Source organism: Streptomyces sp. NPDC086554, assembly GCF_040686095.1.
Taxonomy (GTDB): Bacteria; Actinomycetota; Actinomycetes; order Streptomycetales; family Streptomycetaceae; genus Streptomyces.
Map to the genome: position 1 here is coordinate 1 of NZ_JBFBJK010000002.1, position 229,406 is coordinate 229,406.

Sequence of the window (229,406 nt, forward strand, 5' to 3'; positions counted from 1 at the left end):
CAAGCCCGGCAAGTCCTGACCAAATAGAGCCCGATCACGCGAGGGGCTGGGGAATTACGTGACCCCAGCCCTGGGGAATATCAAGACGTTCCACAGGTAGGTATGTGCCAGGCGGTCGGCAGGAACCAGGCCGTCCCAGACAACGAAGGTTCCGCCGGCGATCAACGCGTCGCGCGCAGGTCCACATGCTGTTGTCTGCTCACCGAGTATCTCGGCGAGCTCGTCGCGCGTCACGCCTCGACCTGGTGACAGGACGGCTGCTGATTGAGCGTCTGTGACAAGTAGCCTGCCTCCCAGGTGACAACCAGGCTGCCTCGGCCCGGCTCTTCTGCCAGCCTATTTGGCTCCGCCGGTGACAACTAACGAGCCTCGGCACAGCCGACTAGGTCGACGCCGGTGACGACCGCGCTGAGGGCAGCGAAGACGGGGTGGCTGGCGTTCCCGCCCGCGCGTAGGCCGGTGCTCGCATTACGCTGGTCGCACGGCACGTAGCGCTGGCCGGCATACGGGGGCGCCCCTGGCCGCCGTTGCCTCATCGAGCCTCCGCAAGCGGGCCAGCAGGGCTGGTGGGTACTGCGTGATGAGCGCAAGGCGGCAGTGCACCAGCTTATGTGTCGGGGTACGGACCTTTCTGGCACCGCCCCGATCTGAGGCCGGGCTTCGAAACAGCCCTGGCACACGCCCGGGCCTGGCACGCTGAACACGGCCACCTCGCGGTCCCCCGCGGCACCCGACACGACGGCTACCCCTTGGGGGCGTGGCTGTTCAGCCAACGCAACCGAGCCAAACAACGCGCCCGCGCCTCACTGCCGCCCTCACCCCACCTGGCCGAGCTCGCCACGATCGACCCATGGTGGAACCCACCCTGGGACACAGCTTGGCACTGCAACTACCACCGCGCCCTCAACCACATCGCCGCGGGCAAACCCTTCGACCCCACCGCCCGCGTCCCCGCCCCAAGTACCGTCCTGGGCACCTGGATCACCCGGGCCTGCCTCCAGTACCGCCTGCTCCACCCCGGTCAGCAGCGCCTACTGAACGCCATCGGCATCACCACCCAGACAGCCAGCCACTGGCCACACAGCACCCGCCCCGGCCCCACCCCGAGGCCCTCGGCCACGCCCGCGCATGGGCCGGCGAACACGGCCACCTCTGCCCGCCGATCAAGACGGTCCACGACGGCTTCCCCCTCGGCGAATGGCTCAACCGGCAACGAGAACTCGCGAAGAAGCGCAGCACCCCCTCCCCCACCCAGCAGACGCTGACCACGATCGACCGCTGGTGGAACCCGCCCTGGCCCATCCTGTGGCAACGCGCCTACCACCACGTACATGCCCACCCCCGCCACCCGCCGCTGGCTCCAACAGCAGCAACGCACCTGGCCCCTCCCCCACCAACAACAACTCCTCGCCGCTGCAGGGATCTACAACCTATGAGCCGCTCAGCGTTGAGCAGGAGGCTGCCCCGACGGGGAGGGCATAGCAGCCAACGGGGCTCGCACGGCACTGCACACGGTGAGACATGCGGCCGCTTCAGCGCTCAGCAGTATCAGGGTCGTTAGTCTCAGGTCCTGGCCCGATTCGCTGGCGCGGGAGAGCACATGCGTGGAGTCCTTGACGCTGAGCCATTGTCAGGCGCCCTCCAGGCGTATCGCCATCTGCGCCCGACACGTGTAGCTCGGCTGGTACCGGATGACGACTACGCAAGCCTGGTGGCGCTGGTCGAGCTTCTGTGCCAGACCTGGGGAGGGACAAGTTCCCTGCTGATCCCAGTCCGGGCCACCAACGGCACTATGCAGGAGCCGTATCCGGATCTGTTGCGGCGAAGCGAGGTGGACCGTCTCGTCGTTCCACCCGAACAGTCGGTACCGGGAGAAGTGTGGTCGGCCTTTCAGTCCCTAGGTGACCAGGCGGATTTGCGGGTCGGTACAGGGTTGGGTGGGCATCCAGTTCTCCTGGTTGCTGCTGCTCGAAGCGCGGAGCAGCTCCGCGCGGTCACGTCCGTGACTGTGCCCGATCACGGCCCATGGGCCCTGGGCTATCTGATGACGTGCGGTCGGCTGCCGGTCAGCCCGGACGGCGATCTCCTCGCGAGAGGAGGAGCCCAAGACGGCTTGCGGTACAGCGACGTGCTTGAGGTCCGGCATGAGACGGTGACGGCACCGGGGCTTGCGGACCTGAAGGAACGGTTGAGTGGCGGGTGTCCCGCTGGCCTGAGTCGGATCGCCTTGTCGACGCGCAGATCAGCAGCGAGCGTGAGCGCCCTGGACGGTTGGCTCAACGAGCCAGGGGTGTGGTCGCGGCAGAACGCGGGCGACGTGGTTGTGCTGTACGAGCCGGAAAGCGTCGCTGACGCCTGCCTGCTGTGGAATCTGCGGGCACTGCATGGCTGGCCTGTCGGCCTGCCGCTGGGCCTGCCCTACCAGCGCAAAGCTGACGGCACACCAGACCTCCAACCAACCATCGAACTGCTCCGCGAGGTCACGCAGCACTTCCCGATGCGAGGCCTCAGCGCCCATCCAGCCCTGGTATCCGCGAGCCTTTCCTCGCCCGAGCTGTCCGCGGTCGCCGACGGCGCCACTACGAGTGGCGGACGACCGGAGACGCCCCAGTTGGACGACGTGTTGGCGCCTGCCCGTCCAGCGGCCCGCAGCACAGCCACGTCCCTGACCTTTGAACAAGGGCACGCTCTGGTCCCAACCCGCACGGACGAGGACCGGGAGTGGCTAAGTGTCACTGGCGGACGGACGGTGCCCCTGAAGCTGACGGTCCAGGTCGACAGACGACCGGTTCCCGCGTCCACGGTGCTCCGCGGCGCAAAGAAATCGTTGCAATACGGAGGCAGTGGGTTCATCGCCCCGGCCGGCAAGGACACCTTCCAGGAAGTGGTGTGGCCACAGACGTGGACCATGCTTGAAGCAGTGGCCCACGACCACGGATTGAGAGTGGAGGCGTCGGCCAACGGCCGCCACGCCATGGCATTGACCAGATTGCTTGGCGACCCCGCCGAGCTGCGCTGGCTGTGTCACCGTGGGCTGTTGGAACTGCTCTACAAGACTGCAGCAAGCACCTCGATGAGCTGGTGGAAAAGGCGCACGGACAAGCAAGCCAGGACCGTCGCCGACGCGCAGCGAGATCCCGAGCAAGCATTTGAGGAACTGAAAGCGCTCATCACCGACGTGAACGTCTCCCACGATCAGGAGACCTCCGGGACCCTCGACGTGAATCAAGTCCAGCAAGCGCTGCGCGGAGAACGCAGCACAGCAGAGACATGGCTGCGCTGGGCCGACAGACGGAAGCTGGTGCAGCGTCTCGTCCAGCTCAAATGCGAGCACTGCCGGAACAAACTGCTGCTGGAGCTGGGGCAAGCCGTACCGCCACTGCCCTGCCCGCGCTGTGGACTGATCATGGCGGCTCCGTTCAACCTTTTCAACCTGCCCTTCCAGTACCGCCTGGCCGAGCCGCTACGTCGCTCCATCGACGACGACTCGATCTACCACGCGCTGATCATGCGATGGCTCATCTCCGTGTTCCAAACCCGACCAGGCCACCTCGTCGGCGCCCATCCAGGCGTCAACTTCTACCGCGGTGACCAGGAGATCGGAGAAGCCGACATCGTGCTGCTGTTCGCCGACGGCGCCGTGGTACCCGCCGAAGTCAAGCGCAGCGGACGACAGTTGAACGCCGTCGAAGTGACCAAACTGCGAAAGATCGCTGAGGCACTCCACTCCCCCGCCATCGTTCTCGGTGCCGGCGACCTCCACACCGACTGTCCCACCGCCATCACGCACGACACGGGCGACGGTTCCTGCCGAGTGGTCACAGCCGACTACTGGCTGAACCCACAACCACGGCCGGCCTACGGGTGGCGGGACCTCCCCCACGGGGACGCACAACCGCACGAGGTACCAGACGTGTGCGAGCAGGAGAAGACCTACGCCAAGATGCTCCGCTCCGCCGAGCAACGTGCCTTTGGAACCGACGACCCCGTCCGCAACCTCTGGTAGAGCCGAACCATCACGCGCCACGGCCACCGTCACCAGAGCCCGAAGAGGACAGCACTAAGGCGCTCGCCCTGCCGCCCTTCCCCCCTATGAGACGGCGCAGTCGCCTCGGCCTCGCTTGCGACATACCAACAATCGCTGGAGATGATCAGCGCTCAGTAATGATGACAAGAACTGATCACACGCGCCTGCCAACCTGACAACCCACAGGCCAACGGCACGACATGACAGCACAACACCGCCACCACCCCACACTCACCCGCCGAACTCCTCCCCCGCGAGCCAGCCATCCAACTGATCACCCCAGGTCACAGCACCACGCGCTAATCAGAAAAAGCACTCCTGGACACCGCGCTCGCCGAGCTGGGAGTCGAGTGGGCGTGACCGGGACGGGTGAGGCCCCGGGCAGTGCCGTTTGCGTTGGCTGCCGTAGTGCCGCTATCGGTTTCCCCTACTGCTGAGTGGCCCAATGGTTGTACTCAGCGTCGAGAACCTGCTTTGTCCCCTGGAGCTTTTCGAGGTTGCCGTCCAGGAAGCCCGCCTGGAGCAGCGGGTGGTTCTTGCCGTGGCGCTCCAGGTCGCGCTGAAGCCAGGTGGCGGGTGCCGCCTGGTAGGCGCCCATGAGCCCGGTGCGGCGGATGAAAGCAGGACTCCCCGTGTTGCGGCCGACGCTACGTGCGGTGATGAGGCGCAGGTACTCAAAGCGCTCCCAGGTGTCGGTGTAACTGGTATCGCTCAGCGCGAGGTGGTCAGTGAAGGTGGCACTGAGTTGCTGATGGAGTCGTTCTCCGGCATCGGCCACGGAGAGTGTGGCGTGAGGGCTGAGTAGCGCCGCCGCGGGCAGGACTTCGTCTTTGGACGTGTTCTCAGCCAGCGGCTCGGTGAGGATGCGGACCAGGGTCGGCCAGCGTTCGGCGGCGAGCGCGGCGATGCCTGCCGCGTAGATCACCATCGTGGCGGGGGCCCGCACTAGGTTTAGCAATGCGGTCTTCCCGCTCTCGTGCGCCGGGACGGCGAGCTGGTCGATGTCGCGGATCCACCATCGGTCGGTCTCTTCGCTGCCCCAGTAGGCGACGGTGGCAACCAGGGCGAGGAGCTGTTCCACCTCGGTTTCCAGGATCCGCAGTCGACGCCCGTACTCAGCCTCGACGTCCGCGGGGTCCCACGGCCGGGCCGTCCGGAGTGGAAGGGTGGCAATGCGGGTGAACTCCCTGCGGAGGGTGTCATGGAGGGAGATGGCCTGCTGGTTCCCGGCGAGGGCGCGCTTGGCGGAGGCAACAGCGATCGCGATGCTGGCGGGGTGCTGACGGCCAGTTTCGGCGAGGGCGTCGGCGGCGTCGGCGAGCTGCCCGAAGAAGGTATCGGCGTCAGCCGGCACGTATGTGGCAGAGCGAAGGATTGCCAGGTCTCGGGCCTGGTCGGCCAAAGGGCGGGGGTCGGCCCAGTAGGTGGTGAACGTGCGGGTGGTGCTCCGGGCAATGGCGTTGCGCAGGGCGGGGTCCCATTTGGCGGACCACCCGGCGACGGCGAGCCCATAGTCGGCGAACACCCGATCCAGGAGGACGTCGACCTGTGGGGAGTACCGGTCGAGTTCCTCGGGCGTGTTGAGCATGCTGGTGGGGTTGAGGTAGTCGCCGTGCAGGTGCACCACCAGGCAGTTCAGCGTGTGCAGCGGGGCAAGACCAGTGGCGTCGTCGGGGTGGGCCACCACGGTGGGCTCGATGCCCGCCTCGCGCAGGGCGGTCTCGATCAGTCGGTCGAAGTTGGTGGTCAGCACGACCCGCACGAGTCCGGCTGCCACGAGCCGGGCGATGGCGTGGTGGGCCGCGGTGGGCTTCTTCCGGCCCTCCTCCCGCTCCTGCTCATCGGGCTCGAAGTAGGAGCGCAGCAACGCCTGCCGCTCAAACGCCGTGGTAGTCAGGGCATCCAGGAGACCGTCGTACGTTGCGGGCCGTCCGTGCCGTTCCTGGTACCAGGTGTGCGGATCACCGATCTCGGCGGCGCCCTCGGCAACGGCCAGGCGCCCGATTAGGTCCTGCTGGATGTCCCAGGCGTGCGGGATACCCGAGGGCACCGAGGCACCGGCCCCGAGCAACACGACATACGCGCCAGGAGTGGCACGCAGTGCGAACGCCAGAGTCACATGCGGTTCCATCTCCATAACGGCCCTCCAGCCACGACAGCATGACGGGCATAGGCCTTCGGGTGATGGCGCCCTGCCCACCTCCACTTTACGTCACTATGACGAAAAGTGGAGGTGCTCTGAGATCTCACTGCCGAGGCGCGGAATGGCCACCGCCACAAGAACCGCGGGTCAGGGCCGGTCGGTGGGATCAATGTGCTCCACGGAGCTTTCGCGCAGGTACTCGTGAACCGCCTGCTCGGGGACACGGAAGGATCGGCCAACCCGGATCGCGGGGAGGTGACCGCTGTGGACCAGCCGGTAGACCGTCATCTTGGAGACGCGCATCACGGAGGCGACTTCTGCGACAGTCAGGAAGACCACTTCGTTGAGCGGTCGTGGATCCTGGGTGGCTTCGCGCCGGTGCGGGGCAGGCACCGGGCCTGCGCGGTCCCCCTCAGGGGTCGAGGTCGGTCCGGACGAGGCCTCGTCGTTCTCCGCCATCCAGTCGAGCAGCCGCTGCCTGCTCCGGTCCAGGCTCTCCTGATCGACAGTCACAGCGGCTTCAACCTGGTGTAGCAGGTTACCGATCATGGTGTCGACGAAGTCGTTGTGGTCGCGGTCCGTCATGCCCGCTCCCCCTCTCCCTCTCGTGACGTGCCCGTCTCAGCGGAGTTCGTGTCAACGGGTTCCGGGTCAAGCAGCCCGGGCAGAGCCACACGCAGCGCTTCCTTGGCCTTCGCCACGTGCTTGCGGACTCCCCCCGGCTGGAGGTCCAGCAACTCTGCGATGTACGGCACGGACTGCTGCTCGAAGAAGTAGAGCAAGGCAACCTGCCTGCGCCTCGGCGGAAGTCCGCGGATCACCTGCAAGCAGCAGTCCAAGTCGTCCCGAGCAATGACCACATCCGCCGGATCTGGGGCGACACGGCCATACAGCCGCTCCATGCCAGGCTGCAGACTCCCCCCAAGGATCTCCCGCCGCAAGCCGTCGATCCACTTGTTGCGGCACACACTGCGCAGCCAGTTGCGGCGCTGCTCCGAGTCCAAGGGAACGAGAGATGCCCACTGCTCAAAGGCCGCCACGAACGTCTGCTGCACGAGATCCTCGGCCTCATCCTGGTCACAGCCGGTCCGAACCCTCGCGTAGCGGGACAGCCCAGCCCCCTCCCGCTCCCATAGCGCAGTGACCTGTCGTTGTCGTTGCGTCACACCGGTTTCCCCCTGATTCGTTTCTGATGGAGCGCCGACATACACCTGCATCGCAGGCCCCCCTCTCCCCCGCTCCTGAACCACCACCGTGCCGTCCGGAGCGTTATGCACCAAGGCGATCAGAGTGACCCTGCGCTGCCATTCCGCCAGGAACGCCGAAGCACCCGCAAGAGCAGCAAGTAGACACAACGCCAACCAGAACCCGGACTGACCAACTACCGTCCCCAGCCAGCCACTTCCATGCACGAGAAGAGTGTTCACACCATGGAGTCGAACGATCAACCCAAAGCGCTGCCTCCATGCACCAAGATTCTTTAACCTGCTCCGCAACTGAGCAGGCTGGAGGGCGAAAGGCTCACGCTCCTCAGCGGCACGGCCGCCGTCGGCGCGGTGTTCTCCGGCAGCACGGTCGGCTTCTCGATGCGGGGAGCGTCGCGCCGTCTGGTCTGGTGCCTTTGGACCCCGGTTGCATCCGCGCCAGCCCGCCAGCTCCCAGGGCCAGCGCCCCGGGCGGGACTCCTCCCCAGCGGCGACCTCTGGTCTGGAGACCATGCGCAGCAAGCGTGGCCCTTTGGGGGGCGACGGCGCTCACGTTGATGGCCGCGGCCCGCGCCGGGGGCTACGGCGACGCTTCTGCAGCACCCCGCCGTCGCCGGCCACGGTTGCCGAAGTGATGGGCTTCGGGGACGCCTCCACTCCTCTGAGGCGGTCCCTTCTCCATGCTCTGACCAGCCTCGTAAAGGTGTGGGCAGCGGACACTCCGTCCACGGCCTTCCGGTCGGCACTCGGTGCCTTCGACACCGTGGTGCAACGTTTCGCTGCCGAGCAGCCGCTCCACCGGCACCGACTTTCTCTTTACCGAGCAGGTCCTGCTGACCGCAAATCCAACTGATCACCCCAGGTCACAGCACCACGCGCTAATCAGAAAAGGAACTCCTGGACACCTCCCGGCCGAGTTGGGGTTGAGTGGGCATAGCAAGGGTGAGCGCAGGACTACGCCGGGTACGAAATAACGGCGAGCCCCGCGGGGTCGACCGTCAGTAGCCGTTCCTGGCCGCACCTGCCCAGCCATGCGATGACGCGAGACGGGCGTACAGAGACGTTCAGGCGATGTTGTTGAAATGGTGACGAGCTGCCGCAGTGAAGGCGTCGAGCGCCGTTTCCATGGCACCGTGCGCCTCTTCGAATTGGGAGACGTAGACGGCGATCTCCGATGCGGTGATCTCGCCGACGGAGCGGCTCTCGTATAGCCCGACATGCCACCGGCACCAGAGCAGAGCCTCGTGTGCGGGGCGCGCAAGGGACAGAACCGTACGGGCTGCGGCGGCTACGTCTTCGGGGCCGTCGAGTTCGACGGCCGCCCCGAAGCGTCGGAGATCGGCAAGCGGGGTGATCAGGGCGTCATGGACGCTGACCACGGTGCCTTAACTGCGGGTACCGGTCACTTCGATGCTGAGCTGGAAGTCCGCGGCGTGGGGTCCGCGCGATCTCGCATTCATCCCCGCTTTGAGTGCGTCGTCATACGCGGTGATGGCGGCATGGAACGCAGCACAGACCTCGTGCTGGTGCTGACGACGTACAGCTTCGATGGGTCCTCGGTGAGCGGCGCGGGCCTGCGCGCGACCAACCGCGTACGCGGCGACGGATGCGATGACCGCCGACGGCATGGCGATGAGTGCGGCGGTGATGGTGGAATCCATAACAGGCAGGATCTCAGCGGGACTTAGCGACTCCGAAACGGGCTAGCTGCTCGGCGACGAGGGTTTCGATAGGGGGTCTCCCGTGCGATCTGGACGGTCGCGCTCGGCACAATCGCGGACCCTCGAGAAGGCCCTCGTCGCTCGCTTCCTGCCCGAGGGGAATCCACGGCCGAGGAGGCAGCGGCTATCTCAAACATGCTCGCCTGTTCGCGACTCACGCTGGCGTGCTGAACGCCCCAGAGCAAGTACTGGGCCGCTTGCGCCCGGCACCGAGCCGTCGGCACCATTGAGCGGGAGCTCGGGGGCGACTACGAGTCCGCCGTAGTACCAGCCATCGCCGAAGCCGCAGTACGGCTGGCAGCACCGGAACCAAGGCCGTGGTGCTGCACTTCGCCCAGGCCGCCTAGGCCCCGACGCAGCGCTAGAGCTACATCCCGCCCGCCGCGTCCCAGCCGCTCAGGAAGTCGGCGAGGACGCGGCGCTGCTCTTCCTCGCAGGTGATCTGCTCAGCGAGCACGGCACGGTCGATGTACGGGTCGACGGCAGCGAGGACCAGGCGCTGCAGTTCGTCCGGCTCGAGAGCTTCGACCTCACACTGCACCGGGCGGGCGGGGTCGAAGCCGTAGCGATCGGCGAAGGCCGGCCATCGCGGGTCGCCGCGCTTGCCCTCGGTCGCGGGCAGCTCGTAGGCGCGCACCTGGTCGTAGGTGAGCAGCACCCTGGTGACCCGACTCCAACAGCCCGTGCGCACTACCCAGTCCCGCTCGATGTCCTCGCCCGAGCAGTCGAAATCGCCGACCACCAGGAGCACCGCCTCCCTGGGGTCGGCGGCGACACGGTCGCGTACGACGTCGGCGTAGGACTGGGAGCCGAAGCCGCGGACCACCAGCACCGGGATGCCCGCCTCATCGAGCCATTCGGTCAGCTGCTGCCGAAGAGTGTCCTTTTCGGCAGCGACGTACAGGGCATGCGTCTGCCCCTCGGTGCGGTCCAGGCGGAACCAGCCGGGCATCTGAGCCACGAACGCGTCCGCGTCCGGCCGGGCCGGCGGCACGTGGACCGCGCGGACGGCGTCGATCAGGTCGGGGAACCGGCCCTCGCGACGGGCGCGGGCCAGCTGCGAGGACAGCCGCCGGTACATCGGGCCGTGTGCGGCAGGGCGCCCTCGGAGACCAGCGATCAGCAATGCTCACGACCCCGTCCATACCCAGGTGATGCCCAAGCCTTGGCCGCAGCCGTTGCCCCCAAATCAGCGACAGAGCCCGAAAATCTTGCCAGGGCCACCTTTCTCCCCAGCCGCGTACACGCGAACGAGGGCGACTGGTCGGCCGCCATACGGCCGGGGGCCGCTAGCGCTGCTCGGGGTCTAAGTCAGCACTTCAGACCGATGACGCCCCACTCGCGCACTGCAGCCTCGGTGACTACCTCCCCCCATTCGGTGACGAGGGCAACAAACGACGAGAAGTCGCTGATCCGCCCCGTGGGCTCGGCGACGTGCTGTGCGAACGGTTCGCGTAGGGACGGCAGGCCGGGCTCGACCTGGGTCCAGAAGTGATGGAGCGCTGCCACGTCCTCAGGGAGGAGCCACAGCATGGTCTCTGGGCACCAGTGGTTCTCCCGTCCGGGAACGGCAGGCGTGAATGGAGGTTCCGCGAACTCCCAGTTGTATTCGCCCCAGAACAATGGAGCACTGAACTCGTCGAGTGCCGTGCGAAGTCCGGGCCGGACGAACCTTCGCATCTTGTCCCAGCGTTCACCGGCCCAGAAGTGCGGCTTGTACGAGGTGAGGGTGTTGCGGAACTCGTAGCGTGCGTACCAGGGACCGTTCCCGGCATCAGGCCAGGTCCATCCCTCCGAAGGGTTGGCCTCCCAGACGTCGTCACTGCCGAACGCAGCGGTCTCCACCAGGTCGGCCCGCAGCTCGGCCGGCGCCGCTTCTATGTACGCGCAGTCGACGATCAGGAGTTCCATGCACAGGCCCACGCAGCGAGCGTAGAGCAGCTCTTAAGCCAGTAAAGCGTCGGTGGACCGTTTGCCAGGAGGCGCCGAAGACCGGCGGTAGCTGCCGCCAGGTGCAGCCCGACGTGGCGACGAAGATGATCGCGGCCAGGACCGCGCGGTCGTCACACCGTCGCCGGCCGCCGCACCGAGGCCGCGCAGACGGCTCTGGTGCCACGTCCTGAAAGATCTCCCACAGTCCATCCGGCGCCAGATGCTCAACTATGCCCATGCCAGAACAACGAGCTTTGGTGCTCCAAGGCACCGTTTTACCCAGGTGCCTGCCACCCGCACGATCTTCTACCCTGTGCCGGGGGCGGCTGAGAAGGGGATCGGCGATGAGCATGTACTTCGACATCGGTGACGAGACGCTGTGGAACCCGTCGAACGGTGCCGGCCGCCTCTTCCTACGGCAGGTCGAGGTCTTCGAGGCCGAGCTCAAGCTGGCCTCGGGAATCGGCCAGGGCAAGTATCGGGGCGACCCGGACACACTCGAGATCGATCCGGCCGTGTACGCGGAGTTCGCACGCAGCCTGGTCACCTGGCACTGCCGGACGGGGCACTCCGTGATCCTCGCGCTCTCCGAAGGGTTCGTGGCGACAGCGGTCGCGCTCGCGCGGCGCGCGGGAATCGAAGTGGAGATGCCCGAACCGCCGTCCGGCCATACGTGTGGTGGCGTCGAGCGCGACCTGCAGGTTCCCAGCAATCCCTGGACCGGGACAGCCACCATCGCCACCGCGCTGGACACCCGGGCGCGGGAGATGGACCGCTGGATGGCCCGCTGAGTCGGTGCACCAGAAACCGCCCCTTGCCGACCCAACACCCTGGACCAGCTTGCCGTTTCTTCCTCTTGCCCGTTCCACCTGAGAAGTCCTAAGCCGCGACCAGGAAGATGCGGTCCTCCAACGTCAGACTCAACAGCCGCCCACGCCGCACCTCGTCGGCTCCCTCCCGGCGCAGCATGGTCACCAACTTGCCGAAGCAGAGCGGGCTCGGCCCGGTCAAGATCATTGCGGTTGCTGACGCTGCCCCTTTTCCTAGATCCTGTCGTCTCCATGAGCAGGAGTGGTGCATGGGACTGGTTCTTTTCCCAGGCGACGGCGACAACAGCAGCCCGGATGTCTCCTGGTCCTACAGCGGCTTCGCCGCGTTTCGGCGACAGCTGGCGCGAGCGGAAGGACTCACTCTCTCCGAGATGTGGGGCTTCGGCGGGGAGTGCCCCTGGAGTGACGTCTCCACCTCTCTCGTACCCCTCCTCGATCGCCCCGATGACGGCGGCGGCGAGCTGTCGCCCGCCGAATGCGCCGCCCTCCTGCCCCGGCTGGAGGCGATCGTCAACCAGTGGTCGAGCGAGGCCGACGCCCCTCAGGCACACATCGATGCGGCCCAACAATTGACGGTCGTACTTCGACTCTGTGTCGCGAAGGACGTCGAACTTCTCTTCAGCTGACCTCACCAAAACCGGGACCGTTCCTCACGATCCCGCAGTTACGGGACAGCTTTTCGATCGTCGGCCAGCAATGCGTGAGCTCTGCGTGAGCGGACGACGCCTCATGCCCCATCCGCACCCGGATCACGTAACAGCCAGCGCCCTCTCTGACTAGGTCCCCGGACGGAAAAGGGCAGCCGCCTCCACCCGGACGGCCCTCCTCCAGCATTCTCATTCATTGGCTGCCCGTGTCTGGCGGGAGCGCGCCCCGGGCGTAATGAGGGCCTGGGTGGCCGCCTCGGGTTCGAGACCGAGGTCGATCAGGTGGCGCTTCAGCCGACTGTAGGTGTGCCGGGCGGCGTCGTGGCGTCCGGCGGCCTGGTAGAGGCGGATGGTGTGTTGGGCGAGGCGTTCGCGGCTGGGGTGGAGGGTGCTCAGGTGTTCCAGGAGTGGCAGGACGGCGTCCCGCTCACCGGGCTCGGCGCCGGGTTGTTCGGCCTGGCGGGCGAGGCGGAGGGCGGCGTCGGTGGCCTTCATGGCGAGGTGTTCGCGGATGGCATCGGCCCACAGGTAGTCGCCGCCCTGGGCGAAGGGGCCACGGTAGTGGGACAGGGCGTCGCGTACGGCTGACAGAGCACTGTCCGGCTTTCCCTCGCTGCCCGGGGAAGGGAATGCTGTTTTCAGGCTGTGGCTGAAGTCTTCCAGGTCGGTTTCCACGAGTTCGGGGTGGAGTTTGTGGAGTTCGCCTTGGAGCAGGATGAATTCCTGTGCGGTGATGCCGGTCGCGGTGCGTAGGGCGCGGCGTACGGCGCGGCGGAGGTTCTTCAGGGCGTTCTGGTCGCTGCCCGGGTCGAGGTGGAGCTTGTCTGCGATGTCGGATGCGAGGAGTCCGGCGGGGTGGGCGGCGAGCAGGGCGAGGAATTCGTGGACTTCGCCTCGCATGCTGGTGCCGACGGGGTCGGGGTTGCCGCGGGCGTAGAGGGTGACCGGGCCAAGGACGTGGAGGCGTACGGCCTTGGTCTGGGCCGGCCGTGCGGTCTCGGCCGCGTGCGGACTGAGGGGTGGGTCCTGCGGCTCCGGCGAGCCCGGGCAGTCGGGGCGTTGGTCTGAGGGGCGTGGGCTGGGCGTGCCGGGGCTGCGCGGGCGGGGGCGTTGGCCGTGGGCAGTGAGCAGGACTTCGGTCATGTCGCGTCCGGCTGCGGGTGTGACGTGGAACAGCCGCAGCTGGGCGGGGTGTTGATCGTGGGTGTCGGGGCGCGTCGTTGTGCCGTCCTCGGCGATATGCCAGGTCTCTGCCGCGGGTAGCGGGGCACCGAGGGCGAGGACGATCAGTGTGGTGGGGCTGCTGTGTGCGGCCAGGGCCTGAAGGTGTCCGGTGTGGGCGGCGTCCGGAGTGGTGAGCAGGAGCGGGGTGTGCGGGCCGGTCTCCGGGCCGGGGTCGATGATCGCCGACCAGGGTGTCGTGGGAGTGGTGTCCTGCTCTTCGTGGGTGCGGGCATGGGTGATCAGGTGCTGTTCGGCGGCTCGGATGGCCTGTGCGGTGTCGGCGCTCTGGGTCAGGGCGGTGAATTGCGTCGGGAGGCCGGGGAGCAGGCGCTCGGCCAGGTCTTCGGGGACGAACGCTGTGACGCGTGCTTGTCCGGGGCGCTGGCGTTCGGCGGCGGTGAGGATGCCGGCGAGGAGGGCGCGGGCTGCGCCCTCGGCGCCGGGACCGGTCCAGGCGCAGCCTCCGGGCGTAGCCAGTTCGTCGAGGGGGACTTCGGCGCCGTCCCGGACGCCGATGGTGACCGTGCCCTTGCCGCGGGGGTGCTGGGGTGGGGTGCGGTAGGTGAGCAGAGCATCGGAGTCGTCCTGCGGGCGAGGCGGCCGGGTGGCCGAGTGGGCAGCCTGTGCTGCCTTTTCCACCAGCGGGCTCAGGGTGGGCGCCTGTTCATCTTGGTCGGGGTCATGCAGGCGGTGCTGGTGCCAATGCCAGTAGCGGCGCGCGGCCAGCAGGCCCGCCGCAGCGGTGATGCCGATCAGGCTGGCCTCCCCGAGGCCGATCGCGGCGGGGCCTCGGGGCGTGCCCCGCTTGTGGGCCGCGGGTTCGTCCTGTCGGTCGGGGTCGGCGGGAGCGTGATCACCGCCTGCCGGGCGGCCAGTGTCCGTGTCCCGCTCGGGAGTTGGCGGGGCGGGTGCGGTCGCGGTGGGCGGGGCGGCGGGCGGTGAAGGTCTGCTGTTCGGGGCGTCTGAGGCGGGGTCGGGTGTCGGCTCCGGGATGGTCTTCTGGGCGACGGGGACGGTCAGCTGCCAGCCGGGCCTGATCAGGTCCGGGTCGAGCAGCCGGGCTCCGTCGCTTTGGACGCGGTCCTTGTTCAGTGCGTAGATCCGCGGCCAGGTGAGCGAGTCGCCCATGTGCGTGTGCGCGATGTCCCACAGGGTGTCGCCCTCGACCACGATGTACTCGATGTGCCGGACCGCCTCGGCCGTGCGGAACGGTCGGGGACGTTCCGGTCCCGGCCGGTGGGTCGTGGCTTGCGCCGGGGCTGCCGCGGGTGGGGCAGTGGGGGTGAGCGGGGCGGTCGCGGTGACGTGTGCGCGTGCCTCACCTGGGGAGGAAGGCTGCTGGGCGTCGGCCGGTTGCGGGCGCCACAGGCCGATCAGGGCGACGACGAGGGTGCCGATGCACAGTGCGGCCAGCGAGCCCTTCACGGTCAGGGCGGCCACATGCTCATCGTGCATGTGGCTGTCGCGCAGCAGCTGCGGGAGGTGGGTGGCGTACCAGATGGTCTCGCGAACCACGGTGCCGGCGAAGGCGGCCCAGCACACCCAGCCTGCCAGGGCCAGCAGGTCGACCATCATGGGGTCGCTGACCGGCTGCGCCAGCCGGTGGCCGAACTCGGAGAGGGAGTAGACGTGTTCGGGCCAGGGGACGCCGGTGGCCCGCCACAGTACGCAGGGCATAGCGGCCAGCAGGGCGAGCGTGAGGACGAGGGTGCCGCCCGCCGTGAGGATCGCGGTCAGCCGCTGGCGCAGCTGGGGAGGGTGGTTCATCGCCGGTTCGCTCTCTTGGGCCGGGAGGCGGGTGAACGGTCTTTAGGCGGTGGCACGTTCGGCGTGTGCGGTGCTGCTGGCGTGCACGGTGAGGGTGCCGAGTCCGATCAGTTGCAGGATCTGGGTGCGCTGGTGGTGGGTGACGTGGACGGTCACGGCGTCGCCCTTGGCCGACGCGGTCCCGCTGTCGCCCGTGGAGGCGACATGGGTGCGGGCCGCCGCAGCGGCCTGGCCGCGTACGAGCCGCACGTCGTCGCCGCGCCGCAGTCGGCCGACATCCAGCTGCTGGGCCCCGGTGCGGGCGGCTTCCTGTGCCACGTCCAGGGCCTGGGCTTTGGCGGCCAGGGCGAGGCCGCCGTCGACCACGATCCCGGCGAACAGCCACAGCGCGGCGAAGATGCCGACGACGAACGCCGTGACCTGCCCCCGCTCGTCTCCGGTCGCCAGCCGGGCGCGGACCTGCACCAGATGCGCACGCACACGTCGCTTCACGGGCTGCTCCGATACGTATCAACGACAGAGAAGGCGGTGCCGCCCAGTGACACCTGGCCCGGCAGCCCCGTGCGAGTGAGATTGCCCAGGTCGGCGGTGCAGGAAATCCGGGCCGTCACGGTGGCGCCCGGCGCAAGACCGCCGGTGGTGAGACGGACGCTGGGTTGCGTGCAGGAGGCTCCCGCCTCGCGCAGGGCCGCATTCGCCACCTGCCGGGCCTGGACGCGGGCATCGCCCTCGGTGCGGGCCAGGGAGGCTGCGCGGGCCGCCTGGTGGGCGGCATCGGCCACGATCAGGCGGGCGTCGGCGAGCCGCCCCAGTGCCACCACGACCAGGAGGACGAGGACGAGCAGCGGCGTGACGAGCACCAGCTCCACCGCGGCCGAACCCCGCTCCCCGTCCCCGCGCGCAGGGCGGCGCGCCTGCCGGATCACGGCTGGGCTCCGGCCGGGGTGGTGATCCGCTCGGTGGGACCGGAGGCGGATCCGGACGCGTGCAGCTCCAGCCCCGGGACGGGCAGTACGCGTGTCACGGTGCCGTCCACGCGCACGGTGGTCCGGGCGGTGCTGCGCTCGGCGGTCACGGACGGGGCGGTCAGGACCCGGCTGCCCAGGGCGGCAAGGCTGCGCCGCGCCTGCGTCCGCCCGTCCGCGGCGGTGCCGTCTTCGACGCGGGCGGCGGCCAGGGCCCGCTCGGCGGCGTACTGGGCGATATGCCGTGCGTGCCAGAGAAGTGCGAACTGCACCACCAGCAGCGCGATCAGCAGCAGCGCCGGGACGACAAGCACCAGCTGGGTACTTGCGGCCCCTCGGTCACTGCGCACCGTGCGGCGAAGGAGCCGGGCCACGCCCTAGCCCCCGAGGTCGATGCCGTTGGCCTTGGCCGTGACCTTGGCGACGATGATGCCCACCACGGTCAGGCCCAGGACTGCCAGCAGCGCGGTGACCACAATGGTCTCGGTGGTGTAGCCCGCGTCCGGGCGGGAGCGGGCGCGTCGGCGGACCTCGGTCAGGTGGGCGCGTGCCAGACGGTCCAGGGTGTCGAGTGGGAACATGGCGTGTGCTCTTTCCATGGGTTCGTACCTAGTGGATTCAGCTGATCGACATGACGTGAGCGAGAGCCGGGAAACCGATCAGCAGCAGGAACGCCGCGAACAGCCCGACCACGGGCAGCGACATCTGCTCGGTGGCCGCCTGCGCGGCCCCGTCGGCCTCCGAGATCCGGCGGCGTCGCATAGCCCGTGCTTTCGCCGCGAGCGAGCCGCGGATCTTGGCGCCCTCGCTGCCCGCGAGGTTCAGCGTCGAGGCGAGCTCGGTCAGATCACCGACGGCCAACTGCCGTCCCAGATCACCCAGGTGGAGCCAGGGGCTGGTGCGGGTGAACTGCGCGACGTGCAGGGCGTGCCGCAGCCGCGCGGCTGCCCATCCCTGTGGTGCGGCGACGGCCTGGCCAAGTGCCTGCTGAACGCCGGCGCCGCCCGCGAGTGCGATCACCGTCAGGTCCAGGACGAGGCTGAGCGTGTGGCGCATCTCGCGGCGGCGCCGCGTGGCCTGCTGGCGTACCGACAGGTCGGGCGCGAAGAACAGCACCACGGCCAGGGCGAGTGAACCGGCCAGCGGCGCCCACCAACCGACCGCGACACCGGCCCCGAGCCGCAGCAACAGCACGGCGGCCCACGGAGCGAGCAGTCCGGCCATGGCGCAGACCGCCTTGCCCGCCAGGTGCCGCTCCTCGTCCGTACCGCACACGGCCAGGTCGGCACGGAGCGAGGCGGTGGGGAAGCCGAGCGCCCGCACCAGCGGTACGGCGCGTCGGCCCAGCCGGGTGGCCCACTCGTCTTCGCCGGTTTCCGATGTGCGTGAATCTGCGGGCGGTGCAGGCGTGTTGAGGGCGGTGAGGACGTCGGCGAGGGCGGGCCGGGGCGGGCGCAGCCCGTAGACGAGAGCGGTCACCCCGATCCCGAAGAGCGCGCCCAGCAGCATGACGATCACCCCGTGCCTCCCGCTTGAGCGTCCGCTGTGGTGTGCGGGGCGGCCGCGTTGATGAGGCGGACCGGTTCCTCGATGCGGCCGATCACGGTCAGGTAGGTGAAGCTCGCGGTGAACAGCGCGCCCACCACGGCGAGCACCGCCTGCCCCGTCAGGGTGTTGAAGGGGTCCAGGTAGGGGCGGTTGAGGACCACGAGGCCCACCACCATGCCGAGGGTGACGGACACGGTGACCCGCACCCCGGTGCGTACGCTGGCCCGTCCCGCATCCACCCGCTGCCGCATCGCCACCTGCTCGCGCACCGACTCCGCCAACTCCCCGAGCAGTGGCGCCAGTTGGCTGGCTTGCTGTTCGGCCGCCATCACCAGCGCGGCCACCACCACATCGGCGAGCGGGTCATCGACGTCCTCGGCAAGCGCCCGCAGCGCGGACGGGAGCGGGGTGCCCGACCGGACGGTGGCAGCCAGCTGCCGCATCTCCGGCTCGAGCGCGGCCGGCGCGATGTCCGCGCTCGCCAGCACCGCCTGCTCCAGACCGGCCGCCGCCGACAGCGTGTCGCGCAGCATCTCCGTCCACAGGGCCAGCGCCTCCATCCGTTCGGTACGCCGCGCGGCCTGCCGGTCCGGGCCGAGCAGTCCGGGGAGGGTGAGCAGGGCGACCGTGGTCAGCACCGCCGCCACCGGCCACGACGTCAGCGCCCCCGCAGCCACTCCGGACGTCACGGCGATCAACACGCGCCGCGTGGTCCAGTCCGCGGGCAGCCGCGCCACCAGCGCCCGCCACACACCAGGCCGCTCCTCCGGGGCGGCACGTCGTACGGCGCCGTAGCCGATGGCCACCAGCCCGCACCCGAACACCGTCCCGCACGCCACCGCCACCCCCGTCCACGTGCCGGGACCAAACAGCCCGCTCATGACGCGGCCCCCCACCACTGGAAGACGCCATGCTGCACATCCAGCCCCGCCGCGACCAGGTCGTCCAGGGTCTCGGTCCGCAGCGGCGTGGCGGGCACGGCGTGCCCGTCGGGGCCGGGCCGGTAGACCTCGTTGGAGACGATCTGCGCCCCGTCCGCGTCTACGACCTCGCGCACCGAGTCGATGACCCGGCGCCCTGCCCCGTCCCAGCCCAGGTGGACGACGAAGTGGACCGCGGAGGCCACCATCAGGTTCGTCGCCTGCAGCGTGAGCCGTTCGGGGGACTGGGCGGCGTAGGAGGCGAGTCTGGTGAACACTCCGCGCGAGGTGGAAGCGTGGATGGTGGACAGCGAGCCGTCGTTGCCCTGGCTCATGGCGTTGCACATCGGAATGACCTCGGCCCCGCGAATCTCCCCGACGATGACCCGGTCCGGGGACATCCGCAGCCCCCAGCGCACCAGTTCCGCCTGGTCGATGCCGCCCTGGCCCTCGATGTTCGGCTCGCGGGCCTGCATGGCCACCACGTTCGGGTGCGCCACCGGGTCGGTGTCCAGGCCGAGTTCGAAGGTGTCCTCGATCGTGACGAGGCGCTCCTCGGGCGGGATCTCGTGGGCGAAGGCCCGCAGCACGGTGGTCTTGCCGACATTGGTGCCGCCGCCGATGACGATGTTCTTCCGCGCCCGCACCAGCGCTCTCAGGAAGGCGGCGAGCTGCTCGTCGCACACGCCCAGGCGCACCAGTTCACTCATCGAGGCGGCCGGGAAGCGGTGGCGGCGGATCGTCAGCGACACCCGGCCACACACCGCCATCACCGCGAACAGCCGGGACCCGTCGGGCAGTTGCAGGTTCAGGCGGGGCACGCCCCGGTCGAAACGCCGCTCCTCGCCGCCCGCGCGGGCCGCGAGCGTGCGCACCAGCTCGACCAGCTCCTCATCCGAGGCGGCCACCGGGCTCTCGCGCCGCCAGTCGCCCGCCGCGTCCTTGACCCACACCACATCACAGCCGTTGACGCAGATGTTCTCCAACGACCGGTCGGCCAGCAGCCTTTCCAGGCCGCCGGTCCCGAGCAGCGCGTCCTTGACCGCCTGCCCGACCCGTTCCTCCATCGCGACGTCAACCATGGCCCGGCCCTGGGCCAGCGCCAGCCGCCGCTGCGCGCCCAGCTCCTCGGCCAGCAACTGGGCCACGGTCGCCTGCCGCGCCGTCTCGCTCTCCGCCGACAGACCGGCCTGCTCCCGCTCGTCCGCGTACGCGGCCAGCCGAGCCGCCACCCGCTGCCGCACCAGATGCGCCAACTCCCGCTCACCACCGCCGGACACCGCACCCAGCGCCATCAGCTGCTCGCTCATGACCCGCTCCCCTCAACTCCCGGTACCTGAACCAGCCCTGTCCGCACCGGCCGCTCGCCCAGCCGCGCCCCGACCGCCCCGCTCACGCGATCGCCGTCCGAGCCCTCAGCCGTGGCCCCGGTCTCCTGCACCATGGCCAGGCGACGAGCCAGCGCCTGTGCGGTGGCCATCAGCGGCGGCGGCCGAAACCCCCTCGTGCGCGGCACGGTGGGCTGGGGGCTGTTCATCGCGGCCACGCTCTTGGCGTCCCAGGGCAGGAAGACCACACGCTCAATGCCGAGGGACTTCTCGATCTCCGCGGCCGGGTACGGGCACGGCCCGACCACGGCGAGCGTCAACCGCCCGCCGTACGCGTCGACATCCATGCCGTACGCGGACACATGCGTCAGCGGCTCCGCACCGCCCCGCGCCACCAGCACGACCTGATCGGCCGCCTCCACCAGCGGCTCGACGTCCCCGGTAAGACGCCCCACATCCAGCACCACCGTGCCCCGATCGCGCTCATCCCCCAGCAGCACACGCCGTCCCGGCTCACCGGCCAGCAGCCGCACGGCCTCCCGGCACGGCCCACGGCCCGGCACCGAGACCACCACCCGCACCCCACAAGGCAGTTCACTCGCTGCGCCGAGGAGGGAACCCGGGTAGGCCTGCCCGGCCGCCGCCGCGACATCCAGCAGCGAGGGCGCCGTCGGCAGCCCGAAGCGGATCATGAGGTCACCGCCGGAACCGTCAGCCTCCACCAGCACGGGCCGCACCCCGCCGTCCGCCTCCGTCGGCCATCCGGCGGCCAGGGCGAGCGCCGTCATCGTCACCCCCGGTGCACCCGTGACGGACCCGACAACAACCAGCCGCCTCACGGAGCCCCACGCCCTTCGGCAGGCAGCACCACGATGCGCGGCTGCTCCAGCTGCGCCGCCCGCCGCGCCGCCCCGGTCTCCACCAGCACCGTCACCACGCGCGGCCCGCCCGCCGACTCCGCCGCGCGCACCCCCGTCACGGTCCCCGCCACCGCCGAGGCCGCCTCCTCCCCCTCCTCTTCTTTCGCAGCTCCGGCACCATCCGGGCCGGGAACCACCGCCACACGCTCCCCTCGCCCAAGCTCCGGCGGCGCGCCCCCCTGCTCCACCGCGAGTGCCACCTGCGAGAACCCACTCGGCGGAAATTCAGCCCGCGTACCCACCTGCCCGCGGGCCAGCAACGCCCCGGCCACCAGCGGCACGGTCGCCCGCCGCCCCAACACCGAGCCCCGCTCAGCCAGAGGCACGACGCCAGCCTCCGCCGCCACCTCCACCACGCGCAGATCGCCCGGCTTCAGCACCCGCCCGGGCGGCACATCGCGGGCCAGAACCAGAACCTGATCCCGCTCCCCCACCACCTGCGCGACCAGCGTGAACCCGACCGCCGACACCACCACCGCCCCGGCCCCGGCCCACACCCAGCCCAACCTGCGCCGCCGCGAGCCAGTCACCGCCGGTGGCCGCTCCGGGCCCGCCAGGCGCGCCCCCGGCACCCGCGACCCGCCACCCTTCAGAGCAGAAGAAGACATGGAGGTACCCACAATTCACCCCACGATCAAGAGAGTTCCGATGAATGAATCCGACGAACACCGACCCAGCCCGCCCACCACGGACCGCGCCGCCACACCAAGCCGTCAACGCGTCACAACGGCCTGCACCTCATCCACCACCAACTGCCGCTCAGCAGCCATCACCAGCCCCGGCACCACCCCGGACTGCCCACCCCCACGCCACTCCACATCCCAGCTCACCCGCACCGACACCGTGAACGCCTGGCCCGGCGCGGACAACGACGCCCGCCGATAGGTGTAACCACAGTCCGGCGACGACTCCTTGGGTCCATAGGCATCCGAGTACGGCGTCCCCGCCCCGCGGCACACCACCTCACCGCCCTCACCCATCGACCACACCGCCTTCTGCGGCCGCGCCGTCGCCGTCACCTTCACGCCCTCCACCGCAGCCGACGCCGACACCGGCCCCCACGTCTTGCGCTCCACCCACATCCACGTAGGCACATGAACCACCTGCACGAAATCCTCGTCCGGACTCGTACGGATCACCGGCTTGGGCAGCTTCAACCGCTCTACCGCCCGCTGGACGACCACCTCAATGGGAACCTCCGCCTCGCCTCCGCCCGGCTTGGGCTTGGCAGGCTCGTCCTCACCCTCAAAGCTCGGCAGAATCCCCACACCGTCACCAAGCTCGTACGCCCACCCGTCCGACGCGATCGTCGGTGGCCCCTTCAGCGCCCCACCGCCACCACCACTACTGCTGCCACCGCGCCCGGACCCTCTGCCAGGGACCACCGGCCTGCTCTTTCCCGAACTGCCAGGGTTCTTCCTGACGCTCTGCGCGGCCGCGTCGCAGGCACCGGGCGTGCACGTCACGCCTGCTCCCGTACTCAATCCGTCGTCAGCTCCAGCCTCATGCGCCGCAAGCAGATACACGAGGCACACCGCTGCCACCAGCGACCCGGAGCCGAGCCTCAGCACGTCCCCACCTGATCGATGTACAGGCGATCCACCCGCCAAGCCCCGCCTTGCTGCCGGACAGTCGCATCGACGCGATGGTGTCCGCCGGGTACGTCGTTCTCAAGCGCGCCATCTTTGGTGTACTGCAGCCAAGCAGTGGCGTCGGCACAATCCTGAATCACCACCTTCGACGCGTCGCCGTTCTCCACGGCGGGGTCGAGGCGAAGGCGCCCCTTGGTGACCACATCCTTCTTCCGGTCCTGCGTCATCATGTAGCGCAAGAGTTCCAACGCCCCGCCAGAGGCGTGAGCCTTCAGCCGCGGATGCTTCGCATCAGATGTCACCGCTGCAGCAGCAAGGTCGTCCCACATCGCCCGATAGGCGGTCAGCGCGCCCGGGCTCGATACCTCCGGCTCCGGGGAAGCCTTCACCGAAGGCATCTGCTCGGGCATGGACTTGGAGCCAGACGGACTCTCGGAGCACGCACCTGCACCAAGCCCGATAGCCACAACAATCATCACTAGTCGCCTAGTTGAGCGTCGACCTCGCCATCGCATGAGCACTCCCCCATTCCCGCCAACCGCTGCACACTCGGTCACTCGGCGATTCCAAACCCTCACTTTGTGCATCCGAGATGCCCCCACGTCCCGGAGCGACAAACGCGATCCGGAAGGTTCAGTTCCCTTTCACTCCTACGGTGGAGATTCAGGCAAGTTCTTCGAAGGCAAGTCGCGCCAATTCACCCGAAGGTGTAGCGGTCGGGCGGTGTCAGCGATCACGCCGGAGGGCAAACAACTCACGTTTCGGGGGACCGAGACGCCCCACCGACCTCCACTTCACCTGCACGCCTGAAGCGGAAGCACGCATCACCGTCCTCAGCTCGAGGATGTACTCGGCCGCCGCCTGCCGCACCTCATCTCGTACGGGTCCGGGGCGCGCCCGTGGCGTTGGCCACGAGCGCGAAGCCGCGAGCATGGCTCATTGATGTCCTCGCCATGCAAGGCGGGTTGAGGAGAGGGCAGCATGGTTCGGCTCGGGCATGCGCAGAGTGTCAGCGGTGAAGATGCCGCATGTTCCGCACCCCGCCATCGGCTAGCCCCCTACCCCCGCTCAGCGCCAGCCTGGATTCACAGCAACCCAGATGCACTTACCGACCGAGGTCCTGCGCACACCCCAACTGCCCCTGCTGAGGTAGTTCACGATCCCCAGCCCTCGCCCCCGCTCGGAGAGGACTTCACACAGCGCGTCCAGGCCGCCGCCCCGATCCGCCTCCTCCGGCTCGAATGGCACGGAGGAGGCACTCGGCTCCATCGCGGGCATCTGGTGACTACCGTCGTGCACCTCGCAGATCAACTCCTGCGGGGTGCTACGCAAGCAGACCGAGTAGGGTCCGCAGGCGTGCTCGGCGGCATTGGCCACAAGCTCCGACACCGCGAGCACAGCGTCCTGCGCGATCTCGCCCGAGACCTCAAGCCGGACGAACTCGGCGCGCAGTGCTGCACGGGCCATCCCCGCCGGATTCTCAACGTCCGGGCCCCAGATATACAGCTGACGTGCCACCGCCGAGTACCACTCGGCCCGGGGCTTCATCGCATACCCCCGCGCTGCGCGTGACGTCCACGTCCCACGCGCCGGTGCCGCCCGACGCCAGGCCGGAAGCAGACCCGCACCTCCTCCAGGGCACACACGGCTGAGACGGACAACGCGCTCAGCAGGAGCACGCCCGTGACTGGCAGAGACAGGAACATGGAGGCCTCCCGTGGTCGCGGCATTGGGCCGGGACCACCACACCCCCCGCTCGCCCAAGAGCGGAACGCCCTGATCCGAAGTGATCGCGAGTGTCGAAGTCCTCTCTGACCAGCTTCAAAGCGGGCCGGAGTGCTCTCCGACTCTGCTGCGATACCGTGCGGTCGGGAGAGATCGAGTGGAGGGGCTTGGACATGGACGCGCTGGTGCGTGAACTCGACGCTTGCCGTCAGAGCGCCGCAAAGCACGCTTCGTATACCGAGGCAAACGAAGCCGTCACCCAGGACGCGCTCATCACGCCGATCTTGGTAGCCCTCGGCTGGGACCCTCGAAACCCCGAAGTGACTCGGCGCGAGCAAAGCCTGTCCGGCGGAAACCACGTAGTGGATTACGTCTGTGAGATCGGCGCGAGGCCGCATAACAAGACGGTGCTGCTCGTCGAGGCCAAGCGCGCGCGAGCCGACCTCTCCCAGCCCAAGGTGCGTGATCAGGCGCTGAGCTACGCGGCCCGGGAGGGCGTCCAGTGGGTGCTGACCACCAACGGCATCGAGTGGCGTCTGTACAACTACTTCGGCCGGGTCCCGGCGGCCGAGCAGCTCTTCCTCAAAGGCAGCATCAAGGGCCAGGTGGAAGACGTCGCTCAGATGCTGAGGCTGATCAGCAGGGACAGTTTCCTGAGCGATCCGATGGCGCTGGAGCGGTTGTGGGACGAGCACGTCGCCCGCCGTTCGGTGTACCGGGCCGTCCTCTCGGCGAACAGCGAGCCTGCCTTGCCGGCGGAGGTACGGCAGTGGCTGGAGTCTGCCAGCGGCCTCAAGGACGAGCTGGCACGTGGCACGGACGGGCTCGTCCTGACTCCCGACTACCCCGATTCCCTGCCCACTGCAGTGTGGGTCGTGGACGATGACCGGACAGCGGAACGAAAGACCGGTAGTCCTGCGCTCCCCTTGGCCGCGGAACCAAGTGCTACGCCACCCTCAGCTGACCCCGACCTTCTCCGGCTCTTCACCGCGGGGATCCTCACGAGCGGCACCATGCTGCGAGGTACCTACCGAGGTCACCAGGTGAACGCTCAGTTGCTGGACGCGACGGGCTCGGTCAAGGTGAACGGCGTTGTCTATCCCAGCCTCAATCAAGCGATGAACGTGGCCCGGAAAGCGATCAAACCCGATGCCAATAGCGAGAGCGCATGGCGTTGGTGGAAAGTCGTGAATGGGTCCACGGCTCCCGAATCACTCGCCGATCTTCGCGCACGGCTCGCCCAGAATCAGGGAAGTCGCTGAACGCCTGACCAGCACCGGCTCCCCTGCAACACCGAGGGGGAGTTTGCCGATCAGCGGCCAGTGCCGCGCAGCCACTCGGCAGTCACCTGCACACCTTCCCGAAGCGGCACACACCCGACATTCGGAAAGGCAGTACGGAGACGCTCAGAACTCGCCTGGGAATGCCGGACATCGCCCGCGCGAGGCGCGAGGTGGTGAGCGGTCGTCCGACAACCGGTCGCGATCTCGATCTCCGCGAGCAACTCCCGGAGCGAGACCCGGGTGCCAAAAGCGAGGTTCATCGGCCTGAAGGACGTCACTCGCCGGAGGGCAGCGTCGACAAGGACGTCGCACACCGTACCTACGTACGTGAAGTCGCGAGTCTGGGCGCCGTCACCGTGGAGTGGGACAGGTCGGCCCGCCAGGGCAGCGCTGATCCACTTCGGAATGACAGCGGCGTACGGATGGTCGGCTCGCTGCCCGGGCCCGTAGACGTTGAAGAAGCGGAAGGGCAGGACGGGGAGACCGAAGCTGTGGTGGTAAGAGCCAAGGTAGGCCTCCGTTGCGAGCTTGCTGACGGCGTACGGGCTCAGCGGAGCGGACGGGAGGTTCTCGTGCTTGGGCAGGTTGGGCGTTGCTCCGTAGACCGAGGACGACGAGGCGGCGATCACGTGGAGGTTGCCGGCGCGGCGGGCGGCTTCGAGCACCTGGAGGGTGCCGGTGGCGTTCGCGTGATGCGTGGCGAGTGGGTCCTTGAGCGAGCGAGGGACTGAGGGCAAGGCCGCAAGGTGGACGACCGCGTCGGCACCACTGAGGGCTTCGTCGAGAAGGCCGGGGTCTTGGACATCGCCCTCGTAGAAATGTGCGGGGAGATCAGTGAGGTTGTCCTTGTACCCCGTCGCCAGGTTGTCGATGATGTGGACCTCGCCGACCTTGGGGTGCCGGGTGAGCGCGCGGGCGAGGTTGCTGCCTATGAATCCTGCGCCGCCGGTGATGACGATCTTCATGTACGGCTCCTTCGGAGAGGGTCGGGAGATCAGAGGGCTTCGATCTGAGCGCCGGTGAGCCGACGGCGGCAGTCGAGGACGTATGGGGCGTGGGCGGCGATCGCGGAGTAGTCGAAGGCGTCGTGGTCGGCCAGCAGGATCACCGCGTCGGATGCCTTCAGGTGTTCGGGGGTGACCTCGATGCGCTGGCTGGCGGCGATCCCGAACGGGCTCGGGTCATCGGGGATGTGGGGGTCCGCCGCCTGAACATCCGCGCCCAAGGCCGTGAGCAGTTCCGTGATCCGTCGCGCCGGGGATTCGCGGATGTCACCCGTATTGGCCTTGTACGCAAGGCCAAGGAGCAGGATGCGGGCACCGTTGACCGGTGTCTTGCGCTCATTGAGTCCCGCGGTCACGCGTTGAACCACGTGGTCCGGCATGCGGTTGTTGACGTCGTTTGCGAGCTCGACGAACCGGATGGTGTGGCCCAGTGTTCGCCGTACTCGCCACGAGAGATACGACGGGTCGATGGGCAGGCAGTGACCACCGACACCGGGGCCCGGGGTGAACGGCATGTATCCGAACGGCTTCGTCGCTGCGGCGTCGATGGCCGCCCAGATGTCCACACCCAAGTCGTGTGCGAACACAGCGAGCTCGTTGACCAGCGCGATGTTCACGTGGCGGAAGGTGTTCTCCAGCAGCTTCGTCAGCTCGGCCACTCGACAATCGGCGACAGGCACCACGGTCTCCACGAAGGAGGCATAGAAGTGGTGCACTGCTGCTCGCGACGCGGCGTCCACGCCTGAGACGACCTTGGGAGTGTTCTCCAAAGTCCAGGTGTCGTTCCCCGGATCGATCCGCTCAGGGCTGTAGCCGAGACGGAAGTCGGCTCCCGCCGTCAGACCGGAGGCCCGTTCCAGGAGCGGCGCAACGAGTTCTTCCGTCGTGCCGGGATACGTGGTGGATTCCAGGACGACCGTCGCGCCCCGGCTTAGATGGCGCCCCAGCAAGCGGGCCGCGTCCTCGACGTGAGTCAGATCCGGTATCCCGTCGCGTAAGGGAGTGGGGACGGAAATGACGGCCACATCGAAGTCGGCGCAGTCCGATGTGTCAGCACTTGGGCGGTAAGCGCCCGAGGCCAGGAGTGGCTGGAGTCTACTGTCGGAGATGTCCTCGACGTACGACTCACCAATCATGAGGCGCTTGATGCGGTCTGCGTCGACGTCGTAGCCGACGACACGGTGTCCCGCCTCGGCGGCGCGGACGGCGAGAGGGAGGCCGACGTATCCCTGGCCGACGACGACTACTCGCCGTGGTCGCACATCGGCAATTGCATTTTCGATTTCCTGCATGATGATCAACTTCCTGTCATGACTCAGGTACGAAGCGTGAGGGAGGGCGGCCACGCCAAGGCCGTAGAATGGGCTCCGCTTGGCCGTATGGGACTCGCTTGGCCGCCTGTCCCGTGCGGCCAAGCGCTCTTTTCTCGGCTTCTGCGGTGCGAGAAAACGAATGGCGGAGGCGTTTCGGCGGTTCGATACGATGGCGACGGCCCGCAGACCGTTACGCCACGTCGCGTGACACTCGGTGCGTCCTCAGCGGCCGCGCCGGCTGCGGCCTCCCGACTTGGGCCCGCCGTGGCAGCGCCATCGGCGCCGTACGTACGAAATGGAGCATCCCAGGATGGCTCGACACCTGATCACCAGCGCGCTTCCCTACATCAACGGGATCAAGCACCTGGGCAACATGGTCGGGTCGATGCTTCCGGCGGATGTGTACTCCCGGTACCTCCGCCAGCGCGGCCACGATGTCCTCTACATCTGCGCCACCGACGAGCACGGCACGCCCGCCGAGCTGGCCGCCAAGGAGCGCGGACTGCCGGTCGCCGAGTTCTGCGCTCAGGCACATGACGCGCAGAAGGCCGTCTACGACGGCTTCGAGCTGGCCTTCGACTACTTCGGGCGCAGCTCCAGCCAGCAGAACGTGGAGATCACGCAGCACTTCGCGCGGAAGCTGAACGAGAACGGCTTCATCGAGGAGCGGGCCATCCGGCAGGTCTACTCCCCCGCCGACGGCCGTTTCCTCCCCGACCGCTACGTCGAGGGCACGTGCCCGCACTGCGGCTACGACAAGGCGCGCGGCGACCAGTGCGAGAACTGCACCCGGGTCCTCGACCCGACCGACCTGATCAACCCCCGCTCGGCGATCAGCGGCTCCACGGAGCTGGAGGTCCGCGAAACCAAGCACCTCTTCCTGCTTCAGTCGAAGCTGCAGGGCGAGGTCGAGGCATGGATCGACGAGGTCGGCGACGAGTGGCCGCAGCTCTCCTCGTCCATCGCCCGCAAGTGGCTGACGGAAGGCCTGCACGACCGCGCGATCACCCGTGACCTGGACTGGGGTGTACCGGTTCCGGCCGACACCTGGCCGGAGCTCGCGGCCGAGGGCAAGGTCTTCTACGTCTGGTTCGATGCCCCGATCGAATACATCGGTGCAACGAAGGAGTGGTCGGACCTCGACCCGTCGAGCCGCGACTGGAAGTCGTGGTGGTACGAAGCCGATGACGTCCGGTACACGGAGTTCATGGGCAAGGACAACGTCCCCTTCCACACCGTGATGTTCCCGGCCACCGAGCTGGGTGTGCGCGAGCCGTGGAAGAAGGTCGACTACGTCAAGGCCTTCAACTGGCTGAACTACTACGGCGGCAAGTTCTCCACCTCGCAGCGCCGCGGCGTCTTCACGCACGACGCCCTTGAGATCCTCCCGGCCGACTACTGGCGCTACTTCATGATGGCGAACGCCCCCGAATCGGACGACACCTCGTTCACCTGGGAGCACTTCGCCGCCACGGTCAACAAGGACCTGGCCGACACCCTCGGCAACTTCGTCAACCGAGTCCTGTCCTTCTCCCGGAAGCGCTTCGGCGACGACGTCCCGGCCGGACACGCTGCCGGTGAGGCCGAGGTGAAACTGGGCGAGGAGATCGCGCGCCTGCTCGCCGAGTACGAAGCCCAGATGGAGGCCCTCCAATTCCGCAAGGCCGCAGCCGCGTTGCGCGCCCTGTGGTCGGCGGGCAACTCCTACCTGGAGGAGAAGGCTCCCTGGTTGGAGATCAAGACCGACCCGGACGGCGCCGCACTGACCCTGCGTACGGCGATGAACCTCATCCACCTGTACTCGGTCATCTCCGAACCCTTCATCCCCGCGTCCGCCAAGGCCATGCGCCATGCCTTCGCCCTCGACAGCGACACCGCGACCTGGGTGACCGCAGAGCAGGCCAAAAGCCTGGACACGGTGCCGGCCGGTACCGCGTTCACCGTTCCTCCGGTCCTCTTCGCGAAGATCAGCGAGGAAGACCTGGAGACCTACCGCGAGCGCTTCGGCGGCGAGGAATCTGTCTGACGTGCATCTCTGTGTCCGTGCCGCCCGCGCGCTCATCGGGCGGCACGGGACGCGAGCTGCCCGCGGAACTCGCCGGGGGTGGCGTTCATGCACCGGATACGCGGGACGTCGTCGACTATTTCGACCCATGTCGTGCCGGCCGAGCCCGGTACGAAGTCGAGGTAGTGATCGAAGCTCCGGCCGGTGAGGTGCAGTAGCAGGCAAGCAATGCCGCCGCCGTGCCCGACAAGGACAGTGGTCTGGGCAGGAGCCGACGTGATCTCCCTCCACAGGTCTATGTAGCGGGCCTGCACGTCCTCCGAGGATTCGCCGTTCGGCGTGCGGAGTTGGTGGATGGGTACCCCGGTGCGCCTCGCCTCCGCCGTCGCTGCCTCGCGCCGCTGTCCGCCCAGGTGACCGCTGTTCTTGGCGGCGAGTCGCAGGTCGACGCGAGTGGCAAGTGGCGCGACTGTTTGAGACAGGATGTCGGCGGATGCTCGGCATCGCGACATGGGGCTGACAAGCATCTGGTCCGCCACGATGCAGGATTCGGTGAAGGCCATACCGACTTGGCGAATGTCGTCGGCGCCTCTGTCGCTCAACGTGCCGCCGACAGCCTGCCCTTGGTGAATTCCGAGGCAGTTCTCCTCGGTTTCCCCGTGCTTGATCAAGAAGATGTACTGGACTCGCATGACGATCGCCCCTCCCCGTTTCATCAGTCCCACTCGCGGACGTCGGTGTGTGCAGACACCGCGGCAAGGAGACTGTCGTGATCGGCCTGCCGCATCGCGGGGAAACGGTCGTAATGCCACTCGATGTACAAGGTCGAGATCAGCCCGATCGTGCCGTCGGCAAGCATCTTGGCGAGCACGGGGTACTCGGCGCCCTCGATGTCCATCTTCACGACGACGTGATCGTCCGGCGTCGCGGTGCGGCGCAACCAGGCGCTGAAGTGGAGGGCGGGCACCGCCACCGGCATGTCGTAATCGATCTGCTGGTCGTAGACGGGAGGCACGACCTTGCCAGGCATCACGGTGGAGCTCTCGTGGTGCCCGAGATAGAGGTCGATCGTTCCGTCGTGCGTCCAGACCGCCGAGTTCAGGATCTCGACGGGGGCCTTGCTCTGGGCGCGCGCTACCTGGTCGTGGATGAACGGGATCAATTCTGCGTTGGGTTCGAGGGCATAGAAGGTGTAGTCCGGCAGGTCTTGTATGAAGCGGCTGAGGACGATGCCGAGGTTGGCTCCGCAGTCGATGAAGATGTTCCGCATGGTGGCGTTCCTTGGGTTGAGGTCGGTGGCGCGGGAAGTAGGTCGATCTCCTGCAGGACGCGGTCGGTGAGCAAGGCGAAGTCGCCTGCTGTGGGGCGGTAGCAGCGCTCTTGGTAGCGGATCCTGATGCGGCGGATCGTTTCTCCTGCGCGGTACGCCGGGAGGTCACCCCAGTAGTAGAGCTGGCCTCCTGGGGCCTTGAGGAAGCGCAGTCGGCGCGGCAACGGGCCTTTGGGCGCACCTGAGTTGAGGCCGGTGAACATGGCCGTGAGGAAGGCGGTGTGCTTGCGCGTCAGGTGATCGTCCCTGTGCACTGCGCCGTACTTCTGCTTGAGGGCGAGCAGTTCCTGCGAGTCACCTTCGGCGTTCGCGAGGCGCTCCCTCAAGGTCTCGTCCCACACGATGCCCAGGTGGCCGTGGAGCACGGGCTCGTCGGTGAGGACGTAGCCCTCCACTCGGCCGAATTCGCGTTCGTAGGGACACATAAAGTTGTTGTAGAGGCCTCGTCGTGCACCCGAGACCGTCTCGACCTCCCAGTGCACTCGGGCGGTGAACGGTGCGTCCCACCAGGCCAGATGCCAGGGCTTCCACAACAGGTCAGCCACGCTCAGAACGATCACGACCGCTGCGAGACCGACGGCCGGCCATCCGAAGGCCTGGCTGTATGTACTGGGCAATGCCGCGACGACGAGTGCGAGGACCGTGTTGCTGGCGATGTTCTCCCAGAAGAGGATCCCGCTGCCCACGGCGACAGCGAGGTTGAACAGCACGGTGGCTACCAGGACAGCGGCGAGCAGTCGCTGGTCGAGGAAGGCGAACAGTCCTGCTGTCTCTACCGCGAGGGTGAGGAGGTTGAGCGGACGGTTCACTCTGGAAATCCGGCCGAGCAGGCGCGCCACTGTTTCGGCTCGGAGGAATCGGGCCCAACCCCAGCAGTACGCGGAGGCCATGAGGTAGTGGGTGCGGTTCTCCCACGCCCAGGACCAAGGCCGTGGGCCGAGCCGGTACTTGCTCCAGGCCGGCTTCACGTAGTGCGAGAGGGAGACGCATCCGAGTACGAGAAGCAAGGAGTTACGGCTCGCCTCCGGAGGAAAGGCCACGGCCGTCGGCAGCCACGCTACGTATGCCTTGATCAGTCTCAGCGGCATCATCGCGTGGTGCTTCCAGCCGCGCAGGCGCCCGCAGTAAAGAGCGATCCAGAGCAGCAACAGCGGGGGCCACACCACGGACAGGAGCGCCATCGCGAACAGAAGCAGCTTGTTGCGACGCTGCGGCGGGATGGCCTGCGTAACGTCGTAGTCGCTGCTGGCACCCTGCCACGTGAGGAGCGCGACGGGCGTCGCCACGACCCAGCCGAGCGGGCCGGGCCCTGCTACTTCATGCTCCAGTACCGCAGGTGCCGATATGAGCCCGACGGCAGCTGCGTATCTCCATCTCGCGGGCCGGGCTGACAGGCTCCGGACGGCGGGCGAGACCATGTAGCGATAGCACAGCAGAGTGGTGGCCACGGCTGCAGTGAGGTGCGCGAAGTCAGTGAGCTGCGATATGTCCACGACGGGCTACCGCACAGCCGCGAGGCGAGTGGGGCTCTCGTTCGACGCGTGTGATTCGAGATATGTGGCGATGGACTCGCGTGGGTCGATCAGGAGGTGAGCGTCGCGGTGGCGTTCGACGTTGGACCGTAGTTCACCGGTGCGGCTGAGAAAGTCCAGGACACGGCCGGGCTCGATGCGGGGCGCGGCGGTGCCGAGTTCCGCCTGCTCGACAGCGGTGGCGCACCAGTGCTGGTCGTATGTCGGCAGAGGCACCAAGTGCACGGGCTTCCCCAGAGCGAATGCCTCACTGATGAGGTTGAACCCGGCGTTGGAGAAGACAGCTTCGGAACGTGCCAGGTCGGCGAGGAACGCCTCCCGGTTGAAGGCACGGATCTCAATGTTGTCGTCGGTGAAGGAGCGCAGGCTGCTGATCTCGGAGGGTTGCGCGTAGACACGAAGCGTTCGGTCGGGGACATGCTGGCGGAAGGTCTGCGCGAGCACGCGAACGGAGTCCTCCGGACCGTGCCCGAAGTAGCGTGAGAAGTACGCCGTGGCCAGCGGTTCGGTGCGGACCCGGGCCTTTCGCACAGCGTCTGGCACCACAGGGGCGATGAACTCCAGCGCCGGGTCTTCGGCGTGCAGCGGCGTGAAGGAGCAGATGAAGGAGCGGTCAGCGCGCGGCGTGAAGTAGCGCAGGCGCTGTGCGTCGGCCGTGCGGGCGAAGTGGCCCAGGCGCGGCAGGTCGAGATGGCGGTACTTGCTCTGCTGGTCGATGACGACCAGCGGTTTTCCGAAGTGGTACGCGAGGCGGGGGACGTTGGGCTCGTAGTCGGTGACGAAGACGTCCGGGACGCCCTCGGCCTCGATGGATCGACGAAGGCGCAGGTGCTGGATCAGGCCGGCGGGCAGGCGCGACAGGTTGGCTCGCAGCGCGTCGATGGCATGGACGCGGTCGCCGCGGGCCAGCAGTGCGGGCATCCAGGCGTCTGCGGCGCGAAGCCCCAGGTCGCGGAAGTACGAGACCCGTTCGGGGCCGTTCGTGACGATCCGTATCTCGTGTCCGCGGTCGCGTAAGTACTGGGCTATGACGCTCTGTCTGACGGAGTGGCCCATGCCGATGCCGTTGACGCCGATGAGTACACGGAGTGGGCGGCGAGAAGTGGACATGCCGATCCTTTCTGCATTCAGGAGTTCTTCTGCGCTCAGGAGAGGCGGTGGAGGACGTTGCGGGTGATCGTCGCGACGGTGGGGTTCGTGGCGAGGGCGCGTGCCCAGTCCGTCGTGGCCGCGGTGAACACCGTGCCGCCGCTGCGGTAGAGGCCGAGCGTGGCCGCACGTGGGCTGCCGGCCGGTTCACGGGCGGCGACATTCCAGGTGTCCGGGATCCGGGCGATCCCGAGGATCCTGAAGTTCCGCGGGGTGCCGTCCTCTCCTGTCGGCTGAGGTCGGCCCTGAGCGTCGGTCGAGTACGCCGCTCCGTCGCATTCGTAGCCGACGAGCGCGTCGTCGTGGCCGAACACGTCGCCAGCCTTGAGCCCTGTCCCGTCAAAGATCCAGTGGCCGGGGTCGGTGACGGTAAATCCGAGTGGCTTGCGAGGACCATCCCAGTGGCCACCCCCGCCTCGGTAGCTCACGCCGAGAAGTGCGTTCTCCGGGTCCGTCTCCCACCAGTGGTCCGGGCACCCGTACGAGGTATCAGGGTCGACGCCCTGTCGATCTCCCGGCGGGAACTTGTCGCAGGCGAGAGCTGCGCCATCGCCGGCAACCCGCACCCGCCACCAGCAGGTGTTCGCACCGAAGTTGGCGATGTTGCCGCCGGCGTCGCGGAAGTCGGTTACGTGACGACGGGCCTGCGCGGTCCAGTACTCGTCGTGTCCCGCAGACAGCAGGAGCTGGTAGCCGTCGCCGAGGTGGCGGCCTTCGTGCAGGTCCAGATCTGTGCAGAAGTCCGCCTCGAAGCCGTTCCCCTCCATCCACGCGATGAAGCGCGCATCCCAGTGGGCGAAGGTCTGTCGGGGAGAGGCGAGGTCGTAGGGATCGGACAGCCCCTTGACCGGGCCGCCCACTCCCCCGCCTGGGCGCCGCAGCGACACCTGACCGGAGCTGTAGAGGCTGCCGCCCCCTGCCGTGTTGTACGCCTGGTAGGTGAAGGTGGGGATCTTGTACAGGATGGTGCGGCCCGTCGGGTCCGCCGGAGTGACCACGAACAGCAGCCTGGCCTCGCGTGCGTCCAAGACCGGAGCACCATGGCCTGGTTGAGCCCGCAGCACGGCCACGTACACACCGGATTGCCAGTCCGGCGGAATCAGGAAGTCGTACGCCGGCCACCCCCAATCCGTATCGTGCGAACCGGGCAGGGCCTCGGTGCCGGACCATACGGTGCTGCCGACGTGCTGGACGGCGCCGCCCCAGCGATAGAAGTCGACGTACACGCACCGGGCCGACGAGGCGATATGAAGTCGGATCACTTCTCCTGCCCGGACACTGGCGCGCCCCGGGTAACCAAGAAGGCAGGTCATGACGGCCCCACGGCCACGGGATGAGCAACACCGCAGAGGTGGTACGAGTCGAGATCGCGGACCACGGCCTCCCAGCCGAGAGCGACCAGCTGGCCGACCAGGTCGGAAGCCTCGTAGAACACCTTGACCGCCGTGTACTCAGTCCCGTCGGCCAGACGTCGGCGTACGGACGGCACCTCGGGCTGCGGCAACACCCGTTCCTCTATCTCGGCCTTGGCGAGGGAGTCGTCAAGGAAGACAGCGCGGCCCCCCGGTTTCAGCGCGGATCGCACCATGTCCCAGAACGCTGAGAAGCGTGACGGCGGCACGTGGCTGAGCCAGAAGGCGAAGAACACCGTGTCGTACTGGTCCTCCGGCTCCCAGTCGAAGAGGTCCGCCGTGATGAAGCGCGCAGCGCCGTCCGACACTCGGGACCGGGCGATGGCGATCATCTCCGGCGCCGCGTCCACGGCGGTGACCGTGCGCGCCCGGTCAGCGAGCAGCTTGGTCCACTGGCCCGTACCGCAAGCCAGTTCCAGTACGTCGCCGTGGATGGGCAACTGGTCAAGAGAACAGGCGAGTTGAGGCAGGCGCATGCGGTCGGCGTACGCGTCGTCGTACTCGCCGGCGCGCGCCCTGTAGTACGCGATCTGCTGCTGGGACCATCCGGCCCCAAGCTCGGGCTCGGGGGACCTGGCGGTCTGGTCTTGCTGCATGTGGTTCTCCTCTGCATGACGGGTCACTGGTTTCGCACTTCGTTCCGGGCGGAACCGACGCATGGGATCGGCCGGGGAGCCCGGCCCGCTGGCGTCGCGGATCGCCGAGGAGTCGTTCGGCTCGTCCAGGACTTCCGCCCAAACGGTTTTGGCCGAGCCGTCGGTGAGCACCACGCCCCAATCCGTGGACAGCGCCCTGACAATCCGCAGTCCGCGTCCCGTCACGCCTTCCTCTGCGGGATCACACATGCGTGGCATGCCGCCGCCCTGGTCGCGCACCTCCACCCGAACGCTCGCCCGTTCGCGGTAGAGGCCCACGCGGATCGGCCCGCTTGCATGGACCAGTGCGTTGCCGACGAGCTCCGCGAGCACGGACACCACGTCCGGAGCCGGGATGTGCCATTCCTCCAGGGCGTTGTTCGCCAAGCGCCGAGCAGCTCCACAGGATTCGAGCTGCGCCGGGAGCTCCCACTCACGCCCTTGGCATTCCGCATCAATGCGGCGGCAGCCGAGATCCCCGCCCTCCGCACCGTTCGGGTCGGAGGGGACGACTGAACCTCGCATCGGGGACTCGGACTTCATCGTCGTGCTCCTCTCCGAACCGCACTGCCACCTCCGGGATGACCGGCGTTCAGGTCGTGCTTGGTGGGGTGCACGACAGAGTGACGATTCGCTGCAGCTCACGCACATCTCCGTGCGAATAAAGGGAGTTGCGCTGCAATATGGCGGCTGCAATGCCAGCATGAGTGCGGAGATCAACGCTTTCGTCAACGGGGCCGAAGGGGGCTGCAACGTGGTGAGCGACCGCCGGTGCCGCACCTGCGACTGCCGCCTCAGCCGGTACAACACCGGTCCAGTTGACCTCTGTGGCCCCTGCGCCCGCGAGAACCCGCCCGCCGAGGTCGAAGACGCCCGCACTGTGCCGGCGCACGTCTGGTCGGAGCCCGACGTCCAAGAAGCGCTACGGGCACTGGACTTCGGGCAGCTCAGTCGCCTCGTACGACAGCGCTCCGGATTACGCCAGGACGACCTCGCCCGCATCACTGGCCTGAGCCAGGGCTACCTCTCCCAACTCGAATCCGGCGCTCGACGGCTGACACACCTCGACAAGTCACAGGCATTCCTGGCGGCCTTGGATGTCCCAGCTGCACTCCTCCCCATTGCCGCACCAGATACCACCGACGGCATAACGGCCCCGTCCGCATCCACAGAGCACAGCCCCGCCACCTCCGATCCCGGCCCCGACCTGAACGCCCTGGCAGCAGACGCCGCAGCGACCTCCAGCGCCTTCGCCGACCTGATCGCACCCACCAACATCGACACGAACGCCCTGGAAGAATTCAGATTTACGCTGGCCCGGATAGCGACCGACTACGTTCACGCGCCGCTCTTCCCGCTCTTCACCGAGCTGATCTCCGTGCGGGACGAGCTCTTCTCGAAGCTCCAAGGGCGACAACGCCCGCAACAGAGCCGTGAGTTGTTCATGCTCGCTGGCACAACTTGCCTGCTGCTCGCCCACGCGTCCCAGAACCTCGGAGACCAGGCGTCGGCAATGACCCAGATCCGCACCGCGCGGACCTGCGCGGAACAGGCCGACCACACGGGCCTGCTCGCCTGGACCCTGGGCACCGCCGCTCTGATCACGGAATGGTCCCCGCAGGGCCGCATGTCGCTCAGACTCGCGGAGCAGGCCGCGGCGCTCGCCCCACCGGGAGAGTCACGGATCCGCGTGGCCGCCATCGAGGCCCGCACGGCGGCACGCATCGGAGACCACGAGCGCGCCCGTACCGCCCTCGACCGCATGCGGCGTGCCATGGACGATCCGCCGCGCGACGACGACCTCGGGCAGTTCGGCGGCCTGCTGACTTTCCCCAGTGCCAAGCAGGACTACTACCTCGGCGGCACGTACACACTCCTCGGCCAGCACCAACAGGCCCAGCATCACGCCACGACGGCGATAGAGGCCTATCGGGAGGGGCCGCAGGAGGAACGTTCATACGGCGACGAGGCTCTGGCCCAACTGGACTTGATCACAGTGGGCATCCACCGAGGCAACCTGGACGAGGCCGTCGCCGCCCTTCACCACATCCTGAGCCTGCCGCCCGAGATGCGTATTCGCCAACTCGGCAACGCCATGGAACGGCTCGGCGCCCTCGTACGCCGCCCCGAGCTGAAGGGCAGCCGAGCGGCAGGCGAACTCGCCGACCTGATCCGCGGCTACCAGGTCATCGACGGCGGAACCGCGCTACCGTCGGGGCGATGACCACGACATCTCTCGCCACCGAAGATGCCGCCCGGCAGGCCTGCAACACGCTGAACCTGCCCACGCGAGGCCTCACCGCCGTACGGGCCCACGCCACGTCCGTCTACCTCCTGCCCGCCGCGAACGCGATCGTCCGGGTCAGCCGCGCGGACCAGCACGAACACATAACCCGCGCCGTCACCCTCACCCGCTGGCTGGACGACCACGACATCCCGGTCACACAGCCCCTCGACGTCCCCCAGCCCGTGCCCGCACACGGCTACACGGTCAGCTTCTGGCACCACTACCCGCAGCCGGACGAAGCAGCCCCACCTCACCCCGAACACCTCGCACGGATCCTCCGCCGAATCCACGCCCTGCCGCCACCGCCCTGCACACTGCCGACGTACGAGCCCCTCTCCTCCCTGCGAGCGACGGTCAACGCCAGCACCGCGCTCCCGCCCGACGACCGCGCCTGGCTGATCCACCGCGCCGAAGCCCTGCTGGCGACGTACGCCGAACTGGACTTTCCCCTGGGCCACGGCCTCATCCACGGAGACGCCTACCCCGGCAACACCCTGTGGGACGAGAAGGGCTCGCTGGTGCGCCTCGGCGACTGGGACGAGGCGGCATACGGGCCTCGCGAACTCGACCTCGCGAACACCCTCCAGGGAGTGCGCTTCGGCCGTACTCCGGCCCAACTCCAGGCGTTCTCTGAGGAATATGGCTACGACCTCACCCAGTGGCCGGGCGCCGCCACGCTCATAGCGCTCCGGGATCTCCACACCTTGGGCTCGTTCATCCGTCGCGCCGACCGCGGGGACGCCGAGGCTTCCGCTCAGCTTGCTCATCGGCTTCGCACTTTGCGGAGGGGGGATAGTGCGGCTAGTTGGCGCACTTACTGAGCTGAGGTCCGGTCTTCCTGACCTGCGCTGGTGAAGCTGATCGGCCACGTGAGAGTGGCACCGTTCCACGAGCCGGGGTGTTCCCGGTGTATGGCCACGATCTCGTTGTCCCGGGCAGAACCCCTCAGAGGGCATAGCCCGCCACGCCAACCCAGACGCCCGCTACCTGGGCTTCAGCACACCATCGGCAACAACGCGTCCGAGCCCTACGACCTGGGTGTGTACTCCAACCCGTCCACCTGACCACATCAGGACCACCCGACTAGTCCAGGCCAGCTCCGCGGCGATATCGGCAGAGTCGATCCACTCTGATCCCTACCACCTCCCACGGGACTGGAGGGGAACTCACTTGCCCCACGGGACAGGGCTGTGATGCGCAGTCCCAGCCATATCAGGCATCTCCCGTCTACTGGATGTCACGTAGTTCCCGACAAGCCGAGCGGCCCCGTGCTGGTGAGCGGGGAGTTGAGCTGTTGCTCCAGGAAGCGGCAGCTCAAGCCATGAGACAGATCACGCCACTTCAGCCCAATCGGCGTTGCGTCTGCAACGCCTCATGGGACAGGATGTTCGATACGCTACGGGGCGTGAGTGACGCGTGTGCATGCCGTGACGGCAGGACCGTCCACGTCGCACACCACAACTGGGGATACACGGGGGTGGATTCGTGAAGTTCGACATGGGAGACACGACTCTCGCGGTGCTGGGGAAGAACACCGTGGGGTCCAGCGACGATCTCGGGACGCTGATCAGCCTGCTGGTCCAGGCGGCCGAGCCGCTGGAGGGCAAGTTCAACGGGGCGGGCAAGGCGACCTTCGACTCGTTCAAGTTGCGTGCGGACGAGATCACTTCGGATCTGAACGGGGCGCTGTCCTCGATCCTGGGCGGGCAGGCGGGCATGGACACCGCGTTCGGCTCCGGTGATCAGGAGCAGTCGGACAACGCCCACCAGAACATGGGCTCGGCGAACTTCGACGGCGCCCGCTTCTCCGGCTGAGCCAGCCGCTCAACCCGCACACCAGACACTTTCGTACGCAGGGGGAACTTCGCCATGGCTGGAAACCAGGACCGCCGCTCCTACGACACCGGCGCATCGGCCGACGTACAGGGCGGACTGCAGATCATCATCGGCCAGCTGGAGCGGGTGCTGGGCGACCGCGACCGCGCGGTGAAGGCCGCGATGGCCGACTACCAGGCCGACGGGGTCTCAGACGACTACCACGGCAAGGAAGTCCGCTGGAACAAGGCAGCCAACGAGGTCCGCGAAATCATCCGCCTCGTGCGCACCACGCTGGAGCAGAACGACGGCACCGCGCAGTCGACGCTCGCGCGGGCGCGGGCTGCGGTCGACAACATCGGCTGAACGACAGCACCAAGCATCTGGGCTGAATTACGGGGATCAGTAGGGGGTTTGGCATGCCTGCGTGGGACATTTCGCCGTCCGGGGTGGATTCGGTGACGTCGTTGGTGGGGCTGGCGATGGACGACTTGGCCAAGGACGTCAAGGCGTACGGGACCGACGCTGAGAGTGCGGCCACCTCGGCCGGCACCATCAGTTCGGGGTTCTGCGGGGACGTGCCCGTCGGGCCGATCGGCGTGGCGCTGGCGCTGTTCGTGGACAAGTCCGCGGAGGATGCTCTCTTCCCCGGCGCTCGGGCCGCGAAGTCGGTGAACGGAGCGATCGAGGCGACCAACCACTATGTGGCAGGGGACCTGGAGCAAGCCGCGACCGCACAGCGCAATGCGGAGAAGGCCCCCGACATGAAGGCCCTTCTCGCCGCCCGTAAGAAGGGCACCGACCAGTGAAGATGATCGAGCCGGGGGGCATACCGCAGTTCATCGGTGACTTCGAGCAGCTGGACAAGGATGTCTCCGCGCTGCGCAGCGACGCCATCGGGATCCGCAACGGCGGGGCCGATGTGCACTCCCGGTTCCAGATGCTCGGGGCGTACTACACCGCGCCGGAGGCCGACGACCTGTTCGCCAGCACCCAGCCGGTGATGGACCGGGCCGACACCTTCGCCGCCGATATGGAGACGGTGGCCGACGCCCTGGACACCTTCTCCAGCGAGGCGCGCCCACTGGCCAAGCGCCTTCAGACGCTGGAAGCCGAAGCCAGGGCGTTCGTCGCCAGCGTCGAGGGCGACGACGACTGGCATTACGACGAGGACAAGACCGACCGCAACAACGAGCTCGTGGACGACGTCGCCGTCACCAAGACCGCCTTCGAGGCGGCCGAGCGCCGGGCCGCGACCAAGATCTCGGCGATCGTGAACGGCCCGAAGTTCATCGAGGACGACGGCAGTCACAAGGCGACGAAGAAGACCGTGATGTACGGCTACGACGCCGACGTCCTCAAGCAGGCCAAGGAAACGCCCTGGGGCAGCCACGTCAGCGAGTCCATCCACGCGTGGGAGATCCACCGGCACGTCAAGCAGGCCGTCTGGGACGGCTTCATCGTCGGCGGTGGCGGTGCCGCTCTTGAGGGCTTGGGCCACCTGGTCGGCATCGGCGGCTCGGCCAAGGATGCCTGGAGCGGTCTCGCCGACGTCGTCAGCGGCATCGGCCAGTACACGATGACTCCCGTCGACTGGGCCTTGGACCACACGATCGGTCCGGACGAGGAGAGCGCGACGGAGAAGCGGCAGAAGACGGCCGCCCGTGAGTTCGCCAAGGCCATCGTGGCCTGGGACAAGTGGGAAGAGCACCCCGTCCAGGCAGCGGGAACCGCCACCTTCAACATCCTCACACTGGCCGCCGGCCCCCTGGGGGCTATCGCCAAGGGCGGCAAAGGCGGGGCGGCGGCCAAGGCCGCCGGAGTGGGAGCAAAGATCGGCACCTACGCCGACCCGCTCTCCGCCGGGCTCACGGTGGGCGGCAAGGCCTTCAGTAAGCTGCCCAGCGTCGCCGACCTCACCACCCGCATCCGGACCGGCGCCGACTCCACACCCGAGCTGCAGCGCGTACACAGCGACCTCGAGTTCGACGGCTCCAGGGTCCGCATCGAGGACGGCGAGTTCATCCGGGTCGACGTCGAGGGCAACCGCATCAACGACACCGCTCCGATCGAGGGGTCTGCCGCCGAACGGACAGCTCCCGAAGCTGTACCGCACCAGGAGCCTGCTCTGGTCGGCGCTGGCCCCCGTGCCCCTGAGGCCAGTGCTCACGCGGGCGAAAACCTTCCGCCGCAGGCCAGTCATGACGCGCGGGGCCGCGGCGAAGGCCACCCAGATTCGGCAGGGGGTGGGCAAGGTAGCCCCGATGCGCCCAACGCTGGCCACGCAGCGGACGACCCAGCTTCTGCTCATCGCCACGGCACGGACCATGGCCCTGCGAATGGATCTCTCGGCGGTGGTTCGGGGAATGGCACAGACGCTGCTCCCGGTTCAGGTGGTAGCGCCGGGGCTGACGACGGTGCCCCTCGAGTATCTGATGAGTTGCCTCCTGAAGGTGAAGCTCAGCCCATCATCCGCGGTGGCGATACGGAACAACGCATCCGCGACGCGGTGAAGGGGATACCGGGCAAGAAGCGACCAAAGCCGGATGTCCTCGACAGAGTGCTCGCCAGGCTTGCCTCAGAACCCAACGGACAACGGGTCGCTGATGTCATTGCGTCCGGCCGTTTCAACCAGAGTGACGAGTTCGGTCAAGTCGTATCGTCGTTGGGGGCACGAAAAGAGGCCATGTACCAGCCCGGTGCCGACCAGATTCTCTTTGCGGATGATCTCGTCAAGAGTGGGGTGCCTGCAGAGGCCATCGCCTTCGAGCACAAGATCCCCGTCGGCGCCGATGCGGACATCCGCATCATAGGTGAGTCCGGCGAGGTTTATTCCTACCAAATGAAACACCTCAACGATCCCGTGGATCCGGTCAGTGAAATCAGCAGAGGCAAGTATTTGCTTCAGCTAGCCAAATCCGAAGCCGATCATCACATCATGCTGGTTGATGGCGGTAGAGGGACTCGCGCCGATTGGATGTCCAACGGGTCCTACGATGCGCTCATGGACATCCACCATGGCGGACGCGGACCGAAGGGCGAGGGCATCACTTTCGTTGTCCGCCTGGAGGATGGAACACTCGTCATCCCGCCAGGTAGCAAAACTGACCCCAAGGACATGCTGTGATCACCACTGACCCTATCGGCGACTGGACTTGGGAAATCACTTCGAGCGGCGATGGCGGCACCACTGCCGGCGCCGCGGAGACAGCCGTCTCAATCTGGGGCATCCTGGCCAAGCACGAGCTGGCCGTCCCCCCAGGCAAGGTCAGCCTCTCGGTTCGTTCCGTGAATGACATGCGGAATGTTCACCTCGACGTGTCGGGCCTGATCCTGGAGGCCGAGCCTCTGAGGCCGGAAACGGCTATTTCGGAAGCTGTGAAGCGGGCGGAGTCACTCGAGGGCGATCTCCTTGCCAGCCTTCGGATTCGATGCCCCGGCATCTGGCTGGAGTCTGGGGTAAAGCACCGTGTAGAGCAGCTGTTCGCCATCCATGTCGATGTCTGGAAGAGCAGCCTGACTGTAGTGACTCTGGAAACGTACTCCGACGCATGGCTCACAATGGACACGCGTGAGCGAGAGCAGGTTGCCGTGCATGCAGAGAACGCCCCACGGCTCACAGCTGCTCTTGTGGAAGTTTCATCCTTGCTCGGCAACGATCCAGAACCTGGCGACCCAAATCGTCACGCCACTCCGACGGAAGTTGGTTTTGAGGACCCACGGACCGAGGGGCCCGCCTACAGCGACTCCTGGGGCACGTTCGAGATTGCAGCTCGGTCTCGCCGACTTCGCTCTGAACTACCTCCGACCGAAGATGAATTTCCGGAGACAACAGAACACCCTGTTCGCTACTTCGTAATCCGGCGCGAAGCGGAAACTCTCGGCTATGTGTGGGCTTCTGTCAGCAATGATGCCGCGGGATTTGAGCCTCGAACTGCCGCTGGCGACGCGTCATTCGAGGTTGGGGCCCAGTGGCTGATGTTGCTGCGGGACGCTCACAATCAGGGGCTCACTCCGCTCAAGGCATTGGAGTGGCTCGCTCAGGTGCCTCACAGTCCAGAGATTGGCTCGATAGACGAGGACTCCCCTCAGGAGGCCCCTACCTTGGATGCACTGGAGGAGCTGTCTGGCAAGTACTAGCCTGCCTGTCTGTTCGGGGCGCGGCAGGAGCTAGTGGCCCGTCACCAAGAACCGAGGCATGAATTCCCATACTCCCCTTACGCTTTGGGAGGATTCCGCCCCGTGCGGTTCCCCCGTGCCCCCGACCCCAAGGAGCCTGGGGTGCCTATTCAAACCTGCAGCATGGCATCTTCGTCGGGTTCCACTCAGATATACCCGATGGGTAAGGTCGCGTGATGTCAGCCCAGGATTACGACAGCCAGTTGCTGGAGTCGGTGTCCGTGCGGCGCCGGCGGCTGCGGGATGCCCTGCTGTTCGGCGCCCAACGGCAGCGGCGAACCATCGATGAGCGGTTGGGAAAGGTGTTCGCCGGGGTAGTGATCGCAGCCGTGCTGTGCGCCGGGTGCGTGGGATGGTCGTTCATTTCGCATCGGCTTATCGGGAAAAGCCCTTACAGCTCCTCCGTGCCCTCCACTTCCCCGTCCGCCCCGGCCGCTTCACCAGCTTCTTCACCGTCCCCTTCCCCCTCCGTAACACCTTCCTCTCGATGATAGGTTCGAACGCGTGATATCTGCGGGGCCGTTGAGCCGCACGAGCGGTACGAGTCGTACGGCCTTGAGCCGGGTCACCCTGGTCGGAGAGCGGCGGCGGGTGGACCTTGTCCTTCCCTCCCAGGAGCCCGTCGGGCTGCTGCTCCCTGAAGTGTTGCGGCTGCTCGGCGATCAAGCCGGGGCGCGGCCCATGCTCCGGCATCTCGTCACTGCCGACGGATCGGCGCTGGCCCACGACAGCACGCTGGAGTCCGCCGGGATAGCGGACGGTGCCGTGCTGCGGCTCGTGCGGGCCGAGGACGCGCCCTCCGCGCCCGTCGTGCATGACGTCACCGATGAGGCCGCCGATGATGTGGATGTCAGGGCCTGGCGGTGGGGGTCCGCGGCCCGGCGGGTGGTTGCCGGTCTTGCCACCGTCCTCTGGGCTCTCGTCGCCGGGGTGTTGGCCCGCAGTGAGTTCGCACGGGAGGACGTGGGCAACGCTCTGGTGAGTGTTGCCGTTCTGGCCTGCGTCGCCGGGGTCGTACTGGGGCGCATGAAGCGGCGGGGGCTTTCCGCCACGTTGATCGTCACCGCCGGGGCTCTGGGCGCACTCGGGGCCTGGACGTTGGCCGACGCGCATGCCTGGTCCGGTGCCGTGCGGCTGGCAGGGGTGGGCCTGGCCGCGATGCTGGTGTTGCTCTTCCTGGGGTGGTTCTCGCCGTTGGGGCGGGGCGGTCTGATCGGGGCCGGGGCCGCCCTCGGCTGCCTGGTTCTGTGGGAAGCGTCCGTTGCGTTGCAGGACGGAGCGCGGACGGCGACCGAGCAGGCTCGGATGGGGTCCCTGCTCGCCCTCGTATCCGTGGTCGTGCTCGGGGTGCTGCCCCGGCTCGCGCTGATGGCGTCTGGGTTGTCGGGGCTGGATGACCGGCGTTCGGGCGGGGCATCGGTGAGCCGTTATCGGGTGGGTGCCGCGCTCGCCGCCACCCATCGGGGGCTCGCGATCGCCACAGTGGTGCTTGCCGTCTCGGCGGCCGGTGCCGGGGTGTTGGTGCTGCGGGAGCCGACGGTGTGGACCGTGCTGCTGGCCGTGGTCACCACAGTCGTGCTCGCGCTGCGGGCGTGGGCCTTCCCGCTGGTCGCCGAAGTGGTCGCGCTGTTCGCCGCCGCTGCGGTCATCGCCGTGGCGCTGCTCGTGGTGTGGCTGGACCGCTCCCCTGCCGCCGGGCCGCTGGCCGTGCTTGGCGTGCTCGCCCTGATTCCCCTCGTGGTGCTCGCGGTTCAGCCGCCTGAGCATGTGCGGGTCCGGCTTCGCCGTTTCGGAGACGTCCTGGAGTCGGTCGGCGTGATCGCGCTGCTGCCGCTGGTCATCGGGGTGTTCGGTGTGTACGGGCGTCTGCTCGACACCTTCGCGTAGGGGGGTCGGCATGGCTCAGGAAGACGACTGGCAGCGCAATGTGTTGAGGGACCTCGGGGCGAGCCCAAGCCCCGCGGTCGAGCCGACCGCCGTACTCCGCAGCGCGGAGCGTGAAGCCCCCGTGGATCCGCGGCCCGCCCCTCAGCCGACAGCTCCGGCCGTACGCAGCAGCGCCCGCGATCCCCGCCTTCCGCTGCCCACCCCGGAGTCCGTGCCGACCGTCGATCCGCGCCTGGCCCGCGCCCTCGGCGTCCCCCAGCGCGGCGACTCCGCAGTCCGCCGCACCGGACGCTCGCTGCGCAAGCTCACCGCGTCGGCCGGCCAGGAGGTCGCCGAGCAGACCCGGCTCGCCCGTGAGGTGCAGCAGCCGGTCACCACCGGCCGCGTGATCGCCGTGACCTCGATCCGGGGCGGGGTCGGCAAGTCCACCGTCTCCGCGCTCCTGGCCCGGACGTTCAACCATTTCCGGCACGACCCCGTCCTCGCGCTCGAGGCCGACGGCGCGCTCGGCACCCTGCCGGTGCGCCTGGGCGCGGAGTCCGTGCGCTGGGCCTGCGCCGACCTGGCCCCCATCCTCAGCCCCGCCATGCAGCTCACCGACGTCACCGGCTATCTGGTGCCGGTCACCGACGGCGGCTGGCTGCTGCCGGCCAGCCAGGGACGCGTCGGCGCCCCGCTCGACGTACCCACCTACCGCACGGTCACCCTCGCGCTGCGCCGCTACTTCGCGGTGACCGTGGTCGACTGCGAGACGCTGCCCGGCGAGGTGGCCCGCACCGCGATGGACACCGCCCATGCCCGCGTGGTGGTCGCCCCGATGACCGCCGAGGGCGTGGGCGGCACCCGCGTGGTCCTGGACTGGCTGGCCCAGCTGCCGCACTCCGCCCTGGCCACCACCGTGGTCGCGCTGTCCGCCAACTCCCCCGACACGACGCTCGACCTGAAGACGGCCGCCGCGCATCTGCGGGAGACCGGGGTGGCCGTGGTGCCCCTCCCCTATGACCGTCATCTGGCCCAAGGAGGCCCCATCCACACCGGCATGCTCGGCCAGAACTCCCGTGACGCCGCCGTCCAGCTGGCCGCCGAGGCGATGGGGCGGGCGGTGCGGGTGCGATGACCCACCGCCTCGTCCACCGCCCGGCCCGCTCCACCCGGCCGCTGGCCGCCGCCCCCGAGCGCACCATCGAGCCGCCGCCCAATCTGCCCGAGGGCAAGATGGGCAACGCGGCCACCGCGCTGCTTCCGATGGCCGGCGTCATGGGCTCGGTCGTGATGATGACCGTCATCCGCAACAGCCAGTTCGCCGCCGTCGGCGCGATCGTCCTCGTCTTCGCCCTGCTCGGCGCGGTCGCCCTGTTCCTGTCGCAGCGCGGCAAGGCCCAGCGCACTCGGCGTACCCAGCGCGAGCGCTATCTCGAGTACGTCGAGGAACAGCGCGAGGAACTGGGCGCCGTCGAACGGGAGTTGCGGCAACAGGCGCGGGTCCTCAATCCTCCTCCGACGGCACTGTACGACCTGGTGCGCGACCCTGCCAGGCTGTGGGAGCGGCGCCGCCTGGACACCGACTTCCTGCGGGTGCGTCTCGGCACCGGCGACGTACCCGTGCAGCAGCTGGAGATCGGGCAGAACTCGGGCAGCGGTGTGCTGACCCCGCCCGACCCCTTCATGCTGAACGAGGCCCGGGCGCTGCAGCACCGGTTCACCACCGCCACCGACTTCCCCCTCATGGCGCCGCTGGACCGCGCGGGCAACGTCAGCATCATCGGCGAGCGGGAAGGCACCCTGCGCGTCGCGCGCGCCCTGCTCATCCAGGCCGCCGTCACCCATGCCCCCGACGATGTCGCCATTGGCCTCGCGGTCTCGGGTGACCGGCTGCCCGAGTGGGAGTGGGCCAAGTGGCTGCCCCATATCCTCGACCCCCAGCAGGACGACGGCCCGGTCGCCGCCCGGCGGACCGCCCCGGACCTGGCCACGCTCGCCCAGCAGTGCGCCCCGGATCTGCGCCGCCGTTCCTCCTACGCCGCCGAAGTCCGCCGGGGCCTGTCCGACAAGAACGCACTGCGGATGAACGACCGTCTCCTCGCCGTCAGCGACAGCCACGGCAGCACGGCCACCGAACTGCCCCGTCCGGACACGGCAGTTGACCTCACGAGCATGGGCGTGACCGTGCTCCACCTCCTCGAGCAGCAGGTGCACGAACCGGACCAGGTCAGCGTCCGCATCACCGTCGACGGCGAGCATGTCACCGTCGAGGACCTGCGCACCCCCCGCGCCACGCCTGGCCGCGGCACCACGGACGACGTGAGCATCGCGGGGGCCGAGGGCCTGGCCCGTATGCTCGCCCCGCTGCGCCTGTCGGCGGAGTCCGCCGCCGAGGGCACCCCGATATCCGGCCCCGTCGACTTCCCCACCCTGCTCGGCATCGACGACCCGGCCGCCCTCGACCTCGGCAAGCTGTGGGCGCCTCGCGGCGAACGCGACTTCCTTCGCGTACCCATCGGCCTCAACGACCGCCACGAACCAGTCCTGTTGGACCTCAAGGAGTCCTCCGAGCTGGGCATGGGCCCGCACGGCCTGTGCGTCGGCGCCACCGGATCGGGCAAGAGCGAACTCCTGCGCACCCTGGTCCTGGCCCTGGTCGCCACCCACTCCCCCGAGGACCTGGCGCTCGTCCTGGTCGACTACAAGGGCGGTGCCACCTTCGCCCCCTTCACCGAACTCCCCCACGTCGCGGGCGTCATCACGAACCTGGAGAACCAGGCCGGGCTCGTCGAACGCGTCCACACCAGCCTGGCCGGTGAGGTCAAACGCCGCCAGCAGGTACTCAAGGACGCCGGGAACGTCGCCGACATCGGCCACTACGCCGCCCTGCGCGCCAAACAGCCCGAACTCGGCCTGGAGGCCCTGCCCCACCTGTTCGTCGTCATCGATGAATTCGGCGAACTCCTCACCGCCAAGCCCGACTTCATCGACCTGTTTCTCTCCATCGGCCGCATCGGCCGCTCCATCGGCGTGCACCTGCTGCTCTCCAGCCAGCGCATCGAATCCGGCAAGCTCAAGGGCCTGGAGACCTACCTCTCCTACCGGCTCGGCCTGCGCACCTTCTCCGCCGACGAGTCGCGCACCGTCCTGGACACCACCGACGCCTTCCAGCTGCCGCCGCTGCCGGGATTCGGCTATCTCAAGGTCGACACATCGACGTACGAGCGTTTCAAGGCGGGCTACGTCTCCGGCGCCCACCGAGGCCCGGCCCGCCACGACCGGACCGAGGACGCACCCCTCGCCTGGCCCTACCCGACGTACAACACGGGACAGGACCCCGAGGCCGGCGGCGCAACGGAAGAACCCGCCACGCGGGAGCGGGAGACCGGCCCGACGGTCCTTTCGGCCATGGTCGACCAGCTGTGCGCTGCCGCCCCTCCGGTGCGCCGCATCTGGCTGCCCCCGCTGCCCGATGCCATCACGCTCGACTCGGCCGCAGGCCCCGTTCAGGCCTCCGCGCGCGGACTGCACCTCGCCGACAGCTTCGGCGCGATGCGCGTGCCGCTGGGCGTCCTCGACGATCCGGCCAAGCAGTGGCAGGAGCCCTGGGTTCTGGACCTGACCGTCGCGGGCGGGCACACGGCCGTCATCGGCGGCCCGCAGTCCGGCAAGACCACCCTGCTGCGCACCCTCGCCCTCTCCCTGGCCCTGACCCACACCCCCGCCGACGTCGCCGTCTACGGCCTGGACCTGGTCGGCGGCGGACTCTCCGCACTGTCCGGACTGCCGCACGTGGGCGGCATCGCCGGACGCGCCGACCACGAACGCGCCGCCCGCACCGTCGCCGAGGTCCGCGCCCAACTCGCCCTGCGTGAAGAGCTTTTCCGCGAGTACGGGATCGACTCCGTCGACCAACTGCGCCACCTGCGCGCCCAAGGCCGCCTGACCGAGCTCGGCTCGACCGACATCGTGCTGCTCATCGACGGCTTCGGCGCCCTGCGCGACGAGTTCAACGACCTCGACGACACCATCGCCGACCTCCTCAAACGCGGCAGCGGCTACGGCATCCACATCGTGGCGGGCATGCTGCGCTGGAACGACGTACGCATCGCCACCCAGTCCCTGTTCGGCACCCGCGTCGAACTGCGCCTCAACGACCCCTCCGACTCCAGCATCGACCGCAAGCTCTCCGAGACGCTGAGCGCCGACACCCCCGGCCGGATCCTGACCGACGCGAAACTCTTCGCCCACACCGCCCTGCCCCGCATCGACGGCCAACCCTCCGCCGGCGACCTCGGCCCCGCCCTGGAACGCGCCGCCCGCACGCTGCGGGCCAGCTGGCACGGCGAACTCGCCGCCCCCGTACGGGTCTTGCCCACCGCCCTGCCCGCCACGAAACTCCCCTCACCGACCGCCGAGCCCGCCCGCATCCCGCTCGGCGTCGACCAGGACAACCTCGCCCCCGCTCACCTCGACCTGTTCGGCAACGACCAGCACCTGCTGGTCCTGGGCGACAACGAATGCGGCAAGACCAACCTGCTCAAACTCATCACCCGGCAGCTCATCGACCGCCACAGCGACAAGGACCTGGTCTTCGGCGTCTTCGACCCGCGCCGAGGCCTGCGCGGCCACGTCCCCGAGCCCTACCGCGGCGGCTACGCCCACAACGCCAAACTCGCCGCCGCCCTCGCCGCCGGCATCGCCGGCGAACTGGACAAACGCCTGCCGGAGACCGCCGACCCGGACACGATCACCGACGGGCCCACCTTCACCGGCCCCCGCATCGTCATCCTCGTCGACGACTACGACATCCTCACCACCGCCGGCCAACAACCCCTGGCCCCGTTCCTGCCCTACATCTCCTCCGCCCCCGACATCGGCCTGCACTTCATCGTCACCCGCCGCGTCGCCGGCTCCTCCCGCGCCCTGTACGACCCCTTCCTCACCACCCTGCGCGAAACCGGCACCACCGCCCTCCTCATGACCGGCGACCGCACCGAAGGCCAGCTCTTCCCCGGCCTCTACGCCTCCGCCCAACCCCCCGGCCGCGGCACCCTCATCCGCCGCGGACGCCGCCACCAGCTCATCCAGACCGCCCTCGCCGAACCCCGTGAGGCCAGCGACACCGCGGAGAACAAACACCCGTGACCAAGGACGTCATCGCCCTCACACCCACCATGCCCGACATCAACACCCTGCTCGCCGGGCTCTTCGCGGGCGGCCCCGACCTGGGCATCACCAGCGTGCACGAGGGAGCCGTCGTCCAGCTCTGCACCCCGAACGGCCGCCCGCTCGTCTCCGTCGAAGCACCCCTGCTCATCCAGGTCCCCGGCGAGGCACAACGCCTGCTCGGCGACCAAGTCCCCTCCCCCGACGGACCGTTCTGGTGGACCGAAGCCCGCGCCTCCACCGCCGTCGAGGAGGGCGAACGGCTCGCCGGTTCGTTCGCCGGACGCCTGGCTGCCGTGCTCGGCGGCACGGTCTGGCCGCCGGAGGCCGCCCACACCGACGTCGTCCCGCTCACCCCCGAAACCGCCACCGCCACACCGGCACCCAAAGCAACGCCACCCGCGGTCGACGTCCTCACCGACAAGACCGCGGTCGTCATCCAGGACCGCCCAGTCGTGGCGATGACCAGCTGGCTGGCCGACGCCCTGCGGACGGCCGCCGCCGGCGACCTGGCCCTGCAGATCGTCACTCCACCCCACACCAGGCTCACCCTGCCCACCCGCACCGCCCTGCACGGCCACCCCAACCGCTGGGTCGTCCAAGACCCAAACTGCGGCTACTACGACGGCCTGTCCGGAGCCCAACTCCACTGGCACGAGGGCCACTTCACCCCGGTGAAATCCACGGACGGAAACACCCGGATCGCGGAAGCCTTCAAGCCCGAGCCCAAGCCCGCCTCCGACGCTCCGGGCGAACGCCAACTGCTCCTCTCCCTCCACACCGCGCACCCCACCGACGAAGATCTCCTGCTCGGCGGCGCCCTGCAAGCGGCCTGGCAGACCCTCACGGGCACCCCACCGGCCGGATGGTCCACCGCCGAACCCATCGCCCTGCCCTGGTCCCTCCGTCAGCTGACCGAACTGGCCCGCTCCCGCGCCCAGAAGTCCGCCCCCACCTGGCTGACCGCCGTCGGCACCCCCGACCACCCGGCCATCGCGACCACCCACATCACCCACACCCCGGCAGGCATCGAGGAACACATAACCCTCGCCCTCGGCTACGCCACCGACGAAGCCCCGCCCCTGGACGCCATCACCCCGTTGGCCGAGACCCTGGCTACCGAGCACGGCCTGACCTCCATGCTCACCACGCTCCGCACCGCCCGCCGAGACCTCACCGTCCCGCCCCGCTTCGAAGCCCCGCCCATCCCTCTCTCCTTCACCCTGGGCGAAGACGCCGTGAACGACATCGGCCTGACGCACGCCCAGCACCCACAGGGCGGCCTCCGCCCCTCCCAGCTCGGCCCCACAGCCCGGCCCACACTCCACTACATCCTGGGCGACGGCACCGACCCGAACTCCTGGGCCACCCTCCAGCAGCTCGCCGAGCACCTCAAAGCCACCCCGGGGCCGGACGGTTCACCTCGGTGAACCAGGACGAACCAAGAAGGCCAGCCCACTTCCGTCATTACCTGTAGGAGAGTCGCCCGTCCCGGAGGAATCCGCTCTGATCCAGAGCCTGCATACGGCCGTCACAGCGCCCCACAGCGACACCGTAGTGGGGAGCCACACAGAGACGGCTGCCGCGCCCCACCACACACCCGCCAATCAGCTGGAACCACGCAGACGGGTGATCTGCTTGTCGAGATTGCGGACTTGCGTTGATTGGGCCCCGAAAGCGTTGGCCAGGAGGGGGCGGATGGCTTCGAGTTCGGCGAGGGCTTCGTCGGCGTAGCCGGACGCCGCCAGCATGTGTGCGATGACGAAGCGGGAGTCGCGGACTTGGTCCGCCGTGTCGCTGTTCAGAGCGGCGTCGGTGTTCTGGACGTAGAACCGCAGCTGAGGCAGGGCCTGATCAGGTTTTCCGGTCTCGGCATAGGCGTGACCGGCATGGTAGGCGCAGTCCAGGACGAGGGGATCATTCGGCGGCAGGTGCTTGCGGTAGCCGCGCCCCACGAGGTCGAACAGTGCGGCGGCGCGCGTGTATTCGCCTGCATAGAACTGTGCGGCGGCCAGGAGGTGGCGCAAGCGAAGCTGCAGATAGGGGTCGTGCGCGGTGCGGGTCACGCCTTCTTCGAGGAGGCGGATCGCCTGGGACGGCTGGTCGTTGTCCAGGAGCACCTGGACGTTGTTCTGCAGGACTGCTGCTTCCGCGTCGGTCAGGCGACTTCGGAGGGCCGCCTGCTCCCGGGGTTTGGCTGTGGCCAGGAGAGGCCGACGGAATGGGCGGGTGGGATCTCTGTCGTCGTCGCTGTCGGCCGATGCCTCAGTCGGTGCGGTTACGTGTGGGAGCAGGGCTTCGTAGACAGCCTCTGCTGGGGGTCGCTGCTCAGGGTCCTTCGCCAGCATCGACGACACCAGAGCGTCGAGCGCGCCCGGTGTGTCGGCGCGGCGCGTAAACACAGAAGGGGCAGGGGTCTTGAGGTGGTGGGCCCGCAGCGGCATGCCGGATGTCGCGCGGAACGGCGTATCGCCAGTGAGCAGTTCGTACAGCAGGCAGCCGAGGGAGTAGATGTCCGAGGCGGAAGTCACCGACTGTCCGAGGCACTGCTCGGGTGACATGTACGGCGGAGTGCCGACGGTCCTGTCGACTTGGGTCAGGCGTGGCAGCGCTCCCGCGCCGCGCAGGATCGCGATTCCGAAGTCAAGGATCTTTACCAGGCCGCCGTCGACAATCATGACGTTCGCGGGTTTGACGTCGCGGTGAACGATGTCGACTTGGTGGACATCGGCCAGGACCGCGGCGATCTGCGCAGCTATCGAGGCTGCCCACGCCACGGTTGGTGGCATGGACGGATGATCCGTGTGGTCTAGGAGCGTTTCAAGGGTCGAGCCGCGCAGCAACTGCATGACCAGCCAAAGCTGCGTGCCGCCTTCGCCGCCGGTCTCCACGCCCGTGTCGTAGACCGCAGGGATGCCTGGATGTTCCAGCTGGGCGGTGGTGCGGATTTCTCGCAGAAATCGTCTGCGGTCGCGCTCCATCTGGTCGAGGAGGTCCGCGGCCTCAGGGCTGTCCGGTGCGGCAGGGACCGGCCCGGACGGCGGCCGCAGCAGCTTGATGGCCACACGTCGGTCCAAACGTTCGTCGTAGCCGTGGAAGACCTCACTCATACCCCCACGGCCGAGCAGACCGTCCATGCGGTAGCGCCCCGCGAGCATCCGTCTCGCGGGCGGCTGCTCCGTCTCCCCGTTCATTTCCCACCGCCTCTGCCCGGTGCTAAGAGTTCGTGATCCATACGTGTGGGGGTTCGGTCGACCTGCTCGGTCATCCCTCTATCGCCTGGCCTTCGGTCTCCCGTCGCATCTCGGCGCGCAGCCGCGCGAGCGCCTCATCGCGGGCGGGTTCGGTGATGATGCGATAGGCGCGTTTACGGGCCGCCTCTTTGATCGCCTTGCGGAACTCGTCGTTGTCGAAGTAGAGCGTCATGAAGTCGGTGTTGCGCTCGGCGTTCTCGGCGACGATGTCGTCGAGCCGGTCGTCGGCGACCTGGCCGAATCGGTCCTCGTCGTTCATGAGCGCGATCTGCTGCATCGACGTGTCCTGGACCAGGCCCACGACCTGCTGATAGACGAGGATCTGATCGGAGGTGCCGAGGCCCAGGCCAAAGCGCTCGTTCAGCTCCTCAATCACTTCCGACAGTGGTTTGACCTCAGGCTCGCGGTAGCCGCCGCCGTCCGCGGCGTGGCCGCGTACGTCCCGGTCTCCGACGGAGGACAGTGAGACGTCGTGCCGTCCCGTGAACTCGAGCCGGAAGTGACTCAGGTCCGCGTCCCCTATGTCGACGGACGCGGACGGCCGTCCCGGAAGCCGGAGCAGCAGGATCCTGCCGTACTGATAGAGGCGTTCAAGGTCCGGGTCTCCCCAGTCGACGATCTGCGCGATGAGGCTGTAGGCACGCACGTATTGGTGCAGAGCCTTACGGAAGCCCTCCCTCTCGTCATCAGTCGGTAGATCGTTGTCGAATCGGTCGAGTGCAGGCTTGAGGTATTCGTGTAGCTGAGCGTGGAGCTTGCGCTCGGCCGCGTCCGTCATACGGTCAGGTCCGGCGGTAGCCAGGACCCGGATGAACGCTTCCATCTCGGATGCGGCCAGCACCCCGTACTCCATCACCTCGCGCTGCTTGGTATAGAGCAGGTTCGGCTCGATCTTCTCGGAGATGGTGGTCTCGAACCAGTCCTTGAAGGACTCTTCTATGTCGGTGGCCTTGTTAGCGAAGTCGAGGACGTGGACGTCGTCTTGGGACTTGAGCGGGTGGATACGGTTGAGCCGCGACAGTGTCTGCACCGCCGAGACACCGGTGAGCAGCTTGTCGACGTACATCGCACACAGCAACGGCTGGTCGAACCCGGTCTGGTACTTCTCCGCAACCACGAGAAGCCGGTACTCCTCCTGATTGCGGGCCACCGCCTGCGGATCGTCGGCCTTGGTGTAGGCGAACCGCTCCGGCAGGCGGACCTCCGGGAAACCGTTGAGCTGCGCCTCGGTGAACTCCAGTCCGGTGGCATCGTCCTTGAGTGGTCCGGAAAAAGCGACGAGCGTGCCGCAGTCGGTGTACCCGCGCAGCTCGACGTAGGCGCGGATCGCCTGGTACAAGCCCAGTGCGTGCGGACGATCGGGGGTGACGACCATCGCCTTGGCTCGGCCACCGAGACGCCCGGCAATGTTCTCCCGGAAATCGTCGACGATCAGTTTCGCCTTCTGCTCCAGGGACTTGGGGTGCTGCTCGGCGTATCGAACCAGCACCCGCTTCGTCTTGGAGGAGTGGACGTCCGGGTTGGAGGTCTCCGACTCCGCGGCGGCCACGGCGGCGTTCCGCAGCCGCCATTTGGTGTCGTACGTGATGTAGTTCGCCAAAACATCGAGGATGAAGCCCTCCTCGATCGCCTGCTTCATCGAGTAGACGTGGAAGGGCACGTACATGCCCTGCTCGCCGGTACGCGGGTGCTTCCGCTTCCGGTCGAAGGTGCCGAACAGCTTCAGCGTGGAGGACTTGGGGGTGGCGGTGAACGCGAAGTACGACAGGTTCGGCTGCCTGCCGCGCACCCGCGTCATGTACGTGGCCGCGTCCTCGTCTTCTTCGCGGATCGCGTTTACGCCGAGGGCCTGCTTGATGTGGATTGACGAGTCAGTGCCCTGCGAGGAATGTGCCTCGTCGATGACGACCGCGTAGCGCTTGCCTGCCAGCCCCATTTCCGCGATCTTCCCCAGGACGTACGGGTACATCTGCAGCGTGCTGATGACGATCTTCGAGGTGGCATCGTCGAGGGCCGCGGCGAGCTGCGTCGAGTCCCGTTCGATCTTCTTTACGACGCCGGGTGTGTGATCGAACTGGAAGATGGTCCGCTGCAGTTGCCGGTCCAGCACGACCCGATCCGTGATCACAATGATCTTGTGGAAGATCGTCTGGTTGGCATCGTCGTACAGGTTCGACAGCCGGTGCGCGAGCCAGGCGATCGTGTTCGACTTGCCTGAGCCGGCCGAGTGCTGGACGAGATAGTCGCGCCCGGCGCCTTCCTTCCGGGCGTCGTTCACCATCTCCTGGACTGCGTGCCACTGGTGGTATCGGGGGAAAATGCGTGGCGAGGTATGGGGGTTCTCCCGCGCGCCCGCCTTGTCCGGCACCTGGATGTGGAGGAAGCGTTGCAGGATCTCCAGCCAGTTGTCGCGCTGCCAGATCTCCTTCCACAGATAGGCGACGCTGTACGAGTCGGGTGCCGCGGGCGGATTCCCGGCCCCGCCGGACCGGCCGGCCCCCTCGGAGCCGACGTTGAACGGCAGGAACTGCGTGTCGGCTCCGCACAGCCGGGTCGTGACGAAGGCTCGGTCCGGGTCGACCGCGAAATGAACGAGGGTCCGCTTGGCGAAGAACACGTCGTTCGGGTCACGGTGCCGGTACTGCGCGATGGCGTGGTCGGCGTTCTGCCCGGTGTTGGGGTTCTTCAGCTCCACAGTTGCCACGGGCAGGCCGTTCACGAACAGCGCCAGGTCGACCGAGTGCCGCGGATGCCGCACGCTGTAGTGCAATTGGCGCGCCACGGTGAGGACGTTCGCCTCGTACTCGGTAAGAGCGTCGGCGGCCAAGGTGTGACCGGGGCGGAAGTATGCCAGGTCGATCTGCACGCCCCGGTCGCGTACACCCTGTCGCAGCACATCCAGCACGCCACGGGCGTCGATCTCTGCGGCCACGCGCTGGGCGAACTGCCTCTTGGCAGCGTCTCTATCGTTCCCGTAGAAGCCGACGAGTTTGTTCCAGCGCTTGTCCTGCGTGACGTCGATGAACCGGAACATCTCATCAGAGTCGAGGCCGAGTTCAGCCTCGAAGCCGCCCTGGGCCTGGGACCAGCCACGCGGTCCACGGAGCAGCTCGGCCTCGACGTGGGCCTCGAAGGCACCTTCAGTATGGGCTCCTGGACTCATGCGGTTGCACCTCCCGACGAGGGAAGGTGGGCGGGGGTGGTGGCTACGTCGATCTGTCCGGTAACGGCAGCAGTGATCAGGGCTTGACGGCGCTCGGCGAGGCGGCTGAGTTGCCGAGTAATCCGCTCCTCGAATTTCGCAAGCGATCTAAGGCGCGCATCAGCCTCCTCGACGATGGCATGCTGCGTAACTGTGCTGACTAGAGGGACACGGAAATCCCGAATCTTGCTGCTACTTGTTGAGGCTAGGTTGGTTGTCTTATTTCCGGTGCTTTCAAAGTACTTGCGCGCCATGGGGGCTCGAGTCAGGAGGGCCAAATAAGAGGGAGAAAGGACGTTAGAGTCCGGGCGTACCGCGAATACGTGATTCTGGTGGAGACAGTTCTCAATTTCTGCATTCCACACAGTCCCCCTTCCAAGCTTGTCGAGGTCGCCGCCTTCTGTCATCAGGACGTCGCCAGCCTGGAGGCGACTCGCAATAGCCGTCTCACGTGACACGGTGATCTCAGCTACTTCACCCAAATCCACGTGGCCCGACTGCACGTTTGCCACACGCAAGTATGGCAGGGTGACGGAATTGTTGTTGTGCTGACGGTTGCCGTCAACGGTCACTCCCGTCTGCACAAAAGCCAGATACCCAAGTCGAACCATAGGTGCGCCGCGGGCCCCACTGAAAGACTCTTCGACCATGCTCAGCGCCAGCTCATCGAGCAGGTCTCGCTGACGCCTACGCTTCCGCATCAAGTGATCGATCCGGCCTGTCTCAGCGTCGAGAAAATCTGCGATGCAGCGTTGTTTCCTAAGGCTTGGAAAACTTACGGGAATGTCTCCAAGGTCTTCAGGGTTGATTCGCGGCGTGCGGACTGCTCCATTCTCGGTGTTACCAATGCCTCGAAGGCGAGACACCATCTCCCCTACGAACCAGGTAGAGCGGAATAGATGGTGCAGATAGCGAGGATCAACATGCGGGCTTGGCCGAAGAACGAGGTAGTCGGGGCTGACAAGCCCGCGTTGCAGGCTGATCCCGATAGCGCCTTGGAAGGCACGCATGCGGTTCAGCACAATGTCGCCAGGTTCGCAGAGCTTATAGTTACTCAGGTCTTCCGCGCGTGGAAGGTCGTCGGTGAGAGTGTCACGTCGCACCACTCCACGATGAATCGAAACCGCCAGAAGGGGGGGTTGATCTTGACCGGCCCTCCGATCGATTACTCGATACTGAAACTTGATGCGCTGCCGACTCACCTCGTCACCTCCCCCAGCAACTTCTGGATCTGCGCTTCAAGGTCGCGCAATTCAGTGTCGATTTCAGCGAGAGGCCTCGGCGGCGTGTACACGTAGAAGTGCCTCGTGAAGGGAATTTCGTACCCGACCTTGAATTTGAATTCACCGCTAGCCTTATCGCGGTCGATCCAGGCATCCGGGACGTGCGGGGCGACCTCGCGAGCGAAGTAGGTGGCAATGTCCTCATCGATCGGAATGTTCTCGTAGTCGCGCAGATCCGGGTCGGGGAGGACGTTGCCATTCTTATCCCTCTGTACCTCACCATCGGGGTCGGCTACCGAGACGGCGCCCCACATGCCCTTCTGCAGAGCAGCTGTACCAGGCCACAGGGCTCCCGCTCCCGCGACGGCTGCGTGCATCGCGTTAACGGCCTCGTCCTTTGTCCACCACACGGAACCAACCAACTCACGCAGCGCCGTAATCAAGGCCTCGCCACCTTCCCACTTAGCCAATGCCTTCGCGTTATCCAGGGCAACGAGAGTTTCCTCAGTGACCTCGAAGCGGAGCTTGAGCGGGCGTTCAACGGTGATGCGGCGGTAGCCGAAGTCTCGATTGTTAAAGATCTTCACCTTGGTATGATCCGGGTGTCCGGAGTCGTCAGCGACCTTGAGAGCGTCGACGTACAGCTTGGTGATGTGCTTGATCTGGTCGTCATTGATCTGCTTGCGCTTGTCGCCGAAGGACTTGCGCATCTTCTCCCACTGGTCGCGGGCATCGAGCAATACCACTTTGCCGCGCAGCGAGTCGTTCTTCCGGTTGGTGACGATCCAGAAGTACGTGGAGATGCCGGTGTTGTAGAACAACTGGTCCGGCAGGGCGACGATACCCTCCAGCCAGTCGTTGTCGAGGATCCATTGGCGGATCTTCGATTCACCGGACTCGGCGGCACCGGTGAACAGCGGTGAGCCGTTGAAGACGATTCCAAGGCGGGTACCCTTCGCCTCGACGGGCGCCATCTTCGAGATCATGTGTTGCAGGAACAAGAACGAGCCGTCGTTAATGCGCGGGGTGCCGGCGCCGAAGCGGCCGGCGTGGCCCAGTTCGACCTCGTCGTCGACGGCATCCTTGACCTTCTTCCAGTCCACACCGAACGGTGGGTTGGCCAGCATGTAGTCGAACGTGCGGTCCGGATGCCCGTCGTCGCTGAAGGAGTTACCGAAGTGGATGTGGCCGCGCTGGTTCCGCATGAGCATGTCTGACTGGCAGACCGCCCAGGACTCGGCGTTGAGCTCCTGGCCGAAGAGGAAGACTTCAGCGTTCGGGTTGATCGACTTGATGTGGTCCTCTGCTGCTGTGAGCATGCCGCCGGTGCCGCAGGCCGGGTCAAGGATGTTGATGACCTGGCCCTCGGCCGTGATGATGTCCGCGTCCGGCGCGATCAGCAGGTTGACCATCAGTTTGATAACTTCGCGCGGGGTGAAGTGCTCACCGGCGGTCTCATTTGAGTCCTCGGCGAACTTGCGGATCAAGTGCTCGAAGACGTACCCCATGTCGTGGTTGGTGAGCTGGTCCAGGTTGCGCATTTTCGCGAACGCGCCCACGACCTCATAGAGGATCTTCGCCCCGGCGAGACGGGTGATCTCGTTGTCCAGGTCGAAACGTTCCAGGATCTTCTGGACGTTGGGAGAGAAGCCGTTGATGTAGTCGCGAAGGTTCTTCGCGACGCTCTGCGAATCGCCAACGATGGTGGAGAAGTCCTGCTTGGCGGTGTTGTAGAAGGGGAGCTTCGCCGCGATCTCCAGCAGACGGGCCTTGTTCTGGACCTTGAGTGAGGCGTCGCGGTCCCACACCGCCTGGCGCGTCGGGGCCATCACCGCGTCGAGGCGGCGCAGCAGCGTGAACGGCAGGATTACCTGACCGTACTCGTGCCGCTTGTAGTCGCCGCGCAGCAGGTCAGCGACCGACCAAATATCGTTCGCCATCTTGGAATGCGTGGGGCCTGAAGTCACAACTCTCTCGTCTCGTCGTCGGTCGGACCGGCATGTTCAGTGTGCTGCGCTACGGAGAAGTCCGGGGTAAGAACGCCCGTGGTCAGTGCGTGGAGGGTCTGGTCGATCACGTGCGAGCTAGTCTTCGCGAGTGCGGTGATCGTGTCCTGCAGCTGTTGCAAGTGGCGGAACGCTTCGCCGTAGCGGCGCTGTTCAGCGAGGGACAGTCGGGGGATGCGACAGCGGCGTAGGTCGTCGCGATTGAGCGCGCCGAGGGTGTTCGCCACGGGCAATGCGTGAGCGTCGGCCCGCAGGAAGGCTGCGACGAAGTGGGGGTCGAGTCGGTCGGGGTTGATCTCGACGACCTGGGCTACGCCAGTCTCGTCCGCGGCCGTGCCGGTCGCCACGACCGGTGGTCGGCCGAGCGTGCGCACGAGTAGGTCTCCGGCACTCGGAGTGGTCTCGCGCGAGAGGATCTTCAGCGCGCGGGTATGTTCCAGCTCGGCAAACGAGACGTAGTCGTGGCGGACTTGAGTCGGGTGCGCGGCAAAGTCCGGCAGGGCTCCCCCGATGCGGGTGTAGAGGGCGCGTAGCCGATGGGTGACGTGGGCGAACTCGTCCGTACGAGCCCCGTCGCGCGTGCTGATGTGCCGGGAGGGCAGGAGGTCAACTTCGCCCGCAAGAAGCTCCCGGCGTGGGACCGCGGCGAAGATCGCCGGGTCGGCATCGTGGACGAGGCCTTCCCAGACGGCTTGCTCATCCGGGACGTCGGCCGGGTCGCTCAACCCTGACAAGTCGATCATGTTCACGGTGTGGGGAGCGAATGCTCCGGATGGGCGTTGCAGGACCCAAAGGTGCAGGCCGATGTCCGGGGTCGAGCCCATGCCGGCCGGCAGCGCGATCACGCTGTGCAAGGCGCCGGAACGAACCAGCTCCTCGCGGATGGACTGCCCGGACGGCTGGAAACTGGTCCGCGGAGACACCGCGACGACGGCGACTCCGCGAGGGCGCACGTGCGCGTAGCAGTGCTGAACCCAGGCCAGTTCGGCGTCGCGAGGGGCAGGGACACCGAACCGCCAGCGCGGATCGTCGGCCAGCTCTTCCATGGGCCATTGCGGCCTGTCGAAAGGCGGCTCGCAGACAACGGCTGCGGCGGTTCCCAGGTACGGGGCAAGGTGGTTACTCAGCAAGGAATCGCCGTAGTGGACCTCGTATAGGACGCCCTGTGTATTGCTGCGCAGCCGGGCTGCGGCGTTCGCGGCAGCCGACTCGTCGATCTCCTGCCCTTCGATCTTGACGCGGCTCCCAAACCTTTCAGCGACTGCCAAGAGCAGCGTCGCCTCGGCGCAGGCCGGGTCGAGCACGAGCGGCACGTCCTCGTCGCCCGCGGGGTCTGGCGGAACGTCCACCGCTGACTCCGTCGGCACGTCCTCCGGCACGTTCTCCGGCACGTCCTCGTCGACTGTGTGGTCTGACAAATCGTTCGTCGCTGGATCCGGCAGCAAGGACACCATCACCCGCGCCAGGAGTTGGTTCGGAGTGAGGTGGGCGAGCCCATGTGGGGACTCCTGCGAGTCACGGGTGAGGCTCCGGGCGAATTCCGACAGGTCGCTGATGTGCTGCGTCCCGGTCTCAGTGCGGCCAGCCGTAGCCAGCTGGTCCGACTTGCCGGTTTCAGCCAGCCACTCCTCGACCTGCTCCCGGGAGAAGACCGGACGCTGCGCGGTGCCGCCGACCGGCTTCGGGAACTCTGGGTAGCGGCGTCGCCAGTTCGACACGGCAGCGCGCCCCACACCGGCCAGCCGTGCGATGTCGGCGGCCGTCAACACTTTCTTCGCGGCTGGGGGCATGGTCGAGACCGTACCGGCGGACCATGATTCACAGCAAGCCAGTGTGAACATCACCGCTGGCGCACACGTGAACATTCATGCTTACAGCTTGAAGTTCACAAGAGGGTTGCCAGTGAGGGCGGCCGTCGCTAGCCTCTTCTCGGCGGCCTCGCAGCGCTCGATGCCATCTCCCCGGCCCCATGCAATCGCCGCCTCAAAGCGCCTCCGGTCAGGCCGATCCCTAAGGCCTAAATCGTCATGCCCATGTCAGCTAGGTGATCTATCGGTCGGCCCAGTACGGGGCGATCCGAAGCCCCTCCTGGAGGAAACCGTGCTCCATCAGCGCCTGATCCGTGCCGCCCAGCGCGTCCCGCGCCCCTTCAGCCGCAGGGCGGTACAGCGCTCGTGCGGCAAGACGTGGTTCATCGACCGCATCGCGGCGGACCTCGCGCTCGCCAGGATTCATTCCCACGGCGTGGCGCGGGCCAAGGACCCGCTTCGTTCGTACCACTGCCCGAGGTGCCATGGCTGGCACCTCACCTCGGCCCCCGCCCGGCGGGACCACTCCGCAGCGTCGAAGATCACCCGTCGGCACTGATCCCTCGGACGGCGCGTCCGCGCGTCGCGCGCCGCCCGCGCACGGCCGGTGGATTCGGTACGTGTGCACCCCACCTCAAACACTTGGAGAACACATCAACCACCCGACCGACATGGTCACCCTCAACCGCCTCGTCGGCGTCAAGCCGACCGCAGAGGCGATGCGTACGGCGCTGGACGGCGATCAACTCGACGGCTGGGACGCCCAGCTGCACGACGCCAGCCACGGCACGGGCGTCCCTTCCGTCCTGCTCGTGGGCGGAAAGGGCGCGGAAGCCTCGTGGTGCGGCTCGGTGGAGCGCTCGTCGGGCATCCGTGCCCCGGAGTTCAAGCGCCGCACCGCCGCGCTGCAGTTGATGGCCATCGACGGCGAGGTGTACGCCGTCGGCCACGACGACGGTTTCCGCCTGCTCCCCGACGAGCTCAAAGACCGCAGCTTCGGTCTCTCCTTCGTCATCCGGCAGATCGACCCCCAGCAGGTCCGCGGACTCGCGGCCTCCACCCTCGGGCAGGCCAGGACGGACATCGCCGTCACGCCGGGCGGCATCCCCCTCTCCATGCTCGGGATCCGTGCATACGACCAGCTCGTGTCCCGTATCGGCGGATACCTCGACACCATCGAGCTGACGTATGCCCGCTACGGGCGCGGCAGGGCGGTTACCGCTGAGGGTGGGTGCGGCCTGCGCCTCCGGCTCGGCGTCGACTCTGCCGACCTGATCGCCGACATCCGCGAGATCGCCCGCATCTGCCACGACCGCAAGCCTCGGCCGGGGCTGGAGTTCGTCGAGCACTTCGTGCCGGTCCGGGACCTGAAGGTCCGGGAAGCCCTCGACCTGGCCCTGGATGACGTGCTGGGGTGCGCCGAAGACGGCAGAGTCACCCTCGCCGTCCCGGGGGATCTCGTGGGTGTCTATGGCGAGGCCGCCGGCTTCAGTGTGAAGATCGGTCTTCGCCGGGCGGACAAGGTGGACGACCTCTCCGTCTCCCATCTCCTGGACCCTGTACGTGTCCACAGGCCCGGCAGCCGCCTCAGCACCCTGCGAGGCGGCAAGGTTCGCGTATACGGGCAGCCCGAGTTGGACGGCTCCACCTCTGCCGTCGCCACCAGCGCGCTCCGGTGGGTCGAGGCCAACGTCAGCCTCGGCGAGCGCCGGTTCTGCCTCTGGGACCAGTCCTGGTACGAGATCGGCGCGGGCTACGAGAAGGAGATCCAGGCCACCATCGCGAGCGTGATCAAGACGATGCCGTCGTGGACGCCGCCGCCGTGGCCGCGCGGCGCCGATGAGGTGACGTACAACCAGGATCTGTCGAAGACTCCGGAGGGGCGCGGTTTCCTCAACCTCGACCGCGCCTACGTGAAGAACCCCCTCAAGCGCCGCAACGTCCTGGAGGTGTGCGACCACCTCGCTCCGGACGGCTCCCTGGTCCTGGTCAAGCCGGCCCACGGCAGGTCGGGGCCTCTGAGCCACCTCTTCAACCAGGGACTGGTGACCGTCCAGCTGCTGCAGAACTCGGCTGCGGTGCGGAGGGAGTTCACCAGGCTCGTCCGCGAGAAGAGCGGCGATACGTGGCACCTCCCCGAGGACTTCGTTCCCCGGCGGATCATCTTCGCCATCCGCCTGAAGCCCGGGGCCCCGGTGACCTCGAACACACTGTTCGGCTTCTCTCAGGTCACGCTCGCGCAGACGGTCAGGGTCCTGCAGCAGTGGGGGGTCACCGTCGAGGTCATCGGCATCCCCGATGGTGGCCCAGGCGCGGTGCAGAACCGCGGCAGGTGGGCCGCGGCGTAGCGGATCAGTCGGTGAACAGTTGGCCTTGAGCCCTCTCCTGGGTCTCCAGCCTGCCCTCACCGGATCACGCCCGCAGCACGCGATCCCCGTGCACACCCAATGCACAACCACGCGGGAACTCCCGGGAACACCCCAGGTCAGCCAGGCACACCCGACCCAACGCCAAACGGCCCCGCCCCAGGAATAACCCCAGGTCAGGGCCGTAATAGCAGACGAGTCGGGCTGTACGCCGGGTTCTGTCGCCCGGGCGCCTCGCGGCGGCCGGGGAGACGGCCATCCATCTAGGGCCCGCATTGCTGCGGGCCTCGTGCGGTCTACCCGCGGACTCGGGCGGGCAGCCCTCGATCGTCCGCGCAGAACCGCCCCTTTTCACAAAGCGGCGTTTCCTTTTGACCTTGCTCCAGGTGGGGTTTACCTAGCCGCCTGAGTCACCTCAGGCGCTGGTGGTCTCTTACACCACCGTTTCACCCTTACCGGGGGCCGAAGCCTCCGGCGGTCTGTTTTCTGTGGCACTGTCCCGCGGGTCACCCCGGGTGGCCGTTAGCCACCACCTTGCCCTGTGGAGCCCGGACGTTCCTCGGGAAGAGCCCCTGGTGAGGGGAGCTTCACGCGGCCGTCCGCCCGGCTCGTCTGCCGTAGCGACCATGCTACCCGGCGTGTGCCGGAGCTCCGCCCCGCGGACCCCGCCGTCGCCAGGAACGAGCCCGCCAGGATCAGTGCGAACGACGCCGCGATGCCCGCCGTGAGGGGTTCGGAGAGGAAGGCCACGCCCGCGGCGACCGCCACCGCCGGGTTCACGTAGGTGAAGACGACGGCCCGCGTCGGGCCTGCCTCGCGGATGAGTTCGAGGAAGACGACAAAGGCGAGGGCTGTGCAGATGACGCCCAGGCCCGCGAGGGAGGCCAGGGTCTGCGGGCTGGGGGCAGCAGACGGCCGGGTGGCCCAGGCCGGTACGGCGTAGACCAGCGCCGCCAGCGTCAGGCAGGGGGCGATCAGCTGGAGGGTGGGGACCGCCTTGAGGTGGCGGGCCACGATCAGCGGGGCGATGGCGTAGCCCAGCGCCGTGAGCAGGACCTCCGTCAGGGACCAGGCGTCGCCGCCGGTGAGGTGGGGGACGGTGAGGACGGCGACTCCGCCCAGGCCCAGGCCCAGGCCCGTGAGGCGGCGGGCGCCCAGGCGTTCCGTGTCGCCGAAGAAGCGGGCAAGGACCGCGCCGATGATCGGGACCGCGGCGATCAGCAGGCCCGCCGTGGAGCTGGAGAGGCGGCGCTCGGCGTCGGTGAGGGTCCACCAGGGGCCCAGGATCTCGATGCAGGCGAAGGCCAGCATGGGCTTCCAGTGGGCGCGTACGACACGGGTCAGGCCCCCTTGTCGTAGCGCGAACGGCAGGAGCAGCGCGGCGCCGAGCGCGCAGCGGGCGAAGACCACCATCGACGGCGAGAGCTCTTCGACGGCCACTTTGATCATCAGGTACGGGATGCCCCAGAGGACACCCATCAGGGAGAAGAGGAACCAGCCGCGTGCAGTCATGCGGGCAGTTTCGGGTTGTTCAATGGGTGACGTCTTGAACGTTGTTGCGGTGTGCGGATGGTTGGACGCTTTTGCGGTACGCCGCCGGGGTCACCCCCACGATTCGGCGGAACCAGCGGGTCAGGTGTGCCTGGTCGGCGAAGCCCACCAGGGCGGCCGCGTCGGCGGGTCGCAGGCCCGCGTCGAGGAGGGCGCGGGCCCGGGTCACGCGGTGCTGGGCGAGCCAGGCGTAGGGCGGCATCCCCGTCGACGTACGGAAGGCGCGCAGGAGTTGGTAGCGGGAGAGGCCGAGCGGGGCGGCGAGTTCGGCTAGGGAGGGCGGGGCGAGGAGCTCGTCGGCGAGGCGGTCGCGCACGGCGCGGGCTATGTGGTCGGCGCCCGGGATCGTGTCGCACAGCGGCCGTGCGGTGCTGTGCCTGCGGGCGAGCGCGGCGAGCAGCCAGGGCAGCCGCGACTCCGCCTCCAGCGGGTCGGGGCGGTCACTGAGCTGGGTGTGGGCGGCGCGCAGGGCGGCGGCGAGTTCGGGGTCGTCCAGGACCGGGTCGCGGAAGTGGGGGAACGGGGACGTGGCTTCGGAGAGGACGGTGCCTTCGGCGAGCAGCGTCCGATCCGGGTACATCGCCCGGTACGCATATCCCCCGCCGGGTCCCGGGCCGCCCGTGTGCACCTCTCCGGGCGCGAGTACGACGATGGATCCAGGCCCCAGGTGCAGCCGCCCGCCCCGGTAGTCGATGATCTCGGAGCCGCCGATGTGGACGCCGACGGTGAATTCCTCGTGGTAGTGCGGCGCGTAGCGGTGCTGGTCGAAGCGGGCGGTGAGGAGGTCGAGGGAGCCGCCGCCGGGGCCGAGCGGGGTACGGGTCCAGACGGCGTGCTCGCGGCGGCTGCCGTTGTCGTGCAGCGCCTCGCCGCCCATGCCGTGCCCCCCCCTGCTCGCGTCGCCCCCACCTCAGGGATGCAACGCCGCCCGCCCCTCTTTCATGCCGCTTCCGGGAACTTTCCGTGGACGGTCAGACGAACTCCGAGGTCTCCAGCTCGAAGCCGAACGGTTCGGGGAGCGCGACCGCTTTGCCGAAGGGGAGCGTGCAGAGCTGCCGGTAGTCGTCCCCTTCGGCCTCGCTGAACAGCGTCACCGAGGATTCGTCACGGTCGATGAGCAGGTAGAGCGGGATGCCGCCGCGGGCGTAGCAGCGCCGCTTGGCTTCCCGGTCCGCCTGCGGCTTGGTGGAGGTGACCTCGAGGACCATGGTTACGCCGTCGCAGGGCATCCAGGGCTCTGCGCCCTTGAAGAGCCGCAGCTCCGTGGGGACGAAGGTACCGTCCGGGATCGCGTGGTTCTGCGGGCAGGCCTCCCCGCCCTTCAGCTTCAGCCCCTTGTTCGCGGAGAACTGCATGTCGGTCCGGCAACGCCTGTACACCTGGGTCACGACCCCGCTGATGCAGTGCTCGTGGTCCCCGTCCGGCGGCGGAGTGACGACAATGTCCCCCTCGATCAATTCCGCCCGGAATCCCTCCGGGGTGTCCAGGGCCAGGAAGCCCTCCAGCAGGACCTCCGCCCGCATGAGCGACTGTTGTGGCATCGCAGCCATGTCACGCCCCTTCCTCGGTCGCTCGCCAGACTGGGACATCGGTGATCCGTCGTCCACGAGATCGGGAGTCGTTCCCTCAATCGTGGCACCGGACCACGGGTGACCGGCAGGCTTCGTCCGCCGGGCTGGGTCCCCGCCCCGCGTCCCCTTGACCTTGCCGCAGCGTCAACGTTTCTACTGGCCCCATGAGCGGAATGCGGATCGGCGAGCTCGCCGGCGCCGTGGGTGTCACCACGCGGGCCATCAGGCACTACCACCATCTCGGGCTGCTTCCCGAGCCCGAGCGGCGGCCCAACGGGTACCGGGAGTACACCTTGCGGCATGCCGTCGTGCTCGCCCGGATCCGGCGGCTGACCGAGCTGGGGCTCGGCCTCGCCGAGGTGCGGGACGTGCTCGCGGACGACGCGGGGCGCGAGCTCGCCGAGGTGCTCGCCGAGCTGGACGAGGACCTCGCCCGGCAGGAGGCCGCGATCAGGGAGCGCAGGGAGCGGCTGCGGGAGCTGCTCGCCGACACGAACGGCGGACGGCTGCCCGCCGATGGGCCCGTCTCGCTCGAACTGGCCGAATTCTTCGGCGAGATGGCGCTGGCGTCCGGCCATCGCGAGGGCCACCCCGGCTCCGCGATGGCCGCGAAAGACCGGGAGTTGCTCGCCCTGATCGAGACGGCCGCGCCCGCGGAAGACCGGGACCGGCTGCTCGCGGCGCTGCGTCCGGTGCTCGAAGGGCCACAAGCGGTGGAGGCCGCGTACGACGTGTACGCCCGTCTGGAAGCTCTCGCGGACGCCGATCCCGCCGACCCGCGCGTGGACGAGACGGCGCGGGCGCTCGCCGCGTGCCTGCCGGACACACTGGCCGAGGAGCTGGGGAGCGAACAGCTTGCGGCGCTCGCAGGGGTGGAGGGCAAGGATCCCGATGCCGCCAACTCCGCTTTTCTCAAGGCCTTCTTCGCCGACTTCGCCCCCGCGCAGGCGGCGGCCGTGCGCCGCGCCATGCGGCTGCTCGCCGAGCGGGGTGCGCGATGACACGGCTGCTGCGGGGGCTCGTCTGGATCGCCGTGCCCCTTGAACTCGCCTTTGTCACCTTGCTGTTGGCGGGGTCGGCGATCCCCGCCGCCGTGCTCATCGGTGCCGAGGCCGTCGCCGTGGCGCTGCTCGTGGTCGCGGGCGCGGGGCTCGCGGTCCTGCACCGGCGGGGCGGGCGCGACGCCGTACGGGACGTCGTGCCCGAGCCCGTGCGGCGGATCGTCGGGCATGAGCTGCGGGCCCTGATCAGCCTCTTCCTGTGGGTGGCGCGGCGGCGGAACGGGGTACGGCGGGGCGATGCGGGGTTCGGGCATGCGCGCGATCAGGCCCCGCTCATGTACGGCTTCATCTTCGTGTGTGTCGTGGAGACCGTCGGCCTGGCCGTACTGCTGCGGAACGTGCCCGTGGTGCACGAGATCACGCTCTTCGTCGACGTCTACTCCGTCGTCCTGATGCTCGGCCTGCACGCCGCGTCCGTGACCCGGCCGCACGTGCTGTCCGCCGACGCCTTCCGCGTACGTAAAGGCGCCCACTGCGACCTGCGGATACCGCTCGACCGGATCGCCGCCGTACACGGTGAGCGGCGCTACTCGCACGAGCCCGCAGACGGCGTGCTCGACCTGGTGGTCGCCTCCCAGACCTCCCTCACCCTGGAACTGACGGATCCCGTCACGGCCGTCGGCTTCCTCGGCAGGCGCCGCCCGGTGACGACGGTGCGGCTGCACGCCGACGATCCGGCGGGGCTCATCGCCGCGCTCAAGGCGGCGACCCGCGAGACGGCGGCGACCGTCGAGTAGGCCTTACGTGTAGGCCTTACGCGGGCGCGAATCGCACTTCCGCCACCCCGGGGTCCGCCTGCGTCAGGCGGACCCGCAGGCGCTCCCCCAACGGCAGCTCCCCCGTGCCGCCCTCGATCGGGGCGACGATCGCCGGCTCCGTCAACTGGACGGTGCCGGCGGCCGGTTCGTCCTCCTTCACGTCCACCACCACCGCGTCGAAGATCTCGCCGACCCGCTCCTTGAGCAGCGCCGCCTCGACGATGTCGACGCAGGCGCGCTCCACGGTGTTGCCGCGCCGCGTGCCGTCCGCCATCTCCTTGGGCAGCTCGGGCAACGCGGCGAGCACCCACTCCGGAACCCCGGCTCCCGCACAGGCCGCGAGGCAGAGCTCGGCGGCGTAACGGTCGACGAGGCGGCGCAGCGGTGCCGTGCAGTGGGCGTAGGGGGCGGCGACGGCGGCGTGCGCGGTGCGCTCGGGGACCTCGCCGCCGCTGAACGCGGTGTAGCCCGCGCCCCGCAGCAGCGTGGTGCACTCCTGCAGGAACGCGGCGTGGTGGGACCGGGTCGGATCGAGCGAGCGCACCAGTTCGGCGTACGGAACGTGGTGCGGCCAGTCGATGCGCAGGGCCTTCGCGGTGCGCCTGAGGCGGCCGACCGCGCCGTCGGGGGCGGTGGGCAGGGTACGCAGGATGCCCGTCCCCGACGCGATCATCAGGTCCGCCGCCGCCATCCCGGTGAGCAGGGAGATCTGGGCGTTCCAGCCGTCGGCGGGCAGCGGCGCCCGGTAGGCGAGTTCGTAGGCACCGTCCCGCTCGACGATCTCCTGCTCGGGGACGTTGAGGGAGATGCCGCCGCGCTCGACCTCGAGGCGCTCGCGCAGCCGCCCGATGCCGGCGAGCAGCGCGAGCGGCTCCTCGGCGGTGCCGTCGTCGATCGCCCGCTGCACCCCGTCGTAGTCGAGCTTGGCGCGGCTGCGTACGAGGGCACGGCGTACGTCCGTCGAGAGGGTCCGCCCCTCGTCGTCCAGGTCGATCGTCCAGAGCGCGGCGGGACAGTCCTGCCCGGGCAGCAGGCTGGCCGCGCCCTCGCTCAGGGCGGTGGGGTGCAGCGGCACCTTCTCGTCGGGGAAGTAGAGGGTCGTGACGCGCCGGTGGGCCTCGGCGTCGAGCGCCTGCCCCGGCGTGACATACGCGGCGACGTCGGCGATGGCGTACCGCACCCGGAATCCGCCGCTCTCCCGCCGCGACAGGTGCATCGCCTGGTCGAGGTCGACGGAGGTCGGCGGGTCGATGGTGAAGAGGGGGATGTCGGTCGCGTCATGGTCGGGGAGCCGTGGCGCGGCGGCGGCGCACTCCGCCTCCGCGAGGACATCGGCCGGGAACTCCTCCGGCACGTCCAGCTTCGTCCGCAGTTCACGCAGCACGCCCCGCAACGGAGCCTCGGCTGCGCCGGTCACGTGGAGATGGCGGCGGGGCATGGCCCGAGCGTAGGCCCGGCGGGCGGCGGGCGCTCGTCCCGCCGGGCCGCTCGGAGCACGCCGCCCGGCCCGGACCGGTCTCAGTGGATCTCTCGCCTCAGTGGATCTCTCGTACCACCACGTCGAGCGCCCATGCCTTGCCCGGCTTCGCCGGGGTCTCGGCCTCCACGACGTGGCCCAGGTCCCGGAGCGCCTCGACCAGTTCGGCCGGGTTCTTGGGCTGCGTGCCGGTCTCCAGGAGGGAGCGGACGATGCGGCCCTTCGTCGCCTTGTTGAAGTGCGAGACGACGGAGCGCTTCTCGGCCCCGGTCGCCGGGTCGATCTGCGCGTGAAGCACCCGGACCGTCGCCGTCCGCCCTGCGACCTCGCCCTTCGGCTTCCACGCCGCCGCGTACGCCGACGACCGCAGATCGAGTACGAGCCCGTCGCCCGCCGCATCGGGCAGCGCCGAGGCCATCGGCGTACGCCAGTGGGCGCCGAGCGCGCCGATGCCCGGCAGCTTCACGCCCATGGAGCAGCGGTAGGAGGGGATGCGGTCGGTGATGCCGACGGCGCCCCAAAGCCCCGAGAACACGAGCAGGGAGCGGGCCGCGCGGCGCTTGGCCGCCGCGTCGAGCGACGCGAGGCCCAGGGCGTCGTACAGCACGCCGGTGTAGATCTCCCCGGCGGGACGCGCGCCCGCCGTGCGGAGCTCGGTGTTCTTGGCAACCTCGGCGCGCAGGCCCTCGCTCAGACCGAGTACGTCGCGGGCCTTCTCCTCGTCCGCGAGGCAGAGGTCCACCAGCTCGTCGAGGACGGCCTGCCGCGCGTCCGCGAGGGCGGGGAGGGAGAGGGACTCCGGCTTGAGGGGGGCGCCGCGGCCGGAGGGGGCCTTGCCTTCGGAGGGCGGCAGCAGCACGAGCACGGGGTCTCCTTCGGAGGGATGCGGGTGGGGGGTGCGGCCCCCGGGCCAGGGTAATGGGCCCGGGGCCGCCTGATCACCCCGCGGCGCGGGGGCGCAGGGGCGCAGGAACAAGCGTTTCCCGCCCACCCGCCCGTTTACCCGGCGAGTGTGGGGTGGGGGGCTCGGGGCGGTGGGAGCCAGATCAAGGCGTTGCAGCATACGCAACGACCTTTGCGTATGCTGCTCGCTCCCGGCAGGATGCTGGCATGGCATACCCCTCCGCCTCCGTGCTCGATCTCGCCCCCGTCATCCCCGTGGTCGTCGTCGAGGACGTCGCCGACGCCGTGCCGCTGGCGCGTGCGCTCGTCACGGGTGGGCTGCCCGCCATCGAGGTGACGCTGCGGACGCCCGCCGCGCTCGACGCGATCCGGGCGATCGCCGCCGAGGTCCCGGACGCCGCGGTCGGCGCGGGCACCGTCATCTCGGCGCAGGGCGTCGCGGACTCGGTTGGCGCCGGGGCCCGCTTCCTGGTCAGCCCGGGCTGGACGGAAACGTTGCTCGGCGCGATGCAGGAGTCGGGGGTGCCGTTCCTGCCGGGTGTCTCGACGACCTCGGAGGTTGTCGCGCTGCTGGAGCGCGGGGTGAGCGAGATGAAGTTCTTCCCGGCGGAGGCCGCCGGCGGGACCGCCTATCTCAAGTCCCTCGGGGGCCCGCTCCCGCAGGCCCGTTTCTGCCCGACCGGCGGCATCTCGCTCACCTCCGCACCGTCCTACCTCGCCCTGCCCAACGTCGGCTGCGTGGGCGGCAGTTGGATGCTGCCCACCGAGGCGATCGCAGCGAAGGACTGGACGCGGGTCGAGAAACTGACCCGCGAGGCGGCGGCCCTGCGCTGACACCGGCACGGTGCCGCGCCCCGCAAGGGGCGCGGGGCTGTGACATGTGCGGCTCCGCCGCGGAGGGGGTCCCCCCTGTTCGAGCGAAGCCGAGAACTTGGGGGAGCGGCCAGCCACGACACAGCCGCAGACGAGCGACGGCATCCTCGCGGCACTTCCCGCGGAGCGCTTAGCGCAAGTGCGCCGTCTCGTTCAGCAAGCGCAGCGACGCGTGGCCGTCCGCGTAGTACGCCACCGCCGACAGCGAGGCCGCCGAGAGCTCCATGCGGAACAGCGCCTCGGGCGGGGCGCCGAGCGCAAGGCGGACCAGGGTCTTGATCGGCGTGACGTGCGTGACGAGCAGCACCGTCCGTCCCGCGTACTCGGCGGTCAGTCGGTCCCGCGCCGCCGAGACCCGCCGGGATACCGCCGCGAAGGACTCACCGCCGGGCGGCGCCGCCTTCGACGACGACAGCCAGGCGTTCAGTTCCTCCGGCTGACGCTCGCGCACCTCGCCGAAGGTCATGCCCTCCCAGGCGCCGAAGTCCGTCTCGCGGAGCCCGTCCTCGATGCGTACGTCGAGTCCGGTGCGGGCGGCCACGGCCTGCGCGGTCTCCTGGCAGCGCTTCAGCGGCGAGGAGACGATCGCCTGGATCGTGCCACGGGCCGCGAGCGCCGCCGCCGCACGCTCGGCCTGCTCGCGGCCGATGTCCGAGAGCGACGGGTCGGAGCCGCCGCTGCCCGAGAACCGCTTCTGCGGGGTCAGCGCGGTCTCGCCGTGCCGCAGCAGGACGAAGGTCGCGGGGGCGCCGAGGTCGGGGGCGGCCCAGCCGACGGGCGGGGCCTGTGCGGCCACGTTGCCCGCGGCACGGACGTCCGCCGCACTACCGGAAGGCACTTCCGGAGCCCGTCGCTCCGCCAGCGCCGCCCGCGCCTTCGCCGCACCCGCGGCGGCGTCACCGGGCGGCCCCGAAGCCACCGGGACCGACGCCTTCACGTCCAGTTCGGCCGTGGACGCCGAAGCCGACCACTGTTCGCCCCGCCTGCCCGCGTCCATCGCCTCGTTGGCCAGCCGGTCCGCGTGCTTGTTCTTCTCGCGCGGGATCCACTCGTACGTCACCTGGGGCGCAGGGAAGACCCGCGCCGCCTCCGCCGCCAGCGGCTTCATGTCCGGGTGCTTGATCTTCCAGCGGCCCGACATCTGCTCGACGACCAGCTTCGAGTCCATGCGGACATGGACCGACGCCGAGGGGTCGAGGGCGTGCGCGGCCTTGAGGCCGGCCACCAGGCCCTTGTACTCGGCGACGTTGTTCGTCGCGACGCCGATGTACTCCGCGGCCTCCGCCAGGGTCTCCCCCGTCGCCGCGTCGATGACCACGGAGCCGTAGCCCGCGGGCCCCGGGTTGCCCCGGGAACCGCCGTCGGCCTCGACGATGAACTCCCGCACGTACGTGGTCCCTTACAGGCCGGACTCGGACGTACGGACCAGGATGCGGCGGCAGTTCTCGCACCGCAGGACCGTGTCCGGGGACGCCGCCTTCACCTCGTTGACCTCGGTGATGTTCAGCTCCAGGCGGCAGCCCTCGCAGCGCCGCTGGTAGAGCTTGGCCGCGCCGACGCCGCCCTGCTGGACGCGCAGCTTGTCGTAGAGCTTGAGCAGGTCGGCCGGGACCGAACCCGCCACGACCTCGCGCTCCTTGGTGACCGTGGCGGCCTCGCCGTCGATCTCCTCGAAGGCGGCGTCACGGCGGGCCGTCGCGTCGTCGATCTTCGCCTGCACGGAGGAGACCCGCTTCCCCAGCTCGGAGACCCGCTCCTGGGCGGACTCGCGGCGCTCCATGACCTCCAGGACCACGTCCTCCAGGTCGCCCTGGCGCTTGGCGAGCGAGGCGATCTCGCGCTGGAGGTTCTCCAGGTCCTTGGGCGAGGTGACGGCGCCCGAGTCGAGGCGCTGCTGGTCGCGGGCCGCGCGCTGACGCACCTGGTCGACGTCCTGCTCCGCCTTGGTCTGCTCGCGGGCGCAGTCGCTCTCCTCGGTCGTCGAGGCGACGTGCAGGTCGCGCAGCTGCGCGAGGTCCTTGTTCAGCGACTCGATCTCGGCGTGCTCGGGCAGCGACTTCTTCTTGTGCGCGAGCTGCTGCAGACGTACGTCCAGGGCCTGGACGTCGAGCAGTCGGATCTGGTCGGCGGGCGCGGCGTTCAGTTGGGGGCTCCAGATGTGTCAGTAAGCGGTGAGGCCGCGTGGGCGGTCCAGGGGTCGGTGACCGTCTTGGAGACGTGGACGCGCAGTCCCCATCCGTTCCGGTCGGAAATCTCGTCGAGCTGGGCTGCGGCCAGCTCGCACCAGGGCCACTCGGTGGCCCAGTGCGCGGCGTCGAGCAGCGCGAGGGGCGTGCGTTCGCGGGCCTCGGACGCCGGGTGGTGGCGCAGGTCCGCGGTGAGGAAGGCGTCGACGCCGGAGGCCCGTACGTCGTCGAAGAGGCTGTCGCCGGAGCCGCCGCTGACCGCGACGGTGCGGATCAGCTGCTCCGGATCGCCCGCGACCCGGATGCCCTGCGCGGTGGCGGGCAGCCGCTTCGCCGCGCGCTCGGCGAGCTCGCTCAGCGTCAGCGGGTGCTCGAGCTCGCAGATCCTGCCGAGTCCGCGGCGGCCGTGCCCGTCCGCCGGGTCCGGCACCAGGGGACGTACGACGCGGAGGTCGAGCGCGCCCGCGAGGGCGTCGGACACGCCGGGGTCGGCCTGGTCCGCGTTGGTGTGCGCGACGTGCAGCGCGACGTCGTGCTTGATCAGGTCGTGCACGACGCGGCCCTTGAAGGTGCCGGCCGAGACCGTCGTCGTACCGCGCAGGTAGAGCGGATGGTGCGTGACCAGGAGCTGGGCGCCCAGCCTCACCGCCTCGTCGGCGATCTCCTGGACGGGGTCGACGGCGAAGAGGACCCGGGAGACCTCCGCGTCGGGATCGCCGCAGACCGTGCCGACCGCGTCCCACTGCTCGGCCCGCTCGGGGGGCCACAGGGCGTCGAGGGCGGCGATGACTTCAGACAGACGGGGCACGGGTAAAAGGCTACCTTCCCGCTGCGCTCGGCATGTCGTGCGTTACTGACCGCCCCGTAGGGGCGCGGGGAACTGCGCGCTCAGCCCGGGAAAAGCCGCAGACGCGTCCGCCGAGTACCGAGCAGATGCGTCTGCGGCTTTTCTGTGGTTGCTCGCGCAGTTCCCCGCGCCCCTACGGGGCGCCTCTTACGGAGCGCCACTTACGGAGCGAGGTTGCCCCTGAGGTCGTCGAGGACAGAGTTCGCCGCCGTCACGCCGAGGCCCAGGTACCACGTCTCGTCCGGGACATCCTTGGCCTGGCCCTTCTTCACCGCGTCGAGCTTCTTCCAGAGCGGGTTCTTCTCGGCCTCGGAGCGGCCCGTCTTCTTCGCGTCGCCGTAGACACCCGTGAAGATCCAGTCCGCGTCGGCCTCGTCGATCTTCTCCGGGCTGATCTCCGCGGCGAGGTCGTTGATCTGCTGGTTCTTCGGGCGGGGCAGACCGGCGTCGTCGAGGATCGTGCCGATGAAGGACGCCTTCGCGTAGAGGCGGATGCGGTCCGGCATGTAGCGGAGCATCGTGATGGTCGGCTTGTCGTCGCCGAGGTCCCGGCCCAGGGACCGCGCCTTCTCCTCGTACGAGGCGAGCTCGGTCTTCGCCTTCGCGGTCTTGTCGAGCGCGGCCGCGTTCAGGAGGTAGTTCTCCTTCCACGTGAAGCCGGGGCGGATGGAGAAGACGGTCGGGGCGATCTTGGAGAGCTGCGGGTAGAGCTTGGCGGCGCGCAGTTCGCTGCCGAGGATCAGGTCCGGCTTGAGGCCCGCGATCGCTTCCAGGTTGAGGGAGTTGATCGTGCCGACGTCCTTGGGGTTGCCGGCCTCCTTCTTCAGGTAGCCGGGTACGCCGTCGTCGCCCTCGGTGGGGGCGTAGCCGACGGGCTTCACGCCGAGGGACACGACGTTGTCGAGCTCGCCGACGTCCAGGACCACGACCCGCTTGGGCTGCGCCTTCAGCTCGGTCTTGCCGCGGGCGTGCGTGATGGTGCGGGGGAACTCGCCCGCCTTGGCCTTGGTGCCCATCTTCGCCGTCTGCTCGGCGGCCTTGGCGAAGTCGTCGCCGCCCTGGGCGACGGACTTGCTGCCGCTGCCGTTGTCGGACTTGCCGGAGTCCGAGCCGCTGTCGCCGGATCCGCAGGCCGTGAGGGAGAGCGCGCCGGCCACGGCGACGGCGACCGCGGCGGTGGCACGGCGGCGGGGGCGTATGGACCGTACGGACGGGGACATCGGTGCTCCAGGGTGTGTGCCGATCGCGGTGGAGCCGGGGCCGGCATACCGCCCGCCCGAACCGCTCCGTGACCACTTAGGTTCGCCTTACTTTAAGCGCGCCCTCCCCACCCAGCACAACCACCCCCGCACTCTCAGGCGAATCGGGACATCGCCACCCTTCTGTGTGAAGCGGGCGGCCACAGGTGCCACGGCAGTGCGTGCGAAAACTAGCTTCGTGGGCCGGAGGTCCCCCCACATGACAGCGCCCACGATTGAGCCACAGCCGATGACCGCGCCGACGTCCGTGCCGCCGCCCCCCGCACCGGCTTCACCGCCCAAGTCCGTGCCCGTGCCGCCCCCGGCACCCGTGATGATCACCGCCGACGGTGCGTACGCCGCGCGCCTCACCCACGACGGCGGCTCCTGGTTCCCCGAGCGCTGGACCCTCGACTCCCCCGAGCCGTACGCGGTATCGCTGCCCGGCAGCCAGCCCGAGGAGCCCGGCACGGAGGTCCTGCCGATGGCCGACGGACGTGTCCTCATCCACCGCGTGGTGGACGGCAGGCACGCGTTCGCGCTGCTGTACCCGACGGGTCCCGCGACGGGCGAGGTCCCGCTCGGCGCCGTCGACTGCGGCAAGTCCCGGCTGAGCCTGCTGCCACCGCCGCCGGGCGGCAGGTGCGCGTACGCGGTCGCCGTGGGCGAGAGTTCGACGGCCCTGTGGCTGGTGGCGGGCGGCGCCTTCGGGCCCGAGCACCTCGCGGAGATCCCCGGCCGCTGTTCGGGCGGCGTCTGGCTTGACGCCGAGGGACGGATCCTGGCCCTGGACCGGGAGTTGGACGGCCGGATCAAGGCGGTGGCGGTCGACCTGGAGCGGTCCTGCGAGGTGTCGCCCCTCCTCCAGATCGCCGAGGAGAGCGACGACCGGGTGCTGCTCGCGGACGCCGACAGCGGGCTGCTCCTGGTCCGTTCGGACGCTCCGGGCCACGACCGGCTCGGCTGGGGGGTGCTGGGCGGTACGCGCCCGGTGCGTTTCCCCGAGTGCCTGCGCCTGCCGGACCGTGCCGCTTACGCGATGACTCCCTTCGCGATCCAGCCGGGGCAGACGCTGATGCCGGAGAGCTGTGCGGTGGCGCTGCGGATCGACGGGGCGGCGGGGAGCTGGCTCGGCATGTGGCGTCCCGCCGAGCGGAGACTTCATCAACTGGCAGCGCCTGACGGATGGTTGGCCGGTGCGGGGCGCTGGACACGGGATGGCGTCCTGCGTCTTCCGTACGCGACAGGGGCCGTGCCCTGTGGCGTGGCCGAGGTGGAACCTCCCGCTCCGGAGGGGCCTCCCGTGCCGGTGACCACGCGGCCCGTTCCGTTGCAGCAGGCGCCTCTCACCGGGCGTGCGGGCGTTGGTTAGACTCGCCCGGCTGTACCGAACGATCTTCTTTACCGTTTTACGGGGTGAGTGTGTTGATGACGACAGAGATCAGTACGGAGACAGAGCAGGTCCCGGACCCGCGGGTGGCGCCGCCGCCGGCGGCGGCAGCCTCTGCCGGTCCCGGCAGGCACCGGGGGCCGGTGGCCGCGCAGGACGCGGAGACGGCTCCGCGGGGGCGGCACCGCCGCCAGGGCGAAGAGAGCTGATCCTTTCTGGAAACCTGGCTGCTGCGGTTCTGGGGCGGAGTTGGGGAGGATTACCCCCGCTTCAGCCCCAGCACCTCCGCCGCGGCAAACGTCTCCCCCTCCGGCCTCCCCGCGTAATAGGGGGACAGCGCCTCGTCCAACTCCTCGTATGTGAACGCTTCTTTCGCCGTATCGAACTTCGCGGCCACCTTCGGGCGTTCGACCACGGCCACCATCCCGCCATGGACGACGAGCAACTGCCCGTTCACCGCGGCAGCCGCAGGCGAGGCCAAGTAGCCCACCAGTGGAGCCACATGCTCCGGAGCGAGCGCGTCCAGTTCACCGGCCCCCGGCTCCTGGAAGCCCGCGAACACGTCCTCCGTCATCCGCGTCCGCGCCCGCGGACAGATGACGTTCGCCGTCACTCCGTACTTGCCGAGCGCCAGCGCGCTCGACGTGGTGAGACCGACGATGCCGCCCTTCGCCGCCGCGTAGTTCGGCTGTCCTGCCGACCCGGCGAGGAACGCCTCCGACGAGGTGTTGACGATCCGGCCGTACACCGGCTCCCCCGCCGCCTTGGACCGCTCACGCCAGTGGACGGACGCGAAGTGGGTCGTGTTGAAGTGGCCCTTGAGGTGGACGCGGATGACGGAGTCCCATTCGCCCTCGCTCATCGAGAAGATCATCCGGTCCCGCAGAATGCCCGCGTTGTTGACCAGGATGTCCAGCTTGCCGTACGTGTCGATCGCCAACTGGACGAGCCCGCACGCCTGTTCGTGATCCGCTACATCACCCAGGTGCGCGACCGCCTGCCCGCCCGCGGCACGGATCTCCGCTGCGACCTCCTCAGCCGGTGTCGCCGAGGCCTCGCCCGAGCCGTCACGGCCGGGCTGCCCGAAGTCGTTGACGACCACGCTCGCGCCGAGCCGGGCGAGTTCGAGGGCTTCGGCGCGACCGAGGCCCCGGCCCGCCCCCGTGACGATCGCGGACAGGCCCTCGAGCGGCAGTGACGGTGACAGTGACATCAGCGATCAAAGTCCTTTCAGAAGCTGGGAGTTCAGAGCTGGGGAGTTCAGATTTCGATGCAGGTCCGCAGCGCGACGCCCGTACGCATCTGGTCCAACGCCTCGTTGATCTCGGGCAGTTGCACCCGGTGCGTGATGAGGCTCTCCAGGTCGATGCGGCCCGCGCGCCACAGGGCGATGGCCCGCTCGTAGGAGGTGAGGACGTCGCCGCCGCCGTACATGGACGGCAGGATCTTCTTCTCGTCGAAGAACAGCTCGAACATGTTGAGCTGGAGGAAGTCGTCGAGGGCGCCCGCTCCCACGATGCACAGCGTGCCGCCGCGCCGCGTCGTCTCGTACGCCGTGCGGGCCGTGGCGGACTTGCCGACCACCTCGAAGACGTAGTCGAAGCCCTCGCCCGCGGTCACCCGCTGCTTGGCGTCGGCGAGTTCGTCCGGGGACACCGCCTCCGTCGCGCCGAACCTCAGCGCGGCCTCTCGGCGCGATGCCACCGGGTCCACGGCGATGATCTGTGCCGCCCCCTTGAGCCGCGCGCCCTGGATCGCGGAGATACCGACGCCGCCGCAGCCGATCACGGCGACCGATGAACCGGCGGCCACATCGGCGGTGTTGATGGCCGCGCCGAGCCCCGTCGTCACGCCGCAGCCGATCAGCGCCGCGATGTCGAACGGGACGTCGTCCGGGATCGGCACGGCGCAGCCCGCGTCGACCACGACCTCCTCGGTGAAGGTCCCCGTACCCGCGAAGCCGAAGACGTCCCCGCCGGGCCGCTTGAAGTTGGGCGTGCCCGCGTTCATGAATCCGGCCAGGCACAGCTGGGCCTGGCCGCGCTTGCAGGCGGGACAGGTGCCGCACGCGGGCAGCCAGCACAGCAGCACCCGGTCGCCCTGGGAGAGCCCGGTCACGCCGTCGCCCACGTCGATGATCTCGCCCGCGCCCTCGTGGCCGGGGATGAACGGCGCGGGCTGCGGCAGTACGCCGTTCATCGCCGATACGTCGGAGTGGCACAGGCCGGTGGCCCGCACCCGGATCTTCACCTTGCCCGGGCCGAAGCCCGTCGCCTCGACGTCGTCGAGGACCTCCAGCTTGTCCTGGCCTATCTCGTGCAGTACGGCTGCGCGCATGGTGCGGCTCCCCTCACTGACTGGTCACGGACTGACTGCTCACGCATGGTCGACCTGACTGCTCACGCATGGTCGACGACGGTGTCGGCGAGCACCGGCGCGTCGTCCCGCTCGGCCGCCGTCACGGTCGCCTGGACGCGCCCCTCGGTGCGCCACATCCGGATTCGCAGGGTCTCCCCGGGGAAGACGACACCGGTGAAGCGCGTGCTGTACCCGCGCACCCGCGACACATCGCCGTCGAGCAGCGTGTCCACGACGGCCTTGAGCGTCATTCCGTAGGTGCACAGGCCGTGCAGGATCGGCCGGTCGAAGCCCGCGAGCTTGGCGAACTCGGGGTCGGCGTGCAGCGGGTTCCAGTCGCCGGAGAGGCGGTAGAGCAGCGCCTGCTCCTCGCGTACGGGGCGCTCGACGGTCCGGTCGGGCTCGCCTTCGGGGGCCGGGACGCGGGCGGAGGGGCCGCGGTCGCCGCCGAATCCGCCTTCGCCGCGTACGAAGATCTGGGCGTCGCTCGTCCACAACGGGCCCTCGGCGTCGGCCACTTCGGAGCGCAGGACGAGGACGGCGGCCTTGCCCTTGTCGTACACGGCGGCGACCTTGGAGGTGGCCGTGGCGCTGCCCTTGACCGGGATCGGGCGGTGCAGGGTGATGGTCTGGCCGCCGTGCAGGACGGCGGCGAGGTTCACCTCGATGCCGGGGGCGGAGAGGCCGCCCATCATGCCCATGCCCGCCCCCGCGACGGTCGCGAAGCTGGGCAGGACGTGCAGCCTGGACTCCAGGGTGTAGCGCAGCTCGTCGGGGTCGGTGGCGGGGACGCCGGCCCCCAGACCCAGGTGGTAGAGCTGGATGTCCTTGTGGTCCCAGGCGATATCGGCCGACCTGGGCTCCGCGGCTACGGCCTTCGCGGCGTCGATGGGCATGTGTGGCAGCTCCTTGGGAGGAGGGCAGAGACCTCGGCGCGGCCGTCCGCACCGTCGGCCGCACCGAGGTCGTAACGGGGCCGGAGAGCCGGTCGTCGACAGGCCCGTTCTAGAACGCGTTCCAGTCCGGCGACCCCATGTATAGCCCAGCACCCAGGACTTGTGAAGACTCCTGACGTCACGTCAGATTCGGGGATTGGGGCGCGGCCCGACGAGCCGTGACATTTGTACCGGCCGAGTCCGTACAACCGCATCTGCCGCCGCCCCACCCCGGATTCGTAGCGTCGGAGTCATGACGAAGACCTCAGAAGCCCCGGCGCCGATCACCCGGTCGCCGGTGTCCGGTTCGTACGCTGTGGCCATGTCAGCGATGTCCGGGAAGAGCGCCCCGCCGCGGGACTCCCGGCGCCGGGACTTCCGGCGCCGCCTCACCTGCTGGAGGGCCGGCGTGCGGGCGCAGCTCTCCGAGATGCGGGCCAAGGAGAAGTCCGGGCGGCGCGACCCCACCGATCTGGGGCCGCCCAACGGCTTCGCGATGCTGCCCTGGCTCCTGATGGGCATGGGCTCCTTCTCCAACGTCATCCAGGGCAAGACCGGCAACCCCTGGATCGGTGGCCTCGGCCTGCTGGCCTTCAACTCCCTCTACATCAGCGTGGTGTTCCGGGCCTTCCACAAGCAGGCCAGGGAAGCGCGCGTGACGAAGTACAGCCTGCTCGCGCTGACCGCGGTGACCTTCGCCCTCGCCATCGGCTACGGCGGCAGCTGGCTGATGTTCTTCCCGCTCCTGGGTCTGGCGACCGGGGCGGTCCTGCGCGGAAGGCAGCTCGCTCCCGCCGGTATCGCCCTGAGCATCGCCGCGGCGGTGGTCGGCGGTCTTCGGGACGGCTGGGACGCCGCGGGCATCTCCTACGGCACGTTCATCTCCGTCATGGTGACCGGGGCGATCCTCGCTCTCTCTGAGACGGTCAAGGAACTGCGCTCCACCCGTGAGGAGTTGGCCCGCAGCGCCGTCGAGAAGGAGCGGCTTCGCTTCTCCCGCGATCTGCACGATCTGCTCGGCCACACCCTCTCGGTGATCGTCGTGAAGGCGGAGGCCACCCGGCGCCTGGCCCCGCGCGACCTGGACGCGGCCCTCGGCCAGGTCTCCGACATCGAGTCCGTCGGCCGCCAGGCCCTGACCGAGATCCGCGAGGCGGTCACCGGCTACCGCGAGGGCAGCCTCGCCACGGAGCTCGACCGGGCCCGCGATCTCCTGGAGGCGGCGGGCATCGAGGCGGTCGTCCGCCAGTCGGGGCCGCCGCTCACCCCGCAGACGGCGGCGCTGCTCGGCTGGGTGGTCCGCGAGTCCGCCACCAATGCCGTACGCCATTCCAGGGCGACTCGGTGCGAGATCGAGGTCACGGGCACCTCCGAAGAGACGCGCCTGGTGATCACGGACGACGGCCGCGGCGAAGGCTCGGGAACGCCCGGCAGCGGCCTGAAGGGCCTCACCGAACGCCTCGCGACAGCGGGCGGCTCCCTCACGTCGGGCCCGGCACCCCGCCCCGGATTCCGCGTCACGGCAGTGCTGCCGGTCACTGAGACCGGTCCGGTCGTCGCCCCCGACTCCGTCCCGGTCGACGGCCGAGGATGAGTGACCCCTTGGACCCACGTGCGACCGGGCACGGAATCAGCGCAGGGTCACAGGAACTTCGTGCACGCACGGTCCTCGTCGCCCTTGTTCCGGACACAGCCCATGACCGGGTAGTTCTCGGAGAGCATCGGTGTGTGGAGAGCGTCGACCATGTTCGATGATCCGCCCATCCTGAGTTTCTCCGGGATGGACAAACCCTTGCTCGTGCCATCGACCGTCCCCCACTTGCGATCCTTCTCCGGAGCCTCGACGCCCTGTCTTTGCGGAACCACGTAGAACGTCAGGCGAGCCTCCCCCTCCGTGAGTACGACCCACTTCGCATGGCACGCCTTCGACCGGAACACCTGCACCGTGCCGGCGCCCTTCTTGGTGGCGGACTTGCCGAGCGGCTCACCGTCCCGCCCGCACCCCTGCGCGTAGGGATCCGCACTGACCGGCTTGACACCGGCGGCACGCTCGGCCACCACCGCCTTTGCGTCGTCTCCCTTGCTGCTGCCGTCGCCGCTCCCCGCGACGGTGATGGCCGCTACGGCAATGCTGGCTGCGGCGGTGATCAGAGAGACCACGACGGTCGGATCGAATCGTCTCCGGTGCGGGCTCTGAGCCACATCGCCGGGAGGTTCCTCGGGGTCGGGAGCGCTGGTGGACGGCATCGCCGGATCTGTCATAGGGACACCCTGTGGTCGGGGACTTTCGCTGCCCCGGGACTCTGCCACGCGGGCGCTGAGCGGATTCGGCGTGTACGGGGAGGTTCGCCACTTGGTGTGATGGTCGCTCTCCCGCCTTGACCTGCCTTGCCCATACGACGGGCCCGCGAACTCCACGAGGTCCGGTGCACGTCCCGGCCGTACCCTGACCCCGTGGACGAGATGCCCCGAGAACGCCGCCCCGCAAAGTCCGTAAGAGTCCTCCTGGCCGAGGACCAGGGCATGATGCGGGGCGCGCTCGCCCTGCTGCTCGGTATGGAGGAGGACATCGAGGTCGTCGCGCAGGTCGGCGCGGGTGACGAGATCGTGGACGCCGCGCTCACCGCGCGCCCCGACGTGGCGCTGCTCGACATCGAACTGCCGGGCCGCAGCGGTCTGGAGGCCGCGGCCGACCTGCGCGAGGAGTGCCCCGACTGCCGGGTCCTCATCCTCACCACCTTCGGCAGGCCCGGCTATCTGCGCCGCGCCATGGAGGCGGGAGCGGTCGGCTTCCTGGTCAAGGACGGGCCGGTCGAGGACCTGGCCGAGGCGATCCGCCAGGCGCTGCGGGGCGAGACGGTCATCGATCCGGCGCTCGCCGCGGCAGCGCTGAGTGCGGGGCCGAGTCCGCTGACCGCCCGCGAGGCGGACGTACTGAAGGCCTCGGTGGACGGTGCCACGGTCGCCGACATCGCGGGCAAGCTGCATCTGTCGGAGTCGACCGTGCGGAACTATCTGTCGGCGGCGATCGGCAAGACGGGGACGCGGAACCGGATGGAGGCGGTGCGGGAGGCTCGACAGCAGGGGTGGCTGTGACTGGCCCCTGGGCCTCTGGGGTGCGGGCTCACCTCCAGGGTGGGCTGGCCTCCGGCGGTTCTTTCCCCAACCCCACCCCTTCCCGAAAACCCGCTGGCGCGGGGGCCTTGCGTACCGTCATCACCGGCTCCGCCGAGTTCGTCCTCAAACTCCCCCAAGCTCTTAAGGAGCAGGGGGACCCCCTCGACGGGCTGAAAGTTGCCGAGCGTCAGTTCTCCTGCACCACCTCCACCTTCCCCTCCCCGTCATACAGGCGCACCCCCTTCAGCTTGCCGTCCGGGCCCGGGTCTCCCTCCAGGCGTGTGAACCACAGGTAGGCGGAGCCCGCCGCCCTGATCAGCTCCGGTTCGGACGTGCCGTTCTCGTACTCGAACTCGACTCGCTTCGTCTTCGGGCCCACGTGACCGATGGTCAGCTTCTTGCCCTTCACCTCGAACTCCACAGAGGAGAAGCTCAAGCCGTCGTCACCGCCGGGCTCCTTGTCCTGGAGGCCGAAGGAGGCAACCCGCTGCTTCTGCTTGCCGTCGGGGCGCACCGTGATCGCGTACCAGAGCCGGTCGAAGTCCGGGACCGGGTCGGTCGACCGCTCGTCCCACACGCCCGCCTTGAGCATCGCCCTCTTCTGGCCGCGTGCCTCCGCCTCATTGCGCGGGGCGCCCCATACCTGGAGCTCCACCTGGGTCACCGGGTTACCCGTCTCGTCGAAGTCCTGGGTCAGCGGGGTGAACTGCGGCGTGTAGACATGCCGTTCCCACGCGCTGCCGCCCTCCGATGCCACCTGCGTCCGGTCCCTGCCGTCCACCACGGCCAGCGCCAGCGAAGCCGTAGAGCCGACGATCGCCACGGCCGCCACCGCACCGACCACCCAGCGGCGCGCCTTCCTGCGCCGTCCGCCGCGCAGCACCGCCTGGTACGGGGCCGTGCCGATCTCGACCTCGTCCGCCACGGCCGCGAGGCGGTGGGCGATGTCACTGTGCGCGGCGGCGTCGTGCTGCGCCGGATCCTGGTCCCTGGTCATCAGTTCTCCCCTCGGCTTCCGACCTTCTCGGTCAGTGTGGGTATGGCGCGCAGCTTGGCGATCCCCTTGGCGGCGTTGCTCTTCACGGTCCCCACCGAGCAGCCCATGGCCTCGGCGGTCTGGGTCTCGCTCAGGTCCTCCCAGTAGCGCAGGACGACCGCTTCGCGCTGGCGCACGGGCAGTTGGGCGAGGGCGCGCAGCAGGGCCGCCCGGTCGTCCGCCTGTGCCATGCGGTCACTGCGCTCGGCCGTGTCGAGCACCGGGGCCGAGTCCTGCAGCGACAGGAACTCCTTGAGTTTTCGCCGGTGTCTGCGCGCATGGGTGTTGATCATGATCCGGCGCACATATGCGTCCGGATCACCTGCCGCGCTCACCTTGCGCCAGGACACATAGGTCCGCTCCAAGGACGACTGCACCAGGTCCTCTGCCGCGTGCTGCTGGCCCGTCAGAAGAAAGGCCGTGCGCATCAGCTGAGACCAGCGGTTGGTGACGAAGCCCTGAAAGTCTCCGTCCAAGGCCTGCTTTCGCTCCCCCATGAATACCTCCTTGCACATTGGAGTCCATGAGGGCCACGAACCGTTGCCTCAGTCTTTGGAAAGCCCCTTGGAAGGCCCCTCGGAGACCCGCTGCCTCGGCATCCACAGAAGCAGCACCACCACCCCCGCGAGCAGGATGAACCCGCTGGTGCGGAACGCCATCGCGTACCCATCCGTCAGTGCCTGCCGCGACGTCGAGCCGTCCATCTGCGCGGCCGCCACCGTGGAGAGCACCGCGAGGCCGAGCGCGCCGCCCATCGTGCGGGAGGTGTTGATCAGGCCCGAGACGAGTCCCGCGTCGCCCGGCTGCGCGCCGGACGTGGCGAGCGAGGCGAGCGGTGTCGCGGCCAGGCCCGCGCCGAGCATCATCACGATGCCGGGCAGCATGATCGAGGTGACGTACGAGCCGTCGACGGTCATCGTCGACTGCCAGCCGAAGCCCGCGGCGGCCACCACTATGCCGAGCACGGACACGTTCTTCGCGCCGAGCACCGGCATCATGCGCGGCGCCAGCATCGAGCCGATGACGATGGTGAGGGAGGACGGGATGAGGGCGAGGCCCGCCTTCAGCGGGGAGTAGCCGAGGACGTTCTGGGCGTACAGCGTCATGAACATCCACATGGCGAACATGCCGCCGCCGCACACGAACATCGCGGCGTTCGCGGCCGACACCGACCGCACCCGGAACAGCTTGAGCGGCATCAGCGGCACCTTCGTGCGCGACTCCACCACGAGGAAGGCCGCGAGCAGCGCGAGCCCTGCCGCCAGCGGGACCAGGGTCGCCGCTGCCGTCCAGCCCTTCTCCTCGGTCTGCACGATGCCGTACGCGAGGGTGGCGAGCCCGGCCGTCACGAGGACCGCGCCCGGCACGTCGAGGCGGCGCGCCTGCCCGGCCCTGGACTCGGTGAGCCAGGCCATGCCCGCGACGATCACGAGGGCGCCGATCGGCACATTGATCAGGAGCACCCAGCGCCAGGAGAGCAGGTCGGTGAGGACCCCGCCGACCAGGCCGCCGGCCGCGCCGCCGCCCGCGCCCACCGCCGACCAGATGCCGATCGCCCGTATCCGCGCCGGGCCTTCGGGCACCGCCGATGTCAGGATCGTCAGGGTGGACGGGGCGAGGATCGCGGCGCCCAGGCCCTGCACGGCCCGCGCCGCGAGGAGCTGCCACTCTTCCTGTGCGAGGCCGCCGCCGAGCGAGGCCGCGGTGAACAGGCCGAGCCCGACGAGGAACATCCGCTTGCGCCCGAAGAGGTCACCGGCCCGGCCGCCGAGCAGCATGAACCCCGCGAAGGCTATGGAGTAGGCGTTGACGACCCACTGGAGTCCGATCGCGCTCATGCCGAGGTCGGCCCGCATCGACGGCAGCGCGGTGTTCACCACCGACACGTCGAGGACGACGAGGAACTGGCCCGCGCAGGCGGCGAGAAGGACCGCCCACACCGGTGCGGACTTCTTCGGCGGGGCGGTGTCGGCGTCGGTCGCGTAAGTGGTGTCGGGCGTCTTGACCATGACAGGCATCCTCTCAAGCGCCGGGCGCCGCGTGCATCGGAAATTCGCTGCACGGGTCCTCGGACAAGAGGACTAGGTCTTTCTACGCCGTCTTCCTACTCCGTCTTCCTACGACCACTGCTTCCTACGACCGCCGCTCCCTACGACCAGCGCTTCCTACGACCACTACCGCCGCAGCAACGTCACCACCGCCGCGCCGCCGAGCCCGATGTTGTGCGCCAGACCCACCCGCGCGCCCGCCACCTGACGCTCATCGGCCTGCCCCCTCAACTGCCAGGTGAGTTCCGCGACTTGGGCGATGCCCGTCGCGCCGAGCGGATGCCCCTTGGAGATCAGTCCGCCCGACGGGTTCACGACCCAGCGGCCTCCGTACGTGGTCGCGCCACTCTCGACGAGCTTGCCGGACTCCCCCGCCGCACACATGCCCAGCGCCTCGTACGTAAGAAGCTCATTGATCGAGAAGCAGTCGTGCAGCTCGATCACGTCGACGTCCTCGATGCCGATGCCCGCCTTGTCGTACGCATCGCGCGCGGCCGCCCGCGACATCGGCTGCCCCACGACGTCGATGCACGACCCCGAGTCGAAGGACTCCCCCGTGTCGGTGGTCATCGCCTGCCCGGCGATCTCCACGGCCCGGTCCTGGAGTCGGTGCCGCTCCACGAACCGCTCGGATGCGACCACGGCCGCCGCCGAACCGTCCGACGTCGGCGAGCACTGCAGCTTGGTGAGCGGATGGTGGATCGTCTTGGCGGCGAGGATCTCGTCGACCGTGTACGCGTCCTGGAACTGGGCGTACGGATTGTTCACCGAGTGCCGGTGGTTCTTGGCGCCGACCGCCGCGAGCTGCGCGACCGTCGTGCCGTACCTCTCCATGTGCTCGCGGGCCGCGTTGCCGAAGATCTGAGCGGTGGGCGGAGTCATCTCGAAGCCGTGCCGCGCCGCCATCACGCCGTAATGACGGGCGACGGGCGATGTCTCGAAGTCGCCGCCATCGCTCCCTCCCCCCAACGCACCGCGCGCCATCTTCTCGAATCCGAGCGCAAGGACGCAGTCGTTGATGCCGCCCTCGACGAACTGCCGCGCCATCATGAGCGCCGTCGACGCCGTCGCGCAGTTGTTGTTGACGTTGTAGACGGGGACGCCGGTCAGGCCCAGTTCGTAGGCGGCGCGCTGGCCGGCCGTCGAGGCCTGGAAGCAGTACCCGACGGGGACCTGCTCCACTTCCTCGTACGAGATCCCGGCGTCGTCAAGGGCCTTGGTGCCTGCCTCCTTCGCCATGTCCCAGTACTGCCAGTCCCGCGTCTCGGGCTTCTCGAACTTGGTCATGCCGACGCCGACGATGTACGCCTTCATGTCTTCCTCTCAGTCACGCGGTAGGCCGAGCAGCCGCTCGGCGACGACGTTGAGCTGCACCTGCGTGGTCCCGCCCGCGATGGTCAGGCAGCGCGACATCAGGAAGCCGTGCAGCGCCCGCTCCCCGGCCCCCTCCCGCAACGCGCCCGCCGGGCCGAGGAGTTCGAGCGCGAGCTCGGCCACCTTCTGCTGATGCGGGGTCTGCACCAGCTTGCGGATGGAGGCACCGGCCCCCGGTTCCGCGCCCGCCACCTGCCGCATCGTGGTGCGCAGGCCGATGCAGGCGAGCGCGTGCGCCTCGGCGGCGAGCGCGCCGATCCGCGCGCGGTGCGCCCCGTCGAGCTCACCGGCGCGCGCGATGAGCGCTTCGAGCCCCGTGTCGAAGGTCAACTGGTCGGCCATGTGGACGCGTTCGTTTCCCAGCGTGTGGCGGGCGACGCGCCAGCCGTCGTTCACCTCGCCGACGACCGCGTCGGCGGGCAGCAGGACGTCGTCGAAGTAGACCTCGTTGAAGAGGGAGTCCCCGGTGATCTCCTTGAGCGGGCGGATGTCGACGCCCTTGGCCCGCTTCATGTCGATGAGGAAGTACGTAAGTCCCTTGTGCTTGGGGGCTTCGGGGTCCGTGCGGGCGAGCAGGATCCCGAAGTCCGCCCACTGCGCGGCGCTCGTCCACACCTTCTGGCCGTTGATCAGCCAGCCGTCGTCGACGCGCTCGGCCCGCGTCCGCAGCGCGGCCAGGTCGGAGCCCGCCTCCGGCTCGCTGAACAGCTGGCACCAGAGCAGCTCGCCCCGCAGCGTCGGCGGCAGATACTGCTCCCGCTGCTCCTGAGTCCCGTACGCGATGAGCGAGGGCACCACCCAGGTGGCGATGCCCAGCTCGCTAAGCCGGACCCCGGCGTCCGTCAACTCCTGCTGGACGGCGAGCTGTTGCACCGGTCCCGCGCCCAGGCCGTACGGCTCGGGCAGGTGCGGCGCCGCGTAGCCGGTCGGCGCGAGGGCCTTGCGGGCGGCCGCCGGGTCGAGTCCGCGCGCCGGGGCGACGGCCTCGCGCGCCCGCTCCCGGTACGCCGCGGCCTCGGCCGGCAGCTCGGTCCGCAGCTCCCGCCGCGCACCGCCCTCCGCGAGGCGCACCGCCCGCAGCCGGTGGGTGTCGCCCGTACCGAGCAGCTGGCGTGCCACGACCGCGCGGCGCAGATACAGATGGGCGTCGTGCTCCCAGGTGAAGCCGATGCCCCCGAGGATCTGGACGCAGTCCTTGGCGCAGGAGTAGGCGGCGTCCAGGGCCGTCCCGGCGGCGAGCGCGGAGACAAGCCCCCGCACGTCCTCATCCGGCTCGCCGCCCGCCCGCGCCGCGTCCCACACCAGGGCTCGCGCCTGCTCGACCCGCACCAGCATGTCGGCGCAGAGGTGCTTGACGGCCTGGAACTGCCCGATCGGCCGCCCGAACTGCTCGCGCACCTTGGCGTACTCGGTGGCGGTCTCCAGGGCCCACGCCGCGACCCCGCACGCGTCGGCCGCGTACACGACACACGCCAGGTCCCGCACGAGCGCCGATCCGACGTCGAGCACCCGCCCCGCGGGGACCTCGACGCCGTCCGCGGCCACCTCGGCGGTGGGCCGCGTCGGATCGGCACTCTCCTGGGTACGCACGTTCAGCGCGGCCGCGTCGACAGCGAACCACCGTGTTCCGCCCGCCGATTCGGCGGCCAGGATCAGCAAGTCGGCGTCGGCACCGCCGAGCACCGGCGGCGCCGTCCCGTCCAGGACGTACCCGTCGGGCAAGGACACCGCGGTCAGCGTGCCCGGGCCCGGTGCGACGGCCCCGATCCGCGCGCCGGACGCAAGCTCTGCGGCCAGCTCCCTGACGCCCGCCCGATGCAGAACGACGGAGGCGAGGGCGCTGGCGAGATAGGGCCCCGGCAGCGCGGCGCGGCCCGCCTCCTCCAGGACCACGGCGAGGTCGTCGAGCCCGCCGCCCCCGCCTCCGTACTCCTCGGGCAGATGCACCGCGAGCAGCCCCTGCTCCGCGAGCCCGTCCCAGTAGGCGGGCCTGCCCCCTGTGCCCGGCGGGGCGTCGAGCAGTTTGCGTATCTCCTCGGGCGGCACGGCGCGGGTGATCCAGCCGCGCGCCGCGTCCGCCAACTCCCGCTGTTCCTGCGTGATTCCGATCCCCATGCGCGTCCTCGCCGGTAGCAGCTTCCGGGACGGCGCCAGAGTAGAACACGTTCCAATCCAACGGAAGGTGCAATCTGACGGAAGGTCAGATGCGGGCACGCTTGACCGGCACCCGAGGACCCCGCTTAACCGACTGGTTAACAACGGGTCAAGACTTCCCCTCGTACGACATTCATCGGAATAGTCGCCCCAGGAAACAGGTTCGTCCTGCACGTACCCCTGCCACAGCGCACAACCCGCACGTCCCCCGGAGGCCCCACCCCATGACGCAGTCGACGCCCCGGCAACGCGGCACCCGCGGAGTCGTCCCCGTACTCGCCTTCGCAGGCATCGTCGTCGCGGTGATGCAGACGCTCCTGGTGCCGGTCATCAAGGACCTGCCCGCCCTGCTGAGCACCACCCCGTCGAACGCCACCTGGGTCATGACATCGACCCTGCTCGCCGGCGCCGTCTCGACCCCCATCATGGGCCGCCTCGGTGACCTCTACGGCAAGCGCCGCATGCTCCTGACGAGCCTGGCCGTGATGGTCGTGGGCTCCCTGATCTGCGGCTTCACCGACGACCTGGTCATCATGATCATCGGCCGTGCCCTCCAGGGCTTCGCGATGGGCGCCATCCCGCTCGGCATCGGCCTGATGCGCGACGAGCTGCCCCGCGAGAAGCTCGGCTCCGCCATGGCCCTGATGAGCTCCTCCATCGGCGTCGGCGGCGGCCTCGCCCTGCCGGTCGCCGCGCTGACCGCGCAGCACACCGACTGGCACGCCCTGTTCTTCGGCGCCGCGGGCCTTGGCGTCGCCTCGATGCTCCTCACCCTCCTCTTCGTGCCCGAGAGCAATGTGAAGGCCGAGGGCACCTTCGACGTGCTCGGCGCGATCGGCCTCTCCGCAGGCCTGGTCCTCTTCCTCCTGCCCATCACCAAGGGCAGCGACTGGGGCTGGTCGTCGGGCACGACGCTCGGCCTGTTCGGCGCGGCGGCGGTCGTCCTGGTCCTGTGGGGCGTGATGGAACTGCGCCTGAAGGCCCCGCTGGTGGACCTGCGCACGACGGCCCGGCGCGAGGTGCTCCTGACCAACCTGGCGTCGATCATGGTCGGTGTCGCCTTCTACGCGATCTCCCTCGTCCTCCCGCAGCTGCTCCAACTGCCCGTGTCGACCGGCTACGGCCTCGGCCAGTCCATGGTCGTCGCGGGCCTGTGCGTGGCGCCGCTGGGCCTGACGATGATGTTCACGGCCCCGGTCTACGCCCGCCTGTCGGCGAAGTACGGCCCGAAGGTGACCCTCATCCTCGGCATGCTGATCATCGCGATCGGCTACGGGGCGGGCCTCGGCCTGATGAGCGCGGCCTGGCAGACGATCGTGATCTCGGTGGTCGTCGGCGCGGGCATCGGCCTCGCGTACTCCTCGCTGCCGGCGCTGATCATCGGCGCGGTCGACCCGTCCGAAACAGGCGCGGCGAACGGCCTGAACACCCTGATGCGCTCGATCGGTACGTCGGTGTCGAGTGCCGTCATCGGCATGGTCCTCGCGAACACGGCGAACCACGTGGGCGGTGTCGCGGTCCCCACGATGGAGGGCTTCCGCACCTCGTTCCTCATCGCCACGGGCGCGGTCGGGCTCGGCCTGCTGCTCGCCCTCTTCCTCCCCTCCGCGCGCCGCTCTTCCGCCAAGCCGCAGCTGCGGGCGAGCAGCGAGGAGGACGCGAATCTGCGGGCCGCGGAGGAAGCGCTGACCGGCTTCCACGGCCGGGTCCTGAGCCCCGCCGGTGCGCCGGTGGCCCGCGCCAAGGTCACGCTGATCGACCGCCGGGGGCGGCAGGCGGGCGCGGCGCTGACGGACGAGAGCGGCCGCTACTCGCTCTCCGTCCCGTCGGACGGCTCCTACGTCCTCGCGGCGACGGCGGCGGGGCATGCGCCGCTGGCCTCGGCGGCGGCGTATCAGGGGGATGACCGGGCTGCGGTGGAGGTGGACCTGCTGCTGCCGGGCGGGAGTGAGGTGCGGGCGTAGGGGTGCTGTTGGCTGGGCCAGCATCGAGTTGGTGCCGGGGCCGCCCGGTTGTCCCGAGAGTGGCGGTTCCGGGCCGGGTGTAAAGGGCGCTCCGCTGCGCTGCGCGTCGGCTGCGCCGATTCCGCTTCGCTCCACCCCTGACACCCACCCCTCCACCGCGAGAAGCAAGATGACCGGGCGGCCCTGGAAGCGGGGCTCACGGGGACCACCCGGCGGGCCACCCGGCTTCGCGGCCGGGTGCGGACCAGTTCGGAGCAGCGCGCCGCATCGCTGGAGGGGTGCGCGATCCGCTCGGGGATGGGTCCCGGTCTCGTCAAGCGTCCGACGACCGGATCTCCCCGGCTGGCCGCACGGTCAGGGGCACGCAGCCGCTTCGGGGATGGGTCCAGGTTTCGTCAAGCGAGTGCGGACCGGATCTTCCGGGGTGGCCGTCGCGGGCACGGTACGCGAAGGACGCGTTCAGGTGTGGGTTCGGGGGCGCGGGAAGTGCCGTGCCCCTGCCGCGACTGACAGTCCGGCGGGATCGGGCTCGATCGGGCGGGGGCGGCGCGGGTGTGGGCTGGGGGTGGGGACCTACTTTGGGAAAGTTGTGTTCTGGCACAAGGGGGGCGCGCGGAATTCGAAACGCAACTTTGCCGAAGTAGGTCCCCCACACCCCCCAGCTGGCCAGTCCCGGGGATCAACTGGCCACCAGAAACAGCGAGTTGTACCCCCCCCACCCGGCACCCGCCCCGGAAGATCCGGTCGGCGGACGCTTGACGAAGCCGGGACCCATCCCCGAGCCGACCGCGCACCCCTCCCACCCCTCCAGCCGGCGGCACGCTGCACGAACAAGTCCGCACCCGGCGCTCAAGCCGGATGACCCATCCCCCAGTCCCGTGAGCCCCGCTTCGTGGCCGCCCGGTCAAATCGCTCCTCGCGGTGGAGGGCTGGGTGTCAAGGGTGAAGCGAAGCGCAATCGGCGCAGCCGACGCGCAGCGCAGCGGAGCGCCCTTGACTCCCGGCCCGGAACCGCCACTCTCGGGACAACCGGGCGGCCCCGGCACCAATGAACCGCCGGTGCGCAAAGCTTCCGCCGCCCCCTAGCCGTTCAACTCCGCCAGCACCCGCAACGTATGCCGATCCGGCGCCAGGACAAGCAGATCCGTCACCGGCCCCTTCCGCCACAGCGCCAGCCGCTCAGCGACCCGCTCCCGCGGCCCCACCAACGAAATCTCATCGGCGAACGCATCCGGCACGGCAAGGACCGCCTCCTCCCTGCGCCCCGCCAGAAACAGGTCCTGGATCCGCCGGGCCTCCTCCTCGAACCCCATCCGTGCCATCAGCTCCGCGTGGAAGTTCCGTGCGGATGGCCCCATCCCCCCGATGTAGAAGCCGAGCATCGCCTTCACCGGCAGCAGGCCTTCCGCCACGTCGTCGCACACTTTCGCCCGCGCCATCGGCGCGACCATGAAGTCGTCCCGAGCCCCCGCCAGCGACGCCTCGTACACATCCGTCCGCATCGGCGACCAGTACAGCGGCAGCCACCCGTCCGCGATGCGCGCCGTCTGGGCGATGTTCTTGGGCCCCTCCGCGCCCAGGAGCACCGGCAGATCGGCCCGCAGGGGATGCGTGATCGGCTTCAGGGGTTTGCCGAGGCCCGTCCCGTCCTCCCCCTGGTAGGGGTGCGCATGGAAGCGGCCGTCCAGGGCCACCGGCCCCTCCCGCCGCAGGACTTGGCGGATGACGTCCACGTACTCCCGCGTCGCCGTCAGCGGCGACTTCGGGAACGGACGCCCGTACCACCCCTCCACCACCTGCGGCCCCGAGAGCCCGAGCCCGAGCATCATCCGGCCGCCGGACAGGTGGTCGAGGGTCAGTGCATGCATGGCGGTCGTCACCGGCGACCGCGCCGCCATCTGCGCAACAGCCGTACCCAGCTTGATCCGTGAGGTCCGCGCCGCGATCCAGGTCAGCGGCGTGAACGCGTCCGAGCCCCAGGCCTCGGCGGTCCACACGGAGTCGTAGCCGAGCCGCTCGGCCTCCTGGGCGAGTGCGACGTGATCCGAGTCGGGGCCGCGCCCCCAGTAGCCGAGTGCGAGTCCGAGCCGCATGCCCCGATCCTTCCTGACAACTGACGAGCCGTCAGCTCCTTGTCGGGTGGCGACTGTACGACAACGGCCCCCCGCCCGGAAGGGCGAGGGGCCGTCGCACTGCGACTTGCGTGGATCAGCCGCGCTGGATCCCGGTGATGTCCTGCAGGACGCCACGACGGCCGTCCTGCGTCTGGGCCACCAGGCCGGGGCCGCGCTGCTCGACGGCCAAGTACCAGGTGCCGGGCGCCAGTTCGGCGATCGGCGTCGGCGAGCCGTCCTCCGCGTACAGCGGACGCGGAGCCGGTACGGCGAACCAGAACGGCGAGAAGTCACCGGCGGGCTGCGCCTGCGCGGGCGGCGGCGTCTGCTGCTGCGGCTGCGCACCATAGGGCTGCTGCCCCTGCTGCGGCTGGGCGCCGTAGGGCTGACCCTGCTGCGGCTGACCCTGAGCACCGGGGTACCCGTAACCACCCTGCGGCTGGCCGCCGTAGGGCTGGGGGGCGGCCGGGCGCGGGGCGCCGACGAGGGAGGCCTTGAAGGCGGGGATCGTCAGCGCGAGGACCGCGCCGGCAGCCATGATCAGGGTGGCGATCAGGGAGAGGATGGTGCCGATACCGGCGTCGAAGCCGCTGTCACCGCCCTGGCCCATGTTGTCGAAGCCGCTGGCCGGGTCGAAGACCTGACCGAGGGCGCTCCATGCGGCCGCGACGGTGAAGGCGACACCGAAGTGTCCGAGGTCGAGGCCGAGCACCTTCGGGGGCGTCGGCAGGCCGCGCGAGACGACGATGCAGACGGCGCCGATGAGCCCGGCCAGGGTGACACCGAGCAGGAACGGTCCACTGTTCCAGGCGTTCGGGATATCGGCGGAGTCTGAGATGCCTTCGATGTCCCAGATTTCCAGGAACGAGGCGATGAACAGCAACACCGCTGCTCCGATCACCACGCCGTCGCCTCGAGTGAGAGAGCGGATATTCACTTCAGGTCCTTCGTAAGTCGTCTCGTCGGTGGAGGCGTCGCTGGCGCCCCAGGGATGCGGCGCAAAGCGCGGGGGTGGCCCCCCATCGTACGGAGGACATTATCGTCCGCACGGGTGGGGTGTCTGCTCGGGATAAAGACCGACCCCCAGACCCCCGCGCTACCCGCGCAAGAAGCTCACGATTCCCTCAGAGATCCCCTGCGCCGCCTTCTGCCGCCACGCGCCGCTGGTCAGCAGCGCCTCGTCCTTTGCGTCCCGCATATTGCCGCACTCGATGAACACTTTGGGAACGGTCGACAGGTTGAGGCCGCCCAGATCCTTGCGTACGTCGAGTCCCGTGCCGTCGCCGATGTAGTTGGAGGGAGCACTGCCCGTCGCGCTCACGAACTTGCCCGCGATGCGTTCGCCGAGGTCGCGGGAGGGGGCCACGATCTTGGTGGTGTCCGCGGCGCCCGACTTCACCAATGCGGGAAGGATCACATGGAAGCCGCGGTTGCCCGCCGCCGAGCCGTCGGCGTGGACGGAGACGACGGCGTCCGCGTGGGCCTCGTTGCCGATGCGGGCACGCTCGTCGACACAGGGGCCCCAGGGGCGGTCGGCGTCCTGGGTGAACTTGACCGTGGCGCCCTGCTTCTCAAGGAGGGTGCGCAGGCGGTGCGAGACGTCGAGGGTGAACTGGGCCTCGGTGTAGCCGTTGTTGGTCGACGTGCCCGTGGTGTCGCATTCCTTGCGGTTCGTCCCGATGTTCACCAGGCGGTTGATCTCCGCCGTGTGCTTGACGTTGCCCGGATTGTGGCCGGGGTCGATGACGACGACCTTGCCCTTGAGGGGGCCGGAGGCGGCGGGACGGCCGCCGTCCGTCTTCGACGGCTTCTCCGGCTTGGAAGTGCTCGGGGCGTCGCTCTCCTTGCCGTCGTCCTTCTCCCCCTTGTCGTCCTTGCCGGACGTTGACGGGGAGGCCCCGGCGGACGACGAGCCCTGCGCCGACTGGCTCGACGCGGGGAGGGTTCTGGGCGGCTCGCTGCCGCCTGGGCCGCTCGTCGCCTCGTAAATGAGCCACCCGGCGAGACAGGTCGGCACCAGCGCGGCGAGCGTCACGGTGAGCGGGCCGCCGCTGAAACGGCGGGGCGGGCGTGGGGGATGACTGTCCGGACCTACGTACGACACGACTGCGACTCTAACGGTGGGGTCAGATCCCCGCTCCCGTTCGTCGCAGGACGCGCAGCGAGTCCGTTGCCGAGACCTCGGTGAACGCGCCGGACTCCAGTGCCCTGAGGTAGACGCGGTACGGGGCCTGGCCGGTCATGATGTCCACCGGGTCCGGGAAGACGTCGTGGATCAGGAGGAGGCCGCCCCGCGCGACGTGCGGCGCCCAGCCCTCGTAGTCGGCCGTCGCGTGCTCGTCCGTGTGGCCGCCGTCGATGAAGACCAGGCCGAGCGGCCCGCCCCACGCCTTCGCCACCTGCGGCGAGCGCCCCACGATTGCGATCACGTGCTCCTCCAGGCCCGCTTGGTGCAGCGTGCGGCGGAAGGTCGGGAGCGTGTCCATCTGCCCCACCTCGGGGTCGACCGTCTCCGGGTCGTGGTACTCCCAGCCCGGCTGCTGCTCCTCGCTGCCCCGGTGGTGGTCGACCGTGATCGCCGTGACGCCCGCCTCGCGTGCGGCGTCCGCGAGCAGGATCGTGGAGCGGCCGCAGTACGTCCCGACCTCCAGGAGCGGAAGGCCGAGCGCCGCAGCCTCGGTCGCCGCCGCGTACAGGGCGAGGCCCTCGTCGGCCGGCATGAAGCCCTTGGCCGCCTCGAAGGCGGCCAGAATCTCCGGCTTGGGCTGCGCGGCGGCGGCCATGGGGTTCCTCCGGGTCGTGAAGGTCGCAAGGGGCGTACAGGTCGTAAATGCGGTGGGGTTCATCTGGGGGCCGCCCTATGCTGCCGCATGGCCCGGCCGTTCAGGGAGGCGGGGCCGTTCACCAGGAGCGGAAGGCAGCGCACCCATGAATCTCGTACCGGCCGATCCAACAGTGCTGCACCCGTTCCCGGACCAGCCTCGTGTCGTGCTTCTGAAGCCGCTGGTGAAGTCTGAGTTGATCGAGGTCGGTGAGTACTCGTACTACGACGACCCGGAGCACGCCACCGAGTTCGAGACGCGCAACGTGCTCTACCACTACGGGCCGGAGAAGCTCCGCATCGGAAAGTTCTGCGCGTTCGGGACGGGGGTGCGCTTCATCATGAATGGCGCCAACCACCGGATGGACGGGCCATCCACCTTCCCCTTTCCCATCATGGGCGGCGCCTGGTCCGAGCACTTCGATCTGATCAGCGGGCTGCCGGGGCGGGGTGACACCGTCGTAGGCCATGACGTCTGGTTCGGGTACGACGTGATGGTGATGCCCGGCGTGCGCATCGGGCACGGGGCGGTGATCGCTTCCGGGTCTGTGGTCGTGGACGACGTTCCCGACTACGGGGTGGTCGGGGGCAATCCCGCCAAGCTGATTCGTACGCGATACAGCGAGTCGGAGGTGGAGCGGCTGCTCGCGGTGGCGTGGTGGGACTGGCCCGCGGAGCACCTCACGGAGCATGTCCGGACCGTCATGTCCGGCACGATCGATGATCTGGAGAAGGCCGCGCCGCGGGACTAGTCGCCGCGCGGGATGAGCGGCTCTTGTTTTCAGCCCCTCGCCAGCTCCGCCGCCGACGGCACCCGGTTGGTGACCTCGGCGCCGGCGCCCTTGCCCGCGTCCTTCACCGAGTTGATGACCCCGTCGAAGGAGTTCACCACCGACTCCGTCGATTCGCCCTTGCGGAGCTTCGACGGGAGGTCCTTCAGGGCGTCGATCCCGGCCGTGAGCGGCGCCACCGCCCGCGCCAGCGTCGGGTCGCCCTGCGCGTTCTTCGTCGCCGCCTTCAGGCGGTTGTAGGCGAGGGTGCCTGCCAGGCCCGCCTTGACCAGGGCCATTTTGCGGCCGTCCGCGCCGCTCTTGAACTTCCCCGCGCGGAATGGTTTGACGATCCACTGGTATGTCGCCCCTGCGGCGATCCCCGCGTTCGCGACGAACCGCGTCTTCGCGAACTTCTGCCGTTCCGCCGAGCTTGTACCGGACGGCGTCGCCGACGCGTCCTCGTCATCGCCGCCGCACGCCGTGACGCCCGCGAGCAAGGTGCAGCAGAGCAGAGGGGCGACGACGGAGCGGCATACGGCGGCGGACGACGGGGACAAGGGGGGACCTCCCGGGGCGACGGCTCTTCCCGGCAGCCTCACCCCCGGCACCCGGGCCCGCCACCGGGGCGGACCCGTACGGGTTTCACCGGGGGCGTGGCCGGTACTCGCCCCTCATGTCCACACGACACATGACCAACCGACACGCACGGGGCACCAGCGAAGCCGCGAAGGTCATCGTCATCGTCGCCGATGTGATGGGCTTCGTCCTCGGGCTGTGGATCCTCATGTACCTGCTGGACGCGAACCGTGCCAACGATCTCGTCCAGTTCGTGCACGACGTGGCCCGCTGGCTCGCGGGCTGGTCTCACGACCTGTTCACGTTCGACGACGCGTGGGCGCGGGTCGTCTCGGGCTATGGGCTCGCAGCCGTCGTGTACGTGCTCGTAGGCGACGCCATCGCAGGGCGCCTCCGCCGCTACTGACCCCCGGCCGGAGCCCCGCAGCACTCCGGGGCGAGCCCCACCGGCAGCCGGTCGCCCGAGAACACCGCGCAGGTGGCCTCGTCGCCGCCCAGCGCCGCCACGGCGAGCAGGATCGAGCCCGCCGTCCATGACGTCAGCTCTCGGGGCCAGATCGCCTTGTCGTCGAAGACGTAGCCCGTCCAGTAGAGGCCGGACTCGGGGTCGCGCAGGTGCTGGATGGACTGAAGGATCTCCAGGGCGCGGTCGGACTCGCCCAACACCCAGAGGGACAGGGCGAGTTCGGCGCTCTCGCCGCCCGTCACCCAGTTGTTGGGGACGACGCAGCGCACACCGAGGCCGGGGACGACGAAGCGGTTCCAGTCCGCCTCCATGCGGGACTTGGCCCGCTCACCCGTCAGCGCGCCGCCCAGGATCGGGTAGTACCAGTCCATCGAGTAGTGGTCCTTGTCCAGGAACCGCTCGGGGTGGCTGCGGATCGCGTGGGCGAGTGCGCCGGTCGCCAACTCCCAGTCCGGCTGGGGTTCTTCGCGTTGGTCCGCGATCGCCAGGGCGCAGCGCAGCGCCTGGTGGATCGATGAACTGCCGGTCAGGAGCGCCTCGTTCACCGGGGTGCCGTCCGGCTCGCGCTTCCAGCCGATCTCGCCGCCGGGTTGTTGGAGGGCGAGGACGAACTCCACTGATGCCACTACCGCGGGCCACATGCGGTCCAGGAACGTGTCGTCGCCGGTCGAGAGGTAGTGGTGCCAGACGCCGACCGACAGGTACGCGCAGAAGTTCGTCTCGCGGCCCCGGTCCGTCACGTCGTGCGGGTCGCCATCGGCGTATGCCGCGTACCAGGAGCCGTCCGGGTTCTGGTGCCTCGCCAGCCACTCGTAGGCGCGGGCCGCCGCCGCGTGCTCGCCCGCCGCGTCCAGGGCCATGGCGGCCTCGATGTGGTCCCACGGGTCCAGGTGGTGACCGCGGAACCACGGGATCGCGCCGTCCTCGCGCTGGACGGCGAGTATCCCGCGTACCGTGTGCGCGGCCTGATCGGCCGTCAGGACTCCGGGCAGGACGAGGTGCTCCGTCCGCTCCGGGCTCGTCACGCGTCGGTCTTCGGCAGGTGCGGCTTGGTCGCGTACGCCACGAAGCTCTTGCCGACGATCGGGTTCAGGAGCTGCTCCGCCACCTTCGTTGCCAGGGGCTTCTTCATGATGTCCCAGACCAGGAGCTTGTGGTACGCCCGCACTGGCAGCGCCTTGTCGTTGTCCACGCCGAACGCGCACTTGAGCCACCAGTACGGCGAGTGCAGGGCGTGCGCGTGGTGTGTGCCGTACGGCTTCAGGCCCGCTTCCCGCATCCTGCCGAGCAGTTCGTCCGCCTTGTAGATGCGGATGTGGCCGCCCTCGACCTCGTGGTACGCGTCCGACAGGGCCCAGCAGACCTTCTCCGGGCCGTAGCGCGGGACGGTCACGGCGATGCGGCCGCCGGGCTTGAGGACCCGCACCATCTCCGCCAGTACGCCCTTGTCGTCGGGGATGTGCTCCATGACCTCGGAGATGATCACGACGTCGAACGACTCGTCGGGGAAGGGGAGGTTGAGCGCGTCGCCCTCCATCGCGGTCGCCGTGGCGCCCGCCGGGGCCTCGCCCGCCTCCTTCATCGCGGCGAACCACTTGGCGACCTCGCTGATTTCCTCGGCGTTCTGGTCGAGGGCCACCACCTGGGCGCCGCGCCGGTAGCACTCGAAGGCGTGCCGGCCCGCGCCGCAGCCCAGATCGAGTACGCGGTCGCCCGCGGCGAGCGGGAAGCGGGTGAAGTCGACGGTCAGCATCAGCGATGGCTCCCGGAGTATGTCGGGGTGGCCGCGGGGCGGCGGCCGGATTGCGGGCCTGAAGTGCGGGCGATCGCCGCGCGGTACAGCTCTGCGGTGCCCTGGGCGGCGCGGGCCCAGGTGAAGTTGGCGAGCACCCGCTCGCGGCCCGCCGCGCCCAGGCGGACGCGCAGTTCGCGGTCGCCGAGCAGCCGGGTCAGGCCGTCGGCAAGCGCGCCCGGGTCGCCCGGCGGCACCGCGAGGCAGGTCTCGCCGTCCCGGCCCGCGACCTCCGGGATCGCGCCGCCGGTCGTCGCGAGGAGCGGCGTACCGGTCGCCATCGCCTCCGCCGCGGGGAGCGAGAAGCCCTCGTAGAGAGAAGGCACGCACGCGATCTGCGCCGAGCGGACCAGGTCGACCAGTTCCGCGTCGGTGATGCCCTTGACGAACTCGACGGCGCCTGCGAGGCCGTGCCGTTCGATCGCCTGGGCCACCGGGCCGTCCTCGGCGCGCTTGCCGACGACGACGAGATGGGCGGCGGGGTTCTCGGTGCGGACCTTGGCAAGGGCCTCGATGAGGTAGATCAGGCCCTTGAGCGGGACGTCCGCGCTGGACGTCGTCACGATGCGGCCCGGCACCTCGGGGACGGACGGGTCCGGCGAGAAGAGATGCGTGTCGGCGCCGATGTGGACGACGCTGATGCGGTCGTCGCGTACGCCGAGGTGGTCGACGATCTCCTGGCGCGATGTGCCGGAGACGGTGAGCACGGAGGGCAGCCGCCGCGCCACGCGCTTCTGCATGCGGGTGAACGCGTACCAGCGGCGCACGGACATCCGGCGCTTCCAGTCGGGCGCCGCGTCCAGCTCCAACTGGCGGTCCACGGTGATGGGGTGGTGGATCGTCGAGACGAGCGGTGCGCCCAGGTCGCCCAACAGGCCGTAGCCGAGCGTCTGGTTGTCGTGTACGACGTCGAACTCGCCCCGCCTGGCGCGCAGATGACGGCGGGCACGGAGACTGAAGGTGGCGGGCTCGGGGAAGCCGCCGGTCCACATCGTCGCCACTTCGAGCGCGTCGACCCAGTCGCGGTACTCGTCGCGCTTCGGCGTGCGGAAGGGGTCGGGCGAGCGGTAGAGGTCGAGGCTCGGCAGCTCGGTGAGCTTGAGGCCCGCAAGACCCTCGCCCTCGTCCAGGACGGGATAGGGCTGTGCGCCGATCACTTCGACGCTGTGGCCGAGGCGGGCGAGCTCGCGCGAGAGATGGCGTACGTAGACGCCCTGTCCCCCGCAGAACGGGTTCCCTTTATACGTGAGGAGAGCGATGCGCAACGGTCGTTCGCCGTCGGCGTCGGAGCCCTCTCGGGGGCCCGCCTCCATGGCCTCAGCGGTCACTCTCGGCCCCCTTCTCCGTGCAGTTGTCCGCGAGGTTACGCCGGGACGGTAATCTAGAACAAGTTTCAGACTTGGTCACTGGATGATCGTTGAATGATCGCTGGACGAGCTCTGAATCTACCGGCAGGTAGCCGAGCTGTAAGGCCCGGATCAGGTGATTCGCGCCACGGCGGGTGCCCTGCCATGCTGACCGGCGACGTGGCCTGAACGGGACGACGGAACAACGGGACATATGACAGCGGAAGCCAGAGCAGTGGACGTCACAGCGGCTGATCCGGCGTCGCCGCCCCTCACCGAACGGCAGGAGGCGCGCCGCCGCCGCATCCTGCACGCCAGCGCCCAGCTCGCCAGCAGGGGCGGTTTCGACGCGGTGCAGATGCGTGAGGTCGCCGAGTCCTCCAGCGTCGCGCTCGGCACGCTGTACCGCTACTTCCCCTCCAAGGTGCATCTCCTGGTCGCCACGATGCAGGACCAGCTCCAGCACATGCACGGGACGATCCGTAAGCGCCCGCCCGCCGGCGAGACCCCGGCCGAGCGGGTCGCCGAGACGCTGATGCGGGCCTTCCGTGCCCTGCAGCGCGAGCCGCATCTGGCGGACGCGATGGTGCGTGCGCTGACCTTCGCCGACCGTTCGGTGAGCCCCGAGGTGGACACGGTCTCGCGGCTGACCACGGCGATCATCCTGGACGCGATGGGCCTGACGGAGCCGCCGACGCCCGAGCAGCTCTCGGCGGTCCGGGTCATCGAGCACACCTGGCACTCGGCTCTGATCACCTGGCTCTCGGGGCGGGCGTCGATCGCCCAGGTCAAGATCGACATTGAGATGGTGTGCCGCCTTATCGACCTGACGGTGCCGGAAGCGGCGTAGACCGCGCCCACCGAAAGCCCCCGCGCAAGGGCTCCCGATCACCGCGCACGGGGCACAGGGGGCGCACTGTCGCCTGGCAAATGCGCCCCCGAGCCTCTTCCCGTCGTGCTTGGCCAGTTATCCGCGCCCGTGCGGACCCTCGGCGCCACTATGAATGGCATACGTGCTGAACGAAGCAGCCGGAACCGTGGCAGAGCTGGAGGGGCGGAACGTGATCCGGGTACTTCTCGTGCACGATGCCTGTCTGCTGCGATCGGCCCTGGCGGAACGTCTCGCCCGCGAGCCGGACCTGGAGGTGTTCCATGCGCCGTGGAACAGCGCCCGCGAGCGCACCGGCGCGGTGCGGCCCGACCTCTGTGTGGTCGACCCCGACGGCGAGACGGAGTACGCGTCCGACGCCTTGGAGGAGCTGTCCCGGCCGGTGAGCAACGGCCCGGGGTGCCCGGTCCTCGTTCTGGCCAGCGGAGACCGTCCTGGTCTGCTGCGCCGCAGCATGGACGCGGGAGCCCTCGGCTACGTCGACAAGGGCAGCGGCCCCGAACGGCTGCTCGCCGGGATCAGGACGGTGGCGTCCGGCCGACGCTTCGTGGACGACTCACTGGGCCATGCCTTCCTGAGGGCCGCTCAGATGCCGCTGACGCACCGGGAGTTGATGGTGCTCTCACTCGCCGCCGGGGGCGCTCCCGTCGCCGAGATAGCGCACCGTCTGCATCTGTCCAACGGGACGGTGCGCAACTACATGGCCGCCATCACCCGCAAGACCGGGGCCCGCAACAGGATCGACGCGATCCGGATCTCGCGCGGGGAGGGCTGGGTCTGAAGTCCCGTCCGCAGGACTCCAAGGTCCGCCCGCAGGACCCCAGTTCCCGGCGAGATCACGATAGAGCGCGGACCGTTCGACGAGTTCCGCATGGCTGCCGCACAGGGTGCGCGGCCCGTCCATCACCAGGATCCGGTCCGCGCGCCTGGCCGAGCTGATGCGGTGGGCGATGACGACGAGGGTGCCGCCGGGGCGGGCCGCGAACGCCCGCTCGGCGCGGGACTCGGCCACCGGGTCGAGATGGCAGGTGGCCTCGTCGAGGAGGGCGAGCGGTGCGTACGAGAGATGGGCGCGGGTCAGCGCCATGAGCTGGCGCTCGCCCGCGGAGAGCGCGCCCGGGTCGACCGGCGCCGCGAGCCCGCCAAGCCGCTCGATGAGCGCCTCGGCACCGACGGCCCGCGCAGCCGCCACCAGCTCACCGTCCGGCACGGCGTCCGCCCGCAGATACGCCAGGTTCTCCCGCACCGAGCCGGTGAAGACGTACGCCTCCTGCGGAATCAACACCCGCCGCGCAACGGCCTCTTGCCCCCGCACAGACCGCCCGTCGACCTGGACGATCCCCTCCCCCGGCGTCAGCAGCCCGGCGACAAGACCGGCCAGCGTCGACTTCCCGATCCCGCTGGGCCCGACGACGGCCAGGTGACCGCCGCGGGGGACGGTGAGGGACAGATCGCGTACGACGGGTTCGGCGCGGGGGCCGTAGGCGAAGGTGACGCGGGACAGATGGAGGGCGGGCGCGGCCTCGGGGGGAGCTGATTCGGGGGGTTTGGGGTCTGGGGTGGGAGCGGAGCCCGACGCGGGCAGGGCGCCCAGCTCGGGCTCGGAGCCCGGCTCGGGCGCGGACGCCAACGCGGATTCCGGCTCGGGCGCGGAGCCCAGCTCGGGCTCGGAGCCCAGCGCGGATTCCGGCTCGGGCTCGGATCCCGGCGCGGGCACGGAGCCCGGCGCGGACACGGATCCCGACACAGGCCCGGAGCCCGACACGGGCCAGGACTCCGGCGCGCCCTCGGCCTCCCGAATCGGTGGCGCCCACGCAAGTCGCTGGAGTACCACCGCCAGGCGGGAGCCGCTCGCGCCCAGGCCGTTGATCAGGTTGTGCAGGGCGGGGAGCAGGGCCTGCGTGACATAGGCGATGGCTCCTACCAGGGCGCCCGGTGTCACTCCGCGGTTCAGGAGCCAGGGGGCCGTGGCGAGGAGCAGGACGAGTGGGAGCTGGCCGCCGGTCGCCAGTGCCGCCGTGCGCAGGATGCCCCAGCGGGCGAGGGCACGGGCCGCCGCGTACTCCGCGGCGATACCCCGGTCCAGGTCGGCGGCCACGTCCCGTTCCGCGCCCGCCGCGGCGACGTCCCGCAACCCCGGGCAGACCGCGCCCAGTTGGCCCGCGATGCCCTCGTCCGCGACGAGGAACGTCTCCTGGCGGCGGGCAAGGGGCCGCAGCGACGCAACGAACAGGGCGATGCCCGCGAGCAGCGGCGGTGCGACCACCAGGAGGAGCAGCGGGGCCAGCGAGAACAGGCCGACCAGCGCGCCCACCGCCGTGAGGACGAAGGAGCGGGACACCATCACCAGGCCCGCGAAGGTGTCCCTGGCGATCTCCACCTGCTGGGTGAGCCGGGACACGGCGGCGCCGTCCGCCTCCCGCAGGCCCCGGTCGACGACTTGCCGCACCAGGGTGTCCCGCAGGGGTTCCACGAGGTCGGCGACCGCGCGGTACACCCGTCCCGTGCCGTAAGCGGCGGCCGCCACGCCCAGCGCGCCCGCGCCGAGCCACCCGAGGCCGACCGCCTCGTCCCCCGCGAGGAACCCGTCGTCCAGGGCGCGCGCGAGGGCGTACCCGGCGAGGAAGGTCTGCCCGGTCTCCAGTACCGACCAGAGGGCGAGCCGCAGCACCACCGGCCACCTGCGCGACAGGAAGCGGACACCCCGGCGGTAGGGGCTTTGGGCTCCTGTGGGCGGCCTTGTCACGCGCCGAACACCTCCCGGTACTCCGCTCGCTGCCACAGTTCCTCATGCCTCCCCACCGCCCGGATCCGGCCCTCGTGCAGCCAGGCCACCGAGTCCGCGCGGGCCGCCGTCGTGGCCCGGTGGGCGATGATCAGGCGGCTGCGGTGCGGGGTGTGGTGGAGCAGGGCTTCGGCGATGTGGTGTTCCGTCACGGTGTCCAGGCTCGACATCGCGTCGTCCAGGATCAGCAGCCGCCCGCCGCGCGCGAACGCCCTTGCTAGACCGAGGCGTTGGACCTCTCCGCCGGACAGCGGCGCCTGGGCGCAGGGGGTGGCGTAGCCGTCGGGCAGGCGGGTGATGAAGGTGTCGGCGCGGGCCGCGCCGGCCGCTTCGCGGATGCGGGCGGGGGCCGGACGCGGGGTGCCGAAGCCGATCGTGTCCTCCAGGGTCGCGCCGAGCAGCGCGGGGCGTTCGAAGGCGTAGCCGACCTCGCGGCGCAGCTCGGCGCGGCCGAGCGAGCGCAGCGGGACGCCGTCGAGGCGTACGTCCCCTTCGTCGGGGTCGGCGAGGCGCCCCGCGAGGGCGGCCAGCAGCGACTTGCCCGCGCCGGAGCGGCCGACCACGGCGAGCGTGCCGCCCGCGGGAACCGTCAGGTCGACGCCGTCGAGCACGGCGCGTCCGCCGCGCGTCGCCTTGATTCCGTGGAGTTCCAACAGCCCGCCCCCCGCGGGGAGTTCGGCCGCACCGTACGCGGTCTCCGGTTCCGCGAGCACCTCTCCCAGGCGCCGCGCCGCCGCCCTCGCCCGTACCAGGCCGCCCAGCTGTCCGACGAGCATCCCGATCCCGGTGGCGAGCACCGCGTACCGGGACGCGGCCAGCAACTCGCCGACGGTGATGCGGTGTTCCAGGAGCAGATGGCCCGCCACGGCCACGACCGCGAGCTGCAGGAGTGGCGCGACCATGACGGCCTGTGCCTGGGAGCGGCCCTGGGCCCGCCACATCCGGTGGCCCTGGCGGGTGAGTTCGGGCAGCGCCCCGAGGACGCGCGCCGCCTCCTTGTCCTCGGTGCGGGCGGCCGCGATGGTCCTTGCCCCGCCGATCGCCTCGCTGAGGCGGCCCGCGATGTCTCCCTGGACCTGCTGGTAGCGCGCCACGCAGTCCGACGAGACGCGCACGAACGCCCGTAGGAGGAGGACGAGTACGGGTACTCCGGCTATGAACACCACGGCGAGCAGGCCGTCGATCAAGGTGAGGGCCAGCACGGCGCCTACGGGTGTGACCAGGGCCGCGAGCAGCCCGGCCAGCGTGGCGGGCGCGATGCCCGCGTGCGCGGCGTTGTCGACGAGGCGGGCCACCAGGTCGCCGTGGGCGAAGCGCGCGGTGGTGCGCGGGCCGACGGCGAGCACATGGCGGGCGACGCGGCCGCGCAGCCAGGCCGTGGTGCGGGCGTTGGTGGTCCCGGTGACGACGCCGTCGACGGCGTCGAGGAGGGCGCTGACGCCGATCAGCGCCGCGCACACAAGGATCCAGCGGGTGGCGTCGGATCCGCCGTCGCCGGTCGCGTCGCCGGTCGCATGGCCGGTCAGGACGGCGTCCAGGGCGCGGCCGATCGCGAGCGGCAGGAGCAGGCTCGCGCCCGCGGCCGCGACGGTGCACAGGGCCAACACCGTGCAGCGGGCGGCACTGTGGCGGGTCGCGGCGCGCAACAGGCCGGCGTCGGATGTGGGGTGGTGCTGCGGACGGGGGGTCGTCGTCGCCATGCGGTGCGGGTCCTCGTCGTCCTCGTGGCCTGCGGGGCCCGGTGGCCTGCGGGCCCTGCTGTCCGTGGCGGTGGCGGCGGGCCCGGACGGCCTTTGCCGGTGCCGTCCGGGCCCTCAATTCCGTGCCGTCAGTCGCGAAGTGGCATCACAGACAAAGAGTGATGCTGGCGGTGCTCCAGCACAGGAGCAGGCTCACGTTGCTGCCGCCGCCTCCGCCACCGGTCATCTCGTCGGATTCCATGCTCTGCAGGTCGAGGAGTGCCATGAGCTTCCCTCTCGTTTGGGGACGTGGTGTTCCTTATGGGTTGTGTCACGACCCCGCTGAATCGCGGGACCGGCTCTGGGGCCGCGGCAGTGGCGGCAGGAAGGGGACGTGCGCCGCGCCGTCGCCGAGCGCGGCGGCGAGGGCGAGGAGACAGCCCGCCGTCCCGGTGTGCAGGTCCATGGAGAGGCGCATCATCTGCTCGCCGGGGAAGGCGAGTTGGCCCTCGTACGACATGGCGAACCAGCCGAGTTCCTCGATCTGCGCGGCGACGTCATCGGGCGTGATGCCCGGCGCGGTGCTGCGGTTGACGTGAAGGAGCAGTCCGGCCCGCCCCCGGAACAGGCCCGGCTGCACGCAGAAGCGTGAGCGGGCGGCGGCGAGGATGCCCGGCCGTGCCGCCTCGAACTCGGCGTCGTCCCGGTGGGCGAGGTAGTCGTCGAGGACCATCCCGATGCCGACGCTGCCTTCGCCGAGGTAGGGCATCGTGCGCCAGCCCTCGTCGACGCCGAGGCTCCCGTCGGGCCGCGCCACGCACCGGGCGAGGTCCGCACGCAGCGCACGCCCCGCCAGGTCGAGGAGCGCGGGATCGCCGTTCCGCTCGTACAGCCGCAGGAAGAGCAGTGCAGGACCGGTGGCCCCGTGCAGCAGGCCGGCCCGGGGCTTCCCCTGGGGCGGGCTCGCGGCGGTGAGCCGCTCGCCGATCAGCTCCGCCGCTTTCAGGGCGTACTGGCCGAGCACGCGCTCGCCGGTGCTCTCGGCGAGGGCGTCGAGGACGAGGCCGACTCCGGCGAGGCCGCCGTGCAGGTCGGAGGGGAGCCGCTGCCAGTTCTCCTGGAGGATGAGCCCCGTCAGGTCGAGGGCGCGGGTGCGGTGGCCGAGCCGGTCCAGTACGTGGGCGATGCCCGCGAGGCCGCCGTCCAGCCCCAACGGGGTGCCAGGCGGGGCGGGTTCGGTGTGCTTCAAGAGCCACCGCTCGCCCTCTTCGTAGCGTTCGCCGCCGCTTTCGGCGAGGGCGAGCAGCACTCCGGCGGCGCCGTGCGCGAGGCCGAGCCCGCCGCCATCGGCGAACTGCGCGATGTCGCCGGGGAAGAGCCGGTCGTCGCGTTCGGGGGTGGCCGAGGCGAGGATGGCCTTGACCATCGAGTCCCGGCTGCGCGGCCAGTCGGCGGGGTCGACGAACGGTGCGGCGGCCCTTGCCGAAGAGGCCGAGAAGACGGGCCCGGAGACACCCTTCTCACCGGGTACGACCCGCTCGATCTCAGCCACCGCCTCGGCGAGGAACTCCCTTGGTACGTCCGGGAATTCGGCCGCGATCACCTGCGCGAGATGCGCCGCCTTGCCCCGGTCGACGGCCAGCAGCGTGGTGATCGGCAGGAACAGCGCGAGCCGCAGACAGGCCAGCGCGTAGCGGTCGACGTCCTTGCCCGTGCGGTCCGGGGGCGCGACGAATCCGGGGTGCGCGACGACCTGGCGGCCGCCCGCGTCCACGGCGGTCGCCGCCTCGAAGTCGAGGAGCGCGACGCTCTGTTCGTCGGGCGCGACCATGATGTTGAAGAGGTGCAGGTCGTTGAAGACGACACCCCGCCCGTGCACGGCCGTCACGGCGTCCTCGACGGCGCGGTGGATCCGCAGCGCCCAGTCTGTGTACGCGGTGATCGCGTCGGAGTCCGGTTCGCTGACGCACAGCGGATGGCGGTCGGCGAAGAAGGAGTTGAGGGTGCGGCCCTCCAGGAAGTCCATGACGAGGAAGCGGTGCCCGCCGAGCTCGAACCAGTCGCGCACCTCGGGCGCGACGCCGAGGCCCGCCAGCTTCTCCAGCGCGTCCCGCTCGCGCTCCAGGCGGGCCACGGCGTCGGCCCCGTCCGATGCGAGACCCGCGTGCGGGCGGGCCTCCTTCAGGACGACCTTGCGGCCGTCGCGGGTGTCGGTGCCCACGTAGACACCGCCGCCGTTGGAGAAGTGCAGGGCCTTCTCCATGCGGTACGGCAGGTCGGTGACCGTCGTGCGGTTGCGCTCGGCGAGCTGGGGTTCGAGGAAGGGCGGCAGCGTCACCCACTCGGGCACCCGGAAGGCCGGGGCGCGGGAGTCGGGGACGAGCCTGCCCCGGTCGTCCTCGATCGCGGGGACCAGGGCGCCGCTCCCGTCCACGCACATACGGCGGGTGAATCCGCCGTACCTGACGTACAGCGGCCCGTCCTGCCAGCGCAGATCGGTGAGGATGTAGGGGCCTTCGCACCCTTCGAGTGCCTTGCCCAACTCGCGTAACACCGCGTGCAGTTGGTCTTCGTCGGCCGGGTAGATGGTGGCGAACTTGCCGCTGCCGTCCCGTCCCGCGTACTTGCTGTTGCGCAGGTGGAGCAGGTGGCGCCCCGCGATGAACTTGAAGGGCACGGCGCGGGGCACGCAGTAGTCCCACACCAACGCCGCCATCCGCTCGGCGTTGTCCAGCGTGGCGGAGACATGGATCTTCCAGCCCTGTGCGGGCGCGGGCCGCGAGTGCCCGTCCTCGTCGACCGGGACCAGGGTCAGCCAGTCGCCGGTGCGCGCCGAGCGCCACCCTTCCGGGACCGCGCGGCCGGCCGTCCCGAACTCGGGGGCGCCGGTGCCGCCCGCGGACAAGCGGTCCGGAGTCTCGTAGAAGAGCCTGTCGGCCAGACAGTAGACCTCGTACCGCTTGTCCACGGTTTCCCCTCCCCATGTGGCGTCGCAAGGAGAGTTGCAGACCGCAAAGAGGGCGGACAGTCACAGATGTCATCGGATGGGCATGCGGAACGCATACGTAAAGTCCCGTTCGCACCTGTTCGAGCGCACAGGGTATGCACGGCGGAGGCGCCAGGTGGTGCCGGGACCGTCACAAACGTGAAGATCCCCGTCCGGCCGGAAGCCCCGTCAGTCCTCCGGGGGGAACACGACCTCCCCGCTGCCCGTCAGCGTGATCGTGATCGCCTCGACCGGGCAGCCCTCCGCCGCTTCGAGGACCTTCTCGTTCGCGTCGGTGTCGGCGGCGACGGGGTGCGACTGCCGGGCGGAGTCGAGTTCGAAACCGCCGGGAGCGGTCAGCACGCACATCCCCGAGCCGATGCACACGGACCGGTCCACCTCGACGTGCCAGCGGTCCCCCATCAGGCACCGTTCCCTTCGTAGCCGCCCGGCAGATGGATCATCTTGTGCTCGAAGTACTCGCCGTACCCCTCGGGCCCGAACTCCCGCCCCACACCGGAGTTCTTGTAGCCGCCGAACGGTCCGAGCATGTCGAGGCTGAAGGTGTTCACGGAGTACGTCCCGGTGCGCACCCGGCGCGCGATGTCGATGCCGCGCTCCACGTCCGCCGTCCAGACGCTGCCGCTGAGCCCGTAGTCCGAGTCGTTGGCGATCTTCACGGCCTCGCTCTCGTCGCCGTACGGAAGAAGGCAGATGACCGGGCCGAAGATCTCCTCGCGGGCGATGCGCATGGAGTTGTCGACGCCGCCGAAGAGGGTCGGCTCGACGTACCAGCCCTCGTCGAGTCCTGCCGGACGGCCGCCGCCCGTGAGGATCTTGGCGCCTTCCTCCTGGCCGATGCGGATGTAGTCGAGGGAGCGCTGCTGCTGGCGCTTGGCGACCAGCGGGCCGAGTTCGGTGGCCGGGTCGAGCGGGTCGCCGACCTTGAGCGCGCCGGCCGCCGCGGCGAAGGCCTCGGCGAACTCGTCGTAGCGGGAGTGCGGCACGAGGATGCGGGTCTGCGCCACGCACGCCTGGCCGTTGATCATCCAGGCGAAGGGCACGATGCCCGCGACGGTGCTCGCCGCGTCGGCGTCCGGCAGGATCACCGCGGCCGACTTGCCGCCCAACTCCAGGGTCACGCGGGTGAGATTGCGGGCCGCGACCTCCATGACGCGCTTGCCCGCGCCGACGGAACCGGTGAAGGACACCTTGTCGATGCCAGGGTGCCCGACGAGGTACTCGCTGACCTCGCGGTCCGCAGAGATGATCGAGAGCACGCCCTTGGGCAGCCCGGCCTCGGTGGCGATCTCGGCGAGGATGTAGGCGTCGAGCGGTGCTTCCGGCGAGGTCTTGAGGATGACCGGGCATCCGGCGAGCAGCGCGGGCGCGAGCTTGGCGGCGGCGGTGAACTGCGGGACGTTCCAGGGGACCACGGCCGCCACGACGCCCACCGGCTCGCGCCGGACGAGGATCTTGCCGAGGGCTCCGTCGCGTGCTTCCTCGTACGTGAAGTTCCGCGCGACCGTGAGCGCCGAGTCCCAGACCATCATGGCGGCGAGGGCCTGCACCATCACGCTGGATGTGTACGGGGTGCCGTTCTCGGAGCTGATGACGCGGGCGATCTCCTCGTGCCGTACGGCGATCGCGTCCTTGATCTTTGTGATCACCTCGATCCGCTCGTCGAGGGTCATCCGGGGCCAGGGGCCCTCCTCGAACGCCTTGCGCGCGGTGGCGACGGCCCGGTCGACATCGGCGGGCGCGGCATGCGGGACCCGCGCGAAGACCCGGCCCGTGTGCGGCGAGATCACCTCGATGACGTCCTTGCCGAGGGGGTCCACAAGCTCCCCGCCGATGAACAGCTGTCCGTGTTCCACGAGCTCGGTCATGGCTGACTGCCTCCTGCGGGATTCCGCCCTGCGCGGCACGCTTTCTGACACTTTCTGACACTGCCTCAGAACGCTTTGGCAGAACTGATACCAGTTCTAGTTCCAGGAGTCCACGGGGATGTCACCGCGGCCTCAGATCCCCCGATGGGCAAGGCCGGTGACCAGCGCCGCCGCGGCAAGTCCCCAGTAGCCGAGCGGGAACTGGAGGGTGTACACCCGCGCCCGCAGATGGAAGAGAACGGCGCCGGTGAAGAAGAGGACGAGCCCGGCCCCGGCGGCCACACCGATCCAGGGCACGGCGAAACCCGCCAACAGGCCTGCTCCACCGGCCAGTTTAAGATGACCCAGCGGGAACAGCCAGGAACGCGGGACGCGGGCCCGGTCCATGTTCGCGAGGACCTGGGGCGAGCGCGCGTAGTCGACGAAGGCGACGTAGATGTTTGCGGCGGCCGCCAGCAGGGTGACGGTCACATAGGCGATGAACATGGGTGGCTCCCTTTGACTCCCTTTGACTCCCTTGCGGGGAACGGCCGTTCAGGCGAGGTGGGCGAGCTTGTCGGGGTTCATGACGTTGTAGAGGCCGCGCACCCGCTCGCCGTCCGGCGTCAGGTCGAGGACGAGCACGGCGTACGGGGCGCCTTCGTTGAAAAGCAGCACCGAGGGATCGCCGTTGATGTGGCAGTAGCGGAGCTCCGCCCCCGCGGGTCTGAGCGCGGCACGCTTGACGAGCAGCTCGGCCACCCTGCCGCTGCCCCGCAGCGGGCGCGGCCCGGCACCCGGCGCCTTGCCCCCGCCGTCGGCCCACAGGACGACATCCGGGGCGAGCAGCCGCAGCAGCGTCTCGGCGTCCCCTGCCGCCACCGCATCGGCGAACCGTTCGGTGACCTCCCTGCGGCGGCGCGCGTCGGCGTTCCCCGCGGGCCGCCTGGCCCGCACGTGTTCACGGGCCCGGTGGGCGAGTTGGCGCACGGCGGCCGGGGTGCGGCCGATGATCTCGGCGGTCTCGGTGTGCGCGTACCCGAAGACCTCATGCAGGACGAAGACCGCGCGCTCCAGCGGGGAGAGGGTCTCCAGGACCACGAGGAGCGCCATCGAAACCGACTCGGCACGCTCGACCGCCTCCGCGGCGTCCGGCTCGTGGGCGGGTTCGACGGCCCGGGTGAGCAGCGGCTCGGGGAGCCAGGGGCCGATGTAGGTCTCGCGGCGGCGGCTGATGACGGACTGCCGGGCGAGGGCCTTGTTCACGGCGATGCGTACGAGATAGGCGCGGGGGCTCCCGATCGGCTCGGCGTCGCGGGCCGCGTGCCGGGGCGCCCAGGCGAGCCAGGTCTCCTGGAGGACGTCCTCGGTGTCGGCGACGGTGCCGAGCATGTTGTAGACGAGGGAGAACAGCAGCTCGCGGTGGTCGACGAAGGCTCGCGTGGCGTCGTCCGCCTCGGAAGTGCCGGGCATGGCGGGTCTCCTCTGGTGTGCGTGGCTGTGTCCTAGGAGCGAGCGCGCGGGCCATGTGTGACATCGGAGCGGGCGAGTGTGACCGGCACCTCACTTCCAACTCTCCTGACGAAACAGTCGACTTGGGCGATCATTGGAACTAGTTCTAGTTATGGTCGTTAGGGCTGAGGTCGCGTGGGGGCTGAGGTCATGGCCGTGCAGCCGATGAGAGACGAGGGCTCCCGATGACGCAGGTGGCCGATCCGCAGGTGACCGAGCACGGCGGGGGCGTATGGAGCATCAAGGTCCCCATCCCGGACAACCCCCTCGGCTTCACCCTCGTCCATCTCCTGGACACCGACGCCGGTCCCGTCCTGATCGACACGGGCTGGGACGACCCGACCTCCTGGGGCACCCTGGAGGCGGGCCTCGGCGCCTGCGGCACCTCCGTCGACGCGGTGCACGGCGTCGTCATCACCCACCACCACCCCGACCACCACGGCCTGTCCGCCAAGGTCCGCGAGGCATCGGGGGCCTGGATCGCGATGCACGCGGCGGACGCGTCGGTGGTGCGGCGCACCCGCTCCAACCCCCCGGAGCGCTGGTTCGACTACATGGCCCGGAAGCTCACGGCCGCGGGCGCCCCCGCCGAGCACGTCGCCCCGCTCATCGCCGCGCGCGACGCGGGACGCACACCGAAGCTGCCCGGCCTGGCCCCCGCGCTGCCCGACCGGGACATCACACCGGGCGAGCTGCTCGAACTGCCGGGCCGCAGGCTCCGCGCGATCTGGACGCCGGGCCACACCCCCGGCCACGTCTGTCTGCACCTGGAGGAGGAGCACCCGGCCCGGCTGCCGGGCCACGGCCGCCTCTTCTCCGGCGACCATCTGCTCCCCGGGATCACCCCGCACATCGGCCTGTACGAAGACCCCGACGACGAGACAGTCACCGATCCGCTCGGCGACTACCTCGACTCCCTGGAGCGGGTCGGCCGCCTGGGTCCTGCCGAGGTCCTGCCCGCCCACCAGCACGCGTTCACGGACGCACCGGCCCGCGTACAGGAGATCCTCGCCCACCACGAGGAGCGCCTCAACGACCTGCTTTCCCTGCTCGCCGCGCCCCTCACCCCCTGGCAGCTCGCCGAGCGCATGGAGTGGAACCGCCCCTGGGCCGAGATCCGCTACGGCTCACGGAGCATCGCCGTGTCGGAGGCCGAGGCGCATGTGCGGCGCCTGGTGAAACTGGGGCGCGCGGAGGCGGTGGGGAGCGATCCGGTGCGGTACGTCGCGGTCTGAGCGCGGCGGGGCGGGCGCCCCGGGCACTCCCGCTACGGGCCGGTAGAGTGACCCCCGTCGTCATCATGCCCGTACGGGGGGAAGCCGGTGCGAATCCGGCGCTGACCCGCAGCCGTGAACCGTAGCCCGCAAGGCTCGCGGTGAGCCGGATTGCCCCGCCCGGAGCGTGACCGGCTCGCCTCATCGGACCCCCCGATGAACGGCACCGTCGAGGTATACGGAGCCGGAGCCGCCCGGAGCCGTGCCCGTCGCGCGCCCGTGCTGCCCCGCTCCCCGCAGGGAGAGGCACCCGCCGCATCATGAACGTTCGCCGCAGCGCCGCGGTCCTGGCCGCCGTCGCCGTGTTCGGTTCGGCCGCCGCCCCGGCCGCCTTCGCCGACACCGCGAAGCCGTCGCCCTCCGCCAAGCTCCCCTCCGGTCTGTACGGCGACAAGGACCCCAAGTTCGACGGGGTGTTCCGGCAGTCCTACGCCCTGCTCGCCCAGGATTCGGCCGGTGTGAAGCCCGCCGCGAAGTCCGTCGACTGGCTCACCGGACAGCAGTGTGCAAGCGGCGGTTTCGCCGCGTACCGCGCCGACGCAGGCGAGCCCTGCGACTCCAAGACGATGGTCGACAGCAACTCCACCGCGGCCGCCGTGCAGGCACTCACCGCGCTCGGCGGTCAGGACAAGACGGTCAAGAAGAGCATCGACTGGCTGAAGTCGGTGCAGAACCAGGACGGCGGCTGGGGCTACAGCCCCGGCATGGACTCCGACGCCAACTCCACCGGCATCGTGATCGGCGCCCTCACCGGGGCCGGCGAGAAGCCGCAGTCGGTGAAGTCGCAGGACGGCAAGTCCCCCTACGACGCGCTGCCCAAGCTCGCCATGGACTGCGGCAAGGACGGCGGCGCCTTCGGCCTCGCCGACATGAAGACCGGAAAGCTCTCGCCGAACGCGGACGCGACGGCGGCCGGTGTCCTCGGCGGCTACGGCAGGGGCCTGGTCGTGGCCCCGTCCAAGGCGACGAAGCCGGCCTCCCCGAAGTGCGTCAAGGCGGACACCGCCGAGAAGGCCGCGTCCAACGGCACCGGCTACCTCCTGAAGACCCTCGCCGAGAGCGACGACCACCTGATGTCGTCGCTGGCCGGCGCCAAGAACATGCCCGACCCGGGCAACACCGCGGAATCCGTGGTCGCCCTCGCCGCGGCCGGTCAGCCGGAGCAGGCGAAGAAGTCGGCCCAGTGGCTGGCGAAGAACTCCGCGGACTGGGCGAAGACGTCCGGACCCGCCGCATACGCCCAGCTCATCTTCGCCGCGAACGCCGCGGGCCTCGACCCGCGCGACTTCGGCGGCGCCGACCTGGTCAAGCAACTCAACGCGCAGGGTCCCGCACCGCAGGCCACCGAGAAGCCCGCCGACGAGAAGAAGGACGGCGACGACGAGGGCGGGGTGAGCGTGTGGTGGATCATCGGCGTCGGCCTGGTCTTCGGCGCGGGCATCGGCTTCCTCCTGAGCAGCCGCAACAAGAAGTCGCAGCTGTGACTCGGGTCCGCTCCGGCCGCCCCGCACGGTTCGTGGCCGGGGCGGTCCTCACCGCGCTCTTCGCCTCGCTGTTCGCGGTCCTTGCCGCCGCTCCCGCCCAGGCCGCGGGCTACCGCTACTGGTCCTTCTGGGACCGGGACGGCGCCAAGTGGGCCTACGCGACGCAGGGGCCGAGCACCGCACGCCCCGACGACGGGGCCGTCCAAGGCTTCCGGTTCTCCGTGTCCGAGGACTCGCAGGACTCCGCGAAGCCGCGCGGCGCCGCGGACTTCGGCGCGATCTGCGCCAAGACGCCCGCCGAGAACGGCAAGAAGCGCGTCGCCCTCGTCATCGACTTCGGCACACCGCAGGACGCCCCCGACGGGGAGACCCCGCCGAAGCCGCGTACCGCGTGCGCGCGGGTCGCCGACGACGCGACGAGCGCGGACGCCCTGGCCGCCGTGGCCAAGCCACTGCGCTACGACAGCAACGCCCTGCTGTGCGCCATCGCGGACTACCCGAAGTCGGGCTGCGGCGAGCAGGTCTCGGGCAACGGGCAGTCGGAGAAGAAGCCGGCCACGGGTGAATCGGCCGAGAAGAAGGACGCATCCGACGGCGGTCCGTCCGTCGGCCTGATCGCGGGCGTGGCAGCCATCGCCGTGCTCGGCGCGGCCGCCGTCTGGCAGGCCCGCCGCCGCCGCGGCTGATCCCGCGATGACCGGTCCCGCCAAGCGGTTCCGCGCCGCCCCGAAAGGGGCGCGGGGCTGTGACATGAGCGGCTCCGCCGCGTGGGCGCGCCCAGCCTCCACCGGCCCGCAGATTCAGTACCTCGCCCCGGCCGCGCACCGCAGCAACGCCCTGCACCCGGGCGCCTGGTGGGTATGGGCGCTCGGCCTCGGCACGGCCGCGTCCCGCACCACCAATCCGCTGCTGCTCGGGATGCTCATCGGCGTCGCGGGCTATGTCGTCGCCGCGCGCCGGACGTCTGCCCCCTGGGCGCGGTCGTACGGCGCGTTCGTGAAGCTCGGGCTCGTCGTGATCGCGATCCGGCTTGTCTTCGCCATCGTCCTCGGCTCGCCGATCCCCGGTACGCACGTCCTTGTCACGCTCCCCGAAGTCCCGCTGCCCGACTGGGCGAAGGGAGTGCGGATCGGCGGCCGGGTGACCGCAGAGGGGCTGCTCTTCGCGCTCTACGACGGGATCCGGCTCGCGGGTCTTCTCATCTGTGTGGGCGCCGCCAACGCGCTCGCCAGCCCGTCCCGGCTGCTCAAGTCGCTGCCGGGCGCGCTGTACGAGGTGGGGGTCGCCGTCGTCGTCGCGATGACGTTCGCGCCGAACCTGATCACCGACGTGCAGCGGCTGCGGGCCGCGCGGCGCCTTCGCGGGCGGCCCGACAAGGGCGTACGGGGACTGCTCCAGGTCGGGCTTCCGGTCCTGGAGGGCGCCCTTGAGCGGTCGGTCGCGCTGGCCGCCGCGATGGACGCGCGGGGCTTCGGGCGCACCGCTGACGTCCCGGCCCGGGTGCGCAGGACGACGGCCGCCCTGACGCTCGGCGGTCTGATGGGCGTCTGCGCGGGGACGTACGGCCTGCTCTCGTCGGAAGGCGCGGGCTACGGCCTGCCCGTACTCGCCGTGGGCCTGCTCGCCGCCCTCGCCGGACTCCGCCTCGGCGGCCGCCGCTCCGTGCGCACCCGCTACCGGCCCGACCCCTGGGGTGTGCGGGCCTGGCTCGTCGCCGGGTCGGGGATCGCGGTGGCGGGCCTGATGATCTGGGCATCGGCGTACGACACGGCCGCCCTGCACCCCGGAGTCGTCCCCCTGACCGCGCCGACGCTGCCGCTGTGGCCCGCGACGGCGGCCCTGATCGGCCTGCTGCCTGCTTTCGTGGCGCCGGTGCCGTCCGAGGAGTCGGCGCCTTCGGCCTCCCACGCGGAGTGGCCCGCACCCGTCCCCCTGACGAAGCCGTCGCCCGCCGCCTGGCGGAAGGCCGCGTCATCCCCCGCCGTCGAGTCGGCAGCCCCCGTTCCCCCCAAGGAGCCCTCATGATCCGCTTCGAGGACGTCTCCGTGACGTACGAAGGGGTCGCCGAGCCCACCGTCCAGGGGGTCGAACTCGCCGTACCCGAAGGCGAGTTGGTGCTGCTCGTCGGCCCGTCCGGGGTCGGCAAGTCGACGCTGCTCGGCACGGTCAGCGGCCTGGTGCCGCACTTCACCGGCGGCACCCTGCGCGGCCGGGTGACCGTGGCCGGGCGCGACACCCGTACGCACAAGCCGCGTGAACTCGCCGATGTCGTCGGCACGGTGGGCCAGGACCCGCTCTCGCACTTCGTGACGGACACGGTCGAGGACGAGCTCGCGTACGGGATGGAGTCGCTCGGGCTCGCCCCCGACGTGATGCGCCGCCGTGTCGAGGAGACCCTGGACCTGCTCGGCCTCGCCGATCTGCGCGACCGGCCCATCGCCACGCTCTCCGGCGGCCAGCAGCAGCGGGTCGCCATCGGCTCGGTCCTCACGCCGCACCCCGAGGTCCTCGTCCTCGACGAGCCGACATCCGCGCTCGACCCGGCCGCCGCCGAAGAGGTGCTCGCCGTGCTTCAGCGGCTCGTGCACGACCTCGGCACCACCGTCCTGATGGCCGAGCACCGCCTGGAACGGGTCGTGCAGTACGCCGACCAGGTGCTGCTGCTCGCGGCGCCGGGCGAGGCCCCGGTGCTCGGCGACCCGGCCGCCCTGATGGCCCGCTCCCCCGTTTTCCCGCCCGTGGTCGCCCTGGGGCGCCTCGCCGACTGGTCGCCGCTGCCGCTGACGGTGCGGGACGCGCGACGGCGGGCCGGGTCGCTGCGCGAGCGCCTCTCCGGGGCCGAGCCGCCCGAGGAGACCACGGCCGTGCGCCCCGCCGAGCAGCCCGCGCCCCGCAGGCCGGGCCTTCGACGGCGTACGAAGACGAGTGTCGAGCCCCAGGCCGCCGCCACCGTCACGTCACTTGCCGTCCGCCGCGGCCGGGTCGAGGCGCTGCGCCGTGTGGACCTCACCGTCCGCGCGGGCGAGACGATCGCCCTGATGGGCCGCAACGGCGCCGGGAAGTCCACGCTCCTCTCGACCCTGGTCGGCCTGCTCGAACCGTCGTCCGGTTCGGTCCGGGTGGGCGGCACGGTCCCGCACCGCACGAGCCCGCGCGAACTGATCCGCCACGTGGGCCTTGTGCCCCAGGAACCGCGCGATCTGCTGTACGCGGACACGGTGGCCGCCGAGTGCACGGCCGCCGACCACGACGCGGACGCCGAGCCGGGCACCTGCCGGGCCCTGGTCAGCGAGCTGCTGCCCGGCATCGCGGACGACACGCACCCCCGTGACCTCTCCGAGGGCCAGCGCCTGACATTGGCCCTGGCGATCGTCCTGACAGCCCGCCCTCCCCTGCTTCTCCTGGACGAGCCGACCCGCGGTCTCGACTACGCGGCGAAGGCCCGCCTGGTCACGGTCCTGCGCGGGCTCGCGGCCGAGGGCCATGCGATCGTCCTCGCCACGCACGACGTGGAGCTCGCGGCGGAACTGGCCCACCGGGTGGCGATCCTCGCCGACGGAGAGGTCGTCGCGGACGGCCCGACCCCGGACATCGTGGTGTCGTCGCCGTCCTTCGCGCCCCAGGTGACGAAGATCCTGGCCCCGCAGAAGTGGCTGACGGTCCCGCAGGTGCGGGAAGCCCTGCGGGCGGCAGGGGCGGACCGGGCCGACGGCGCGGAGAAAGACCTGCGGCACGGCACGGGCGCGGGCCCGGACCTTGGCGCGGGCCGGGACCCGAGCACACGCCCGGACCTGGGCGCAGACCCGGACCCGAGCACACGCCCGGACCTGGGCGCGGCCCCGGACTCAAGCGCAAGCGCGGACCCGGGCGCAGACCCGGACCCGAGCACACGCCCGGACCTGCCCGGCGGCGTGCCTCCAGAAGGAGCGCAGCCGTGAGCCCCGCTTCCCCGGGCGGTAGGCCGGGGCCCGCCGAGCCCGAGCGCCAGGCCCGCCCCATCTGTCTGGGCCCCCGGTCCATCGGCGCCCTCGCGCTGGTCAGTGCCGTCGGGGTCGTCGCCTTCGGGTGGCCGCTCATCGCGGGCGGCAGCTCGGGGCTGAGCGCGCACGCACAGGACGCGCCCTGGCTGTTCGCGGCGCTCCTTCCGCTGCTGCTCGCCGTGGTCGTGGCGACCATCGCGGACGTCGGGCTCGACGCGAAGGCCATCGCGATGCTGGGGGTGCTCGCGGCCGCCGGGGCGGCACTGCGGCCGCTGGGCGCCGGGACCGCCGGGATCGAGCCGATGTTCTTCCTGATGGTGCTCAGCGGGCGGGTGCTCGGGCCGGGCTTCGGGTTCGTGCTCGGGGCGGTGTCGATGTTCGCGTCGGCGCTGCTCACCGGGGGCGTGGGCCCGTGGATGCCGTTCCAGATGCTGTCCATGGGGTGGGTCTGCATGGGGGCGGGGCTGCTGCCGGGCCCCGACACCCTCCGCGGCCGCCGCGAACTGTGGCTCCTCGCGGTCTACGGTGCGGTGTCCTCCGTCCTCTACGGCACCGTCATGAACCTGCAGGGCTGGCCCTACCTCGGCGGCCTCGCGACCGGCGTCTCCTTCGTGCCGGGCGACCCCGTCGGCGACAACCTGGGCCGCTTCATCGCGTACTGTCTGGCCACCTCGCTCGGCTGGGACCTGCCTCGCGCCGTGGTCACCGTCCTGCTGAGCCTCGCCCTCGGTCCCGCCGTCCTCAAGGCGCTGCGCCGGGCCACACGGCGGGCCGCTTTCGAGGCCCAGGTCACATTCGAGGGGCCCAAGGCGTAGGCGGCTTTTGGCTCTCCGTTACGGAGATGGCCCTCGCAGGGTGAGGCGGCCCACAGGACTTTGGTCCTCTACTAGTCCGGTTCGTAGCCCTTTCTGGTTGACGCGCACGCGTCAATCTCCGCGCTGACCTGCGGATTGAGAGCCACGTCACAGAGGGGGCGTTCAGCTCAAGTACGACATCAACTAGCAAAAGGGGGCATTGCGGAGACGTAACAGCCCTGCTTCTCTGGATCGAGTCGCACAGCGCCGACGACCTTCGGGTCCAAGGCGCTTACGCATTCCCCCCGCCACTTTCCATGGCAAAGGCGTGCCTGCGACACCATGTCCCCCACGGAAGGTCTCGCTTTGTCCGCCTCGCTCCTCCGCCGTATCGCCACCCCGAAGAAGGCCCTCACCGGTGTCGCCGTGGCCGCCGCCACGACCGGCATGCTGATCGCCGCGGGTCCGGCCCAGGCCGCGACCCCGACCGCTGCGAAGGCCGCGGCTCCGGCCGCCGCTCCCGCCGCGGCGCCTTCCTCGGCGCAGGCGATCGCGAAGAAGATGATCCCGGACGCCGCGCAGTACCAGGCGTTCAGCAAGATCGTTGAACACGAGAGCGGCTGGAACCACACCGCGACGAACGCCTCCTCCGGCGCGTACGGTCTGGTCCAGGCCCTGCCCGGCTCGAAGATGGCTTCGGCGGGCTCGGACTGGAAGACCAACCCCGAGACCCAGATCAAGTGGGGCCTCGACTACATGAAGGACCGCTACGGCAGCCCGACGGGCGCCTGGGCCTTCTGGCAGGCGAACGGCTGGTACTGAGCCGATGCCTCTTCGGCGCACCGGAAAATCACCGGCTCCGCCGAGTTCGTCCTCAAACGCCGGACGGGCTGGAATTCCAGCCCGTCCGGCGTTTGAGGACATCTTTGTTTTTCGGGGGTCCAGGGGGCGGAGCCCCCTGGTTTCGGGAAGGGGCGGGATTGGGGAAGAGAACCGCCGGAGGCAGACCTCAGCCCCCACTCACAGCCGCTGAATAATCGTCCCCGTAGCGACCGCGCCCCCCGCGCACATCGTGATCAGCGCGAACTCCTTGTCGCGCCGCTCCAGCTCATGCAGGGCCGTGGTGATCAGCCGAGCCCCCGTCGCGCCCACGGGGTGCCCCAGCGCAATCGCCCCGCCATTCACATTCACCTTCTCCAGGTCCTGCTCGAACACCTGCGCCCAGCTCAGGACCACTGAAGCGAACGCCTCATTGATCTCCACCAGGTCGATGTCCCTGAGCGACATCCCCGCCTTGCCGAGCACCGCCCGCGTCGCGTCGATCGGCCCGTCCAGGTGGTAGTGCGGGTCGGCCCCGACCAGCGCCTGTGCCACGATCCGCGCCCGCGGCTTCAGCTTCAGGGCGCGCGCCATCCGCTTCGACGCCCACATGATCGCCGCGGCGCCGTCCGAGATCTGCGAGGAGTTGCCCGCCGTGTGCACGGCGGTCGGCATCACCGGCTTGAGCCCGCCGAGGCCCTCCATCGTCGTGTCGCGCAGACCCTCGTCCCGGTCGACCAGGCGCCACATGCCCTGCCCTGCGGCCTGCTCCTCCTCCGTCGTCGGCACCTGGACGGCGAAGGTCTCGCGTTTGAAGCGCTCCTCGGCCCAGGCGACGGCGGCGCGCTCCTGCGAGATGAGCCCCAGGGAGTCCACGTTCTCCCTCGTCAGGCCCCGCTTACGGGCGATCCGCTCGGCCGCCTCGAACTGGTTGGGCAGGTCCACGTTCCACTCGTCGGGGAACGGCTTGCCAGGACCGTGCTTCGAGCCCGACCCCAGCGGCACCCGTGACATCGCCTCGACGCCGCAGCTGATCCCCACGTCGATGACCCCGGTCGCGACCATGTTCGCGACCATGTGGCTCGCCTGCTGGGACGAGCCGCACTGACAGTCCACCGTCGTCGCCGCGGTCTCGTACGGCAGCCCCATCGTGAGCCACGCCGTGCGCGCCGGATTCATGGACTGCTCACCGGCGTGGGTGACGGTGCCGCCGACGATCTGCTCGACGCAGTCGGCGTGGATGCCGGTACGGCCCAGGAGTTCGCGATAGGTCTCGCCGAGCAGATAGGCGGGGTGGAGATTGGCGAGCGCCCCTCCGCGCTTTCCTATGGGGGTGCGTACGGCTTCGACGATGACAGGTTCCGCGGCCATGAGCGTCCTCTCCATCCACATCCCGCGGGGGCGTCCCGGCACCCGCACGGAGAACTAGTACGCGTTCTAGTTCTGCATGCAGTCTGCTGAGCCGCACCCCGGCGCCGCAAGGGTCTTGCACGTACCTTGCGCACGACCTGCACGAAGCGGAGCTGTCACGGGCCTTGCCACTTATAGAACCCGTTACTACCTTGCGGGTCATCTCCTGATGGACCGTCAGAACTGTCGGAACCAAGAACTGAACTCCTGGAGTTGCCGATGCCCTGTCCAGCGCTGCCCGACGGGTTCGACTTCACCGACCCCGACCTGCTTCAAGACCGCGTGCCCCTCCCGGAGTTCGCCCAGCTGCGGCAGACGGAACCGGTGCGCTGGATCGCCCAGCCGCCGCGAATCTCCGGCTTCGACGACGCGGGCTACTGGGCCGTCACGCGGCACGAGGACGTCAAGTACGTCTCCACACACCCGGAGTTGTTCTCCTCCAACCTCAACACCGCGGTCATCCGCTTCAACGAGACGATCAGCCGCGACCAGATCGAGGTCCAGAAGCTGATCATGCTGAACATGGACCCGCCCGAGCACACCCGGGTCCGCCAGATCGTGCAGCGCGGCTTCACGCCCCGCTCCATACGCTCACTCGAGGACGCCCTGCGCACCCGCGCCCACTCCATCGTCGAGACGGCCCTGGCGAACGCCGCCCCCGACGGCAGCTTCGACTTCGTCACCAACGTCGCCGTCGAACTGCCCCTCCAGGCCATCGCCGAACTCATCGGCGTACCCCAGGAGGACCGGACGAAGATCTTCGACTGGTCCAACAAGATGGCGGCGTACGACGATCCGGAGTACGCGATCACCGAGGAGGTCGGCGCCGAGGCGGCCATGGAGATCGTCAGCTACGCGATGAACCTCGCCGCCGCCCGCAAGGAGTGCCCGGCCAAGGACATCGTCAGCCAGCTGGTGGCGGCCGAGGACGAAGGGAACCTCTCCGGCGACGAGTTCGGCTTCTTCGTCATCCTGCTCGCGGTGGCCGGCAACGAGACCACCCGCAACGCCATCACCCACGGCATGCACGCCTTCCTCACCCACCCCGAGCAATGGGAGCTCTTCAAGCGCGAGCGCCCGCAGACCACGGCGGAGGAGATCGTGCGCTGGGCGACCCCCGTCGTCTCCTTCCAGCGCACCGCGACCCAGGACACCGAGCTCGGCGGCGTACAGATCAAGAAGGGCGACCGCGTCGGCCTCTTCTACTCCTCGGCCAACAACGACCCCGAAGTCTTCGACGAGCCCGAGACGTTCGACATCTCCCGCGACCCGAACCCGCACCTCGGCTTCGGCGGCGGAGGACCGCACTTCTGCCTCGGCAAGTCCCTCGCGGTCGTCGAGATCAACCTCATCTTCAACGCGATCGCCGACGCCCTGCCCGATCTGCGGCTGGTCTCCGACCCCCGGCGACTGCGCTCGGCCTGGCTGAACGGGGTCAAGGAACTGCAGGTCAGCACCGGCTGACCCGTTGCCAGGGAGGCAGGGGCGACTCCCCCCTACGCCCTGCCCCTGCCTCCCCCTGGCCCAGGGACCCAACGTTTCCGTTGCCTGCGGCGTCTTGAGAAGTGAACCTTGCCTCTCCAAGTCTTCGAATGGAAACAGTGGCTGTGGTCTCCGCCGATCTCCCGCTTCTGCCGTCGGGCAGGGCGCCCACCGAGCGGAACAGGGCCTTCCGCGCGTTCGCGCGAAGCAACAGGGTGCCGCTCATCGCCACTGTCCCCACCTTGCCGCTGTACGCGGTGTGGGTGGCGTTCCTCGCCACGGGCGGCGGCGATCTGGCGGCGCAGGAGGCCTGGGCGCGGTTCGTGTCCGAGCACGGCACGTCCGCGTACGGCCTGTTCTGGTACGGCGGCATGCACACCGCCAACTACAGCCTGATCTCTCCGTACTTGATGGCCGCGGTGGGCGTGAAGACGGTGACGGTGGCGTCGGGTGTCGCCGGAGCCTGGCTGGTCGCCGCGCTCATCGCGCGCACCGGCGTCCGGCACCCGCTGTGGCCCGCGGTGCTCGCCTCGCTCGCCGTGTGGTGCAACGTCGCCTCGGGGCGCACGACCTTCGCACTCGGGCTTGCCTTCGGGCTCGCCGCGTGCCTGGTGCTCGTGGGGGAGCGCCGGGTGTGGGCCGCCGTGGCGTTCGGGGCACTCGCCACCATGTCCAGCCCGGTGGCCGGTCTCTTCCTGCTGGTCGTGGGCGCCGGCTTTCTCCTCGTACGCGACAGGAAGCGGGCCGCGGCGCTGCTCGTGCCGCCGGTGATGGTCGTGGGTGTGACGACCGTGCTTTTCCCGTTCACCGGCGAGCAGTTGATGCCCTTCGACCGGGTCTTCCCGCCCGTGGTGTTCAGCCTCGCGGTCGTCGTGGCGGCGCCGCGCCGGTGGCGGGTGCTGCGGTGGGGCGCCGCCGTGTACGCGACCGGCACGGTCCTCACGTATCTCGTCCCATCCCCCATCGGCACGAACGTGGAGCGCCTCGCCGAGCTGCTCGCGCCCGCCGTGCTGCTCGCCGCGCTCCTCGCGCCCGCCCTTGACCGCGTACGCAGGACCGTCCTCGCGATCGCGCTCGTGCTGTCCACGGCCTGGGTGGCGCAGAAGACGGCGGACGATCTGACGGTGTCGACGGCCGTGCCGGAATGGGCCGTCGACACCCACGGTGTGGTGCGCGAGCTGGAGCGGCTCGGTGCCGACCGGGGCCGCGTCGAAGTGGTCCCCGCCCGCAACCACCGCGAGGCCACGGCCCTCGCCCCGCATGTGAACATGGCGCGCGGCTGGAACCGCCAGCTCGACGTCGAGCGCGGCAGGCTCTTCTACGACGGGTCCTTCTCGGCCGCCACCTACCGGGCGTGGCTCGACAAGTGGGCGGTCGGCTATGTGGTGCTTCCCTCGGGCAAGCCGGACGGGTTCGCCGAGGACGAGGCGGCGCTCGTCGCGAGCGGTCCCGACTGGCTGAAGCCGGAGTGGAAGGACACGCACTGGCAGATCTTCCGAGTGGAGGATCCGGTGCCGATGGTGTCCGCGCCGGCGATCGTCGTCCGGTCCACGGGCTCGGACATGGTGGTCCGCGTCCCCACCCGTGAGCCCGTGACGCTGCGCCTGGTGTACTCGCCGTGGCTCAGGGCCGAGGGGGCCTGCCTGAAGCGGCACGGCGAGTTCACCCGGCTGACGGTGTCCACGCCGGGGACGTACCGGATCAGCTCGGGGTACGGTCCTTCGCCGAGTCCTTCGTCATGTCGATGACCGGTTCGGCCCCCGTCGCCACTTTCAGGGGCCGGCGCACGCGCGGCCCTGCGAGCAGATAGCCGAGGCCGAAGCCCGCCCCGACGACGGCCGCGCCGCCCACCGCGTCCAGGACCCAGTGGTTGCCCGTCGCCACGATCGCGGAGACCGTGAACAGCGGGTGCAGCAGGCCGAACGCCTTCATCCACCACTTCGGCGCGAGGATCGCGATCACAAGCCCGCACCACAGGGACCAGCCGAAGTGCAGCGAAGGCATCGCCGCGTACTGGTTGGTGAGCGCCGTCAGCGTGCCGTAGTCCGGCTGCGTGAAGTCCTGCACGCCGTGCACCGTGTCGATGAAACCGAGGTCGGGCATCAGGCGCGGCGGGGCCAGCGGATAGAGCCAGAACCCGACGAGCGCGAGGACCGTGGCGAAACCGAGGGCGGAGCGCGCCCAGCGGTACTCGGCGGGGCGGCGGACGTAGAGGACGCCGAGGACGGTGAGCGGCACCAGGAAGTGGAACGACGTGTAGTAGAAGTTGAAGAACTCCTCGAGCCAACTGACCTTCACCACCGCGTGGTTGACCCAGTGCTCGATGTCGATGTGCAGGAACTGCTCGATCGAGTAGACCTGCTCGCCGTGCTGCTCGGCCGTGGCCCGGCCGCCCGAGATGGTGCCGCCGGTCGCCGCGAGCCGCGCCTGCTGGTAGGCGGAGTAGCCGACCCGGATCAGGAGCAGTTCGAGGAGCAGATTCGGGCGCGTCGTGACCCGCCGCCAGAACGGGATCAGCGGCACCCGGCTCCAGCGCGCGGGCACAGGCGCGGCGTAGTCGGTGGGGATGGGGGTCTGGTAGTGCGGTGCCGTACGGGACAGGAAGGGCACGACGGTGGCGGCGGCGAGTGCGGCGATCAGCACGAGATTGTCGCGGATGGGCTCCACGACCGGCATGTGCGGCAGCATCATCTTCGCCGGCAGCGTCGACACCAGGATCACGGCCACCGGCCACATGTACCGGTCGGACTGCTTCTTGCCGACCCGGCCGACCACCGCGAGCAGCACCCACAGGAGCTGGTGCTGCCAGGTCGTCGGGGACACCGCGACCGCGACACAGCCGGTGATCGCGACGGCGAGCAGCAGCTGCCCGTCCTGGGCGTAGCGGACGGCGCGGCGCAGGCCGAGGACGATCACGGCCGCGCTCAGGAGCACGAAGAGGCCGATCTCCAGCGGCCCTTCAAGGCCGAACCGGAGCAGCGCGCCGTGCAGCGACTGGTTGGCCGGACCGTCCGGGCGCGCGCCGAGGCCCGCGCCCGCCAGGTGGTGCACCCAGTACGCCCAGGAGTCGTGCGGCATCGCGGCCCAGGCGAGCGCGGTGCACGCGAGGAAGGTGACGCCGGTGGCGGCCGACGCGCGTCTGCGGCCGGTGAACCAGAGCAGGGCGGCGAAGAGCAGCACGGTCGGCTGCAGCGCCGCCCCTATGCCGATCAGGACGCCGCTGGCCCGCTCGCCGCGGACGGCGAAACAGCCGAGCAGCACGAGCAGGACGGGAATGATGCTGGTCTGGCCCAGGTACAGGGTGTTGCGCACCGGGAGCGACAGCATCAGGAGGCAGATCGCGACGGGCGCTGCGAGCAGCGAGGTGCGCCGGGACACGGGCTGCGGCAGGGCGCGGGCGGCGACAAGGCCGAGCACCGCCACCAGGATCAGGGTGCCGAACGTCCAGCCCCAGCCGAGCGCCTGTTCGGCCGCGCGGGCGAACGGCTTGAGCACGAGTCCGGCGAAGGGGGTGCCGGTGAACTTGTCCGCGTCGTAGAGGGAGCCGTTCACATGCAGGACGCCGTCAGGACCGATCCAGGTCTCCAGGTCGGTCAGGCGCTCACCCTTCGGCGTACGCAGAAAGACGGCCACCTGCCGTACCGCGAGTATGGCGGCGATCATCCAGAGGGCGGCACGGACCGCCCCGATCCGCGCCTCGGGTGTACCGGAACCCCCTGTCCCAAAGGCATTTCCCGGTCCCCTGTGCTCAATGTCCGCCACGCGCCGTCTGCCCTCCCGCCCCGCTCGTCATCACTGCGCCGTCGCTCATGGGCACCGCGCCCGTCGGGTGAGACGCGCGCAACCCCCATTTCACCTGGCAGCCACACCGCTTTCTACCGGCTTTTGCGCGTACTTCCTAACCAAACCTTTCGTCCGCATGGCCGATATCTCACCCCCCACTGTCCAGAAGATGACGGGCCGAGCTCCTTGGCGCGGTTCCCCGCCCGAGCCGCGACATAGATCACAAACGGGCCTTCTCACCACCACCGGACGCAGGGGCATTTGACCTGGATAGCGGCACTTTCCGTGCGGTGCGCGGCGGACCGGACACCGCCCGTAATGATGGTGCCTGCACCTATGGTCGGTTTTCGAGCCGCCCCTTTCTTGCCGGGCGGCTCTGTCCTTGTCGTCCACCGAGAGGCAGGCGAGCGAACCCTTGCCGACCGCCACACCCGTCGCACCCCGCACCCAGGCCCCGCCGCCCCCGCACGCACCCGCGGAGGTCACCGTCGTCGACCCGGCGCTGGTCAAGCGCGCGGTGAAGGCGGCCGCACTCGGCAACGCGATGGAGTGGTTCGACTTCGGCGTCTACAGCTACATCGCCGTGACGCTCGGCAAGGTCTTCTTCCCCTCGGGCAACCCCACGGCCCAGCTTCTCTCCACCTTCGGCGCCTTCGCGGCGGCGTTCCTGATCCGCCCGCTCGGCGGCATGGTCTTCGGCCCGCTCGGCGACCGCATCGGCCGCCAGAAGGTCCTCGCCCTCACCATGATCATGATGGCGGCGGGCACCTTCGCAATCGGCTTGATCCCTTCGTACGCGACGATCGGCGTGGGCGCCCCTGTCCTGCTCCTGCTCGCCCGTCTGGTGCAGGGCTTCTCGACGGGCGGCGAGTATGCGGGTGCCTCGACGTTCATCGCCGAGTACTCCCCCGACAAGAAGCGGGGCTTCCTCGGCAGCTGGCTGGAGTTCGGCACGCTGGCCGGCTACATCGGCGGCGCGGGCCTGGTGACCCTGATGACGGCGCTCCTCTCCTCCGAGGACCTGCTCTCCTGGGGCTGGCGCATCCCGTTCCTGATCGCGGGCCCGATGGGCCTGATCGGCCTTTACCTCCGGATGAAGCTGGAGGAGACCCCGGCGTTCGCGGCGGAGCTCGCGAAGGCGCACAAGGACGAGCAGTCCCGCCCGAAGGTGCGGCTGCGCGAGATGGTGACCGGCCAGTGGAAGGCCCTCCTGCTCTGCATGGGCCTGGTCCTGGTCTTCAACGTCACGGACTACATGCTGCTCTCGTACATGCCGAGCTATCTGACGAGCGAGCTGAAGTACGACGAGACGCACGGCCTCCTGGTCGTCCTGGCGGTGATGGCGCTGATGATGTGCGTCCAGCCGTTCGCGGGCGCACTGACCGACCGCGTGGGCCGCCGCCCCGTGATCGCGGCAGGCTGCGCGGGCTTCCTGCTCCTGTCCATCCCCGCCCTGCTCCTGATCCGCCAGGGCTCGCTCTGGGCGATCGGCCTGGGCATGGCGGCGCTCGGCCTGCTCCTGGTCTGCTTCACGGCATCGATGCCATCGGCACTCCCGGCCCTGTTCCCGACGAGGGTCCGCTACGGCTCGCTGTCGATCGGCTTCAACATCTCCGTATCGATCTTCGGCGGCACAACTCCCCTGGTGGTGACGGCTCTGATCGGAGCCACGGGGAACATGATGATGCCCGCGTACTACATGATGGCGGCGGCGGTGGTGGGCGGCATCGCGGTGTGGTTCATGAGCGAGAGCGCGGGCAGGCCACTGCCGGGTTCGCTTCCGGCGGTGGAGAAGTAGCCGTTTTCAGCCCGTCCGGCGTTTGAGGACGAACTCGGCGGAGCCGGTGATTCCCCGGTACGCACACGGCCGGCGAAGCCGGACCACGCGGCGGAGCCGCAAAATGTCACAGCCGGGAAGGGGCGGGGTTGGGGAAAAGAAAACCCGCCCCTACCCCGGCACACCCGCCTGCCACCCGGTGAACAACGGAACCTCCCCCGCCCCATCAAGCACAACAACCCCGAACGGCCGGTTAAAGGCGATCCACTCGATCCGTCGAGGGACATACGGCACGCCACCAGGAGCCATCGGCACCGCAGTCACAGCAGCAGCCTCAACCCCCTCCTCCGCCACCTTCACCACGGCCTCCTGCACCACCTGCGATATCGCGAGCCGCTCGGGCGACATCCCGGAGAAGTCCGCCCCCTCACTCATCGCCCACCGCACCCCCAGCGCCGCCAACTGCTCCGTCGCATCGACCCTCGTCCGCAGCGAAAGACGAGGCAGCGCCATATTGATCTGCTCCGCGTCAATCCCGGTCCATCGCCCCTCCGGCGCCCACGCCAGCGGCAGCACCTCGGCGGGCCCCGCGCCCGGCTCGCCGAGCACGAAGCGCACCCGGGCCGGCGGCCGCCCGCTCTCGGCCCGGCAGCGCAGCTCGACGACGCTCGCCCCGCCCACCGTCCACGCGCAGTTCAGCGGAACGGGCCGGTGCATCGTGGGCACCCGGTGCCGCACGCCCACCGCGTCGGTGAAGTCCTGGTCCCGCGTGCCCGCCCCCTCGAAGGGGATCTCCCAACGCGCCTTCAGCGCCAGCGCGTTGACAAGGACAAGCAGCACATCCGGAGTGATCACCACCGGCAGCCGCTCGATCAGACCGCCCGTGGCGTCGCGCACCCACGCGTCGATCGCATCCGGCTCCATCGGCCCGAACCCGACGTCCGGCAGCGCTTCCCGATAGGCCCGGTACACCGGCACCCGGCTCCACACGCGCGTGGCGACCGCCACCGCGTCCGTGCCCGCGAGCGCCTGCGCCGCGGCCGTCACCGCGCCCGCGGCCTCCACGTCGGCGACGCCAAGCAACTCCCGCAGCTCACCGGCGGTTTCCTCGCGCGCCCCCACCGCGACGGCGGCCAGCGCGAGCCACAGCCCCGCGGGCGAACAGACGAAGTCCCCCGGAGCCCCGTCCTCCTTCGGCTCGGCCATCAACGGAAGCCACCGATCGGCAAGGCCCCGAATCGCCGCCGCGGGCACCAACTGCCCAGTCCCGTACGTCATCTCCACCCCCGCAGTCCGCAGACCACCAACACAGCCCAACGCCCCCAGTATGCGAGTCACCAGTCAACGGCCCGTCGCTAGAGCGGCGGGCTTGCAGAGCGAGCGCCACTGGGTGCGGTGCTGCGCTTGCGTCCTGTCCCACCCCCGGGTTCGGGGGGTGGGTCTGGGGCGGTTGACTGCGCCCCGCGTCGCCACAACTCTTCCGCGCGAGCACGGATGTTGCGGGAGCTGTTTCGGTCTGCGTGATCAACGAATCCACAGGACCGGCATGCGAACCAGGCTTGTGACACCCGGTTCGCCTTGTCGATGTGGCCGCATTCGGCGCAGGTGCGTGAGGTGTACGCCGGATCGACGTGCACCACCGGCACCCCGGCTTTGCGGGCCTTGTACGCGATGAAGGCTCCGAGCTGGGCAAAGCTCCAGCTGGAGTGGGTGGCCCGTTGGGGCTTGCGAAGCCGTGCCCTCTCGCGGATGCCCGTCAGGTCTTCCAGGGCGATGCCGCGCGAGGTGCGTTCCGCCTCGGCCACCACATGTTTCGCGATCTTGTGGTTGATGTCCTTGGCCCGCCGCGCTTCCTTGCGCTTGCGCTTCTTCAACCGGCGCTTGGTGGACGGGGTGTTCTTCTTCTGCAGCTTGGCGCGCAGGCCACGTTCTCGCTGCCGTCCCCGGTTCAGGGCCCGTCCGGCCATGATGTCGCCGTCCGAGGTGGTCGCGATGTTCACAATCCCCAGATCGATGCCGAGGAAGCCGACCGGGGCGGTGTTCGGCTCGGCCTCGGGGACCTCGCAGGTGGCGTTCAGAAACCACATCCCGTCACGCGCGATGAGGTCGGACTCGCCCTTGCGGTACAGGGCCAGGCGGGCCAGCTGCTCGGGGGAGGCGGTGAACGTCACGCCCTTCAACCGGCCGTCCAGGGTCCAGATCGACACCGTACGGTCGGGGATCTGCCAGGACAGCATCCGGTCGTCATACGGCTGCGCACCCTCCGGACGGAACGCGATCGGCTTCTCGGTGGCCCGCCGGTAGCGCCGGGACCACGGCTTGCCCAGGTTCCCGGCCCTCAGATTCGCCTTCAGCGTCGCGTACGCATCACAGGTCTTCTTGATGGCGAACGCCACCTCGGACGCCCACGTGGCAGCCTCGTTACAGGCATGGAGGGTCGCCTCAAGTGCCGCCTCCTGTACGGGCGTCGGCAGCAACTTGACCTGCACGCTGAGCTTCACACACCCGAACCTACACACTCGCCCGCACAAACAGACGACATCCGTACACTCGCCCCACCATCCAGCTATCAGTCACCCACACGTTCGATAGCGCCCGCTCCCAGGCTGCCCCGCAGGCGCTCCGCGCCCAAACACCCGAATACCGCGCCGCCCGCGCCAGACACGACCCCTGAGGGGCCGAAGCCCGGGGTTCCTCGCGAGAACCTGCCAACATTCGACCCACACCGCTAGCATCCTTAGCGAAACTAACTAGACACTCGAAAGGTACAGGCGAACCGCACCCACACACGCCACTCCGCACCCCCCACCCCGCTCCCGAAAGGCCGGACTCCCCATGTCCCAGCAGCAGTGGACCGCAGTCGACCACTACTTCACCGACCTGCTCGCCCCCGCCGACGAGGCGCTCACCGCGGCCCTGCGGGACAGCGACGCCGCCGGTCTGCCGAAGATCAACGTGGCGCCGAACCAAGGCAAGTTGCTCCAGCTCCTCGCGCAGATCCAGGGCGCCCGCCGCATCCTGGAGATCGGCACGCTCGGCGGCTACAGCACGATCTGGCTGGCCCGCGCCCTGCCCGCGGACGGCTGGCTGATCACCTTGGAGTACTCCCCCGTCCACGCCGAAGTGGCCCGCGGCAACCTCGCACGCGCAGGCCTCGACAAGATCACCGAGGTCCGCGTGGGCCCGGCCCTCGAATCGCTGGCCGCGCTGAACGTCGAGCACCCCGAACCCTTCGACCTGGTCTTCATCGACGCGGACAAGGCCAACAACCCGCACTACGTGGAGTGGTCGCTCAAGTTCACCCGCCCCGGCAGCCTGATCATCGTCGACAACGTCGTACGGGGCGGCGCGGTGACTGACGCCGCAAGCGCCGAGCCGAGCATCCGGGGCACCCGCGAGGCGCTCGAACTCATCGCCCGGCACCCGAAGCTGACCGGCACGGCACTGCAGACGGTGGGCACGAAGGGCTACGACGGCTTCGCCCTGGCCCGCGTCCTGGACTGAGAACGCGGCCGATACCACCGCCCGCCCCCTCCCCCCCTCAACTCTCCTGATAGAACCCGACGTTCACGCTGCGCGGCCCCGACCGGTCCTGGATGACCACCTCGCCGGACCCGCCCCGGGGCAGCGCGGCGGTCCCGCCGTACTCGATGGGCCGCGCCACACCGTCCACCGTCACGCGCACCTCCGACGAGGGATCCGGATGCGACCCGCGCAGCCAGGTGACGGACCAGTCCCCGTCGGCACCGCAGCGGAATTCGAGATGCGTACGCGACACGAACAGCCAGTCGTCGGGCGGCACAAGACGGCACACACCGCGGTCCCGCCCCACCCGCAGCACGGCACCCGGTTCACTCGGCGCGTCAGCCATGAGCATGCCCGCGGTCGCGCCTGCGTCCGCCCCGGACACGGAGGCCATGGTGAGCTCCAGCACGTACGCTCCTCAGTTCTCGAACTCTCGTTGAACGAACGCACGGCCGCCGGAAACACCCCACGCACCGCGCCGCCGCATCCTAAGTCGCACCGTCGCACGACCGCACCGTCTCCCCGAAACAGGGTCCTGGCTGGAACAATGGACACATGACTGAACGGAAGCCACCGGAAGTCACCTTCGAGTCGTGGATCGACAAGCAGATCCGGGAGGCGGAGCAGCGCGGCGACTTCGCCTCACTGCCCGGCCGCGGGAAACCGCTGCCGGAAGGCCTGGACACAACGTCGTACGACGAACAGTGGTGGATCAAGCAGAAGATGGTCCGCGAGGGCGTCTCCCACCTCCCCCCGACCCTGGCCCTGCGCAAGGAGGCCGAGGACGTGCTGGCCGCCGCGCCGGACGCCCCGTCCGAGAGCATGGCGCGCCGCCTCGTGACCGACCTCAACGAAAAGATCACCGAGGCCCTGCGCAGACCACCACCGGGCCCGCCGCTTGGCCTGAAGCCCTTCGACGTCGACGAGATCGCCCGCACCTGGCGCGAACGCCACCCGGACTGATCCCGCTCCGACGGCTTCGAGTGGTTCGAGCTGCTGCGCCCGCAACAGGTGCGTTGATGTACCACTAGGGCGTTTCGTTTGGATCATCGGGCGGACCAGAGGAAGATGCCCGCGATGTGGAGTCCGGCCAGGTAGATGGTCGCGGTCTTCTCGTAGCGGGTGGCGATGCCGCGCCACTGCTTGAGGCGGTTGATGCACCGTTCGACGGCGTTGCGTTGCTTGTATGCCTCGCGGTCGAAGGCGGGTGGTCTGCCGCCGTGGCTGCCTCGGCGTAGGCGATGGCCCCGTTGGTCAGCCGGGACAGGGATGACCGCTCGGATGCCGCGCTTGCGCAGATGCCCGCGGATGGCGCGTGAGGCGTATGCCTTGTCGGCCAGGACCACGTCCGGTCTGGTGCGGGGTCGGCCGCGTCGGCGGGGAACACGCAAGCGTGCCATCACGTCCACGAAGGCGGGAGCGTCGCCAGATTGTCCTGCGGTGACAACGAAAGCCAGGGGGCGACAGTGTGCGTCGGCGGCGAGATGGATCTTCGTGCTCAGCCCGCCGCGGGACCGTCCGATGGCATGGTCGTCCGGCTCGCCGGCTGGGGCCCCCTTTTGCGGGCCCCAGCCGCGTGCTGGTGTGCTCGCACGATCGTGGAGTCCACCGAGACGGCCCAGTTCAGATCCTCATCGGCGTCGGCCTGGGCCATCAACGCGGTGAAGACACGCTGCCAGGTGCCGTCGACGGCCCACATCCGCAGCCGGTTGTAGAGACCTCTCCAGTTGCCGTACTTCTCCGGCAGGTGAACCCACTGCGATCCCGTCTGGAACTTCCAGGCAATCGCATCGATCACCTCACGGTGATCCCGCCACCGGCCGCCCCGCTTCGGAGTCCGGTCCGGCAGTAACGGCTCGATCCGCGCCCACTCCGCGTCAGTCAACGGCACACGCAGACCAACGATCAGAAGATCTGAACGAAACTGCCTAGCGTCGAGGACGGTGGCGGTGGCGGTGGCTGAAGGATGTCACCGTCAGGGTGGTCAGGACGACCACTCCGGCCGTCTCGACGTACAGGGTCGGGCGGACCAGCTCCGCGTCGATGTACTCGTTGAATCCGAACAGGCCCGCGGTGAGGCTCAGGAGCAGTGCGCCCAGCGTGCCGGCCGTGAACAGGCGGTGATGGCGGCGACCGGGCCGAGCCCGCGCGCGGGCGTGACCATCAGTGCCAGGGCGAGCAGGATGCCGACGACGCCGTTGAGCAGGAAGAGCGGCCCGATGGTGGCGAGGTCCCGGTAGCCCTCGGCCCACAGGCGCAGATGGATCGCGGCCATCGCCGCCGTCAGCCCGGCGCCGGCCAGGCGCAGGACGAGCCTCGCGGCCGCTCCGTTAGTAGCCATTGCCCGGAGAGTTGTTGTTGTCGGACGGTGCCGGGGCTCCGCCGACGGTGATGTCCGTCTCCATGCCGAGGTCCTTGTGTCCGTCGACCGGGCAGTAGACCTCGTACGAGCCGGACTTCAGCGTCACCGTGAGGGTCGTGGACTGACCCGGCTCGATGGTCTTGCTGCGGTTCTCGCCTCCGGGGCCCTCGATCTCCAGGGCGTGTTCGTGCGAGCCCGTGTTCTTCGCGGTGAAGGTGTACTCGCCGGCCTTGAACTTCTCCGTCGAGAGCTTGATGTGGAAGTCGGACAGCTCCGCCGTGACCTTGGTACCGGTGCCGTCGCTCTTGCTGGTGCCGTCGTTGTTACCGCTGCCGTCGCCGCCGCCTCCACAGGCGGCGAGCAGGGCGGTCAGGCCGCCGGCGGCCACGCCGAGGAGCACGCGGTGGCGGATGTGCGGGGTGGTCATGAGTCGGTCCTCCGGATCGTCCCCCCGCAAGGGGTACGACGCCGGCGGGCCGAAGGATTGCGGCCCGTGGGATCGCGCGGGCGGAGAATGGACGTAAGGCAATCCGTTACGGGCGGCGGAACGTATCCCTGGTATGTGGCGCATGGGCCTCTCCCTCGGGCGGGTCCCCGACGAGGCACTGCTCACCGGTCTGACGACGGGCGATCCGGAGCTCGCCGTCGCGTTCGTGCGCCGTTTCCAGCGCACGGTCTTCGGCGTGGCCCTCGCTGTCCTCTGCGACCCCCAACTCGCCGAGGACGTTGCCCAGCAGACCTTCGAGCGGGCCTGGCGGCACGCACAGGTGTACGACCCCCGGCGCGGCTCCGTACAGTCCTGGCTGACGGCGATCGCGCACAACCTCGCGATCGACGCGGTACGGGCCCGGCGGGCCAGCCCGGTCGCCCCGCAGGACCTGGACGCGCTGCTCGGCAGCGTGACCGAGACGCCCGAGCGGCGGGCGCTCGCCGACGACAGCGCGGAGCGGGTCCGGCGGGCGGTGGCGGAGCTGCCCCGGGAGCAGGCGCGGGCCCTGGTGATGGCCGGGATCTACGGGATGACGGCGCGGGAGGTCGCGGACGCGGAGAATGTTCCGCTGGGCACGGCGAAGACCCGGATCCGGACCGGGACGCTCAAGGTACGAGCCCTCCTCGAAGCGGCGGAGAAGCGGTGAGCGGCATGGAGTGCGAGCGGCTGCGGGAGCTGGACGCCGAGCTGGCGCTCGGGGTCCTGCCGGCCCGCGAGCGCGCCGAGGCAGTCGCCCATCTGGACCGCTGCCCGGACTGCCGGGAGCACGTCGAACGGCTGACGGTGGTCGGCGACAGTCTGCTCGCGCTGCTGCCGGACGCCGAGCCGCCGGTCGGTTTTGAGAGCCGGGTCGTACGGGCCCTGGGCGCGGCGCCTGCGCCGAAGCGGCGTAGACACCGGCTACGGCTGGCGGCGGCCGCCGCGGCCGCGGCCCTGGCCTGCGGTTTCGGCGGATGGGCGATCGGCACGGTGGTCGAGGCCGCGCCGCCGTCGGTCTCACAGCAGACGGAAGGCGGCCTACGGGAGGCGGCCTTGGTCTCCGACGGCCACGAGGTGGGCCGCGTCTACGCTCATGCCGGTGACGGGGGCTGGGTGTACATGACCGTCGACCTGGACGGGAACGACCGGGGCCCGGTGCGCTGTCTGCTCGTATACGCCGACGGATCGACGGTCCCGGTGGGTTCCTTCCCGCTCAAGGGCGGTTACGGATACTGGGGCGGGCCGGCCGCGACCGACCTGACGACACTGACCGGCGCCCGCCTGATGGCCCCGGACGGAAGCATCCTGGCTACGGCGAGCCTCCCGACGAGCTAGGCGGTTTCGTAGCGCGGCATCGCCACCCGCTACGAGAAGACCGCGACCATCTACCTGGCCGGACTCCACATCGCGGGCATCTTCCTCTGGTCCGCCCGATGATCCAAACGAAACGCCCTAGTGCTGCTCCGCGGAAGTTCGTGGAGGGGTCAGGTTGCTCCCTTGAACGGGGTCCGTCGTAGGTCCAGCGGAAGGGGCGGGCGTTCTCGTTCCGCTGGAGCATCCAGGCGTCAGAGCAGTACTAGGGTGCGAGGCCGTGCTCGTAGGCGTACGCGGTGGCCGCGGACCGGTTGGAGACACCCAGCTTGGTGAACATATTGCTCAGATGGCGGGCCACGGTCTTCTCGCTGATCACGAGCGTGGCAGCGATCTCCCGGTTGCTGGCGCCCCCGGCGACGAGCCGCAGCACCTGCGCCTCGCGCGAGGTTAGCCCGCCAGGCGGTCCGAACGACCCGCCGGACAGCCGCTCCACGCGGGCGAGCTCCGGGGCGGCGCCGAGGTGCTCGAATGGACACCCCCACACGCCTCCTGGCTCAACCAGGTCGAGCTGTTCTTCTCCGCCCTGACCCGCCGAGTCCTGCGACACGGCGATTTCCACAGCCGCGACGACCTGATCGACAAGCTGGAGACCTACGTGATCAAGCACAACGAAACAGCCAGACCCTACTGTTGGACCTACGAGGACACCCCGCTCAAAGCGGCCTGAACACCCCTCCACGGACTTCCACGGAGCAGTACTAGATCGCCTCGTTTGGATCATCTGGTTACTGGCACACCCTCACGGCCCAAACGAAATGCCCTACGCGCGGGACCCAACGCGATTCTCGAAGTCCCCCTGCACAACCATTCGCCGCTGGGTCGGCAGACTGACGTATGCGTATCGACCGGTCTACTGACGCACCTCCCCGACGGGAGCTGAGGCTCTTCCGCAGCCCCCGAGGAATGAGCCATTCCCTGGTTAGAACCGGCCGGTCAGCGACCAGTGCAGGCGCGAAGCACTTGATGACAGATACAACCAAGGTCGACCAGTCGTGTTCACAACAACGGGGACTTCTATGCCTTCTGCAGGTACGAGACGGTTGGCTGCCGCAGTCGCTCTTGCGGCCCTTGGCGGACTCTTAGGGACGACCCCGGCCTCGGCCCAGGGTGACGCACCATCAGCTGAACTAACTGCGAACGAGGTTGAAGGGCTTTCGCGCCTCGCAGATAACTACCTCCAGGCACGCGCAGACATGGTGACGGTGAACCCTCCCACGGCAAGGGCGCTGCGCGTTGCCGCCACCCCGTCCATGGCTGAGCGCACCGCGGACGAATTCGCTGAGCTCGCAGCCAAGGGCAAGCGATACGAGCAGGTGGACGGGGGTTACACAAAGGCCACGGTGGATGTCACTGCCGACGAAGCATCGTTGGAAGGGAACACCGCGACCCTCCAGCTCACTGAAGACACCCGCCTCTACATGCCGTTCACGGCTACGGAGATCGCAGAGGGTGCACCAGAGTACGAAGAGTTCTCGCTGTCACACACAGTGAAATTCACGCAGGGGACCGACGGGGCCTGGTTGCTTGCCTCCGACAAGGCTGACACGGGGGCAGGGCCTGCGCCCAGCACCCAGTTGACCGAACCGGATGCCACAGATGACGGTGGCGGCATCCCGGACGAGGACGAAGGAAGTAAGGACGAGGCATCTGCCACCAGTGAACTTCCTGATGACGGCCCGAACAATGTGAAGCCGTCGGCCTCGTACAACTACGGGAAGATGGTCTCCTACGCCAACAAGTACTGGAAGAGGCCCAACAAGGACGACTACCGCACGTACGGAAACGACTGCACGAACTTCATTTCTCAGGCCATGAAAGCTGGCGGCTGAGGAATCGTCGGCCCGACCGAAGCGAGATTGCGAAAGCTCAACCAGAAGTGGTTCTACACCATCTTCATAGATAGAACGAGCTTCACCTGGGCCGGGGCAGAGAACTGGTACTGGTTCGCGAAGAAGCACTCGAAGCGGACCAGGATACTCGACAACGTCTACCAACTCGCGAACGCTGATGTGCTCCAGGCTGACTGGGACCGTAACGGCAACATCAACCACACGATGATTGTCACCAAGAAGTACAACGGCACCCCTTACCTCACCTACCACACCACCAACACGCACAACAAGAGCCTGAAGAAGCTTGTCGCTGACCACAGGCGTGCGTGGTGGTACGCACACCGCACATGACGAGGCCATCATGGGGACATCGTGTGACGTCTCGGGGAGGCAGTATGGACAGGCGGTATCTCGTATCCGTCGCACTGGCCGCGACACTTCTGTCTGCGTGTAGTTCTGGAGGAGACTCCGATAATGCCGTGGACTCTAAAGAAGAGGCCCGTAACGCCGTTGAGTCCTACGTCAAGGCGTTGAACGCCCGTGACGCGGACCAACTGATCGAAGTGGGCGGCGTCCCCGACGATTCCCGCGCACGGCGCGAGGCACGGAAGATCCTTGCCGACAAGGGCGGAAGAGGGCTGTCGATCACCGGAGTTCAGATCGACCTCGATATGGGGCCCGACGCAGGTTCGGCGAAACTGGCGGCGGAAGAGAAGTCCGGCAAGAGCATGCACGACTCCTTCAGCGTCGTGAGGGAGGACGGTTCATGGCACCTTGCCATCTTCACTGACCGGCCCGCTCCGTCCGACAAGTCGACGTCGTCAACGGAGTAGGCCCGCGGTATACGGACGGTATGTACCTCCCAGGGGGCCCGACCTGGGAGGTACATCATTGTGCGAGCCCTCTGTCCTGGGCCGGTGTGTCCCCTGGGTCCCTCGTCGACGCCGCCCACCCTTACGGCAGGATGGCCCCATGAGCGTAGTCAAGATCAACGTGCTGACCGTTCCCGCCGAACAGCGGGAAACCCTTGAGAAGCGCTTCGCCTCCCGCGCCGGCGCCGTGGAGAACTCCGACGGCTTCGAGTGGTTCGAGCTTCTGCGCCCCATCGAGGGCACCGACGACTACCTGGTCTACACGCGGTGGCGTGACGAGGAGTCCTTCAAGGCGTGGATGGAAGGCCCGATGAAGTCGGCCCACCAGGGCGGCGCCACAGGTGGCGCCGAGCGCCCCAAGCCCGCGTCGAGCAGCGCCGCGGTGTGGTCCTTCGAGGTCGTGCAGCAGGCGGCGCCCAAGAGCTAGCGCAGGAGCCGACCCACTGGTCGGCCCACGGATTCGGCGGAAGCCGGAAAAGCGATACCGGCGCGCGCCGCCTCCGTGGTGCGATGGGCCGCATAGTGTCCTCCGACCGGATACTCGCCTTCGCGGCCATGTCGTTCCTGTTGATCGTGATTCCCGGCCCCAGCGTCCTGTTCGTGATCGGGCGGGCGCTGGCGCAGGGGCGCCGGGCCGCGCTGACCACGGTGGTGGGGAACACGATCGGCGCGTACGTACTCGTCGTGGCCGTGGCGCTCGGCATCGGGTCCGTGGTGGAGCGCTCCGTCGTCGTCTTCACGGCGCTCAAGCTGCTCGGCGCCGCCTACCTGATCCATCTGGGAGTCAAGGCGGTGCGCCAACGCGCGTCGCTGCACGCTGCGTTCACCGGCGACGCGCCTGCGCACAGCGGCCTGCGTACGTTGTGGGAAGGGTTCGCGGTCGGCGTGGCCAACCCCAAGACCATCGTCTTCTTCGCGGCCGTGCTGCCGCAGTTCGTCGACCGGGAGCAGGGCCACGTCATGGCCCAGACGCTGCTCCTCGGCCTCGTCTTCAATGCCATCGCCGTGGCCTGCGACAGCGTGTGGGGCCTGGTCGCGGCCACCGCGCGGGGCTGGTTCGCCCACTCGCCGAAGCGGCTCTCGACGGTCGGCGGGATCGGCGGGCTCACCATGATCGGGCTCGGCGTCAGCATCGCGGCGACGGGCCGCAAGGACTAGGCAGCCCCGCTCGGGCGGGTGAGGCCAAATTCGCTTGCGGGGCACGGCAGTCGTGTCCCGAGAATTGCCCCATGACCCACACCCACGCCCCCACCGAGCAGCTCAGCGCCGGCGGCGCCGTCTCCTGGACCGTCGGCCCCGAAGCCGTCGGCTCCCCTGCCGCCGCCGCGCTCTGGCGCGCGTACTACACCGAGGTCAGCGACCGCTACTACCTGCTCCATGAGGGGCGTACGACCGATCCTGAAGAGTTGGAGCGGGAGGTCGCGGCGGAGACGGGGGACGATCTGCGGGCGCCGCACGGGGTGCTGCTCGTCGCTCGGTGCGGGGGTGAGCCCGCGGGCACGGCCGGGGTGCGGATGGTCGACGCGGGGAGCGGGATCGCCGAGCTCAAGAGGGTTTTCGTACGTGAGGGGCTGCGCGGGAAGGGTGGGGCGGGAGTGTTGCTCGGTGCCGCCGAGGATGCCGCCCGTGCGCTCGGGGCGCGGCGGATCGTCCTCGACACCCGGCTCGATCTGGTCGAGGCACGGGCGCTGTACACGCGGCACGGGTATGCGGAGACCGAGCCGTACAACGACGGAATGTACGCCGAGGTCTGGTACGCCAAGGAGCTTGCCCCGGTGGCCGGTTGAGGCCGGAGCGGGGTGCGGGCCCACCGCTCAGTCGGCCCACACCCCGCGCTGCAGCGGCCTGCCGTCGTGCGGCCGTTCGGTGTCCGAGCCGCACATCTCGGCGCCGAGTTCTTCGACGAGTTGGACGAGATCGGTGGGCCGGTCGGGGCCCCACCAGTCGCCCAGGAGTTCGGCCAGGGACTCCTCGCGGGCCTTGGAGAGTTTGGCGACCGCCTCCCGGCCCGTGTCGGTCAGGGTCAGGCCCATGCCCTCGCGGAGGGCGAGACGGCGCTCCTCGACCTGGCGGGACGCCGCGGTGATCACGGTCAGCGGCACGGTGCTGCGTTCGGCGAGCGCCGCGGGTTCCACATGGCCGTGGCGGCTGATCCGCAGCAGGAGCCAGCTGGCGGCGGGCAGCAGGTCGTAGCCGGCGCGCTCGGTGATGGTCTCGTAGATCTTGCGGCGGCCCTCGCGCGTGCCGAGGACCGAGAGGGCCCGCGCCACCTCGTCGTACGACGAACGCTCGACGGGATTGCTGGCCAGGGTCTGTGTCGTGTCGGGCGCGGTGACCGAGCCGCGCAGCTTGTCCTCGTGCAGGAACCAGGCGAGGACGAAGGCGACCAGGGCGACCGGCGCGGCGTACAGGAAGACGTCCGTGATGGAGGAGGAGTAGGCGTGCAGCACCTCGGGGCGCAGGGACGCCGGGAGTTCTGCGATGCCCCGCGGGTCGGCCGTGAGGGAGTCCGCGCTGACGCCGGGCGGCAGTTCCTGGCCCGCGACGGCGTCGGAGAGCAAGGCGCCGAGCCGGTTGGCGAAGATCGTGCCGAAGATGGCGACGCCGAACGAGGCGCCGATGGAGCGGAAGAACGTCGCGCCGGACGTGGCGACGCCCAGGTCCCCGTACGGGACGGCGTTCTGCACGATGAGCACAAGGACCTGCATGACCAGGCCCAGGCCGAAGCCGAAGACGAAGAAGTAGGCGCTCATCTCGCCCGTGCTGCTGTTCTCGTTCAGCTGGTGCAGGAGGAGCAGGCCGAGGGCCGTGACGCCCGTGCCCGCGACCGGGAAGACCTTCCAGCGGCCCGTGCGGCTGACGATCTGGCCGGACGCAGTCGACGAGATCAGCATGCCGACCACCATCGGCAGCATGTGCACACCCGACATGGTCGGAGACACACCTTGGACGACCTGCAGGAACGTCGGCAGGTAGGTCATCGCGCCGAACATCGCGAAGCCGACGACGAAGCTGATGATCGCGGACAGGGTGAAGGTCCTGACCCGGAACAGCTTCATCGGAATGACCGGCTCCGCGGCCTTGCGCTCGATGGACACGAAGGCCACGGCGAGTACGACGCCGAGCACCGCGAGCCCGATGATCTGCGGCGAGCCCCAGTCCCAGGTGGTGCCGCCGAGCGAGGCGACGAGGACGAGGCAGGTGGCGACGGAGGCGATGAGGAAGGTGCCCAGGTAGTCGATGGTGTGCTTCTGCGAGCGGACCGGGATGTGCAGGGTGGCGGCGATCACGACGAGCGCGACGACGCCGATGGGCAGGTTGATGTAGAAGACCCAGCGCCAGCTGAGGTGTTCGGTGAACAGGCCGCCGAGCAGCGGGCCGAGTACGCTCGTCGCGCCGAAGACGGCACCGAACAGGCCCTGGTACTTGCCGCGTTCACGCGGCGGGACGATATCGCCGACGATGGCCATGGACAGGACCATCAGCCCGCCGCCGCCGATGCCCTGCAGCGCGCGGAAGCCGATGAGCTGCGGCATGTTCTGCGCCATGCCGCAGAGCGCCGAGCTGATCAGGAAGATCACGATGGCCAGCATGAACAGCTTCTTGCGGCCGTACTGGTCGCCGAGCTTGCCCCAGAGCGGGGTCGCTGCCGTTGCGGCGAGGAGGTAGGCGGTGACGACCCAGGAGAGGTGCTCCATGCCGCCGAGGTCGCTGACGATGGTCGGCAGGGCGGTGGAGACGATGGTCTGGTCGAGGGCGGCGAGCAGCATGCCGAGGAGGAGCGCACCGATGGAGACCAGTACGCCGCCGTGCGCGTGCTCGTCCGGCGGTCCGGGGACGGGGTCGGGCTCCGGCCCCGCGGGGCGGGCGCTGACGTCCTGCGTCATGGACACCTCCTGAGGGTCCTTGACCTAGGGGCTCTCCGCGGGGCTCTCCTTGCGGGGCCTCCTTCTCCATCCTGGTGCGTGTGACCCGTTATGGCCTGTTGAAGCGCGGGTCTGCATAATCTCTGGAGTTCTCTAGGGGTGGGGTACGAAGAGTGAACAGCGCAGAAGACGGCCGTGGCGGCCGGAGACAGACATGCCCGCAGTGCGGCACGGCGCGCGAGGCGGGTAGTGCTCCCGCCTGCGGCTGTGCGGAGCGGGCGGGCGATGCGGCACGCGAGGCCAGGTCCGCGGAGGCGGCGGCCGCGGAGGACTTCGATCCGTTGCGGATCCGTCCCTATGTGACGCTGCCGGAGCCCGCGGAGGGGGCGGCAGAGGGTGCCGCGGAACCCGTGCCCGTGGTGGCGCCGCCGGTCGGGGACGCGCCTCGGTCGGCGGATGTGGGTCTGTTCGCCTCCCGGGCGCCGGACGGCGATCTGCCGCCGCCGGAGGTTTCGTACGGTGCTGACGATGAACCGGAGCCGCGTCGGGGCCGTACGGCCTGGTACGCCGGGGTGGGCGCGGCGGTGGCCGTGGTGACCGTCGCCGTCCTGGCCGCGGGGGTGTTCTCCTCCGACGACGAGCCTCGGCGGGATCGGGCGCTGCCGGACGCGCCGACGAGCGCGGTGGACGTGCCGTCCGGCTCCGCGACGCCTTCGGGGTCCGCGTCGGCCTCGGCGTCCCGCAGCGCAGCTCCTTCGCCATCGCGTACGTCTTCGGCGTCTGCCTCGACGCCCGCACCGTCCGCGACGCGGTCCACGGCGCGGGCCACGGGCTCCTTGGAGCCGGAAGCGCCGGCCTCGGGCCAGGTGCTGCGGCGCGGCGACCGGGGTGCCGAGGTCGTGGACCTCCAGGAACGGCTTCAGCAGCTTTCTCTGTACGAGGGTGAGGCCCACGGCAATTTCAACGCGCCGGTGGCGTCGGCCCTGACCCGGTTCCAGGTGGCCCGGGATACCGCCGACGCGGACGGCGAGGGCGTGTACGGCGCGGCCACCAGGGCTGCACTGGAGGCCGAGACCACGCCTTAGCCTCTGCCTGGCGCCTTGGCCCCCGGCGGTCGGCTTTTCCCGCCCACCCGCCCGATCACCCCGCAGCCTCGCCTGCGCGAACAGGCCTTCCCGCCCACCCACCCGATTGCCCCGCAATCTCCCGCTCTCGTTGCGGGCGGGTGGGTGCCGCCCCAGGCGTTCCGCGGCGCCCTCAGCCGAAGCTGAGCTCAATCCCCCCGCCGGGCACCGCAGTCACCCGTACCCGCGTCAGATCGTCGACCTGCACCGTCGGTGCGAACTCCCCGGCCCGTGGGCCGACCCCCACGACCCGCATACCCGCGGCGCGCCCCGCCGCGATCCCTGCCCCCGAGTCCTCGAAGACGACGCAGTCCGCGGGGTCGAAGCCCAGCTCGGCGGCCCCCTTGAGGAACCCCTCGGGATCCGGCTTGCTCGCGCCCACGTTCTCCGCGGTCACCCGCACTGCGGGAAGCGGCAGCCCGGCCGCCTCCATCCGCCCGGTGGAAAGCGGGACGTCGGCGGACGTCACGAGGGCGTGCGGCAGCCCATCCAGCGACGCCAGGAAGGCAGCGGCCCCCGGCACGGGAACGACACCCTCCATGTCCGCCGTCTCCTCGGCCAGCATCACGCGGTTCTCCGCGTAGTTCTCCTCCATGGACCGCTCCGGCAGCAGCACCGCCATGGAGGCGTACCCCTGCCGCCCGTGGACGACCTTGATGACGTGCTCGAAGTCGAGCCCGTGCCGCTCGGCCCAGCGCCGCCAGCAGCGCTCGACCACCGCGTCGGAATTGACGAGGGTCCCGTCCATGTCCAGGAGAAGGGCTCGGGCGGTCAGAACCGTGGCATTCGCAGCCGTCATCGACGTACTCCAGAGCGCAGAGAGAGATTCCGCAGAGGAAGAATCAAGGCGGCTCCGCCCGCCGGTCAGGGAATACGGGCGGAGCCACTTTGTTCCCACACGATACAAAACGGGGGCGCCGATCGCCAGCAGCCCAGGTCACACCCCGTACGGGACCCCCGACACCCCGGACAGGACCCCCGACAGCACCCCCGGAGGAACCCCTCAGGCAATCGCCTCATACAGGCTCCACAGCCCGAGCCCCAGCATCAGCAGCGCCGCGATCTTGGTGATGAGCGCCAGCGGCACCCGCTTCATCAGCGCCTTTCCGCCGACGATGCCGAGCCCGGCGACCGCCCACAACGCCAGCACCGCACCCAGCCCCACAGAGAGCGGGTCGTCGTAGCGTGCGGCCAGGTTCGCGGTCATGATCTGCGTCAGATCACCGAACTCGGCGACCAGGATGAGCATGAAGCCCGCGCCGGAGACCTTCCAGAAGCTCTGGTCCTTGGGCTCGCGGACCTTCTCCTCGTCCTCGCCGCCCTTCAGGAGCAGCATCGCCGCGCCGCCGAGGAAGAGCACACCGGTGAGCGCCTGCAGCAGCTGCTGCGGCAGGAGCGTCAGCACGCTGCCCGCCGCGACGGCGAGCACGACATGGACGACGAAGGCGGCCGCGACCCCGACGAAGACGTACGAGGCGCGGTAGCGCGTCCCGAGGACGAGCCCGGCCAGCGCTGTCTTGTCCGGGAGCTCGGCAAGGAAGACGACGCCGAAGACGAGCGCCATCACGCTGATGCTGATCAAGATTCCTCAATCGGTCGGGGCCACCCCGCCGAGAGCATTCGGTACTTCGCGTACGACACCTCGGCACGGCAGCGCACAACAGACGCACACGGATGTGTACGCCGGGCACTGCTTGCCGAAGGTCTCGCTGGCCGGCCACGTCGATGACGGGACCTGCCTCCGGGCGCCGGCTCAGGCGAGCTGAGCAGTATGTCGACGGTCCGGCGAAGAGCTACTCCCCTTCTGCGTCATACATCGTACGCGACGTCCGAGGGGCCCGGTCCAGGACCTTTCGGCCCCCGGAATCCGTGATCCAGGTCACGAATGCCGGGGTCGCGCCAACGCCCGCGCACGGGCCGCACCAACTCCCGCACGCATGAGCACTCATGACACGGCGCCAGAACCCTTGAACTGACCACCTGATTGACGCGACCCTGTCACCTGACGCACATCCGCAGGAAACCCCACCGCGTCACCATGACCACCCCATAGGTCAACTTCCCCCCACATCAAGGGAGTTCGCATGTCCGCTGTCTACGCGCGTCGACGTCTCGCCACTCTCACCGCCGCCGGCGCCCTCGCCGTCGGTGCGACATTCCTCACCGGCAGCCCCGCCCAGGCCGCTCCCCCGGAACCCGTCTCCGCCGCCACCGCCCGCACCTATCTCGGCCAGCTGACCGAGCAGGCCGAGGGCTCGTCCGACGGCTACAGCCGCGAGAAGTTCCCGCACTGGAGCACCCAGTCCGGCGCCTGCAACACCCGCGAGGTCGTCCTGAAGCGGGACGGCACCGACGTCGAGCAGGACTCCAGCTGTGCGGCGACCTCGGGCACCTGGGAGTCCCCCTATGACGGCGGCACCTGGACCGCCGCGTCCGACGTCGACATCGACCACGTCGTACCGCTCTCCGAGGCCTGGAAGTCCGGCGCCAGCGGCTGGACGACCGACCAGCGGGAAGGTTTCGCCAACGACCTGACCCGTCCGCAGCTGATCGCGGTCACCGACAACGTCAATCAGAGCAAGGGCGACCAGGACCCGGCCGAGTGGCTGCCGCCCACCACCTCGTACCACTGCTACTACGCCCGGATGTGGGTGGACGTGAAGCACCACTACGACCTCACGGTGAACCCGGAGGAGAAGAGCGCCCTGTCGTCGATCCTCAACGGCTGCTGATCAGCAACTGATCCTGATCCCCGGAACCTCCCCATGAACCTCCGTCGTTCCGTACCGTACGGGGCGACGGAGGAGAGTGATCAACGTGGCACGGCTGCGCCTGGGTCCGCTGCTGAGGTATGTCGACGGTTCGACGGCGACGGTCTGGGTCGAGGCCGACCGTCCGTGCACCGCCGAAGTGCGGTGCGCGGACGGCGCGAAGGGCACGGCGCACACCTTCCAGATCGACGGCCACCACTACGCGATCGTCCCGGTCACGGGACTGCGGCCTGGCACGGAGACGGCGTACGAGGTGCGGCTCGGCGGCGGTGACGCTCCGGTGTGGCCGCTGCCGGACTCGCCCTTTCCGCCGAGCACCATCCGCATGCCGGGCGAGGGCGGCGAAGAACCGCTGCGGGTCACCTTCGGGTCCTGCCGCTGGGCGGCCCCGCCGAGCGGAGAGCACGACCCCGTGGGCCCCGACGCCCTGGACACACTGGCCGCCCGGATAGCCGCCGCCCCGGACGCCGAGCGCCCCGACGTCCTGCTGCTGCTCGGCGACCAGGTGTACGCGGACCAGACGTCCAAGGCCACTCGCCGCTATCTCGCCGCCCGCCGGAGTCTCACCGATCCCCCGGGTGATCAGGTCGCGGACTACGAGGAGTACACCCACCTCTATTACGAGTCCTGGCTCGACCCCGAGGTGCGGTGGCTGCTTTCCACCGTGCCGAGCTGCATGATCTTCGACGACCACGACGTCATAGACGACTGGAACACCAGCGCCTCCTGGCTCACCGAGATGCGCGCGACCCCCTGGTGGCGCGAGCGCGTCCTGAGCGGCCTGATGTCGTACTGGGTCCACCAGCACCTCGGCAATCTGCCGCCCGCCGAACTCGAACGCAACGAGCTGTACGCGGCGGTGTGCGCGACGCCCGACGGCACCGACACCCTGCGCGCCTTCGCCGCCGCTTCGGACGCCGACCCCACGGCGACCCGGTGGAGCTACCGCCGGGACTTCGGCCGCGTACGTCTGCTCATGGTCGACACCCGCGCGGCCCGTGTCCTGGACGAGCAGAGCCGCGCGATGCTCGACCCGGACGAGGCGCGCTGGCTGCGCGAGCAGGCCCTCGAAGGCGGCTGCGACCACCTTCTGATCGGCACATCGCTGCCCTGGCTGCTGCCCCATCTCATCCATGACGCGGAGGGCTGGAACGCCGCGCTGTGCCGTGGCGAGCGGGGCGAGCGCTGGGCCCGCTTCGGCGAGAACCTGCGCCGGCGCTCGGATCTGGAGCACTGGGCGGCGTTCCCCGCGTCGTTCGACGAGCTGACGTCGCTGATCGCCGAGGCGGGCAGCGGTGCCGGCGCCCCGGCGACGGTGTGCGTCCTGTCCGGCGACGTCCATCACGCGTACATCGCGGAACCGACGTGGCCGGGCGGCGGCGGACCGGATTCGCGCGTCCTGCAGCTGACCTGCTCCCCCGTCCACAACTCCATCCACGCGTCGATAAAGCTGGGCTTCCACTTCGGCTGGAGCAAGGTGGGCCGGGCGCTCGGCCGCCGCTTCATACGGCACGGCAGAACGGCACGGGCGGCCATCAACTGGCGCAAAACGGGCGGCCCTTGGTTCGGGAACCAGCTCATGACGCTGACGCTGCGCGGCCGTTCGGCGAGCGTGCGCCTGGAGCAGGCGCGGACGGTGCGCGGGGCGGTGCGCCTGGAGCAGACGGAGGAGTCACGACTTTCCTAGGCAAAGGCGAAACCCGCCCCACGGGCCCCGCGTGACACGGCCCACACCCGGACTACGATCCTCCGCATCGGGGTTCGACTTCCCCGCTTCCGGCGGCATGATGAGGCGGACCATCCGCTTCCGATGACTTCCAAGGAGGCGGACCATCCGCTTCCAGCTCCTCTACGCCCCGGAGTCACGCCCTTGTCCGCAGCACCCGCAGCGACCGCACCGGACCAGGACATCGCTGTCGCCGTCGTCGGCGCGGGACCCCGCGGCACCAGCGTTCTGGAACGCCTCTGCGCGTCGGCCGGCGAACTCCTGCCGCCGGGCGCACGGCTGACGGTCCACGTCGTCGATCCATCGCCGCCCGGCCCGGGGCGCGTCTGGCGGACCGCCCAGCCGTCCGAGCTGCTGATGAACACGGTCGCCTCGCAGGTCACCCTCTTCACCGACGAGAGCGTCGACTGCGCGGGGCCCGTCCTGCGCGGGCCGAGCCTGTACGAGTGGGCGGCCGCGGGGCACGCACCGGGACTCGGCCCGGACGACTACCCCACGCGCGCCTGCTACGGCCGCTACCTGGAGTGGGTCTTCGCCGAGACCTTGCGCGGCGCCCCCGACGAGGTCCGCGTCGAGGTGCACGCGGCGCGGGCCGTGCGGCTGGACCCGACGGGCAAGGGGGCAGGCGGCGCGGGACGCGACGTGCTACGTGGCGGTACGCCGGCACACATACCCGACGACGACCCACCGCCACCCGCACCCGAGAGCGGCCGACTGCCCCACCAGCGCGGCCACGGCGCGGGACGCGACGTGCTGGGCGGCGGTGCGCCGGCACACGTACCCGATGACGCCCCGCCGCCACCCGCACGACTGCCCCACCAGCGCGGCCACGGCGCCCCCGCCCCCGCACTCGACGACGGCCCCCAGTCCCTCATGCTCGACGACGGCCGCGAGATCTCCGGCCTCAGCGCCGTCGTCCTCGCGCAGGGGCACCTCCCCTCGACCGGCGACCAAGCGGAGCGGCCCCTCGCCGAGCACGCCGCCCGGCACGGCCTGCGGCACATCGCGCCCGCCAACCCCGCCGACGTCGACCTCTCGGCGATCGCCCCCGGCGAGCGCGTGCTGCTGCGCGGCCTCGGCCTGAACTTCTTCGACCACATGGCGCTCCTCACGCAGGGCCGCGGCGGACGCTTCGTGACCGCGCCGTCGGGCGGCCTGCGCTACCTGCCGTCGGGGCACGAGCCGAAGCTGTACGCCGGTTCGCGGCGCGGCATCCCCTATCAGGCGCGCGGCGACAACGCGAAGGGCGCGTACGGGCGGCACGAGCCTGCCGTCCTCACCCCGGACGTCATAGCCCGCTTCCGCAAGCGCGCGGACAGCGGTGCCGCCCCCGACTTCCTCGACGAGATATGGCCGCTGGTCGCGAAGGAGGTCGAGACGGTCTACTACGCGGCGCTCGTCCGCCCCGCAGAGCGGTCCGCCGCCTTCCGTGCCGCGTTCCTCGACGTACCCCACCGCAGCCCTCAAGAGGCCCTGGTCCTGGACGAGTTCGGGATCACCGGGGCCGCCCGCTGGTCCTGGGACCGCCTCGCGCGGCCGTGCGCAGGACGCACCTTCCGCTCCCCGGACGACTTCCGCGGCTGGCTCCTGACGTATCTGCGCGATGACGCCGCGCAGGCCGCGCTCGGCAATGTTGCGAGCCCCCTGAAGTCCGCCCTCGACGTCCTGCGCGACCTGCGCAACGAGCTGCGCCTGATCGTCGACCACGGCGGCATCGCGGGACCGTCCCGGCGCACCCACCTGGACCGCTGGTACACGCCGCTCAACGCCTTCCTGTCGATCGGGCCGCCCCGGCGGCGCATCGAGGAGATGACGGCGCTGATCGATGCGGGCGTCCTGGAGGTTCTCGGTCCGCGCCTGGACGTGCGGGCCGACGCGGACGGGACCCTCCGCGCGCACTCGCCCGACGTCCCGGGGTCCGCTGTGCGCGCCACCACACTGATCGAGGCGCGGCTCCCGGAGCCGGACGTGCGCCGCACCGCGGACGAACTGCTCGGGCGGCTCGTGCGGACGGGGCAGTGCCGCCCCCATGTCGTCGACGGTTACGAAACCGGAGGCCTTGACGTAACACCCCGCCCGTATCGTCTGATCGACCGTCAAGGCCGGGCGCACGCACGGCGGTTCGCGTTCGGCGTGCCCACGGAGGGCGTGCACTGGGTGACGGCGGCGGGGGCCAGGCCCGGCGTCGACTCGGTGACCCTGTCGGACGCGGACGCGGTGGCGCGGGCCGTGCTGCGGACGGCGGCGACGGCCTCGGCGGCTTCTGCGGTGGAAGCGGTGGCGGAAGCGGTGGCGGAAGCGGAACCGTCCGAATGGCCAGATGTTGAACTTGCAAGTATCGATTAGGTGCGCCTAACCTTGGGCCTCCACTCGGTTCACGTCCCCAAACCGAAGGAGTCCCCCACCATGACTGGACGGCTCAACAGCGCCCAGCCCTACGCACTCGGCCTGTTCCGCATGGTCGTCGGCCTGCTCTTCGCCTGCCACGGCGCCGCCTCGCTCTTCGGCGTGCTCGGCGGCGCGATGGGCGGCGGCACGATCGACGCGGGCACCTGGCCCGGCTGGTACGCGGCCGTCATCCAGCTGGTCGGCGGCGGCCTGGTCGCCCTCGGCCTCGGCACCCGCGCCGCGGCGTTCATCTCGTCCGGATCGATGGCGTACGCGTACTTCAAGGTGCACCAGCCGGAGGCCCTGTGGCCGATGGAGAACGGCGGAGAGGCCTCGGCGATGTTCTGCTGGGCCCTGCTCCTGCTCGTCTTCACCGGTTCCGGCGCGCTCGGCATCGACCGTCTCTTCGCCGCGCGCGGCGAGCGCAAGGACGACACGGAGTCGGAGCGGACGCCGGTGGCCGCGTAGCTCCCACGCGGTTCGACGGAGCCCCCTTCCCCGTATTCGTACGAATACGGGGAAGGGGGCTCCGTCGCGTCCGGCCTCCCCCCTCAGCGCGGGGCGAACGGCACCGTGAAGCACGCGACGCGGTCCCCGGCACCGCCCTGCTCGCGGTGCAGGACGACGGACCCGGCCCCGCCCCGCCGGAACTCCCAGCTGTGGCGGGCGCTCACCTTGCCCGCGCCGTCCGGGCCCGCGGTGAAGTCCAGCCACACCTCGTTCCGCGGATTGACGTAGGCCGGGTCCGTCGACGGCTGCACCGGGTCATTGCGGTGCTGATAGTGACCGCCGGCCGCGGTCGGCTCGGCGCCGCACGGCTTCTGGTGCACATGAGCGCCGTACGCGTACCCCGCCTTCAGCCCCTTCACCCGGAGGGTGACCGTCATGCTGCCGCCCGGTTTCCCGTGCTGCTCGACCCCGATCCAGGAGGCCGCGGGCACGAGATCCATGTCGTACGTGATCGCGGGCGAGGGCACGAACGCCGAGGGCGGCGCGAACTGCCCATCGACCCGCACCCGGTAACAGTGCGCCGCTCCGTCACCCGCCGCACCACCGCCCGCGGCGAACACCGCCGCCGCCACGGTCCCGGCGAGTACTCCTGCCACCATCGCCCAGCTCCTTCCGTATCCATCAGCCGATGTCACTCCATACGGGTCTTTCGTACGGGACTTCGGCGCCCTACGCCGCGTCGGAAGGGGCAGCCGGGTGAACGTGATGTAGCGAACATCTGAGCCCCCAGTGGATCTCCGGCACAGGGCGCGGCGTACGCTGTACAGCTGTCACAAGCCGCCCCTGCCGCTCCCCCGCGACGTCGCGGCAGCCAAGTCGTCGACCGGGGAGTTACGGGGAATTTCGGTGCTGGAAAATCTGGGCGCACTGACCGGCAGCCCATGGATCTACGCGGTAGTGGCACTCTCCGTGCTCTTCGACATCGTCGTCCCGGTGCTGCCGAGCGGCGTCCTCGTCATCACGGCGGCCACCGCGGCGGCCGCGGCCGGGACGGGCACGGGGCGTGTTCCGCAGGAGGTCCCCGACATCCTGGCCCTCCTGCTCTGCGCGGCCACCGCCTCGGTCATCGGCGATCTCGCCGTCTACCGTCTCGCCTGTCGCGGCAGTGAGCGTCTGGACCGGGCCATCGCCCGCTCCCGCCGTCTCACCACGGCGCAGGAACGACTCGGCACGGCCCTTTCACGGGGCGGCGGCGCCCTCGTGATCATCGCGCGCTTCGCCCCCGCGGGCCGCTCGATCGTCTCACTCGCGGCCGGCGCGGCCCATCGCAAGGTGCGCGAGTTCCTGCCCTGGTCGGCACTGGCGGGCGTGGCCTGGGCCGGGTACAGCGTGGCGCTCGGCTACTTCGGCGGGCAGTGGCTCGGCGCGACGTGGCTGGCCACGGGCGTCTCCCTGGTCGCGCTGTTCGGCGCGGGCGCGGGGGCGGCGTTCCTGGTGCGGCGGCCGCGGGCGGCTGCGACGCACTAGGCGTGGACCGCTGGGGCGGGGCTAGGGCCTGTCCGATGGGTCCTGCCGGGGTCGCGACCCCTGGCACGCACTCCCCCAAGCTCTCGGCTTCGCTCGAGCAGGGAGGTGCCCCCTCCCGCGTTGTCGTCGGTTGCCAACGCTCCGCGTTGTCGCCCTCCTCCGCCTTGCAGCTGCACGCACCAGGGCCCGCTCGGCCCTGCTGAATCGCCACCCGGCGCAAAGACCGGCCCGACCCATCGGACAGGCCCTAGGCGCTCGCCTTGCTCGCCCCCCGCACCTCGAGCCCTTCGAGCAGCTCGGCGGTGGCTTCGGCGATGGCGTCCACAGCGCGGTCGAACACCTCGCGGTTGTGCGCGGCCGGGGCGCGGAATCCGGAGACCTTGCGCACGTACTGGAGCGCCGCGGCCCGGATCTCCTCCTCGGTGGCGTCTTCGGGGATGGACGGCGGACGGAGCGTCTTGATGCTGCGGCACATGCCTACAGCTTGCCGCGTCCGGGGCGGTTGAGGCGAGGGCCGGAAAGTTCACCCGTTTCAGGCGTGACTTCGCTCGCTCCTCAAAATCGAACAGGAGTACCATTACGTCGTGCCTGCAACCCCTGCGTACGACTTCCCGAGCGACCTCCTCGCCGGACAGGAGGAGCTGCACCAGGTCCGGGCCGAACTCCTGGCCCTGCTGAAGCGGCTCCCCTGGTCGGTCACGCCCCTGGACGGCTTCAGCGACGACCACGGCTGGCGCAAGGTGGAGCGCCCCGCGTCCCCCGGCTGGACCCCGGACGAACAGGCGGAGGTGGAGAAACTCCGCGCGCGGGAGCGGGAGTTGGCGGTGTTTGTCACCTGTCATCGCTTCTGGGACGAGGTGACGGGACCGGACGCGGTGGCGGCCCGCGCGCACCTCAAACACGTCCATGAGAAAGCCATTGACACGGAATGACGGCGGGCGTTGACTCCCTCTACGCCGAGGAGGTGCTGCCATGAATCTGTTGCTGGTCGTCCTGGTCCTCGCCCTGATCGGCCTGGGCTTCAATCAGCCACTCCTGTGGCTGGCCGCAGCGGCACTCGTCTTCTTCATCTTCCAGCAGTACGACCGCGCGGGCTCCAAGAACGGAAGCGGCTCTGGCTCCGGAGGCGGTTCCGGAGGGAGCTCCGGCGGCGGAGGCGGAGGGGGCGGTGGCTACCCGAAGACGTACCGCGACTACCGCCTGCGCAAGGAACGCCAGGAGCGCTGGGACCGCAGGTACCGCAGGACGCATCCGGGCTCGGGGCGCTGATTCACCACGCGTACCCCTTCGAGTCCCCCGTCAACGGCAGTGTCTACGCCATCAGTTACGGCCCGGGATCGGGCTGCGTCTACGGCGAGATCCGCAAGGCCGCCTATCGCTTCTGGGCGCGGTACCGCTTCATCAGGGCGGTGATCCTCCCGTGGTCCGCCTGCCCGTTCAGCTCGGTCAGCAGATCGTCAGGACAGAGCTCGTAGAGATCGCCCCACCACCGACGCCCTCGGCTGTCCCAGATCCTGTAGCCGCCGGGCACACCTCTGGCGACGTAGCGCCTCCTGCTCACGATCCACCCCCGAGTTGATGAGAAACCCGAAGACCCCCAGCCATGATCGGCTGGGGGTCTTCTTCCCGGTGGGCGCGGACGGTTTCGAACCGCCGACATCTGCCTTGTAAGGGCAGCGCTCTACCCCTGAGCTACGCGCCCGGAAGGTTTCGACAGCCTACCTTGCCGGTAGGGGTGCCTCCCAAACGCGTTCCGTACCCGGTGTCCGCCCGCAGCGAAGACGGCAAAGTCGCGAGGTGCGACGCGAACTAACCGACCCGTGTGTTCGTCATTAACCGGTGGGAGAATGTGACACCGGGCAAGGCGGATGACAGCACGGGAGAGGGATAGTGACGGCGACACCATCGCAGCCGTACACGCCAGACACGTCTAGCAATTCCGATACGTCGAGCACGCCGAGCACGCCGAATGTGCGTCGTCGCCGCGGGAGCGTGTGGCCGCACAGCCCCCACTCCCGCCGGGCCTCCCGCCGGGCCTCCCGCCACAGCGCCCTCCGTGACGTCGTCGCGCTCGCCCTCCTGCCCCTCCCCCTCATCGCCCTCGCCCTCCCCGCCGCCTTCGCCGGCGGCGGCACCCGGCGGTGGTTCGGCGGGCGGGGCGAGAGCATGCGGGCCGACGCGCAGGCCGCCAAGGACGCGGCGGCCGCCGCCTTCTACGAACTGGACACCGCCCAGCGCGATCTGCGGATCTCCATCGAGACCATCGTCGCCGTCGACGCGTCGCCCGCCGCACAGCGCGCCGTCTCGGACTTCGAGGCCATGGGGCGGCGGATCGACGAGGTGAGTCATCAGTACATCAGCGCCGTGGACGCGCACGATCTCGACCGGGATGATCTCGAGGCTTCTGTCGCCGCCCGTGCGCGGGCCGAGCTGACCCAGGCCAAGGACGATCTCGGCAAGGCCAAGCAGGACCTCGACCGGTTCAAGGAGGGGCTCGGCCCGCTGCTCGACAAGGCGGAGACGCAGCTCGCCCGGCTCGCCCCCGCCGTCGAGCGGGCCCGGCAGACCCTCCTCGCCGCCAGCAACGCACTGGATGCCGTCCGGGGCGCCGGGCTCAAGGCCGATGATCTGGCCGCTCGCCTCGCCGCCCTCGGGCCGGAGCTGACCAAGCTCAATCAAGGAGCCGGACAGCACGGCGTGCCGGAGACGCTGCAGCGCGCCGACCGCGTCCTGCGGGACGCCGAAGCCGTGCGCGCCGAGGCCGAGCGGCTGCCCGAGCGGGCCGCCGAGATAGACCGGCGTCTGGTGTCGCTGCGTACGCGCGCGCAGGCCCTCACCACCCGCAGCGGCCAGGTCGACCCGATCCTCAGCGAGCTGCGCCGCCGCTTCACCGCCGCCTGCTGGCAGGACCTGCAGCGCGTCCCCGACCAGGCCGCGGAGAACGTGCGGCAGGCCGAGGCCAAGCTCAAGGAGGCCGGACAGGCGCGCGACGAGCAACGCTGGCCGGACGCCACGTCCCTGCTCTCCACGGTCCGCGCCCTGCTGAACTCGACGGACGAGGCGGTCTCGGCCGCCGGTGACCGCTTGCGGCGGCTCAACGCGGTCGCGAAGGACCCACAGGAGGAGATCGAGCGCACCCGCTTCGCCATCCGCGACGCCCAGCGCCTGGCCATGGCGGGCCGCCACACCCCGGAGCAGCGGCACGCCCGCCCGCTCGACGAGTCCGTCGCCCGCCTTGACCGCGCGGTGGCGTCCCTGGAGGGCCGCCACCCGGACTACTGGCATTTCCTGACCGAGACCGAGGGCGTGCGCCGGACGGTGGCCCGTGTCGTCACGCAGATCCGGGAGGAGCGGGGCCAGGGGGCGTAGCAGCCCCAGGGTGGCGGCGGCCGTGGTTGGCGGTCCGGGCGCCGAGGGCGGATCCTGGAACTACGCACGCGGCGATCCGCACGCAGTGCCACGTATGAAGCGGCCTCCCCGCGTACCAAGGAGGCGGACATGGCCACGCATGTACTTCACCCGGGGACGAAGCGGCCCAGGCGGCATGTGACGCTGAACGAGCACCTGCCCGTCGACCACCGCCTCAGCACCGTCTACCGCGTCGGCGCGGGTCTGATGGGACTCGTCCTGCTCGCGTTCGGCATCCTCGGCCTGATCGACAGGATCGGGTTCTTCGACACCGAGGGCGATACCGTCGCCACCCTGAACACCAACGGCGCGCTGAGCGTCCTGTCGATCTGTGTCGGGCTGCTCCTCTTCGTCGGCATGGTGATCGGCGGCAACTTCGCCTCGACGCTGAACATGAGCCTCGGCGTCCTGTTCGTCCTCAGCGGCTTCGTCAATCTCGCCCTGCTGGAGAGCGACTACAACTTCCTGGCCTTCGAGATCCAGAACGTGCTGTTCAGCTTTGTGGTGGGCGTCCTGCTGATGCTCTTCGGGATGTACGGCCGTGTCGGCTCGGCCCTGCCGCACGACAACCCGTACTGGAAGGCGCGCCACCCCGAGGCCGTACGCCACGCCGAGCACGCGAACTCCAAGCACTGACCGTCTAGGTCTCCCTCAGCGGCGCCGACGCGCTCGGCGTGCTGCGCCGGGCCCGCGCCCATCTCGTCGTGACGCCGGGGCTCGGCGCCGGAGTGGACGAAGCGGTGCGGCGCGGGCTGCCCGTCGCCGCCGGGGTCCTCACCCCGACCGACGTGATCGCGGCCGGCACATCGGGCGCGACCGCGCTGAAGATCTTCCCCGCGTAGGCCATGGGCGGACCCGCGTACCTCAAGGCACTGCGGGCCCCCTTCCCCGACGTGCCGTTGGTGCCGGTGGGCGGCGTGGACGCGGTGGCCGCCGCGGAGTATCTGGCGCTCGGCGCGGTCGCGGTGGGCGTCGGCTCGCCGCTCGTCGGGGACGCGGCGGACGGCGGGGACCTGGCCGCACTGCGCAAGCGCGCCGCGGAGTTCGTGGCGGTCGCGGGGGTACGCCGATGAGCGCGGCCGGAATCGAGAGCGCCGTTGATGTCCTCACCCTCGGTGAGACCATGGTCGCCCTGCGCGGCAGCGGCCCGCTGAAGCCGGGCGGTTCGATGGACCTCCCATCGCGGGCGCCGAGTCGAACGTGGCCATCGGCCTGACCCGCCTCGGACACACCGCGGCGTGGGCGGGCGCCGTCGGCGACGACGAGGCGGGGGAGCTGGTGCTCCGTACGCTGCGCGCCGAGGGCGTCGACGTGAGCGGCGCGACGCGTGACGCGGGCGCACCGGCATCACCCCGGCCCTCGGCCCGTCCGCCGGGGACGCCTGCCTGCGGGCCCTCGAACTGGCCCGGGAGCACGGCACGACGGTCTGCCTCGACGTCAACTGCCGCTGTGCGTACCGGAAGAGACACCGGCAGGCACCGCCGCGTCCGCGCAGGCCAAGCTGCTGCTCGACGGCGAGGCGACCAGGGCGGAACTGGGGCTGTTGGGGGCGGGGCCCGGGACCGTGGTTCGCTGAGCGGCTTCGGTGGGGTCCGGTGCGCCCCGAAGGGGCGCGGGGAACTGCGCGACCAGCCACGGCACAGCCGCAGACGAGCGACGGCACCTCGCGGCACTTCCCGCGGAGCGCTTGGGCGTGGTCCGGAGGCCGGGGCCGTGGTGCCGGGGCGGGGCGCTGGTTAACCTGTGCCCATGCCCCGCTACGAATACCGCTGCCGTTCCTGCGGCGACTCCTTTGAACTGAGCCGCCCGATGGCCGAGTCCTCGGCCCCCGCCGCCTGCCCCGCCGGGCACGAGGACACCGTCAAGCTGCTCTCGGCGGTGGCCGTCGGCGGGACGAGCGCCGCGCCCGGCCCGAGCGCCGGCGGGGGCGGCGGAGGCGGCTGCTGCGGCGGGGGCTGCTGCGGCTGAAGTCGCAACAGCCGCAGCCTCACCTCGAAGCCGCGATGAACCCCCGCAGGATCTCCTCCCCCGCCGCGACCCCGCGCTCCGGCAGCACCGTGAGGCCCGGGGCCGTCCACCCCGTGTCGGCCAGTTCCCCGTGGCCCGGACGCCACGAGCGGTCGGCGGCCAGGAGCAGATCGGCGTCGAGGAGCGAGTCCCCGGCCGCGAGGATCTCGTCGGCGCCGATCCGCCGTGCCACCTCGCGCACCGCCGCGCTCTTGGTGAGCGGCTTCGGCACGGCGTAGATCTTGCGGCCCTGGAGGGAGACCGTCCAGCCGCGTGCGTCCGCCCACACCGCGAGCTCCTTGACCCAGCCCTCGGGCAGCAGGGAACGCTCGACCACCAGATACGCGAAGAGGTCCTCGGCCACCCGCTCCTTCAGGAGCCAGGCCGGGTCCGCGCTGCGCACCATGTGCGCACGGACCTCGTCGAGCGAGGCGCAATCGGCGGCGATGCGGCGGTCGACGTCCGCACGCCACTCGGGGTCGGACACCCCGTCGACGAGGAGATGCCCGCCGTTGGCGCAGATCGCGAACTTCGGTGCGGGGCCCGGCAGATGGATGCGGCCGTACTGCTCGCGCGTACGCGTGGTCGTCGGCACGAAGACCGTGCCGCGACCGACCTCGTCGAGCAGCCCGGCGGCGGTCTCGGTGACGTACGACAGCGGCTTGCTCTCGTAGACCTCGACGCAGAGCAGGCGCGGCGCTTCGGCGTCGGGCATGGTCAGGCCGAGCGCGGCGGCGGAGTAGATGAGGGTGCGGTCCAGGTCGCTGGCGACGAGCACCGTGCGGGGAGTGCGGGGAGTGCTCACTTGGCCGCCACCGCCTTGCCGTCCGTGCCGGTGGCGCCGCGCGTGAACTGAGGGTGGATCAGTCCGACGCAGGTGTAGGGGAGTTCGTCCACTTCCTCGACCGGTACGCCGCGCTGTTCGGCGAGGAGTCGTACGTGATCGAGGTCGGCACCGGCACCGGCGCGCGCCAGGATCTTCCAGGGCACGCGGCGCAGCAGCACGCGCGTCGTCTCGCCTACGCCCGGCTTCACCAGGTTCACGTCGTGGATCCCGTACTCCTCGCTGATCCGCTCGACGGCCGCCCAGCCCTCCCAGGTCGGCGCCCTGTCCGCCGAGAGCACCTCCTTGACCTGGGCGGCGACGGCGTCGGCCACCTCGTCGAAGCGGTCCACGACGGCGTCGATGAAGTCGAGGGAGACGTCTGTGTCGGCGAGCTCTCGGTAGAACTTGCCGCCGTGGAAGTCGTCCGGGCCGACCAGGTCCGCGCGGAGCACCGTGCGCGATATCAGGCCGGACACCGTCGAGTTGAGGCAGGCCGAGGGGATGAGGAAGTCCTCGCGGGTGCCATAGGTGCGCACGCACGAGCCGGGGTCGGCGAGCACCGCGATCTCCGGGTCGAAGCCGGCCGGACCACCGGACTCCTCGAACTCCCGCACGGCGTCGGCCAGTTCGCGGGTGATGGCGCCCTTGCCCGTCCATCCGTCGACGAAGACCACGTCGGCCGGGTCGTGGTGGGCGGCGAGCCAGCGCAGCGCGTTGGCGTCGATGCCGCGCCCGCGCACGATCGACACGGCGTAGTGCGGCAGGTCGAGGCCGTGCCGGTGGTGCGCCCAGCGGCGCATCAGCACGCCGACGGGCGTGCCTGCGCGGGCAAGGGAGACGAGGACCGGACGCGGGGAACGCTCGGCGAGCACGGTCTCGGTGACGGTGCCGACGGCCTGCGCGATCCGCGCGGCGGAGGTGTCGAGCGCGGCCCGGAACAGCTCCTGGTACTGCGGGCTCGGCTGATACTCGACGGGCAGCGACTCGGCGTAGTGCGCGCCACCGCTCTGTATCGCCTCCTCGCGCTCCTCGGTGGGCGCTTCCAGGGTCACGTCCGAGAGGTCCTGCAGCAGCCAGCCGACGTCTTCGGGTGCGTACGAGGAGAAGTCGGGGCCACGGAGGGGCTCGGGCAGCATAAGGGGCCTTTCAGGGGCGTGCTCGGGAGCGTGCTCGGGGACGCTCTCGGGGACGTACGAGGGCACGACGGCGAGCAGGACCTGCGGGGTGTGCGCGGCGAGCTGCGCCAACAGGCCGTCGGGCGCGTGCAGTTGGGGTCCGTCGCCCACGGAGTCGACCACGGCGACGATGGCGTCGAAGCCGCCGCCCGCGACGTTGTACGCGTACCGCTCACCGGGCCCGTCGGCGGGCTCGTCGTGCGCGGGGAAGACGAGGCGGCTGCGGATGGCGTAGCCGGGGTCGTCGACGGCGAGGACGGGCGAGCGGGTGGTGGTGGAGTACCGGACCTCGGCGTCGCTGCCGCCCAGCCACTCCTCCAACGCCTCCCCCAGGGCCAGCGGCGCATACATCAGCTCTTCGAAGCCGAGGACGAGGACGCGGGCAGGGACAGGTGCGGAATCCGGGGCCAGCGCCCGGGCGAGGCGTTCTGCCATCCCCGGCAGCGCCGCGTCGAGCGCCGCCCGGTGCTCGGGCGTGAACCCGTGGCGGCCGCCGTCCGGGACCCGGGCGGGCCAGTCGAGCTCGACCCGGGTGACGGTGCCCCGTTCCCGGCGCGGCGTGGGAAGCGGCGCCGCCGCCTCGTGCTCCGCGACCAGCGCCTGCCCCTTCTCCAGGACGCCGTCCGGCAGGCGCACCGTGCCGGACGCCATCGCGATCAGGTCGACCCGCGCGCCGATCTCCTCGGCGAAGGCGGCCAGGCGGCCCTGGTCCTCGGGCGAGCGCATGTCGACGAGCGCCACGATGACGTACCAGTCGCGCGGATAGCGCTCGTGCAGCGCGCGGATCGTGTTGAGGACCGTGTTGCCGGTGGAGAACTCGTCGTCCACCAGGACCAACGGGCCGTCCCCGGCAAGAAGTTCCGGGTCGGCCGGGAGCAGCAGGTGCGAGGTCGCGTGCGAGTGGGACTCCTCGAAGCCGCCCGCCTGGCGCACACCGTCGACCGGGCGGCGCGTGGAGTGCAGATAGGGCGCGAGGCCGATGCCGTCCGCGACGCTGTGGCCGAGGCCCGTCGCCGTCTCCGCGTAGCCGATGACGACCGCGCGCCGGGCCTCGGCGTCGCCGAGCAGGGCGCGCGCCCTCACACCCAGGTCGTGCCCGGCCGCGTACACGACGGAAGGCCGCTGGGGCACATGCTTGCCGAGGACGTTCGACACCAGCAGGTGCGCGCGCTTGGGGTTGCGGCGCAGGGCGAGCCCGAGCAGCTCGCCCAGGCTCGCGTCGCCGACGAGCTCCACGCCGAGCCGCTCGGCGACCCACGTCCCGGACCACACCATGTCGTCGTTCACAGTCCCTACGTTCCTCAATACGTTCCTCAACCGGAGAGCCCGGCGGTGAGCAGCTCCACGAAGCCGATGTCCTCGCGCGCGACGCCGAACACCTCGGCGCGCTGCAGGGTCCGCTCGGCCCAGGCGCGGTGCGGCTTCACCTCGTTCATCTTGTTCGTGTACGCCGAGCGCATGACCCCGCCGCCGCCCCGCTCCGGGCGCAGGATGTCCTCGGCGTCGCTGAACTCCTCGTGGCTGACGACCGAGAGCGCGTGCACGGGCAGCACGTGCGAGGGGTGGATGCAGGTCTTGCCGAGCAGGCCGTTGGCCCGGTCCAGCTCGATCTCACGGAGCAGCCCGTCGATGTCGTGCTCGATGAGCGCCTGCCGCAGTTCCTCCGCCCGCCCTTCCAGGAAGGGGCTGCGGCGCAGCTGCGGCTTGAACATCCTCTCCTGGACGCGGAAGTACTCCCACACCGGACCGGTCACGGTGAAGCCCGTGCCGTCGGCCCTGCCGAGGTGATTGACCACGTCGGCGATGACCGAGGCCACGATGTGGACGTCGTACGCGGTCATGTGCGGCGGCCTGCGCAGGCCGTACGCGGAGCAGAAGTCGGTGACGCCGAGGCGCAGCGCGAGCACCCGCTCGCGGTACTTGTCGACGGTGCGGGCGATCCCGGCGAGGACCTCCGTGCGGCTCTCCAGGTGCAGCAGCTCGGGCGATTCGAGGACGGGCATCGCGAAGAGCCGCCGCCCGGTCGCCGCCTCGGCCGCGGAGAGCGACTCCAGGAAGGGGACGCCGCGCTCCTCGGTGAACTTGGGGAGCACGAATCCGGACAGCAGGCGGATGCCGTCGCCGAGGCGCTGGGCGAGGTCGGCTATCTGCTCGGGGGTGCGGACCCGGATGAACAGCAGCGGCGGCTTGGCATCCTTCCGGGCGGCCAGGTCCGCGAACTGTCTGACCAGGTTCTCCTCGGCCCCGACGACCTCCGCGTCGTCGATCGAGTCTTCGAGGCAGAGCACCATCGAGATCACGCCACGCCCGGCCTGTCTGAGGATGTCGTCGGCGAGCCGGGGGCGTGTGGCAGGGCTGTACAGCGTGGCGCCGAGCGCCGCCGCAAGCAGGCGGGGAGAGGAGTCGGCGGTGAAGTCGCACGGCTCCCGATGGAAGAGGCGCTGTCGCACCTCTGGGGCAATATGCCCGAAATGACGCATGAAATTCCCCTGTACTCGTCGGCGCGGCCCGACGTGATGTGGCCGGTAATAGTACGTAGGGACGGGTGTCAAGGGTTCCCCGTGGGCATGAAATTCAGGTAACCCGGCCATGTCAGACACAGACACCACACACAGTCACCCCCGCGTTGTCCCGTCCGCGACCGGGAAGGCAGGATGACCGCATGACGCACGCGATGTTGAAGGGGTCGAACGTCCCGCTCGAAGCCACGGCCGTCCGCGCCGTGCTGCGCTGGACCCCGGGACAGGGAGTCCCCGACGTCGACGCGTCGGCGCTCCTGCTCGGCGCCGACGGCCGCGTGCGGTCCGACGAGGACTTCGTCTTCTACAACCAGCCGCGCCACCCCTCCGGCAAGGTCTGGCGCCTTGGAAAGAAGCGGGTCGCCGAAGGCCTGACCGACACGATCCAGACGGACATGGCGGGCCTCGATCCCGCGGTGAGCCGGGTCCTGCTCGTCGCCTCGGCGGAGGACGTCCCCTTCGAGCGCGTACGCGCGCTGCGGATCCTGCTGTACGACGCCGCCACCACCGAGGGCGAACCCCTTGCGTACTTCGACATCACCCCGCAGACGGGCGCCGAGACCGCGCTGATCTGCGGCGAGCTCTACCGGCGCGCCGACGCCTGGAAGTTCCGCGCCCTGGGCGAGGGCTATCTGAACGGTCTGGAGGGCCTCGCAGGCGACTTCGGCATCTCCGTGGACGAGTCGGAGGCCGTGCCCGAGCCGACGCCCGAGGCCTCGCTCCCGCAGCCGGCCCAGGCCCAGGCCCAGCCGCAGCCCGCGCCACAGCCCTTCCCGTCGTCCGCCGCGCCCACCGCGCCGGTTCCGCAGCCCTTCCCCGCGCCGGCGCCCCAGCCCTCGTACGGTTATCCGCCCGAGCCAACGCGCCAGCCCATGCCGCAGCCTTCGTACGGCTATCCGCAGCCCGCGCCCGCCCAACCGGCGCCGGTCGCACAGCCTTCGTACGGCTATCCGCAGCCGGTCGCGCCGATGCCCGACCCGAACTTCCGGCTGCCCCCGCAGGGGCCGCAGTTCCTGAACCGCTGAGGAGGAGGGGCCAGGGGCGCCGAGAGCCCCGCAGGGAGGCACTCAGCCGCCGCCCGCCTTCGCCTTGTAGCCCCGGCCCCACTGCAGTCCCCAGCCGTAGAGACGGTCGAGCTCGGCCTGGAAGCCGTACACGAACTTCACCTCGCGGCGCACGACCAGCTCGCCCTTGACGTTCTCCAGCGAGGCCACGGCGCACGACCGGGCCTGGGGCTGGCGCTCGTCGAGGTCGATCTCGATCCGCGGGCCGTTGCTGGGGTAGAGCGTCACCTTGGCGTGTGTGCGGTCGAAGGCGGGCGTCTGGTCGTAGATGTACGCGAAGAAGAGCAGCCGCTTGATCGACTCCCGGTGGTCGAGGTTCACATAGACCGTCTCGCCGGACGGCGAACCGAACCGGTCGTCACCGCTGAGCTTCACGTACGGCGGCGCGTTGAGGCTCCCGAAGAAGCTGCCCAGCGGCTGTACGACACCCTTGGCACCGTCCACCAGCTCGTACAGGCAGCCGAGGTCCAGGTCCACGTTGACCACGCCCTGGGTGTGCGCCTGCACCACGTCGGGCTGGAACATCTTGAAGGGGTGCCGCAGCAGGCCGCCGCCCCCGCGCTGCTTGCCGATGATGTCGGACGTACGCATCTGCCAGGAGAGGTTGACCCGCAGATTGCCGGTGGCCGCGCCCTGTTTGTTGAGCGAGACCGTCGGATGCCGCTTGGTGAGTTCGATGGAGTTGGTCGCGGCGCTGCCCGACTCGAAGTCCATCGAGCGCCCACGCCATAAACCGTCCCAGAAGGACATTGCCGCCCCCAAAGTCGCGTGCGTATACCGAACGGGGCGGTCTTCGAGGAGTCCACCTCGAAGACCGCCCCGCTGAAGCGTTCCTCACTGGGCCCCCGGTCACACCCCGGAGGTCAGAACGTCAGGACGTCAGACGCCGGACGAGACCTCGGCCTTCTCGTCCGACCCCGAGTCCCCTTCGGCCGCCGCAAGCGCGCGGTTGCGGCGCACGGACGACCAGAAGGACCAGGCGATCAGGAGGACACCGATGCTGCCGGTGATGACCTCGTGGATCTCGTACTGGATCGTGACCAGCAGGAGCACCGCGAGGGCGCCGATCGCGTAGTGCGCGCCGTGCTCCAGGTAGACGTAGTCGTCGAGGGTGCCCTGGCGGACCAGGTAGACCGTGAGCGACCGGACGTACATCGCGCCGATGCCGAGGCCGAGCGCCATCAGGACGATGTCGTTGGTGATGGCGAAGGCGCCGATGACGCCGTCGAAGGAGAACGACGCGTCCAGGACCTCGAGGTAGAGGAACATGAAGAACGCGGCCTTGCCGGCCATGACGACCGCAGGAACCTTCTTGCCGCTCCTCTTGGCCGCTTCCTCCTCCTCGTGCTCACGCTCCTCCTCTTCCTCGAGTTTGTTCTCGAAGAAGCCGGAGAGGCCGCCCACGATCAGATAGGTGATGAGTCCGGCGACGCCGGAGAGCAGCACCGTCTCCGCCTTGTCCGCGTGCGTCCCGCCATGCTGGTGGGCGTGGGTGGCGACGGTCATCGCGGAGATCATGAGCACGATGAGCGCGATGCAGACCGACAGCATGTCGATCTTGCCGAGCTTGGCGAGCGGGCGCTCGAGCCAGCCCAGCCACTTGATGTCACGGTCCTCGAAAACGAAGTCGAGGAAGATCATCAGGAGGAACATGCCACCGAAGGCGGCGATCGACGGGTGCGCGTCGGTGACCAGCTGCTGGTACTGGTCCTTGTCGTTGAGCGCGAGCCGCACGGCCTCGATCGGGCCGATCTTGGCGCTGATGGCCACGATCGCGACGGGGAACACAAGCCGCATGCCGAAGACAGCGATCAGCACACCGATGGTGAGGAAGATCTTCTGCCAGAAGGCATTCATCTTCTTCAGGATCCCGGCGTTGACCACCGCGTTGTCGAAGGACAGCGAGATCTCGAGGATCGACAGGATCGCCACGACCCCGAATCCCGTCCACCCCCCGTAGAACACCGCCGCGACCAGGCCGAGCGCGGTAACCGCGAACGACCAGCCGAAGGTTTTCAGAAGCACTGGCTACCCAATCGTGTGTGTACGGGCTCCCGTTTAGCGGTCTCCCCCGCGCCGGTCCCCGGCTTTACGAAACATTGACCCCGAAGTCTAGAGCGATGCCCCGCAGACCCGACGCGTACCCCTGCCCAACGGCTCGGAACTTCCATTCACCGCCGTACCGGTACACCTCGCCGAAGATCATCGCGGTCTCCGTGGAGGCGTCCTCGCTGAGGTCGTAGCGCGCGAGCTCCTGGAGGTCCGCCTGGTTGACCACGCGGATGAAAGCGTTGCTGACCTGGCCGAAGGTCTGCCCGCGGTTGTCCGCGTCATGGATCGAGACGGGGAAGACGATCTTGTCCACGTCGGCGGGAACCTTCGAGAGGTCGATCAGGAGCGACTCGTCGTCCCCCTCCCCCTCACCCGTGAGGTTGTCGCCGGTGTGCTCGACAGAGCCGTCCGGGCTCTTCAGGTTGTTGTAGAAGACGAACCACTCGTCGCCGAGAACCCGGCCCGAGTTGCACATCAGCGCGCTGGCGTCGAGGTCGAAGGGCGCGCCGGTGGTGGAGCGCGCGTCCCAGCCGAGTCCGACCAGGACCTGTGTGAGGTTCGGTGCGGCCTTGGAGAGGGAGACATTGCCTCCCTTGGCGAGCGTGACGCCCATGATGTGGTCCTCCCCGTGGTTCGAGAGCAAGAGTTCCCAGGACTCCCCTGTTGTGGGAGCGGGAGTTGAGCAGTTGAGCAAGAGATGCCGAGCACGTCCGGCGCCGCACGGGTGGTGTGCGGCGCCGGACGGCAAGGCGGAGGGTGTTACTCGGCTCAGACGTTGACGCCGAAGTCCTGCGCGATGCCGCGCAGGCCCGAGGCGTAACCCTGGCCCACGGCACGGAACTTCCACTCCGCGCCGTTGCGGTACAGCTCGCCGAAGACCATCGCCGTCTCCGTCGAGGCGTCCTCGGAGAGGTCGTACCGCGCGATCTCCGCGCCGCCCGCCTGGTTCACGACGCGGATGAACGCGTTGCGGACCTGGCCGAACGACTGCTGGCGGGACTCGGCCTCGTAGATCGAGACCGGGAAGACGATCTTGTCCACGTCGGCCGGGACAGCGGCCAGGTCGACCTTGATCGCCTCGTCGTCGCCCTCGCCCTCACCGGTGGTGTTGTCACCGGTGTGCTCGACGGATCCGTCCGGGCTCTTCAGGTTGTTGAAGAACACGAAGTTTCCGTCGCTGCTGACCTTGCCCTCGGCGTTGGTCAGGATCGCGCTGGCGTCGAGGTCGAAGTCCGTACCCGTCGTGGTGCGGACGTCCCAGCCCAGACCGATCAGAACAGCGGTCAGGCCGGGCGCCTCCTTGCTCAGCGATACGTTGCCGCCCTTGCTGAGGCTGACTCCCACAAGTCCTCCCAATAGATGTCCAGGGGCGGGGAGCCCCAGTCGTGCTTTGCCATCGGATCAACGAGTGGATCCTAGTGACCGGTTCCCGGCCGCCACAGGCTCTGCACCTGAAGAATCACAGGGTGTCACCCCTGAGAAAACCCAGGGGCGCCCGGAATCACAGGGTGTCGAGCGCCTTGACGTACTCGTTGAGGTCGCGGGCGTCCGGCAGGCCGTTGACGACAGTCCAGCGCACCACGCCCTCCTTGTCGATGATGAAGGTGCCACGCACCGCGCAGCCCTTCTCCTCGTCGAAGACCTCGTACGCGCGCGAGGCCTCGCCGTGCGGCCAGAAGTCGGAGAGCAGGGGGTACTCCAGGCCCTCCTGTTCGGCGAATACCCGCAGCGTGTGCATGGAGTCGTTCGAGACGGCGAGCAGCTGCGTGTCGTCGTTGACGAACTTCGGCAGCTCGTCACGGAGGGCGCAGAGCTCGCCGGTGCAGACGCCGGTGAACGCGAACGGGTAGAAGAGCAGGACCACGTTCTTCTCGCCGCGGAAGTCCGAGAGCCGCACGGTCCTGCCGTGGTTGTCCTTCAGCTCGAAGTCCGGGGCCTTGGTGCCGGTCGCGATTCCAGCGAGCGCCATGAGTACGCATCCCTTCGACGGTGCCCCTCCGGTGGGGCTGTTCGGGTGACACCCACCCTACGTCCGCCGGTCTGCGCCCCTTTGGGCGCATCGGTCCCCCGCCGCACACGTACATCGGACGTTCACCTCACGCATGCGTGAGGCCCCCGCCGACAGATGTCGACGAGGGCCTCACAGCGGTCTCTGCTGGGGTCGCGGCTCGCGCGAGTGGCTAGCGCTTCTTGGCTGCCGCCTTCGGAGTGAGCAGGCGGCTGCCGCTCCAGTCCTTGCCTGCGTTGATGCTCTTGGTCTGGGACAGACCCGCGGTGGTGGCCGCCTCACCGATGTCACTCGGCTCGACGTAACCCTCCCGACCGGTCTTCGGAGTCAGCAGCAGGATGTGGCCGCCCTCCTCCATGTACGCGATGGCATCCACCAGCGCATCAGTCAGGTCCCCGTCGTCCTCACGGAACCAGAGCACCACGGCATCAGCCACGTCGTCGTAGTCCTCGTCGACGAGCTCGGAGCCGATGGTCTCTTCGATGACCTCGCGGAGCTCCTGATCGACGTCGTCGTCGTAGCCGATCTCCTGGACCACCTGTTCGGGCTGGAAACCAAGCCTTACGGCAAGGTTCGTCTCCGCGTGGTCCGCGGTCGCGCTCACGGATTGCCTCCTGATCATGTTTTTGGGTATGCCTTCAGCCACGCGCGTGCGCGGGGCGTTGGCCGTAGTCCACACGGGCGGGACGGATCGCGCAAGTACCCGGCCGTCAAGACCGCTGAAACGGTGACGTTCCCGGCCGTGTCGCCGCAACTCAAGACCCATCTGCCAGATCCTTCTTCGCTCGATCTTGGCGCGTACTTCGCTCGTACGGCTCTGATGCGGGCCGATGGGGACTGACGTCCGAACGACCTTACGAAGCGACTAGGCAGGATGGGCGTATCGTTGCGATTTGGCCGAGCCTACCCCAGGGCCACCGCGCGGACCTCTCGGTTACCTCTCAGTAGAGATGACGATTCCGCCCACGCGGTACACGATGGGGAACGTCTCACAGCCAGGCAGAACCCAGGCGAAAGCCCCAACAGCGAAGGAACAGCGTGGCTTCCGGATCCGATCGCAACCCGATCATCATTGGCGGCCTGCCGAGTCAGGTCCCGGACTTCGATCCCGAAGAGACCCAGGAGTGGCTCGACTCCCTCGATGCCGCGGTCGACGAACGCGGCCGCGAGCGGGCCCGCTACCTGATGCTCCGGCTGATCGAACGCGCGCGCGAGAAGCGCGTCGCCGTGCCCGAGATGCGCAGCACGGACTACGTCAACACGATCGCCACCAAGGACGAGCCTTTCTTCCCCGGCAACGAGGAGATCGAGCGCAAGGTCCTGAACGCGACCCGCTGGAACGCCGCGGTGATGGTCTCGCGCGCCCAGCGCCCCGGCATCGGGGTCGGCGGCCACATCGCCACCTTCGCCTCGTCGGCCTCGCTCTACGACGTGGGCTTCAACCACTTCTTCCGCGGCAAGGACGAGGGCGACGGCGGCGACCAGATCTTCTTCCAGGGGCACGCGTCCCCCGGTATCTACGCCCGCGCGTTCCTCCTCGACCGGCTCTCCGAGCAGCAGCTCGACGCGTTCCGCCAGGAGAAGTCGAAGGCTCCCTACGGCCTGTCGTCGTATCCGCACCCCCGCCTGATGCCGGACTTCTGGGAGTTCCCGACGGTCTCCATGGGCCTCGGCCCGCTCGGCGCGATCTTCCAGGCGCGGATGAACCGCTACATGGAGGCGCGCGGCATCGCCGACACCTCCAAGTCCCACGTATGGGCCTACCTCGGCGACGGCGAGATGGACGAGCCCGAGTCCCTCGGCCAGCTCTCCATCGCCGCCCGCGAGGGCCTGGACAACCTGACCTTCGTCGTCAACTGCAACCTCCAGCGCCTCGACGGCCCGGTGCGCGGCAACGGCAAGATCATCCAGGAGCTGGAGTCGCAGTTCCGCGGCGCCGGGTGGAACGTCATCAAGCTGGTCTGGGACCGCAGTTGGGACCCGCTGCTCGCCCAGGACCGCGACGGCATCCTGGTCAACAAGCTGAACACGACGCCCGACGGCCAGTTCCAGACGTACGCGACCGAGACCGGCGCGTACATCCGCGACCACTTCTTCGGTGGCGACCACCGGCTGCGCGCGATGGTCGAGAACATGACCGACGAGCAGATCCTGCACCTGGGCCGCGGCGGCCACGACCACAAGAAGGTCTACGCGGCGTACGCGGCGGCCAAGGCCCACAAGGGCCAGCCGACCGTGATCCTGGCGCAGACGGTCAAGGGCTGGACCCTCGGCCCGAACTTCGAGGGCCGCAACGCCACCCACCAGATGAAGAAGCTGACGGCCGACGACCTCAAGGGCTTCCGCGACCGTCTGCACATCCCGATCACGGACAAGGAGCTGGAGGGCGGCGCCCCGCCGTACTACCACCCGGGCCGTGACTCCGAAGAGATCCAGTACATGCACGACCGCCGCCAGGGTCTCGGCGGCTACGTCCCGACCCGCGTGGTCCGCTCGAAGCCTCTCCAGCTCCCCGAGGACAAGACGTACGCGACCGCGAAGAAGGGTTCGGGCCAGCAGTCGATCGCTACCACCATGGCGTTCGTCCGCATCCTGAAGGACCTCATGCGGGACAAGGAGATCGGCAAGCGCTTCGTGCTGATCGCCCCCGATGAGTACCGCACCTTCGGCATGGACGCCTTCTTCCCGAGCGCGAAGATCTACAACCCGCTCGGCCAGCAGTACGAGGCCGTGGACCGCGAACTCCTCCTCGCGTACAAGGAGTCGCCCACGGGCCAGATGCTGCACGACGGCATCTCGGAGGCAGGCTGCACGGCGTCCCTCATCGCCGCGGGTTCGGCCTACGCCACACACGGCGAACCGCTGATCCCCGTGTACGTCTTCTACTCGATGTTCGGTTTCCAGCGCACCGGCGACCAGTTCTGGCAGATGGCCGACCAGTTGGCCCGCGGCTTCGTCCTGGGCGCCACCGCCGGCCGTACGACCCTGACCGGCGAGGGCCTCCAGCACGCGGACGGCCACTCGCAGTTGCTCGCCTCGACCAACCCGGGCTGTGTCGCCTACGACCCGGCCTTCGGTTACGAGATCGCGCACATCGTCAAGGACGGCCTGCGCCGGATGTACGGCCCCGACAGCGAGGACGTCTTCTACTACCTCACCGTCTACAACGAGCCGATCCAGCACCCGGCCGAGCCCGCCGATGTGGATGTCGACGGCATCCTCAAGGGCGTCTACCGCTTCAAGGCAGGCGAGCAGGGAGCCATCCCGGCACAGATCCTCGCCTCCGGTGTCGCGGTGCCGTGGGCGGTCGAGGCCCAGCAGATCCTCGCTTCGGAGTGGAACGTCAAGGCGGACGTCTGGTCGGCGACCTCCTGGAACGAACTGCGCCGCGAGGCGGTCGAGGTGGAGCGCCACAACCTCCTGCACCCCGAGGAGGAGCAGCGCACCCCGTACGTGACGCAGAAGCTCTCCGGCGCCCAGGGCCCGTTCGTGGCCGTCTCCGACTGGATGCGGAGCGTCCCCGACCAGATCTCGCGCTGGGTTCCCGGCACGTACCAGTCGCTCGGCGCGGACGGCTTCGGCTTCGCGGACACCCGCGGTGCCGCCCGCCGCTTCTTCCACATCGACGCGCAGTCGATCGTGGTCGCCGTGCTGACCGAGCTGGCCCGCGAGGGCAAGCTCGACCGCTCCGTACTGAAGCAGGCCATCGACCGCTACCAGCTGCTCGATGTGACGGCCGCGGACCCGGGTGCCGCCGGGGGCGACGCCTGACACGTGCCTGGCCGGCACGCGTCCAGATAGCACACGCCTTGAGCAAGGGGCGGCGGACCACGGGCTCCGTCGCCCCTCGGCGTTTCCTACGATGCCCGCATGGAAGCGCCCATGAAGCAGTCGACCGCACAACTCCGCTGGGAGCGACGCACCCAGCGTCCGCTCCTCGCGCTCGCGGTGGCCTTCGCCGTCGCCTACGCCGTGCCCATCGTGGCGCCCGACGCGAGCAGAGCCGTGTCGAAGACCTGCACCGTGGTGGAGTGGATCGTCTGGGGCTCGTTCGCCGCCGACTACCTCATACGTCTCTACCTCACCGACCACCGCAAGCAGTTCGTCCGCTCCCACTGGCTCGACCTGTGTGCTGTCATCCTCCCGATGCTGCAGCCACTGCGGCTGCTGCGGCTTGTCTCGACTCTGCTGCTGGTGGGACGGCGAGCCCGGATGGCGTCGCAGATTCAGCTGACGACGTATGTCGCCGGCGCTGTGGTGGGCCTCCTCATGTTCGGTTCACTGGCTGTCCTTTCGGTGGAGCGGGAGTCACCGGACGGCAACATCAAGACCCTTGGCGACGCGGTGTGGTGGTCCTTCACCACGATGACCACCGTCGGCTACGGCGATCACGCGCCCACGACCGGTCTCGGACGGATACTCGCGGTCGGCCTGATGCTGTCGGGCATAGCACTCCTCGGTGTCGTCACCGCCAACATCGCGGCCTGGTTCATCGCTCGTTTCGACCGGGACGATGTCGAGGAGCGGCGCCAGACAGCCGCGATCGAGGCGCTGACGGTGGAGGTGCAGGCGCTGCGGGCGCAGGTGGCGGCGTTGACGAGTGAGGTGCCCCCGGTCAGTTCTCCCAGACCTTGAAGGCCCGTACGCGATAAGGCGATTCGGGTGTCCAGGTGCCGCCGCCCGGATAGGTGTCGAACTCGCCCGTCTCGGCGCACTCCGCCGACTGGTAGGTGGTGACCGGCCGGCCGGTGCGGTTGGCGAGGGCTTCAGCGCTGCCCCCCTCCGGCAGCGCTACGCAGCTCTCGATGTCGATCTCGGACAGGTCGTACACCTGTCGAGCGCCCCGGAAGTCCGCCTTCTCCCAGAGGCATAGCTCCCCTGGCCCGCACCCGGCGAGTGTCGGTGGCGCGGCGGCCCAGGCGCGCTTGGCCGGTGTCATGGAATCGGCTTGCGCGGCGCTCGTCGTGGCTCCCGCGTGTGCGGGTGTCAGGATCACCGCGGCGAGGGCGGCAGCAGCGGAGACGGTCGCGGGCATGGTCGTACGCATCTGAATCAACTCCCGTGTCGTGTCGATCACTTGTCAGAACTGTGACCCACTCGCTCGCTCCGTCGGAAGGGGTACGGATGTGCGTCACCCAGATAGGCGAAAGCCCCCCAGGCGGACCCTGAGGGGCTTTCCCTGATGCGCGAACGCCGGACAGCCACCTGCTCGATGTATGCGACGTATGACCTAAATGTGCCCGACTCCGGCACCCGCATCGGCGTTGGAGCCGCGCTTGGTCAGGACGGCCACCAGAGCCGCGATGACCGACACGACACCGGCGACGGTGAACGCCAGGCCCATGCCGGACATGAACGTGTCGTGGACGACGTCCGTGATCCTGCCGAGCACGCCTTCGTTGACGCCGGGGGCCTTGGCCACCTGCTCGGGCACGGCGCCGATCGCGGCCGCCTTGTCGAGACCCGGCGGCGGCGCGTCCGGCAGGCCCGAGTCCTTCCACTTGCCCGCGAGGTCGGAGTTGACCTTGTTGGACATCACGGCACCGAGGACGGCCGTGCCGAGGCTGCCGCCGACCTGCATACCGGCCTGCTGGAGGCCGCCCGCCACGCCGGAGAGCTCCAGCGGGGCGTTGCCCACGATGACCTCGGTGGCGCCGACCATGACCGGGGCCAGGCCCAGGCCGAGCAGGGCGAACCAGAGCGACATCGCGGCCGTGCCGGTCTCCGTGGTCATGGTCGTCATGCCGAACATCGCGACGGCCGTGAGCACCATGCCGCCCACCAGCGGGATCCGCGGCCCGAACTTGGTGATCAGCGCGCCGGCGATCGGCGAGGAGACGATCATCATGGCCGTCAGCGGCAGCAGGTGCAGACCGCTGTCGACCGGGCTCATCCCGTGCACGTTCTGCAGATAGAAGGTGACGAAGAACAGCCCGCCCATGAAGGCGAAGGCCATGAGCACCATCAGCACCGTGCCTGCGGAGAGCGGCACGGAGCGGAACAGGCCCAGCGGGATGAGCGGCTCCTTGACCTTGGTCTCCCACACGGCGAAGAGCACGAAGAGCACGACGGCCGCGCCCAGGAAGGCCCATGTCTTGCCGCTGCCCCAGCCCCAGGCGTCACCGGCCTTGATGAGCGCCCAGATGAGGGAGAACATCGCGCCCGAGAGCAGGACGATGCCGGGGATGTCGAAGGACTTCGGCGCGTTCTCCGCGCGGTGGTCCTTGAGGATCACCAGGCCCAGGACGAGCGCGACGACACCGACCGGCACGTTGATGAAGAACACCGACTGCCAGCTGACGTGCTCGACCAGCACACCGCCGAGGATCGGGCCGCCCGCGGTGGAGGCTCCGATGACCATGCCCCAGATGCCGATCGCCATGTTCAGCTTCTCGGCGGGGAACGTGGCGCGCAGCAGGCCGAGGGCGGCCGGCATCAGCAGCGCGCCGAAGAGGCCCTGGAGCACGCGGAAGGCGATCACCAGGGAGACGCTCCCGGAGACGCCGATGGCCCCCGAGGCGGCGGCGAAGCCCACGACGCCGATGAGGAAGGTCTGCCGGTGGCCGAAGCGGTCACCGAGCTTGCCCGCCGTGATGAGCGCGACGGCCAGCGCGAGGAGGTAGCCGTTGGTTATCCACTGGACGTCCGCGAGCGAGGCGCCGAGATCCTTCTGGATGGCCGGGTTGGCGATCGCCACGATGGTGCCGTCCAGGGCGACCATCATCACGCCGATCGCGACGGAGAAGAGCGTCAGCCAAGGGTGGCCACGCAAGCCCTTGGTCGCGGCCGGAGCGGACGAGGGCTCCGGCGCCTTGTCCGCCTTGTCGACGGTGGTCTGACTAGTCATGTGCGCGAGGCTAATGTCAGTCGCTGACAGTTGACAAACCAATTCACAAGTCGGTAACTGTCACGTCGCTCACAGATAAGGTGAGGCCGAGCGGACGGGCAGGAAGAGGGCCACAGTGTGAGGACCGAGCAGCGAGCGTCGGACTCGGCGGAGTCGCAGGTCGAGGCGTGCGGAGACATGACCGACGGGCCCTCCCGGCCCGGTCTGCGCGAGCGCAAGAAGCAGCGCACCCGTGACGCGCTCCTGCGTGCGGCGCTCGAGCTCTTCACGACCAAGGGGTACGAGGAGACGACCGTCGACGAGATCGCCGAGGCCGTCGACGTCTCCCAGCGCACGTTCTTCCGGTACTTCACCAACAAGCAGGAGACCGCCTTCGCCGTACAGGAGATGGTGGAACGGCGATTCGTGGAGGTGCTGCGCGAACGGCCCGCCGACGAAGCGCCATTCGTCGCGCTGCGCGAGGCCGTCATCGGCGCCTGGGACGCGATGGGCCGGTCCATCGAGGAGGTCGTCCCGGTCGAACTCCACATGCGCACCTACCGGATGATCGAATCCACCCCCTCCCTGCTCGCCGTCCACCTGCGCCGCTCCATCGAGATGGAGGAGGAGATCGCGCGCGTGATCGCCGAGCGCGAAGGGCTCGACATGGACGAGGACCCGCGACCGCGGGTGGTGGTGGCCGCGTTCAGCGGGGTGATGCGGGTGACCGGTCAACTGTGGGGAGCCGGCGAGGACACCAGCGTCGAATCGATCCGCGCGCTCACGGAGTCGTATCTCGACCACCTGGGCCCTGCGCTGGCGGAGAACTGGCGCAAGGAGTGATCGCGTACGCATGGGGCGACCGGGCAACCCACGTGACGCGATCAACTTCCGTAGCATTTCGCTACGTTGAGTGAGAGTTACATGCACCCTACGTAGAGGTGCGCCCGAGTGCGCTGCGCTCACGCGCCACCTACGGAGCGTGATGAAATCGCGCCATGCGTGCCCGCTTTGCCTCAATTACCCCACAGGAAACGTGATCTGCCTCACCCAGTGCACGGCAGGCATCACGATTCTCCTAGGCTGTTCCGTAGTGACTTCCTTCGACTCCTCTCCCCAACTCAACGTCTGGCGCACATTGCTCGCGCTCGCCGTCGTGTTCGTCATGCTGGCGACGACCGGCTGGACCGCCGTGCGCAACCACAGACACGCTGCGTCGCCGCTCGAAGCCACGCTCTCCGCCTGGGAGCGGGGGCACATCAACGGCCGGGCACTGCCCGACCCCGATGGCCCGGCTGGCAGGCTCGCCCACTTCTTCGACTCGCTCGACGCGCAGGATCGCGCCCGGCTCGCCGCCCGCTATCCCCTGGCGGTCGGCAACATGAACGGCGCCCCCGTAGAGCTGCGATATCGCGCGAACAACATCGCGCTGGGCAAGGCCCGCAAGATCGAGCAGCGACGCATGCACGACAAGCGCCTCTCTCCCCTCGGGCAGCAGGAGGCGGAGCGCAGGATGAAGCGGTTCGGCGTGATGATGCGCCCAGGGCGGCAGGTCCTGTCCTTCGACCCGATGGGGTCGGGGCGCATAGCCGAGGTCTTCGGAGACCTCGACAAGGCGTCCAGGGTGTCGGTCGTGGTGCCCGGTGTGGACACCAACCTGCTGACCTTCGAGCGGACGTTCCGCAAGTACTCGGCGCCCGTCGGCATGGCCAAGGCCCTGTACGGCGCGGAGCGGGCGGCGAGCCCACGCGCGCGTACCGCCGTGATCGCCTGGGCGGACTACACCGCGCCCGTCGGCCTCGGCGTGGACGCGGCGACGTCGATGCGCGCCGAGGACGGCGCGGTCCGGCTCAACTCCTTGGTGCGCGGGCTTCCCGGCCACTCCCCCGTCGCGCTGTACTGCCACAGCTACGGCTCGGTGGTCTGCGGGGTCGCCGCCCGGGACCTGCCTTCCCGCGTCTCCGACATCGCGGTCGCGGGCAGCCCGGGAATGCGCGCCGACTCGGCGTCGCAGCTGGGCACCGGTGCCCGGGTCTGGGCCACTAGGGACGGCGACGACTGGATCGCAGATGTACCGAACATGGAGGTCGGCAGCCTTGGCCACGGGGCCGACCCGGTCTCAAGTGACTTCGGCGCGCGGGTGCTGTCCGCCAGGGGCGCGGTCGGCCACACCGGGTACTTCGAACCGGGCACGGAGAGCCTCCGCAACTTCGCCGACATCGGCATTGGCTCGTACCGCTCCGTGCGGTGCGCGGACGGGGATGACGCCTGCCGAGAGGGTTTTTCCGGCACGACAGCGGCCTGACGCGCGTAGAAATCGACAAAACAGCGGCCCGCCGCAGGAGGGACGGAGGCGCGCGTGCCGCCTACGATGAGCCGCATGGGTGACGTACTGGCCGGATTTCATGCCGCCTGGGAGTTCGAGTCCGACTCCGTGCTCATCCGCTACGAACGGGGGATCCGCACACCGAAGCTCCTGCAGGCGCTCGGTGAACGCCGCATCCCGCACGAGGCGATCGCAGCGGTGACACTGACTCCTGGCAAGCGCGGGACGGTCGTCCTGCACGCCGTGCCGAGACCGGGCGCGGATCCGCTGATGGAGGCGGCGGCGGGTCAGCTCAAGGACGGCTGCGACCCGTACAGGCTTGTGCTGCCCGCCGAGCGGGAGACGCTCGCGGAGTACTACGCGGACGAGCTGCGGGCCCAGCTGACCCCGGACGACTGCGGTCCTCCGGATCGCTATCTGGTCGCCGCGCCGGAGGCCCCGCTGCAGTTCAAGGCGTACGACGGCAAGGCGTCCTTCGACGGCAAATCGGTGGCCTTCCGATGGTTCTGGACGGGCGCTTCGTCCGCGAAGTGGAAGGCCGGCGACCAGAGCTTCCTGGTCACGGACCTGAGCGGCGTCGAGTGGCGCTCTCCCGAGGTCTTCGAGGGCCATCTGCGGCTGCTGCGCCGCGAGACCCCGATCGCCCAGCCCGCGCAGGCGGACCAGGACCCCGCGGCCGTCGTCTTCGGTCTCGGCTACGGCCCGGTGCACGAGTCGCTGCCCTTCGCGGCGTCGGTGCTCGCCGCGGTCCGGACATCGGGCCCGGCCCTGACCCCCGGCACGGTCGGCGCTGCCGCCCCGGTGACCCGGCGCGATCCGGCGGACATCGCGGAACGTATCCGGCACCTCGGCGAGCTGCATCAGGCGGGGCTGCTGACCGACGAGGAGTTCACGTCGAAGAAGGCCGAGCTGCTGGCGGAGCTCTGACCTTGCGAGGTGGGAGCTGCGGGGTCGGAGCTGCGAGGCGACGGATCATGGGGCCTGCGGGGCTCAGGTCATACCTCGGTATGACCGGGGGCTCTGTTCGTACCTGGGTATGAGGTGCGGGTCAGCTCCGCGGTACGACGCCGGGCGAGGTGCTTCATGCCTACGCTGAGCAGGCCATGAGCAGCGCATCGACACCACCGGACCAGGATCCCCGCCCATCGGCCGCCGAGCCGGGCTGGCGCGGGGGCGCCCTTCGACGTACGACCGCGGGCGTCCGCGAAGGGCTCGGACGGGCCGGGGTGTTCTTCACGACGCCCGCAGGGGGGCCCGAGCCCCTGCTGGCGCGGGCTCCCCAGCGCTGGATGCGGCTGCTGCCCCTGATCATCGCGCTGGCGTTCGTCGCGGCACTCATCCCGGTCACCGCTCAGGTACTCACGAACGACTACGGAGTGGGCGGCGGCCTCGCCGGCGCCCTGGGCGTCGCGCAGTCCGCACCCCTGCTGCTGGCGATCAGCCGCCCCATGCTCGCCTGGTACATCGTGATCGTCGCCGATGTCCTCGGGGCGATCGTCGCGATGTCCGCGAGCCAGGACCGCCCCGCCCCCTGGACGGCCATGATCATCGTGGCGTACGTGGTCCTGTGCCTCGTCCTCTCGCAGCGCGAGAGCCGTCGCACCCTCCTGGGCATCTGGCTGGTCACGGTCGTCACGAGCCTTGTCCTCGGCGCGTTCCGCGACGACGGCAGCCAGGACACCAGCGTGCTGCTGATCGTGCTGAGCGGTGTCGCGTTGCTGCTCGGCGCCCTGCTGCGGGAGCGCGGCGACGCACAGCGCAGACTCGTCGAGCAGGAGACCATCAGCGAGGCCGAGCGCGCCCAGCGCACCCTCCTCGAGGAACGGGCGCGTATCGCCAGGGAGTTGCACGATGTCGTGGCCCACCACATGTCCGTGATCACGGTGCAGGCGGACTCCGCGCCCTACCGCCTCGACGGCCTTCCCGAGGCGGCCCGCGAGGAGTTCGGGAGCATAGCGGCGAGCGCCCGTGAATCCCTCACCGAGATGCGGCGGCTGCTCGCGGTGCTGCGCAGTGAGGACGCGCAGGGCGAGCGGGCCCCGCAGCCGGGGCTCAGCCGACTGCCGCATCTGGTGGAGGCGACCGTGCGCGCCGGCCTGCCGATCGACCTGTCCCGGCCCGAACTGTCCCTGCTCACACAGCTGGCCGATGTGACACCGGCCGTCGACCTGTCCGCGTACCGCATCGTCCAGGAAGCCCTGTCGAACGTGATGCGGCACGCGCCGGGAGCGCGCACCTCCATCACCCTGACCCTGGACGAGGAACACCTGCTGATTCTCGTCGTCAACGGCCCGTCGACCGATCCACCCGGCCCGTTGGAGGGCGGCGGCACGGGACACGGACTCGTCGGCATGCGCGAGCGCGTACGGTTGGTCGGCGGCACGGTCGACACCGGGCCACTGCCCGACGGCGGCTACCGCGTTGCGGCCCAACTCCCCCTCCTGAAGAAGGACTCCGGCACCGCATGACCATCCGCGTGATCATCGTCGATGACCAGAACATGGTGCGGGCCGGCTTCGCCGCGCTGCTCGCGGCGCAGAGCGACATCGACGTCGTGGGCGAGGCACCCAATGGCAAGGAAGGTGTCGACGTCAGCCGCCGCACCCATCCCGATGTCGTCCTGATGGATGTCCGGATGCCGGAGATGGACGGACTGGCCGCCACTCGCGCCCTGTTGGACCCTCCGCCCGGCGTGGTGCACGTTCCCAAGGTGCTGATGCTCACCACGTTCGACGTGGACGACTACGTGTACGAGGCGCTGCGCTCCGGTGCCTCGGGTTTCCTCCTCAAGGACGCACCGCCCGCCGACCTGATCTCGGCGGTCCGCGTGGTGGCGGCCGGGGAGGCGCTGCTCGCACCGTCGGTGACACGGCGGCTGATCACGGACTTCGCCAAGCAGCGTCCGCGGAACGACCAGTCGCTGCGGCTGAACGGTCTGACGCCGCGTGAGACCGAGGTACTGGTGCTGATCGCGCGCGGTCTTTCCAATCAGGAGATCGCCGAGCGCCTGGTCCTCGCCGAGCAGACGGTGAAGACCCATATCGGCAAGGTCCTCTCCAAGTTGGGCCTGCGCGACCGCGCACAGGCCGTGATCTTCGCGTACGAGTCCGGCCTCATCACACCCGGCGAGCAGTAGAGCCCACAGCCCCCTACCGCGGTATCAGCTCCACATACCCCGGTATCAGTTGCGAGTTGGCACCGCAGTGTGAGGTGCCGCGCATCACCGTCTTCCTACCTTTCCCCTCGTCACGCCAGAGCGCGCAACGCATTGGGGAGGGAGACAGGCCATGCGCCTTCGTTCTCGGGAATCTCGCAGGTCTCGCGGCAATTGGAAGGCCCGCAGCAAGCGGACGCTGATCGCCGCGGCTCTCACGACGACGGTCGTGGCCGGTACGACGGGCTGGGCCGTCGGCAATGAACAGCAGCCGATCACCGGCCCACCACCGGGCACGCAGGCCTGGCGCGCTGACCATACGCAGGGGGTGGGCCTGCCGGATCCGGCGACCGCGTCCCCCGGCCGAGTGGCCACGTTCTTCGGCTCGTTGAGCGACGCCCGGCAGCGTGAGCTGGCCGAGCGGCACCCGTCGGTCGTCGGCAATCTGGACGGCGCCCCGATCTCATTGCGGTACGAGGCCAACTCCCTTTCCCTGAAGGCCGAGCGTGACCGCGAGCGGGCCCGCGCGAGCGATCCGGGCCTCACACAGCAGGATCACGAGCGTGCCCGGTCCCTGGTCGCTCGGTACGAAGAGCTGCTGGATCCCGGTCGGCGGATACTCGCCTTCGACCCTCGCGGAAGAGGTCAAATCGCCGAGGTTTACGGCGACTTGGCGAGCGCCGACCGTGTGTCGGTCGTCGTGCCGGGCTCCGACATCGACCTGAGTACCTTCGATCGCTCGAAGGACGAGTACGGCACACCGGCGGGGATGGCACGCTCGCTGCACGCGGCGGCGGGTGACCGCACGGCCGTGGTGGCCTGGGTCGGGTACACCACACCGGTCGGTCTCGGCCCCGACGCGGCGACGGGACGGCTCGCGGAAGCGGGAGCTCCCCGCCTCGCGCGATTCGTGCAGGGCCTGACGGCGTCGGGTGCGCCACGGCCCGCCGTGTTCTGCCACAGCTATGGCTCGGTGGTGTGCGGCCTCGCGGCTCCGAAGCTGCCGGCGTCCGACCTGGTGGTGCTCGGTTCCCCCGGCATGCGTGCCGACAGCGTCGCCGATCTGCACACCACCGCCCGGGTCTGGGCCGCACGGGACGACAGCGACTGGATCGGTGATGTGCCGAACGTCGAGCTGTTCGGCCTCGGCCACGGCGCGGACCCGGCAGGACCGGGCTTCGGCGCCCGGCGGGTTCCCGCCGAGCGGGCCGAGGGACACACCGGCTACTTCGCGCCCGGGACGGATTCGCTGCAGGCCTTCGCCGCCATCGCACAGACACCTTCCGGCACCGCACCGGGCAGAAACGGCATCGACGGAAGCGAGCCCTCCACCGGCGCCCGTCCCATCGGAGAGCGGTCATGAGCCTCACACCCCTGGCCAAGTTGCGCGGAACTGCGGCGGCGATCGACGCCAAGACGCCCGCCCATCGTGACCGGGCCATAGACGGGCTGCGCGCGCTCGCCCTGCTCGCCGTGCCGACCGGGCACTGGCTGCTCGGCGGCTTCACCCTCGACGCGGGAGGAGCGCTGCACAATGCCAGTCCCCTGGCCGCGTTCGGATTCTTCGCACCGCTGAGCTGGGTGCTGCAGATGCTGGGCATCTTCTTCCTGGTCGGCGGATATGCCTCCGCTCTGTCGTACCGCCGTGCGGTGGCGCGCGGCGAGTCGACGGGCCGCTGGCTCCGCGGGCGGGTGGCACGCCTCGGGCGACCGGTCCTCGGGGTGACGGCCGTATGGGCCGCGCTGATCCCGGTGTTGTACGCGCTGGGGGTGCCGGGGACGACTCTGCGCACGGGGTCCACGCTGGTCATACAGCCGCTGTGGTTCGTCGGCATCTATGCGGTGATCACCGCTCTCACCCCGTGGTGCATCCGAGCGGCCGAGCGGCTCGGAGCATGGGCCGCGGCGCCGCTTCTCGGCTCGGTCGCCCTGGTCGACTTCCTGCGCTACGGGCCGGTCGGGGACACCATGCCGTCCTGGCTGAGCTTGTTGAATCTGCTGCCCGGCTGGATGTTCGCCTATCAACTGGGCGTCAGCTGGGGCGAGAAGAAGCTGGGCAGGCGCGGCGCGTGGCTGCTGCTGATCGGGGGCACGGCTCTGTTCGCCGCCTTGCTGCTCGCGTTCCACTATCCGGCGTCGATGGTCGGCGTGCCGGGCGATGCCCGGACGAATTCACATCCCCCGTCGCTGCTGGTCCTGGCGCTGGCGGCCGCGCAGAGCGGTGCGGTGATCCTGCTGCGCGAGCGGATCGGCAGACTGCTGCGCAGGCCGGCGCTGTGGGCACCGGTCGTCGTGATCAACCTGTCGGCGATGACGATCCTGTGCTGGCACCAGACGGCGCTGCTTGCCACGGCCGTGCCCGGTTCGTTCCTCGGGGGCACGGTGCCGGGGCTGACCGCGGCACCGGACACCCTGGGCTGGATAGCCGCCCGGATCGCCTGGCTTCCGGTCTTCGGTGCCCTGCTGGTGCTGATAGGCAGCCGCACGCGCGGCTTCGAGGCTCCCTGGAAGCGGGCGACGCACGGGCGTCGGGCCCTCGCCGGGCTCCTGGCGGCCGGGTTCGCGGTCTTCGCCCTGGGGTTGGCGTGACCGGCTCGGGCCCGGCGGACGGGGACGCCCCGGCAGCGCCGAGGCGTCCCCCTGCGACTACTCCCGGCCGGCCGAGGTGAACGTCATGTCGGTGTAGCGGTCGCCCGCGACCTGGGCGGCGATGGGCGCGAGGAGGTCGAGTTCGGCGGGGGTGAGCTCGATGCGGGTGGCCGCGGTGTTCTCCTCGACCCGGGTGCGCTTGCGGGTGCCGGGGATGGGGACGACGGTCAGTCCGTCGACGACCTGAGCCTGCTGCTGGACCCAGGCGAGGGCGATCTGGCCGAGGCTCACGCCGTGCGCGGCGGCGACGGTGCGCACCGGTTCGAGGAGGGCCGAGTTGGCGGCGGCGTTCTCGCCCGTGAAGCGGGGCTGCTGGCGGCGGAAGTCGTCCTCGCCGAGTTCCTTGTCGGCGCTGACGAACGAGCCGGTGAGGAAGCCGCGGCCGAGCGGCGAGTAGGGGACGAGGCCGACGCCGAGTTCAGCGGCGGCGGGGACGACGCCCCGCTCGATGTCCCGGCTGAAGAGCGACCACTCCGACTGAAGGGCGGCGATGGGGTGGACGGCGTGGGCGGCGCGGAGTTCGGGGCCGGTGACCTCGCTGAGGCCCAGGTGCTTGACCTTGCCCGCGGTGACGAGTTCGGCCATCACGCCGACCGTCTCCTCGATCGGTACGTTCGGGTCGCGGCGGTGCATGTAGTAGAGGTCGATGGTGTCCACGCCGAGGCGTCGCAGGCTCGCGTCGACGCAGGAACGGATGTACGCGGGGTCGTTGTTGATGATCCGCTTCGTCGGGTCGTCCGGGTCCACGGCCAGGGCGAACTTGGTCGCGATGACGACCTCGTCGCGATGCGCCTTGAAGAAGGGGGAGAGGAACTGCTCGTTCTCACCGGCGGCATAGGCGTCGGCGGTGTCGTAGAGGGTGACGCCCAGGTCCAGGGCGCGTTCCAGGGTGGCCCGGGCCTCGTCGGCGTCGGTCGGGCCGTACGCGAAGCTCATGCCCATGCAGCCGAGTCCCTGGACGCCGACCTCGGGGCCGTCCGTCCCGAGCCGGACCTTCGCGATCTGGCCTGTCTGTGCGGTCATCAGGTTCAGTGCCTCTCCGGCGCCTGTCGGGCGTCCGAGTAAAAGTTGATCTTGTAGTCGAGTACGGCGAGCGTGTCCTGGAGTTCCGCGATGCGCGTGCGGACGTCGCGGCGCGTCTGTTCGAGGAGTTCATGGCGCTCGGCGAAGGTGTGGTCGCCTTCGCGGACCAGCTCGGCGTAGCGGACCATGTCGGCCACCGGCATGCCGGTCAGGCGGAGCTTGCCGACGAAGGTGAGCCAGTCGAGATCGCGGTTGCGGTAGCGGCGCTGGCCCGTGTGGGAGCGGTCGATGTGGGGCATCAGGCCGATTCGCTCGTACCAGCGCAGGGTGTGCGCGGTCAGGCCGATGAAGGCGACGACCTCGCTGATCGTGTAGTGGTCCTGCCCGTCCGGGCGTGGGTGGGCGGTGGGCGCCGAGGCGCAGGCGTCAGCCTTCGTGTCGGTCAGGCCCTGTGCGGGGGTGGTCTCGGTCTCCATCACCGTCATGACCACCACGCTAGAACCTTGGAGTGCACTCCAAGCAAGCAGAACCGGGAGGAAATATGTGACGGAAACAATTCACGGGACATCCCGTCGTGCGGTGACTACGGTGCCGATCATGACTGTTGTTCGCCGTGCGACGCCAGAGGACGCAGAGGAACTGATCAGGTTGCGGCAGGTGATGATCGACTCGGTCTTCGCCGCCCGTTCCGGGGGCGAGTCCGACACCAGTTGGCATGCCGAGTCCGTGCCCACGGTACGGGCCAGACTGGCCGATCCGGACGGGGAGTTCGCGGCGTTCGTCGTCGACTGGCCCGGCCGGCCGGGCAAGCTGGCAGCCTTGGTCGTGGGGACGCTGGACTACCGCATCGGGCGGGCGGGGAATCCGCACGGGGTCAACGGTTATGTGTTCAGTGTCGCCACCGATCCCGAGCAGCGGCGCCGTGGGTATGCGCGGGCTTGCATGGAGACGCTGCTGGACTGGTTCCGTGAGCGGGGTGCGGTCAGTGTCGATCTCAACGCGTCGGCGGAGGCTGAGCCGCTGTATGCCTCGCTCGGCTTCGTGCGCAAGCCGGACCCCTCGATGCGGCTGAGCCTCCAGGGCGCTTAGGCTCGTACGCATGCAGAGCCTGGCGTTGATCGAGAACTGGCCGGTACCCACCGCGGCCGCCGCCGTCGTCCGTGCGGACGGCACGATCGCCGGGGCCCACGGGCCCACGGGGCACCGGTTTGCGCTCGCCTCGGTCACCAAACCGCTCGCGGCTTACGCGGCGCTGGTGGCGTACGAGGAGGGGGCGATCGAGCTCGACGAGCCCGCCGGGCCCGAGGGGTCGACCGTGCGGCATCTGCTCGCGCACACCAGTGGGCTTGCCTTCGACGAGCACCGGGTGACGGCGCCTGCCGGGACTCGGCGGCTGTACTCGAACGCAGGGTTCGAAGTGCTTGGGGATCACATCGCCAAGGCGACGGAGATTCCCTTCGGGGAGTATCTGCGGCAGGCGGTGCTTGAGCCTCTGGGGATGGGAGCCACCTCGCTCGAAGGGGGTGCCTCGCCCGCCAAGGACGGGGTGTCCACCGTGGATGATCTGGTGAAGTTCGCGGCGGAGGTGCAGGTGCCTCGGTTGCTGGATCCGCGGACTGTGGCTGAGGCGATGTCCGTGGCGTATCCGGGGCTGAAGGGTGTGCTGCCGGGGTACGGGCATCAGAATCCCAATGACTGGGGGCTCGGATTTGAGATCCGGGACTCCAAGTCGCCGCACTGGACGGGGGGTTCCTCTTCGCCTCGGACGTTCGGGCACTTTGGGCAGGCCGGGACGTTTCTGTGGGTCGACCCTGACGCGGGGGCGGCGTGTGTCGCTCTGACGGATCGGGCGTTCGGGCCTTGGGCGGTTGAGGTGTGGCCCGCGTTCACCGATGCGGTGCTCTCCGAGCTGTAAGCGGGGGGGGGCTCGGTGGGCCTGGGTCTGTCCGTACCCCGCGTCTGAGTTGCCGTACGGAAAGTTCCGCAGCCCGGCGTTTGCGGGGTGCCGCCGCTGTGCCCACCCGTGCCGCCCCAGCGGCACGACTGCCCACAGCGGTAAGCGGTAAGCGGTAAGCGGCAGCTGTAGCGGCCGCGCCAGCGGCAAACGGCAAACGGCAAACGGCAAACGGCAAACGGCAGCGGCAAACGGCGATCGGGCCTCGCCAGAAGCGCCCCGCTCTCACCCCGTCATCTCCCACACCAGTATCTCCGCCCCCGTCGGAGACGTAGCCGCCGCTTCCAGGGGGGCCTCCGGTGTCAGGCGGGCCGCGTCGCCGTCCCGCAGATCCGCACCGCCCAGGCGGACTTGGCCCCGTACCACGTGGACGTACACGAAGGGTGCGGCCGGTATCGCGGTGCGTTCTTCCGGGGACAGGCGGCGGACGTGGAGGAGGGCTCCCGCTGCCGGGACCGCGTAGGGGGTGGAGTCCGCGATGCCGTGGACCACCTCGTAGGACGGGTCGCCTCCCGGCACGAGCGGGGAGAGCCACATCTGGACGAAGACGAGAGGGTCTGCTCCGTCGTTGCGTTCCACGTGGCGGACGCCGCCGCCCGCGGACAGGCGCTGGACGTCGCCCGGGCGGGCCACCGACTCGTGGCCCGCCGAGTCACGGTGGGTGAGCTCGCCCGAAACCACCCACGTCACGATCTCCGTGTGGCTGTGCGGGTGCTCCTCGAAGCCCGCGCCGGGCGCGAGCCGCTCTTCGTTGCAGGCCAGGATCGCGCCGAAGCGGAGGTTGTCGGGGTCGTAGTGCGGCCCGAAGGAGAAGGCGTGGAAGGTCTCGATACCGGTGCCGGGCTCCCCGCCGCGGTACCGATCGCCGGAGCGCCGTACATCAATCACGCACCCCACGTTAGACCCGGCACCGCACACCACCGTCCCGATAAGGCAGTCTTGTCCCCGTGCCCGAACCCTCTGCGAACGAAGCCCACCAGGACGCCCACCAGGCAGCCCATGAGGAAGCCGCCCGTCAGGACGCGCATCGGAAGGCCCACGCGCACTCAGCCACGCTGAAGCGCCTCGAGCAGTCCTCCGGCAGTCTGGCGGCGCAGGCCATCGCGCGCATGGACGAGACGCTGTCCTGGTACCGGGCGATGCCACCGGAGAACCGCTCCTGGATCGGCCTGGTGGCGCAGGCCGGCATCGCCGCCTTCACCGAGTGGTTCCGGCATCCGGACGCGCCACAGGCCATCTCCACCGATGTCTTCGGGACCGCACCCCGCGAGCTGACCAGGGCGATCACCCTGCGCCAGACCGTCGAGATGGTGCGTACGACGATCGAGGTGATGGAGTCCGCGGTCGACGAGATCGCGGCCCCGGGAGATGAATCCATCCTCCGTGAGGCGCTGCTCGTCTACGCCCGCGAGATCGCCTTCGCCACCGCACAGGTCTACGCGCAGGCCGCCGAGGCACGCGGTGCCTGGGACGCCCGGCTCGAGTCGCTCGTCGTCAACGCCGTCCTGTCCGGGGAGGCCGACGAGGGGGCGGTGAGCAGAGCCGCCGCGCTGGGCTGGAACTCCCCCGAGCATGTCTGTGTCGTCCTCGGCACCGCGCCCGACGGCGACAGCGAGCTCACCGTCGAGGCCATCCGCCGCGCCGCCCGGCACGCCAAGCTGCAGGTCCTGACCGGTGTGCTCGGCGACCGTCTGGTCGTCATCGCGGGCGGGAGCGACAATCCACTGCAGGTCGCAAAGGGGCTCATTGGTCCGTACGCGGCCGGGCCCGTGGTCGCGGGGCCGATCGTCCCCGACCTGCTCGCGGCCACCCGTTCCGCACAGGCGGCGGCCGCCGGGCTCAAGGCGTGCGCCGCCTGGCAGGACGCCCCGAGGCCCGTTCTCGCGGACGATCTCCTGCCGGAGCGCGCGATCGCGAGCGATCCCGCCGCGCGGGAGCAGCTGGTGGAGGAGATCTACAGACCGCTGGAGGAGGCGGGCTCCGCGCTTCTGGAGACGCTGAGCGTCTATCTGGAACAGGCGAGCAGCCTCGAAGGGGCCGCCCGGATGCTCTTCGTTCACCCCAACACCGTGCGCTACCGGCTCCGACGTGTGACAGACGTCACCGGTTGGTCACCCTCCGACGTACGCTCGGCTTTCACGCTGCGCATCGCGCTGATCCTGGGGCGTCTGGCCGACGGAGATCTCCAACCGTAGCTTTTTGTCGAGCCCCTACAATTCCCCCAGCCGTTCTTGGTCCCTGTCCCCACGGGCGGCTCCCACCGTCCACAAGAGAGAGTGTGAGAGTGCTCGTACTCGTCGCTCCCGGCCAAGGCGCCCAGACGCCCGGCTTCCTGACCCCCTGGCTCGACCTCCCCGGCGCGGCCGACCGCCTCGCGGCGTGGTCGGACGCCATCGGGCTCGACCTCGCCCACTACGGCACGCAGGCCGACGCGGACGCGATCCGCGACACCGCCGTGGCCCAGCCCCTGCTTGTGGCCGCCGGTCTGCTCGCCGCCGAGGCACTCGGTGACACGCTCGCCGCGCACAAGCCCGGTGCGGTCGCGGGGCACAGCGTCGGCGAGATCACCGCTGCCGCGTACGCGGGTGTGCTCACCGACGACGACGCGCTGCGCCTCGTACGCAAGCGCGGGCTCGCCATGGCCGACGCCGCCGCGATCACGGAGACCGGCATGGCGGCGCTGCTCGGCGGCGACCCCGAGGTCACCGTCCCGCACCTGGAGAAGCTCGGCCTGACGCCGGCGAACGTGAACGGCGCGGGCCAGATCGTCGCCGCGGGCACCGCCGAGCAGCTCGCAGCGCTCGCCGAGGACAAGCCCGAAGGCGTCCGCCGCGTCGTACCGTTGAAGGTGGCCGGCGCGTTCCACACGCACCACATGGCTCCCGCCGTCGCCACGCTCGAGGAGGCCGCCAAGGCCCTCGACGTCGCCGACCCGAAGCTGACGTACGTATCGAACCGTGACGGCAAGGCCGTGGCGTCCGGCTCCGACGTGGTGTCGCGGCTTGTCGGCCAGGTGGCCAACCCGGTCCGCTGGGACCTGTGCATGGAGACGTTCAAGGACCTCGGCGTCACGGGAATGATCGAGCTGTGCCCCGGCGGCACCCTGACCGGGATCGCCAAGCGCGCCCTGCCCGGTGTGAAGACGCTGGCCCTGAAGACCCCCGACGACCTCGACGCCGCTCGTGCGCTCATCGCCGACACCGCATCCGCCGCCGACGCGGCGGGTGCCTGAGAAGGAGCCTGGAGAGCATGTCGAAGATCAAGCCCAGCAAGGGCGCCCCTTACGCGCGCATCATGGGCGTCGGCGGCTACCGGCCCACGCGTGTCGTGCCCAACGAGGTGATCCTCGAGACGATCGACTCGTCCGACGAGTGGATCCGCTCCCGCTCCGGCATCGCGACCCGCCACTGGGCCTCCGACGAGGAGACCGTGGCCGCGATGTCCATCGAGGCCTCGGGCAAGGCGATCGCCGACGCGGGCATCACGCCCGAGCAGATCGGCGGCGTGATCGTCTCGACGGTCTCACACTTCAAGCAGACCCCGGCCATCGCCACCGAGATCGCGGACAAGATCGGCGCGGGCAAGCCCGCCGCGTTCGACATCTCCGCGGGCTGCGCGGGCTTCGGCTACGCCCTGACCCTCGCCAAGGGCATGGTCGTCGAGGGTTCCGCCGAGTACGTCCTGGTCATCGGCGTGGAGCGGCTGAGCGACCTCACCGACCTGGAGGACCGCGCGACGGCCTTCCTGTTCGGTGACGGCGCGGGCGCCGTGATCGTGGGCCCGTCCGACGAGCCGAAGATCGGCCCGACGGTCTGGGGCTCGGAGGGCGACAAGTCCGAGACGATCAAGCAGACCGAGTCCTGGGAGGCGTACCGCAAGGGCACGCCCGACAAGTTCCCTGCCATCACGCAGGAGGGCCAGGCGGTCTTCCGCTGGGCCGTGTTCGAGATGGCGAAGGTCGCCAAGGAGGCGCTGGACGCCGCCGGCCTGAGCCCGGACGACCTGGACGTCTTCATCCCGCACCAGGCCAACATGCGGATCATCGACTCGATGGTGAAGACCCTGAAACTGCCGGAGCACGTCACGGTCGCCCGTGACGTGGAGACCACCGGCAACACGTCGGCCGCCTCGATTCCGCTCGCGATGGAGCGGCTTCTGGCGACCGGCGAGGCGAAGAGCGGCGACACCGCGCTCGTCATCGGCTTCGGGGCGGGTCTCGTGTACGCCGCCACGGTCGTTACCCTCCCCTAGGCATCACGTCCGGATCACCAGGTCCGTACAGAAGCCGCCACACCCTCTGGATACACAAGAAGGAGCGCCAACATGGCCGCCACTCAGGAAGAGATCGTCGCCGGTCTCGCCGAGATCGTGAACGAGATCGCCGGCATCCCGGTCGAGGACGTCCAGCTGGACAAGTCCTTCACCGACGACCTGGACGTCGACTCGCTGTCCATGGTCGAGGTCGTCGTCGCCGCCGAAGAGCGCTTCGACGTCAAGATCCCGGACGACGACGTCAAGAACCTCAAGACGGTCGGCGACGCGACCGAGTACATCGTCAAGCACCAGGGCTGATCAGGCCCGAGCTCTGTCGCCACCCGGCGGTGGCGCCGCTGATCCCCTCAACACCGTGGAGAATTTTCCTGTGAACTCGACCAATCGCACCGTGGTCGTCACCGGTATCGGCGCAACCACACCGCTGGGTGGCGACGCAGCTTCGACCTGGGAAGGTCTGCTCGCGGGCCGTTCGGGTGTGAGCCTGATCGAGCAGGACTGGGCAGCCGAGCTGCCGGTCCGTATCGCCGGCCAGATCGCCGTCGAGCCCGGCGAGATCATCCCGCGTCCGCAGGCCAGGAAGCTGGACCGCTCGGCGCAGTTCGCGCTGATCGCGGCCAAGGAGGCCTGGGCGGACGCCGGCTACACCGACAAGGCGGGCGAGGACAAGAGCGTCGACCCCGACCGTCTCGGCGCGGTCATCGCCTCCGGCATCGGCGGCGTGACCACCCTGCTCGACCAGTACGACGTGCTCAAGGAGAAGGGCGTACGCCGCGTCTCCCCGCACACCGTGCCGATGCTGATGCCCAACTCCCCGGCGGCCAACGTCGGCATCGAGCTGGGCGCCCACGCGGGCGTCCACACCCCGGTGTCGGCCTGCGCATCGGGCGCCGAGGCCATCGGCTACGCGATCGAGATGATCCGCACCGGCCGTGCCGACGTCGTCGTCGCCGGCGGCACGGAGGCGGCGATCCACCCGCTGCCGATCGTCGCGTTCGGCAACATGATGGCGATGTCCAAGAACAACGACGACCCGGCGGGTGCCTCGCGCCCCTACGACGTCGACCGCAACGGCTTCGTGCTCGGCGAGGGCGCCGGCGTGGTCGTCCTCGAGTCCGAGGAGCACGCCAAGGCCCGCGGCGCGAAGATCTACGCGGAGGCCGTCGGCCAGGGCATCTCGGCCGACGCCCACCACATCACGCAGCCCGAGCCGTCCGGCAACGGCATCGCGGCGGCGCTGCAGAACCTGGTCGACAACACCGACCTGAAGCCCGCCGAGATCATGCACGTGAACGCGCACGCGACCTCGACGCCGCAGGGCGATGTCGCCGAGATCAAGGCGCTGCGCAAGGCGTTCGGCGACGACGTCGACCACATGGCGATCTCCAGCACGAAGTCGATGACCGGTCACCTGCTCGGTGGCGCGGGCGGCGTGGAGACCGTGGCCACGGTCCTCGCGCTGAAGAACCGTGTCGCCCCGCCGACGATCAACATCGAGAACCTCGACCCCGAGGTCGACGCGGACATCGTCCGCGGCGAGCCGCGCACGCTGCCCGAGGGCCGGATCGCGGCGCTGAACGACTCGTTCGGCTTCGGCGGCCACAACGTGGTGCTCGCGTTCAGGACGGTCTGACCCGCCGCGCGTACGAAAAGGGCCCCCACCGATCGGTGGGGGCCCTTTTCGTACGCGTCAGACGACCTGGTGCAGCCAGCGCACCGGCGCGCCCTCGCCCGCGTACCGGAAGGGTTCGAGCTCGTCGTCCCAGGGTTTGCCGAGGAGCTTGGCGAGTTCGGCCTCCAGGTCGCTCTCGCCCTGCTGTGAGCGGGCCAGGGCGGCGCGCAGGCGGTCCTCCGGGATCAGGATGTCGCCGTGGATACCGGTGACGGCGTGGAAGATGCCGAGCTCGGGTGTGGCGCTGTAGCGCTCGCCCTCGGCCGTGGCGCACGGCTCGGACGTGACCTCGAAGCGCAGCAGATCCCAGCCGCGCAGCGCGGAGGCCAGTTTGGACGCGGTGCCCACCGAGCCCCGCCAGGAGAACTCGGATCTCCAGCTGCCGGGCGCCGCGGGCTGCCGGATCCAGTCGAGGTTGACGCGCGCGCCGAGCACGCCCGCGACTGCCCATTCGACGTGCGGACACAGCGCGCGGGGCGCGGAGTGCACGTACAGAACTCCACGTGTCGTCACCGGGACCTCCAGTGTGGGTCGAGGTTCGCCTTCCCCAGCGGCCTCGCGCCCGTGCCGAGCGTTGTTCCCTGAATTCGAGAAACTCCCGAAAACGGGACAGATGTGACGTGATGTAATTTAGCGGAACCGCGAGAAGAGGGTGCCACTGGGTGGCGAGGCTACCGTGCGGCGGCGCAAGGAGTGTGACGTACCGTCGGTCCCAAAGCCAGGAATCGCCCACCATTCACCCGACGGGGCGCCAGATAGCTCAGTTCGCGTACGCCGACGAGAGAGCCGACGACAGAGGGGACCCGGGGATGCGGAACCGAAGGCACCGCTCACATGCCGCCGTCGCCGCCGCGACGGCGGTTCTTCTCGGCGCCGCCGCCCTGACCGCGTGCGACGCCCAGGGCGGCGCGTCCCCCGCCCCGAAAGGCCCGTCGGCGCACGACAAGCCGAAGCCCAAACCGACACCCACCTGGGACTCGACGCCGCGCTCCCTCGCCGCGGTCGGCGACTCCATCACCCGCGGCTTCGACGCCTGTTCGGTGCTCTCCGACTGCCCCGAGGTCTCCTGGGCGACCGGTACGGACGCCGGGGTGCAGAGCCTTGCGACACGTCTGCTCGGGAAGGAACGGGCCGCAGGGAACAGCTGGAACCACGCGAAGACGGGTGCCCGGATGGCGGACGTGCCCGGGCAGATGGAGGCGGCCGCGGCCGAGCGCCCCGAGCTGGTCACGGTGATGGCGGGCGCGAACGACGCCTGCCGCACGTCGGCGGAGGCGATGACGCCGGTCGCCGACTTCCGCGCCGACTTCGAGGACGCGATGCGTACGCTGCGGCGCGAGTTGCCCAAGACGCAGGTGTACGTCGCCTCCGTGCCGGATCTGAAGCGGCTCTGGTCCCAGGGGCGCACCAGCCCGCTGGGCAAGCAGGTGTGGAAGCTGGGCATCTGCTCATCGATGCTGGCGGATCCGGACGCGGTGGACGCGAAGGCGACGCAGCGCCGGGACTCCGTGCAGGACCGCGTGGTCGCGTACAACGAAGTGCTCAAGGACGTGTGCGCGAAGGATCTGCGCTGCCGGTACGACGGCGGGGCGGTCTTCGACTACCGCTTCGACGGCGACCAGTTGAGCCACTGGGACTGGTTCCACCCCAGCAAGGACGGGCAGTCGCGGCTTGCCGAACTCGCCTACCGGCAGGTGAAGGCCAAGGATCCGGCGAAGGATCCCGCCGGGTGACGTGGCGCGGCCCGGCGTAGGGTCGCGATCATGCGCAGTGAACTCTTCGGGACGCTCCCCGACGGCACGCCCGTCCATCGCTGGACCCTGGAAAGGGGCGGGGTGCGGGTACGCGTCCTGACGTACGGCGGGATCATCCAGTCGGCGGAAGTTCCGGACCGGTCGGGGCGGAGCGGGGCGGTGGCGCTCGGGTTCGACGACCTTCAGGGATATCTCGATCATCCGGGCCCGTATTTCGGTGCCCTCGTGGGGCGGTACGCGAACCGGATCGCCGGGGGCTGCTTCGAGCTCGACGGGCGTACGTACCGCCTGGCGCGGAACAGCGGGTCCAACGCGCTGCACGGCGGGGACGCCGGGTTCGACAAGCGGGTGTGGGAGGCGGAGGCCTTCGGTGAGTGCGGGGTGCGGCTCTCGCGGGTGAGCGGGGACGGCGAGGAGGGGTATCCGGGGCGGCTCGCTGTTTCGGTGACGTACTCGCTGGACGAGGCGGGCGGGCTGCGGATCGCCTACCGCGCGACGACGGACGCGGCGACGGTCGTGAACCTCACCAACCACACGTACTGGAATCTGGCCGGGGCCGGCAGCGGTGGCGCCGGCGGGCACGAGGTGCGGATCACGGCGGCGCGCATCACGCCGACGGACGGGGCGCAGATTCCCACGGGGGCGTACGAGGAGGTCGACGGGACGCGGTTCGACTTCCGAGCGGCGCGGAAGGCCGGGGCCGGGTTCGACCACAACTACGTGCTGGACAAGGGGGTCACCACGGAGCCTGTCGAGGCGGCGGAGCTGAGCGATCCGGCGTCCGGGCGCGTGCTGACCGTGGCGACGACGGAGCCGGGGCTTCAGCTGTACACGGCGGACCACTTCGGCGAGGGGCTGCCGTTCGCGCCGGGGGACGGGATCGCCCTGGAGACACAGCACTTCCCCGACTCCCCCAACCGGCCGGAGTTCCCGAGCACGGTGCTGCGGCCGGGTGGGGTGTACGAGTCGGAGACGTTGTACGGGTTCTCGGTGCGCTGAGCGGCTTCTCAGCCGCTCTCGCCGCGCATCGTCCTGCCCGCCTTCGCGAGCAGCGTCACCGCGCCCAGGCAGATCAGCGTGAAGACCGCCGCGATGGCCTTGGTGTCCCAGCCGCTGCCGCGGAACGTGACGATGATGCCGAGAAGCAGCAGCACCGAGTAGAGCGACTGGCCGACCCTGGCACCCGCGGGGATCACCCGCAGAAGCTGCGGAATGGTGGACGCGGCGGCGAGGGCCTGGCCGAGCGGGATGGCCGCGGCGAGCATCAGGCCGCCGAAGCCGAACGAGTTGCCGTACGCGCCCCAGCCCGCGCCCGCGATGAGCAGGTACACGGCGACGGCCAGCGAGAGCAGGGCGAGCAGGCCGTTGAGATACGCCGCGAGCGTGGCCGCCTTGCGGGCGCTCTGGAGATGGGCGACCGGGGAGCGCCAGGCGTCCGCGGTGATCGAACGGAGCTGCCGCTTCATGGCGTTCATCTTGAGGAACGAGATGACGCCGACCACGAAGCCGACGATGCCGACGGGCACGGCCGCGAAGCCCAGCGGCTTCTCGGTGATGCCGAAGTGGGCGCCGCCGAAGGTGAGCGGGATGCCGACGAAGAGCCCGAGCACGAACACCTTCGTGGTGTTCTGGATGCGCAGGACCAGGTCGCGCTGCTCGGGGCTGAGACCGGGCGCGGGCGCCATCATGCCGTCGCCCACGGCTTGTTGGCCCTGCTGGGGCGGGTGCTGCTGATACTGCTGCTGGGGCGGGAACTGCTGGTACTGCTGCTGCGGGTACTGCTGTTGGGGCGGGTGCTGCTGGTACTGCTGCTGCGGCGGGTACGGCTGGCCCTGCTGGGGCGGATAGGGCTGAGGCGGGTATGGCTGACCCTGCTGACCTGGGTACATGTGCTTCTCCCCCGAACGTGCTGTTGTCGGCCCGCGAGTCTGCCACACCCGCCCCGCATGGCACGGGCCCCGCAGGCACTGCCCCGGGGCCCGCACCGATCCACCGCCGAACCGTCACACGACGATCAACTCGCTCAGGCGGCGGTCGGCGATCGAGCGGCCCGCCTGCACTTCGTACGAACCACCTTGGTGCGCCCAGGAGCCGGCGGCCTCGTCCCAGATCTCGAAGGAGCGGCGCGGGAGTTCGACCCGCACCTCCACGCTCTCGCCGGGCGCGGCTTCGACGCCCGCGAAGCCGGCGAGCCAGCGGACCGGGCGGTCGCTGTCGGGCGCGGCCGGTGCGAGATAGACCTGGACGACCTCGCGGCCCGCGCGCCGGCCGGAGTTGCGGACGCGGACCGTGGCCGTCGTGCCTTCCACGGAGAGCGACTCGTACGTCCAGTCGGTGTAGCCGAGGCCGTGGCCGAAGGCGTACGAAGGGGTCCGGTCCTCCTTCTCCCAGGCTCGGTAGCCGATGAACACGCCCTCGGAGTAGGCGAGTTGGCCCTCGGTCGGGGTCACCTGGGTGACCGGGGCGTCCGCGTACGCGCCCCATGTCGTGGGGAGGCGGCCGCCCGGTTCCTCGCCGCCGGTGAGGACGTCCGCGAGTGCCGCGCCGCCCTCCTGGCCGGGGAACCAGCCCAGGAGGACCGCCGCGACCTCGTCGCGCCACGGAAGCTCCACCGGGGAACCTGAGTTGACGACCACGACCGTCCGCGGGTTCGCCGCGGCCACCGCCCGCACCAGGTCGTCCTGGCGGCCCGGAAGACGCAGGTCCTGCCGGTCGAAGCCCTCGGACTCGACGCGCTCTGTGGTGGCGACGACCACGACCGCCGTGTCGGCGCCCCGAGCGGCCTCGACCGCCTCGGCGATCAGCTCGTCGGGGTCGCGACGCGGCCCGAGGTGGACGAAGGAGAAGACGACGCCGGGCAGTGGCGGTGCGTACCCCTTGTCGAGGCGGTGGTGGAGGGAGACCTCGACCGTCTCGCCCGCCGTCAGGTTCACCTTGGCCCGCTCGACCGGGGAGCCGAAGAACGCCTCGAAGGGGTCGGTCTCGGAGCCCATCAACTGCGCCCCGTCGAAGACGACTTCGCCGGCGATGGTGAGCCTGAAGGCGCCCAGGCCGCGGGTACCGAAGGAGTGCTCGCCGCTCTCGCGCGGCGTGAACGTGCCGATGACCTCGATGCTCGCCATCGCCTCGTGGGTGACGCCGTCGGGCAGGTCGTCGCCGATCCACTGGACCTGCCCGGAGGGGAGACTGCCCTCGCCCAGGACGTTTCCGTCCGCGTCCCGGCAGATGGCGCGCAGCTCGAATCCCTTGTCGGCGGGGGCGAGTTCGTCGCTCGGGTCGGCGCCGACGGCGTACGTCACCCGATCGGCACCGAACGCCGCGGTCAGACCGTCGAGCGGCGAGACGACCCGCGCGGGGAAGACGGTCGCGGAGCCGCCGCCCAGGACGCGGGCGTCGCGTGCGGCGGCGCCGCTGAGGGCGACGGACGCGGTGCGCTCCAGGGGCAGCGCGCCGTTCTCGTTGCGTACGAGGACGAAGGCGCGGCGGGCGATCTCGCGGGCGAGGGCCTCGCCGTCGACCTCGGCGGGGAGGTCGGTGACGACGGGCTCGGCTCCTTCGAGGGCGCCTACGCGGGCGGCGAGGCGCAGGACGTTGCGGACGGCTTCGTCGACCGTCGACTCCTTGACCTGGCCCGCGCGGACGGCCTCGGCGAGCGCATCGCCGTACACGGTCCGGGGTCCCGGCATGGCGACGTCGAGGCCGCCGTCGATGGCGCCGGTGGTGGAGCGGGCGGCCATCCAGTCGGAGACGTTGTAGCCGTCGAAGCCCCATTCGCCGCGCAGGACTTCATTGACCAGGTAGCGGTGCTCGGTCATCGTCGCGCCGTTGACCTGGTTGTACGCGGTCATGATGCCCCAGGGGTGGGCGTTGGTGACGATCGCCTCGAAGGGGGCCAGGTACAGCTCGCGCAGGGCGCGCCCGGAGATCGAGTTGTCGACCGTGAAGCGGTCGGTCTCGGCGTCGTTGGCGACGAAGTGCTTGACGGTGGTGCCGACGCCGCCGGACTGCACGCCCTGGACGTAGCCGGTGCCGATGACGCCGGTCAGGTACGGGTCCTCGCTGTACGCCTCGAAGTGGCGGCCGCCGAGCGGTGAGCGGTGCAGGTTGACGGTCGGTGCGAGCAGGACGTGGACGCCCTTGCGGCGGGCCTCCTGGGCGAGGAGGGTGCCGGCGCGGCGGGCCAGGTCCTGGTCCCAGGTGGCGGCGAGCGCGGTCGGGGAGGGCAGCGCGATGGACGGGTCGTCGGCGGTCCAGCGGATGCCGCGCACACCGATCGGGCCGTCGGACATCACGAGGGACTTCAGGCCGATCTCGGGCAGCGGGTGCAGCGACCACATGTCACGGCCGCCGAGCAGCCGGGCCTTGGCGTCCAAATCCAGCGTGCCGAGCGCGGTCTCGACGGCCGCCTCGCGCGCCTGGTCGGCGCGGGTGGCTCCGGGGCCCTGTGTTCCCGCCATGGCGGTACCTCCTCGTTGAAGTCCGTTCCGTACGTTCCCTCCATCCTGCACCGGCTACCTGTAGATCGGTAGATTTAGTTATCTCGCCGTTACATTTGGGGGAGCATGACGTACGGTCCGGAGAGCAGGGACTCAGGAACGCGAAGGGGCAGGTGCAGGTGCCATGGCGCCCAAGGCCAGGAGCAGGGCCAGGACCGAGGAGCGGCGTGCGGAGATCCTCCGGGCCGCCTTCGAGGTGATCGCCGAGCGGGGCTACCGCGGCGCGACCCTTGGCGCCGTCGCCGAGCGGGTCGGCCTCACCCAGCAGGGCCTGCTGCACTACTTCCCCACCAAGGAGGCGCTGCTCGTCGCCGTCCTGGAGGCACGCGACCAGTGGGACGCGGTGCCGACCAGCGAGATCCGCCTCGATCTGCTCGGCTCGCTCGTCGAGTACAACGCGATGCGCCCCGGCATCATCCAGACCTTCTCCGCACTGCTCGGCGAGAGCGTGACGGACGGGCATCCGGCGCGGGAGTACTTCACCGGGCGGTACGGCTCGGTGCGCGAGAAGTTCGCGGACGTCCTGCGCGCCGAGTACGGTGACCGGCTGCCCGGCGGCCTCACCCCGGAGGCGGCGGCGCCACTGCTCGTCGCGGTGATGGACGGGCTCCAGTACCAGTGGCTCCTCGACCCCGAATCGGTGGACATGGCGGGGGCGTTCAGGGATTTCCTGGGGCTGCTCGGCGGGGATGAGTCATAAGGGCTGAGTCATAAGGCACGGCGATCTGGTGCTCCCGGTGACGTACGAGAAGAAGAGAAGAAGAGCAGCCTGACCGTGGTCTACGGCTCCCGTGAGCGCCATGCCTGAACGGTGACGGCAAGGACGACCTGATCACCAAGTACGGCACGGCCGAGGGGATCACCTTCTCCGCGGAGCAGATCGACCCGCGGTGAGGCGGTCGTTGTCAGTGGGGTCGTGCATCATCGAAGTGTCCGTTGCCTCGACGCTTCTCCCTCCGCTCCCGAAGGTGACTCCATGCCCCCGGCCAAGATGCACGCCGACGAAGCCGACATCGACGCGGCTCTCGTACGGCGGTTGCTCGCAGCGCAGTTCCCGCGGTGGGCCTCGCTCGCCGTCACGCCCGTCGAATCGAACGGCACCGTCAACGCCATCTACCGCGTCGGCGACGACATGGCGGTGCGGCTCCCCCGCGTCGCGGGAGGCGTCGACGACGTACGCACCGAGGTCGAGCACCTGCCGCGGCTCGCCCCGCGGGTCCCCTTCGCCGTTCCCGCGCCGCTGGGGAAGGGCGAACCCGGCGATGGCTATCCCTGGCCCTGGTACGTCTACCGCTGGCTCGACGGGGCGAACCCGGCCATCGGCGCTGTCGCCGAACCGGGGCTGCTCGCGGCGGACTTGGCGCGGTTCGTGACCGCGCTGCACCGGGTCGAGCCCACCGGCCTGCCCACCGCGTACCGCCCCGGTCCGCTCGCCCCGCGCGACCAGGAGACCCGCGACGCCATCGCGCAACTGGACGGCGTCATCGACACCGGCGCGGCAACCGCCGCCTGGGAATCCGCCCTGCGGGCTCCCGAGTGGGCGGGCCCGCCCGTCTGGGTCCACGCCGACCTGCAGCTGGGGAATCTGCTCACCACGGGCGGACGCCTCAGCGCCGTCATCGACTTCGGCTGCATGGGCCGCGGCGAACCGGCCGTCGACCTGATCACGGCGTGGAGCCTGCTGACGGGCGAGGCCCGCAAGGAGTTCCGCGCCGCCCTGGACGTCGACGACGCGACCTGGGCGCGGGGGCGCGGCTGGGCCCTGTCGATCGCGCTCATCGAGCTGCCGTACTACCGGACGAGGAACGAGAGCATCGCGCGGACCGCGCGGCACGTCATCGAGGAGGTTCTCGCGGATCACGCCGCCGAGGAGTCCATCGCGGATCACACCGTCGAGAAGCTGTAGCCGAGGCGCCTTCCCGGCCGGGATACTGCCCCAACCCCACCGGCCACGGAAGGACTCCCGTGTCACTCAAGGCTCCCCACCTCCCCAAGGGCCCCGTACTCCCCCGGCTCACCGCCGTCGGCACCGCCCTGCTGCTCGCCGCCGCGACCGCGCCCGCCACGGCGGCCACCACCACCGTCACCGCCGAGACCCCCTCCGTCGAGGAGCAGCGTCTCGACCGGGCCGCCCCTCAAGAGATCCTGCGCCGCAGCGGATTCGACGCCGTGGCACCGGAGTTCGCCCGCGCCCTCGACCGTGCGCAGTCGTACGGCGAGGCCCGGCGCATCGTCGTACGCCAGGGCTCCGCGCTGTGGAAGCGTGCCGTCGACCGGGCACAGCAGCGGGGCCCCGCGGCCGGCGACCTGAGCAGGGACGACGACCGGCCGCTGTACTGGGCCCGCATCGCGATGACACGGGAGCTGCGCCAATGGACAGGCGCGGAACACGACTTCGGGGTGGACAAGGACCGGCAGGCAGCTCTCATACGGGCCCTGGAGACCACATCGCGCGGGCACGACTCCATCCGCTACCCGAGCCATCCGAAGAAGGACGCCGCGGGACACCGCATCAAGCGGGTCCTCGTCACCGGCTTCGACCCCTTCACGCTCGACCGGGACGTCCGCATCAGTAACCCCTCGGGCGCCACCGCGCTCGCCCTGGACGGCACCGTCATCGACACCGCCGACGGCCCCGCCCGCGTCGAGACCACCGTGTTCCCCGTCCGCTGGCAGGACTTCGCGGACGGCACGGTCGAGCGGGTGCTCGGCGACCAGCTGCCGCGCGTCGACCTCTTCACCACCATCAGCCAGGGCCGCGTGGGCCGCTTCGACATCGAGCGGACCAACGGGGCCTGGCGCGGCGGATTCCCCGACAACGAGACCCTCTCCCGCACGGAGACGATCCCGGTCACCGACCCGGCCGGCCAGCCGCAGTGGACGTCGACGACCCTCCCGTACAAGGAGATCGTGAACGGTGCGACGGGCCGCTTCCCCGTGTACGACAACACATCGGTGACCGAGATCCCGGTGGGCGGCACCGATCCCGTGGTCCGCCCGGACGGGCCCACCCCGGGTTCGACGGCGCGGGAGGGCGGCGGCGGGAACTACCTGTCGAACGAGATCGCCTACCGGGCGACGCTGCTCCGCGACCGCCTCGGGCTGCACGAGAGCCTGCCGGGCGGCCATGTGCACACGCCGGTGCTGCAGTTCGGCGCCGGCAACACCGACCCCGCGACGGGCAAGATCACCGATCCGGAGTTCGTCCGCAACCGGCTCGACATCATCGCCCAGGTGCGGCAGATCCTGACGGCCGCTATGAACGCCCGGCGGTAGGTTCCGGGTCGTCGCTCGCCCCGGGGGCTGTGTCCTCCCCGGGGGCTGTGTCCTCCCCGACCAGTTCCCGCGCCATCAGCGTCGCCCCCGCGACCGCCCCCGGCATCAGGAACACGGCGACGAACGGCACCAGGAAGGCGACAGCGAGCGGGGTGCCGAAGCCCCAGGCCAGCTGCTTGCGGCCGCGCAACAGCGCGAGCCGCTCGCGGAGTTCGACGCCCCGCCGCTGCAGTGCCACCCCCGTCAGCTCCTCGACCAGGAAGAAGCCCGTCACGCAGAAGCCGACCACCGGGATCACGGTCTGGCCGACGACCGGGATGAAGCCGAGGGCGAAGAGCAGGACGCCCCAGACAAGGGCACGCAGGACGATGCGCAGGCTGTCCCGTGCGGAGATCAGCAGTTCGCGCCAGAGCGGCAGGCCCGATTCGGGGGCGTACCCGGAGACGGAGATGTCGACCTTCTCGGAGAGCGACTCGTAGAAGGGCTGGCCGATGAGGAGGGTGACCGCCGTGAAGGTGAGCACCGACAGGAGCAGCGCGAGAGCGAAGAGCAGCGCGGTGAGGAAGCCGCGGAACAGTCCCGCCCACGGCGATGACCAGTCGTCGGCGAAGGGGGTCGCCCAGTCGACGAAGTCCGCGCCCCACAGGGCGAGCGCGACGAGCGCCCCCGCGTAGAGAAGCAGGGTGATCAGGCCGGGCAACAGGCCGACTCCATACTGCTTGCCATGCTGGGCGACCCAGCGCTGGCCCTTCATCAAGTAGCCGAAGCCCCGTCCTAGATCACGCATGCCGTACAGCCTATCCGCCGGTCACAGGTGTGACGTGTGGGGCCCAAGGCCCTCTTGTTGTGCGGGGGTTGAACCGGTAGACCACGCGTACTGACCATTCTCGGAGGTACGCATGGGCACATCCCGGCCATTTGGGCCATCCCGGCCGTCCAGACCCGTCCTGCTCACCACGCTCGCCGCCGCGGGCGCCCTCCTCTTCACCACGCTCGCGCCGGGCAGCGCGACCGCCGACCCGAGTCCGGGCCGTGACATCCACCGCGAGGGCTCGCCGCTCAGCAGCACCGAGCGGGCCGCCAAGGGTCCGGCGAGCGCGGCCGACCGCGCACTCGACGCCGCGCGCGGCGGCACCGACCTCACCGACACAAGGAACCGCGGCTACCCCCGCGAACAGAAGCTGACCCCGCCGCCCGCGAACCCTGACGACAAGTCGATAAAACTGGGCCTGGCGCCCTACCACTCCATAGCCCCGAAGCTGAACGACATCCAGGGCATCGGCGACCGCGTCAGCGTGGAGATCGCGGGCCGCTCGGCCGGCGGCCACCAGCTCTACCTGGTGACCGTCACCGCGCCCGAGTCGGCCAAGGAGTCCGCCCGCCAGGAGCGGATGCGCGAGCTCATAGAGAACGCGCCGGAGGCCGCGGCCAAGGATCCGGCGGTCAAGTCCTCGTACAAGACGCCGGTCTTCATCAACAACAACATCCACGGCAACGAGTGGGAGGGCACGGACGCGGCCCTCAAGCTCATCGAGAAGCTGGCCAAGGCCAAGGACGAGAAGTCGAAGGACCTCCTCGCCCACAACCGCCTCTACTTCAACATCACGGCCAACCCCGACGGCCGTATCGCGGGCACCCGCGCCAACGCCAACGGCTTCGACCTCAACCGCGACTTCATCACCGCGTCGCAGCCCGAGGCCCGCGCGATGCGGCAGATCGCCATCGACAAACAGCCCGCGATCATGATCGACCTGCACGGATACGTCAACGGCACACTGATCGAGCCGACGACTCCGCCGCACGGCGAGAACTACGAGTACGACCTCTTCCTGAAGAACACCTACGCCAACGCGCTTGGCATGGAAGCCGCGGTCAACGGCCTCGGCTACACCCCCGAGAAGGACGGCGTGGAGCCCGCGGTCATCCCCTTCCGGGACCAGGAGGAGGGCTGGGACGACTGGCCGCCGATCTTCACCCCGCAGTACATGCCGTTCCACGGCGCGGTCGCCGCGCACACCATCGAGTTCCCGATGGTCGTCAACAACGAGGAGTACGACGACCTCTCGGTGCCGGAACTGCGGCGCCGGTCCGCGATCAACGTGGACATCGCGGGAGCGGCGATGTCGGCAACGCTCAACTACACGCAACAGCACCGCACTTCGGTGATCGCCGACCAGATCGAGACGTTCCGGCGGGGCGCCGCCGGTGCCGCGCAGGTTCCGGTGTCGCCGGAGACCGTGCCGGGGGTGCCGGGCATCGGCCCGGAGGACGTGTACACCACCGACTTCCCGCGCGCGTACGTCATCCCGGCCGGGTCGCGTGATCAGCGCTCGGCGGCGGCCGCCTCGCGGCTGGTGCGGCACCTGCTGGACAACGACGTGCGGGTGGAGCGTGCGACGCGGGACTTCCGGCTCGGCGGGACCTCGTACGAGAAGGGTTCGTACGTCATCGACATGCTTCAGCCGAAGCGCGGTCTGGCCAATGTGATGCTCGCCGACGGCCGGGACATCAGCGACAAGGTGTCGACGATGTACGACATCTCCGGGTGGAGCCTCGGGCGGCTGTGGGGCGCCACGGTCGACTCGGTGCAGGGCGGCGGCCTCGACGGCGTCCCCGCCCGGGCCGTTCACGAGCCCTCGCGGGTCGGGCAGGTCGCGCCGCGCGGGGATCTGCGGCTTCGGCTCGACGACGCGCGGGAGGTGGCCGCGCTCAACTGGCTGCTCGGGCGCGGTGTTCCGGTGCGGCGGGCCGCCGACGACGACGGCAGCGTGATCCTTTCCTCGAAGGCGCGGGGTGCGGCTTTCGCCGCGGCCAAGAAGTACGACGTGGCGTTCGACGCGACCAAGGCGAAGGCGGGGGCGGTGGTGCGGCGCACGCGGGTCGCGGCGGCTGTCACGCCGGGTGAGCTTTTCGCGCTGCGGGAGATGAACTTCGATGTGGTGCCGGTTTCGACCGCCGTGCTGAACGCGGGCTTCGACTGGAAGAAGTCGGGCGGTGTGGACGCGCTGTTCGTCTCGGCCGGGCTTTCCTACGGGGAGTTGAACGCGGAGGCGCGGGCCGGGCTTGACGGGTTCCTCTCCGGTGGGGGCGGGCTTGTCGGGCGTGGCGCGGAGGGGGCAGCGCTGAACTCCGACGCCAAGTTGCTTGCCGCCAAGGCGGTTTCCGGGAACGGGGATGCGAATGGTGTGGTGCGGGTGGTGAATACCGGGCCGCTGACCGGCGGTGCGCCGTCGCATTCGTTCGTGTACGCGCCCATGTGGTTCACGGAGTTGGGGAGTGGGGTGCGGGTCGAGCAGTCCTATGGGGACGGGAATCCGCTGGTGTCCGGGCATTGGCGTGCGGTGGACGGGGCGGGTGGTCCTGCGGATGCGGCGGGGCGGGCGTCTGTGGTGAGCGGGTCCTCGGCTTCGGGTTCAGGGGTCGTCCTGTTCGGCACGGAGCCGCTGTTCCGTGACCATCCGAAGGGGGTGTTTCCGCAGGTGGGGAGGGCGCTGTTGAGCGTGGGCTGAGGTTCTGCCTCCGGCGGTTCCGCTGATCACCGCCTTCGGCGGGTTCGTCCTCAAACTCCCCCAAGCTCTTAATGAGCAGGGGGGACCCCCTCGACGGGCTAATTCATTTAGCCCCTCCGGCGTTCGAGGAGCGGAAATGCTCTTGCCCGCGGTTCCACACGCAGGGAGGTTTGACCGCATGACCCGTGAGATCAAGGTGCTCGGCACCACCGCAGCCGGATACGAAGCCGTTCGGGGCGAGTTCGCCGCTCTCCTCGCCGGGGAGAAGCCCGAGCATGCCTCGCAGCTCGCCGCGTACGTAAGGGGGAGGCAGGTCGTCGACCTGTGGGTGGGGCCCGACACGGACGGTGACACGCTCTTCGGGGTGTATTCGTCCACCAAGGGCGCCGCCCACCTCACGACCGCCCTGCTCGTACAGGACGGGGTCCTCGACCTCGACAGGGAAGTGGCCCACTACTGGCCGGAGTTCAGCGCCGAAGGCAAAGGCGGCATCACCCTCCGGGAGCTTCTCTCGCACCGCGCGGGCATAGTCGGCGCCGACAGGGGCTTCAGCCCCGAGGAGATCGCCGACGACCGCGCCATCGCCGCCCGCCTCGCGACCCAGCGGCCCTACTGGCGCCCCGGTACCGCCTTCGGCTATCACGCCCTGTCCATCGGCGCGCTCGCCGGTGAAGTCGTCTTCCGGGTCACCGGGCGGACCTTGCAGGACATCTACGAGGAGCGCGTCCGCGCCCCGTACGGTCTCGACTTCCACCTCGGACTCCCCGAGGTGCTCGAACCCCGCTTCCGCTCCGTGCTGCCGATGATCCCGTCGGCCACGGAGCGCGCCTTCCTCGACGCGCAGCCGCCGCAGCCGGACACCCTGAACTCCATCGCCTTCAACCGCAACGGCGCCCACCCCACCGACCTGGAGGCGCTCCCCAACTCCCGCCTCGTACGCGCCAAGGGGCCCGCGTCCGTCGGCGGTGTCGCCTCCGCGCGCGGTCTCGCCAGGATGTACGCGGCGGCGGTCGGCGGGCTCGACGGGCGGGAGCCGCTCCTGACGGCGGACACCGTGGCCGAGTTCGGGCAGATCCATTCCAACGGGTACGACCTGGTGTCGCAGGCCCACAAATCGTTCGGGGTGGGGTTCCAGAACACCGCCGAAGCCGGGTACCCGTTCCTCGGCGCGGGGTCCATCGGGCACAAGGGCGTGGGCGGCTCGCAGGCGTTCGCCGATCCGCGCAGCGGGCTCGCGTACGGCTACACACGGCGCCGGTTCCCCTTCCCCGGCGGACCGCCCCCGGAGGACGAGCCTCTCGTACGGGCCATCCATACGGCCGCGGTCACCGGCTGACCGGCCGGGCCACGTGAGAGAGGGCCGCACCCCGGCTTCGGGATGCGGCCCTCTCACGTACACGGAGTGCTGGTCAGGCGATCGCCAGCTCCACCTTGATGTTGCCGCGCGTGGCGCTCGAGTACGGGCACACCTGGTGGGCCTGCTCGATCAGGGACTGCGCGGTGGCCGCGTCCACGTTCGGTATGGAGGCGGTGATCGCGACCTCAAGGCCGAAGCCGCCGGCCTCGTTCTGGCCGATGCCGACCTTCGCGGTCACGGTCGAGCCGGAGATGTCGGCGTTCGCCTTGCGGGCGACGACGCCGAGCGCGCCCTGGAAGCAGGCGCTGTAGCCCGCCGCGAAGAGCTGCTCGGGGTTGGTGCCGGCGCCGCTGCCGCCCATTTCCTTCGGCGGGTTGACGACGACGTCGAGCTTGCCGTCGTCGGTGGCGACGCGGCCGTCACGGCCGTTCTCGGCGGTGGCGACGGCGGTGTACTTGACGGCGATCTGCTGGATGGACATAGGTGCCGGTTCCTCCTGAGACGAGCCGCTCTGCGCGCCCACAGTCGCGGCATTGTGGAAAGACTTTATCGGATGCCGGAAAGCGCCCATCCGCCGCCCGCCTCAGACGAGGGAAACGATCATCTTCCCCGTGTTCTCGCCGCGGAGCATGCCCAGGAACGCCTCGACGCCGTTCTCGACGCCCTCGACGAACGTCTCGTTGTACTTGAGCTCGCCGGACCGGATCCAGCCGCCGACCTCCTCGATGAACTGCGGCTGCAGCGCGGCGTGGTCGCCGACGAGCACGCCCTGCAGGCGAAGGCGCTTGCCGATGATCATGGCCATGTTGCGCGGGCCCGGCGTCGGCTCGGTGTCGTTGTAGCCGGCGATCATGCCGCAGATGGTGGCGCGGCCGTGCACGTTCATCCGGCTGATGGCCGCCTCGAGGTGCTCGCCGCCGACGTTGTCGAAGTAGACGTCGATCCCGTCGGGGGCGGCCTCCTTCAGCTGCTCGACCACCGGGCGCGGGTCCTTGTAGTTGAACGCCGCGTCGAAGCCGTACTCCTCCACCAGGAGCTTCACCTTCTCGTCCGAGCCCGCCGAGCCGACGACGCGCGAGGCACCCCTGAGCCTGGCCATCTGGCCGACCTGGGCACCGACGGCACCGGCGGCGCCGGACACGAACACCGAGTCGCCCTCCTTGAAGGAGGCGACCTCGAAGAGGCCCGCGTACGCGGTCAGGCCGGTCATGCCGAGCACGCCGAGGTACGTGGAGAGGGGCGCGGCCTTGGCGTCCACCTTGGTGGCGTGCTTGGCCGGGAAGGTCGCGTACTCGCGCCAGCCGGCGAAGTGCAGGACGTGGTCGCCCACCGCGAGGCCCTCGGCGTTCGATGCGACGACCTCGCCGACCGCGCCGCCCTGCATGGGCTCGTCCAGCTGGAACGGCGGCGTGTAGGACTTCACGTCGTTCATGCGGCCGCGCATGTACGGGTCCACGGAGAAGTGCAGATTGCGAACCAGGACCTGGCCGTCGGCCGGGGCGGTGACGGGGGCCTCGCGCAGGGCGAAGTCCTCCGGGACGGGCCAGCCGTGCGGCCGCCGGACGAGGTGCCATTCACGGCTGACGGCGGGGAGCTCTGCGGATTCGGGGGTGACGGACATGCGGGGCGTCCTCCTGGAACATTGCTTCATGTAGTGAAACAACCATGCGCCTACATATTTGATAATGTCAAGTAACCGGGTAGTCTGGTGCCATGGCCACCAGCAGCTCCCGCCCTCCGCGCACCGACCCCCTGACGCTCGAAGTCGTCGAGCTGATCGGCACGGTCGTGGCGCGCTACCACGAGGAGTACGAGGAGGCGGCGGGCGAGCACGCCCTCACCGGGGCGCAGGCGCGCGTCCTCGGCCTTCTCTCGCTCGAACCGATCCCGATGCGGCGCATAGCCCAGAAGCTGAAGTGCGAGCCGTCGAACATCACGGGGATCGTCGACCGTCTCGAGGCACGCGGCCTGGTCGAGCGGCGGCCCGACCCGGCCGACCGCCGGGTGAAGCTGGCCGGCCCCACGGACGAGGGCCGACGGGTCGCGCGCAGCCTGCGCGACTCCCTGAGCTTCGCCCGCGAGCCGCTGGCCGAGCTCACGCACGAGGAGCGGCTCTCGCTGCGCGGGCTGCTGCGCAGGATGGTCGGCGAGGAAACAGAGGGCACAGAGAGCGCGGAGAGCGCCGAGGACACGGCGGACTGACCCGCTACGTGCACCACCACAGGAACCGGTCGCACGTCTCCGACGGGGTCGGCTCCGGCGTCGGGACCGGCTTCTGCGAGGTCGGCGGGGGCGCGGGGCGCGGGGTCTGCGGAGTGCCGGGGGTGTCCGGTGCGGAGGTGGTGGCCGGGGCCTGGGAATCGGCCCCGTCGTCCGCCTTGTCCGCCTCCCTCTCCTTGGCCTCCTTGGACTTCTTCTTCCGCGCCGCCTCGTCCTTGTCGGTCGCGGACGCCGATGCCGTGGGGGTCGCCGACGCGGTCGCCGTGACCCCTTCGTCGTACGCCGTCTCGTCGTCCCTGCCCGCCGACTCGCGTGCCGCGGGGCGCTCGCCCGTGCCCCCGTCCGCGGCGGACGCCGCCGTGGGGTCGTCCGAAGGGCCCTCGGTGGCGAGCTCGGCCAGGCTCAGGCCGCCCGCGGCGAGCGCGAGACCGGCCGTGACGAGGAGGATCCTGCGGCGCCTGCGCCGGTGTGCCTTGCGGCCGCGCTCCTTGCGGCGGCGGCCCCGGACGCGCGGCGCCTCCTCGTCGTACGCACCCTCGGGGCCGTCCGCCTCTTCCTGCTCGGCGACGGCCTCCGTGTACTCACGGCAGGCTTCGGCCGGGGTTCCGCATCCCGGGCAGGCCAGGGCGCCGTTGAGGTGCCTGTGGCACGGGTGGCAGTAGTCCATGAGGCATGGAGGCTAAGTGAGCCACGGGGAACAGAGGAAGCGACTGCCGTGAAGGTTGTGTGCGGAATCGAATGTTCCACCGGAAAGGGCCAGGTAGATGTGGTGCTACTCGGTCAACCCGGCCTGAAAGCACCGCTATCCGGCGAACGCGGCCTGTGCCACGCCCTGACCCGCGTCCGGCACCACGAGCACCGAGCCGGAGAGCGGGTGCGGCGCGTCGAGTCCCGTACGCGCGCTGGTGATGTAGAGGTCCCGCAGGCCGGTCCCGCCGAACGCGCACGCGGTGGGGCGCGCCACGGGAAGTTCGATCACCCGGTCCAGGGCGCCGGACGGGGTGTAGCGGCGGACGGCGGCGCCGTCCCACAGGGCGACCCAGACGCAGCCCTCGGCGTCGACGGTCAGCCCGTCGGGGTAGCCGGCCGTGTCCTCGACGACCGCCAAGGGCCGCCGGGAGCGCGGGAGTTGATCGTCGCCGAGGTCCAGTACGTCGATGCGCCGGGTCGGGGTGTCGATGTAGTACATGAGGCGGCCGTCGGGGCTCCAGCCGATGCCGTTGCTCACGGATACGTCGCCGAACACCTCGGTGGCCGTGCCGTCGCCGGTGACGCGGATGAAGTTGGCGGCGCCGGGCGTCTCGTCGTAGAACATGGTGCCCGCCCAGAGCGCGCCGTCCGGTGCGACCGCCGCGTCGTTGCCCCGGCGGCCCGGTACGGCGTCGCGGTGCAGCCACCGGAAAGCGGAACCGTCGGCCACGGCGTCGTAAAGGCCCACGCCGTCCCGGAGGTTGACCACAAGGCCGCCGCCCGCGCGGGGCTTGGCGGCGCCGACGTGCTGCTCGGTGGCCATGACCGAGCGGCGCCCGGTCGACGGATCGTAAGTGTGGACGCGTGAGTTCAGGATGTCGACCCAGATGAGCCGCCGGGCGGCGGCGTCCCACGTGGGGCCCTCGCCGAGTGCTGCCTGCGCGCGTACCGCTATGTCCATCCCGGCAGGCTACCCGCGCGCCCCCGATCGGCCCACCCGCCCCAGCTCTCCCCTCAATCTCCTTGCTCTCAGGACCAGTTCCAGTTCGAAGCGGCGGTCCGGGTAGTCCACCTCGTCGCCCCACAGTTCCCTGATCTGGCGCAGGCGGTAGCGCACCGTCTGCGGGTGGACGCCCAGCCGCGCCGCCACCTCGGGCGCACCGCCCCGCGTCTCCAGCCAGGCGAGGAGGGTCTCGGCCAGGCGGCGGCCGTGCGCGGGCCCGCAGTGGGCGAGGGGTGCCAGGCAGCGGCGGGCCAGGTCCTCGATGAGCTCCTCGGGCTGCAGCAGGACCAGGGCCTCGGTGTGCTCGGTGCAGTGCAGGACCTCGCCGGAGGGCAGCAGTCCGCGTTCCATGAGGCGGACGGCGGCCTGCGCCCAGCGCAGCGACTTGGCGGCGTCGGCCAGTGCCACGGGCGGGCCGATCGCGCCGGACCAGCCCGCCATGGCGCGCCGCAGGAGTTCGGGGCGCCCGGCCGCGTCCGGGTCGGGGATGACCATGCGGGGCTGCTCGGTCTCCATGTCGAGCAGGACGCCCTGCCCGACGGCGGGTGCCACGGCCTCCCGCGCGGGCCTGAGCAGTACGCCGACGGCGACGCGTTCGGGCAGCTGCCAGCCGACGCGGGCGGCCCGCTCGTCGAGGGCGCCGCCCGGCTGCCCCGAAGCGGAGTGCGGGCCACCGGCGGAAGCGGAATCCGCAGGCCCGCCGGTCAAGGCGTCGCCGCGCCGCTCGGAGAGCAGCAGCTCCATCAACTTCCTTTGCAGGCGCAGCCGTTCGCCCGCCTGCCGGGCCGCGGCCTCGGCGTAGCCGCGTACCGACTGGTCGACCAGGCCGTCGAGATACTCGAAGCCCGACTCGGCGAGTTCGTACATGGCAGGCGGCGGGATCTCGATCTGCTGGCCGATCTCGGCGAGGCGGCGCCAGGCGAGGCGCACGCCGAGCCGGTAGATGGCCTGCAGCGAGTCGAGGCTGCGGCCGTGCAGGCCCTCGCCGCGGCCGAACTCCTGGAAGACCTCCAGCGGATAGCACGGCCGGCCCTCACCGGCCGCAATCTGCTGGACGAAGCCTTCGAGGGCGCGGCGGATGCCGATGAGCGCCATCGGCTCGCCCGAGTCGTCGAGGACGACGGGCAGGCCCGGGTACTCGGCGCGGATCTCCCGCAGGATGTCCTGGGCGAGCGCGGGCGCTTCGTCCAGGGCGAGCGCGGCGAACTGCCGTACCAGCATCGGCGGGACATCCCGCCAGGCGGAACGGACGGACAGCGAACCCTGACTCTCGGTCACGGGCGCGGTCACTCACTGCCCCCGCGGGGCGACTCATAGTGCACGAGGGGCGTGTTGGGCTGGTCCGGGGTCGCATTCAGGACAGCGACGATGCCGAACGCGGCGGCCACGGCCAGGGCGGCGGCCATCACGACGGTCAGTCCTGCGGCGAGCAATCGGTGCATGTCAGGGTCAGCCTCTCTGCTGGAGGTCGTCCCCACCCTGGTCGCACGGCTGGTGTTCGCACAGTCCCTCACCGGCCCCGCCCGGCGAGAGCACAGTCTCATCAATGCATTGACACTAAGTCAAGGGTCCGCCTAGCGTTCCGGCCCCATACGGCTCGGTAACCTTCATCACCCGCCACCAGGAGTGCCGGATGCGCCGCACAGCCTCGCCCCTCTCGCTGATCCTCCTCGGACTCGGCGCCTTCCTGCTCGTCCTGGCACCGCTGCTCGCGTGGTACGTCGAACCACGGGCGAAACGCACGCCGGTCGACATCGACACCATTACGGTCTTCAAGGGCAAAGGCAGCTATTTCGACACCGACAAGATCAAGACGGTGCATAACAAGAACCTCACGATCACGCGTCAGGTACGCGGCGACGTGGAGGACAGCACCAAAGAACACGCAGTCTGGGACGTGGTCACGTCGGTCGATCCCGACAAGTCCCTGCCGGCCGCGGACCCACACGACTCGCTCCTGTTCACGCAGGAGCGCTGGGTCACCGACCGGGAGACGAACCGCCCAGTGCACTGCTGCGGCGAAAAGCCGTACTTCGAGGGCGAGGCCTACCTCAAGTTCCCCTTCGACGTGGAGAAGCGTTCGTACGTCTGGTGGGACGGCACCCTGGGCGCGACCGTCCCGCTGACCTTCCGCGGCACGAAGAAGATCCAGGGGTACGAGGGCTACCGCTTCACCGCGAAGGTGGAGCCCGCGAAGACCGGGACCCGGCTCGTGCCGGGCCGCCTGGTGGGGCAGCCCAAGCGCAGCAATGTGCTGGCCGAGGAGTGGTACGCCAACCACGGCGTGGAGCTGGTGGCCGACAAGCGCACGGGCCGGATCATCTATGCCGCGGTCGGGCCCCGCAAGACGCTGCGGGCGCCGGGCTCCGACAAGGACTCCACGGTCCTCCTCGACAGCAAGCGCATCGCGTTCACGACCAAGACGCAGAAGACGCAGGTCGGCCTCGCCGACGACGACAGCAGCCGGCTGAAGCTGGTGGGCACGACGCTGCCGGTGGGAGCGGGCGCACTGGGTGCGGTGCTCGCCGTCGCCGGAGTCGTGCTCGTCGTCAGGGGACGGCGGTCCCATAGTGGGGCAAATGGTTCCGGAGGGCCGGGTTCAGCGGCGGAGCCGGACGGTCCGAATAGCGATACGTCACCAACCGCCCTGCAACCCACCACGATGTGATGAGACGTCAGCTAATGAAACCCCGGAACTTATCACTTCGGTGAGTAGCCGCGTCGAACAGGGCGGCGAAAACTATCCACCCCACCCGAGCACAGTCCCCGCACCACCCCCGCACAGACCGAGCACAGCACCTCCGCGTGACCCCGTAAGTGACCCGTACGGTTCCACCCCCCACGGTTCCGCACCCTGACGAGTTGGAGCACGCATGCCCCAGCACGTGCCATCCCCGCTGCGCGCCGCCGCCCCTCGGGTCGCGCAGCGCGTTCCGGCGCCTCCCCCACAGCCGCGCCGGATCGTCTTCCTCGCCCGCCGCGACCTCGGCAATCCGGCCGCGGGCGGATCCGAACTGCTCGTCGACCGGCTGGCCGACGGCCTGAGCAAGCTCGGCCACCAGGTCACCCTGCTGTGCGGGGGCCCTGCCGCCTTCCGCGACTACCGCGTGGTGTCGGCGGGCGGCGACCTCGGGCACTATCTGCGCTCGCGCTCCGCCTTCACCCGGCAGGTCGGCGACTGCGACCTGCTCGTCGAGGTCTGCAACGGCATGCCGTACCTGGCGCCGCTGTGGCACCGCGGTCCCACTCTGTGCCTGGTCAACCACGTCCACACCGACCTGTGGGGGATGCGCTTCCAGGGCGCCCTTGCCCCCGCGGCCCGGCTCGGCCGAAGACTCGAGCACTGGTCGCTCTCGGGAGCCCAGCGCGGCAATCTGCTCGTGGCCGTCTCGCCGTCGACGGCCACCGCCCTGCGCGCGATAGGCGTCGAGCGAGAGCGAATACGCATAGTCCACAACGGGGTCGAGGAGCCCGGCCCCCTCCATCCACGCTCCGACGAGCCGCTGTTCCTCGCGATGGGACGCCTCGTCGAGTACAAGCGCATCGATCTGCTCCTGCGGCTCTGGGAGCGCGTCAGACCCGTCACCGGCGGCCGCCTGGTGATCGTCGGAGACGGTCCCGAGCGGGCCCGCCTCGAACAACTCGCAGGGCCCGGCGTGGAGTTCAGGGGCCATGTCTCCGAGGCGGAGAAGCACCGGCTGCTCTGCGAGGCATGGCTGCTCCTGCACCCCTCGGCGGTGGAAGGCTGGGGCCTGGTCGTCACCGAGGCCGCCACGCGGTTCACCCCCGCGGTCGGCTTCGACGTACCCGGCATCCGCGACTCCATCGAGGACGGCGTCACCGGACTCCTCGCCCGGGGCGAGAGTTCCTTCGCCGCGGCCTGGTGTGCGCTGGCCCTGAGCGCCGAGCGGCGGACGGCCTTCGGCAAGGCCGCCGGCGAGCGGGCCGCCAGCTACCGCTGGGCCAATTCCGTACGCGAGTTCCAGACGGTCGCCGCAGAGGCGGTCGCACATCACGCCTCCCAGGGGTCCGCGTGAAGGACCCTTCGCTGCGCCGTTCCCTCACCCTCTTCCGGGCCTTCCTGCGCGAGCAGCAGGAGCCCGAGCGGTGCTACACGCTGCTCGCCCGTGACGCCGCCGACCAGGTCGAGGCGTACGGCGCGGTCAAGGACCGGATCGTCGTCGATGTCGGCGGCGGCGGTGGCTACTTCACCGAGGAGTTCCGGCGGCGCGGCGCGCAGAGTTTCCTCTTCGAGCCGGACCCGGCGGAGCTCGGCGCCAAGCCCCCGGAGGGCGCGGTGGTCGCCGACGGCTATCTGCTGCCGCTCGGCGACGGCGTCGCGGACGTCACGTTCTCCTCCAACGTCCTTGAGCACGTGGACGACCCGCAGACGTTCCTCAGCGAGATGGTGCGGGTGACCAGGCCCGGCGGTCTGATCTATGTCTCGTTCACCAACTGGTACTCGCCGTGGGGCGGTCACGAGTGGGCGCCCTGGCACTTCCTGGGCGCCGACCGGGCCAGGGCCCGCTATGAGCGGCGTACCGGCAAGAAAGCCAAGCACACCCTCGGCGAGAACCTCTTCGCCCACCACATCGGCCCCACGCTGCGCCAGGTGCGGGCCAGGGACGACGTCTCCGTCGTGTCCGCACGGTCCCGCTACTGGCCGTTCCTGGCCGGCGGCATCACGAAGGTGCCCGGCGTGCGCGAGTTCGCCACCTGGAATCTCCTCCTCATCCTCAGGCGGTGTCCATGACCACGGTCCAGGCCCCACCCCCGGCGGCAGTCCGCCCCACGACTGCCGCCCCGGAACCCGAACGGGGGCCACGCTCGCGGCGCTGGCTGCTGGGGTTCTGGGCCGTCGTGCTCGTGCTCTTCCTCGCCGTCAAGCCGGGGCGGATGACGTTCGACACCAAGCTCGGTGTCGCCGTCGATCCCTGGCAGTTCCTCTCCGATCTGGGCCAGCTGTGGCACGACCGGGGCGGCTTCGGCGGGATCCAGGACCAGTACGTCGGCTACACCTGGCCGATGCTGCCGTTCTACGGCCTGGCCAAGCTCGTCCAGCTGCCGGTGTGGCTCGCGGAGCGGCTCTGGCTCTCGCTGATCGTGTCGGTCGCGTTCTGGGGTGCGCTGCGGCTCGCCGAGCGGCTGAAGATCGGCAACTCGTCCAGCAGGCTGCTCGGCGCGGTGGCGTACGCGCTGTGGCCGACGTTCACCGTGGTCGTCGGGTCGACGTCGGCGGCCGCGCTGCCCGGCGCGTTCCTGCCGTGGGTGCTGCTTCCGCTGACGAACGACCGGATCAGCGCCCGCCTCGCGGCGTGCCGCTCGGCGCTCTTCATCCCCTTCATGGGCGGCGTGAACGCGGCGGCGACGCTCGCGTCCCTGCTCCCGGTGGGCCTCTATCTCCTCTCCCGGCCGAACGGACCGCGCAAGCGGAAGCTGATCACCTGGTGGGTTCCGGGAGTGATCCTGGCGACCGCCTGGTGGGTGGTGCCGCTGCTGATGCTCGGCATCTACGGCGAGAACTTCCTTCCGTACGTGGAGAATTCGGCCACCACCACGGGCACGATGTCGGCCACGGAGACGCTGCGCGGCGCCGGCAACTGGGTCGCCTATCTGCACTTCGGCGAGGCCTGGCTGCCCGCCGGATGGACGGTCGCGACCTCCGTGATCGTCGTCGTCTGCTCGGCGCTCGCGGCCGCGCTCGGCCTCGCGGGCCTCGCCCGGCGTGATCTGCCCGAGCGCCGCTGGCTCGTCCTGACGGTGCTCTCGGTCGTCCTGGTCACCCTTGCCGGATACGGCGGCGCTTTCGGCGCGCCCTTCCACGAGACCGTGCAGAGCTGGCTGAACGGCGGGCTCGTCCCCTTCCGCAACATCTACAAGTTCCAGACGGGTCTCGCGCTCGCCCTTGTCTTCGGCCTGATGCACCTGGTGGGAGTGGCCGCGCAGGCGCGCGGGGCGCGACCGGTGCGGGGCCGCAAGTACGCACCGCTGATCGCCGCCGTACTCGTCCTGCCCGGGCTCGCGTTCCCCTATCTCAACGGGTCGATCCTGCAGCCCGGTTCGTTCCAGAAGCTGCCCAACTACTGGCAGGCGACGGCCGACTGGCTGGAGAAGTACTCCCCGGACTCCCGCGCGCTCGTCGTGCCCGCGACCGCGCACGGCATCTACACCTGGGGTTCGCCCATCGACCAGCCCCTCGACGTGCTCGCCGAATCCCGCTGGGCCCAGCGCGACTACGTCCCGTTCGGTACGCCCGGCAACCGGCGCGCCATGGACGCGGTGGAGCAGGCACTCGCCACGGGCGGCGAAGTGCCGGGCCTGCGCGACTACTTGACCCGTGCCGGGATGTACTACGTCGTCGTACGCAATGACCTCGACCCCGACCAGATCGGCAACGTACCGACCGCGACGGTGAAGCGGACCCTGGAGGAGTCGGGATTCGAGCGGGTCACCGGCTTCGGTCCCACCGAGACCGGCGGGAAGATCCCCGACGACACTCCCCTCCAGGTCGAGGGCCTGTATCCGCGCCAGCGCGCGGTGGAGGTCTACGCTCCAGGATCGGGCGCGGAACGCCCCGGCCAGGCCGGGATCAAGTCCGTCTCCAACACGGCGGTGGTGAGCGGCGGACCCGAGTCGCTGCTCCCGCTCTCCGCCGACCCCTCGATGCGGGACCGCCCCTCCGTCCTGACGGGCGACAACCATCCGGGGATCGGAGCGCCCGGTCTCCAGGCGGTCGGTGACGGACTGCGCCGCGCGGACACCCGCTTCGGCCTGGTCAACAACAACACCTCCTATACGTACGGCCCTGACGAACGCAATGCGAGCGGGGCCCTTCAGGACGCGGGCAAGAAGCCGCACCAGATCCTGCCCACCAAGGGCATCGAGCACCAGACGACGGCGCAGCTGCGCGGCGCGAAGTCCGTCACCGCGTCGAGCTACGGCAACTGGCTCTTCCATCTGCCGCAGTACGACCCCGTGAACGCCTTCGACGGGAACCCCGAGACGGCATGGGCCGAGGGCAGTCCCGGAAAGCCGAAGGGCTCGTGGATCAAGGCCGAGTTCCGCTCCAAGGAGTCGATCCCCTCCTCGATCAAGGTCATCCCGCTGCCGCAGGAGGGCGTGCGGGCCGCGCCCACCAAGGTGCGGGTGGAGACCGAGCAGGGCAGCGCCACCAGCACCCTGCAGCCCGACGGCATGCGGCAGCGCATCAAGTCGCCCGCCGGTGCGTCGAGTTGGCTGAAGATCACGATCCTGGACGCGCAGATCGGGCGCGCGGGTCTCACCGGTGCCGGGTTCTCCGAGATCACCGTGCCCGGTGTGAAGGTGACGAAGCTCCTGAAGATGCCGTCGGACACCGGGGGCTCGTCCAGGGACACCGCGGTCGGCGCCGACGCGACGACGTACTCGATGCACCGCTCGTCGGACCCGAGCGCGCTGTCGCCGGTGAACACCGAGTCGGGTCTGCACCGCCGCTTCACGACGCCCGCCGACGGCGACTACGAGGTGTCCGCGAGCGCGGTCGCCGTACCGGGCAAGGAGCTCGACAAGCTGCTCTACCAGGTGGCGCCCGAGCAGAAAGACCAGATCATCGCCACCGCCGACTCCACGTCGGGACTCGGCACCAGTCTGTCGCCGCGCAACCTGACGGACGGGGACCTGACGACGGGCTGGATCGCCGGCGACCGTCCGGTCGTCCATCTGAAGTGGCCGGACAAGCAGGCGGTCGACGAGATCGTCCTTCCGGCGGCCGGTGGTCTCTCCACGCGCCCCGAGAAGATCGAGATCAGCTCGCCGGACGGCGCCGCGATCGTGGGCGTCGACGAGAACGGCGTGGCGCGCTTCGCGCCGATCACCACGGACGAGATGACCATCACCATCACCGAGACCGCGCCGCTGACGGTGCACAACCCGGTGGCGGACGACGAGTTGCAGCTCCCGGTGGGCCTGACCGAGGTGTACGTCCCGGCCCTGGACAAGTACCGCACCCCGCAGCCGGAGGCGTCCGCGACCTTCGAGCTCGCCTGCGGCAAGGGCCCGGAGCTCGCCGTCGACGGCAAGCTGTACGCGACGAGCGCGAAGGGCTCGGTGCGGGATCTGGTGGAGCGGCGCCCCGTCGAGGTGACGCTCTGCAGCCGGGGCGAGGAGAACACTCAGGTGTCGCTCGGCTCCGGCGAGCACACCGTCGAGGCCGGTGACGCGGGTCCGCTGACGCTGATGGACGTCTCGCTGACGCAGGGCACACCGGGCGCGATCGACCGGAAGTCCCGCTCCCTGGACATCAAGGACTGGCTCGGCGACCGGCGCGAGCTGACTGTCGGCTCGGGCGCGGCCTCGTATCTCTCGACGTACGAGAACATCAACGACGGCTGGAAGGCGACGCTGAACGGCGAGGAGCTCTCGTCCGTACGCCTCGACGGCTGGCAGCAGGGCTGGCTGATCCCCAAGGGTGAGGGCGGCACCGTCAAGCTCACCTACGAGCCCTCGCGCATCTACGAGATCGGCCTGATCGGCGGCGGCGTCGGGGTGCTCGCCCTGATCGCCCTGGTTCTGATCCGGCGCCGCGAGCCGAACCCGGAAGGACCGGACACGGCGCCGCCCGCGCCCGGCCTCATCCTCGGCACGGTGGCGCTGACGCTGGTGGCCGCGGTGATCGCGGGCTGGTTCGCGCTGATCGTGCCTGCGCTCGCCCTGCTTGCCTGGCGCCGCCACGCCCTGCTCGTGCCGCTCGCCTTCGTGGCGATGGCCGGGGCGGGCATCGCGGCGGCCGTCGGTGCGGGCGAGCCGATCGCTTCGGACGAGGGGGCGTTCGGGCCAGCGGCCCAACTCCTGGCGATCATCGCGCTGTTCGCGGCGCTGGTGAGTGTGGGCTCGGCTTCGGGGGCGGCTGCGCCTGCGGCTGCCGGGCCTGGGGGTCCTGGAGATCCTTCCGGTCCTGGCGGTCCTGGAAGCGGCGGAAGCGGCGGCGCGACGCCCTGGGGCCCGCCGCCCCAGTCCGCCCCGCCTGCGGCTCCCGCGCCGACCCCGCCGGCTCCGGACCCGTCGACGGGACCTCTCCCGCTGGGCCCCGACCGGGACTTGGGCACGCAGCCGCTGCCGCGCCGCAAGCGCGGGGAGAGCGGGCCGGGTGCCGATGCGGGTGACGGCGGGAACTCGGGGCAGGCGACCGGGAGCGAGCCGTCGGGGAACGAGCCGTCGGAGGGTGAGCCGCAGGCCGCCGGTCCGACCATCTCCGCCCGAGGGCCCGCATCCGCGCAGCCCGAGCCTGCCCCGCCGGGCGCGCGGACCACACGGTTCAGGCGGCGCAGGCCGAGGGCGTCGGGCGGGTTCGCGGGAACCGCGGCCCCGGCCGGCAGCCCGGGGGAGGACACGGAGCGATGACCGCACTCGACCAACCGGCACGTCACGCGGACGGACCCGAACGGCGGCCGAAACGCGTGCCGTTCCCCGTCGTCGACGAGGTTGCGAGGCACTGCCTCCAGGAGGAGGAGCCGGAGACGGTGCACATCGAGGTGCACCTGCCGGGCACCCCGGATCCGGACCGGCTGAAGGCCGCGTTCACCGAGGCCCTGCGCCGCCACCCGCGCATCCTGATGCGGGAGGCGCGGGGGCCTTGGTACCGCCGCCGCTACGAGTGGGAGCTGACGGCGGAACCGGACGTCGAGGTCGTGACGTTCCCGCCCCCGGAGCGGGACGCGCTGAAGAAGGCCCGCACCCGTTCCCTCTCCGACTCGCCGCCGCTGAGCGCGTCGCCGCCGATCCGCCTGGAGGTGATCGCTTCCGGGGAGTCAGACGGCCACCCCGAGGACGGCACCCCCAGCGTCCTTTTCCTCACCATCAACCACACCGCCCTCGACGGCCCCGCCTGCCTCCGCGTCCTGGCGACCGCCGCCGAGCTGTACGGCGGCCAGGACAACTCCCCCGCCGCGCCGCCCCCGCCGCGTACGGCCGCGTCGCCCGCCCCCGAGGCAGAACAGGCTCCCGTAGACGCGCCCTCCGGGTGGGCGCCCCCCGCCCGGGTATCCAAGGGGACGCCCGAGCCGTCCCCGGGCAACGGCATGCTCGTCGCGGATCTTGCCGTGCCGCACCGGCCCAAGGGCGCGCCCTTCACCGTGAACGACCAGCTCATGGTGGCGACCGCGCTGATGATCGCGCACTGGAACCGGGAGCACGGATCACGACCCCGGCCGTTCCGGATCACCATGCCCGTGGACGACCGGCCGCGCGACATGGAGATGCCGATCGGGAACGGCACCCGGCTCGTCGAAGTCCCCTTCAGTGCGGGCGAGTTGTCCGGGCGGGAATGGGGACCCGAGGAGATCGGCGCACTGCTGCGGCGCACCGCCGAGCGCACCCGCGCCCTCAAGGCCCTCACCCGGCCCCAACTCGGCCACGGAGCCGCCCTGTTGACCTCGCCCGTGCTCCCCGTCACCGTCCGGGCCGCCCTCACCCGCGGGCTGCGCAGAGCCGCCGGGCCCTGGACCTCCACCACGCTGCTCAGCAACATCGGCCGCGTGCCGTACCCGCTCGACTTCGGTGACGCCGGACGCGCGTACGCCGTCTGGTTCTCCGCGCCCGCCCGGCTTCCGCGCGGCCTGACCGTGACCACCGCGTCCACGGCGGGCCGCCTCCACCTCGCCCTGCGCTGGTCGAAGACGCTGCTCAGCCATGGCGACGGGGCCCATCTGCGCGACCTCTTCGAGCACTATCTGCACGCCACGGAGGAGGGCACCTCGTCATGACAGCGCCCACCAGGTCCACCAGGTCCACCAGCACCGCCCCGCGCGACCTGCGGGACTTCTACGAGGACCCGTCCGTCCCCGTCGCGTCCGGCGACGCCCGCAGCCTGCGCCAGGCCCGGATGCTCGCCGACGCCCTGGGCCCCGCCACATCGCGCACCGCCGTCGTCCTCGACATCGGCTGCGGCGACGGCACCGCGGCGGCTGCCGCGGCCCCGTTCCTCGCGGGGCACCGCGTCATCGGCGTCGACTGGTCGCAGGACGCCCTCAAGCGCGCCCACTCCCATCTCTCGTACGTCGTACGCGGTGAACTCACCGACGGCGGCCTTCCGTTCGCCGACGGCAGTGCCGACGCCGTGCTGTTCAGCGAGGTCATCGAGCATCTCGTGGACCCCGACAGCGCCCTGGACGAACTGCGCAGAGTCCTCAGGCCGGGCGGCCATCTGATGCTGTCCACGCCGAACCTCGCCGCCTGGTACAATCGCGGGCTGCTGCTCGCCGGGGTGCAGCCCGTCTTCTCCGAGGTGAGCCTGCGCGGCATCCACGGCCGCCCCGGCAGCGAGGTCGTGGGGCATCTGCGGCTCTACACCGCGCGCGCCCTGCGGGAGTTCGTCGCCGCGTCGGGCTTCGACGTGGTCCGCGTCGCGGGCGCACCCTTCCACGGAGTACCACGACCACTGCGCGCCCTGGACCGGCTCGCCTGCGCCGTGCCGAGCGCCTCGTCGATCCTGCTGCTGCACGCCCGAAGGACTTAGAGCCATGTGGTGGGGTGTGGCCGCCGCCCTGCTGGCGAACGTGCTCTACAGCACCGGGTTCGTCCTGGAGAAACGGGCCCTGACCGCGATGCCGTCCGTCAGCGTGCGAAGGCCGGCGCGGCTCTTGATGCAGGTCGTGAGCAGCCCGCTGTGGATCGGCGGATCGCTCGCGCTCGCCGCCGGGTTCGGCGCGCAGCTCGCCGTCTACCGGACCCTGCCGATCGCCGCCGCGCAGGGCATCTTCGTATCCGGACTCGTGCTTCTGCTGCTGCTCTCCTCCGTGCTGCTCGGCGAGCAGACTTCCGGGCGTGAGCGGTACGCCGTCGGGGCGATCCTCGCCGCGCTGCTCATGGTCGTGCTGTCTCTGCGCGAGGGTTCGGACACGGTCAGCCGCAGCGCGCCGGTGCCGCTGGTCCTCGCCGTCTGTCTGCCCTCGCTCGCGGCGGGGGTCCTGCTGTACGGGTCCGCCGAGCGCCGGGCCAGGCACCGGCACCGGCTTCCGACGACCGGCGTCGAGTACGGGGTGGCCGTCGGCCTGCTCTACGGCGTGAGCTCGCTCGCCATCAAGGGCGTATCCAGCTATCTGACCACGGAGGGACTCGGCTCGGCGCTGCTCGATCTGCTGCGCTCCCCGTATCCGTATCTCCTGCTCTTCACGGGCGCGTTCGGCCTGGTCATGTCGCAGGCGGCGCTGCAGCGCTGCCGGGCCTCGCTCATCGTCCCCGTGTGCACGACGGTCACCGCGCTGTTCACCGCCGTGCTCGGGACCCTCGCCTTCGGCGAGCCGCTGCCGGAGGAACCACTGCGGCTCACCCTGCGGATCGCGGGCACGGCGCTCGCGGTGTCCGTACTGCTCGCCATGCCCAAGCACGACCCCCGACCCGAACCGCCTGCCCAACCCCCCACCCCCACCAAGGAGTTGACCAGCTGATGAACCCCGAAGACCCGCTCCTGAAGATCCTGGCGTGCCCGCTGGACAAGGGCCCGCTGCACCTCCTTGAGCCCGAGGGACCCCTCGTACCGGAAGAAGTCCTCTACAACCCGCGGCTGCGCCGCCGCTACCCGATCATCGACGGCATACCTCAACTCCTCCCCTCCTCCGGGGAACAGCTGTCGGAGGACGAGCACGAGCAGCTCCTGAAGCGGATCTCGCCGTGACGGGGCCCGACAAGACTGCGACGGGGCCCCACAAGACCGTCGCCGCCCGCCTGGCCCCGCACCTTCCCGCCCGGATCGTCGGCGCCCTGGCCCGCCTCGTCTACCCCCGCTTCGAACCGGAGCTCGCCCGGCTCGGCGACCTCTGCCCGCGCGGCTGCTCCACGGCCGTCGACGTCGGCGGCTGGTACGGCCCGTGGTCGCGGCGCCTCGCGTCCCGCGCGCGCCGCGTGGTGACCGTGGAGCCGGTACCGCATCTGGCCCGCCTCCTGGAGGACTCCACGCCAGGCAACGTCCGGGTGATCCAGGCCGCGGCCACCGACCGTCCCGGCACGGCGCGCCTCTGGCTGCCGCGCGGCGACCGGGGCGACCGGGGTGTCTCCTCGCTCATCCGCAGGGACATCCACGCGAAGGCGGTCGACGTACCCTGCCTGACCTTGGACGGCCTTGGCCTGCGCGACGTCGACTTCATCAAGATCGACGTGGACGGCAACGAGCTCCAGGTGCTGCGTGGCGCGCACGATCTGCTCACCCGCGACCGCCCGGCCCTCTTCATCGAACTGGAGTCCCGTATCCAGCCGATCACCCCGATCGTCGACCTGCTCACCCGGCACCACGGCTACCAGGGCTGGGTCCTGCCGCACGACACCTGGCTGCCGCTCGAAGGCTTCGACCTGGAGGCGCACCAGCACGACACGGCGTACGTCGTGTCGCAGGGCCTGCTGCGCAGAGCCCTCACGCCCCGGCACCCCCGGTACGTCAATTCGGTGCTCTTCCTTCCCGGCGGACGCCGCCCGGGAGCCGCCGCGGTGCGCGACCATGGAGCCCATGTCCGCTAGCTCCGCCTCCGCACCGCAGCCCGGCCCGTTCACGCCGCTCGACTTCCAGCTGGTCCTGTTGCGCCGCATGGCCGACCACAACCCGGACCTGGTGGAGGAGGCCCGCCACCAACTGGGCGTCTCCATCGCCGACATGCGCGAGGCCAACCGCCGCTGGCAGGCGATGACCCGCTCCCCTCGCGCACGGGGTTCAGCCTCCCGCTACCGCTCGGTGCTCGGCCCACCGGTCGCCACCGTGCCCCGCCGCATCGGCGACCTGGAGTGCGAGGCCCTGCTGTGGCCGGTGCCGCTCTGGCCCACCCTGCGCTTCGAGGTGCTGCTCGGGCCGAACGGCGCCGCGTGGAACGAGTGGCTGGTCCGCGCTCCGGACACCCCCGGACCCGAACTGCGTACGGTGGACGACCTCACCCCCTGGTCGTGCACGGTCGACGAGGCCGCCCGCGCGTTCGCGCCTGCCCGCCCGATGGAGGGCACGGCGCCCACGCGCTGGCGGCTCCTCTTCACGGCTCCCGACGGTTCGGGTCAACCACGGCGCTGCGTCGCGGAGTTCACCTGGGGGCTGCTCCAGCGGGTGTCGTTCCCGGATGGCGCCTGAGGCCTGAGGAGTCCCACCGCGAGGGCCGACGCCACAAGGAGTGCGCTGACCCACAGCGGCGAGCGGTAGCCGAGCCCCGCGCCCAGGGCGAGTCCGCCGCCCACCGGTCCGATCGCCGCGCCCACGTTCAGCGCGGCCGTGGCGAAACCGCCCGCCAGCGTGGGGGCGCCGGTCGCGGCGTACAAGACCTGGGTGATCAGCGCCGAGCCGACGCCGAAGGACAGCGCGCCCTGGACGAGGACGAGCACCACCGCGGCCACCGGGTTCCCCGCGGTCAGCGCGAAGAGCACCCATCCTGCGAGCAGCGCGAGCGCCCCGCAGAGGAGGAAGGGCACGGGCCGCACATCCGCGTACCGCCCGGCGACGGTGACCCCGACGAAGGAGCCCACGCCGAACAGTGCGAGCAGCACGGGCACCCAACTCTCCGTGAATCCCGTGACGTTGGTGATCAGCGGCGCGAGGTAGGTGAACGTACAGAAGGTGGCGCCGTTCACCAGCGCCGCCAGGAGCAGGGTCACTGCGAGCCGCAGGCCGCGCAGCGACCGCAGCTCACCGCGCGCGCTGCTCACCTCCGTGGCGGGCGCGTCGGCGGGGACGGACCGCAGGATGGCGACGACCGCGGGCACGGAGACCAGCGCCACCGCCCAGAACGCCGACCGCCACCCCCAGTACTGCCCGAGCAGCGCACCGCCGGGCACACCCGCGACGCACGCGATGGTGACCCCGCCGAGCAGGGCGGAGGTGGCCCGCCCCTTGGCGTTCGGCTCGACCATGCCGGTGGCGGCGACGAGCGCCACGGCGAGGAATCCCGCGTTGGCGAGCGCACCGACCACACGCGTCGCGAGCAGCACCGCGAAGCTGCTGGTCAGCGCCCCGACGACATGGACGAGCAGAAAGGTCACGAGAAAGCCGAGCAGCGCGTTCCGGCGCGGCCAGCGGCGGCTGAGGACGGCCATCAGCGGGGCACCGACGACCATCCCCACGGCGAAGGCGGAGGTGAGGGTGCCGGCGGTGGACAGGGACACGTTCAGATCGGCGGCGATGTCGGGGCCGAGACCCGAGAGCATGAACTCGGAGGTTCCTTGCGCGAAAACGGCAAGTCCGAGCATGTAGATGGCAAAGGGCATGAAGGTACTCCGCGAGGGGGCGCCCCGAAGGGGCGCGGGGAACTGCGCGACCAGCCACGACGCACCCGCAGTGGGGCGGTCGGCATC

The 229,406-nt window shown here is 69.9% G+C and carries 203 protein-coding genes, 1 tRNA gene, 1 other RNA gene, 8 pseudogenes and 1 riboswitch; of the genes and pseudogenes, 102 read left to right on the forward strand and 111 right to left on the reverse strand.

The annotated features are described in order from the left end of the window. Positions 1-611 precede the first annotated feature (611 nt). From AB0O76_RS02625 to AB0O76_RS02635, 3 genes are all read left to right on the forward strand, one after another. Positions 612-1,265, forward strand: coding sequence for a helicase associated domain-containing protein (locus tag AB0O76_RS02625; protein ID WP_365484472.1), 654 nt, complete (start codon positions 612-614; stop codon positions 1,263-1,265). Then, positions 1,163-1,561 (forward strand): hypothetical protein, encoded by a 399-nt coding sequence (locus AB0O76_RS02630; RefSeq protein ID WP_365485498.1) that lies wholly within the window; start codon positions 1,163-1,165, stop codon positions 1,559-1,561. The genes AB0O76_RS02625 and AB0O76_RS02630 overlap by 103 nt, the downstream gene beginning before the upstream one ends. Before the next feature lie 150 nt (positions 1,562-1,711). Continuing rightward, positions 1,712-4,006, forward strand: a complete 2,295-nt coding sequence (locus AB0O76_RS02635) for a hypothetical protein (protein WP_365484475.1) — start codon at positions 1,712-1,714, stop codon at positions 4,004-4,006. A gap of 448 nt (positions 4,007-4,454) precedes the next feature. On the opposite strand, the gene AB0O76_RS02640 is transcribed toward AB0O76_RS02635, so the two are convergent. The 8 genes and pseudogenes from AB0O76_RS02640 to AB0O76_RS02675 form a co-directional block, all read right to left on the reverse strand. Then, positions 4,455-6,164 carry an SIR2 family protein gene (locus tag AB0O76_RS02640; protein WP_365484478.1) on the reverse strand — a complete coding sequence of 570 codons (1,710 nt, stop codon included), beginning with the start codon at positions 6,162-6,164 and terminating at the stop codon, positions 4,455-4,457. Positions 6,165-6,317: 153 nt separating this feature from the next. Further along, complete coding sequence (locus tag AB0O76_RS02645) at positions 6,318-6,563, reverse strand: helix-turn-helix domain-containing protein (RefSeq protein WP_365485500.1); 246 nt, start codon at positions 6,561-6,563, stop codon at positions 6,318-6,320. Positions 6,564-6,751: 188 nt separating this feature from the next. Then, positions 6,752-7,597, reverse strand: a complete 846-nt coding sequence (locus tag AB0O76_RS02650; protein ID WP_365484481.1) for a sigma-70 family RNA polymerase sigma factor — start codon at positions 7,595-7,597, stop codon at positions 6,752-6,754. Positions 7,598-8,439: 842 nt separating this feature from the next. Next, complete coding sequence (locus AB0O76_RS02655; RefSeq protein ID WP_365484484.1) at positions 8,440-8,754, reverse strand: hypothetical protein; 315 nt, start codon at positions 8,752-8,754, stop codon at positions 8,440-8,442. 6 nt (positions 8,755-8,760) lie between these two features. After that, on the reverse strand, positions 8,761-9,036 hold the full coding sequence (locus AB0O76_RS02660) for a hypothetical protein (protein ID WP_365484486.1): 276 nt from the start codon (positions 9,034-9,036) through the stop codon (positions 8,761-8,763). A 427-nt stretch (positions 9,037-9,463) separates the two neighbouring features. Further along, complete coding sequence (locus tag AB0O76_RS02665) at positions 9,464-10,177, reverse strand: hypothetical protein (RefSeq protein WP_365484489.1); 714 nt, start codon at positions 10,175-10,177, stop codon at positions 9,464-9,466. A gap of 230 nt (positions 10,178-10,407) precedes the next feature. Continuing rightward, the gene (locus tag AB0O76_RS02670; RefSeq protein WP_365484492.1) at positions 10,408-11,019 is read right to left on the reverse strand and encodes a hypothetical protein; all 612 of its coding nucleotides are present in this window, start codon (positions 11,017-11,019) and stop codon (positions 10,408-10,410) included. 28 nt (positions 11,020-11,047) lie between these two features. Continuing rightward, positions 11,048-11,266 (reverse strand): annotated as a pseudogene (locus tag AB0O76_RS02675) (transposase); the annotation flags it as partial. 106 nt (positions 11,267-11,372) lie between these two features. Here AB0O76_RS02675 and AB0O76_RS02680 point away from each other — a divergent pair. Then, positions 11,373-11,819: a DUF6086 family protein gene (locus AB0O76_RS02680; protein ID WP_365484495.1), complete on the forward strand. Its 447-nt coding sequence runs from the start codon at positions 11,373-11,375 to the stop codon at positions 11,817-11,819. A 91-nt stretch (positions 11,820-11,910) separates the two neighbouring features. Here AB0O76_RS02680 and AB0O76_RS02685 read toward each other — a convergent pair. Then, positions 11,911-12,045 (reverse strand): annotated as a pseudogene (locus tag AB0O76_RS02685) (IS5/IS1182 family transposase); the annotation flags it as partial. 61 nt (positions 12,046-12,106) lie between these two features. Here AB0O76_RS02685 and AB0O76_RS02690 point away from each other — a divergent pair. After that, positions 12,107-12,484 (forward strand): hypothetical protein, encoded by a 378-nt coding sequence (locus AB0O76_RS02690; protein WP_365484498.1) that lies wholly within the window; start codon positions 12,107-12,109, stop codon positions 12,482-12,484. Between the two features lie 210 nt (positions 12,485-12,694). Here the strand turns inward: AB0O76_RS02690 and AB0O76_RS02695 are convergent, their stop codons facing one another. From AB0O76_RS02695 to AB0O76_RS02755, 13 genes are all read right to left on the reverse strand, one after another. After that, positions 12,695-15,496 (reverse strand): BTAD domain-containing putative transcriptional regulator, encoded by a 2,802-nt coding sequence (locus tag AB0O76_RS02695; protein WP_365484501.1) that lies wholly within the window; start codon positions 15,494-15,496, stop codon positions 12,695-12,697. 42 nt (positions 15,497-15,538) lie between these two features. Further along, the gene (locus AB0O76_RS02700) at positions 15,539-15,988 is read right to left on the reverse strand and encodes a pilus assembly protein TadG-related protein (protein ID WP_365484504.1); all 450 of its coding nucleotides are present in this window, start codon (positions 15,986-15,988) and stop codon (positions 15,539-15,541) included. Further along, positions 15,985-16,365: a TadE/TadG family type IV pilus assembly protein gene (locus tag AB0O76_RS02705; protein WP_365485502.1), complete on the reverse strand. Its 381-nt coding sequence runs from the start codon at positions 16,363-16,365 to the stop codon at positions 15,985-15,987. Before AB0O76_RS02705 ends, AB0O76_RS02700 begins: the two co-directional genes overlap by 4 nt. 53 nt (positions 16,366-16,418) lie before the next feature. After that, positions 16,419-16,835 (reverse strand): TadE/TadG family type IV pilus assembly protein, encoded by a 417-nt coding sequence (locus tag AB0O76_RS02710; protein ID WP_365484507.1) that lies wholly within the window; start codon positions 16,833-16,835, stop codon positions 16,419-16,421. A gap of 3 nt (positions 16,836-16,838) precedes the next feature. After that, positions 16,839-17,042: a hypothetical protein gene (locus AB0O76_RS02715; protein ID WP_365484510.1), complete on the reverse strand. Its 204-nt coding sequence runs from the start codon at positions 17,040-17,042 to the stop codon at positions 16,839-16,841. A 37-nt stretch (positions 17,043-17,079) separates the two neighbouring features. Further along, positions 17,080-17,979: a type II secretion system F family protein gene (locus AB0O76_RS02720; protein WP_365484512.1), complete on the reverse strand. Its 900-nt coding sequence runs from the start codon at positions 17,977-17,979 to the stop codon at positions 17,080-17,082. Continuing rightward, positions 17,976-18,890 carry a type II secretion system F family protein gene (locus AB0O76_RS02725; RefSeq protein ID WP_365484515.1) on the reverse strand — a complete coding sequence of 305 codons (915 nt, stop codon included), beginning with the start codon at positions 18,888-18,890 and terminating at the stop codon, positions 17,976-17,978. The genes AB0O76_RS02720 and AB0O76_RS02725 overlap by 4 nt, the downstream gene beginning before the upstream one ends. Beyond that, complete coding sequence (locus AB0O76_RS02730; protein ID WP_365484518.1) at positions 18,887-20,239, reverse strand: ATPase, T2SS/T4P/T4SS family; 1,353 nt, start codon at positions 20,237-20,239, stop codon at positions 18,887-18,889. The genes AB0O76_RS02725 and AB0O76_RS02730 overlap by 4 nt, the downstream gene beginning before the upstream one ends. Next, entirely contained in the window at positions 20,236-21,045 is an 810-nt protein-coding gene (locus AB0O76_RS02735; protein WP_365485503.1) for a hypothetical protein, read from the reverse strand. The genes AB0O76_RS02730 and AB0O76_RS02735 overlap by 4 nt, the downstream gene beginning before the upstream one ends. Before the next feature lie 47 nt (positions 21,046-21,092). Continuing rightward, a complete protein-coding gene (locus tag AB0O76_RS02740; protein WP_365484521.1) occupies positions 21,093-21,785 on the reverse strand; it encodes an SAF domain-containing protein in 693 nt (230 codons plus the stop codon). A 105-nt stretch (positions 21,786-21,890) separates the two neighbouring features. Continuing rightward, the gene (locus AB0O76_RS02745; protein WP_365484524.1) at positions 21,891-22,445 is read right to left on the reverse strand and encodes a hypothetical protein; all 555 of its coding nucleotides are present in this window, start codon (positions 22,443-22,445) and stop codon (positions 21,891-21,893) included. Between the two features lie 296 nt (positions 22,446-22,741). After that, positions 22,742-23,179 carry a hypothetical protein gene (locus AB0O76_RS02750; RefSeq protein ID WP_365484527.1) on the reverse strand — a complete coding sequence of 146 codons (438 nt, stop codon included), beginning with the start codon at positions 23,177-23,179 and terminating at the stop codon, positions 22,742-22,744. A gap of 658 nt (positions 23,180-23,837) precedes the next feature. Beyond that, a complete protein-coding gene (locus AB0O76_RS02755; protein WP_365484530.1) occupies positions 23,838-24,236 on the reverse strand; it encodes an ATP-binding protein in 399 nt (132 codons plus the stop codon). 431 nt (positions 24,237-24,667) lie between these two features. Between AB0O76_RS02755 and AB0O76_RS02760 the strand changes: the two genes are divergently transcribed. Further along, complete coding sequence (locus tag AB0O76_RS02760) at positions 24,668-25,756, forward strand: hypothetical protein (protein WP_365484533.1); 1,089 nt, start codon at positions 24,668-24,670, stop codon at positions 25,754-25,756. 50 nt (positions 25,757-25,806) lie between these two features. Here the strand turns inward: AB0O76_RS02760 and AB0O76_RS02765 are convergent, their stop codons facing one another. After that, the gene (locus tag AB0O76_RS02765) at positions 25,807-26,742 is read right to left on the reverse strand and encodes an NAD-dependent epimerase/dehydratase family protein (RefSeq protein WP_365484536.1); all 936 of its coding nucleotides are present in this window, start codon (positions 26,740-26,742) and stop codon (positions 25,807-25,809) included. 29 nt (positions 26,743-26,771) lie between these two features. Continuing rightward, entirely contained in the window at positions 26,772-28,073 is a 1,302-nt protein-coding gene (locus AB0O76_RS02770) for a nucleotide sugar dehydrogenase (RefSeq protein WP_365485505.1), read from the reverse strand. 331 nt (positions 28,074-28,404) lie between these two features. On the opposite strand from AB0O76_RS02770, the gene metG reads away from it, so the two are divergent. Continuing rightward, positions 28,405-30,120: a methionine--tRNA ligase gene (gene metG / locus AB0O76_RS02775; RefSeq protein ID WP_365484539.1), complete on the forward strand. Its 1,716-nt coding sequence runs from the start codon at positions 28,405-28,407 to the stop codon at positions 30,118-30,120. Between the two features lie 32 nt (positions 30,121-30,152). On the opposite strand, the gene AB0O76_RS02780 is transcribed toward metG, so the two are convergent. Genes AB0O76_RS02780 through AB0O76_RS02805 form a run of 6 tightly spaced genes read right to left on the reverse strand, consistent with a single transcriptional unit; the run spans position 30,153 to position 36,862 of the window. Next, positions 30,153-30,770 (reverse strand): histidine phosphatase family protein, encoded by a 618-nt coding sequence (locus AB0O76_RS02780; RefSeq protein WP_365484541.1) that lies wholly within the window; start codon positions 30,768-30,770, stop codon positions 30,153-30,155. Positions 30,771-30,814: 44 nt separating this feature from the next. Continuing rightward, the gene (locus AB0O76_RS02785; RefSeq protein ID WP_365484544.1) at positions 30,815-31,369 is read right to left on the reverse strand and encodes an FkbM family methyltransferase; all 555 of its coding nucleotides are present in this window, start codon (positions 31,367-31,369) and stop codon (positions 30,815-30,817) included. After that, positions 31,258-32,877: a hypothetical protein gene (locus tag AB0O76_RS02790; protein WP_365484547.1), complete on the reverse strand. Its 1,620-nt coding sequence runs from the start codon at positions 32,875-32,877 to the stop codon at positions 31,258-31,260. Before AB0O76_RS02790 ends, AB0O76_RS02785 begins: the two co-directional genes overlap by 112 nt. A gap of 51 nt (positions 32,878-32,928) precedes the next feature. Beyond that, positions 32,929-34,071, reverse strand: coding sequence for a glycosyltransferase family protein (locus AB0O76_RS02795; protein WP_365484550.1), 1,143 nt, complete (start codon positions 34,069-34,071; stop codon positions 32,929-32,931). 35 nt (positions 34,072-34,106) lie between these two features. Next, positions 34,107-35,372 (reverse strand): N,N-dimethylformamidase beta subunit family domain-containing protein, encoded by a 1,266-nt coding sequence (locus tag AB0O76_RS02800; RefSeq protein WP_365484553.1) that lies wholly within the window; start codon positions 35,370-35,372, stop codon positions 34,107-34,109. Positions 35,373-35,419: 47 nt separating this feature from the next. Next, positions 35,420-36,862 carry a methyltransferase domain-containing protein gene (locus AB0O76_RS02805; protein WP_365485507.1) on the reverse strand — a complete coding sequence of 481 codons (1,443 nt, stop codon included), beginning with the start codon at positions 36,860-36,862 and terminating at the stop codon, positions 35,420-35,422. Here AB0O76_RS02805 and AB0O76_RS02810 point away from each other — a divergent pair. From AB0O76_RS02810 to AB0O76_RS02865, 12 genes are all read left to right on the forward strand, one after another. Continuing rightward, the gene (locus AB0O76_RS02810) at positions 36,861-38,381 is read left to right on the forward strand and encodes a helix-turn-helix transcriptional regulator (protein ID WP_365484556.1); all 1,521 of its coding nucleotides are present in this window, start codon (positions 36,861-36,863) and stop codon (positions 38,379-38,381) included. The genes AB0O76_RS02805 and AB0O76_RS02810 overlap by 2 nt on opposite strands. Continuing rightward, positions 38,378-39,265, forward strand: a complete 888-nt coding sequence (locus tag AB0O76_RS02815; protein ID WP_365484559.1) for an aminoglycoside phosphotransferase family protein — start codon at positions 38,378-38,380, stop codon at positions 39,263-39,265. Before AB0O76_RS02810 ends, AB0O76_RS02815 begins: the two co-directional genes overlap by 4 nt. Before the next feature lie 664 nt (positions 39,266-39,929). Next, positions 39,930-40,259 (forward strand): hypothetical protein, encoded by a 330-nt coding sequence (locus AB0O76_RS02820; protein ID WP_365484562.1) that lies wholly within the window; start codon positions 39,930-39,932, stop codon positions 40,257-40,259. Between the two features lie 54 nt (positions 40,260-40,313). Further along, positions 40,314-40,625: a pore-forming ESAT-6 family protein gene (locus tag AB0O76_RS02825; RefSeq protein ID WP_361461276.1), complete on the forward strand. Its 312-nt coding sequence runs from the start codon at positions 40,314-40,316 to the stop codon at positions 40,623-40,625. A 53-nt stretch (positions 40,626-40,678) separates the two neighbouring features. Continuing rightward, positions 40,679-41,068, forward strand: coding sequence for a DUF6507 family protein (locus tag AB0O76_RS02830; RefSeq protein WP_365484565.1), 390 nt, complete (start codon positions 40,679-40,681; stop codon positions 41,066-41,068). 2 nt (positions 41,069-41,070) lie between these two features. Further along, positions 41,071-43,386: a hypothetical protein gene (locus AB0O76_RS02835; protein WP_365485509.1), complete on the forward strand. Its 2,316-nt coding sequence runs from the start codon at positions 41,071-41,073 to the stop codon at positions 43,384-43,386. Continuing rightward, positions 43,383-44,399: a hypothetical protein gene (locus AB0O76_RS02840; protein WP_365484568.1), complete on the forward strand. Its 1,017-nt coding sequence runs from the start codon at positions 43,383-43,385 to the stop codon at positions 44,397-44,399. Before AB0O76_RS02835 ends, AB0O76_RS02840 begins: the two co-directional genes overlap by 4 nt. A gap of 215 nt (positions 44,400-44,614) precedes the next feature. Then, entirely contained in the window at positions 44,615-44,929 is a 315-nt protein-coding gene (locus AB0O76_RS02845) for a hypothetical protein (protein WP_365484571.1), read from the forward strand. A gap of 64 nt (positions 44,930-44,993) precedes the next feature. Further along, complete coding sequence (gene eccD / locus AB0O76_RS02850) at positions 44,994-46,325, forward strand: type VII secretion integral membrane protein EccD (RefSeq protein ID WP_365484574.1); 1,332 nt, start codon at positions 44,994-44,996, stop codon at positions 46,323-46,325. A gap of 10 nt (positions 46,326-46,335) precedes the next feature. Further along, a complete protein-coding gene (locus AB0O76_RS02855) occupies positions 46,336-47,442 on the forward strand; it encodes a type VII secretion protein (protein WP_365484577.1) in 1,107 nt (368 codons plus the stop codon). Then, positions 47,439-51,455 (forward strand): type VII secretion protein EccCa, encoded by a 4,017-nt coding sequence (gene eccCa, locus AB0O76_RS02860; RefSeq protein ID WP_365484580.1) that lies wholly within the window; start codon positions 47,439-47,441, stop codon positions 51,453-51,455. Before AB0O76_RS02855 ends, eccCa begins: the two co-directional genes overlap by 4 nt. Continuing rightward, on the forward strand, positions 51,452-52,906 hold the full coding sequence (locus AB0O76_RS02865; RefSeq protein WP_365484583.1) for a DUF6177 family protein: 1,455 nt from the start codon (positions 51,452-51,454) through the stop codon (positions 52,904-52,906). The genes eccCa and AB0O76_RS02865 overlap by 4 nt, the downstream gene beginning before the upstream one ends. A gap of 177 nt (positions 52,907-53,083) precedes the next feature. On the opposite strand, the gene AB0O76_RS02870 is transcribed toward AB0O76_RS02865, so the two are convergent. The 5 genes from AB0O76_RS02870 to AB0O76_RS02890 all read right to left on the reverse strand — a co-directional run bounded on the left by AB0O76_RS02870 (position 53,084) and on the right by AB0O76_RS02890 (position 62,951). Beyond that, positions 53,084-54,670: a protein kinase gene (locus AB0O76_RS02870; RefSeq protein WP_365484586.1), complete on the reverse strand. Its 1,587-nt coding sequence runs from the start codon at positions 54,668-54,670 to the stop codon at positions 53,084-53,086. A 70-nt stretch (positions 54,671-54,740) separates the two neighbouring features. Beyond that, positions 54,741-57,893: a DEAD/DEAH box helicase family protein gene (locus AB0O76_RS02875; protein WP_365484589.1), complete on the reverse strand. Its 3,153-nt coding sequence runs from the start codon at positions 57,891-57,893 to the stop codon at positions 54,741-54,743. After that, positions 57,890-59,035 carry a hypothetical protein gene (locus tag AB0O76_RS02880; protein ID WP_365484592.1) on the reverse strand — a complete coding sequence of 382 codons (1,146 nt, stop codon included), beginning with the start codon at positions 59,033-59,035 and terminating at the stop codon, positions 57,890-57,892. Before AB0O76_RS02880 ends, AB0O76_RS02875 begins: the two co-directional genes overlap by 4 nt. A gap of 95 nt (positions 59,036-59,130) precedes the next feature. Then, complete coding sequence (locus tag AB0O76_RS02885) at positions 59,131-61,095, reverse strand: class I SAM-dependent DNA methyltransferase (RefSeq protein WP_365484595.1); 1,965 nt, start codon at positions 61,093-61,095, stop codon at positions 59,131-59,133. A 23-nt stretch (positions 61,096-61,118) separates the two neighbouring features. After that, positions 61,119-62,951, reverse strand: a complete 1,833-nt coding sequence (locus AB0O76_RS02890; RefSeq protein WP_365484597.1) for an N-6 DNA methylase — start codon at positions 62,949-62,951, stop codon at positions 61,119-61,121. A gap of 310 nt (positions 62,952-63,261) precedes the next feature. Between AB0O76_RS02890 and AB0O76_RS02895 the strand changes: the two genes are divergently transcribed. After that, a complete protein-coding gene (locus AB0O76_RS02895) occupies positions 63,262-63,528 on the forward strand; it encodes a hypothetical protein (protein ID WP_365484600.1) in 267 nt (88 codons plus the stop codon). 112 nt (positions 63,529-63,640) lie between these two features. After that, positions 63,641-65,317 carry a DUF6119 family protein gene (locus AB0O76_RS02900; RefSeq protein ID WP_365484603.1) on the forward strand — a complete coding sequence of 559 codons (1,677 nt, stop codon included), beginning with the start codon at positions 63,641-63,643 and terminating at the stop codon, positions 65,315-65,317. Between the two features lie 209 nt (positions 65,318-65,526). Here the strand turns inward: AB0O76_RS02900 and rnpB are convergent. The 4 genes and pseudogenes from rnpB to AB0O76_RS02920 form a co-directional block, all read right to left on the reverse strand. Next, positions 65,527-65,946, reverse strand: an RNA gene (gene rnpB, locus AB0O76_RS02905) — RNase P RNA component class A. Between the two features lie 121 nt (positions 65,947-66,067). After that, positions 66,068-66,847 (reverse strand): annotated as a pseudogene (locus tag AB0O76_RS02910) (DMT family transporter); the annotation flags it as partial. Positions 66,848-66,866: 19 nt separating this feature from the next. Continuing rightward, complete coding sequence (locus tag AB0O76_RS02915) at positions 66,867-67,763, reverse strand: AraC family transcriptional regulator (RefSeq protein ID WP_365484605.1); 897 nt, start codon at positions 67,761-67,763, stop codon at positions 66,867-66,869. A 94-nt stretch (positions 67,764-67,857) separates the two neighbouring features. Further along, positions 67,858-68,427, reverse strand: coding sequence for a Uma2 family endonuclease (locus AB0O76_RS02920; RefSeq protein ID WP_365485511.1), 570 nt, complete (start codon positions 68,425-68,427; stop codon positions 67,858-67,860). A 203-nt stretch (positions 68,428-68,630) separates the two neighbouring features. On the opposite strand from AB0O76_RS02920, the gene AB0O76_RS02925 reads away from it, so the two are divergent. Together AB0O76_RS02925 and AB0O76_RS02930 are read left to right on the forward strand one after the other, a co-directional pair. Continuing rightward, a complete protein-coding gene (locus AB0O76_RS02925; protein WP_365485513.1) occupies positions 68,631-69,458 on the forward strand; it encodes a MerR family transcriptional regulator in 828 nt (275 codons plus the stop codon). Then, positions 69,455-70,255 carry a hypothetical protein gene (locus tag AB0O76_RS02930; protein WP_365484608.1) on the forward strand — a complete coding sequence of 267 codons (801 nt, stop codon included), beginning with the start codon at positions 69,455-69,457 and terminating at the stop codon, positions 70,253-70,255. The genes AB0O76_RS02925 and AB0O76_RS02930 overlap by 4 nt, the downstream gene beginning before the upstream one ends. A gap of 16 nt (positions 70,256-70,271) precedes the next feature. On the opposite strand, the gene AB0O76_RS02935 is transcribed toward AB0O76_RS02930, so the two are convergent. Together AB0O76_RS02935 and yaaA are read right to left on the reverse strand one after the other, a co-directional pair. Then, entirely contained in the window at positions 70,272-71,714 is a 1,443-nt protein-coding gene (locus AB0O76_RS02935; protein WP_365484610.1) for an RNB domain-containing ribonuclease, read from the reverse strand. 97 nt (positions 71,715-71,811) lie between these two features. After that, complete coding sequence (yaaA, locus tag AB0O76_RS02940) at positions 71,812-72,618, reverse strand: peroxide stress protein YaaA (protein WP_365484613.1); 807 nt, start codon at positions 72,616-72,618, stop codon at positions 71,812-71,814. Between the two features lie 245 nt (positions 72,619-72,863). On the opposite strand from yaaA, the gene eda reads away from it, so the two are divergent. Next, a complete protein-coding gene (gene eda, locus AB0O76_RS02945; RefSeq protein ID WP_365484616.1) occupies positions 72,864-73,490 on the forward strand; it encodes a bifunctional 4-hydroxy-2-oxoglutarate aldolase/2-dehydro-3-deoxy-phosphogluconate aldolase in 627 nt (208 codons plus the stop codon). A gap of 169 nt (positions 73,491-73,659) precedes the next feature. On the opposite strand, the gene AB0O76_RS02950 is transcribed toward eda, so the two are convergent. From AB0O76_RS02950 to AB0O76_RS02965, 4 genes are all read right to left on the reverse strand, one after another. Beyond that, positions 73,660-74,916 carry a bifunctional RNase H/acid phosphatase gene (locus AB0O76_RS02950; protein WP_365484618.1) on the reverse strand — a complete coding sequence of 419 codons (1,257 nt, stop codon included), beginning with the start codon at positions 74,914-74,916 and terminating at the stop codon, positions 73,660-73,662. Between the two features lie 12 nt (positions 74,917-74,928). Beyond that, positions 74,929-75,672 carry a C4-type zinc ribbon domain-containing protein gene (locus tag AB0O76_RS02955; protein WP_360763903.1) on the reverse strand — a complete coding sequence of 248 codons (744 nt, stop codon included), beginning with the start codon at positions 75,670-75,672 and terminating at the stop codon, positions 74,929-74,931. Beyond that, positions 75,669-76,523, reverse strand: a complete 855-nt coding sequence (locus AB0O76_RS02960) for a Nif3-like dinuclear metal center hexameric protein (protein WP_365484621.1) — start codon at positions 76,521-76,523, stop codon at positions 75,669-75,671. The genes AB0O76_RS02955 and AB0O76_RS02960 overlap by 4 nt, the downstream gene beginning before the upstream one ends. Before the next feature lie 200 nt (positions 76,524-76,723). Further along, positions 76,724-77,782 carry an iron-siderophore ABC transporter substrate-binding protein gene (locus AB0O76_RS02965; RefSeq protein WP_365484624.1) on the reverse strand — a complete coding sequence of 353 codons (1,059 nt, stop codon included), beginning with the start codon at positions 77,780-77,782 and terminating at the stop codon, positions 76,724-76,726. A 238-nt stretch (positions 77,783-78,020) separates the two neighbouring features. On the opposite strand from AB0O76_RS02965, the gene AB0O76_RS02970 reads away from it, so the two are divergent. Further along, complete coding sequence (locus AB0O76_RS02970) at positions 78,021-79,172, forward strand: hypothetical protein (protein ID WP_365484627.1); 1,152 nt, start codon at positions 78,021-78,023, stop codon at positions 79,170-79,172. A gap of 56 nt (positions 79,173-79,228) precedes the next feature. Further along, on the forward strand, positions 79,229-79,399 hold the full coding sequence (locus tag AB0O76_RS02975; RefSeq protein ID WP_365484630.1) for a hypothetical protein: 171 nt from the start codon (positions 79,229-79,231) through the stop codon (positions 79,397-79,399). A 50-nt stretch (positions 79,400-79,449) separates the two neighbouring features. Here the strand turns inward: AB0O76_RS02975 and AB0O76_RS02980 are convergent, their stop codons facing one another. From AB0O76_RS02980 to AB0O76_RS02990, 3 genes are all read right to left on the reverse strand, one after another. After that, complete coding sequence (locus AB0O76_RS02980) at positions 79,450-80,397, reverse strand: 3-oxoacyl-ACP reductase (protein ID WP_365485516.1); 948 nt, start codon at positions 80,395-80,397, stop codon at positions 79,450-79,452. A 53-nt stretch (positions 80,398-80,450) separates the two neighbouring features. Next, positions 80,451-81,527: a Zn-dependent alcohol dehydrogenase gene (locus AB0O76_RS02985; protein WP_365484633.1), complete on the reverse strand. Its 1,077-nt coding sequence runs from the start codon at positions 81,525-81,527 to the stop codon at positions 80,451-80,453. Positions 81,528-81,589: 62 nt separating this feature from the next. Then, on the reverse strand, positions 81,590-82,444 hold the full coding sequence (locus AB0O76_RS02990) for a MaoC/PaaZ C-terminal domain-containing protein (protein ID WP_365484636.1): 855 nt from the start codon (positions 82,442-82,444) through the stop codon (positions 81,590-81,592). Between the two features lie 469 nt (positions 82,445-82,913). On the opposite strand from AB0O76_RS02990, the gene AB0O76_RS02995 reads away from it, so the two are divergent. After that, positions 82,914-84,077 carry a sensor histidine kinase gene (locus AB0O76_RS02995; RefSeq protein ID WP_365485518.1) on the forward strand — a complete coding sequence of 388 codons (1,164 nt, stop codon included), beginning with the start codon at positions 82,914-82,916 and terminating at the stop codon, positions 84,075-84,077. A 47-nt stretch (positions 84,078-84,124) separates the two neighbouring features. Here AB0O76_RS02995 and AB0O76_RS03000 read toward each other — a convergent pair whose 3' ends face one another. After that, positions 84,125-84,745, reverse strand: a complete 621-nt coding sequence (locus tag AB0O76_RS03000; protein ID WP_365484639.1) for a hypothetical protein — start codon at positions 84,743-84,745, stop codon at positions 84,125-84,127. A 201-nt stretch (positions 84,746-84,946) separates the two neighbouring features. Between AB0O76_RS03000 and AB0O76_RS03005 the strand changes: the two genes are divergently transcribed. Continuing rightward, positions 84,947-85,579: a response regulator transcription factor gene (locus tag AB0O76_RS03005; RefSeq protein WP_365485520.1), complete on the forward strand. Its 633-nt coding sequence runs from the start codon at positions 84,947-84,949 to the stop codon at positions 85,577-85,579. Between the two features lie 208 nt (positions 85,580-85,787). On the opposite strand, the gene AB0O76_RS03010 is transcribed toward AB0O76_RS03005, so the two are convergent. The 5 genes from AB0O76_RS03010 to AB0O76_RS03030 all read right to left on the reverse strand — a co-directional run bounded on the left by AB0O76_RS03010 (position 85,788) and on the right by AB0O76_RS03030 (position 92,173). Continuing rightward, on the reverse strand, positions 85,788-86,597 hold the full coding sequence (locus AB0O76_RS03010) for a hypothetical protein (protein ID WP_365484642.1): 810 nt from the start codon (positions 86,595-86,597) through the stop codon (positions 85,788-85,790). After that, positions 86,597-87,133, reverse strand: coding sequence for a SigE family RNA polymerase sigma factor (locus AB0O76_RS03015; RefSeq protein WP_365484644.1), 537 nt, complete (start codon positions 87,131-87,133; stop codon positions 86,597-86,599). The genes AB0O76_RS03010 and AB0O76_RS03015 overlap by 1 nt, the downstream gene beginning before the upstream one ends. 48 nt (positions 87,134-87,181) lie before the next feature. Further along, entirely contained in the window at positions 87,182-88,645 is a 1,464-nt protein-coding gene (locus AB0O76_RS03020; protein WP_365484648.1) for an MFS transporter, read from the reverse strand. 165 nt (positions 88,646-88,810) lie between these two features. After that, positions 88,811-89,998, reverse strand: coding sequence for a lipid-transfer protein (locus tag AB0O76_RS03025; protein ID WP_365484651.1), 1,188 nt, complete (start codon positions 89,996-89,998; stop codon positions 88,811-88,813). Between the two features lie 9 nt (positions 89,999-90,007). Further along, a complete protein-coding gene (locus AB0O76_RS03030) occupies positions 90,008-92,173 on the reverse strand; it encodes an acyl-CoA dehydrogenase (protein ID WP_365484654.1) in 2,166 nt (721 codons plus the stop codon). 263 nt (positions 92,174-92,436) lie between these two features. On the opposite strand from AB0O76_RS03030, the gene AB0O76_RS03035 reads away from it, so the two are divergent. Next, the gene (locus AB0O76_RS03035; RefSeq protein ID WP_365484657.1) at positions 92,437-94,176 is read left to right on the forward strand and encodes an MFS transporter; all 1,740 of its coding nucleotides are present in this window, start codon (positions 92,437-92,439) and stop codon (positions 94,174-94,176) included. A gap of 1,082 nt (positions 94,177-95,258) precedes the next feature. Here AB0O76_RS03035 and AB0O76_RS03040 read toward each other — a convergent pair. The 4 genes from AB0O76_RS03040 to AB0O76_RS03055 form a co-directional block, all read right to left on the reverse strand. Continuing rightward, complete coding sequence (locus AB0O76_RS03040; RefSeq protein ID WP_365484659.1) at positions 95,259-96,269, reverse strand: LLM class F420-dependent oxidoreductase; 1,011 nt, start codon at positions 96,267-96,269, stop codon at positions 95,259-95,261. Positions 96,270-96,384: 115 nt separating this feature from the next. Beyond that, positions 96,385-97,227, reverse strand: a complete 843-nt coding sequence (locus tag AB0O76_RS03045; protein WP_365484661.1) for a hypothetical protein — start codon at positions 97,225-97,227, stop codon at positions 96,385-96,387. A gap of 159 nt (positions 97,228-97,386) precedes the next feature. Continuing rightward, the gene (locus AB0O76_RS03050; protein WP_365484664.1) at positions 97,387-98,394 is read right to left on the reverse strand and encodes an N-acetylmuramoyl-L-alanine amidase; all 1,008 of its coding nucleotides are present in this window, start codon (positions 98,392-98,394) and stop codon (positions 97,387-97,389) included. A gap of 22 nt (positions 98,395-98,416) precedes the next feature. After that, a complete protein-coding gene (locus tag AB0O76_RS03055; RefSeq protein WP_365484667.1) occupies positions 98,417-99,073 on the reverse strand; it encodes a class I SAM-dependent methyltransferase in 657 nt (218 codons plus the stop codon). A 145-nt stretch (positions 99,074-99,218) separates the two neighbouring features. Between AB0O76_RS03055 and AB0O76_RS03060 the strand changes: the two genes are divergently transcribed. Further along, a complete protein-coding gene (locus tag AB0O76_RS03060; RefSeq protein ID WP_365484670.1) occupies positions 99,219-99,863 on the forward strand; it encodes a CatB-related O-acetyltransferase in 645 nt (214 codons plus the stop codon). Positions 99,864-99,892: 29 nt separating this feature from the next. Here the strand turns inward: AB0O76_RS03060 and AB0O76_RS03065 are convergent, their stop codons facing one another. After that, entirely contained in the window at positions 99,893-100,441 is a 549-nt protein-coding gene (locus AB0O76_RS03065; protein WP_365484672.1) for a hypothetical protein, read from the reverse strand. A gap of 131 nt (positions 100,442-100,572) precedes the next feature. On the opposite strand from AB0O76_RS03065, the gene AB0O76_RS03070 reads away from it, so the two are divergent. Next, positions 100,573-100,866, forward strand: a complete 294-nt coding sequence (locus AB0O76_RS03070) for a hypothetical protein (RefSeq protein WP_365484675.1) — start codon at positions 100,573-100,575, stop codon at positions 100,864-100,866. Here AB0O76_RS03070 and AB0O76_RS03075 read toward each other — a convergent pair. Genes AB0O76_RS03075 through AB0O76_RS03085 form a run of 3 tightly spaced genes read right to left on the reverse strand, consistent with a single transcriptional unit; the run spans position 100,860 to position 104,046 of the window. Continuing rightward, positions 100,860-101,951, reverse strand: a complete 1,092-nt coding sequence (locus tag AB0O76_RS03075; RefSeq protein WP_365484677.1) for a prenyltransferase — start codon at positions 101,949-101,951, stop codon at positions 100,860-100,862. The two genes, AB0O76_RS03070 and AB0O76_RS03075, sit on opposite strands and share 7 nt — an antisense overlap. Then, positions 101,948-102,679, reverse strand: coding sequence for a class I SAM-dependent methyltransferase (locus AB0O76_RS03080; protein ID WP_365484680.1), 732 nt, complete (start codon positions 102,677-102,679; stop codon positions 101,948-101,950). The genes AB0O76_RS03075 and AB0O76_RS03080 overlap by 4 nt, the downstream gene beginning before the upstream one ends. Next, complete coding sequence (locus tag AB0O76_RS03085) at positions 102,679-104,046, reverse strand: glycosyltransferase family 4 protein (protein ID WP_365484683.1); 1,368 nt, start codon at positions 104,044-104,046, stop codon at positions 102,679-102,681. The genes AB0O76_RS03080 and AB0O76_RS03085 overlap by 1 nt, the downstream gene beginning before the upstream one ends. Positions 104,047-104,278: 232 nt before the next feature. Here AB0O76_RS03085 and AB0O76_RS03090 point away from each other — a divergent pair, with 232 nt between their 5' ends. Both AB0O76_RS03090 and AB0O76_RS03095 read left to right on the forward strand, forming a co-directional pair. Continuing rightward, the gene (locus AB0O76_RS03090) at positions 104,279-104,914 is read left to right on the forward strand and encodes a TetR family transcriptional regulator (RefSeq protein WP_360762723.1); all 636 of its coding nucleotides are present in this window, start codon (positions 104,279-104,281) and stop codon (positions 104,912-104,914) included. A gap of 493 nt (positions 104,915-105,407) precedes the next feature. After that, a pseudogene (locus AB0O76_RS03095) lies at positions 105,408-105,650 on the forward strand (LuxR C-terminal-related transcriptional regulator); the annotation flags it as partial. Here the strand turns inward: AB0O76_RS03095 and AB0O76_RS03100 are convergent. The 8 genes from AB0O76_RS03100 to sigJ form a co-directional block, all read right to left on the reverse strand. Next, positions 105,576-107,699: an ATP-binding cassette domain-containing protein gene (locus tag AB0O76_RS03100; RefSeq protein ID WP_365484686.1), complete on the reverse strand. Its 2,124-nt coding sequence runs from the start codon at positions 107,697-107,699 to the stop codon at positions 105,576-105,578. The pseudogene AB0O76_RS03095 and the gene AB0O76_RS03100 sit on opposite strands and share 75 nt — an antisense overlap. Further along, positions 107,696-109,438 (reverse strand): ABC transporter ATP-binding protein, encoded by a 1,743-nt coding sequence (locus AB0O76_RS03105; protein WP_365484689.1) that lies wholly within the window; start codon positions 109,436-109,438, stop codon positions 107,696-107,698. Before AB0O76_RS03105 ends, AB0O76_RS03100 begins: the two co-directional genes overlap by 4 nt. Before the next feature lie 145 nt (positions 109,439-109,583). Beyond that, positions 109,584-109,703 (reverse strand): SapB/AmfS family lanthipeptide, encoded by a 120-nt coding sequence (locus AB0O76_RS03110; protein ID WP_365484692.1) that lies wholly within the window; start codon positions 109,701-109,703, stop codon positions 109,584-109,586. 45 nt (positions 109,704-109,748) lie between these two features. After that, entirely contained in the window at positions 109,749-112,385 is a 2,637-nt protein-coding gene (gene lanKC / locus AB0O76_RS03115) for a class III lanthionine synthetase LanKC (protein WP_365484695.1), read from the reverse strand. Positions 112,386-112,592: 207 nt separating this feature from the next. Continuing rightward, positions 112,593-112,826, reverse strand: coding sequence for a ferredoxin (locus AB0O76_RS03120; RefSeq protein ID WP_266867529.1), 234 nt, complete (start codon positions 112,824-112,826; stop codon positions 112,593-112,595). Continuing rightward, a complete protein-coding gene (locus AB0O76_RS03125) occupies positions 112,826-114,292 on the reverse strand; it encodes an aldehyde dehydrogenase (protein WP_365484698.1) in 1,467 nt (488 codons plus the stop codon). The genes AB0O76_RS03120 and AB0O76_RS03125 overlap by 1 nt, the downstream gene beginning before the upstream one ends. A 132-nt stretch (positions 114,293-114,424) precedes the next feature. Further along, the gene (locus AB0O76_RS03130) at positions 114,425-114,778 is read right to left on the reverse strand and encodes a DoxX family protein (protein ID WP_365484701.1); all 354 of its coding nucleotides are present in this window, start codon (positions 114,776-114,778) and stop codon (positions 114,425-114,427) included. 48 nt (positions 114,779-114,826) lie between these two features. After that, the gene (gene sigJ, locus AB0O76_RS03135; RefSeq protein WP_365484704.1) at positions 114,827-115,744 is read right to left on the reverse strand and encodes an RNA polymerase sigma factor SigJ; all 918 of its coding nucleotides are present in this window, start codon (positions 115,742-115,744) and stop codon (positions 114,827-114,829) included. Between the two features lie 224 nt (positions 115,745-115,968). Here sigJ and AB0O76_RS03140 point away from each other — a divergent pair, with 224 nt between their 5' ends. From AB0O76_RS03140 to AB0O76_RS03170, 7 genes are all read left to right on the forward strand, one after another. Continuing rightward, a complete protein-coding gene (locus tag AB0O76_RS03140; RefSeq protein WP_365484707.1) occupies positions 115,969-117,018 on the forward strand; it encodes an MBL fold metallo-hydrolase in 1,050 nt (349 codons plus the stop codon). A 77-nt stretch (positions 117,019-117,095) separates the two neighbouring features. Continuing rightward, positions 117,096-117,174: riboswitch (cobalamin riboswitch) on the forward strand. 143 nt (positions 117,175-117,317) lie between these two features. Continuing rightward, on the forward strand, positions 117,318-118,541 hold the full coding sequence (locus tag AB0O76_RS03145) for a prenyltransferase/squalene oxidase repeat-containing protein (RefSeq protein ID WP_365484710.1): 1,224 nt from the start codon (positions 117,318-117,320) through the stop codon (positions 118,539-118,541). A 68-nt stretch (positions 118,542-118,609) separates the two neighbouring features. Then, entirely contained in the window at positions 118,610-119,227 is a 618-nt protein-coding gene (locus tag AB0O76_RS03150; protein ID WP_365485522.1) for an SCO2322 family protein, read from the forward strand. A 64-nt stretch (positions 119,228-119,291) separates the two neighbouring features. Further along, a complete protein-coding gene (locus tag AB0O76_RS03155; RefSeq protein WP_365484713.1) occupies positions 119,292-120,566 on the forward strand; it encodes a CbiQ family ECF transporter T component in 1,275 nt (424 codons plus the stop codon). Then, positions 120,563-122,479, forward strand: coding sequence for an ATP-binding cassette domain-containing protein (locus AB0O76_RS03160; protein WP_365484716.1), 1,917 nt, complete (start codon positions 120,563-120,565; stop codon positions 122,477-122,479). Before AB0O76_RS03155 ends, AB0O76_RS03160 begins: the two co-directional genes overlap by 4 nt. Then, positions 122,476-123,336: an ECF transporter S component gene (locus AB0O76_RS03165; RefSeq protein ID WP_365484718.1), complete on the forward strand. Its 861-nt coding sequence runs from the start codon at positions 122,476-122,478 to the stop codon at positions 123,334-123,336. Before AB0O76_RS03160 ends, AB0O76_RS03165 begins: the two co-directional genes overlap by 4 nt. Positions 123,337-123,657: 321 nt before the next feature. Continuing rightward, complete coding sequence (locus AB0O76_RS03170) at positions 123,658-124,137, forward strand: transglycosylase SLT domain-containing protein (protein ID WP_365484721.1); 480 nt, start codon at positions 123,658-123,660, stop codon at positions 124,135-124,137. 198 nt (positions 124,138-124,335) lie between these two features. Here AB0O76_RS03170 and AB0O76_RS03175 read toward each other — a convergent pair whose 3' ends face one another. After that, positions 124,336-125,505: a steroid 3-ketoacyl-CoA thiolase gene (locus AB0O76_RS03175; RefSeq protein WP_365484724.1), complete on the reverse strand. Its 1,170-nt coding sequence runs from the start codon at positions 125,503-125,505 to the stop codon at positions 124,336-124,338. A 258-nt stretch (positions 125,506-125,763) separates the two neighbouring features. Here AB0O76_RS03175 and AB0O76_RS03180 point away from each other — a divergent pair, with 258 nt between their 5' ends. Further along, complete coding sequence (locus tag AB0O76_RS03180; protein ID WP_365484727.1) at positions 125,764-127,008, forward strand: cytochrome P450; 1,245 nt, start codon at positions 125,764-125,766, stop codon at positions 127,006-127,008. Between the two features lie 128 nt (positions 127,009-127,136). Further along, positions 127,137-128,774 (forward strand): glycosyltransferase family 87 protein, encoded by a 1,638-nt coding sequence (locus AB0O76_RS03185; RefSeq protein ID WP_365484730.1) that lies wholly within the window; start codon positions 127,137-127,139, stop codon positions 128,772-128,774. On the opposite strand, the gene AB0O76_RS03190 is transcribed toward AB0O76_RS03185, so the two are convergent. Continuing rightward, entirely contained in the window at positions 128,728-130,788 is a 2,061-nt protein-coding gene (locus AB0O76_RS03190; RefSeq protein WP_365484733.1) for a bifunctional glycosyltransferase 87/phosphatase PAP2 family protein, read from the reverse strand. The two genes, AB0O76_RS03185 and AB0O76_RS03190, sit on opposite strands and share 47 nt — an antisense overlap. Before the next feature lie 436 nt (positions 130,789-131,224). Between AB0O76_RS03190 and proP the strand changes: the two genes are divergently transcribed. After that, positions 131,225-132,607, forward strand: a complete 1,383-nt coding sequence (gene proP, locus AB0O76_RS03195) for a glycine betaine/L-proline transporter ProP (protein ID WP_365484736.1) — start codon at positions 131,225-131,227, stop codon at positions 132,605-132,607. A 150-nt stretch (positions 132,608-132,757) separates the two neighbouring features. On the opposite strand, the gene AB0O76_RS03200 is transcribed toward proP, so the two are convergent. Both AB0O76_RS03200 and AB0O76_RS03205 read right to left on the reverse strand, forming a co-directional pair. After that, positions 132,758-133,792 carry a serpin family protein gene (locus tag AB0O76_RS03200; RefSeq protein ID WP_365484740.1) on the reverse strand — a complete coding sequence of 345 codons (1,035 nt, stop codon included), beginning with the start codon at positions 133,790-133,792 and terminating at the stop codon, positions 132,758-132,760. Positions 133,793-133,941: 149 nt separating this feature from the next. Beyond that, a complete protein-coding gene (locus AB0O76_RS03205; RefSeq protein ID WP_365484743.1) occupies positions 133,942-135,087 on the reverse strand; it encodes a transposase in 1,146 nt (381 codons plus the stop codon). Between the two features lie 334 nt (positions 135,088-135,421). Here AB0O76_RS03205 and AB0O76_RS03210 point away from each other — a divergent pair, with 334 nt between their 5' ends. Next, positions 135,422-136,090 carry an O-methyltransferase gene (locus AB0O76_RS03210; protein ID WP_365484746.1) on the forward strand — a complete coding sequence of 223 codons (669 nt, stop codon included), beginning with the start codon at positions 135,422-135,424 and terminating at the stop codon, positions 136,088-136,090. A gap of 37 nt (positions 136,091-136,127) precedes the next feature. Here AB0O76_RS03210 and AB0O76_RS03215 read toward each other — a convergent pair whose 3' ends face one another. Continuing rightward, a complete protein-coding gene (locus tag AB0O76_RS03215) occupies positions 136,128-136,520 on the reverse strand; it encodes a hypothetical protein (RefSeq protein ID WP_365484749.1) in 393 nt (130 codons plus the stop codon). Between the two features lie 146 nt (positions 136,521-136,666). On the opposite strand from AB0O76_RS03215, the gene AB0O76_RS03220 reads away from it, so the two are divergent. Further along, the gene (locus tag AB0O76_RS03220; RefSeq protein ID WP_266867495.1) at positions 136,667-137,074 is read left to right on the forward strand and encodes a DUF1992 domain-containing protein; all 408 of its coding nucleotides are present in this window, start codon (positions 136,667-136,669) and stop codon (positions 137,072-137,074) included. 83 nt (positions 137,075-137,157) lie between these two features. On the opposite strand, the pseudogene AB0O76_RS03225 reads toward AB0O76_RS03220, so the two are convergent. From AB0O76_RS03225 to AB0O76_RS03235, 3 genes and pseudogenes are all read right to left on the reverse strand, one after another. After that, positions 137,158-138,017 (reverse strand): annotated as a pseudogene (locus AB0O76_RS03225) (IS5 family transposase). Between the two features lie 174 nt (positions 138,018-138,191). Next, positions 138,192-138,452 carry a hypothetical protein gene (locus AB0O76_RS03230; RefSeq protein WP_365484752.1) on the reverse strand — a complete coding sequence of 87 codons (261 nt, stop codon included), beginning with the start codon at positions 138,450-138,452 and terminating at the stop codon, positions 138,192-138,194. Next, a complete protein-coding gene (locus AB0O76_RS03235) occupies positions 138,442-138,900 on the reverse strand; it encodes a cupredoxin domain-containing protein (protein WP_365484755.1) in 459 nt (152 codons plus the stop codon). The genes AB0O76_RS03230 and AB0O76_RS03235 overlap by 11 nt, the downstream gene beginning before the upstream one ends. 133 nt (positions 138,901-139,033) lie before the next feature. Here AB0O76_RS03235 and AB0O76_RS03240 point away from each other — a divergent pair, with 133 nt between their 5' ends. Beyond that, positions 139,034-139,609, forward strand: a complete 576-nt coding sequence (locus AB0O76_RS03240; protein ID WP_365484758.1) for a sigma-70 family RNA polymerase sigma factor — start codon at positions 139,034-139,036, stop codon at positions 139,607-139,609. Between the two features lie 5 nt (positions 139,610-139,614). Beyond that, positions 139,615-140,277: a hypothetical protein gene (locus AB0O76_RS03245; RefSeq protein ID WP_365485524.1), complete on the forward strand. Its 663-nt coding sequence runs from the start codon at positions 139,615-139,617 to the stop codon at positions 140,275-140,277. A gap of 241 nt (positions 140,278-140,518) precedes the next feature. Here the strand turns inward: AB0O76_RS03245 and AB0O76_RS03250 are convergent. Continuing rightward, positions 140,519-140,716 (reverse strand): annotated as a pseudogene (locus tag AB0O76_RS03250) (LuxR C-terminal-related transcriptional regulator); the annotation flags it as partial. Positions 140,717-140,776: 60 nt separating this feature from the next. Here AB0O76_RS03250 and AB0O76_RS03255 point away from each other — a divergent pair. The 6 genes and pseudogenes from AB0O76_RS03255 to AB0O76_RS03280 all read left to right on the forward strand — a co-directional run bounded on the left by AB0O76_RS03255 (position 140,777) and on the right by AB0O76_RS03280 (position 144,807). Then, positions 140,777-140,983 carry a hypothetical protein gene (locus tag AB0O76_RS03255; protein WP_365484761.1) on the forward strand — a complete coding sequence of 69 codons (207 nt, stop codon included), beginning with the start codon at positions 140,777-140,779 and terminating at the stop codon, positions 140,981-140,983. A 751-nt stretch (positions 140,984-141,734) separates the two neighbouring features. Then, positions 141,735-142,499, forward strand: a pseudogene (locus AB0O76_RS03260) (amidase domain-containing protein). A gap of 44 nt (positions 142,500-142,543) precedes the next feature. Next, positions 142,544-142,981, forward strand: a complete 438-nt coding sequence (locus tag AB0O76_RS03265) for a hypothetical protein (protein ID WP_365484764.1) — start codon at positions 142,544-142,546, stop codon at positions 142,979-142,981. 139 nt (positions 142,982-143,120) lie between these two features. Further along, positions 143,121-143,447, forward strand: coding sequence for an antibiotic biosynthesis monooxygenase (locus AB0O76_RS03270; protein ID WP_365484767.1), 327 nt, complete (start codon positions 143,121-143,123; stop codon positions 143,445-143,447). Between the two features lie 83 nt (positions 143,448-143,530). Continuing rightward, complete coding sequence (locus AB0O76_RS03275; protein WP_365484770.1) at positions 143,531-144,178, forward strand: LysE family translocator; 648 nt, start codon at positions 143,531-143,533, stop codon at positions 144,176-144,178. 71 nt (positions 144,179-144,249) lie between these two features. Beyond that, the gene (locus AB0O76_RS03280) at positions 144,250-144,807 is read left to right on the forward strand and encodes a GNAT family N-acetyltransferase (RefSeq protein ID WP_365484773.1); all 558 of its coding nucleotides are present in this window, start codon (positions 144,250-144,252) and stop codon (positions 144,805-144,807) included. Positions 144,808-144,834: 27 nt separating this feature from the next. On the opposite strand, the gene AB0O76_RS03285 is transcribed toward AB0O76_RS03280, so the two are convergent. Then, positions 144,835-146,907, reverse strand: coding sequence for an MFS transporter (locus AB0O76_RS03285; RefSeq protein ID WP_365484776.1), 2,073 nt, complete (start codon positions 146,905-146,907; stop codon positions 144,835-144,837). A 152-nt stretch (positions 146,908-147,059) separates the two neighbouring features. Here AB0O76_RS03285 and AB0O76_RS03290 point away from each other — a divergent pair, with 152 nt between their 5' ends. Continuing rightward, positions 147,060-147,971 (forward strand): peptidoglycan-binding domain-containing protein, encoded by a 912-nt coding sequence (locus AB0O76_RS03290; RefSeq protein WP_365484778.1) that lies wholly within the window; start codon positions 147,060-147,062, stop codon positions 147,969-147,971. A 172-nt stretch (positions 147,972-148,143) separates the two neighbouring features. On the opposite strand, the gene AB0O76_RS03295 is transcribed toward AB0O76_RS03290, so the two are convergent. Further along, positions 148,144-148,809 carry an HAD-IA family hydrolase gene (locus AB0O76_RS03295; protein ID WP_365484781.1) on the reverse strand — a complete coding sequence of 222 codons (666 nt, stop codon included), beginning with the start codon at positions 148,807-148,809 and terminating at the stop codon, positions 148,144-148,146. A 204-nt stretch (positions 148,810-149,013) separates the two neighbouring features. Then, positions 149,014-149,592, reverse strand: coding sequence for a TMEM165/GDT1 family protein (locus AB0O76_RS03300; protein WP_365484784.1), 579 nt, complete (start codon positions 149,590-149,592; stop codon positions 149,014-149,016). A 502-nt stretch (positions 149,593-150,094) separates the two neighbouring features. On the opposite strand from AB0O76_RS03300, the gene AB0O76_RS03305 reads away from it, so the two are divergent. From AB0O76_RS03305 to AB0O76_RS03320, 4 genes are all read left to right on the forward strand, one after another. Next, positions 150,095-150,742 carry an HNH endonuclease family protein gene (locus tag AB0O76_RS03305; protein ID WP_365484787.1) on the forward strand — a complete coding sequence of 216 codons (648 nt, stop codon included), beginning with the start codon at positions 150,095-150,097 and terminating at the stop codon, positions 150,740-150,742. A gap of 85 nt (positions 150,743-150,827) precedes the next feature. Beyond that, positions 150,828-152,468 carry an alkaline phosphatase D family protein gene (locus tag AB0O76_RS03310; RefSeq protein ID WP_365484790.1) on the forward strand — a complete coding sequence of 547 codons (1,641 nt, stop codon included), beginning with the start codon at positions 150,828-150,830 and terminating at the stop codon, positions 152,466-152,468. 183 nt (positions 152,469-152,651) lie between these two features. Beyond that, positions 152,652-154,853 carry an FAD/NAD(P)-binding protein gene (locus tag AB0O76_RS03315; RefSeq protein WP_365484793.1) on the forward strand — a complete coding sequence of 734 codons (2,202 nt, stop codon included), beginning with the start codon at positions 152,652-152,654 and terminating at the stop codon, positions 154,851-154,853. 60 nt (positions 154,854-154,913) lie between these two features. Beyond that, complete coding sequence (locus tag AB0O76_RS03320) at positions 154,914-155,363, forward strand: DoxX family protein (RefSeq protein ID WP_365484795.1); 450 nt, start codon at positions 154,914-154,916, stop codon at positions 155,361-155,363. 83 nt (positions 155,364-155,446) lie between these two features. Here AB0O76_RS03320 and AB0O76_RS03325 read toward each other — a convergent pair whose 3' ends face one another. Further along, positions 155,447-156,004, reverse strand: coding sequence for a superoxide dismutase family protein (locus tag AB0O76_RS03325; protein WP_365484798.1), 558 nt, complete (start codon positions 156,002-156,004; stop codon positions 155,447-155,449). Between the two features lie 247 nt (positions 156,005-156,251). Here AB0O76_RS03325 and AB0O76_RS03330 point away from each other — a divergent pair, with 247 nt between their 5' ends. After that, entirely contained in the window at positions 156,252-156,872 is a 621-nt protein-coding gene (locus AB0O76_RS03330; RefSeq protein WP_365484801.1) for a VTT domain-containing protein, read from the forward strand. A 247-nt stretch (positions 156,873-157,119) separates the two neighbouring features. Here AB0O76_RS03330 and AB0O76_RS03335 read toward each other — a convergent pair whose 3' ends face one another. Further along, on the reverse strand, positions 157,120-157,347 hold the full coding sequence (locus tag AB0O76_RS03335; protein ID WP_365484804.1) for a DUF2277 domain-containing protein: 228 nt from the start codon (positions 157,345-157,347) through the stop codon (positions 157,120-157,122). Between the two features lie 109 nt (positions 157,348-157,456). Between AB0O76_RS03335 and AB0O76_RS03340 the strand changes: the two genes are divergently transcribed. Further along, on the forward strand, positions 157,457-157,804 hold the full coding sequence (locus AB0O76_RS03340; RefSeq protein ID WP_365484807.1) for a hypothetical protein: 348 nt from the start codon (positions 157,457-157,459) through the stop codon (positions 157,802-157,804). A gap of 40 nt (positions 157,805-157,844) precedes the next feature. Further along, the gene (locus AB0O76_RS03345; protein WP_365484810.1) at positions 157,845-158,141 is read left to right on the forward strand and encodes a hypothetical protein; all 297 of its coding nucleotides are present in this window, start codon (positions 157,845-157,847) and stop codon (positions 158,139-158,141) included. Positions 158,142-158,244: 103 nt separating this feature from the next. Here AB0O76_RS03345 and AB0O76_RS03350 read toward each other — a convergent pair whose 3' ends face one another. Beyond that, complete coding sequence (locus AB0O76_RS03350; RefSeq protein WP_365484813.1) at positions 158,245-158,433, reverse strand: hypothetical protein; 189 nt, start codon at positions 158,431-158,433, stop codon at positions 158,245-158,247. A gap of 69 nt (positions 158,434-158,502) precedes the next feature. Further along, positions 158,503-158,574 (reverse strand) — tRNA-Val (locus AB0O76_RS03355). Positions 158,575-158,951: 377 nt separating this feature from the next. Here AB0O76_RS03355 and AB0O76_RS03360 point away from each other — a divergent pair. The 6 genes and pseudogenes from AB0O76_RS03360 (at position 158,952) to AB0O76_RS03385 (ending at position 162,248) form a co-directional block, all read left to right on the forward strand. Next, a complete protein-coding gene (locus AB0O76_RS03360; RefSeq protein ID WP_365485526.1) occupies positions 158,952-160,241 on the forward strand; it encodes a hypothetical protein in 1,290 nt (429 codons plus the stop codon). 129 nt (positions 160,242-160,370) lie between these two features. Beyond that, entirely contained in the window at positions 160,371-160,916 is a 546-nt protein-coding gene (locus AB0O76_RS03365; protein ID WP_365484816.1) for a DUF4383 domain-containing protein, read from the forward strand. A gap of 2 nt (positions 160,917-160,918) precedes the next feature. Further along, a pseudogene (locus AB0O76_RS03370) lies at positions 160,919-161,353 on the forward strand (aldolase); the annotation flags it as partial. Further along, positions 161,350-161,496: a hypothetical protein gene (locus tag AB0O76_RS03375; protein WP_365484819.1), complete on the forward strand. Its 147-nt coding sequence runs from the start codon at positions 161,350-161,352 to the stop codon at positions 161,494-161,496. The pseudogene AB0O76_RS03370 and the gene AB0O76_RS03375, both read left to right, overlap by 4 nt. Then, positions 161,481-162,020 (forward strand): PfkB family carbohydrate kinase, encoded by a 540-nt coding sequence (locus AB0O76_RS03380; protein ID WP_365484822.1) that lies wholly within the window; start codon positions 161,481-161,483, stop codon positions 162,018-162,020. The genes AB0O76_RS03375 and AB0O76_RS03380 overlap by 16 nt, the downstream gene beginning before the upstream one ends. A gap of 9 nt (positions 162,021-162,029) precedes the next feature. Further along, the gene (locus AB0O76_RS03385) at positions 162,030-162,248 is read left to right on the forward strand and encodes a zinc ribbon domain-containing protein (RefSeq protein ID WP_365484825.1); all 219 of its coding nucleotides are present in this window, start codon (positions 162,030-162,032) and stop codon (positions 162,246-162,248) included. A gap of 19 nt (positions 162,249-162,267) precedes the next feature. Here AB0O76_RS03385 and AB0O76_RS03390 read toward each other — a convergent pair whose 3' ends face one another. The 3 genes from AB0O76_RS03390 to AB0O76_RS03400 form a co-directional block, all read right to left on the reverse strand. Next, positions 162,268-163,002 carry an HAD family hydrolase gene (locus tag AB0O76_RS03390; protein WP_365485528.1) on the reverse strand — a complete coding sequence of 245 codons (735 nt, stop codon included), beginning with the start codon at positions 163,000-163,002 and terminating at the stop codon, positions 162,268-162,270. Between the two features lie 86 nt (positions 163,003-163,088). Further along, positions 163,089-165,563 carry a phosphoribosyltransferase gene (locus tag AB0O76_RS03395; protein ID WP_365485530.1) on the reverse strand — a complete coding sequence of 825 codons (2,475 nt, stop codon included), beginning with the start codon at positions 165,561-165,563 and terminating at the stop codon, positions 163,089-163,091. Positions 165,564-165,601: 38 nt separating this feature from the next. Beyond that, a complete protein-coding gene (locus AB0O76_RS03400; RefSeq protein WP_365484827.1) occupies positions 165,602-166,768 on the reverse strand; it encodes an HpcH/HpaI aldolase/citrate lyase family protein in 1,167 nt (388 codons plus the stop codon). Between the two features lie 182 nt (positions 166,769-166,950). Between AB0O76_RS03400 and AB0O76_RS03405 the strand changes: the two genes are divergently transcribed. Further along, a complete protein-coding gene (locus AB0O76_RS03405) occupies positions 166,951-167,832 on the forward strand; it encodes a TerD family protein (RefSeq protein WP_365484830.1) in 882 nt (293 codons plus the stop codon). Between the two features lie 42 nt (positions 167,833-167,874). Here the strand turns inward: AB0O76_RS03405 and AB0O76_RS03410 are convergent, their stop codons facing one another. The 6 genes from AB0O76_RS03410 to AB0O76_RS03435 form a co-directional block, all read right to left on the reverse strand. Continuing rightward, the gene (locus AB0O76_RS03410) at positions 167,875-168,621 is read right to left on the reverse strand and encodes a Tellurium resistance (protein ID WP_365484833.1); all 747 of its coding nucleotides are present in this window, start codon (positions 168,619-168,621) and stop codon (positions 167,875-167,877) included. Between the two features lie 129 nt (positions 168,622-168,750). Then, positions 168,751-169,896, reverse strand: a complete 1,146-nt coding sequence (locus AB0O76_RS03415) for a DUF475 domain-containing protein (protein WP_360762598.1) — start codon at positions 169,894-169,896, stop codon at positions 168,751-168,753. Between the two features lie 64 nt (positions 169,897-169,960). Beyond that, on the reverse strand, positions 169,961-170,536 hold the full coding sequence (locus AB0O76_RS03420) for a TerD family protein (protein ID WP_365485532.1): 576 nt from the start codon (positions 170,534-170,536) through the stop codon (positions 169,961-169,963). 155 nt (positions 170,537-170,691) lie between these two features. Further along, positions 170,692-171,267, reverse strand: coding sequence for a TerD family protein (locus AB0O76_RS03425; protein WP_135330821.1), 576 nt, complete (start codon positions 171,265-171,267; stop codon positions 170,692-170,694). 157 nt (positions 171,268-171,424) lie between these two features. Then, on the reverse strand, positions 171,425-171,892 hold the full coding sequence (locus AB0O76_RS03430) for a peroxiredoxin (protein ID WP_365484838.1): 468 nt from the start codon (positions 171,890-171,892) through the stop codon (positions 171,425-171,427). A gap of 211 nt (positions 171,893-172,103) precedes the next feature. Beyond that, entirely contained in the window at positions 172,104-172,535 is a 432-nt protein-coding gene (locus tag AB0O76_RS03435; protein WP_266867444.1) for a DUF3052 domain-containing protein, read from the reverse strand. A gap of 434 nt (positions 172,536-172,969) precedes the next feature. Between AB0O76_RS03435 and aceE the strand changes: the two genes are divergently transcribed. Beyond that, positions 172,970-175,702: a pyruvate dehydrogenase (acetyl-transferring), homodimeric type gene (gene aceE / locus AB0O76_RS03440; protein WP_360762589.1), complete on the forward strand. Its 2,733-nt coding sequence runs from the start codon at positions 172,970-172,972 to the stop codon at positions 175,700-175,702. A gap of 111 nt (positions 175,703-175,813) precedes the next feature. Beyond that, a complete protein-coding gene (locus AB0O76_RS03445) occupies positions 175,814-176,566 on the forward strand; it encodes a potassium channel family protein (protein ID WP_365485534.1) in 753 nt (250 codons plus the stop codon). Here AB0O76_RS03445 and AB0O76_RS03450 read toward each other — a convergent pair. Both AB0O76_RS03450 and AB0O76_RS03455 read right to left on the reverse strand, forming a co-directional pair. Then, the gene (locus AB0O76_RS03450) at positions 176,547-176,966 is read right to left on the reverse strand and encodes a peptidase inhibitor family I36 protein (RefSeq protein ID WP_365485536.1); all 420 of its coding nucleotides are present in this window, start codon (positions 176,964-176,966) and stop codon (positions 176,547-176,549) included. The genes AB0O76_RS03445 and AB0O76_RS03450 overlap by 20 nt on opposite strands. Positions 176,967-177,161: 195 nt before the next feature. Next, on the reverse strand, positions 177,162-178,778 hold the full coding sequence (locus AB0O76_RS03455; RefSeq protein WP_365484844.1) for an MFS transporter: 1,617 nt from the start codon (positions 178,776-178,778) through the stop codon (positions 177,162-177,164). A 177-nt stretch (positions 178,779-178,955) separates the two neighbouring features. Here AB0O76_RS03455 and AB0O76_RS03460 point away from each other — a divergent pair, with 177 nt between their 5' ends. The 7 genes from AB0O76_RS03460 (at position 178,956) to AB0O76_RS03490 (ending at position 186,826) form a co-directional block, all read left to right on the forward strand. Continuing rightward, entirely contained in the window at positions 178,956-179,600 is a 645-nt protein-coding gene (locus AB0O76_RS03460; protein WP_365485538.1) for a TetR family transcriptional regulator, read from the forward strand. A gap of 250 nt (positions 179,601-179,850) precedes the next feature. Beyond that, complete coding sequence (locus AB0O76_RS03465; RefSeq protein ID WP_365484847.1) at positions 179,851-181,062, forward strand: alpha/beta hydrolase; 1,212 nt, start codon at positions 179,851-179,853, stop codon at positions 181,060-181,062. A gap of 66 nt (positions 181,063-181,128) precedes the next feature. Then, a complete protein-coding gene (locus AB0O76_RS03470) occupies positions 181,129-182,010 on the forward strand; it encodes a DUF4429 domain-containing protein (protein WP_365485540.1) in 882 nt (293 codons plus the stop codon). A 176-nt stretch (positions 182,011-182,186) separates the two neighbouring features. Next, entirely contained in the window at positions 182,187-183,551 is a 1,365-nt protein-coding gene (locus AB0O76_RS03475; RefSeq protein WP_365484850.1) for a histidine kinase, read from the forward strand. Beyond that, the gene (locus tag AB0O76_RS03480) at positions 183,548-184,219 is read left to right on the forward strand and encodes a response regulator transcription factor (protein ID WP_365484853.1); all 672 of its coding nucleotides are present in this window, start codon (positions 183,548-183,550) and stop codon (positions 184,217-184,219) included. The genes AB0O76_RS03475 and AB0O76_RS03480 overlap by 4 nt, the downstream gene beginning before the upstream one ends. Before the next feature lie 151 nt (positions 184,220-184,370). Continuing rightward, positions 184,371-185,600, forward strand: a complete 1,230-nt coding sequence (locus AB0O76_RS03485) for an alpha/beta hydrolase (protein WP_365484856.1) — start codon at positions 184,371-184,373, stop codon at positions 185,598-185,600. After that, complete coding sequence (locus AB0O76_RS03490; protein ID WP_365484859.1) at positions 185,597-186,826, forward strand: acyltransferase; 1,230 nt, start codon at positions 185,597-185,599, stop codon at positions 186,824-186,826. The genes AB0O76_RS03485 and AB0O76_RS03490 overlap by 4 nt, the downstream gene beginning before the upstream one ends. A 57-nt stretch (positions 186,827-186,883) precedes the next feature. On the opposite strand, the gene AB0O76_RS03495 is transcribed toward AB0O76_RS03490, so the two are convergent. Together AB0O76_RS03495 and AB0O76_RS03500 are read right to left on the reverse strand one after the other, a co-directional pair. Further along, on the reverse strand, positions 186,884-187,909 hold the full coding sequence (locus AB0O76_RS03495; protein WP_365484862.1) for an aldo/keto reductase: 1,026 nt from the start codon (positions 187,907-187,909) through the stop codon (positions 186,884-186,886). Positions 187,910-187,914: 5 nt separating this feature from the next. After that, a complete protein-coding gene (locus AB0O76_RS03500) occupies positions 187,915-188,394 on the reverse strand; it encodes a MerR family transcriptional regulator (protein WP_365484865.1) in 480 nt (159 codons plus the stop codon). 112 nt (positions 188,395-188,506) lie between these two features. Here AB0O76_RS03500 and AB0O76_RS03505 point away from each other — a divergent pair, with 112 nt between their 5' ends. Together AB0O76_RS03505 and AB0O76_RS03510 are read left to right on the forward strand one after the other, a co-directional pair. After that, positions 188,507-188,998, forward strand: a complete 492-nt coding sequence (locus AB0O76_RS03505) for a GNAT family N-acetyltransferase (RefSeq protein ID WP_365484868.1) — start codon at positions 188,507-188,509, stop codon at positions 188,996-188,998. A gap of 10 nt (positions 188,999-189,008) precedes the next feature. Next, complete coding sequence (locus AB0O76_RS03510) at positions 189,009-189,824, forward strand: serine hydrolase domain-containing protein (RefSeq protein ID WP_365484870.1); 816 nt, start codon at positions 189,009-189,011, stop codon at positions 189,822-189,824. A gap of 264 nt (positions 189,825-190,088) precedes the next feature. On the opposite strand, the gene AB0O76_RS03515 is transcribed toward AB0O76_RS03510, so the two are convergent. Then, on the reverse strand, positions 190,089-190,751 hold the full coding sequence (locus tag AB0O76_RS03515) for a pirin family protein (RefSeq protein WP_365484873.1): 663 nt from the start codon (positions 190,749-190,751) through the stop codon (positions 190,089-190,091). Between the two features lie 167 nt (positions 190,752-190,918). On the opposite strand from AB0O76_RS03515, the gene fasR reads away from it, so the two are divergent. From fasR to fabF, 5 genes are all read left to right on the forward strand, one after another. Further along, positions 190,919-192,058, forward strand: coding sequence for a fatty acid biosynthesis transcriptional regulator FasR (fasR, locus tag AB0O76_RS03520; RefSeq protein WP_361822989.1), 1,140 nt, complete (start codon positions 190,919-190,921; stop codon positions 192,056-192,058). An 89-nt stretch (positions 192,059-192,147) separates the two neighbouring features. After that, entirely contained in the window at positions 192,148-193,095 is a 948-nt protein-coding gene (locus tag AB0O76_RS03525) for an ACP S-malonyltransferase (protein ID WP_365484875.1), read from the forward strand. Positions 193,096-193,112: 17 nt separating this feature from the next. Further along, a complete protein-coding gene (locus AB0O76_RS03530; RefSeq protein ID WP_365484877.1) occupies positions 193,113-194,114 on the forward strand; it encodes a ketoacyl-ACP synthase III in 1,002 nt (333 codons plus the stop codon). 72 nt (positions 194,115-194,186) lie between these two features. Next, positions 194,187-194,435 carry an acyl carrier protein gene (locus AB0O76_RS03535; RefSeq protein WP_365484880.1) on the forward strand — a complete coding sequence of 83 codons (249 nt, stop codon included), beginning with the start codon at positions 194,187-194,189 and terminating at the stop codon, positions 194,433-194,435. Positions 194,436-194,505: 70 nt separating this feature from the next. Further along, positions 194,506-195,768: a beta-ketoacyl-ACP synthase II gene (gene fabF / locus AB0O76_RS03540; protein ID WP_365484883.1), complete on the forward strand. Its 1,263-nt coding sequence runs from the start codon at positions 194,506-194,508 to the stop codon at positions 195,766-195,768. A gap of 57 nt (positions 195,769-195,825) precedes the next feature. Here the strand turns inward: fabF and AB0O76_RS03545 are convergent, their stop codons facing one another. Next, the gene (locus tag AB0O76_RS03545) at positions 195,826-196,320 is read right to left on the reverse strand and encodes a DUF3145 domain-containing protein (RefSeq protein WP_266867413.1); all 495 of its coding nucleotides are present in this window, start codon (positions 196,318-196,320) and stop codon (positions 195,826-195,828) included. Between the two features lie 296 nt (positions 196,321-196,616). On the opposite strand from AB0O76_RS03545, the gene AB0O76_RS03550 reads away from it, so the two are divergent. Together AB0O76_RS03550 and AB0O76_RS03555 are read left to right on the forward strand one after the other, a co-directional pair. Continuing rightward, positions 196,617-197,540 (forward strand): SGNH/GDSL hydrolase family protein, encoded by a 924-nt coding sequence (locus AB0O76_RS03550; protein WP_365484886.1) that lies wholly within the window; start codon positions 196,617-196,619, stop codon positions 197,538-197,540. Positions 197,541-197,570: 30 nt separating this feature from the next. Continuing rightward, positions 197,571-198,560, forward strand: coding sequence for an aldose epimerase family protein (locus tag AB0O76_RS03555; RefSeq protein ID WP_365484889.1), 990 nt, complete (start codon positions 197,571-197,573; stop codon positions 198,558-198,560). 8 nt (positions 198,561-198,568) lie between these two features. On the opposite strand, the gene AB0O76_RS03560 is transcribed toward AB0O76_RS03555, so the two are convergent. Further along, complete coding sequence (locus AB0O76_RS03560) at positions 198,569-199,450, reverse strand: hypothetical protein (RefSeq protein WP_365484892.1); 882 nt, start codon at positions 199,448-199,450, stop codon at positions 198,569-198,571. Between the two features lie 114 nt (positions 199,451-199,564). Next, a complete protein-coding gene (locus AB0O76_RS03565; protein ID WP_365484895.1) occupies positions 199,565-202,018 on the reverse strand; it encodes a glycoside hydrolase family 3 C-terminal domain-containing protein in 2,454 nt (817 codons plus the stop codon). Positions 202,019-202,181: 163 nt separating this feature from the next. Here AB0O76_RS03565 and AB0O76_RS03570 point away from each other — a divergent pair, with 163 nt between their 5' ends. The 3 genes from AB0O76_RS03570 (at position 202,182) to AB0O76_RS03580 (ending at position 205,333) form a co-directional block, all read left to right on the forward strand. Continuing rightward, the gene (locus tag AB0O76_RS03570) at positions 202,182-202,757 is read left to right on the forward strand and encodes a TetR/AcrR family transcriptional regulator (protein ID WP_365484898.1); all 576 of its coding nucleotides are present in this window, start codon (positions 202,182-202,184) and stop codon (positions 202,755-202,757) included. Between the two features lie 276 nt (positions 202,758-203,033). Beyond that, positions 203,034-203,963 (forward strand): aminoglycoside phosphotransferase family protein, encoded by a 930-nt coding sequence (locus tag AB0O76_RS03575; RefSeq protein WP_365484901.1) that lies wholly within the window; start codon positions 203,034-203,036, stop codon positions 203,961-203,963. Positions 203,964-204,091: 128 nt separating this feature from the next. After that, positions 204,092-205,333, forward strand: coding sequence for a pyroglutamyl peptidase (locus tag AB0O76_RS03580; protein ID WP_365485542.1), 1,242 nt, complete (start codon positions 204,092-204,094; stop codon positions 205,331-205,333). On the opposite strand, the gene AB0O76_RS03585 is transcribed toward AB0O76_RS03580, so the two are convergent. Next, complete coding sequence (locus AB0O76_RS03585; RefSeq protein ID WP_365484904.1) at positions 205,314-206,120, reverse strand: EI24 domain-containing protein; 807 nt, start codon at positions 206,118-206,120, stop codon at positions 205,314-205,316. The two genes, AB0O76_RS03580 and AB0O76_RS03585, sit on opposite strands and share 20 nt — an antisense overlap. A gap of 112 nt (positions 206,121-206,232) precedes the next feature. Here AB0O76_RS03585 and AB0O76_RS03590 point away from each other — a divergent pair, with 112 nt between their 5' ends. Both AB0O76_RS03590 and AB0O76_RS03595 read left to right on the forward strand, forming a co-directional pair. Beyond that, the gene (locus AB0O76_RS03590; RefSeq protein WP_365484907.1) at positions 206,233-208,842 is read left to right on the forward strand and encodes a M14 family zinc carboxypeptidase; all 2,610 of its coding nucleotides are present in this window, start codon (positions 206,233-206,235) and stop codon (positions 208,840-208,842) included. Between the two features lie 178 nt (positions 208,843-209,020). Further along, positions 209,021-210,178 carry a serine hydrolase domain-containing protein gene (locus tag AB0O76_RS03595; protein WP_365484910.1) on the forward strand — a complete coding sequence of 386 codons (1,158 nt, stop codon included), beginning with the start codon at positions 209,021-209,023 and terminating at the stop codon, positions 210,176-210,178. 73 nt (positions 210,179-210,251) lie between these two features. Here the strand turns inward: AB0O76_RS03595 and AB0O76_RS03600 are convergent, their stop codons facing one another. Next, positions 210,252-210,680, reverse strand: a complete 429-nt coding sequence (locus AB0O76_RS03600) for an organic hydroperoxide resistance protein (RefSeq protein ID WP_365484913.1) — start codon at positions 210,678-210,680, stop codon at positions 210,252-210,254. 102 nt (positions 210,681-210,782) lie between these two features. Beyond that, positions 210,783-211,820 carry an NADP-dependent oxidoreductase gene (locus tag AB0O76_RS03605; protein ID WP_365484916.1) on the reverse strand — a complete coding sequence of 346 codons (1,038 nt, stop codon included), beginning with the start codon at positions 211,818-211,820 and terminating at the stop codon, positions 210,783-210,785. A gap of 92 nt (positions 211,821-211,912) precedes the next feature. Between AB0O76_RS03605 and AB0O76_RS03610 the strand changes: the two genes are divergently transcribed. Beyond that, the gene (locus tag AB0O76_RS03610; protein ID WP_365484919.1) at positions 211,913-212,401 is read left to right on the forward strand and encodes a MarR family transcriptional regulator; all 489 of its coding nucleotides are present in this window, start codon (positions 211,913-211,915) and stop codon (positions 212,399-212,401) included. Between the two features lie 4 nt (positions 212,402-212,405). Here the strand turns inward: AB0O76_RS03610 and AB0O76_RS03615 are convergent, their stop codons facing one another. The 4 genes from AB0O76_RS03615 to AB0O76_RS03630 all read right to left on the reverse strand — a co-directional run bounded on the left by AB0O76_RS03615 (position 212,406) and on the right by AB0O76_RS03630 (position 215,554). Beyond that, positions 212,406-213,086 (reverse strand): hypothetical protein, encoded by a 681-nt coding sequence (locus AB0O76_RS03615; protein WP_365484922.1) that lies wholly within the window; start codon positions 213,084-213,086, stop codon positions 212,406-212,408. Between the two features lie 135 nt (positions 213,087-213,221). Further along, positions 213,222-214,070 (reverse strand): SMP-30/gluconolactonase/LRE family protein, encoded by an 849-nt coding sequence (locus AB0O76_RS03620; RefSeq protein WP_365484925.1) that lies wholly within the window; start codon positions 214,068-214,070, stop codon positions 213,222-213,224. 9 nt (positions 214,071-214,079) lie between these two features. After that, positions 214,080-215,333, reverse strand: coding sequence for a helix-turn-helix domain-containing protein (locus AB0O76_RS03625; RefSeq protein ID WP_365485544.1), 1,254 nt, complete (start codon positions 215,331-215,333; stop codon positions 214,080-214,082). 65 nt (positions 215,334-215,398) lie between these two features. After that, positions 215,399-215,554 (reverse strand): hypothetical protein, encoded by a 156-nt coding sequence (locus tag AB0O76_RS03630; RefSeq protein ID WP_365484928.1) that lies wholly within the window; start codon positions 215,552-215,554, stop codon positions 215,399-215,401. Between the two features lie 191 nt (positions 215,555-215,745). Here AB0O76_RS03630 and AB0O76_RS03635 point away from each other — a divergent pair, with 191 nt between their 5' ends. The 10 genes from AB0O76_RS03635 (at position 215,746) to AB0O76_RS03680 (ending at position 228,192) form a co-directional block, all read left to right on the forward strand. After that, positions 215,746-216,780: a DUF3068 domain-containing protein gene (locus AB0O76_RS03635; RefSeq protein WP_365484931.1), complete on the forward strand. Its 1,035-nt coding sequence runs from the start codon at positions 215,746-215,748 to the stop codon at positions 216,778-216,780. Between the two features lie 205 nt (positions 216,781-216,985). Beyond that, a complete protein-coding gene (locus tag AB0O76_RS03640) occupies positions 216,986-218,149 on the forward strand; it encodes a glycosyltransferase family 4 protein (protein ID WP_365484934.1) in 1,164 nt (387 codons plus the stop codon). Beyond that, complete coding sequence (locus tag AB0O76_RS03645) at positions 218,146-218,865, forward strand: class I SAM-dependent methyltransferase (RefSeq protein WP_365484937.1); 720 nt, start codon at positions 218,146-218,148, stop codon at positions 218,863-218,865. Before AB0O76_RS03640 ends, AB0O76_RS03645 begins: the two co-directional genes overlap by 4 nt. Beyond that, positions 218,862-223,490 (forward strand): DUF3367 domain-containing protein, encoded by a 4,629-nt coding sequence (locus AB0O76_RS03650; protein WP_365485546.1) that lies wholly within the window; start codon positions 218,862-218,864, stop codon positions 223,488-223,490. Before AB0O76_RS03645 ends, AB0O76_RS03650 begins: the two co-directional genes overlap by 4 nt. Further along, on the forward strand, positions 223,487-224,851 hold the full coding sequence (locus AB0O76_RS03655; RefSeq protein ID WP_365484940.1) for a condensation protein: 1,365 nt from the start codon (positions 223,487-223,489) through the stop codon (positions 224,849-224,851). The genes AB0O76_RS03650 and AB0O76_RS03655 overlap by 4 nt, the downstream gene beginning before the upstream one ends. Further along, positions 224,848-225,603, forward strand: coding sequence for a class I SAM-dependent methyltransferase (locus AB0O76_RS03660; protein ID WP_365484943.1), 756 nt, complete (start codon positions 224,848-224,850; stop codon positions 225,601-225,603). The genes AB0O76_RS03655 and AB0O76_RS03660 overlap by 4 nt, the downstream gene beginning before the upstream one ends. Positions 225,604-225,619: 16 nt before the next feature. Then, a complete protein-coding gene (locus AB0O76_RS03665; protein ID WP_365485548.1) occupies positions 225,620-226,534 on the forward strand; it encodes a hypothetical protein in 915 nt (304 codons plus the stop codon). Beyond that, positions 226,534-226,761: a Trm112 family protein gene (locus tag AB0O76_RS03670; protein WP_365484946.1), complete on the forward strand. Its 228-nt coding sequence runs from the start codon at positions 226,534-226,536 to the stop codon at positions 226,759-226,761. Before AB0O76_RS03665 ends, AB0O76_RS03670 begins: the two co-directional genes overlap by 1 nt. Further along, positions 226,758-227,597: an FkbM family methyltransferase gene (locus AB0O76_RS03675; RefSeq protein ID WP_365484949.1), complete on the forward strand. Its 840-nt coding sequence runs from the start codon at positions 226,758-226,760 to the stop codon at positions 227,595-227,597. Before AB0O76_RS03670 ends, AB0O76_RS03675 begins: the two co-directional genes overlap by 4 nt. Further along, entirely contained in the window at positions 227,578-228,192 is a 615-nt protein-coding gene (locus AB0O76_RS03680) for a hypothetical protein (RefSeq protein WP_365484952.1), read from the forward strand. Before AB0O76_RS03675 ends, AB0O76_RS03680 begins: the two co-directional genes overlap by 20 nt. Here AB0O76_RS03680 and AB0O76_RS03685 read toward each other — a convergent pair. Then, positions 228,120-229,319, reverse strand: coding sequence for a Cmx/CmrA family chloramphenicol efflux MFS transporter (locus AB0O76_RS03685; protein ID WP_365484955.1), 1,200 nt, complete (start codon positions 229,317-229,319; stop codon positions 228,120-228,122). The genes AB0O76_RS03680 and AB0O76_RS03685 overlap by 73 nt on opposite strands. Positions 229,320-229,406 lie beyond the last annotated feature (87 nt).

Coding starts and splice junctions, on each gene's coding strand:
- AB0O76_RS02640 (WP_365484478.1), bottom strand. CDS start 6,164: ATGGAGATGGAACCGCATGTGACTCTGGCGTTCGCACTGCGTGCCACT.
- AB0O76_RS02660 (WP_365484486.1), bottom strand. CDS start 9,036: ATGGATTCCACCATCACCGCCGCACTCATCGCCATGCCGTCGGCGGTC.
- AB0O76_RS02665 (WP_365484489.1), bottom strand. CDS start 10,177: ATGTACCGGCGGCTGTCCTCGCAGCTGGCCCGCGCCCGTCGCGAGGGC.
- AB0O76_RS02680 (WP_365484495.1), top strand. CDS start 11,373: ATGAGCATGTACTTCGACATCGGTGACGAGACGCTGTGGAACCCGTCG.
- AB0O76_RS02690 (WP_365484498.1), top strand. CDS start 12,107: ATGGGACTGGTTCTTTTCCCAGGCGACGGCGACAACAGCAGCCCGGAT.
- AB0O76_RS02695 (WP_365484501.1), bottom strand. CDS start 15,496: ATGAACCACCCTCCCCAGCTGCGCCAGCGGCTGACCGCGATCCTCACG.
- AB0O76_RS02715 (WP_365484510.1), bottom strand. CDS start 17,042: ATGTTCCCACTCGACACCCTGGACCGTCTGGCACGCGCCCACCTGACC.
- AB0O76_RS02725 (WP_365484515.1), bottom strand. CDS start 18,890: ATGAGCGGGCTGTTTGGTCCCGGCACGTGGACGGGGGTGGCGGTGGCG.
- AB0O76_RS02730 (WP_365484518.1), bottom strand. CDS start 20,239: ATGAGCGAGCAGCTGATGGCGCTGGGTGCGGTGTCCGGCGGTGGTGAG.
- AB0O76_RS02735 (WP_365485503.1), bottom strand. CDS start 21,045: ATGACGGCGCTCGCCCTGGCCGCCGGATGGCCGACGGAGGCGGACGGC.
- AB0O76_RS02740 (WP_365484521.1), bottom strand. CDS start 21,785: ATGTCTTCTTCTGCTCTGAAGGGTGGCGGGTCGCGGGTGCCGGGGGCG.
- AB0O76_RS02750 (WP_365484527.1), bottom strand. CDS start 23,179: ATGCCCGAGCAGATGCCTTCGGTGAAGGCTTCCCCGGAGCCGGAGGTA.
- AB0O76_RS02755 (WP_365484530.1), bottom strand. CDS start 24,236: ATGGCCCGTGCAGCACTGCGCGCCGAGTTCGTCCGGCTTGAGGTCTCG.
- AB0O76_RS02760 (WP_365484533.1), top strand. CDS start 24,668: ATGGACGCGCTGGTGCGTGAACTCGACGCTTGCCGTCAGAGCGCCGCA.
- AB0O76_RS02765 (WP_365484536.1), bottom strand. CDS start 26,742: ATGAAGATCGTCATCACCGGCGGCGCAGGATTCATAGGCAGCAACCTC.
- AB0O76_RS02770 (WP_365485505.1), bottom strand. CDS start 28,073: ATGCAGGAAATCGAAAATGCAATTGCCGATGTGCGACCACGGCGAGTA.
- metG (WP_365484539.1), top strand. CDS start 28,405: ATGGCTCGACACCTGATCACCAGCGCGCTTCCCTACATCAACGGGATC.
- AB0O76_RS02785 (WP_365484544.1), bottom strand. CDS start 31,369: ATGCGGAACATCTTCATCGACTGCGGAGCCAACCTCGGCATCGTCCTC.
- AB0O76_RS02795 (WP_365484550.1), bottom strand. CDS start 34,071: ATGTCCACTTCTCGCCGCCCACTCCGTGTACTCATCGGCGTCAACGGC.
- AB0O76_RS02810 (WP_365484556.1), top strand. CDS start 36,861: ATGAGTGCGGAGATCAACGCTTTCGTCAACGGGGCCGAAGGGGGCTGC.
- AB0O76_RS02805 (WP_365485507.1), bottom strand. CDS start 36,862: ATGCTGGCATTGCAGCCGCCATATTGCAGCGCAACTCCCTTTATTCGC.
- AB0O76_RS02815 (WP_365484559.1), top strand. CDS start 38,378: ATGACCACGACATCTCTCGCCACCGAAGATGCCGCCCGGCAGGCCTGC.
- AB0O76_RS02825 (WP_361461276.1), top strand. CDS start 40,314: ATGGCTGGAAACCAGGACCGCCGCTCCTACGACACCGGCGCATCGGCC.
- AB0O76_RS02830 (WP_365484565.1), top strand. CDS start 40,679: ATGCCTGCGTGGGACATTTCGCCGTCCGGGGTGGATTCGGTGACGTCG.
- AB0O76_RS02835 (WP_365485509.1), top strand. CDS start 41,071: ATGATCGAGCCGGGGGGCATACCGCAGTTCATCGGTGACTTCGAGCAG.
- AB0O76_RS02845 (WP_365484571.1), top strand. CDS start 44,615: ATGTCAGCCCAGGATTACGACAGCCAGTTGCTGGAGTCGGTGTCCGTG.
- AB0O76_RS02855 (WP_365484577.1), top strand. CDS start 46,336: ATGGCTCAGGAAGACGACTGGCAGCGCAATGTGTTGAGGGACCTCGGG.
- eccCa (WP_365484580.1), top strand. CDS start 47,439: ATGACCCACCGCCTCGTCCACCGCCCGGCCCGCTCCACCCGGCCGCTG.
- AB0O76_RS02870 (WP_365484586.1), bottom strand. CDS start 54,670: ATGAACGGGGAGACGGAGCAGCCGCCCGCGAGACGGATGCTCGCGGGG.
- AB0O76_RS02875 (WP_365484589.1), bottom strand. CDS start 57,893: ATGAGTCCAGGAGCCCATACTGAAGGTGCCTTCGAGGCCCACGTCGAG.
- AB0O76_RS02885 (WP_365484595.1), bottom strand. CDS start 61,095: ATGGCGAACGATATTTGGTCGGTCGCTGACCTGCTGCGCGGCGACTAC.
- AB0O76_RS02890 (WP_365484597.1), bottom strand. CDS start 62,951: ATGCCCCCAGCCGCGAAGAAAGTGTTGACGGCCGCCGACATCGCACGG.
- AB0O76_RS02900 (WP_365484603.1), top strand. CDS start 63,641: ATGGTCACCCTCAACCGCCTCGTCGGCGTCAAGCCGACCGCAGAGGCG.
- AB0O76_RS02915 (WP_365484605.1), bottom strand. CDS start 67,763: ATGGGCGGCGAGGCGCTGCACGACAACGGCAGCCGCCGCGAGCACGCC.
- AB0O76_RS02920 (WP_365485511.1), bottom strand. CDS start 68,427: ATGCCACAACAGTCGCTCATGCGGGCGGAGGTCCTGCTGGAGGGCTTC.
- AB0O76_RS02925 (WP_365485513.1), top strand. CDS start 68,631: ATGCGGATCGGCGAGCTCGCCGGCGCCGTGGGTGTCACCACGCGGGCC.
- AB0O76_RS02930 (WP_365484608.1), top strand. CDS start 69,455: ATGACACGGCTGCTGCGGGGGCTCGTCTGGATCGCCGTGCCCCTTGAA.
- AB0O76_RS02935 (WP_365484610.1), bottom strand. CDS start 71,714: ATGCCCCGCCGCCATCTCCACGTGACCGGCGCAGCCGAGGCTCCGTTG.
- eda (WP_365484616.1), top strand. CDS start 72,864: ATGGCATACCCCTCCGCCTCCGTGCTCGATCTCGCCCCCGTCATCCCC.
- AB0O76_RS02965 (WP_365484624.1), bottom strand. CDS start 77,782: ATGTCCCCGTCCGTACGGTCCATACGCCCCCGCCGCCGTGCCACCGCC.
- AB0O76_RS02970 (WP_365484627.1), top strand. CDS start 78,021: ATGACAGCGCCCACGATTGAGCCACAGCCGATGACCGCGCCGACGTCC.
- AB0O76_RS02975 (WP_365484630.1), top strand. CDS start 79,229: ATGACGACAGAGATCAGTACGGAGACAGAGCAGGTCCCGGACCCGCGG.
- AB0O76_RS02985 (WP_365484633.1), bottom strand. CDS start 81,527: ATGCGCGCAGCCGTACTGCACGAGATAGGCCAGGACAAGCTGGAGGTC.
- AB0O76_RS02990 (WP_365484636.1), bottom strand. CDS start 82,444: ATGCCCATCGACGCCGCGAAGGCCGTAGCCGCGGAGCCCAGGTCGGCC.
- AB0O76_RS02995 (WP_365485518.1), top strand. CDS start 82,914: ATGCGGGCCAAGGAGAAGTCCGGGCGGCGCGACCCCACCGATCTGGGG.
- AB0O76_RS03000 (WP_365484639.1), bottom strand. CDS start 84,745: ATGACAGATCCGGCGATGCCGTCCACCAGCGCTCCCGACCCCGAGGAA.
- AB0O76_RS03005 (WP_365485520.1), top strand. CDS start 84,947: ATGCCCCGAGAACGCCGCCCCGCAAAGTCCGTAAGAGTCCTCCTGGCC.
- AB0O76_RS03010 (WP_365484642.1), bottom strand. CDS start 86,597: ATGACCAGGGACCAGGATCCGGCGCAGCACGACGCCGCCGCGCACAGT.
- AB0O76_RS03015 (WP_365484644.1), bottom strand. CDS start 87,133: ATGGGGGAGCGAAAGCAGGCCTTGGACGGAGACTTTCAGGGCTTCGTC.
- AB0O76_RS03020 (WP_365484648.1), bottom strand. CDS start 88,645: ATGGTCAAGACGCCCGACACCACTTACGCGACCGACGCCGACACCGCC.
- AB0O76_RS03025 (WP_365484651.1), bottom strand. CDS start 89,998: ATGAAGGCGTACATCGTCGGCGTCGGCATGACCAAGTTCGAGAAGCCC.
- AB0O76_RS03030 (WP_365484654.1), bottom strand. CDS start 92,173: ATGGGGATCGGAATCACGCAGGAACAGCGGGAGTTGGCGGACGCGGCG.
- AB0O76_RS03035 (WP_365484657.1), top strand. CDS start 92,437: ATGACGCAGTCGACGCCCCGGCAACGCGGCACCCGCGGAGTCGTCCCC.
- AB0O76_RS03040 (WP_365484659.1), bottom strand. CDS start 96,269: ATGCGGCTCGGACTCGCACTCGGCTACTGGGGGCGCGGCCCCGACTCG.
- AB0O76_RS03055 (WP_365484667.1), bottom strand. CDS start 99,073: ATGGCCGCCGCCGCGCAGCCCAAGCCGGAGATTCTGGCCGCCTTCGAG.
- AB0O76_RS03060 (WP_365484670.1), top strand. CDS start 99,219: ATGAATCTCGTACCGGCCGATCCAACAGTGCTGCACCCGTTCCCGGAC.
- AB0O76_RS03070 (WP_365484675.1), top strand. CDS start 100,573: ATGACCAACCGACACGCACGGGGCACCAGCGAAGCCGCGAAGGTCATC.
- AB0O76_RS03080 (WP_365484680.1), bottom strand. CDS start 102,679: ATGCTGACCGTCGACTTCACCCGCTTCCCGCTCGCCGCGGGCGACCGC.
- AB0O76_RS03090 (WP_360762723.1), top strand. CDS start 104,279: ATGACAGCGGAAGCCAGAGCAGTGGACGTCACAGCGGCTGATCCGGCG.
- AB0O76_RS03105 (WP_365484689.1), bottom strand. CDS start 109,438: ATGGCGACGACGACCCCCCGTCCGCAGCACCACCCCACATCCGACGCC.
- AB0O76_RS03110 (WP_365484692.1), bottom strand. CDS start 109,703: ATGGCACTCCTCGACCTGCAGAGCATGGAATCCGACGAGATGACCGGT.
- AB0O76_RS03120 (WP_266867529.1), bottom strand. CDS start 112,826: ATGGGGGACCGCTGGCACGTCGAGGTGGACCGGTCCGTGTGCATCGGC.
- AB0O76_RS03125 (WP_365484698.1), bottom strand. CDS start 114,292: ATGACCGAGCTCGTGGAACACGGACAGCTGTTCATCGGCGGGGAGCTT.
- AB0O76_RS03130 (WP_365484701.1), bottom strand. CDS start 114,778: ATGTTCATCGCCTATGTGACCGTCACCCTGCTGGCGGCCGCCGCAAAC.
- sigJ (WP_365484704.1), bottom strand. CDS start 115,744: ATGCCCGGCACTTCCGAGGCGGACGACGCCACGCGAGCCTTCGTCGAC.
- AB0O76_RS03140 (WP_365484707.1), top strand. CDS start 115,969: ATGACGCAGGTGGCCGATCCGCAGGTGACCGAGCACGGCGGGGGCGTA.
- AB0O76_RS03145 (WP_365484710.1), top strand. CDS start 117,318: ATGAACGTTCGCCGCAGCGCCGCGGTCCTGGCCGCCGTCGCCGTGTTC.
- AB0O76_RS03155 (WP_365484713.1), top strand. CDS start 119,292: ATGAGCGGCTCCGCCGCGTGGGCGCGCCCAGCCTCCACCGGCCCGCAG.
- AB0O76_RS03160 (WP_365484716.1), top strand. CDS start 120,563: ATGATCCGCTTCGAGGACGTCTCCGTGACGTACGAAGGGGTCGCCGAG.
- AB0O76_RS03170 (WP_365484721.1), top strand. CDS start 123,658: ATGTCCCCCACGGAAGGTCTCGCTTTGTCCGCCTCGCTCCTCCGCCGT.
- AB0O76_RS03175 (WP_365484724.1), bottom strand. CDS start 125,505: ATGGCCGCGGAACCTGTCATCGTCGAAGCCGTACGCACCCCCATAGGA.
- AB0O76_RS03180 (WP_365484727.1), top strand. CDS start 125,764: ATGCCCTGTCCAGCGCTGCCCGACGGGTTCGACTTCACCGACCCCGAC.
- AB0O76_RS03185 (WP_365484730.1), top strand. CDS start 127,137: ATGGAAACAGTGGCTGTGGTCTCCGCCGATCTCCCGCTTCTGCCGTCG.
- AB0O76_RS03200 (WP_365484740.1), bottom strand. CDS start 133,792: ATGGCCGAGCCGAAGGAGGACGGGGCTCCGGGGGACTTCGTCTGTTCG.
- AB0O76_RS03210 (WP_365484746.1), top strand. CDS start 135,422: ATGTCCCAGCAGCAGTGGACCGCAGTCGACCACTACTTCACCGACCTG.
- AB0O76_RS03220 (WP_266867495.1), top strand. CDS start 136,667: ATGACTGAACGGAAGCCACCGGAAGTCACCTTCGAGTCGTGGATCGAC.
- AB0O76_RS03230 (WP_365484752.1), bottom strand. CDS start 138,452: ATGGCTACTAACGGAGCGGCCGCGAGGCTCGTCCTGCGCCTGGCCGGC.
- AB0O76_RS03235 (WP_365484755.1), bottom strand. CDS start 138,900: ATGACCACCCCGCACATCCGCCACCGCGTGCTCCTCGGCGTGGCCGCC.
- AB0O76_RS03240 (WP_365484758.1), top strand. CDS start 139,034: ATGTGGCGCATGGGCCTCTCCCTCGGGCGGGTCCCCGACGAGGCACTG.
- AB0O76_RS03245 (WP_365485524.1), top strand. CDS start 139,615: ATGGAGTGCGAGCGGCTGCGGGAGCTGGACGCCGAGCTGGCGCTCGGG.
- AB0O76_RS03265 (WP_365484764.1), top strand. CDS start 142,544: ATGGACAGGCGGTATCTCGTATCCGTCGCACTGGCCGCGACACTTCTG.
- AB0O76_RS03270 (WP_365484767.1), top strand. CDS start 143,121: ATGAGCGTAGTCAAGATCAACGTGCTGACCGTTCCCGCCGAACAGCGG.
- AB0O76_RS03275 (WP_365484770.1), top strand. CDS start 143,531: ATGGGCCGCATAGTGTCCTCCGACCGGATACTCGCCTTCGCGGCCATG.
- AB0O76_RS03280 (WP_365484773.1), top strand. CDS start 144,250: ATGACCCACACCCACGCCCCCACCGAGCAGCTCAGCGCCGGCGGCGCC.
- AB0O76_RS03285 (WP_365484776.1), bottom strand. CDS start 146,907: ATGACGCAGGACGTCAGCGCCCGCCCCGCGGGGCCGGAGCCCGACCCC.
- AB0O76_RS03295 (WP_365484781.1), bottom strand. CDS start 148,809: ATGACGGCTGCGAATGCCACGGTTCTGACCGCCCGAGCCCTTCTCCTG.
- AB0O76_RS03305 (WP_365484787.1), top strand. CDS start 150,095: ATGTCCGCTGTCTACGCGCGTCGACGTCTCGCCACTCTCACCGCCGCC.
- AB0O76_RS03320 (WP_365484795.1), top strand. CDS start 154,914: ATGACTGGACGGCTCAACAGCGCCCAGCCCTACGCACTCGGCCTGTTC.
- AB0O76_RS03325 (WP_365484798.1), bottom strand. CDS start 156,004: ATGGTGGCAGGAGTACTCGCCGGGACCGTGGCGGCGGCGGTGTTCGCC.
- AB0O76_RS03335 (WP_365484804.1), bottom strand. CDS start 157,347: ATGTGCCGCAGCATCAAGACGCTCCGTCCGCCGTCCATCCCCGAAGAC.
- AB0O76_RS03345 (WP_365484810.1), top strand. CDS start 157,845: ATGAATCTGTTGCTGGTCGTCCTGGTCCTCGCCCTGATCGGCCTGGGC.
- AB0O76_RS03365 (WP_365484816.1), top strand. CDS start 160,371: ATGGCCACGCATGTACTTCACCCGGGGACGAAGCGGCCCAGGCGGCAT.
- AB0O76_RS03375 (WP_365484819.1), top strand. CDS start 161,350: ATGAGCGCGGCCGGAATCGAGAGCGCCGTTGATGTCCTCACCCTCGGT.
- AB0O76_RS03385 (WP_365484825.1), top strand. CDS start 162,030: ATGCCCCGCTACGAATACCGCTGCCGTTCCTGCGGCGACTCCTTTGAA.
- AB0O76_RS03390 (WP_365485528.1), bottom strand. CDS start 163,002: ATGCCCGACGCCGAAGCGCCGCGCCTGCTCTGCGTCGAGGTCTACGAG.
- AB0O76_RS03395 (WP_365485530.1), bottom strand. CDS start 165,563: ATGGTGTGGTCCGGGACGTGGGTCGCCGAGCGGCTCGGCGTGGAGCTC.
- AB0O76_RS03400 (WP_365484827.1), bottom strand. CDS start 166,768: ATGCGTCATTTCGGGCATATTGCCCCAGAGGTGCGACAGCGCCTCTTC.
- AB0O76_RS03405 (WP_365484830.1), top strand. CDS start 166,951: ATGACGCACGCGATGTTGAAGGGGTCGAACGTCCCGCTCGAAGCCACG.
- AB0O76_RS03410 (WP_365484833.1), bottom strand. CDS start 168,621: ATGTCCTTCTGGGACGGTTTATGGCGTGGGCGCTCGATGGACTTCGAG.
- AB0O76_RS03420 (WP_365485532.1), bottom strand. CDS start 170,536: ATGGGCGTCACGCTCGCCAAGGGAGGCAATGTCTCCCTCTCCAAGGCC.
- AB0O76_RS03430 (WP_365484838.1), bottom strand. CDS start 171,892: ATGGCGCTCGCTGGAATCGCGACCGGCACCAAGGCCCCGGACTTCGAG.
- AB0O76_RS03445 (WP_365485534.1), top strand. CDS start 175,814: ATGAAGCAGTCGACCGCACAACTCCGCTGGGAGCGACGCACCCAGCGT.
- AB0O76_RS03450 (WP_365485536.1), bottom strand. CDS start 176,966: ATGCCCGCGACCGTCTCCGCTGCTGCCGCCCTCGCCGCGGTGATCCTG.
- AB0O76_RS03455 (WP_365484844.1), bottom strand. CDS start 178,778: ATGACTAGTCAGACCACCGTCGACAAGGCGGACAAGGCGCCGGAGCCC.
- AB0O76_RS03460 (WP_365485538.1), top strand. CDS start 178,956: ATGACCGACGGGCCCTCCCGGCCCGGTCTGCGCGAGCGCAAGAAGCAG.
- AB0O76_RS03470 (WP_365485540.1), top strand. CDS start 181,129: ATGAGCCGCATGGGTGACGTACTGGCCGGATTTCATGCCGCCTGGGAG.
- AB0O76_RS03475 (WP_365484850.1), top strand. CDS start 182,187: ATGAGCAGCGCATCGACACCACCGGACCAGGATCCCCGCCCATCGGCC.
- AB0O76_RS03480 (WP_365484853.1), top strand. CDS start 183,548: ATGACCATCCGCGTGATCATCGTCGATGACCAGAACATGGTGCGGGCC.
- AB0O76_RS03485 (WP_365484856.1), top strand. CDS start 184,371: ATGCGCCTTCGTTCTCGGGAATCTCGCAGGTCTCGCGGCAATTGGAAG.
- AB0O76_RS03490 (WP_365484859.1), top strand. CDS start 185,597: ATGAGCCTCACACCCCTGGCCAAGTTGCGCGGAACTGCGGCGGCGATC.
- AB0O76_RS03495 (WP_365484862.1), bottom strand. CDS start 187,909: ATGACCGCACAGACAGGCCAGATCGCGAAGGTCCGGCTCGGGACGGAC.
- AB0O76_RS03500 (WP_365484865.1), bottom strand. CDS start 188,394: ATGACGGTGATGGAGACCGAGACCACCCCCGCACAGGGCCTGACCGAC.
- AB0O76_RS03505 (WP_365484868.1), top strand. CDS start 188,507: ATGACTGTTGTTCGCCGTGCGACGCCAGAGGACGCAGAGGAACTGATC.
- AB0O76_RS03510 (WP_365484870.1), top strand. CDS start 189,009: ATGCAGAGCCTGGCGTTGATCGAGAACTGGCCGGTACCCACCGCGGCC.
- AB0O76_RS03530 (WP_365484877.1), top strand. CDS start 193,113: ATGTCGAAGATCAAGCCCAGCAAGGGCGCCCCTTACGCGCGCATCATG.
- AB0O76_RS03535 (WP_365484880.1), top strand. CDS start 194,187: ATGGCCGCCACTCAGGAAGAGATCGTCGCCGGTCTCGCCGAGATCGTG.
- AB0O76_RS03550 (WP_365484886.1), top strand. CDS start 196,617: ATGCGGAACCGAAGGCACCGCTCACATGCCGCCGTCGCCGCCGCGACG.
- AB0O76_RS03555 (WP_365484889.1), top strand. CDS start 197,571: ATGCGCAGTGAACTCTTCGGGACGCTCCCCGACGGCACGCCCGTCCAT.
- AB0O76_RS03560 (WP_365484892.1), bottom strand. CDS start 199,450: ATGTACCCAGGTCAGCAGGGTCAGCCATACCCGCCTCAGCCCTATCCG.
- AB0O76_RS03565 (WP_365484895.1), bottom strand. CDS start 202,018: ATGGCGGGAACACAGGGCCCCGGAGCCACCCGCGCCGACCAGGCGCGC.
- AB0O76_RS03570 (WP_365484898.1), top strand. CDS start 202,182: ATGGCGCCCAAGGCCAGGAGCAGGGCCAGGACCGAGGAGCGGCGTGCG.
- AB0O76_RS03575 (WP_365484901.1), top strand. CDS start 203,034: ATGCCCCCGGCCAAGATGCACGCCGACGAAGCCGACATCGACGCGGCT.
- AB0O76_RS03585 (WP_365484904.1), bottom strand. CDS start 206,120: ATGCGTGATCTAGGACGGGGCTTCGGCTACTTGATGAAGGGCCAGCGC.
- AB0O76_RS03590 (WP_365484907.1), top strand. CDS start 206,233: ATGGGCACATCCCGGCCATTTGGGCCATCCCGGCCGTCCAGACCCGTC.
- AB0O76_RS03595 (WP_365484910.1), top strand. CDS start 209,021: ATGACCCGTGAGATCAAGGTGCTCGGCACCACCGCAGCCGGATACGAA.
- AB0O76_RS03600 (WP_365484913.1), bottom strand. CDS start 210,680: ATGTCCATCCAGCAGATCGCCGTCAAGTACACCGCCGTCGCCACCGCC.
- AB0O76_RS03605 (WP_365484916.1), bottom strand. CDS start 211,820: ATGTCCGTCACCCCCGAATCCGCAGAGCTCCCCGCCGTCAGCCGTGAA.
- AB0O76_RS03610 (WP_365484919.1), top strand. CDS start 211,913: ATGGCCACCAGCAGCTCCCGCCCTCCGCGCACCGACCCCCTGACGCTC.
- AB0O76_RS03615 (WP_365484922.1), bottom strand. CDS start 213,086: ATGGACTACTGCCACCCGTGCCACAGGCACCTCAACGGCGCCCTGGCC.
- AB0O76_RS03620 (WP_365484925.1), bottom strand. CDS start 214,070: ATGGACATAGCGGTACGCGCGCAGGCAGCACTCGGCGAGGGCCCCACG.
- AB0O76_RS03625 (WP_365485544.1), bottom strand. CDS start 215,333: ATGCTGGTACGGCAGTTCGCCGCGCTCGCCCTGGACGAAGCGCCCGCG.
- AB0O76_RS03630 (WP_365484928.1), bottom strand. CDS start 215,554: ATGCACCGATTGCTCGCCGCAGGACTGACCGTCGTGATGGCCGCCGCC.
- AB0O76_RS03635 (WP_365484931.1), top strand. CDS start 215,746: ATGCGCCGCACAGCCTCGCCCCTCTCGCTGATCCTCCTCGGACTCGGC.
- AB0O76_RS03640 (WP_365484934.1), top strand. CDS start 216,986: ATGCCCCAGCACGTGCCATCCCCGCTGCGCGCCGCCGCCCCTCGGGTC.
- AB0O76_RS03650 (WP_365485546.1), top strand. CDS start 218,862: ATGACCACGGTCCAGGCCCCACCCCCGGCGGCAGTCCGCCCCACGACT.
- AB0O76_RS03655 (WP_365484940.1), top strand. CDS start 223,487: ATGACCGCACTCGACCAACCGGCACGTCACGCGGACGGACCCGAACGG.
- AB0O76_RS03660 (WP_365484943.1), top strand. CDS start 224,848: ATGACAGCGCCCACCAGGTCCACCAGGTCCACCAGCACCGCCCCGCGC.
- AB0O76_RS03670 (WP_365484946.1), top strand. CDS start 226,534: ATGAACCCCGAAGACCCGCTCCTGAAGATCCTGGCGTGCCCGCTGGAC.
- AB0O76_RS03680 (WP_365484952.1), top strand. CDS start 227,578: ATGGAGCCCATGTCCGCTAGCTCCGCCTCCGCACCGCAGCCCGGCCCG.
- AB0O76_RS03685 (WP_365484955.1), bottom strand. CDS start 229,319: ATGCCCTTTGCCATCTACATGCTCGGACTTGCCGTTTTCGCGCAAGGA.